The organism is Intrasporangium calvum DSM 43043, from assembly GCF_000184685.1.
In the GTDB taxonomy this organism is placed as follows: Bacteria; Actinomycetota; Actinomycetes; order Actinomycetales; family Dermatophilaceae; genus Intrasporangium; species Intrasporangium calvum.
Window position 1 is genome coordinate 1,827,267 of the sequence record NC_014830.1, and the last position, 230,686, is coordinate 2,057,952.

211 protein-coding genes, 2 tRNA genes, 2 pseudogenes and 2 riboswitches (2 of these 217 only partly in view) are annotated in these 230,686 nt (G+C 70.7%); of the genes and pseudogenes, 135 read left to right on the plus strand and 80 right to left on the minus strand.

Annotated features, from left to right (window positions below; all coding sequences use genetic code 11):
- From INTCA_RS08185 to INTCA_RS08200, 4 genes are all read left to right on the plus strand, one after another.
- Nucleotides 1–1,140: the 3' portion of a saccharopine dehydrogenase family protein gene (locus INTCA_RS08185; protein WP_041307445.1), read on the plus strand. 117 nt of this gene lie to the left of the window's left edge; only the last 1,140 of its 1,257 coding nucleotides appear in the window; its start codon lies off the left edge, out of view; the stop codon is at nt 1,138–1,140.
- Nucleotides 1,141–1,208: 68 nt separating this feature from the next.
- Complete coding sequence (def, locus tag INTCA_RS08190) at nt 1,209–1,754, plus strand: peptide deformylase (protein WP_013492443.1); 546 nt, start codon at nt 1,209–1,211, stop codon at nt 1,752–1,754.
- Nucleotide 1,755: 1 nt separating this feature from the next.
- Nucleotides 1,756–2,700 carry a methionyl-tRNA formyltransferase gene (gene fmt / locus INTCA_RS08195; protein WP_013492444.1) on the plus strand — a complete coding sequence of 315 codons (945 nt, stop codon included), beginning with the start codon at nt 1,756–1,758 and terminating at the stop codon, nt 2,698–2,700.
- The gene (locus tag INTCA_RS08200; protein ID WP_013492445.1) at nt 2,697–4,202 is read left to right on the plus strand and encodes an RsmB/NOP family class I SAM-dependent RNA methyltransferase; all 1,506 of its coding nucleotides are present in this window, start codon (nt 2,697–2,699) and stop codon (nt 4,200–4,202) included. The genes fmt and INTCA_RS08200 overlap by 4 nt, the downstream gene beginning before the upstream one ends.
- Before the next feature lie 2 nt (nt 4,203–4,204).
- Here INTCA_RS08200 and INTCA_RS08205 read toward each other — a convergent pair whose 3' ends face one another.
- Complete coding sequence (locus INTCA_RS08205) at nt 4,205–4,936, minus strand: enoyl-CoA hydratase (protein WP_013492446.1); 732 nt, start codon at nt 4,934–4,936, stop codon at nt 4,205–4,207.
- Nucleotides 4,937–4,994: 58 nt separating this feature from the next.
- Between INTCA_RS08205 and rpe the strand changes: the two genes are divergently transcribed.
- The 10 genes from rpe to INTCA_RS08255 all read left to right on the plus strand — a co-directional run bounded on the left by rpe (nt 4,995) and on the right by INTCA_RS08255 (nt 12,574).
- Nucleotides 4,995–5,651: a ribulose-phosphate 3-epimerase gene (gene rpe / locus INTCA_RS08210; RefSeq protein WP_013492447.1), complete on the plus strand. Its 657-nt coding sequence runs from the start codon at nt 4,995–4,997 to the stop codon at nt 5,649–5,651.
- Nucleotides 5,652–5,748: 97 nt separating this feature from the next.
- A riboswitch (FMN riboswitch) is annotated at nt 5,749–5,887 on the plus strand.
- Nucleotides 5,888–6,007: 120 nt separating this feature from the next.
- Nucleotides 6,008–6,769 carry a nicotinamide riboside transporter PnuC gene (pnuC, locus tag INTCA_RS08215; RefSeq protein ID WP_013492448.1) on the plus strand — a complete coding sequence of 254 codons (762 nt, stop codon included), beginning with the start codon at nt 6,008–6,010 and terminating at the stop codon, nt 6,767–6,769.
- A 2-nt stretch (nt 6,770–6,771) separates the two neighbouring features.
- Nucleotides 6,772–7,908 (plus strand): bifunctional diaminohydroxyphosphoribosylaminopyrimidine deaminase/5-amino-6-(5-phosphoribosylamino)uracil reductase RibD, encoded by a 1,137-nt coding sequence (ribD, locus tag INTCA_RS08220; protein WP_013492449.1) that lies wholly within the window; start codon nt 6,772–6,774, stop codon nt 7,906–7,908.
- 4 nt (nt 7,909–7,912) lie between these two features.
- Nucleotides 7,913–8,524, plus strand: coding sequence for a riboflavin synthase (locus INTCA_RS08225; RefSeq protein WP_013492450.1), 612 nt, complete (start codon nt 7,913–7,915; stop codon nt 8,522–8,524).
- Complete coding sequence (ribB, locus tag INTCA_RS08230) at nt 8,521–9,759, plus strand: 3,4-dihydroxy-2-butanone-4-phosphate synthase (protein ID WP_013492451.1); 1,239 nt, start codon at nt 8,521–8,523, stop codon at nt 9,757–9,759. Before INTCA_RS08225 ends, ribB begins: the two co-directional genes overlap by 4 nt.
- Nucleotides 9,760–9,771: 12 nt before the next feature.
- Complete coding sequence (ribH, locus tag INTCA_RS08235) at nt 9,772–10,257, plus strand: 6,7-dimethyl-8-ribityllumazine synthase (protein ID WP_013492452.1); 486 nt, start codon at nt 9,772–9,774, stop codon at nt 10,255–10,257.
- Nucleotides 10,258–10,388: 131 nt separating this feature from the next.
- Nucleotides 10,389–10,652 (plus strand): phosphoribosyl-ATP diphosphatase, encoded by a 264-nt coding sequence (locus INTCA_RS08240; RefSeq protein WP_013492453.1) that lies wholly within the window; start codon nt 10,389–10,391, stop codon nt 10,650–10,652.
- A 58-nt stretch (nt 10,653–10,710) separates the two neighbouring features.
- Entirely contained in the window at nt 10,711–11,556 is an 846-nt protein-coding gene (gene hisG / locus INTCA_RS08245) for an ATP phosphoribosyltransferase (protein ID WP_013492454.1), read from the plus strand.
- Entirely contained in the window at nt 11,553–12,029 is a 477-nt protein-coding gene (locus tag INTCA_RS08250) for a PH domain-containing protein (RefSeq protein WP_013492455.1), read from the plus strand. The genes hisG and INTCA_RS08250 overlap by 4 nt, the downstream gene beginning before the upstream one ends.
- Nucleotides 12,026–12,574: a flavin reductase family protein gene (locus INTCA_RS08255; RefSeq protein ID WP_013492456.1), complete on the plus strand. Its 549-nt coding sequence runs from the start codon at nt 12,026–12,028 to the stop codon at nt 12,572–12,574. The genes INTCA_RS08250 and INTCA_RS08255 overlap by 4 nt, the downstream gene beginning before the upstream one ends.
- A gap of 63 nt (nt 12,575–12,637) precedes the next feature.
- On the opposite strand, the gene INTCA_RS08260 is transcribed toward INTCA_RS08255, so the two are convergent.
- Nucleotides 12,638–13,843: an MFS transporter gene (locus INTCA_RS08260; protein WP_013492457.1), complete on the minus strand. Its 1,206-nt coding sequence runs from the start codon at nt 13,841–13,843 to the stop codon at nt 12,638–12,640.
- Nucleotides 13,840–14,460 carry an AAA family ATPase gene (locus INTCA_RS08265; RefSeq protein ID WP_013492458.1) on the minus strand — a complete coding sequence of 207 codons (621 nt, stop codon included), beginning with the start codon at nt 14,458–14,460 and terminating at the stop codon, nt 13,840–13,842. The genes INTCA_RS08260 and INTCA_RS08265 overlap by 4 nt, the downstream gene beginning before the upstream one ends.
- Between INTCA_RS08265 and hisF the strand changes: the two genes are divergently transcribed.
- A complete protein-coding gene (hisF, locus tag INTCA_RS08270; RefSeq protein WP_052337990.1) occupies nt 14,459–15,280 on the plus strand; it encodes an imidazole glycerol phosphate synthase subunit HisF in 822 nt (273 codons plus the stop codon). The two genes, INTCA_RS08265 and hisF, sit on opposite strands and share 2 nt — an antisense overlap.
- 14 nt (nt 15,281–15,294) lie before the next feature.
- On the opposite strand, the gene INTCA_RS08275 is transcribed toward hisF, so the two are convergent.
- On the minus strand, nt 15,295–15,936 hold the full coding sequence (locus INTCA_RS08275; RefSeq protein WP_013492460.1) for a TIGR03085 family metal-binding protein: 642 nt from the start codon (nt 15,934–15,936) through the stop codon (nt 15,295–15,297).
- 88 nt (nt 15,937–16,024) lie between these two features.
- On the opposite strand from INTCA_RS08275, the gene INTCA_RS08280 reads away from it, so the two are divergent.
- The 23 genes from INTCA_RS08280 to INTCA_RS08390 all read left to right on the plus strand — a co-directional run bounded on the left by INTCA_RS08280 (nt 16,025) and on the right by INTCA_RS08390 (nt 43,862).
- Nucleotides 16,025–16,564, plus strand: coding sequence for a GNAT family N-acetyltransferase (locus tag INTCA_RS08280; protein WP_013492461.1), 540 nt, complete (start codon nt 16,025–16,027; stop codon nt 16,562–16,564).
- The gene (locus INTCA_RS08285; protein WP_013492462.1) at nt 16,561–18,399 is read left to right on the plus strand and encodes an ABC transporter ATP-binding protein; all 1,839 of its coding nucleotides are present in this window, start codon (nt 16,561–16,563) and stop codon (nt 18,397–18,399) included. The genes INTCA_RS08280 and INTCA_RS08285 overlap by 4 nt, the downstream gene beginning before the upstream one ends.
- Nucleotides 18,396–20,204, plus strand: coding sequence for an ABC transporter ATP-binding protein (locus INTCA_RS08290; protein ID WP_013492463.1), 1,809 nt, complete (start codon nt 18,396–18,398; stop codon nt 20,202–20,204). Before INTCA_RS08285 ends, INTCA_RS08290 begins: the two co-directional genes overlap by 4 nt.
- A gap of 86 nt (nt 20,205–20,290) precedes the next feature.
- Nucleotides 20,291–20,692, plus strand: a complete 402-nt coding sequence (gene hisI / locus INTCA_RS08295; protein ID WP_013492464.1) for a phosphoribosyl-AMP cyclohydrolase — start codon at nt 20,291–20,293, stop codon at nt 20,690–20,692.
- Between the two features lie 78 nt (nt 20,693–20,770).
- Entirely contained in the window at nt 20,771–22,369 is a 1,599-nt protein-coding gene (locus INTCA_RS08300) for an anthranilate synthase component I (RefSeq protein ID WP_052338100.1), read from the plus strand.
- On the plus strand, nt 22,366–22,971 hold the full coding sequence (locus INTCA_RS08305) for a Trp biosynthesis-associated membrane protein (protein WP_013492466.1): 606 nt from the start codon (nt 22,366–22,368) through the stop codon (nt 22,969–22,971). Before INTCA_RS08300 ends, INTCA_RS08305 begins: the two co-directional genes overlap by 4 nt.
- 181 nt (nt 22,972–23,152) lie before the next feature.
- Nucleotides 23,153–23,425: an HGxxPAAW family protein gene (locus tag INTCA_RS08310; protein ID WP_013492467.1), complete on the plus strand. Its 273-nt coding sequence runs from the start codon at nt 23,153–23,155 to the stop codon at nt 23,423–23,425.
- 5 nt (nt 23,426–23,430) lie between these two features.
- Complete coding sequence (gene trpC, locus INTCA_RS08315; RefSeq protein ID WP_013492468.1) at nt 23,431–24,273, plus strand: indole-3-glycerol phosphate synthase TrpC; 843 nt, start codon at nt 23,431–23,433, stop codon at nt 24,271–24,273.
- A gap of 2 nt (nt 24,274–24,275) precedes the next feature.
- Complete coding sequence (trpB, locus tag INTCA_RS08320; protein WP_013492469.1) at nt 24,276–25,553, plus strand: tryptophan synthase subunit beta; 1,278 nt, start codon at nt 24,276–24,278, stop codon at nt 25,551–25,553.
- Nucleotides 25,550–26,350 carry a tryptophan synthase subunit alpha gene (gene trpA / locus INTCA_RS08325; RefSeq protein WP_013492470.1) on the plus strand — a complete coding sequence of 267 codons (801 nt, stop codon included), beginning with the start codon at nt 25,550–25,552 and terminating at the stop codon, nt 26,348–26,350. Before trpB ends, trpA begins: the two co-directional genes overlap by 4 nt.
- A gap of 20 nt (nt 26,351–26,370) precedes the next feature.
- Nucleotides 26,371–27,351, plus strand: a complete 981-nt coding sequence (gene lgt / locus INTCA_RS08330) for a prolipoprotein diacylglyceryl transferase (protein ID WP_244859897.1) — start codon at nt 26,371–26,373, stop codon at nt 27,349–27,351.
- Between the two features lie 162 nt (nt 27,352–27,513).
- Entirely contained in the window at nt 27,514–32,079 is a 4,566-nt protein-coding gene (gene gltB, locus INTCA_RS08335; RefSeq protein ID WP_013492472.1) for a glutamate synthase large subunit, read from the plus strand.
- The gene (locus INTCA_RS08340; protein ID WP_013492473.1) at nt 32,072–33,529 is read left to right on the plus strand and encodes a glutamate synthase subunit beta; all 1,458 of its coding nucleotides are present in this window, start codon (nt 32,072–32,074) and stop codon (nt 33,527–33,529) included. The genes gltB and INTCA_RS08340 overlap by 8 nt, the downstream gene beginning before the upstream one ends.
- A 356-nt stretch (nt 33,530–33,885) precedes the next feature.
- Nucleotides 33,886–35,343: a pyruvate kinase gene (gene pyk / locus INTCA_RS08345; RefSeq protein WP_013492474.1), complete on the plus strand. Its 1,458-nt coding sequence runs from the start codon at nt 33,886–33,888 to the stop codon at nt 35,341–35,343.
- A 157-nt stretch (nt 35,344–35,500) separates the two neighbouring features.
- Nucleotides 35,501–35,583: transfer RNA gene (locus tag INTCA_RS08350), tRNA-Leu, on the plus strand.
- Between the two features lie 19 nt (nt 35,584–35,602).
- On the plus strand, nt 35,603–36,226 hold the full coding sequence (locus INTCA_RS08355; protein ID WP_013492475.1) for an ANTAR domain-containing response regulator: 624 nt from the start codon (nt 35,603–35,605) through the stop codon (nt 36,224–36,226).
- A gap of 169 nt (nt 36,227–36,395) precedes the next feature.
- Nucleotides 36,396–37,592: a branched-chain amino acid ABC transporter substrate-binding protein gene (locus INTCA_RS08360; RefSeq protein WP_041307450.1), complete on the plus strand. Its 1,197-nt coding sequence runs from the start codon at nt 36,396–36,398 to the stop codon at nt 37,590–37,592.
- A 92-nt stretch (nt 37,593–37,684) separates the two neighbouring features.
- The gene (locus INTCA_RS08365; RefSeq protein WP_013492477.1) at nt 37,685–38,608 is read left to right on the plus strand and encodes a branched-chain amino acid ABC transporter permease; all 924 of its coding nucleotides are present in this window, start codon (nt 37,685–37,687) and stop codon (nt 38,606–38,608) included.
- Entirely contained in the window at nt 38,605–40,350 is a 1,746-nt protein-coding gene (locus INTCA_RS08370; protein ID WP_013492478.1) for a branched-chain amino acid ABC transporter permease, read from the plus strand. Before INTCA_RS08365 ends, INTCA_RS08370 begins: the two co-directional genes overlap by 4 nt.
- Nucleotides 40,347–41,171, plus strand: a complete 825-nt coding sequence (locus tag INTCA_RS08375) for an ABC transporter ATP-binding protein (RefSeq protein WP_013492479.1) — start codon at nt 40,347–40,349, stop codon at nt 41,169–41,171. Before INTCA_RS08370 ends, INTCA_RS08375 begins: the two co-directional genes overlap by 4 nt.
- 5 nt (nt 41,172–41,176) lie before the next feature.
- Nucleotides 41,177–41,881, plus strand: coding sequence for an ABC transporter ATP-binding protein (locus INTCA_RS08380; RefSeq protein WP_244859898.1), 705 nt, complete (start codon nt 41,177–41,179; stop codon nt 41,879–41,881).
- 49 nt (nt 41,882–41,930) lie between these two features.
- Complete coding sequence (locus INTCA_RS08385; RefSeq protein ID WP_013492481.1) at nt 41,931–43,106, plus strand: hypothetical protein; 1,176 nt, start codon at nt 41,931–41,933, stop codon at nt 43,104–43,106.
- Nucleotides 43,107–43,280: 174 nt separating this feature from the next.
- On the plus strand, nt 43,281–43,862 hold the full coding sequence (locus tag INTCA_RS08390) for a GNAT family N-acetyltransferase (RefSeq protein WP_013492482.1): 582 nt from the start codon (nt 43,281–43,283) through the stop codon (nt 43,860–43,862).
- A 6-nt stretch (nt 43,863–43,868) separates the two neighbouring features.
- Here INTCA_RS08390 and INTCA_RS08395 read toward each other — a convergent pair whose 3' ends face one another.
- The gene (locus INTCA_RS08395) at nt 43,869–44,288 is read right to left on the minus strand and encodes a PaaI family thioesterase (RefSeq protein ID WP_013492483.1); all 420 of its coding nucleotides are present in this window, start codon (nt 44,286–44,288) and stop codon (nt 43,869–43,871) included.
- Between the two features lie 78 nt (nt 44,289–44,366).
- On the opposite strand from INTCA_RS08395, the gene polA reads away from it, so the two are divergent.
- Complete coding sequence (polA, locus tag INTCA_RS08400; protein WP_013492484.1) at nt 44,367–47,042, plus strand: DNA polymerase I; 2,676 nt, start codon at nt 44,367–44,369, stop codon at nt 47,040–47,042.
- On the opposite strand, the gene INTCA_RS18650 is transcribed toward polA, so the two are convergent.
- Nucleotides 47,019–48,338 carry a polysaccharide biosynthesis protein gene (locus tag INTCA_RS18650; RefSeq protein WP_148236535.1) on the minus strand — a complete coding sequence of 440 codons (1,320 nt, stop codon included), beginning with the start codon at nt 48,336–48,338 and terminating at the stop codon, nt 47,019–47,021. The genes polA and INTCA_RS18650 overlap by 24 nt on opposite strands.
- Before the next feature lie 10 nt (nt 48,339–48,348).
- Here INTCA_RS18650 and INTCA_RS08410 point away from each other — a divergent pair, with 10 nt between their 5' ends.
- From INTCA_RS08410 to INTCA_RS20640, 5 genes and pseudogenes are all read left to right on the plus strand, one after another.
- Nucleotides 48,349–49,920 carry an MmpA family trehalose lipid delivery protein gene (locus INTCA_RS08410; RefSeq protein ID WP_148236537.1) on the plus strand — a complete coding sequence of 524 codons (1,572 nt, stop codon included), beginning with the start codon at nt 48,349–48,351 and terminating at the stop codon, nt 49,918–49,920.
- Nucleotides 49,921–50,027: 107 nt separating this feature from the next.
- Nucleotides 50,028–50,225, plus strand: a complete 198-nt coding sequence (locus INTCA_RS19530; RefSeq protein WP_013492487.1) for a hypothetical protein — start codon at nt 50,028–50,030, stop codon at nt 50,223–50,225.
- Between the two features lie 27 nt (nt 50,226–50,252).
- Nucleotides 50,253–51,401, plus strand: coding sequence for a glycosyltransferase family 4 protein (locus INTCA_RS08415; protein ID WP_013492488.1), 1,149 nt, complete (start codon nt 50,253–50,255; stop codon nt 51,399–51,401).
- Nucleotides 51,398–52,147 (plus strand): class I SAM-dependent methyltransferase, encoded by a 750-nt coding sequence (locus INTCA_RS08420; protein WP_013492489.1) that lies wholly within the window; start codon nt 51,398–51,400, stop codon nt 52,145–52,147. Before INTCA_RS08415 ends, INTCA_RS08420 begins: the two co-directional genes overlap by 4 nt.
- Nucleotides 52,144–55,275: pseudogene (locus INTCA_RS20640) on the plus strand (DUF3367 domain-containing protein); the annotation flags it as partial. The gene INTCA_RS08420 and the pseudogene INTCA_RS20640, both read left to right, overlap by 4 nt.
- 845 nt (nt 55,276–56,120) lie before the next feature.
- On the opposite strand, the gene INTCA_RS20315 reads toward INTCA_RS20640, so the two are convergent.
- Together INTCA_RS20315 and INTCA_RS08430 are read right to left on the minus strand one after the other, a co-directional pair.
- Nucleotides 56,121–57,389: an acyltransferase family protein gene (locus tag INTCA_RS20315; protein ID WP_013492491.1), complete on the minus strand. Its 1,269-nt coding sequence runs from the start codon at nt 57,387–57,389 to the stop codon at nt 56,121–56,123.
- Nucleotides 57,374–59,197, minus strand: a complete 1,824-nt coding sequence (locus INTCA_RS08430; RefSeq protein ID WP_148236539.1) for a hypothetical protein — start codon at nt 59,195–59,197, stop codon at nt 57,374–57,376. Before INTCA_RS08430 ends, INTCA_RS20315 begins: the two co-directional genes overlap by 16 nt.
- Before the next feature lie 128 nt (nt 59,198–59,325).
- On the opposite strand from INTCA_RS08430, the gene pgfA reads away from it, so the two are divergent.
- Nucleotides 59,326–60,411 (plus strand): cell envelope lipid trafficking protein PgfA, encoded by a 1,086-nt coding sequence (gene pgfA, locus INTCA_RS08435; protein ID WP_013492493.1) that lies wholly within the window; start codon nt 59,326–59,328, stop codon nt 60,409–60,411.
- A 53-nt stretch (nt 60,412–60,464) separates the two neighbouring features.
- Here pgfA and INTCA_RS08440 read toward each other — a convergent pair whose 3' ends face one another.
- Entirely contained in the window at nt 60,465–61,274 is an 810-nt protein-coding gene (locus tag INTCA_RS08440) for a class I SAM-dependent methyltransferase (protein WP_013492494.1), read from the minus strand.
- Between the two features lie 137 nt (nt 61,275–61,411).
- Between INTCA_RS08440 and rpsA the strand changes: the two genes are divergently transcribed.
- From rpsA to INTCA_RS08470, 6 genes are all read left to right on the plus strand, one after another.
- Nucleotides 61,412–62,893: a 30S ribosomal protein S1 gene (gene rpsA / locus INTCA_RS08445; RefSeq protein WP_013492495.1), complete on the plus strand. Its 1,482-nt coding sequence runs from the start codon at nt 61,412–61,414 to the stop codon at nt 62,891–62,893.
- A gap of 249 nt (nt 62,894–63,142) precedes the next feature.
- On the plus strand, nt 63,143–64,102 hold the full coding sequence (locus tag INTCA_RS08450; protein WP_013492496.1) for a glycerophosphodiester phosphodiesterase family protein: 960 nt from the start codon (nt 63,143–63,145) through the stop codon (nt 64,100–64,102).
- A 75-nt stretch (nt 64,103–64,177) separates the two neighbouring features.
- Nucleotides 64,178–65,380, plus strand: a complete 1,203-nt coding sequence (coaE, locus tag INTCA_RS08455) for a dephospho-CoA kinase (RefSeq protein ID WP_013492497.1) — start codon at nt 64,178–64,180, stop codon at nt 65,378–65,380.
- Nucleotides 65,381–65,434: 54 nt separating this feature from the next.
- On the plus strand, nt 65,435–66,484 hold the full coding sequence (gene lplAB, locus INTCA_RS08460; protein ID WP_013492498.1) for a lipoate-protein ligase LplAB: 1,050 nt from the start codon (nt 65,435–65,437) through the stop codon (nt 66,482–66,484).
- 70 nt (nt 66,485–66,554) lie between these two features.
- Nucleotides 66,555–68,678, plus strand: a complete 2,124-nt coding sequence (gene uvrB, locus INTCA_RS08465) for an excinuclease ABC subunit UvrB (RefSeq protein ID WP_013492499.1) — start codon at nt 66,555–66,557, stop codon at nt 68,676–68,678.
- 217 nt (nt 68,679–68,895) lie between these two features.
- Nucleotides 68,896–69,921 (plus strand): TerC family protein, encoded by a 1,026-nt coding sequence (locus tag INTCA_RS08470; RefSeq protein ID WP_013492500.1) that lies wholly within the window; start codon nt 68,896–68,898, stop codon nt 69,919–69,921.
- 31 nt (nt 69,922–69,952) lie between these two features.
- On the opposite strand, the gene INTCA_RS08475 is transcribed toward INTCA_RS08470, so the two are convergent.
- Entirely contained in the window at nt 69,953–70,843 is an 891-nt protein-coding gene (locus INTCA_RS08475; protein WP_013492501.1) for an EamA family transporter, read from the minus strand.
- A gap of 126 nt (nt 70,844–70,969) precedes the next feature.
- Between INTCA_RS08475 and INTCA_RS08480 the strand changes: the two genes are divergently transcribed.
- Nucleotides 70,970–71,284 carry a hypothetical protein gene (locus tag INTCA_RS08480; protein WP_013492502.1) on the plus strand — a complete coding sequence of 105 codons (315 nt, stop codon included), beginning with the start codon at nt 70,970–70,972 and terminating at the stop codon, nt 71,282–71,284.
- An 86-nt stretch (nt 71,285–71,370) separates the two neighbouring features.
- On the opposite strand, the gene INTCA_RS08485 is transcribed toward INTCA_RS08480, so the two are convergent.
- Genes INTCA_RS08485 through INTCA_RS08495 form a run of 3 tightly spaced genes read right to left on the minus strand, consistent with a single transcriptional unit; the run spans nt 71,371 to nt 74,598 of the window.
- On the minus strand, nt 71,371–72,069 hold the full coding sequence (locus tag INTCA_RS08485) for an MBL fold metallo-hydrolase (RefSeq protein WP_013492503.1): 699 nt from the start codon (nt 72,067–72,069) through the stop codon (nt 71,371–71,373).
- 2 nt (nt 72,070–72,071) lie between these two features.
- Nucleotides 72,072–72,776 (minus strand): maleylpyruvate isomerase family mycothiol-dependent enzyme, encoded by a 705-nt coding sequence (locus INTCA_RS08490; protein ID WP_013492504.1) that lies wholly within the window; start codon nt 72,774–72,776, stop codon nt 72,072–72,074.
- Nucleotides 72,763–74,598, minus strand: coding sequence for a glycoside hydrolase family 15 protein (locus INTCA_RS08495; RefSeq protein WP_013492505.1), 1,836 nt, complete (start codon nt 74,596–74,598; stop codon nt 72,763–72,765). Before INTCA_RS08495 ends, INTCA_RS08490 begins: the two co-directional genes overlap by 14 nt.
- A gap of 178 nt (nt 74,599–74,776) precedes the next feature.
- Here INTCA_RS08495 and uvrA point away from each other — a divergent pair, with 178 nt between their 5' ends.
- The 11 genes from uvrA (at nt 74,777) to INTCA_RS08550 (ending at nt 87,807) form a co-directional block, all read left to right on the plus strand.
- Nucleotides 74,777–77,881: an excinuclease ABC subunit UvrA gene (gene uvrA, locus INTCA_RS08500; RefSeq protein WP_013492506.1), complete on the plus strand. Its 3,105-nt coding sequence runs from the start codon at nt 74,777–74,779 to the stop codon at nt 77,879–77,881.
- 77 nt (nt 77,882–77,958) lie between these two features.
- Nucleotides 77,959–78,351, plus strand: a complete 393-nt coding sequence (locus INTCA_RS08505; protein ID WP_041307456.1) for a Rieske (2Fe-2S) protein — start codon at nt 77,959–77,961, stop codon at nt 78,349–78,351.
- 109 nt (nt 78,352–78,460) lie between these two features.
- Complete coding sequence (uvrC, locus tag INTCA_RS08510; protein ID WP_013492508.1) at nt 78,461–80,590, plus strand: excinuclease ABC subunit UvrC; 2,130 nt, start codon at nt 78,461–78,463, stop codon at nt 80,588–80,590.
- Nucleotides 80,587–81,516: an RNase adapter RapZ gene (rapZ, locus tag INTCA_RS08515; protein WP_013492509.1), complete on the plus strand. Its 930-nt coding sequence runs from the start codon at nt 80,587–80,589 to the stop codon at nt 81,514–81,516. Before uvrC ends, rapZ begins: the two co-directional genes overlap by 4 nt.
- A gap of 2 nt (nt 81,517–81,518) precedes the next feature.
- On the plus strand, nt 81,519–82,487 hold the full coding sequence (locus tag INTCA_RS08520) for a gluconeogenesis factor YvcK family protein (protein ID WP_013492510.1): 969 nt from the start codon (nt 81,519–81,521) through the stop codon (nt 82,485–82,487).
- A gap of 79 nt (nt 82,488–82,566) precedes the next feature.
- Nucleotides 82,567–83,547, plus strand: a complete 981-nt coding sequence (gene whiA, locus INTCA_RS08525) for a DNA-binding protein WhiA (protein WP_013492511.1) — start codon at nt 82,567–82,569, stop codon at nt 83,545–83,547.
- Nucleotides 83,548–83,747: 200 nt separating this feature from the next.
- On the plus strand, nt 83,748–84,752 hold the full coding sequence (gap, locus tag INTCA_RS08530; RefSeq protein ID WP_013492512.1) for a type I glyceraldehyde-3-phosphate dehydrogenase: 1,005 nt from the start codon (nt 83,748–83,750) through the stop codon (nt 84,750–84,752).
- Between the two features lie 169 nt (nt 84,753–84,921).
- On the plus strand, nt 84,922–86,193 hold the full coding sequence (locus tag INTCA_RS08535) for a phosphoglycerate kinase (RefSeq protein WP_013492513.1): 1,272 nt from the start codon (nt 84,922–84,924) through the stop codon (nt 86,191–86,193).
- The gene (gene tpiA, locus INTCA_RS08540) at nt 86,193–87,002 is read left to right on the plus strand and encodes a triose-phosphate isomerase (RefSeq protein WP_013492514.1); all 810 of its coding nucleotides are present in this window, start codon (nt 86,193–86,195) and stop codon (nt 87,000–87,002) included. The genes INTCA_RS08535 and tpiA overlap by 1 nt, the downstream gene beginning before the upstream one ends.
- A gap of 196 nt (nt 87,003–87,198) precedes the next feature.
- The gene (gene secG / locus INTCA_RS08545; RefSeq protein ID WP_013492515.1) at nt 87,199–87,444 is read left to right on the plus strand and encodes a preprotein translocase subunit SecG; all 246 of its coding nucleotides are present in this window, start codon (nt 87,199–87,201) and stop codon (nt 87,442–87,444) included.
- A 12-nt stretch (nt 87,445–87,456) separates the two neighbouring features.
- On the plus strand, nt 87,457–87,807 hold the full coding sequence (locus INTCA_RS08550; protein WP_083807887.1) for an RNA polymerase-binding protein RbpA: 351 nt from the start codon (nt 87,457–87,459) through the stop codon (nt 87,805–87,807).
- A 120-nt stretch (nt 87,808–87,927) separates the two neighbouring features.
- Here INTCA_RS08550 and pgl read toward each other — a convergent pair whose 3' ends face one another.
- From pgl to tkt, 6 genes are read right to left on the minus strand one after another with little or no spacing between them, the layout of a single operon-like run.
- Nucleotides 87,928–88,680 (minus strand): 6-phosphogluconolactonase, encoded by a 753-nt coding sequence (pgl, locus tag INTCA_RS08555; RefSeq protein ID WP_013492517.1) that lies wholly within the window; start codon nt 88,678–88,680, stop codon nt 87,928–87,930.
- On the minus strand, nt 88,677–89,912 hold the full coding sequence (gene opcA / locus INTCA_RS08560) for a glucose-6-phosphate dehydrogenase assembly protein OpcA (protein ID WP_013492518.1): 1,236 nt from the start codon (nt 89,910–89,912) through the stop codon (nt 88,677–88,679). Before opcA ends, pgl begins: the two co-directional genes overlap by 4 nt.
- Nucleotides 89,909–91,450, minus strand: a complete 1,542-nt coding sequence (gene zwf / locus INTCA_RS08565) for a glucose-6-phosphate dehydrogenase (protein ID WP_013492519.1) — start codon at nt 91,448–91,450, stop codon at nt 89,909–89,911. Before zwf ends, opcA begins: the two co-directional genes overlap by 4 nt.
- Entirely contained in the window at nt 91,447–93,078 is a 1,632-nt protein-coding gene (locus INTCA_RS08570) for a glucose-6-phosphate isomerase (RefSeq protein ID WP_013492520.1), read from the minus strand. The genes zwf and INTCA_RS08570 overlap by 4 nt, the downstream gene beginning before the upstream one ends.
- Nucleotides 93,075–94,187, minus strand: a complete 1,113-nt coding sequence (gene tal / locus INTCA_RS08575; RefSeq protein WP_013492521.1) for a transaldolase — start codon at nt 94,185–94,187, stop codon at nt 93,075–93,077. Before tal ends, INTCA_RS08570 begins: the two co-directional genes overlap by 4 nt.
- Before the next feature lie 5 nt (nt 94,188–94,192).
- Nucleotides 94,193–96,526: a transketolase gene (tkt, locus tag INTCA_RS08580; RefSeq protein WP_013492522.1), complete on the minus strand. Its 2,334-nt coding sequence runs from the start codon at nt 96,524–96,526 to the stop codon at nt 94,193–94,195.
- 302 nt (nt 96,527–96,828) lie between these two features.
- Between tkt and INTCA_RS08585 the strand changes: the two genes are divergently transcribed.
- A complete protein-coding gene (locus tag INTCA_RS08585; protein WP_013492523.1) occupies nt 96,829–97,791 on the plus strand; it encodes a heme o synthase in 963 nt (320 codons plus the stop codon).
- 57 nt (nt 97,792–97,848) lie between these two features.
- Here INTCA_RS08585 and INTCA_RS08590 read toward each other — a convergent pair whose 3' ends face one another.
- The 5 genes from INTCA_RS08590 to INTCA_RS08610 form a co-directional block, all read right to left on the minus strand.
- Nucleotides 97,849–98,784, minus strand: coding sequence for an NUDIX hydrolase (locus INTCA_RS08590; RefSeq protein WP_013492524.1), 936 nt, complete (start codon nt 98,782–98,784; stop codon nt 97,849–97,851).
- Between the two features lie 38 nt (nt 98,785–98,822).
- Nucleotides 98,823–99,749, minus strand: a complete 927-nt coding sequence (locus tag INTCA_RS08595) for a COX15/CtaA family protein (RefSeq protein ID WP_052337992.1) — start codon at nt 99,747–99,749, stop codon at nt 98,823–98,825.
- Between the two features lie 145 nt (nt 99,750–99,894).
- Nucleotides 99,895–100,377 (minus strand): hypothetical protein, encoded by a 483-nt coding sequence (locus INTCA_RS08600; protein WP_013492526.1) that lies wholly within the window; start codon nt 100,375–100,377, stop codon nt 99,895–99,897.
- Nucleotides 100,378–100,461: 84 nt separating this feature from the next.
- Nucleotides 100,462–101,256, minus strand: a complete 795-nt coding sequence (locus INTCA_RS08605; protein ID WP_013492527.1) for an ABC transporter permease — start codon at nt 101,254–101,256, stop codon at nt 100,462–100,464.
- Nucleotides 101,253–101,993, minus strand: coding sequence for an ABC transporter ATP-binding protein (locus INTCA_RS08610; RefSeq protein ID WP_013492528.1), 741 nt, complete (start codon nt 101,991–101,993; stop codon nt 101,253–101,255). The genes INTCA_RS08605 and INTCA_RS08610 overlap by 4 nt, the downstream gene beginning before the upstream one ends.
- A gap of 64 nt (nt 101,994–102,057) precedes the next feature.
- On the opposite strand from INTCA_RS08610, the gene INTCA_RS08615 reads away from it, so the two are divergent.
- From INTCA_RS08615 to INTCA_RS08660, 10 genes are read left to right on the plus strand one after another with little or no spacing between them, the layout of a single operon-like run.
- Entirely contained in the window at nt 102,058–102,708 is a 651-nt protein-coding gene (locus tag INTCA_RS08615; protein ID WP_013492529.1) for a phosphatidylserine decarboxylase, read from the plus strand.
- Nucleotides 102,705–103,664, plus strand: a complete 960-nt coding sequence (locus INTCA_RS08620; protein WP_013492530.1) for a CDP-alcohol phosphatidyltransferase family protein — start codon at nt 102,705–102,707, stop codon at nt 103,662–103,664. The genes INTCA_RS08615 and INTCA_RS08620 overlap by 4 nt, the downstream gene beginning before the upstream one ends.
- 48 nt (nt 103,665–103,712) lie before the next feature.
- Complete coding sequence (locus INTCA_RS08625) at nt 103,713–104,546, plus strand: helix-turn-helix transcriptional regulator (protein ID WP_013492531.1); 834 nt, start codon at nt 103,713–103,715, stop codon at nt 104,544–104,546.
- Nucleotides 104,543–105,964 (plus strand): Fe-S cluster assembly protein SufB, encoded by a 1,422-nt coding sequence (gene sufB / locus INTCA_RS08630; protein ID WP_013492532.1) that lies wholly within the window; start codon nt 104,543–104,545, stop codon nt 105,962–105,964. The genes INTCA_RS08625 and sufB overlap by 4 nt, the downstream gene beginning before the upstream one ends.
- Nucleotides 105,964–107,262: a Fe-S cluster assembly protein SufD gene (gene sufD, locus INTCA_RS08635; protein ID WP_013492533.1), complete on the plus strand. Its 1,299-nt coding sequence runs from the start codon at nt 105,964–105,966 to the stop codon at nt 107,260–107,262. The genes sufB and sufD overlap by 1 nt, the downstream gene beginning before the upstream one ends.
- A gap of 5 nt (nt 107,263–107,267) precedes the next feature.
- Nucleotides 107,268–108,038 (plus strand): Fe-S cluster assembly ATPase SufC, encoded by a 771-nt coding sequence (sufC, locus tag INTCA_RS08640; protein ID WP_013492534.1) that lies wholly within the window; start codon nt 107,268–107,270, stop codon nt 108,036–108,038.
- Nucleotides 108,039–108,052: 14 nt separating this feature from the next.
- Nucleotides 108,053–109,378 carry a SufS family cysteine desulfurase gene (locus tag INTCA_RS08645; protein ID WP_013492535.1) on the plus strand — a complete coding sequence of 442 codons (1,326 nt, stop codon included), beginning with the start codon at nt 108,053–108,055 and terminating at the stop codon, nt 109,376–109,378.
- Nucleotide 109,379: 1 nt separating this feature from the next.
- Nucleotides 109,380–109,892, plus strand: coding sequence for a Fe-S cluster assembly sulfur transfer protein SufU (gene sufU / locus INTCA_RS08650; protein WP_013492536.1), 513 nt, complete (start codon nt 109,380–109,382; stop codon nt 109,890–109,892).
- Nucleotides 109,889–110,215, plus strand: coding sequence for a metal-sulfur cluster assembly factor (locus INTCA_RS08655; RefSeq protein WP_013492537.1), 327 nt, complete (start codon nt 109,889–109,891; stop codon nt 110,213–110,215). Before sufU ends, INTCA_RS08655 begins: the two co-directional genes overlap by 4 nt.
- Before the next feature lie 34 nt (nt 110,216–110,249).
- The gene (locus tag INTCA_RS08660) at nt 110,250–110,879 is read left to right on the plus strand and encodes an acVLRF1 family peptidyl-tRNA hydrolase (RefSeq protein ID WP_013492538.1); all 630 of its coding nucleotides are present in this window, start codon (nt 110,250–110,252) and stop codon (nt 110,877–110,879) included.
- 201 nt (nt 110,880–111,080) lie between these two features.
- Here the strand turns inward: INTCA_RS08660 and ypfJ are convergent, their stop codons facing one another.
- From ypfJ to INTCA_RS08675, 3 genes are all read right to left on the minus strand, one after another.
- On the minus strand, nt 111,081–112,043 hold the full coding sequence (gene ypfJ, locus INTCA_RS08665) for a KPN_02809 family neutral zinc metallopeptidase (RefSeq protein ID WP_013492539.1): 963 nt from the start codon (nt 112,041–112,043) through the stop codon (nt 111,081–111,083).
- Between the two features lie 105 nt (nt 112,044–112,148).
- Nucleotides 112,149–113,189 carry an alanine racemase gene (locus tag INTCA_RS08670; protein ID WP_013492540.1) on the minus strand — a complete coding sequence of 347 codons (1,041 nt, stop codon included), beginning with the start codon at nt 113,187–113,189 and terminating at the stop codon, nt 112,149–112,151.
- A 4-nt stretch (nt 113,190–113,193) separates the two neighbouring features.
- Entirely contained in the window at nt 113,194–114,312 is a 1,119-nt protein-coding gene (locus INTCA_RS08675) for a lipid II:glycine glycyltransferase FemX (RefSeq protein ID WP_013492541.1), read from the minus strand.
- 154 nt (nt 114,313–114,466) lie between these two features.
- On the opposite strand from INTCA_RS08675, the gene INTCA_RS08680 reads away from it, so the two are divergent.
- The 4 genes from INTCA_RS08680 to INTCA_RS08695 all read left to right on the plus strand — a co-directional run bounded on the left by INTCA_RS08680 (nt 114,467) and on the right by INTCA_RS08695 (nt 118,933).
- Complete coding sequence (locus INTCA_RS08680) at nt 114,467–116,065, plus strand: ABC-F family ATP-binding cassette domain-containing protein (RefSeq protein WP_013492542.1); 1,599 nt, start codon at nt 114,467–114,469, stop codon at nt 116,063–116,065.
- A 79-nt stretch (nt 116,066–116,144) separates the two neighbouring features.
- Nucleotides 116,145–116,330, plus strand: a complete 186-nt coding sequence (locus INTCA_RS08685) for a hypothetical protein (RefSeq protein ID WP_041308563.1) — start codon at nt 116,145–116,147, stop codon at nt 116,328–116,330.
- A 136-nt stretch (nt 116,331–116,466) separates the two neighbouring features.
- A complete protein-coding gene (locus INTCA_RS08690; protein ID WP_013492544.1) occupies nt 116,467–118,383 on the plus strand; it encodes an ABC transporter ATP-binding protein in 1,917 nt (638 codons plus the stop codon).
- Between the two features lie 37 nt (nt 118,384–118,420).
- Nucleotides 118,421–118,933 (plus strand): DinB family protein, encoded by a 513-nt coding sequence (locus tag INTCA_RS08695; protein ID WP_422723744.1) that lies wholly within the window; start codon nt 118,421–118,423, stop codon nt 118,931–118,933.
- Nucleotides 118,934–118,964: 31 nt separating this feature from the next.
- Here INTCA_RS08695 and INTCA_RS08700 read toward each other — a convergent pair whose 3' ends face one another.
- Entirely contained in the window at nt 118,965–119,765 is an 801-nt protein-coding gene (locus INTCA_RS08700; protein WP_041307463.1) for an SURF1 family cytochrome oxidase biogenesis protein, read from the minus strand.
- Between the two features lie 32 nt (nt 119,766–119,797).
- On the opposite strand from INTCA_RS08700, the gene moaA reads away from it, so the two are divergent.
- Nucleotides 119,798–120,850: a GTP 3',8-cyclase MoaA gene (moaA, locus tag INTCA_RS08705; RefSeq protein ID WP_013492547.1), complete on the plus strand. Its 1,053-nt coding sequence runs from the start codon at nt 119,798–119,800 to the stop codon at nt 120,848–120,850.
- Between the two features lie 19 nt (nt 120,851–120,869).
- On the opposite strand, the gene INTCA_RS08710 is transcribed toward moaA, so the two are convergent.
- Together INTCA_RS08710 and INTCA_RS08715 are read right to left on the minus strand one after the other, a co-directional pair.
- Nucleotides 120,870–121,112 (minus strand): hypothetical protein, encoded by a 243-nt coding sequence (locus INTCA_RS08710; protein WP_013492548.1) that lies wholly within the window; start codon nt 121,110–121,112, stop codon nt 120,870–120,872.
- Nucleotides 121,109–121,414, minus strand: a complete 306-nt coding sequence (locus INTCA_RS08715; protein ID WP_013492549.1) for a DUF3099 domain-containing protein — start codon at nt 121,412–121,414, stop codon at nt 121,109–121,111. Before INTCA_RS08715 ends, INTCA_RS08710 begins: the two co-directional genes overlap by 4 nt.
- 154 nt (nt 121,415–121,568) lie before the next feature.
- On the opposite strand from INTCA_RS08715, the gene fabG reads away from it, so the two are divergent.
- Nucleotides 121,569–122,288, plus strand: coding sequence for a beta-ketoacyl-ACP reductase (gene fabG, locus INTCA_RS08720; RefSeq protein ID WP_013492550.1), 720 nt, complete (start codon nt 121,569–121,571; stop codon nt 122,286–122,288).
- A gap of 97 nt (nt 122,289–122,385) precedes the next feature.
- Nucleotides 122,386–123,147 carry an enoyl-ACP reductase FabI gene (fabI, locus tag INTCA_RS08725; protein WP_013492551.1) on the plus strand — a complete coding sequence of 254 codons (762 nt, stop codon included), beginning with the start codon at nt 122,386–122,388 and terminating at the stop codon, nt 123,145–123,147.
- A gap of 42 nt (nt 123,148–123,189) precedes the next feature.
- Here the strand turns inward: fabI and serB are convergent, their stop codons facing one another.
- The 3 genes from serB to glgC form a co-directional block, all read right to left on the minus strand.
- On the minus strand, nt 123,190–124,398 hold the full coding sequence (gene serB, locus INTCA_RS08730) for a phosphoserine phosphatase SerB (RefSeq protein WP_013492552.1): 1,209 nt from the start codon (nt 124,396–124,398) through the stop codon (nt 123,190–123,192).
- A 57-nt stretch (nt 124,399–124,455) separates the two neighbouring features.
- The gene (locus tag INTCA_RS08735; protein ID WP_013492553.1) at nt 124,456–125,316 is read right to left on the minus strand and encodes an LLM class F420-dependent oxidoreductase; all 861 of its coding nucleotides are present in this window, start codon (nt 125,314–125,316) and stop codon (nt 124,456–124,458) included.
- A gap of 226 nt (nt 125,317–125,542) precedes the next feature.
- Complete coding sequence (gene glgC / locus INTCA_RS08740) at nt 125,543–126,802, minus strand: glucose-1-phosphate adenylyltransferase (protein WP_013492554.1); 1,260 nt, start codon at nt 126,800–126,802, stop codon at nt 125,543–125,545.
- Between the two features lie 112 nt (nt 126,803–126,914).
- On the opposite strand from glgC, the gene glgA reads away from it, so the two are divergent.
- The gene (gene glgA / locus INTCA_RS08745; protein WP_013492555.1) at nt 126,915–128,120 is read left to right on the plus strand and encodes a glycogen synthase; all 1,206 of its coding nucleotides are present in this window, start codon (nt 126,915–126,917) and stop codon (nt 128,118–128,120) included.
- A 169-nt stretch (nt 128,121–128,289) separates the two neighbouring features.
- Entirely contained in the window at nt 128,290–128,922 is a 633-nt protein-coding gene (locus INTCA_RS08750) for a DUF4126 domain-containing protein (RefSeq protein ID WP_013492556.1), read from the plus strand.
- Nucleotides 128,923–128,986: 64 nt separating this feature from the next.
- Here the strand turns inward: INTCA_RS08750 and INTCA_RS08755 are convergent, their stop codons facing one another.
- Nucleotides 128,987–129,718, minus strand: a complete 732-nt coding sequence (locus tag INTCA_RS08755) for a PIG-L deacetylase family protein (protein WP_013492557.1) — start codon at nt 129,716–129,718, stop codon at nt 128,987–128,989.
- Between the two features lie 7 nt (nt 129,719–129,725).
- On the minus strand, nt 129,726–130,490 hold the full coding sequence (locus INTCA_RS08760; protein ID WP_052337993.1) for a hypothetical protein: 765 nt from the start codon (nt 130,488–130,490) through the stop codon (nt 129,726–129,728).
- 88 nt (nt 130,491–130,578) lie between these two features.
- Between INTCA_RS08760 and INTCA_RS08765 the strand changes: the two genes are divergently transcribed.
- The 6 genes from INTCA_RS08765 to INTCA_RS08790 all read left to right on the plus strand — a co-directional run bounded on the left by INTCA_RS08765 (nt 130,579) and on the right by INTCA_RS08790 (nt 135,605).
- A complete protein-coding gene (locus tag INTCA_RS08765) occupies nt 130,579–131,364 on the plus strand; it encodes an ABC transporter ATP-binding protein (protein ID WP_013492559.1) in 786 nt (261 codons plus the stop codon).
- A gap of 137 nt (nt 131,365–131,501) precedes the next feature.
- Nucleotides 131,502–131,948, plus strand: coding sequence for an NfeD family protein (locus INTCA_RS08770; protein WP_013492560.1), 447 nt, complete (start codon nt 131,502–131,504; stop codon nt 131,946–131,948).
- A 120-nt stretch (nt 131,949–132,068) separates the two neighbouring features.
- Entirely contained in the window at nt 132,069–133,250 is a 1,182-nt protein-coding gene (locus INTCA_RS08775; RefSeq protein ID WP_013492561.1) for an SPFH domain-containing protein, read from the plus strand.
- 43 nt (nt 133,251–133,293) lie between these two features.
- Nucleotides 133,294–134,058, plus strand: a complete 765-nt coding sequence (locus INTCA_RS08780; RefSeq protein ID WP_013492562.1) for a sulfite exporter TauE/SafE family protein — start codon at nt 133,294–133,296, stop codon at nt 134,056–134,058.
- On the plus strand, nt 134,055–134,771 hold the full coding sequence (locus tag INTCA_RS08785; protein ID WP_013492563.1) for a TSUP family transporter: 717 nt from the start codon (nt 134,055–134,057) through the stop codon (nt 134,769–134,771). The genes INTCA_RS08780 and INTCA_RS08785 overlap by 4 nt, the downstream gene beginning before the upstream one ends.
- 18 nt (nt 134,772–134,789) lie before the next feature.
- A complete protein-coding gene (locus INTCA_RS08790) occupies nt 134,790–135,605 on the plus strand; it encodes a TrmH family RNA methyltransferase (protein ID WP_013492564.1) in 816 nt (271 codons plus the stop codon).
- Nucleotides 135,606–135,716: 111 nt separating this feature from the next.
- Here INTCA_RS08790 and INTCA_RS08795 read toward each other — a convergent pair whose 3' ends face one another.
- The 3 genes from INTCA_RS08795 to INTCA_RS08805 are packed head-to-tail and all read right to left on the minus strand — an operon-like array spanning nt 135,717 to nt 138,199.
- Nucleotides 135,717–136,103 (minus strand): DUF3037 domain-containing protein, encoded by a 387-nt coding sequence (locus INTCA_RS08795; RefSeq protein ID WP_013492565.1) that lies wholly within the window; start codon nt 136,101–136,103, stop codon nt 135,717–135,719.
- Nucleotides 136,100–136,867, minus strand: a complete 768-nt coding sequence (locus INTCA_RS08800) for a HipA family kinase (protein WP_013492566.1) — start codon at nt 136,865–136,867, stop codon at nt 136,100–136,102. The genes INTCA_RS08795 and INTCA_RS08800 overlap by 4 nt, the downstream gene beginning before the upstream one ends.
- A 9-nt stretch (nt 136,868–136,876) precedes the next feature.
- Nucleotides 136,877–138,199, minus strand: a complete 1,323-nt coding sequence (locus INTCA_RS08805; RefSeq protein ID WP_013492567.1) for an MFS transporter — start codon at nt 138,197–138,199, stop codon at nt 136,877–136,879.
- Between the two features lie 97 nt (nt 138,200–138,296).
- Here INTCA_RS08805 and INTCA_RS08810 point away from each other — a divergent pair, with 97 nt between their 5' ends.
- Nucleotides 138,297–139,073, plus strand: coding sequence for a histidine phosphatase family protein (locus INTCA_RS08810; protein ID WP_013492568.1), 777 nt, complete (start codon nt 138,297–138,299; stop codon nt 139,071–139,073).
- Nucleotides 139,066–140,001, plus strand: coding sequence for an NAD(P)H-hydrate dehydratase (locus tag INTCA_RS08815; protein WP_013492569.1), 936 nt, complete (start codon nt 139,066–139,068; stop codon nt 139,999–140,001). Before INTCA_RS08810 ends, INTCA_RS08815 begins: the two co-directional genes overlap by 8 nt.
- A 67-nt stretch (nt 140,002–140,068) precedes the next feature.
- Here INTCA_RS08815 and INTCA_RS08820 read toward each other — a convergent pair.
- A tRNA-Leu gene (locus tag INTCA_RS08820) sits at nt 140,069–140,155 on the minus strand.
- Between the two features lie 131 nt (nt 140,156–140,286).
- Here INTCA_RS08820 and INTCA_RS08825 point away from each other — a divergent pair.
- On the plus strand, nt 140,287–141,642 hold the full coding sequence (locus INTCA_RS08825) for a M20/M25/M40 family metallo-hydrolase (RefSeq protein WP_013492570.1): 1,356 nt from the start codon (nt 140,287–140,289) through the stop codon (nt 141,640–141,642).
- Nucleotides 141,643–141,648: 6 nt separating this feature from the next.
- Here the strand turns inward: INTCA_RS08825 and INTCA_RS08830 are convergent, their stop codons facing one another.
- Nucleotides 141,649–141,834 (minus strand): DUF5703 family protein, encoded by a 186-nt coding sequence (locus tag INTCA_RS08830; protein WP_114609822.1) that lies wholly within the window; start codon nt 141,832–141,834, stop codon nt 141,649–141,651.
- Nucleotides 141,835–141,952: 118 nt separating this feature from the next.
- On the opposite strand from INTCA_RS08830, the gene INTCA_RS08835 reads away from it, so the two are divergent.
- Entirely contained in the window at nt 141,953–142,753 is an 801-nt protein-coding gene (locus INTCA_RS08835; RefSeq protein ID WP_013492572.1) for an SCO4651 family lipoprotein, read from the plus strand.
- 132 nt (nt 142,754–142,885) lie between these two features.
- Nucleotides 142,886–143,377 carry a hypothetical protein gene (locus INTCA_RS19840; RefSeq protein WP_013492573.1) on the plus strand — a complete coding sequence of 164 codons (492 nt, stop codon included), beginning with the start codon at nt 142,886–142,888 and terminating at the stop codon, nt 143,375–143,377.
- 13 nt (nt 143,378–143,390) lie between these two features.
- On the opposite strand, the gene INTCA_RS08845 is transcribed toward INTCA_RS19840, so the two are convergent.
- Nucleotides 143,391–144,332, minus strand: a complete 942-nt coding sequence (locus INTCA_RS08845) for an aldo/keto reductase (protein WP_013492574.1) — start codon at nt 144,330–144,332, stop codon at nt 143,391–143,393.
- A gap of 88 nt (nt 144,333–144,420) precedes the next feature.
- Here INTCA_RS08845 and INTCA_RS08850 point away from each other — a divergent pair, with 88 nt between their 5' ends.
- Nucleotides 144,421–145,485: an LLM class F420-dependent oxidoreductase gene (locus INTCA_RS08850; RefSeq protein WP_013492575.1), complete on the plus strand. Its 1,065-nt coding sequence runs from the start codon at nt 144,421–144,423 to the stop codon at nt 145,483–145,485.
- 115 nt (nt 145,486–145,600) lie between these two features.
- Nucleotides 145,601–146,461, plus strand: coding sequence for an undecaprenyl-diphosphate phosphatase (locus INTCA_RS08855; protein WP_013492576.1), 861 nt, complete (start codon nt 145,601–145,603; stop codon nt 146,459–146,461).
- 7 nt (nt 146,462–146,468) lie between these two features.
- Here INTCA_RS08855 and INTCA_RS08860 read toward each other — a convergent pair whose 3' ends face one another.
- On the minus strand, nt 146,469–147,470 hold the full coding sequence (locus tag INTCA_RS08860; protein ID WP_041307469.1) for a magnesium and cobalt transport protein CorA: 1,002 nt from the start codon (nt 147,468–147,470) through the stop codon (nt 146,469–146,471).
- Nucleotides 147,471–147,537: 67 nt separating this feature from the next.
- Here INTCA_RS08860 and INTCA_RS08865 point away from each other — a divergent pair, with 67 nt between their 5' ends.
- Genes INTCA_RS08865 through mshC form a run of 4 tightly spaced genes read left to right on the plus strand, consistent with a single transcriptional unit; the run spans nt 147,538 to nt 151,011 of the window.
- On the plus strand, nt 147,538–148,308 hold the full coding sequence (locus tag INTCA_RS08865) for an MSMEG_4193 family putative phosphomutase (protein WP_013492578.1): 771 nt from the start codon (nt 147,538–147,540) through the stop codon (nt 148,306–148,308).
- Between the two features lie 10 nt (nt 148,309–148,318).
- Nucleotides 148,319–148,891: a DUF3090 domain-containing protein gene (locus INTCA_RS08870; RefSeq protein ID WP_013492579.1), complete on the plus strand. Its 573-nt coding sequence runs from the start codon at nt 148,319–148,321 to the stop codon at nt 148,889–148,891.
- Nucleotides 148,875–149,711 carry an SCO1664 family protein gene (locus tag INTCA_RS08875; RefSeq protein WP_013492580.1) on the plus strand — a complete coding sequence of 279 codons (837 nt, stop codon included), beginning with the start codon at nt 148,875–148,877 and terminating at the stop codon, nt 149,709–149,711. The genes INTCA_RS08870 and INTCA_RS08875 overlap by 17 nt, the downstream gene beginning before the upstream one ends.
- Before the next feature lie 43 nt (nt 149,712–149,754).
- Nucleotides 149,755–151,011, plus strand: coding sequence for a cysteine--1-D-myo-inosityl 2-amino-2-deoxy-alpha-D-glucopyranoside ligase (gene mshC, locus INTCA_RS08880; RefSeq protein ID WP_013492581.1), 1,257 nt, complete (start codon nt 149,755–149,757; stop codon nt 151,009–151,011).
- A 130-nt stretch (nt 151,012–151,141) separates the two neighbouring features.
- On the opposite strand, the gene INTCA_RS08885 is transcribed toward mshC, so the two are convergent.
- The gene (locus INTCA_RS08885; RefSeq protein WP_013492582.1) at nt 151,142–151,999 is read right to left on the minus strand and encodes a PAC2 family protein; all 858 of its coding nucleotides are present in this window, start codon (nt 151,997–151,999) and stop codon (nt 151,142–151,144) included.
- Nucleotides 152,000–152,277: 278 nt separating this feature from the next.
- On the opposite strand from INTCA_RS08885, the gene metH reads away from it, so the two are divergent.
- Complete coding sequence (metH, locus tag INTCA_RS08890; protein WP_422723747.1) at nt 152,278–156,000, plus strand: methionine synthase; 3,723 nt, start codon at nt 152,278–152,280, stop codon at nt 155,998–156,000.
- Between the two features lie 5 nt (nt 156,001–156,005).
- Nucleotides 156,006–156,716 carry an HAD family hydrolase gene (locus INTCA_RS08895; protein WP_013492584.1) on the plus strand — a complete coding sequence of 237 codons (711 nt, stop codon included), beginning with the start codon at nt 156,006–156,008 and terminating at the stop codon, nt 156,714–156,716.
- Between the two features lie 79 nt (nt 156,717–156,795).
- Here INTCA_RS08895 and INTCA_RS19090 read toward each other — a convergent pair.
- Both INTCA_RS19090 and INTCA_RS08905 read right to left on the minus strand, forming a co-directional pair.
- Nucleotides 156,796–157,103: pseudogene (locus INTCA_RS19090) on the minus strand (response regulator); the annotation flags it as partial.
- A gap of 15 nt (nt 157,104–157,118) precedes the next feature.
- Nucleotides 157,119–158,468: an aminotransferase-like domain-containing protein gene (locus INTCA_RS08905; RefSeq protein WP_013492585.1), complete on the minus strand. Its 1,350-nt coding sequence runs from the start codon at nt 158,466–158,468 to the stop codon at nt 157,119–157,121.
- 59 nt (nt 158,469–158,527) lie between these two features.
- Here INTCA_RS08905 and INTCA_RS08910 point away from each other — a divergent pair, with 59 nt between their 5' ends.
- Together INTCA_RS08910 and INTCA_RS08915 are read left to right on the plus strand one after the other, a co-directional pair.
- Nucleotides 158,528–160,039, plus strand: a complete 1,512-nt coding sequence (locus INTCA_RS08910; protein ID WP_013492586.1) for a CoA-acylating methylmalonate-semialdehyde dehydrogenase — start codon at nt 158,528–158,530, stop codon at nt 160,037–160,039.
- Nucleotides 160,040–160,053: 14 nt separating this feature from the next.
- Nucleotides 160,054–161,439 (plus strand): aspartate aminotransferase family protein, encoded by a 1,386-nt coding sequence (locus tag INTCA_RS08915; protein ID WP_013492587.1) that lies wholly within the window; start codon nt 160,054–160,056, stop codon nt 161,437–161,439.
- 119 nt (nt 161,440–161,558) lie between these two features.
- Here INTCA_RS08915 and INTCA_RS08920 read toward each other — a convergent pair whose 3' ends face one another.
- The gene (locus tag INTCA_RS08920; protein ID WP_013492588.1) at nt 161,559–162,398 is read right to left on the minus strand and encodes a RecB family exonuclease; all 840 of its coding nucleotides are present in this window, start codon (nt 162,396–162,398) and stop codon (nt 161,559–161,561) included.
- A gap of 89 nt (nt 162,399–162,487) precedes the next feature.
- Here INTCA_RS08920 and INTCA_RS08925 point away from each other — a divergent pair, with 89 nt between their 5' ends.
- From INTCA_RS08925 to arc, 4 genes are all read left to right on the plus strand, one after another.
- Complete coding sequence (locus tag INTCA_RS08925; protein ID WP_013492589.1) at nt 162,488–163,648, plus strand: site-2 protease family protein; 1,161 nt, start codon at nt 162,488–162,490, stop codon at nt 163,646–163,648.
- Nucleotides 163,649–163,823: 175 nt separating this feature from the next.
- A complete protein-coding gene (locus tag INTCA_RS08930) occupies nt 163,824–164,246 on the plus strand; it encodes a single-stranded DNA-binding protein (protein WP_013492590.1) in 423 nt (140 codons plus the stop codon).
- Between the two features lie 11 nt (nt 164,247–164,257).
- A complete protein-coding gene (locus INTCA_RS08935) occupies nt 164,258–165,367 on the plus strand; it encodes a tRNA (adenine-N1)-methyltransferase (protein WP_013492591.1) in 1,110 nt (369 codons plus the stop codon).
- A gap of 80 nt (nt 165,368–165,447) precedes the next feature.
- Nucleotides 165,448–167,295, plus strand: a complete 1,848-nt coding sequence (gene arc / locus INTCA_RS08940; protein ID WP_013492592.1) for a proteasome ATPase — start codon at nt 165,448–165,450, stop codon at nt 167,293–167,295.
- A gap of 97 nt (nt 167,296–167,392) precedes the next feature.
- Here arc and INTCA_RS08945 read toward each other — a convergent pair whose 3' ends face one another.
- Nucleotides 167,393–167,785 (minus strand): DUF3054 domain-containing protein, encoded by a 393-nt coding sequence (locus tag INTCA_RS08945; RefSeq protein WP_174411512.1) that lies wholly within the window; start codon nt 167,783–167,785, stop codon nt 167,393–167,395.
- A 4-nt stretch (nt 167,786–167,789) separates the two neighbouring features.
- Nucleotides 167,790–168,779 (minus strand): ribose-phosphate diphosphokinase, encoded by a 990-nt coding sequence (locus INTCA_RS08950; protein WP_013492594.1) that lies wholly within the window; start codon nt 168,777–168,779, stop codon nt 167,790–167,792.
- Nucleotides 168,780–168,867: 88 nt separating this feature from the next.
- Here INTCA_RS08950 and dop point away from each other — a divergent pair, with 88 nt between their 5' ends.
- The 4 genes from dop to prcA all read left to right on the plus strand — a co-directional run bounded on the left by dop (nt 168,868) and on the right by prcA (nt 172,510).
- Complete coding sequence (gene dop, locus INTCA_RS08955) at nt 168,868–170,388, plus strand: depupylase/deamidase Dop (protein ID WP_041308570.1); 1,521 nt, start codon at nt 168,868–168,870, stop codon at nt 170,386–170,388.
- 228 nt (nt 170,389–170,616) lie between these two features.
- Complete coding sequence (locus INTCA_RS08960) at nt 170,617–170,823, plus strand: ubiquitin-like protein Pup (RefSeq protein ID WP_013492596.1); 207 nt, start codon at nt 170,617–170,619, stop codon at nt 170,821–170,823.
- Nucleotides 170,820–171,653: a proteasome subunit beta gene (gene prcB, locus INTCA_RS08965; protein WP_013492597.1), complete on the plus strand. Its 834-nt coding sequence runs from the start codon at nt 170,820–170,822 to the stop codon at nt 171,651–171,653. The genes INTCA_RS08960 and prcB overlap by 4 nt, the downstream gene beginning before the upstream one ends.
- Nucleotides 171,650–172,510 (plus strand): proteasome subunit alpha, encoded by an 861-nt coding sequence (gene prcA, locus INTCA_RS08970; RefSeq protein ID WP_013492598.1) that lies wholly within the window; start codon nt 171,650–171,652, stop codon nt 172,508–172,510. The genes prcB and prcA overlap by 4 nt, the downstream gene beginning before the upstream one ends.
- 125 nt (nt 172,511–172,635) lie before the next feature.
- On the opposite strand, the gene INTCA_RS18655 is transcribed toward prcA, so the two are convergent.
- Both INTCA_RS18655 and INTCA_RS08985 read right to left on the minus strand, forming a co-directional pair.
- On the minus strand, nt 172,636–173,766 hold the full coding sequence (locus INTCA_RS18655) for a DivIVA domain-containing protein (RefSeq protein WP_013492599.1): 1,131 nt from the start codon (nt 173,764–173,766) through the stop codon (nt 172,636–172,638).
- 92 nt (nt 173,767–173,858) lie between these two features.
- The gene (locus INTCA_RS08985) at nt 173,859–174,884 is read right to left on the minus strand and encodes an NAD-dependent epimerase/dehydratase family protein (RefSeq protein ID WP_013492600.1); all 1,026 of its coding nucleotides are present in this window, start codon (nt 174,882–174,884) and stop codon (nt 173,859–173,861) included.
- A gap of 79 nt (nt 174,885–174,963) precedes the next feature.
- Between INTCA_RS08985 and pafA the strand changes: the two genes are divergently transcribed.
- The 3 genes from pafA (at nt 174,964) to INTCA_RS09000 (ending at nt 177,955) form a co-directional block, all read left to right on the plus strand.
- Nucleotides 174,964–176,355, plus strand: coding sequence for a Pup--protein ligase (gene pafA / locus INTCA_RS08990; RefSeq protein ID WP_013492601.1), 1,392 nt, complete (start codon nt 174,964–174,966; stop codon nt 176,353–176,355).
- Nucleotides 176,356–176,475: 120 nt separating this feature from the next.
- Nucleotides 176,476–177,504, plus strand: a complete 1,029-nt coding sequence (locus INTCA_RS08995; RefSeq protein ID WP_013492602.1) for an FKBP-type peptidyl-prolyl cis-trans isomerase — start codon at nt 176,476–176,478, stop codon at nt 177,502–177,504.
- A gap of 64 nt (nt 177,505–177,568) precedes the next feature.
- Nucleotides 177,569–177,955: an FKBP-type peptidyl-prolyl cis-trans isomerase gene (locus INTCA_RS09000; protein WP_013492603.1), complete on the plus strand. Its 387-nt coding sequence runs from the start codon at nt 177,569–177,571 to the stop codon at nt 177,953–177,955.
- A gap of 144 nt (nt 177,956–178,099) precedes the next feature.
- Here INTCA_RS09000 and INTCA_RS09005 read toward each other — a convergent pair whose 3' ends face one another.
- A complete protein-coding gene (locus INTCA_RS09005; protein WP_013492604.1) occupies nt 178,100–179,203 on the minus strand; it encodes a DUF3866 family protein in 1,104 nt (367 codons plus the stop codon).
- A gap of 101 nt (nt 179,204–179,304) precedes the next feature.
- On the opposite strand from INTCA_RS09005, the gene INTCA_RS09010 reads away from it, so the two are divergent.
- The 6 genes from INTCA_RS09010 to INTCA_RS09035 all read left to right on the plus strand — a co-directional run bounded on the left by INTCA_RS09010 (nt 179,305) and on the right by INTCA_RS09035 (nt 186,490).
- Nucleotides 179,305–180,333 (plus strand): helix-turn-helix transcriptional regulator, encoded by a 1,029-nt coding sequence (locus INTCA_RS09010; protein ID WP_013492605.1) that lies wholly within the window; start codon nt 179,305–179,307, stop codon nt 180,331–180,333.
- Complete coding sequence (locus tag INTCA_RS09015; protein WP_013492606.1) at nt 180,330–181,358, plus strand: helix-turn-helix transcriptional regulator; 1,029 nt, start codon at nt 180,330–180,332, stop codon at nt 181,356–181,358. The genes INTCA_RS09010 and INTCA_RS09015 overlap by 4 nt, the downstream gene beginning before the upstream one ends.
- Before the next feature lie 126 nt (nt 181,359–181,484).
- A complete protein-coding gene (tatA, locus tag INTCA_RS09020) occupies nt 181,485–181,820 on the plus strand; it encodes a Sec-independent protein translocase subunit TatA (RefSeq protein WP_013492607.1) in 336 nt (111 codons plus the stop codon).
- 54 nt (nt 181,821–181,874) lie between these two features.
- Nucleotides 181,875–182,687 carry a twin-arginine translocase subunit TatC gene (gene tatC, locus INTCA_RS09025; protein WP_234423981.1) on the plus strand — a complete coding sequence of 271 codons (813 nt, stop codon included), beginning with the start codon at nt 181,875–181,877 and terminating at the stop codon, nt 182,685–182,687.
- A 10-nt stretch (nt 182,688–182,697) separates the two neighbouring features.
- Nucleotides 182,698–183,636: a diacylglycerol/lipid kinase family protein gene (locus INTCA_RS09030; RefSeq protein WP_013492609.1), complete on the plus strand. Its 939-nt coding sequence runs from the start codon at nt 182,698–182,700 to the stop codon at nt 183,634–183,636.
- The gene (locus INTCA_RS09035; protein ID WP_013492610.1) at nt 183,611–186,490 is read left to right on the plus strand and encodes a DEAD/DEAH box helicase; all 2,880 of its coding nucleotides are present in this window, start codon (nt 183,611–183,613) and stop codon (nt 186,488–186,490) included. The genes INTCA_RS09030 and INTCA_RS09035 overlap by 26 nt, the downstream gene beginning before the upstream one ends.
- Before the next feature lie 83 nt (nt 186,491–186,573).
- Here the strand turns inward: INTCA_RS09035 and INTCA_RS09040 are convergent, their stop codons facing one another.
- Entirely contained in the window at nt 186,574–187,533 is a 960-nt protein-coding gene (locus INTCA_RS09040) for a 5'-3' exonuclease (RefSeq protein WP_013492611.1), read from the minus strand.
- A 183-nt stretch (nt 187,534–187,716) separates the two neighbouring features.
- On the opposite strand from INTCA_RS09040, the gene INTCA_RS09045 reads away from it, so the two are divergent.
- Complete coding sequence (locus tag INTCA_RS09045; RefSeq protein WP_013492612.1) at nt 187,717–188,175, plus strand: Lrp/AsnC family transcriptional regulator; 459 nt, start codon at nt 187,717–187,719, stop codon at nt 188,173–188,175.
- A gap of 33 nt (nt 188,176–188,208) precedes the next feature.
- Here the strand turns inward: INTCA_RS09045 and INTCA_RS09050 are convergent, their stop codons facing one another.
- The 4 genes from INTCA_RS09050 to INTCA_RS09065 all read right to left on the minus strand — a co-directional run bounded on the left by INTCA_RS09050 (nt 188,209) and on the right by INTCA_RS09065 (nt 192,113).
- Nucleotides 188,209–189,429, minus strand: a complete 1,221-nt coding sequence (locus tag INTCA_RS09050) for a multidrug effflux MFS transporter (protein ID WP_244859811.1) — start codon at nt 189,427–189,429, stop codon at nt 188,209–188,211.
- A gap of 36 nt (nt 189,430–189,465) precedes the next feature.
- On the minus strand, nt 189,466–189,972 hold the full coding sequence (gene ybaK, locus INTCA_RS09055) for a Cys-tRNA(Pro) deacylase (protein ID WP_013492614.1): 507 nt from the start codon (nt 189,970–189,972) through the stop codon (nt 189,466–189,468).
- Nucleotides 189,973–189,976: 4 nt separating this feature from the next.
- On the minus strand, nt 189,977–190,594 hold the full coding sequence (locus INTCA_RS09060) for a TetR/AcrR family transcriptional regulator (RefSeq protein WP_013492615.1): 618 nt from the start codon (nt 190,592–190,594) through the stop codon (nt 189,977–189,979).
- 67 nt (nt 190,595–190,661) lie between these two features.
- Nucleotides 190,662–192,113, minus strand: coding sequence for a KamA family radical SAM protein (locus tag INTCA_RS09065; RefSeq protein WP_013492616.1), 1,452 nt, complete (start codon nt 192,111–192,113; stop codon nt 190,662–190,664).
- A gap of 91 nt (nt 192,114–192,204) precedes the next feature.
- On the opposite strand from INTCA_RS09065, the gene kdd reads away from it, so the two are divergent.
- The 7 genes from kdd (at nt 192,205) to INTCA_RS09100 (ending at nt 199,152) form a co-directional block, all read left to right on the plus strand.
- Nucleotides 192,205–193,335: an L-erythro-3,5-diaminohexanoate dehydrogenase gene (gene kdd, locus INTCA_RS09070; RefSeq protein WP_013492617.1), complete on the plus strand. Its 1,131-nt coding sequence runs from the start codon at nt 192,205–192,207 to the stop codon at nt 193,333–193,335.
- A 135-nt stretch (nt 193,336–193,470) separates the two neighbouring features.
- Nucleotides 193,471–195,108 carry a lysine 5,6-aminomutase subunit alpha gene (kamD, locus tag INTCA_RS09075; RefSeq protein ID WP_013492618.1) on the plus strand — a complete coding sequence of 546 codons (1,638 nt, stop codon included), beginning with the start codon at nt 193,471–193,473 and terminating at the stop codon, nt 195,106–195,108.
- Nucleotides 195,108–195,857, plus strand: a complete 750-nt coding sequence (kamE, locus tag INTCA_RS09080; protein WP_013492619.1) for a lysine 5,6-aminomutase subunit beta — start codon at nt 195,108–195,110, stop codon at nt 195,855–195,857. The genes kamD and kamE overlap by 1 nt, the downstream gene beginning before the upstream one ends.
- Entirely contained in the window at nt 195,854–196,249 is a 396-nt protein-coding gene (kal, locus tag INTCA_RS09085) for a 3-aminobutyryl-CoA ammonia lyase (RefSeq protein ID WP_013492620.1), read from the plus strand. The genes kamE and kal overlap by 4 nt, the downstream gene beginning before the upstream one ends.
- A gap of 47 nt (nt 196,250–196,296) precedes the next feature.
- Nucleotides 196,297–197,832: an apolipoprotein N-acyltransferase gene (gene lnt, locus INTCA_RS09090; protein ID WP_013492621.1), complete on the plus strand. Its 1,536-nt coding sequence runs from the start codon at nt 196,297–196,299 to the stop codon at nt 197,830–197,832.
- A 7-nt stretch (nt 197,833–197,839) separates the two neighbouring features.
- Entirely contained in the window at nt 197,840–198,658 is an 819-nt protein-coding gene (locus tag INTCA_RS09095) for a polyprenol monophosphomannose synthase (protein ID WP_013492622.1), read from the plus strand.
- Nucleotides 198,655–199,152, plus strand: a complete 498-nt coding sequence (locus tag INTCA_RS09100) for an FxsA family protein (RefSeq protein WP_013492623.1) — start codon at nt 198,655–198,657, stop codon at nt 199,150–199,152. Before INTCA_RS09095 ends, INTCA_RS09100 begins: the two co-directional genes overlap by 4 nt.
- 100 nt (nt 199,153–199,252) lie before the next feature.
- Here INTCA_RS09100 and INTCA_RS09105 read toward each other — a convergent pair whose 3' ends face one another.
- The 5 genes from INTCA_RS09105 to INTCA_RS09125 all read right to left on the minus strand — a co-directional run bounded on the left by INTCA_RS09105 (nt 199,253) and on the right by INTCA_RS09125 (nt 204,567).
- The gene (locus INTCA_RS09105; RefSeq protein WP_013492624.1) at nt 199,253–199,615 is read right to left on the minus strand and encodes an RNA polymerase-binding protein RbpA; all 363 of its coding nucleotides are present in this window, start codon (nt 199,613–199,615) and stop codon (nt 199,253–199,255) included.
- Between the two features lie 116 nt (nt 199,616–199,731).
- A complete protein-coding gene (locus INTCA_RS09110) occupies nt 199,732–201,108 on the minus strand; it encodes an MFS transporter (protein WP_013492625.1) in 1,377 nt (458 codons plus the stop codon).
- Nucleotides 201,109–201,201: 93 nt separating this feature from the next.
- Nucleotides 201,202–201,927 carry a YwiC-like family protein gene (locus INTCA_RS09115; protein ID WP_013492626.1) on the minus strand — a complete coding sequence of 242 codons (726 nt, stop codon included), beginning with the start codon at nt 201,925–201,927 and terminating at the stop codon, nt 201,202–201,204.
- A 67-nt stretch (nt 201,928–201,994) separates the two neighbouring features.
- Nucleotides 201,995–203,650, minus strand: a complete 1,656-nt coding sequence (locus tag INTCA_RS09120; protein WP_013492627.1) for an ABC transporter permease — start codon at nt 203,648–203,650, stop codon at nt 201,995–201,997.
- Nucleotides 203,647–204,567, minus strand: coding sequence for an ABC transporter ATP-binding protein (locus INTCA_RS09125; RefSeq protein ID WP_013492628.1), 921 nt, complete (start codon nt 204,565–204,567; stop codon nt 203,647–203,649). The genes INTCA_RS09120 and INTCA_RS09125 overlap by 4 nt, the downstream gene beginning before the upstream one ends.
- Before the next feature lie 61 nt (nt 204,568–204,628).
- On the opposite strand from INTCA_RS09125, the gene INTCA_RS09130 reads away from it, so the two are divergent.
- From INTCA_RS09130 to INTCA_RS09140, 3 genes are all read left to right on the plus strand, one after another.
- Nucleotides 204,629–205,147 carry a GbsR/MarR family transcriptional regulator gene (locus INTCA_RS09130; RefSeq protein ID WP_013492629.1) on the plus strand — a complete coding sequence of 173 codons (519 nt, stop codon included), beginning with the start codon at nt 204,629–204,631 and terminating at the stop codon, nt 205,145–205,147.
- 114 nt (nt 205,148–205,261) lie between these two features.
- Complete coding sequence (locus INTCA_RS09135) at nt 205,262–206,446, plus strand: methyltransferase domain-containing protein (protein WP_013492630.1); 1,185 nt, start codon at nt 205,262–205,264, stop codon at nt 206,444–206,446.
- Between the two features lie 3 nt (nt 206,447–206,449).
- Nucleotides 206,450–207,583, plus strand: a complete 1,134-nt coding sequence (locus INTCA_RS09140; RefSeq protein WP_013492631.1) for a DUF2332 domain-containing protein — start codon at nt 206,450–206,452, stop codon at nt 207,581–207,583.
- A gap of 48 nt (nt 207,584–207,631) precedes the next feature.
- On the opposite strand, the gene INTCA_RS09145 is transcribed toward INTCA_RS09140, so the two are convergent.
- The 6 genes from INTCA_RS09145 to INTCA_RS09170 form a co-directional block, all read right to left on the minus strand.
- On the minus strand, nt 207,632–209,578 hold the full coding sequence (locus tag INTCA_RS09145; RefSeq protein WP_013492632.1) for an alpha-amylase family protein: 1,947 nt from the start codon (nt 209,576–209,578) through the stop codon (nt 207,632–207,634).
- Between the two features lie 31 nt (nt 209,579–209,609).
- Entirely contained in the window at nt 209,610–210,794 is a 1,185-nt protein-coding gene (locus INTCA_RS09150; RefSeq protein WP_013492633.1) for a Fic family protein, read from the minus strand.
- A 55-nt stretch (nt 210,795–210,849) separates the two neighbouring features.
- Entirely contained in the window at nt 210,850–211,473 is a 624-nt protein-coding gene (locus tag INTCA_RS09155) for an L-threonylcarbamoyladenylate synthase (protein ID WP_013492634.1), read from the minus strand.
- Nucleotides 211,474–211,520: 47 nt separating this feature from the next.
- The gene (locus INTCA_RS09160; RefSeq protein ID WP_013492635.1) at nt 211,521–211,907 is read right to left on the minus strand and encodes a DUF2695 domain-containing protein; all 387 of its coding nucleotides are present in this window, start codon (nt 211,905–211,907) and stop codon (nt 211,521–211,523) included.
- Between the two features lie 141 nt (nt 211,908–212,048).
- Nucleotides 212,049–212,660 carry an FMN reductase gene (locus INTCA_RS09165; protein WP_013492636.1) on the minus strand — a complete coding sequence of 204 codons (612 nt, stop codon included), beginning with the start codon at nt 212,658–212,660 and terminating at the stop codon, nt 212,049–212,051.
- Nucleotides 212,657–213,832: an LLM class flavin-dependent oxidoreductase gene (locus tag INTCA_RS09170; protein ID WP_013492637.1), complete on the minus strand. Its 1,176-nt coding sequence runs from the start codon at nt 213,830–213,832 to the stop codon at nt 212,657–212,659. Before INTCA_RS09170 ends, INTCA_RS09165 begins: the two co-directional genes overlap by 4 nt.
- 201 nt (nt 213,833–214,033) lie before the next feature.
- Between INTCA_RS09170 and INTCA_RS09175 the strand changes: the two genes are divergently transcribed.
- A complete protein-coding gene (locus INTCA_RS09175; RefSeq protein ID WP_013492638.1) occupies nt 214,034–214,789 on the plus strand; it encodes a TrmH family RNA methyltransferase in 756 nt (251 codons plus the stop codon).
- On the opposite strand, the gene INTCA_RS09180 is transcribed toward INTCA_RS09175, so the two are convergent.
- Nucleotides 214,728–215,642 carry a PhzF family phenazine biosynthesis protein gene (locus INTCA_RS09180; RefSeq protein ID WP_013492639.1) on the minus strand — a complete coding sequence of 305 codons (915 nt, stop codon included), beginning with the start codon at nt 215,640–215,642 and terminating at the stop codon, nt 214,728–214,730. The two genes, INTCA_RS09175 and INTCA_RS09180, sit on opposite strands and share 62 nt — an antisense overlap.
- A gap of 34 nt (nt 215,643–215,676) precedes the next feature.
- Between INTCA_RS09180 and INTCA_RS09185 the strand changes: the two genes are divergently transcribed.
- Nucleotides 215,677–216,315, plus strand: coding sequence for a histidine phosphatase family protein (locus INTCA_RS09185; RefSeq protein WP_013492640.1), 639 nt, complete (start codon nt 215,677–215,679; stop codon nt 216,313–216,315).
- A 43-nt stretch (nt 216,316–216,358) separates the two neighbouring features.
- Here INTCA_RS09185 and INTCA_RS09190 read toward each other — a convergent pair whose 3' ends face one another.
- The 11 genes from INTCA_RS09190 to clsA all read right to left on the minus strand — a co-directional run bounded on the left by INTCA_RS09190 (nt 216,359) and on the right by clsA (nt 227,542).
- Nucleotides 216,359–217,849, minus strand: coding sequence for a glutamate-cysteine ligase family protein (locus INTCA_RS09190; protein ID WP_041307483.1), 1,491 nt, complete (start codon nt 217,847–217,849; stop codon nt 216,359–216,361).
- Between the two features lie 53 nt (nt 217,850–217,902).
- Complete coding sequence (gene gcvP / locus INTCA_RS09195; RefSeq protein ID WP_013492642.1) at nt 217,903–220,812, minus strand: aminomethyl-transferring glycine dehydrogenase; 2,910 nt, start codon at nt 220,810–220,812, stop codon at nt 217,903–217,905.
- Nucleotides 220,813–220,893: 81 nt separating this feature from the next.
- Nucleotides 220,894–221,008: riboswitch (glycine riboswitch) on the minus strand.
- 45 nt (nt 221,009–221,053) lie between these two features.
- Entirely contained in the window at nt 221,054–221,638 is a 585-nt protein-coding gene (locus INTCA_RS09200) for a MerR family transcriptional regulator (RefSeq protein ID WP_013492643.1), read from the minus strand.
- A 153-nt stretch (nt 221,639–221,791) separates the two neighbouring features.
- Entirely contained in the window at nt 221,792–222,286 is a 495-nt protein-coding gene (locus INTCA_RS09205; RefSeq protein WP_013492644.1) for a bifunctional nuclease family protein, read from the minus strand.
- A gap of 127 nt (nt 222,287–222,413) precedes the next feature.
- A complete protein-coding gene (gene ftsR, locus INTCA_RS09210; RefSeq protein WP_013492645.1) occupies nt 222,414–223,124 on the minus strand; it encodes a transcriptional regulator FtsR in 711 nt (236 codons plus the stop codon).
- Entirely contained in the window at nt 223,105–223,551 is a 447-nt protein-coding gene (locus tag INTCA_RS09215; RefSeq protein ID WP_041308582.1) for an FHA domain-containing protein, read from the minus strand. The genes ftsR and INTCA_RS09215 overlap by 20 nt, the downstream gene beginning before the upstream one ends.
- A 117-nt stretch (nt 223,552–223,668) precedes the next feature.
- Nucleotides 223,669–224,061 (minus strand): glycine cleavage system protein GcvH, encoded by a 393-nt coding sequence (gene gcvH / locus INTCA_RS09220; RefSeq protein ID WP_013492647.1) that lies wholly within the window; start codon nt 224,059–224,061, stop codon nt 223,669–223,671.
- A 118-nt stretch (nt 224,062–224,179) separates the two neighbouring features.
- Complete coding sequence (locus INTCA_RS18660; RefSeq protein ID WP_013492648.1) at nt 224,180–225,499, minus strand: DUF881 domain-containing protein; 1,320 nt, start codon at nt 225,497–225,499, stop codon at nt 224,180–224,182.
- A 3-nt stretch (nt 225,500–225,502) separates the two neighbouring features.
- Nucleotides 225,503–225,835: a small basic family protein gene (locus INTCA_RS09230; RefSeq protein WP_013492649.1), complete on the minus strand. Its 333-nt coding sequence runs from the start codon at nt 225,833–225,835 to the stop codon at nt 225,503–225,505.
- Between the two features lie 31 nt (nt 225,836–225,866).
- Nucleotides 225,867–226,937, minus strand: coding sequence for a DUF881 domain-containing protein (locus INTCA_RS09235; RefSeq protein WP_244859812.1), 1,071 nt, complete (start codon nt 226,935–226,937; stop codon nt 225,867–225,869).
- Nucleotides 226,934–227,542 carry a cardiolipin synthase ClsA gene (gene clsA, locus INTCA_RS09240; RefSeq protein ID WP_013492651.1) on the minus strand — a complete coding sequence of 203 codons (609 nt, stop codon included), beginning with the start codon at nt 227,540–227,542 and terminating at the stop codon, nt 226,934–226,936. The genes INTCA_RS09235 and clsA overlap by 4 nt, the downstream gene beginning before the upstream one ends.
- A gap of 138 nt (nt 227,543–227,680) precedes the next feature.
- Here clsA and INTCA_RS09245 point away from each other — a divergent pair, with 138 nt between their 5' ends.
- Complete coding sequence (locus INTCA_RS09245) at nt 227,681–229,195, plus strand: YibE/F family protein (RefSeq protein ID WP_083807889.1); 1,515 nt, start codon at nt 227,681–227,683, stop codon at nt 229,193–229,195.
- A 532-nt stretch (nt 229,196–229,727) separates the two neighbouring features.
- On the opposite strand, the gene INTCA_RS09250 is transcribed toward INTCA_RS09245, so the two are convergent.
- A protein-coding gene (locus INTCA_RS09250) for an MFS transporter (RefSeq protein WP_013492653.1) crosses the window boundary here: on the minus strand, nt 229,728–230,686 show its 3' portion. 214 nt of this gene lie beyond the right edge of the window; only the last 959 of its 1,173 coding nucleotides appear in the window; the start codon falls outside the window, past its right edge; the stop codon is at nt 229,728–229,730.

Genomic DNA, 230,686 nt, shown 5'->3' on the forward strand with positions numbered 1-230,686 from the left:
TCGCGCCACCGCCTGGAGACGCTGCGGACCGATCTCGGCGACGCCGCCGCCGCGTGGGAGGTCATCGAGGTCGATGCTCACGATGCCCACGCGCTCCGCTCGCTGGCGGGGCGGACCACGGTTCTCGCGACGACCGTCGGCCCGTATGTCCTCCACGGGAAGGCGGTGGTGCGGGCCTGTGCGGAGGCAGGCACGCACTATGCCGACCTCACCGGAGAGGTCCTCTTCGTGCGCTGGTCGGTCGACGAGATCAGCTCTGTGGCCCAGACCTCAGGTGCGCGGATCGTGCACGCCTGCGGCTACGACTCGGTGCCCTCGGACCTCGGCGTGCTGCTCCTGGCTCGCCGGGCTGCCGCCGACGGGACCGGGACCCTCGGCGACACCGTGCTCGCGGTGAGGTCTGCCAAGGGCGGCTTCAGCGGTGGCACCTTCCACTCGGCGCGGCACCAGGCAATGGCGGCGGCCAACGACCCCGACGCTCGACGGGTCCTCGGGGACCCCCATGCATTGAGCCACCGCCGGGGCGAGGAGCCGTCGGGAGGAGCCCGTCGGCCCCGAGGGTTGCCGAGCCGCCTGCGCAAGCTGCTCCCGGTGCAGCGAGACCCGCAGACCGGTCGGTGGAACGGACCGTTCGTGATGGCCGGGTTCAACACCCGGATCGTGCGGATGTCGAACACCCTGACGGACTGGTCCTACGGGCGCGACTTCCGGTACCGGGAGGTCGTCGACTTCGGCTCCGGCCCCTTGGCGCCGCTCCTCGCCGGTGGCATGGCAGTCGGCCTCGCGGGGGGCCTCGCGGGCCTGTCCTGGGGTCCGACCCGGGCCGTCCTCGACCGGGTCCTGCCCAAGCCGGGGGAGGGCCCGAGTGAGGAGCGGCTGGCTGGCGGCCGCTTCCGGATGGAGATCCGGACGAGGACGTCCGGTGGTGCCACCTACCTCGCCCGGGTCGCGGCCCCGTACGACCCCGGCTACACCGGGACCGCAGTCATGCTCGGCGAGGCGGTCCTGGCACTCCTGCAGGACCGCGACAGACTGCCTGCCCGGGCCGGGGTGCTCACGCCGGCCACGGCGCTCGGGGACGTGCTCATCGAGCGCCTGCGCGACCAGAACTTCACGCTCGAGGTCGAGCGTCTGGCCTGACAACGGGCCCGCCTAGACTTGGCCTTCCTCGCCCATCCGGGCGCCGTCGACCCCGAGGACTGAAGCCTGTGGCGATCAAGGACATCCGCCTCTTCGGTGATCCAGTGCTGCGCACTCCCGCCGCCGAGGTCATCGACTTCGACAAGGAGCTGCGGGTGCTCGTCCAGGACCTTCAGGACACGATGCTCGACGCTCCGGGGGCGGGCCTGGCCGCGCCACAGATCGGGGTCGGCCTGCGCGTGTTCACGTACTGGGTCGACGGGATCGTGGGGCATCTCGTCAATCCCCTGCTGGCACTGTCGGACGAGGAGCAGGAGGGGCCGGAGGGCTGCCTCAGCATTCCCGGGGTGACCGTGGAGACGCGTCGGGCCCTCTCGGTGGTCGCCAAGGGCCAGAACATGCATGGCGAGCCCGTCGTCCTCGAGGGCACTGAGCTGCTCGCGAGGGCCGTCCAGCACGAGACGGACCATCTCGACGGCATCCTCTTCGTCGACCGTCTCGACCCGGCAGCCCGCAAGGCCGCGATGCGCGCCATCCGAGAAGCCGAGTGGTTCGGCGAGCCCCCACCCACGGTCAGGGTCAGCCCGCACGCGACCTTCGGTCTGGGGATGTGACGTGAGGGTCGTCTTCGCCGGAACGCCGCAGGTCGCCGTCCCCAGCCTCGATGCCATCGCCGCGTCCCCACACGAGCTCGTCGGCGTCATCACCCGCCCGGACGCCGTGGCCGGACGAGGCCGGCGGCTGGAAGCCTCCCCCGTCAGGGCCAGAGCCGAGGAGCTGGGCCTCCCTGTCCTTGTGCCGACCTCGCTGCGCGACCCGGAGTTCCTCGACGCCCTGAGGAGGCTCGCGCCGGATGCCTGTGCCGTCGTCGCGTACGGCAACCTCATCCCGCAGGTGGCTCTGGAGCTGCCGTCACAGGGGTGGGTCAACCTGCACTTCTCGCTGCTGCCGGCCTGGCGGGGCGCGGCGCCGGTGCAGCACGCCATCATCGCCGGGGACGAGGTCACGGGTGCATCGACCTTCCGCCTCGAGCGCGGACTGGACACGGGTCCCGTCTACGGCGTCATGACCGAGCGCATCCGGCCGACGGACACGGCCGGTGAGCTCCTCGACCGGCTTTCCACGGCCGGGGCCGAGCTGCTCGTCGCCACTCTCGACGGCATCGAGGCCGGTGAGCTCGTCGCCGAACCCCAACCGCTCGACGGGGTGTCGCTTGCTCCCAAGCTCGAGACCGAGGATGCCCACATCGACTGGACCCGACCAGCCCTCGCCATCGACCGGCTCGTCCGCGGCTGCACCCCGGCACCCGGAGCCTGGACGACGTTCCGTGGCGAGCGCCTCAAGGTCGCGCCGGTCACCGTGGTCTCCCCTGGGGAGCTGCCAGACGGGTCCACCGTCGCGACGGGGGAACTTCTCGTCATGCGCAAGGCGGTCTTCGTGGGCACGGCAACGTCACCGGTTCGTCTCGGGTCGGTCCAGGGGCACGGGAGACGGCCCATGCCTGCCCCCGACTGGGCCCGGGGAGTACGGGTAGCACTTGGAGAGCGGGTCGGCGAATGAGTGACGAGCGCCGTGGAGGCCGCCAGCGGCCCCCCGCCCGGGGCCGGTCGGCCCAGCACCGTTCAGCCCAGCGACCCGCTGAGCGAGCCCGACGGACCGACCCCGCCCGACTGACGGCCTACACCGTCATGCGCGAGATCAACCAAGGTGCCTATGCCAACCTCGCCCTGCCCAAGCTGCTGCGCGAGAAGCGCCTCCACGGACGGGACGCGGCGTTCGCCACCGAGCTCGTCTACGGGGCGACCCGGTTGTCTGGGCTCTACGACGCGATCACAACCCGCGCCGCCGGCCGTCCGGTCGAGCAGATCGACCCTGCGGTCCTCGACAGCATCCGCCTCGGCGCCCACCAGGTCCTGGGTATGCGTGTTCCGAGCCACGCCGCCGTCGACGAGACGGTGGCGCTCGCACGCCAGGTCAACGGGTCGGGTGCCGCCGGTTTCGTCAACGCGGTGATGCGCCGGATCAGCGAGCGTGGACTTGACGAGTGGCTGGACGTCGTCACCGAGGGGGTCACCGACCCGACCGAGGCGCTCGCCATCCGCACGTCACACCCGCTGTGGATCGTCAAGGCCCTCCGGGCTGCTCTCATCGGTCACGGCCGTGTTGCGGCGAACGGGGTGGAGCCCGAGCTGGCCCGCCTCCTCGAGGCGGACAACGCGGCTGCCAAGGTGTCCCTTGCGGCGCGACCCGGGCTGGCGACCGTGGCTGAGCTCGCGGCCTCCGGTGCGGTCGCCTCGAGCACGAGCCCGGTGGGAGCAGTCCTGCCGGACGGGGACCCCGGTGCGATCGCGGCGGTCCGGGAGGGCCGGGCAGCGGTCCAGGACGAGGGGTCGCAGCTGCTCGCCCTGGCCATCGCGACGGCCGAGGTCGGGGCCGGCGCCATCACCGGGGAGCGCTGGCTGGACCTGTGCGCCGGCCCCGGGGGCAAGGCGGGGTTGCTCGCCTCCATCGCCGTTCAACGTCGGATCCCCTTCGTGGCCAACGAGGTCAATGCGCACCGTGCCCGGCTGGTCGAGCAGACCCTGTCGGCCGCCGTCGCAGCGGCCGTCGAGGCCGGGACGACGGTCGAGGTGCGCCACGGAGACGGGCGGGACCTCGGTGGCCTGACACCGGGCGCCTACAGCCGCGTCCTCATCGACGCCCCCTGCACCGGCCTGGGGGCCCTCCGACGACGTCCGGAGGCGCGGTGGCGACGTCGTCCTCAGGACGTGGCCGCCTTGGCGACCCTCCAGCGCGAGCTGCTCGCGTCGGGCATCGAGGCGACCCGGGCGGGCGGAGTCATCGGCTATGCGACCTGCAGTCCGCACCTCAACGAGACGAGGTTCGTCGTGCAGGACGTGCTGAGGAAGCGAGATGACGTCGAGCTGGAGGATGCCCGGCCACTCTTCCTCGATGCGGCCGGTGCGCCCCTTCCCGAGCTGGGTGACGGCCCGTACGTCCAGCTGTGGCCCCAGGTCCACGGCACGGATGCGATGTTCCTCGCGGTGCTCCGCAAGCGCTGACGTCACCGCCCGCGAAAGACAGGTCGGCGTCGTTCGCGCCTGGCGGCGTCCGCCTCTGCTGCGTCCTCGCTGGCGAAGCACGCGAGGAACTTCGCCCGGAGCGAAGGGTCGTCGTCCGCGAGCTGCGGCGAGTTGAGCACGTGCTTCGCGTAGGCCAACGAGAGGGGGGCCAGGCCGGCGAGGTCGTGGGCCAGGGCGATGGCGTCGGTGACGTCTCCTTCGCGCTGCACGAGCCCGCTCGTCAGCGCGGCGGCCAGGTCCATCGTCTCGGCTGCCAGCAGGAGGCCACGGGTGTGCCCGCCCCCGACGAGGTGGACCAGCCGGCGGATCGTCCAGGGGTCGACGGCGAGGCCGTTGCGTGCGGTCGGCACGGCGAAGCGGGCCGCCGCCGTGGCCATCCGAAGGTCGCAGGCGGCCGCGAGCTGAGTGCCGCCCCCGATCGCCGGGCCGTTGACGGCTGCGATGACCGGGACCGGCACGGTCGTGATCGCGCCGAGCATGCCGTAGTGGGCTTCGAGGAAGTCGTCGCCGTAGACGCCGTCGAGGTCCGCCCCGGCGCAGAACGTCGAGCCGGCCCCGGTGATGACCACGGCGCGGACCGACCCATCTCCCGTGCCTGCTGTGTCGAGTGCGTCCCAGAGAGCTCGGCACAGCTCCAGGTTGAGGGCATTCCGCTTGTCGGGGCGGTTGAGGGTGAGTACGAGGACATCGTCCTCGAGAGCACGCTGCAGCATGCAGGCATCCTCGCAGGCCTGGCCCGGCGTCGGGCTCGCCCCAACTACGCTGTCCTCCGTGCAGATCTCCCCGAGCATCCTTTCGGCCGACTTCGCCAACCTCGAGCGCGAGCTCGGGCGGATCGCCGGCGCCGACTGGGCGCACGTCGACGTCATGGACGCCCACTTCGTGCCGAACCTCACCCTCGGACTGCCGGTCGTCGAAGCGCTGCTCAAGGTCAGCCCGATCCCGATCGACGCCCATCTGATGATCGAGGACCCGGACCGCTGGGCTCCCCTGTATGCCGAGGCAGGCTGTCAGTCGGTCACCTTCCACATCGAGGCGGCCCGAGACCCTCGGGAGCTGGCGCGCCGACTGCGGGCGTCCGGCGCCCGAGCGGCGATGGCGATGAAGCCGCGCACGGCGTTCGCTCCCTACGAGGACCTCCTTCCCGAGCTGGACATGGTCCTCGTCATGACCGTCGAACCGGGCTTCGGCGGCCAGTCGTTCATGGCTGACCAGATGCCCAAGGTGAGACAGGTGCGTGAGGCCGTCAAGCGGCACGGTGGCGAGATCTGGGTCCAGGTCGACGGCGGCGTGAGCGCCACGACGATCGAGCAGTGCGCTGAGGCCGGAGCCGATGTCTTCGTGGCCGGCTCCGCAGTCTATGGCGCGGAGGACGCGGCCGCCGCGGTCGACCAGCTCCGGAGCCTCGTGGCGGCCCATCACCACTGAGGCCCGGCCACGGGCGACGCACTCCTGGACGGGAGCCGGTGGTGACCGTCACGTGAGCGGATGTGGGCCCGTGCGCGCTCACGGTGCATACTGGTTGTACGTGCTCCGGGGTCGGTGTAATTCCGAACCGGCGGTGATAGTCCGCGACCCGACCGCTCATCAGCTTCACGAGCGGCCGGTTGACCTGGTGGAACTCCGGGACCGACGGTGAAAGTCCGGATGGGAGGCAGCACGAAACAGACTGGTGTCTGTGTGGTTCGCGCACCCTGAAAGGGCCGCGGGGCGCGACGGCACCAGCTGTGGAGTCCCCCGGAGTTCGTCCGTTCAGCACCACGAACTCCAAGGACGAACACCACATGCAGTCACTCGCCCTCGCAGACGAGACCAAGAACCTCTTCCAGCAGGTCCTCGACGCAGCGATCCCGATCGGGGTCTACCAGCTGCACTGGACCGAGCTCATCGCCGTGCTGATCGGCGTCGTCTCCGCGTGGTTCGGGATGCGACGTCGGGTCTGGGCCTGGCCCGTCGGCATCGTCGCGAACGTCATGCTCTTCTTCGTCTACCTGGGTGCGCTCTTCGGCGCGGATGAGCGCGTGCCGCTCTTTGGACAGGCCGGGCGGCAGGTCTTCTTCATCCTCATGAGCGCCTACGGCTGGTGGCGCTGGACCCAGGTGCGCCGGCTGAGCCACGCCGAGGACCGAAGTGGGGCGGCGATCACCCCACGCTGGGCCACCTCGCGGGAGCGGGTGGCGGTGGTCGGCTTCTGGCTGGTCGGCACCGTGGCCGTCCACCAGGCCTTCACCTGGCTCTGGTCGCTCGCGCCGAACCCGTTCTGGACCCCGGAGTGGTGGTTCTTCTGGTGTGACGCGTGGATCTTCGTCGGGTCGGTCGTGGCGACGTTCGCGATGGCTCGCGGGTGGAACGAGTTCTGGCTCGCCTGGATCGCCGTCGACCTCGTCGGAGTTCCCTTCGGCTTCGCCACCGGATACGTGCCGACTGCGGTGCTCTACAGCTTCTACGGCCTGTTCGTCGTCTACGGGTTCATTCAATGGGTCCAGGTGTCGCGCACCGAGCACCGGGACGTCGAGCCGGTGCTGGCCGGTTCTCGGGTGGAGTGACCGTGCCCAGCGGGCAGCTGACGCCCCAGAGTCCCGTCGACGCGGCTCGAATGCTGCGGGCCATCGCCCTGGCCGAGCGCTCGCCGTGGCCGGATCCCAACCCACGAGTCGGGTGCGTCATCGTCGACCGAGCGGGCGAGGTCGTGGCCGAGGGCTGGCACCGGGGGGCCGGCACGCCGCATGCCGAGGCGGCCGCCCTCGCGCTGGCCGGCGAGCGGGCGCGGGGCGGCACCGCCTACGTCTCACTCGAGCCGTGCGCGCACCGGGGTCGGACCGGCCCGTGTTCCGACGCGCTCGTCGAGGCCGGCGTCGCGCGCGTGGTCTACGCCCAGGCGGACCCGAACGCGGAGGCGAGCGGGGGAGCCGACGTGCTTCGCGCCGCCGGGGTGCAGATCGTGGGCGGCCTCCTCGCCGATGAGGCTGCCGCGCTGAACGATCGGTGGGTCCGTACGATCACCTTGGGACGGCCCCTCGTCACGTGGAAGTTCGCGGCCACGCTCGACGGCCGCAGCGCCGCGGCGGACGGGTCGAGCCAGTGGATCACCGGTCCTGCCGCGCGCGCCGATGTGCACGCCCTCCGAGCCACGCGTGACGCCATCGTCGCGGGCACCGGGACCGTGCTGGCGGACGATCCCCGGCTCACGGTTCGCCCGGACACGGTGGTAGCCCCGACGGATCGGCGGACCGGGCCCGAGGTGGCCCCCGGAGCGGCCGCCGCACCGGGCCCGGTGGGAAGCCAGCCCCTGCGCGTCGTGGTCGGCCTGCGTGCGGTGCCGCCGTCGGCGCGGGTCCACGCCGGGCCGGGTGAGGTCCTCCACCTGCGCACCCGGGACGTGCACGCGGTTCTCGCCGCCCTGTGGTCCAGGGGCGTCCGGGAGGTCTGGCTCGAGGGCGGGCCGACGTTGGCCGCCGCCTTCTGGGCGGCCGACCTCGTCGATGACGTCTACGCCTACCTGGCCCCGGCCCTCCTGGGTGCCGGCCCGGCGGCCGTGGGCGACCTGGGGATCAGGTCCATCGACGGCATCCGACGACTTGAGATCACCGACGTCAGCCAGGTGGGTGCCGACGTCCGAGTTCACGCCGTCCCCTCGCATCCGGTCCGTCCGGCCCGGAGCGTCGTGGTGACGGGAAGGGAGTAGGCACATGTTCACGGGAATCGTCGAAGAGCTCGGCACGGTGGGCACGATCGAGAGCTCCCCGGAGTCAGCCGTCCTGCGCATCGAGGGTCCCCTCGTCGCTGCGGACGCCGCTCACGGGGACTCCATCGCCGTCAACGGCGTGTGTCTCACCGTGACGAGCCACGACGCCGGCGGATTCAGCGTCGACGTCATGGCGGAGACCCTGCGGCGGTCGAGCCTGGGTGCACTGCGCCCGGGAGACCCGGTCAACCTGGAGCGGGCCATGGCTGCGTCAGGTCGCTTCGGTGGGCACGTCGTCCAGGGACATGTCGACGGCACGGCCACCATCGTCGAACGGGTGCCCGGAGACCGGTGGGAGGTGGTCACCTTCAGCCTTCCGGGTCAGCTTGTCCGTTACGTCGTGGAGAAGGGCTCGATCACGGTCGACGGCGTGTCCCTCACCGTGACCGCCGTCGACGGCGCCACTTTCAGCGTCTCGCTCATCCCGACCACGCTGGGAGCCACGACCCTGGGGCACAAGGGAGTCGGCGATCCCGTCAACCTCGAGGTCGACGTGCTGGCCAAGTACGTCGAGAGCCTGCTCCGGCACGGCGCGCTGAGCAAGGAGGAGTCATGAGCGACCTGTCGACCATCGAGGAGGCCCTCGACGCCCTGCGCGCGGGGCGTCCGGTGCTCGTCCTCGACTCACAGGACCGTGAGAACGAGGGTGACCTCGTCCTCGCTGCGCACACCGCCACCGAGGAGTGGATGGCGTGGACCATCCGTCACTCGTCGGGCTACCTCTGCGCGCCCATGCCGGACGCGCTCGCGGACCGGCTGGAGCTGCCGCTCATGGTGGCGGACAACCGAGATCCCCTGCGGACCGCCTACACGGTGTCGGTTGACGCCGCCACGGGAGTCACCACCGGCATCAGCGCCACGGACCGCACCCGGACCGTTCGCGTCCTGGCCGACCCCGCCTCGGCCCCGACCGACCTGATCCGGCCCGGCCACGTCCTGCCGCTCCGGGCCCGCGCCGGAGGAGTGCTCACCCGTCCCGGCCACACCGAGGCGGCCGTTGACCTGACCCGTCTGGCCGGGCTTCCTCCCGTGGGCGTCATCGGCGAGCTCGTCCACGACGACGGCCGGATGATGCGCTATGACGCCGTGGTCCGGCTCGGGCGGGACGAGGGCCTGCCCGTGATCACCATCGAGCGGCTCATCGCCTGGCGCCAGCAGCACGACCGGGTGGAGCGCCTCGCCACGACCGTGATCCCCACCCGGCACGGCTCCTTCACCGCCCACGGCTACCGCGACACGCTCACGGGCGAGGAGCACGTCGCACTCGTCAGCTCCCGCGGCCTGCACGGCGCGCGCTCGGCGGCCCCGGTGCTCGTCCGCCTCCACTCCGAGTGCCTCACCGGGGACGCCTTCGGTTCGCTGAGATGTGACTGCGGGCCGCAGCTGCAGGCCTCGCTGGCGCGGGTCGGCCGGGAGGGCGGCGTCGTCGTCTACCTCGGCGGCCACGAGGGACGCGGGGTCGGGCTCGTCGACAAGCTGCGCGCCTACGCCGAGCAGGACCGGGGGGCCGACACCGTGGACGCCCAGACGGCGCTCGGCCTGCCCGTCGACGCGCGCGAGTACGCCGCAGGCGCCGCCGTCCTCCACGACCTCGGGGCGACCCGAGTCGTCCTCCTGACGAACAACCCCACCAAGGTCGCCGCGCTCCGTCACTTCGAGATCGACGTGGTCGCGGTCGAGCGACTGCACACCGAGGTCGCCGCCGAGAACGAGCGCTACCTCGTCACCAAGCGGGAGCGCCTCGGACATGACCTGCCGGCCGTCATCCAAGCCAAGACCGAATCTGCCTGAAGGAGAGCTCACATGAAGGACGGAGCACCCAGCCTCGCCGTCGACGGGCGCGGCCTCGCCGTGGCCGTGATCGCCGCGAGCTGGCACGAAGACGTCATGAGCGGGCTCCTCGACGGAGCCCGTCGCGGACTCTCGGCGGCCGGTGTCACCGACGTGCACGAGGTCCGTGTCCCCGGCACGTTCGAGCTGTCGGTCGCCTGCGCCGCGCTGGCGCCCCGCTACGACGCCCTCGTCGCGCTCGGCGTCGTCATCCGCGGCGGTACCCCACACTTCGAGTACGTCTGTCAGGCGGCGACCACCGGGATCACCGAGGTCTCGCTCCGTACCAGCACGCCGATCGGGTTCGGGGTCCTCACCTGCGACACCGAGGAGCAGGCCATCGACCGCGCCGGGCTGCCCGGTTCGAGCGAGGACAAGGGCCATGAGGCGGCGACCGCTGCCGTGGCGACCGTCGTCGCCCTGCGCGGAGCCGAGCGAGCATCCCGCTCCGGCTCGTGAGCGGAGTCGGGACCTCCGGAAGGGTCCGAAGGGGTCTGGAGCGTGTGCTCGCCCGGGGAGCGAGCCGCGCGCCCTGGTCAGGGAATGGGCGCCGGCCAGCCCAGCGGCATACGGAAAGTACGCTCTAGACCGTGAAGAGCTTTGAGCAGCTGTACGCCGAGCTCGCCGAGAAGGCGATGACCAGACCGGAGGGCTCCGGGACGGTGGCCGCACTCGACGCGGGCGTCCACGCCATCGGCAAGAAGATCGTCGAGGAGGCTGCCGAGGTCTGGATGGCCGCCGAGTACCAGTCCACGGCAGAGGCCGCCGAGGAGATCAGCCAGCTGCTTTACCACCTCCAGGTCCTCATGCTGGCCAAGGGCATCACGCTCGACGACGTCTACGCCCATCTCTGACCCACGAGATCTCGCACCGCACAGCACCGCACCACCCCCGACGCCCGAGGACCCCCCCATGCTCCGTATCGCCGTGCCCAACAAGGGCTCCCTCTCCGAGTCGACCGTCGAGATGCTGCGCGAGGCCGGCTATCGCACCCGTCGGGACGCCAAGGAGCTCGTCGTCGCCGATCCGGACAACGACGTCGAGTTCTTCTACCTCCGCCCCCGTGACATCGCCGTCTACGTCGGCTCCGGCACCGTCGATGCCGGCGTGACGGGTCGTGACCTGCTCCTCGACTCGGGGTCGAGCGCCGTCGAGGTGATGGCGCTCGGGTTCGGTGCCTCGACCTTCCGCTATGCCGCCCGGCCGGGCAAGGTCACCACGGTCGACCAGATCGACGCGCAGCGGGTCGCCACGTCCTACCCCGGGCTCGTCCGCGCGGACCTCGAGAGACGCGGCGTCAGGGCCGACGTGGTCCGTCTCGACGGCGCCGTCGAGACGGCCATCACGCTCGGGGTCGCCGACGTCATCGCGGACGTCGTCGAGACCGGCACGACCCTGCGCCAGCAGGGCTTGGAGGTCTTCGGGGAGCCGATCCTCAGGTCCGAGGCGGTCCTCATCCGGGGCGACCGACCCGGAGAGCAGGCGGCGACCGCCGTCCTCCAGCGCCGACTGACCGGCGTCATCACCGCTCGGACCTACGTCATGCTCGACTACGACTGCCCCAAGGAGCTCGTCGCCCAGGCGACCGAGCTGACCCCGGGTCTCGAGTCCCCAACCGTGTCGCCGCTCCAGGACGACGCCTGGGTGGCGGTGCGGGCGATGGTCCCGAGAGTCGGGCGCAACCGGCTGATGGACGAGCTCTACGACCTCGGCGCGCGGGCCATCCTCGTCACCGACATCGCAGCCTGCCGACTGTGAGCGGCACGCCCGACCCAGGTTCCGCTGACCCCTTCGCGCCGTTCCGGCCTCGACGGGGTCGAGTGGTTGCCCTCGCCGTCGTGTGGACCTCGTTGCTCATCTTCGGCACGATCGCGGTGATCATGCCGGACCAGGACGGTCGCTGGGGCCCCGCTGACCGGCTCATGCTCTTCGGAGTCGGCGTGGTCATCGCCGCGCTGGCCTGGCGCTACGCCTCGATCGTCGCGGTGCCGAGCCGCAGCGGCCTGACGATTCGCAACCTGCTGCTCACTCGGACGCTCGAGTGGCCGGAGGTGGTCGGCATCCAGTTCGGGGGTGGCGAACCCTGGGTGAGCCTCGACCTGCTGGACGGCGACACGCTGGCCGTGATGGCGATCCAGAAGGCCGACGGGGAGGTCGCCGACCACGAGGCGTCCCGGCTGGCCGCGCTCGTCGAGGCCTTCGGCGAGGGCGCGGAAGGGCGACCGGAGTGACGCCTGGAGTGAGCCGGCAGCCGACCCACGACGAGATGCGCCATGCGCTCGGCCACTTCGCGACGGGCGTCACGGTGGTGACCGGCACGACGCTCGACGGGGATCCGGTCGGCTTCGCCTGCCAGTCCTTCGCCTCGGTCTCGCTCGACCCGCCGCTCGTCCTCTTCTGCGCTGACCACCGGGGGCGTTCGTGGCCGCACATGCGCGACACGGGCCGGTTCACGGTCAACGTCCTGCACCACCTGCAGCTGGACATCGTGGAGCGATTCGGGTCGCCGCTCGGACGTCGGTTCGACGGGCTCGACTGGTATCCGTCTGAGGACGGCGGGCCGAGTCTGACCGATGCGCTGATGCGGATCCACTGCGCCGTGGAGCAGGTGCACGTCGCGGGCGACCACGACGTCGTCATCGGCCGGGTCCTCGGGCTCGACGACACCGGGCGCGGGCGTCCGATGCTCTTCTACCGTGGGCAGTTCACGGTCACCGAGCGGACGGCGCAGGAGGAGGACCTCGCGGCGGACGCTCGGGACGACTACTGGGGCTGAGCGACCGCCCCAGTACCGCCGGCCCCGAGCCCGCCGACCCCGGGGCCTGAACCCCCGGCCGGGTCAGTCGACGCGTCGCAGGTCAGGGCGCATGCGGACCACGACGAGCGCCTGCGCAAGGGTGAGCCCCGCGAGCACGACCCACACCGGCGAGAGGCCTCCCGTCACGTCCCGTACCAGGCCCATCGCCAGGGGACCGACGGAGGCGACGCCGTAGGAGACGAGGAAGGCCATGCCGGTGAGGCGACCGCTCGCCTCGGGGGTGCCGGCGTAACGGACGAGGAGGACGAGGGCCACGGAGAAGGCGGCCCCCTGGCCGAGCCCGAGCACGACGGCCCAGAGCCAGGGGGCGCTCTGGGGGGCGAGCCAGATCGCGAGGCAGCCGGCCACGGCCAGGACGGCGGCCGGAAGGAGCAGTCGGCGCAGGTCGTGCGTCCGGTCGCTGAGCAGGGGGCCGAGAAGCCCGGACACGACCTGCGCGCCGCTGAAGGCCGCGCCGAGGTAGCCCGCCGACGACCGGTCCCAGCCGAGCTCGACGTAGGTCGGGGGCAGCCAGGTCACCGCGGAGTAGAAGCACCAGGACTGCAGGGCGAGGTAGGCGGCGACGACCCACGCGGTCGAGTGGCGCCACGGGAGTCGGCCGCGCCCTTCCTCGCCCGGCGTGTGGTGCGGGTTGGCGCGGACGGTGAAGGGTGCCCACGCGACGAGGCCGACGAACACGATGACCGACCACGAGGCGAGCGAGGGCTGCCATGACCCGAACCGGTCGGCCAGCGGAGCCGAGAGCCCGGACGCGAGGGCGGCCCCGCCCATCATGGCGAACATGTAGAGGCCGGTGACGAGGCCCGCTCGGTGCGGTGGGAAGAACGTCTTGACGAGCCGGGGGAGCAGGGTGCCGGCGACGGCGATGCCGACCCCTGCGACGAAGGTGCCGAGGTAGAGGGTGACGACGTCGTCGCCGAACCATCGGCTCAGCGTGCCGGCCAGCGCGCACCCGAGGGCGGCGAGCACCGCAGCGACCGCGCCGAGGCGGTGCGCGATCGCGGAGGCGAGGGGGGCGAACAACCCCATGCAGAGCACGGGCAGCGTGGTCAGGGCTCCGGCCGCGGCGTGGCTCAGTCCCAGGTCGGCGGCGATCGCGTCGAGCAGGGGCGGCACGCTCGTGATCGCCGTGCGCAGGTTGGCTGCGACGGCGACGAGGGCCACCGCCATGAGCCACGCGGGTGGGAGCGGCTTGAGGGCCCGCGCAGCCGCTACCTCGGCCGTCACGTCGGTGGGCTCCACGCTGGCGGCGGGAGACCTCCGGCGCTCGTGTCGATGACCAGGTCGGCCCGAGCCTTGGTGTCGTCCGCCGCGAAGACGGCGTCCTCCTGGGCCGCCCAGCGCTGCCAGTGGGGCCGGTACGCCTCGCCGTCGCGGGCCAGCCCGCGCTGTCTCCTGAGCTCGCGGTCGGCCTCCATGAAGACGGTGACGGCGGCGAACGGCCGCGCCGGCCCGATGCTCGAGCCGCAGCCCTCGACGACGAGGAAGTCGGCTGGCCGGACGCTCGCCGTCCCGTCCCAGCGGTCCTCGTCCCAGTCCCAGCGGGGGTATGCCGCTGGGCTCGCCCGCGCGAGCGGCTCGAGGATGCGCGTGGCGAGGATCTCCGACGACTCCGCGAGGCCCTCCCACCCGGGATACAGCTGGTCCATGTGGACCACCTCGACGGTCCCGAAGCCGGCCAGCTCCGCGGCCACGCCGCGCGCGAGGGTGGTCTTCCCGGCGCCGCTCCGGCCGTCGACGGCGACGACCGCGATGTCCCCGCAGCGAGGCAGGACATCGAGGACGAGCTCGACCACGGCCTCCACGTGGAGCGGATCCGCCGGTCCCGTGATCTGGTCCCACATGAGCGCGACCCTACCCGCGAACTACGCTTGGCCCGTGCCCGTCCGAACCTCCGTCGCCACCCGCGTCATCGCCTGCCTCGACGTCGACGCCGGCCGTGTCGTCAAGGGCGTCAACTTCGCCGACCTGCGCGATGCCGGCGACCCGGTCGAGCTCGCCACGCTCTACGACGCCCAAGGGGTCGACGAGCTGACCTTCCTCGACGTCACGGCGAGCTCGGGGAACCGCGAGACGACGTACGACGTGGTCCGGCGGACCGCGGAGCAGGTCTTCATCCCCCTCACCGTCGGCGGGGGAGTGCGCAGCGTCGACGACGTCGACCGCCTGCTCCGCGCCGGGGCGGACAAGGTGGGGGTCAACACGGCCGCCATCGCCCGGCCGGAACTGATCGCCGAGATCGCCGACCGCTTCGGCGCCCAGGTCCTCGTCCTGTCGGCCGATGTCCGCCGACGCGTCGACGGCTCCGGCCGACGCACCGACGACTTCGTCATGACGACGCACGGCGGTCGCACGCCGGTGGATCTCGACGCCATCGAGTGGTGCGCGCGTGCCGCCGAGCTGGGCGCCGGGGAGATCCTGCTCAACTCGATGGATCTCGACGGCACGAAGGGGGGCTTCGACCTTGAGCTGATCCGCCGGGTTCGCGCCGCGGTCACGGTGCCGGTCATCGCCAGCGGGGGAGCTGGGCGGGCCGAGCACTTCGCGCCCGCCGTGGACGCAGGCGCGGACGCGGTCCTGGCGGCCAGCGTCTTCCACTTCGGCGAGCTGACCGTCGGCGAGGTCAAGGCCGCGATGCGCGCCGCTGGCGTCACCGTGCGCTGAGCCGGACCGTCGGGTCAGCCGAGCCCGAGCCGCGCCCCTCGGAGCGCGACGACGTCGACGGCGCGCCCCTCGAGCTCGACCTCGGCGTGGTCGGCGCGCCCGTAGGCGAAGAGGACGAGCTCGGCGGGGGCTCCGCGGACGATCACCGTGCCGTGCGTGTCAGGGAGCTTGGCGGCGTGCCTGCCGATGCCCGGCGCGACGAGGACGACGCCCGCCGGCGACCGGCGGAACATGAGGCGGGCGACGCGGCGCAGGGCCCCCCAGAGCGCGCGCTGCAGGTCCTCCGGGAGCTCCCGTGGCTCCCAGCCCGGCTGGGCGCGGCGAACGTCCTCGTGGTGGACGAAGTACTCGACGAGGTTGGCCACCTCGTCGACTCGGGGGCGCGACATCGGGTTCCACCGGGGCGCTCCGGCGCGCACCCGGGACACGAGTGCCGCGTAGTCCCCGTGGGCGAGGCGGCCCCGCTCCCGCTCCAGCCGGTCGGCGAGGGGTGGGACGAACGCCCCGATGCTGACGTCGGGTCGGCTCTCGCGGACGTGCAGATGGGCCGCGAGGTCACGGGTCGCCCAGCCCTCGCAGAGGGTCGGGGCGTCCGGGCCCAGCCGCTCGAGCTCGTCGCAGAGGAGCTGGCGTTCGGACCAGGCGTGTCGCTTCATGTCCGACATCCTCTCAGGAGCGCGGGCTCCGGACCCGGGCGGCCCAAAGCGGTGGCACGGGAGGCGGGCGGCCACCTAGGGTCGTGGAGTGATCGAACTCGTCCGACCGACCAGCCTCCTGGCCGATCAGTGGTGGGAGCTCGTGGACGAGTTCGGGACGGCTGCCATCCATGGCTCGGCGTACCGGCCCGACGACCGGGCCGACCTCGAGCGACCGGGCGGGCTCGAGGCCTGGGTGGACCTGCTCGCCTCCTATGAGGTCGACGGCTCGGACCTCCCCGAGGGCTGGGTGCCCGCGTCCTACCGGTGGGTCATCGACGACGAACGGCTCGTCGGCACCATCACGGTGCGCCATCGCCTCACCGCTGCACTCCTCGTCGTCGGGGGCCACATCGGCTACGCCGTCCGGCCGAGCGCCCGACGCCGGGGCGTCGCCACCGCAGCGCTCCGGCAGGCCCTCGGCATCGCCGCGCGGTTCGGTGTCGACCCGGCGCTCGTCACCTGCGAGGACGACAACCTCGCCTCCGCCCGCACCATCCTGGCCGCCGGGGGCGTCCTCGAGGACGTCAGGGGGACGAGCCGGCGGTACTGGGTGCCCACTGCTCCCCGCGCGGGGTTCCACCCGTGACCGGTGTCCAACCGCCTCCGGGGGGCTCCACCCTGCGGGAGGGGCTGGCTGTCGTCCGCCGCGGCATCGCCGGCCAGCGCGGCTGGTTCTCGGTCGCGGTCCTCGGGGCCACCGTCTACGGCGTCATGACCGGGCTCACCGCCTGGGCGATCGGCTGGACCGTGCAGGAGGCGGTCGCCCCGGCCATCGCGGCGGGACGAGCCACCGGAGCCCAGCTGTGGTTCGTCGGCGGGGTTCTCAGCGCCGTCGTCGTCGTCAACGTCGTGGGTGTCATCGGTCGACGCCTCGCCGGGGGCATCGCGATGTACAACCTCGGGGCGCAGTACCGGCGCGACGTGACGCGTCAGTACCTGCGGCTGCCCCTCAGCTGGCACCACCGGCACCCGTCGGGCCAGCTGCTCTCCAACGCAAACGCCGACGTCGAGGCGACGTGGAACATCTTCGCCCCACTGCCCATGGCGATCGGGGTCGTCGTCATGCTGGCGTTCGGGATCGTCCAGATGCTCGTCGTCGACCCCTTTCTCGCCCTCGTGGGCCTGACGGTCTTCCCGATGCTCTTCGCGGCCAACGTCGCCTTCCAGCGGGCGATGTCCCCGAGGATGACCCGGGCCCAGCAGCTGCGGGCCGACGTGTCGGAAGTTGCCCACGAGAGCTTCGAGGCCGCGCTCGTCGTCAAGTCACTCGGTCGGGAGGACCACGAGACGGAGCGGTTCCGGGCGGTGGCCGACGAGCTGCGCGACGCGAACATCGAGGTGGGCCGGACGCGTGGCCGGTTCGACCCGGCCATCGAGTCGATCCCGACCCTGGGGACGCTCGCCGTGCTCCTCGTCGGGACCCACCGGGTCCGCTCCGGCGGCCTCACAGCGGCCGAGGTGGTCCAGGTCGCCTACCTGTTCTCCATCACCGCCTTCCCGGTCCGGGCGCTCGGGTGGGTGCTGGGCGAGCTGCCCCGCTCGGTGGTCGGCTGGCGTCGGGTGTCGGCCGTGCTCGACGCGACCGGCGCCATGGCCCACGGTGACCGTCACCTGCCGCGAGGTCGGGCGAGCGCTGTCGCGGCGGAGTCGGTCTCGTACGCCTACGAGATCGAGACGGAGGAGGGCCAGCCGACCGTCAACCCCGCTGTCGTCGACGTCACCCTCGCGATCCCGGCCGGCGCCACCGTGGCCCTGGTCGGGCCGACGGGCAGCGGCAAGTCGACGCTGGCGAACCTGCTCATGCGCCTCGTCGACCCGGACTCCGGTGTCGTCCTCATCGACGAGGTGGACCTGCGCGAGGTGCGGCGTGGCGGCGTGTCCGAGGTCGCCGCCCTCGTCCCCCAGCAGACCTTCCTCTTCGACGACACCGTCCGTGGCAACGTCACGCTGGGGTCCCCGCACGACGACGCGACGGTCTGGCGGGCCCTCGAGGTGGCGCACGCCGCAGCCTTCGTGCGGCGTCTCGCGGACGGACTGGACACACGCGTCGGGGAGCGGGGGGCCAGCCTGTCCGGCGGCCAGCGGCAGCGGGTCGCCCTGGCCCGCGCAGTCATCCGAGACCCCCAGCTGCTCATCCTCGACGACGCCACCTCGGCCGTCGACCCGTCGGTGGAACAGGCGATCCTGTCCCGGCTGCGCGCAGCGAGCTCCGGGACGACGGTCGTCGTCGTCGCCTACCGGATGGCGACGGTTCTCCTCGCCGACGAGGTCGTCTACGTCGAGGAGGGGCACGTCGTCGACCACGGCACGCACGCCGAGCTGCTGGGCCGCTGCGCAGGCTACGAGGGGCTGGTCACCGCCTACGCCCGCGAAGCCGCAGAGCGCGCCGCGATCACGAGCGCCGAGGAGGTCTCCCGATGAGCAGGCGCTTCGTGGCCCCGGTGGAGCACCACGGCGTCGCGTCCGGGCGGGAGCTGTCGACCTGGGCCACGCTTCGTCGTGGCATCCAGCTGTCGCCCCAGCTGCGCCGGGGCATCGGGGTCACCGTGCTCCTCGCCGGGCTCTCGACGCTCGGCCGGGTCCTCGTGCCCTTCGTCGTCCAGCGGGTGACGGATGAGGGGATCCTCGGCTCGGGCGGACCCCGCCCTGAGGTCGTCCTGCGGTACCTCGCGCTGGCCCTGGCCGGCGTCGTCGTCACCGCGCTGTCCGCCTACCTCGTCAACGTCCGCCTGTTCCGCTCCTCCGAGACCGGCCTCGCGACGCTGCGGGTCCACGGGTTCCGCCACATCCATGACCTCGCCATGCTGACGCAGAACACCGAACGGCGAGGGTCCCTCGTCTCCCGGGTCACGTCCGACGTCGACACGATCTCGATGTTCGTGCAGTTCGGCGGGCTCATGCTCTTGGTGAACGTCGCCCAGATCAGCCTGGCGACGGTCCTCATGCTCGTGTACAGCCCCCTGCTCGCCCTCGTCGTCTGGGCCTGCTTCGTCCCGCTCTTCTTCATCATCCGCCTGCTGCAGGGCGTCGTCGGCCGCGGCTACACCACGGTTCGCGAGCGCGTCGGGGACCTGCTCGCAGCCATCTCCGAGGCCGTCGTGGGGGCCCAGGCGATCCGCGCGTACGGGGTCGAGGAGCGCACCGCGCAGCGGATCGACTCGGCGATCGAGAACCACCGAGCCGCCGCCATCGCCGCGCAGGCCAGAGCCGTGCTCGCCTTCACCTCCGGGCAGCTCGTCGCCGGGCTGACCACCGCCGTCGTCCTCGTCGTCGGCACGGTGCTCGCGGCCGGGGGGCGGCTCACCCTCGGAGAGCTGCTCGCCTTCCTGTTCCTCGTCAACCTCTTCACGATGCCCGTCCAGCAGGCCACCGAGATCCTCAACGAGATGCAGAACGCCGTCGCCGGCTGGCGACGAGTCATCGGCATCATCGACACCCCGGCCGACGTCGCCGACCCGGCGAGCGGCCGCACCCTGCCTCGGGGGCCGATCACCGTCCGCTTCGACGACGTGGGCTTCGCCTACCCCGGAGGAGCGGCGGTCCTCCACGACATCGACCTCACCATCGCGCCGCGGAGCCGGGTTGCCGTCGTCGGCGAGACCGGCTCGGGCAAGTCGACCCTGGCGAAGCTCCTGACACGCCTCATGGACCCGTCCAGCGGACGCGTCCTCCTCGATGACACCGACGTGCGCGAGCTGGCTTTCGCCTCGCTGCGACAGCGCGTCGTGCTCGTCCCGCAGGAGGGGTTCCTCTTCGACGCCACCCTGCTCGAGAACATCCGTTTCGGCCGACCCGGCGCCACGGACGCGGAGATCCGGCTCACCGTGACCGAGCTCGGCCTCGACGGTTGGGTCGCGACGCTCCCGCTCGGCCTCGCCACCCACGTCGGGCAGCGCGGCGAGTCGCTCTCGGCCGGCGAGCGCCAGCTCGTCGCCCTCGCCCGTGCCTACCTCGCGGATCCCGACCTCCTCGTGCTCGACGAGGCGACCTCCGCGGTCGACCCGGGCACCGAGATCCGTCTCCAGCGCGCGCTGGACTCGCTGACCCGGGGCCGGACGTCGATCGCCATCGCCCACCGGCTCTCCACCGCGGAGGCAGCCGACGAGGTGGTCGTCGTCGATGACGGCAGGATCGTCGAGCGTGGCACGCACACCGAGCTCGTCGGCCGGGGCGGCGTGTACAGCCGGCTGCACGAGTCGTGGGTCGCCCAGCAGCGGGAGCCCTGAACCCGGGCACCCGCCGGCGGTGGAGGGACCGCGCGACCGAGCCCAGCGGCATACGGCATCGTGCCCCGAGCCAGAGCGGGCACAATGTGCCGGTGACCGAGAGCAGCCCCAGCCTGACCGAGCTCGACCCCGCCATCGCCGCGATGCTCAAGCGCGACGACCACGGCCTCGTCGCGGCCGTCGTCCAACAGCACGACACGGGGGAGGTCCTCATGCTCGGCTGGATGGACGACGAGGCCCTGCGGCGCACGCTCACCGAGGGCCGGGTGACCTTCTGGTCGCGCAGCCGTCAGTCCTACTGGCGCAAGGGGGACACGAGCGGCCACGTCCAGTGGGTCAAGGGCATCCGGCTCGACTGCGACGGCGACGCCCTCCTGGTCCAGGTGGACCAGGTCGGAGCGGCCTGCCACACCGGCGACCGCACCTGCTTCGACGCGCGCCTCCTGCCCGCCGTCGTCGGCGCCGCCCCGACCGGTCTCGGCCACTGAACGGCCTGCCGGACGTCTCGCCCGACGGGCGCGACGCGGGGCACCTCTCCCGTGCGCGAGAATGACCCCGTGCCCGACATGACCTCGACGACGACCAGCACGGCCACCCACGGCGGGACAGAGGCGGTCGCCGGGCCCGTTCCACAGGCCGACCTCACCTGGGGTGGCACCTGGCCCGACCTGGCCGTCTTCACCGAGCTCGCCCTCGGCCACACCCGCGTCATCCCCGTCGTGCGACGGGTCCTGGCGGACGCGGAGACCCCGGTCGGGGTGTACCGCAAGCTCGCCAAGAGCGAGCCCGGGACCTTCCTGCTCGAGTCCGCCGAGCACGGCGGCGTGTGGTCCCGCTACTCGATCGTCGGAGCGCGGTGCGCGGCGACGCTGACCGAACGCGACGGGCAGGCCCACTGGATCGGTGACCCGCCCGTCGGCCTCCCGCAGTCAGGGGACCCGGCCGCCGCGGTGCGGGACACCGTCGCCGCGCTCGCGACCCCCCGGATCCCCGGGCTGCCCCCGCTGACCGGCGGCCTCGTCGGCGCGATCAGCTACGACGCGGTGCGGCGATGGGAGCGCGTGCCCGACGAGGGACGCGACGAGCTGCACCTGCCCGAGCTCGCGATGATGCTCGCGACCGACCTCGCCGTCTTCGACCACAGCGACGGGTCCCTGCTCCTCGTCGCCAACGCCGTGAACCGCGATGCCACCGACGAGCGCATCGAGGAGGCGTGGGCCGACGCCGTCGCCCGTCTCGACCGGATGACCGAGGAGCTCGCCGCGCCCGCACCGAGCACCGTGGTGTCGATCGAGCCACGTGCCTCCGAGCCGCGCAGCAGCCACACGGAGGAACAGTTCGAGGCGATGGTCGAGCAGGCCAAGGAGGCGATCCGGGCGGGGGAGGCGTTCCAGATCGTCGTGTCCCAGCGGTTCACCGTGCCGTGCCCCGCCGACGCCCTCGACGTCTACCGCGCACTGCGCGTCAGCAACCCGAGCCCCTACATGTACCTGCTCCGGCTACCGCACCCCGACGGGTCCTCCTACGACGTCGTGGGGTCGAGCCCGGAAGCCCTCATCAAGGTCACCGGTCGGCAGGCGATCACCCACCCGATCGCCGGGTCCAGACCGCGCGGCAAGAGCCCGGACCACGACGCCCACCTGGCCGAGGACCTGCTGGGCGACGCCAAGGAACGCGCCGAGCACCTCATGCTCGTCGACCTGGCCCGCAACGACCTGCAACGGATCTGCCGGGCCGGGACCGTGGACACCGTGGACTTCATGTCGGTCCGGCGGTACAGCCACATCATGCACATCGAGTCGACCGTCGTGGGGGAGCTGCGCCCCGACTGCAGCGCCTATGACGCCCTCGTGGCCACGTTCCCCGCCGGCACGCTCTCCGGCGCACCCAAGCCGCGCGCCATGGCCCTCATCGACCACTACGAGGGGCTTCGCCGCGGGCTCTACGGCGGGGTGGTGGGCTACCTCGACTTCGCGGGCGACCTCGACCTGGCCATCGCCATCCGAACCGCCCTGATCAAGGACGGGCAGGCGCACGTCCAGGCGGGGGCGGGCATCGTCGCCGACTCGGTGCCGCACCTCGAGTACGAGGAGACCATCAACAAGGCTGCGGCAGCCCTCCGCGCCGTCGCCGCTGCCGCCGGGATGCGTCCGGTGATCCGGTGACCAGCCGGTTCAGTGGTCAGATGGTGCTCGGCAAGCGTCGCTCCGCCCTGGTCGTGGCGCTGCCCGCCGTAGCGCTCATCGGCCTCGCCACCCAGCCCTGGGCCCGCGGTAGGACCGGCGACGTGCTCAGCGCCGGGGCCATCGACGTGGCGGGCGGCCGCGCCGCCCCCGGGGCGGTCGGCCTGGCCGTGATCTGTGTCATCTCCCTGCTCGCCCTGATGTCCGGCGGCCGCGTCATCCGCGCGGTGTCCGGCGCCGTGCTGGTCCTCTCCGCGGCCGGCGCCCTCGTGCTCGTCCTGCGCGTCGCGCTGCGCCCCGCCGGCGTCGTGGCCGGCGCACTGTCCCAGGAGCTGGCCCGGACCACCGCGCCCGACGCCACCGGCGCCACCACGGCGTGGGGGTGGGCAGCAGCGGTCGTCGGGCTCCTCCTCCTCGTCGGGTCCCTCGGCGCGGCACGGTCGAGCCGGCACTGGGCCAGTCTGTCCGCACGCTACGAGCGAGCCAAACCGGCAAGCGGCCCGCGAGGTGAGGTTCGCACCGCGTGGGACGAGCTGAGCGACGGTGCCGACCCCACCCTCCGCGACGGACCGGACCCGGCGTGACCGGGCGGGCCTGACAGAATGACGGACCTGACCTGACAGAATGACTCGAGGGCGGCCCGGACCGACTCACAGGGAGAACCAGCCAGCCTCCCCGCGAGAGTCACCGACACAGTCAACCGAGCAGCCGCCGGACGACGCATCGGCGATCACGACGGACGCCGACCGGATGGGAGACAACGCCATGGAAGAGCACCACGAGGACCACGGACACAGCACGGCGGCGTGGACCGCGGTGGGCATCATGCTCGTCGGGGCTGCCCTCGGCAGCATCGCCGTCGTCATCCCGAGCCTGGTGCTCGGCATCGTCGCAGCGGTCGTCATCGTCGCCGGTGCCGTTGCCGGCAAGGTGCTGGCCATGGCCGGCTACGGCAGCAAGGCGCACGACCGCGAGGGCGAGGACCTCCTCGCCGACGCCCCCGACGAGCGCGGCACCTCGACCGTCGGCAAGAGCTGAGAGCAGTGCCGACGGTTCTCGACGAGATCATCAGCGGCGTCCGCGAGGATCTCGCGGCCCGCCGCGCCGCGACGTCGTTCCAACAGATCGAGGCGATGGCCGCAGCCGCCCCGCCCGCCCTCGACCCGCTGCCCGTCTTCCGGACCGCGCCGGGCGTCGCCGTCATCGCCGAGGTGAAGCGGCGCAGCCCGAGCAAAGGTGCCCTCGCGGACATCCCCGAGCCGGGGGCGCTCGCCGCCGCCTACGCCGCCGGAGGGGCCAGCGCGGTCAGCGTCCTGACCGAGCAGCGTCGCTTCGGTGGGAGCCTCGCCGACCTCGACCTGGTGCGCTCGGCCGTGTCGATCCCGGTGTTGCGCAAGGACTTCATCGTCGACGCTTACCAGGTGTACGAGGCCCGGGCCCACGGTGCGGACCTCGTCCTGCTGATGGCCTCGGCGCTCGACGACGAGCAGCTGAGCGACCTGCACGACCTCGCGACCCGCCTCGGGATGACGCCCCTCGTCGAGGTGCACGACGCTGCCGAGCTCGAGCGCGCCCTGGCCGTCCGACCGTCCCTCGTCGGCGTCAACGCCCGCAACCTCAAGACCCTCGAGGTCGACCGACAGGTGGTCGCCGACCTGCTTCCCCTGCTGCCGAGCGACGTCGTGGCGGTCGCCGAGTCCGGGGTGTCGGGGCCGGCCGACGTGGCGGACTACGTCCGGGCCGGTGCCGGAGCCGTCCTCGTCGGCGAGGCCCTCGTCACCGGCGGCGCGCCGGCCGAGGCCGTGGCGGCGTTCATCACGGCCGCGTCCGGGGTCCGGGCCGCAGCGGCCGGCAGCGCGTCGGCCGCGCCCCAGGACAAGGAGTGACCATGCCCACGCCCATGCCCATGCCAGAGCCGGTCGGACGCTTCGGCCGGTTCGGTGGCCGCTACGTCCCCGAGGCGCTCATCCCGGCGCTCGAGCAGCTGGAGGAGGTCTGGCGCAAGGCCGTCGTCGACCCGGCCTTCACCGGCGAGCTCGAGCGGCTGCACCGCACCTACACCGGCCGGCCCAGCATCATCACCGAGGTGCCGCGGTTCGCCGAGCACTGCGGCGGCGCGCGCGTCCTCCTCAAGCGCGAGGACCTCAACCACACTGGCTCGCACAAGATCAACAACGTGCTCGGTCAGGCGCTGCTCACCCAACGGATGGGCAAGACCCGCGTCATCGCCGAGACGGGAGCGGGCCAGCACGGGGTGGCGACCGCGACCGCAGCGGCCCTCCTCGGCCTCGAGTGCGTCGTCTACATGGGCAAGAAGGACACCGAGCGGCAGGCCCTCAACGTGGCCCGGATGCGGCTGCTGGGGGCCGAGGTCGTCCCGGTCGAGCACGGCAGCCAGACCCTCAAGGACGCCGTCAACGAGGCGTTCCGGGACTGGGTCGCCAACGTCGCGACGACCCACTACGTGCTCGGCACCGTCACCGGTCCCCACCCGTTCCCGGAGATGGTCCGCGAGTTCCACCGGGTGATCGGGATCGAGGCGAGACAGCAGGTCCTCGACCTCGTCGGCCGGCTGCCGGACGTCGTCTGCGCCTGCGTGGGCGGGGGGTCCAACGCGATCGGGATCTTCCACCGCTTCCTCGACGACGCGTCCGTCCGCCTCGTCGGGCTCGAAGCCGGCGGGTCAGGCGTGGAGTCCGGCAAGCATGCGGCCCGCTTCTCCGCCGGTGTCCCCGGCGTGCTCCACGGCGCGTTCACCTACGTCCTCCAGGACGAGGACGGGCAGACCATCGAGTCCCACAGCGTCTCCGCGGGTCTGGACTACCCCAGCGTCGGTCCCGAGCACGCACTGCTGCGCGAGTCCGGGCGGGCCGAGTACCGTCCGATCACCGACGTCGAGGCGATGGAGGCGTTCCGCCTCCTCGCCCGCACCGAGGGGATCCTCCCGGCCATCGAGAGCGCGCACGCCCTCGCCGGCGCCATGCAGCTCGGCCGTGAGCTGGGTCGAGACGCCGTCATCCTCGTCAACCTGTCCGGTCGGGGCGACAAGGACGTGCACACCGCGGCTGAGTGGTTCGGCCTGATCGACGAGCGCGGCACGGTGACCGCGCCACCGGACGGGGCCGACGGCGACGCCGGCCCGAAGGGAATGGGACCGCAACAGTGAGCGTCAGCCCGATCATCGAGGCCTGCCGGGCCGAAGGGCGTGCGGCCCTCATCGGCTACCTGCCCGTCGGCTTCCCGTCCGTCGCCGGCTCCATCGAGGCGATGGAGCTGCTGGTCCGGGCCGGGGTGGACATCGTCGAGATCGGCGTGCCCTACAGCGACCCCGTGATGGACGGCCCGGTCATCCAGGACGCCGCCGTTCGTGCCCTCGAGGGAGGGGTCCGCCTGGCGGACACCTTCGCCGCGGTCCGCGCCGTGCGTGCCGCGGGCGCTGGAGCCCTCGTGATGACCTACTGGAACCCGGTGCTGCGCTACGGCGTGGACCGCTTCGCCGCCGATCTCGCGGCGGCCGGCGGCGACGGCCTCATCACCCCCGACCTCATCCCCGACGAGGCAGCGGACTGGATCGGCGCGGCGGACGAGCACGGCCTCGACAAGGTGTTCCTCGTCGCCCCGAGCTCGACGCCGGAGCGGCTGGCCGCAGTGACGTCACGGTCCCGCGGCTTCGTCTACGCGACGGCCGTCATGGGCGTCACCGGGGCCCGGTCGAGCGTCGGGGACGCGGCCGAGGACCTCGTCGTCCGCACGAGGGCCGTCACGGACCTACCGATCTGTGTCGGCCTCGGTGTGTCCACCGGCGAACAGGCGAGTCAGGTGGGTCGGTTCGCGGACGGTGTCATCGTCGGGTCGGCGCTCGTCCGGTGCCTCACCGAGGCGTCGACCCCCGCATCAGGGCTCATGGCACTCGAGGAGCTCGTGCGCGACCTCGCCGCGGGCGTCCGGAGGGGACGGTCGTGAGCCGGGTGATGACTCAGCTGATGACCGCTCCGACGAGCGCCACCCTCGGGATGGAGATCCCCTCGCCCACGCAGGCCGTGTGGCACCTCGGGCCGCTGCCGATCCGCGCCTACGCCATGTGCATCCTCGCTGGGATCGTCGTGGCCGTCTGGCTGACGCAACGCCGGCTGGCCACGCGGGGAGCCGCCGCGGAGGTCGCCATCGACATCTCCGCCTGGGCCGTGCCCTTCGGTATCGTCGGCGGCCGGCTCTACCACGTCATCACGGACGCCGACAAGTACTTCGGTGCAGGTCGCAACCCGATGGACGCCCTCAAGATCTATGAGGGTGGGCTCGGCATCTGGGGGGCGGTCGCCCTGGGGGCGGTGGGGGCCTGGATCGGCTGCCGCAAGGCGGGGGTGGACTTCCGCGACTTCGTCGACGCCGCCGCGCCGGGCGTGGCGATCGCCCAGGCCATGGGGCGGTTCGGCAACTGGTTCAACAACGAGCTCTACGGCGCTCCCACGGACGTGCCCTGGAGGCTGCAGATCCACGAGTGGGACCAGGCCGCGGGTCGGGCTCGGCTCGACGCCTCGGGTGCCCCGGTCGTCCTCGGCTACTTCCACCCCACCTTCCTGTACGAGGCCCTGTGGGTGCTCGTGCTGGCCGCCTTCCTCATCTGGCTGGGGCGACGGTTCCGGCCGGCCCGTGGGCAGGTCTTCGCGGCGTACGTCATGGGCTACCCGGTCGGGCGCATCATCGTGGAGAACATGCGGACCGACCCGGCCACCCACATCCTGGGCCAGCGGGTCAACACGTGGACCTCGATCCTCGTCTTCCTCCTCGGCGCGTGGTTGTGGTGGTGGTTCGGGAGGCGGAGCGAGCGGCCGGCCGAACCGCTCGACGCCGACGCCGCAGCGGTGGCGGATGGTGCGGGCCCGACCAGCCACGCCAGCGACCGGACCGCGGCCCGATCCACCGATGCCGAGGCGAGTGCTGACCTGCCGGAGCCACCGCCCTGAGGCCTGCCGCGCCGTTCGCTGTCTCACGATCCGAAATCACCCGTATCAATACGTAGGACGGGACGGGCCGGCAGTATCTTTCTCCCCAATGCTTGTGGCCAGAGCCGTCCACGTGCCCTTTGTCATGCCAGGGGATTGATTACTGCCAGAAGGACGGTGAAGATGTCGCCGCACACCCGACCGCGCGCACTGTTCAGTGCCCAGCCGGAGGACTCCGGGTTGTACCGCCGCGAGTTCGAGCACGACGCCTGCGGGGTCGCGCTCATCGCGACGATGAGGGGATCGGCCGGCCACGACATCGTCGACCACGCGCTGACGGCGCTGCGCAACCTCGACCACCGTGGCGCCACCGGAGCCGACCCCCTCGTCGGTGACGGTGCCGGCATCCTCACCCAGGTTCCGGACGCGTTCTTCCGCGCGGTCGTGCCCTTCACCCTCCCCAACTCGGGGGCGTATGCCGCTGGGCTCGCCTTCCTGCCCACCGACCCCGCCGCTCGGGCGGCGGCCAAGGCGCGGATCGAGGAGCTCGCCGTCGAGGAGCACCTCAAGGTCCTCGGCTGGCGTGAGGTGCCCGTCGACGCTGATCTCGTCGGCGAGGCGGCGCGCGCGTGCATGCCGCACTTCGAGCAGCTCTTCGTCAGCTCCGCCATGGGACGTCAGGTGGCACTCGGGCTCGACCGTCTCGCGTTCGGGCTGCGCAAGCGCGCCGAGCGCGAGGTGGAGGTCTACTTCGCCTCGCTCTCCGCACGCACCGTGGTCTACAAGGGAATGCTGACCACCGGGCAGCTCGAGCCGTTCTTCCCGGATCTGTCTGACCCCCGCTTCGCGACCGAGCTCGCGCTCGTCCACTCCCGGTTCTCGACCAACACCTTCCCGTCGTGGCCACTGGCGCACCCGTACCGCCTCATCGCCCACAACGGTGAGATCAACACGGTCAAGGGCAACCGGAACTGGATGCGGGCCCGAGAGAGCCTCCTCACGTCCGACATCATCCCCGGTGACCTCGAGCGGCTCTTCCCGATCTGCACGCCGGGGGCGTCGGACTCGGCCAGCTTCGACGAGGTGCTCGAGCTGCTCCACCTCGGCGGTCGGTCGCTGCCGCACGCGGTCCTGATGATGATCCCGGAGGCGTGGGAGAACCATGAGCTGATGGATCCGGCTCGTCGTGCCTTCTACGAGTTCCACTCGATGTTCATGGAGCCCTGGGACGGCCCGGCCAACGTCTGTTTCACCGACGGCACCCTCGTGGGCGCCGTGCTCGACCGCAACGGTCTTCGTCCGGGGCGGTACAGCGTCACCGACGACGGGCTCGTCGTCCTCGCCTCCGAGTCGGGTGTGCTCGACCTCGATCCTGCCCGCGTGGTGCAGCGCGGCCGGCTCCAGCCCGGCAAGATGTTCCTCGTCGACACCGAGCACGGCCGCATCGTCGGTGACGACGAGATCAAGGGGCAGCTCGCGGCGGGGAAGCCGTACGGCGAGTGGCTGCACGCCGGCCTCCTCCGGCTCGAGGACCTGCCGGAACGCGAGCACATCGTCCACACCTCAGCCTCGGTGGCCCGTCGGCAGCAGACCTTCGGCTACACGAGCGAGGACCTGCGCCTGCTGCTGACGCCGATGGCCAAGTCTGGTGCGGAGGCGCTGGGGTCGATGGGCACCGACACCCCGATCGCCGTTCTGTCGTCGCGCCCCCGCCTGCTCTTCGACTACTTCACCCAGCTCTTCGCCCAGGTGACGAACCCGCCGCTCGACGCGATCCGGGAGGAGCTGGTCACCTCGCTCGGCACGACGATGGGGCCGGAGGGCAACGCCCTGTCGGCCTCCCCGGCCCATGCGCGCCAGGTCGTCCTCACCTTCCCGGTCATCGACAACGACGAGCTCGCGAAGATCGTCCACATCAACGCGGACGGCGACCTGCCCGGCTATGCCACCCACGTCGTCAGGGGCCTCTACGACGTCACCGGGGGAGCGCTGGCGATGCGCGACCGCCTCGAGGAGATCTTCGCGGAGGTGTCGCAGGCCATCACCCGCGGTGCCCGCTTCGTCGTGCTCTCCGACCGCGACTCGGGTCGCGACCTCGCACCGATCCCGTCCCTGCTGCTCACCGCCGCCGTCCACCATCACCTGATCCGCGAGAAGACCCGGACCCAGGTGGGCCTGGTCATCGAGGCCGGGGACGTGCGCGAGGTGCACCACGTTGCCCTGCTCATCGGCTACGGTGCCGCGGTGGTCAACCCGTACCTGGCCATGGAGACCGTCGAGGACCTGGTGCGGTCCGGCCAGATCGAGGGCGTGACCCCCGAGCAGGCGGTGAAGAACCTCATCAAGGCGCTCGGGAAGGGCGTCCTCAAGGTCATGTCCAAGATGGGCATCTCCACCGTCGCCTCCTACCGGGGGGCGCAGGTGTTCGAGGCCATCGGCCTGTCCCAGGAACTCGTTGACCGGTACTTCGCCGGCACCGTGTCGCAGCTCGGCGGGGTCGGGCTGGACGTCATCGCCCAGGAGACCGCCGGGCGACACGCCAAGGCCTACCCGGCCGACGGCGTGTACCAGGCGCACCGGGTGCTCGAGGTCGGCGGTGAGTACCAGTGGCGTCGCGAGGGCGAGCCGCACCTGTTCGACCCCGAGACGGTGTTCCGCCTGCAGCACTCGACCAGACAGCGCCGCTACGACATCTTCAAGCAGTACACCGAGCGGATCGACGACCAGACCTCGCGCCTGATGACCCTGCGGGGGCTGATGGGGTTCAAGCCGACCGGGGTGACCGGCCGCCTCCCGGTGCCCCTCGACGAGGTCGAGCCGGTCAGCGAGATCGTCAAGCGGTTCAACACTGGCGCGATGAGCTACGGCTCGATCTCCCAGGAGGCGCACGAGACGCTGGCCGTCGCGATGAACCGCCTGGGCGGGCGGTCCAACACCGGCGAGGGAGGCGAGGACATCGAGCGGTTGCTCGACCCGGAGCGTCGTTCCGCAGTGAAGCAGGTCGCCTCCGGTCGCTTCGGTGTGACGAGCCTCTACCTGACCCACGCCGACGACATCCAGATCAAGATGGCCCAGGGCGCGAAGCCGGGTGAGGGAGGGCAGCTGCCCGGTCACAAGGTGTACCCGTGGGTGGCCCGGACGCGACACTCGACGCCGGGTGTCGGTCTGATCTCGCCGCCCCCGCACCACGACATCTACTCGATCGAGGACCTCGCCCAGCTCATCCACGACCTCAAGAACGCCAACCCTGCTGCCCGGATCCACGTCAAGCTCGTGTCCGAGGTCGGGGTCGGTACGGTTGCGGCCGGGGTGTCCAAGGCGCATGCCGACGTCGTGCTTATCTCGGGGCACGACGGCGGGACCGGCGCCTCGCCGCTCACCTCGCTCAAGCACGCGGGGGCTCCCTGGGAGCTCGGGCTCGCAGAGGCCCAGCAGACCCTCGTCCTCAATGGTCTGCGCGACCGCATCGTCGTCCAGGTGGACGGGCAGCTGAAGACCGGCCGGGACGTCGTCATCGCGGCCCTGCTCGGAGCCGAGGAGTTCGGCTTTGCGACGGCGCCCCTCGTCGTGTCGGGCTGCATCATGATGCGCGTCTGCCACCTCGACACGTGCCCGGTGGGCATCGCGACCCAGAACCCGGAGCTGCGGGCCCGGTTCACGGGCAAGCCCGAGTTCGTCGAGACGTTCTTCGAGTACATCGCCCAAGAGGTGCGCGAGCACCTCGCCGCACTCGGCTTCCGGACGATCGAGGAAGCAGTCGGCCAGGTCACGAGTCTCGACCTGGACAAGGCCATCGCACACTGGAAGGCATCGGGGCTCGACCTGGCTCCGATCCTCGCCATCGCCGACAACCCCACCGGAGGAACGCTCTACCAGTCGACACCGCAGGACCACGGGCTCGACAAGGCGCTCGACAACGAGCTCATCACCCGGGCTCTGCCGGCGATCGAGGGTGGGGAGCAGGTACGGAGCGAGATCTCCGTGCGCAACGTCAACCGGACGGTCGGGACGATGCTCGGCCACCAGGTGACCAGAGCGCACCCCAACGGGCTTCCGGACAACACGATCGAGCTGACGATGACCGGCTCGGGCGGGCAGTCGTTCGGCGCGTTCCTCCCTGCGGGCGTGACGATCAGGCTCTTCGGCGACGCGAACGACTACGTCGGCAAGGGCCTGTCAGGCGGTCGGGTCGTTGTCCGCCCGCACCGGGAGTCGTCGCTCGTCGCGGAGGAGAACGTCATCGCCGGGAACGTCATCGCCTACGGTGCGACGACGGGCGAGCTGTTCCTGCGCGGCACCGTCGGTGAGCGCTTCTGCGTCCGAAACTCGGGCGCCAGGGCGGTCGTCGAGGGCGTCGGTGACCACGGGTGCGAGTACATGACCGGCGGAACCGTCCTCATCCTCGGGGCCACCGGCCGCAACCTCGCTGCCGGCATGTCCGGCGGGGTGGCCTACGTCCTCGACCTGCGCCCCGAGCTGGTCAACCACGAGATGGTCGACCTCTCACCCCTGCGGCCCGACGACGAGAGCGTCGTCCGCGGACTGCTTGGTGACCACGTGACCTGGACGGAGTCGCCTGTGGCGCAGGCGCTGCTCGACGACTGGTCCGCAGCCCGTGAGCGGTTCACCCTCGTTCTTCCGCGCGACTACCAACGTGTCCTCGACGTCCGAGCGGAGGCGCAGGCCGAGGGCCTCGACCTCGACGGCACGGACGTGTGGGACCGGATCATGGAGGCTTCCCGTGGCTGACCCCCAAGGTTTCCTGAAGACCCGGCAGCGCGAGCTCCCGGCCCGCCGTCCCGTCCCGGTCCGCATCCGGGACTGGAAGGAGGTCTACGAGGAGCAGGAGCTCGGGCAGCTCCAGCGCCAGGCCGGTCGTTGTATGGACTGCGGCATCCCGTTCTGCCACCAGGGGTGTCCACTCGGGAACCTGATCCCCGAGTGGAACACTCACGCGTGGCGGGGCGACTGGCCGAGCGCCATCGAGCGGCTGCACGCGACGAACAACTTCCCCGAGTTCACCGGCCGGCTCTGCCCGGCGCCGTGTGAGACGGCGTGCGTGCTCGGCATCAACCAGCCGGCCGTGACGATCAAGCAGGTCGAGGTGACGACGATCGAGCAGGCGTTCGACCGTGGTCTCGTCCGGCCCCTTCCCCCGGAGCGCCTGTCCGGCAAGACCGTGGCGGTGGTCGGCTCGGGACCCGCCGGCCTGGCGGCGGCCCAGCAGCTGACCAGGACCGGCCACACCGTGGCCGTGTTCGAGCGGGCCGACAAGCCCGGCGGGCTGCTGCGCTACGGCATCCCCGAGTTCAAGATGGAGAAGTCGGTCCTCGACCGGCGCCTGCGTCAGATGGAGGCAGAAGGGACCCGGTTCCGCAACGGCGTCACCGTCGGGGTCGACATCACCGGTAGGCAGCTGCGTGACCGCTATGACGCCGTCGTCCTCGCCCTGGGCGCCACCGTCCCCCGCGACCTCGACGTGCCCGGCCGCCAGCTCCGCGGGATCCACCAGGCGATGGACTACCTGCCCCAAGGCAACCGGGTGGCCCTCGGCGAGGTCGTCGCCGACCAGATCCTGGCCACCGGCAAGGACGTCATCGTGATCGGTGGTGGCGACACCGGGGCCGACTGCATCGGGACCGCACATCGGCAGGGCGCCCGCTCCGTGACGAGCCTCGAGATCATGCCCCAGCCCGGTGACGACCGTCCGGCGGGCCAGCCCTGGCCGACCTACCCGATGCTCTTCCGGGTGGCGAGCGCGCACGAGGAGGGCGGTGACCGGATCTACTCGGTGAGCACGACCGAGTTCGCCGGTGACGCGGAGGGCAACGTCGCGGCGCTCCGGCTCGTCGAGGTGGAGTTCGTCGAAGGACGCCCGCAGCCCAAGCCAGGGACCGAGCGAGAGATCCCGGCGCAGCTCGTGCTGCTCGCGATGGGGTTCCTCGGACCCCAGGGGCCAGGTGTCGTCGAGCAGCTCGGGGTGGCTCTCGACGAGCGGTCCAACGTGCGCAGGGACAAGAACTACATGTCCACCGTTCCCGGCGTCTTCGTCGCTGGGGACGCGGGCCGCGGGCAGAGCCTCATCGTGTGGGCCATCGCGGAGGGCCGGGCTGCTGCTGCGGGAGTCGACGCCTGGCTCACCGGCTCGAGCTCCCTGCCCCGGCCGATCGCCCCGACGGACCGCCCGCTGACCGTCTGAGCCAGACGCACCGGCCCCACCACAAGCCCCCTCCGCAGGATCCGGACACCCCATCCCATCGCAGGCCCGTATCGGCAGGTCGACCACCGGCAGGTCGACCACCGGCAGGTCGACCACCGGTACGGCCCTTCCGGGACGATCCGGCCGGCACGATGCGGCAGGCGGGCGCCGGTGAGACATACTTGGCCCGGCACGGCGGTTCTGCCGCCGGACCGGACCTGCCCGGACCGCCACCTGACGGCTCTCGTGGCCGGTCCCGACTTCCCGACACGGCTTCCCAACGGCGCGAGGCCACGTTCGTCCCACAGGGCGAACCCGCCACGTGACCCACGTCACATCACCCATAAGGTTGAGCCATGCGTCGCGCCAAGATCGTCTGCACGATCGGTCCCAAGACATCGTCCCCCCAGCAGCTCCGAGCCCTCGTCGACGCCGGCATGGACGTTGCCCGACTCAACCTCTCGCACGGCGAGCAGGCTCTGCACGCCCAGGTCTACCGCGACGTACGTGCCGCGAGTGACGCCTCGGGCCGCGCGGTGGGTATCCTCGTGGACCTTCAGGGCCCGAAGATCCGGACCGGCCGCTTCAAGGACGGCCCGGTCGAGCTCTCTCCGGGACAGCGGTTCACCATCACCACCCGCGACGTGGAGGGTGACGACACCGAGGTCAGCACGACCTTCAAGGGGCTGCCGCAGGACGTCCGCCCCGGCGACGTCCTGCTCATCGACGACGGCAAGGTGTGTCTGCGGGCCGTCGACGTCTCGGACACGGACGTCGTCACCGAGACCGTGGTCGGTGGCGAGGTGTCGAACAACAAGGGCATCAACCTGCCCGGCGTCGCCGTGAGTGTCCCCGCTTTGTCCGAGAAGGACCGGGACGACCTGCGGTTCGCGATGCGGCTCGGCGTCGACATGGTCGCACTTTCCTTCGTCCGCTCGGCGACCGACATCGAGGATGTCCACGCGATCATGGACGAGTTCGACCGCCGCATCCCGGTGATCGCCAAGATCGAGAAGCCGCAGGCGGTCGCCAACCTCGAGGAGATCGTCGCCGCGTTCGACGGGATCATGGTGGCGCGTGGAGACCTCGGCGTGGAGATGCCGCTCGAGGACGTCCCGCTCGTCCAGAAGCGCGCCTGCGAGCTCGCCCGTCAGGAGGCCAAACCGGTCATCGTCGCGACCCAGGTGCTCGAGTCCATGATCGAGAACCCCAGGCCCACACGGGCCGAGGCATCCGACGCGGCCAATGCCGTGCTCGACGGAGCGGATGCGCTGATGCTGTCGGGTGAGACGTCCATCGGCGCCTGGCCGATCGAGGCGGTCATGACCATGGCGCGCATCATCAAGTCCACCGAGGAGCACGGGCACGACAAGATCTCCCCGATGCGCACACCGATGACGACTGTCGCCGGGGCCATCACCAAGGCCGCCGTCGAGATCGGGGACGTCGTCGACGCGAAGTTCCTGATCACCTTCACCGAGACGGGAGGTTCCGCCCGACGCCAGGCGCGCCTGCGTCCGCGGCTCCCGATGCTCGCGTTCACCTCGGAGCCGCAGACCCGGTCCCAGCTGGCGCTCGTCTGGGGGATCGAGACCTACATCGTGCCGCGCATGATGCACACCGACCAGTTCGCGATGCAGGTGGACCTCAACCTCATTCCCGAGGGGCGCGTGACGGAGGGCGACCGGGTGCTCATCGTGGCCGGTTCCCCTCCCGGCATCCCCGGGTCGACGAACGCCCTCCGCGTCCACCGGGTGGGCGATGCCGTGAACCGGGCGGCCCCCGCCTACCACCCGGACGAGGTGACCGGCTGAACCATCGAAAGAGCAGTTTGTCCGTCGAACGCCTGGGTCACCAGCAGCGATACAGCGGACAAACTGCTCTTTCGATGCGGTTTGGGTCGCCTTTCGATGCGGTTGGGTCGCTTCGTGCGGGGGTCTCGCCGCCCGGGTATGCTTGCCCGGCACGTTGGCCGGGGTGGTGGAATGGCAGACACGGAGCACTCAAAATGCTTTGGCCGCAAGGCCGTGCGGGTTCGAGTCCCGCTCCCGGCACACAGATAGGGTTTGGTACGTGAGCACAGACGACAGCACGGCACGGCAGCACCAGTCCGGTGACAGCGGGGCGACCCGCGTCCTCGTGGCGGAGGACGAGGCACTGATCCGCCTGGACCTCGTCGAGATGCTCGGGGAGCAGGGCTACGAGGTCGTCGGCCAGGCCAGCAACGGGCAGCAGGCGGTGGAGCTGGCCAAGGAGCTGAGGCCCGATGTCGTCATCATGGACGTCAAGATGCCGGTCCTCGACGGGCTCTCGGCCGCGGAGCAGCTCCACGAGGCGAAGCTGTGCCCCGTCATCATGCTGACCGCGTTCAGCCAGACGGAGCTCGTCGAACGGGCGAGGGACGCGGGCGTGATGGCCTACATCGTCAAGCCGTTCACCGCGGACGACCTGCGTCCGGCCATCGACATCGCCCACTCGCGCTGGCTCGAGCTGGCCGCGCTGGAGGCGGAGGTCGCGGACCTCGGCGAGCGGCTCGAGACGCGCAAGCTGGTCGATCGGGCCAAGGGCGTGTTGATGACCCAGCTCAAGCTGAGCGAGTCCGACGCCTTCCGGTGGATCCAGAAGACAGCGATGGACCGCCGGCTCGGCATGAAGGAAGTGGCCGAGGCCGTCATCAACGGGTTCCCCACCAGCTGACCAGCCCGTCCGCTGAGCGGACGACAGCCCCCCGAAAGGGTCCGCAGGTCACGACACGGTCACCGATCGGTGCAAGAGGGGTGACGTGGCGCACGGATGGCTCTAGTGTCCTGCTCAGCCCTCGACCCGAGGGATGTGTGACATCAGGAGGACAGCAGTGCGTTCCCACATGAAGTTTGCGGTGCCCGTGGTGGTTGCCGCTCTGGCCCTGAGCGCCTGTGGCACTCGCGGCGAGGAGCCCGGTACAGGGTCAACCGGCGATGGTGCCAAGAAGACCGTCAAGATCGGTGTCATCGCACCGCTGTCCGGGGACCTCTCAGCCCTCGGCAAGGGCATTCAGCACTCGGTCGAGCTGGCGGTCAAGCAGGCGAACGAGAGCAACGCACTGCCCGGCTGGACGATCGAGGTCGCAGCCGAGGACGACGAGGGCAAGGCCGACGTCGGCAAGAACGGCGCGACGAAGCTCGCCGCCGACGACGCGGTGGCCGGAGTCGTGGGCAACCTCAACTCGAGCGTCTCCCAGCAGACCCAGCCGGTCTTCGCCGCGGCGAACATCGTCCAGGTGTCCCCGGCCAACACCGGCCCGTCCCTGACGCGCGGCGCCGACGGCAAAACCCGCCCGTACAAGACCTTCTTCCGCACCTGCACCACGGACATCACGCAGGGCGCCTTCGCCGCGAAGTTCCTCCTCGACCAGGGGATCAACAAGGTCGCGACGATCCATGACAAGAAGACCTACGGCCAGGGCCTGGTCCAGTACTTCACCGAGGCGTTCAAGGCCGGTGGCGGCGAGGTCGTCGCCGCGCAGACCATCAACCCGGACGAGTCCAACTACGCCCCGGTCGTCTCGAAGGTCGCCCCGGCCAAGCCGCAGGCCGTCTACTACGGCGGTGAGTACCCCCAGGCTGGTCCGCTCTCGCAGCAGATGAAGGCCGCCGGCCTCAACGTCCCGCTGATGGGCGGCGACGGCATCTACGACCCGACCTACATCCAGCTCGCGGGTGCGACCTCCAACGGCGACTTCGCCACCTCGGTCGGCGAGCCCACGGATGCCACGGATGCCGGCAAGAAGTTCCTCGCGGACTACGAGGCAGCGAAGTACGCTGAGCCGTCTGCCGCCTACGGTGGCTACTCCTACGACGCCGCGAACGCCATCATCGAGGGCCTCAAGGTCGCCCTCAAGGACGCCTCCGACGTCAAGGGCGCGCGCCAGGCCATCGTCGACGCGGTCGGCAAGGTCTCCTTCGCCGGTGTGACCGGTCAGGTCGGCTTCGACGAGTTCGGCGACACGAAGGTCAAGGTCATCTCCGGCTACAAGGTCGACGGTGGCAAGTGGACCTTCGTCAAGTCGGAGAACCTCGGCTGACCCGGATCGACACTCTCTGACATGTTCGGCCAGGGGCGGGCGACACCCGTCCCTGGCCGAACTCGTCGCGAACGAAAGGTGGTTCCGGCGTCATGACAGATCTGCTACAGCAGCTGGTCAACGGCCTGACCCTGGGTTCCCTCTATGCGCTGATCGCGGTCGGTTACACCGTGGTCTACGGCATCGTCCAGCTCATCAACTTCGCGCACGGCGAGGTCTTCATGATCGGCGCGTTCGGCGCCCTGGCCACGTGGACCGTCCTTTTCCAGGGGACCACGGCGCTGTGGGTGCTGCCCGTCATGATCCTCGGCGCAGTCGTCGCCTCGGTCACCACGGCCGTGATCATGGAGCGGATCGCCTACCGGCCGCTCCGTGGTGCGCCGAGGCTGGCCCCGCTCATCACCGCCATCGGCATCTCCGTGGCCCTGCAGGAGGCCGTCCGACTCTTCTATCCGGGTGCGAAGAGCAAGATCCCGTTCCCGCGCATCGACGTCGTGACCGGCCCTGCGCTCTCCTTCGGCGGAGTCACCGTCCAGCGCGCCGCGGTCTTCACCGTCGGCGCGCTCCTCATGAGCGCAGCCCTGCTCTGGTGGTTCGTCAACCACACACGGACCGGCCACGGCATGCAGGCCGTCTCCGAGGACAAGGACACCGCCCGGCTGATGGGCGTCAACGTCGACCGCATCATCGTCATCGCGTTCGCGCTAGGAGCCTTCCTCGCTGCCATCGCCGGCGTCGCCCAGGGCCTGCTCAACGCGAACGTCGATTTCCGGATGGGCTTCCTCGCCGGCCTCAAGGCCTTCACCGCGGCCGTTCTCGGCGGCATCGGCAACATCCAGGGGGCCGTCGTCGGCGGCCTCGTCCTCGGTGTCGCCGAAGCCCTCGCGGTCGGCTTCATCCCGGGGCAGTTCGGCGGGTCCGCGTGGAAGGACGTGTGGGCTTTCGTGCTCCTCATCGTCGTCCTCGTCTTCCGGCCACAAGGCATCCTCGGCGCACGGGTGGTGGATCGCGCATGAGCACCTCAACCGACATCGACACCGGCTATGCGGACGAGGCCGACCAGGTGAGCATCTGGGACCGCATCGGCCGCCCCGTGGCGCCGTTCGCCTGGCCCCTCGTCCTCGCGGGAGCGGTCATCCTGGCCGCGGGCTGCTTCCTCAGCTGGAGCTACACCAGCGACGTACTCGGCAACCTGACGATCGACTTCTATCCCGGCGCGATCCAGAACCTCATGATCGTCGCCGCGATCCTCGCAGTGCTCTTCGCGCTGATGTATCACGGGCCGTTGTCGCGGCTGGGGGAGTGGCTCGCCTCTGCCACGGCCCTGCGCACGCTCGGGCTCGGCTCGACGGTCTTCATGGCCCTCGTGATTGCCCTCATCGGCCTCCAGTCGGGCGGGCTCATCAACGTCATGCCAGGGGCCTGGGTGTCCCTGGTCGGGGCGGTGCTGCTCCTCGTCGGAGCCGCCGGCCTGACTCCACGCGCCTCCCGGGACCCCCTCCACGCCCACCTACCCGCCTGGCTCGACATCCTGACGATCGTGGTCCTGCTGGCGATCGTGCTCTTCGGCGCCGCCTATGTCCTCGACATCGAGGACGGCACGGTGTTCTCCCTCGTGGTGCTGTTCACGGGGCTCGTCGCCTACACCCTCACCCGGGCAGGCTTCTTCACCTGGGTGGGGATCGTCGCCCAGACGCACCGTCGAGTCCTCATGCTCGGCGCGGTCGCCGTGGCGTTCCTCTTCCCGTTCACGCAGGACGGCTCGGACGCCAACATGTCGATCGCCACGCAGGTGCTGATCTTCGCCTCGACGGCCCTGGGCCTCAACATCGTCGTCGGACTCGCCGGCCTGCTCGACCTCGGCTACATCGCCTTCCTCGGCGCCGGCGCCTACATCGGGGCGATGTTCTCGCACTCGGCCTTCGCCACCATCGGCTGGAAGCCCAACTTCCTCGTCGTCGTGGTCATCGGCGCGCTCGTCTCAGCGACGCTGGGCCTGATCATCGGCTCGCCGACGCTGCGCGTGTCGGGTGACTACCTGGCCATCGTGACCCTTGCCTTCGGAGAGATCTTCCGCCTGGCGATGGGCAACCTCGACGGGCAGGACGGGCCCAAGCTGACCAACGGGCCGAACGGCATCCCCGCGATTCCCGACCTGGAGATCGGAGGGTTCAGCTTCGGCGAGACCCATGAGGTCCTCGGGATCACTCTCGGCCGGTTCGCGAACTACTACTTCCTGCTCCTGCTCCTCGCCGCGTTCATCATCACCGTCTTCACCCGGCTCAACGACAGCCGGATCGGTCGAGGTTGGATCGCGATCCGCGAGGACGAGAAGGCCGCCGAGGCCATGGGGGTCAACACCTTCGGGCTCAAGCTCTTCGCGTTCGCCGGTGGTGCGTTCCTCGCCGGCATGGCCGGCACGATCAAGGCGCACCACGACGTGTCGGTCACCCCCGACCAGTACATCTTCCTCGAGTCGGCCTTCCTGCTCGCGGCTGTGGTCCTGGGCGGAATGGGCACCGTCGCTGGTGTGCTCATCGGTGCGACGATCCTCAAGCTCATGCCGGAGAAACTGCGGTTCGTCGCCGACTACCGGCTGCTCATCTTCGGCCTGCTGCTCGTCCTCATGATGCGCTTCCGGCCCGAGGGGATCGTCGCCAGCAAACGCCGGCAGCTGGAGTTCCACGAGGAGGACGAGGAGCTGGCCGACCGGGTTGAGGAAGTCCACCTCGTCGAAGAACAGGAGGCCAAGGCATGACCGCCGTCGACGACACGCCGCGCACGGAGCGCCAGGCCGACGGACCGGTGCTCGAGGCGACCGGCGTGACGATGCGGTTCGGCGGTCTCACCGCCGTGAACAACGTCGGGATGACCGTTCGCCAGGGCGAGATCCTGGGCCTCATCGGTCCCAACGGAGCCGGGAAGACGACGTTCTTCAACTGCCTCACGGGCCTCTACAAGCCCACCGAGGGCCGGGTGCGCCTGCTCGGCAACGACCTCCCGCCCAAACCACGAGCCGTGGTGATGGCCGGGATGGCTCGCACGTTCCAGAACATCCGGCTCTTCGGCAACATGACCGCCCTCGAGAACGTCATGGTCGGTCGCTACTGCCGGACCAGCTCGATGGCCCTGACCTCGATCCTCCGCGGACCGAAGTTCCGTCGCGAGGAGCGGGAGACCCGGGCCCGGGCTCAGGAGCTGCTCGACTTCGTCGGGCTGGGCAAGTCCACCGAGCACCTGGCTCGCAACATGCCCTACGGCGATCAGCGCCGACTCGAGATCGCTCGCGCGCTGGCCACCGACCCGAAGCTGCTGCTCCTCGACGAACCGACCGCCGGCATGAATCCACGGGAGACGCAGCAGGCGAGTGACCTCATCTTCCGGATCCGTGACAGCGGCCTGGCGGTCGTGGTCATCGAGCACGACATGCGGTTCATCTTCAACCTCTGCGACCGGGTGCTCTGCCTCGTCAACGGGGAGGTCCTCGTCGAGGGGACCCCGAACGAGGTGCAGTCCGACCCGCGAGTCATCGAGGCGTACATCGGCAGCGCGGCCGATGACGAGGAGGGAGACGAGTGAGCACCATGCTCGAGGTCCGTGACCTCGTCGTCTCGTACGGCAAGATCAAGGCCGTCAAGGGGATCAGCTTCTCCGTGGACGAGGGCGAGGTGGTCAGCCTCATCGGGACCAACGGCGCCGGAAAGACGACGACCCTGCGGACCATCTCGGGACTGATGCGACCCACGTCGGGCTCGATCAGGTTCATGGGAAAGCGGATCGATGACGTCCCGGCTCACGAGATCGTCAGCCTCGGGATCGCCCACTCCCCAGAGGGCCGCCGCATCTTCCCTCGGCTCTCGGTCGAGCAGAATCTGCGGTTGGGTGCCTTCGCTCGCCGGGACAACGCGATCGGGACGGACCTCAAGGCGGTCTACGAGCTGTTCCCGATCCTGGAGGAGCGCAGCCAGCAGCCCGCGGGGACGTTCTCCGGTGGGGAGCAGCAGATGCTCGCCATGGGACGAGCCATGATGAGCCGACCCAAGCTGCTCATGCTCGACGAGCCGTCGATGGGTCTATCGCCGATCATGATGAAGCGCATCATGTCGACGGTGACCACGCTGCAGCACCAGGGCACGACGATCCTGCTCGTCGAACAGAACGCCCAGGCCGCGTTGCAGCGCGCCAACCACGGCTACGTCCTGGAGGTCGGAAAGATCGTCCTCAAGGGTTCCGGCAAGGAGCTGCTCACCAGCGACGCGGTTCGCAAGGCCTACCTCGGGGAGGACTGACCGCGGCTGACCCGTTGAGAGACGGCGGCCACCTTGAGACCATCGGGAGATGGTGCTCTCGGGTGGCCGCCGTTCCCGACGTTCGGCCACGCCGATCCGGGCTGTCCTCCTTGCGCTCTTCGTGGCGTCGCTCGGTGGCAGCTGCCAGGTCCAGGCAAACCCCCCGTCAGGCCCGGGCACGGACCCGGCCCTGCTCGGGCCACCCTTGGCGTGGACCGAGGTGGTCTTGCCCGATCGGGCACGGCCCGTCACCCTGGCGACCGCCCAGGACGGGATCGTCATCGGCGGCGTCGCCCCTGTGCGTCCCGAACCCCGGCTCTTCCGCACTGCCGGCGGCCCTCTCACGGAGGTTCCGGTCGAGCCGCACTCGCCCTATGCCTTCGTCGCCCGCTGGCTGTCGATCGCGGTGCACGACGGACAGGTCCTGGCCCTGGGTGGCGCGCGCGGCGGCGCCCACGCCAATGTCCGCTGGACCGTCTGGCGGGGCCAGCTCCGCTCAGCTCCGCGGCTCGTCGAGCAGCCGCAGCCGTTCGGGGTCTTCGGCGGCTGGGGAGCCGGGGACCTCACTGGAGTCGCGTTCGCCGGAAACGAGCCCGTCATCGCCGGCGCCTGGGCCAGTGACCGGGCGGGCAACGACGTGTCCTTGTGGCGCGTCGCCGGCGACCGATGGGCCCGGCAGGACTCCACCGGCACTCCACTCGGCAGCTCCCCCGACGTCCTCAACGGAGCGCGCTTCGTCACCTCGACGGGAGACGGCCTGGCCCTCGCCGGTTCCGTGACCGACCTCGGCGGCGGCGCGATCGTCTCGGTTCCGGCCCTGTGGACCGCTCCTGGCGCGGACGGCCCCTGGACCCTCGTCCGGCTCCCGGCGTCACAGCGCATCGCAGAGGCGCACGCTGCGCGGTGTGACGACGCCGGCTGCCTCGTCGTCGGTGCCGACGGCGACTCGCTGGCGGCCTGGGAGGTGCGCGGTCCCACGGTGACCCGGCTCGATGTGCCACGCCTCGTCCTCGCGGAACACGCGTCGGTTCCGGCCCCCGTCGTGATCGGGGACAGGACCTACGTCGCCCTCCCTGGAGTGCTCCTGGAAGGGACGGACGGAGGCTGGCACCGCCGTCCGGGCCCTGAAGGAGTCCCGGTCGCTGCGGCCGCCACCAGTGACGGTCTCTACCTCGTGACGACCGAGCCCCAGGACGGCAGCCACCTCTGGACCGGGCGGCCCTGACCCGTCCCGACGGGGACCCAGCGTTTCCCCGGCGAGCGAGCCCAGCGGCATACGCCCAGCTGTCGTGTGCCCGGCGAAGTGGGCGAGATCCGGCAAACCTGCCCCTTTCGCTCCCCACCCTCCTGGACGTAAGGTCAGGCGGTGACTTCCGGGGCACACAACTTGGAGGGACGTATGGGTCGTTCGCTGGTTACCGTCCAGCGGGTCGAAACCGGGCTGCAGGCCCAGTTCATCGAACTGTGGATCGCCCACCGCATCGAGGTGGGGACGACGCGTGAGGCCGCGTGCCGACTGGCGGCTGACGGCACCCTGCGCAGAGCCTTGGCGCGTCACGACGTGACGGCATACCTGGCCTTCGTCGACGGGACCCCGGCGGGGTATGTCGTCATCGCCGACACCACAAGGAGCCTTCTCGTGGCGGCGCCCAGCGTCTCGATCGACATGCTCTACGTGCATGCCGACTTCCGGCGGCAGGGGGTGGGGAAGGCGCTCCTCGCGGCGACCTCGCGCTATGCGGAGCGCAACGGCTGCGACCACCTCGTGAGCGCCGTGCCGGCTCAGGACCGCGAGGCGAACCGGTTCTTCGCCCGGCTCGGGTTCGCTCCCGAGACGGTGCGCCGCGTCACGTCCTCGGCGACCCTGCAGCGCAAGCTCGCCGGGGAGCCCCGCGCCCAGCGCTACTCGCTCGACAAGGTTCTGCAGCGCCGCCGGGACGTGCGGGCCCGGACGGCGCAGTCGCCCGGTGCCGTCGGCTGAGCGGGCTCAGGCGCCTGGGGCCCGGTCCCGCAGGAGGCAGGTGATCCGCGCGGTGCAGATCCGCCGCCCGTCATCGTCGGTCAGGACGACCTCGTAGCTGGCCACGGAGCGCCCGCCGCTCAGCAGGGTCGCCGTGCCGGTGACGAGCCCCGCCCGGGCCGCCCGGTGGTGCGTCGCGTTGATGTCGAGCCCCACTGCCACGCGCTCCTCGCCCGCGACGAGCACCGCTCCGAACGAGCCCAGCGTCTCCGCGAGGACGACGCTCGCGCCGCCGTGGAGCAGGCCGTAGGGTTGCGTGTTCCCCTCGACCGGCATGGTCCCGACGAGACGCTCCGGGGTCGCCTCGAGGATCTCGATCCCCATCCGCTCACCCAGGGCACCGACGCCCACCGTGCGGATCGACTCGAGGTGCGTGGTATCTGACATGCGCCGATCGTAGTCGGCGTCGTCGGCCGACCCGCATGGGCTGCGTCCCTGTCACCAGCGGACACTAGGCTCTCCCGGGTGAGCCGACTTCTCCTCCTCGATGGACACTCGCTTGCCTACCGAGCGTTCTACGCCCTCCCTGCCGAGAACTTCTCGACCGTCACCGGCCAACACACCAACGCGGTCTACGGCTTCACGTCGATGCTCATCAACATGCTGCGGGACGAGCAGCCGACGCACGTGGTCGTCGCCTTCGACAAGTCGCGCCACACCTTCCGCACGGAGGAGTACGCCGAGTACAAGGCGGGTCGCGCCCGCACGCCGGACGAGTTCGCCGGGCAGCTGCCGCTCGTCAAGGAGGTGCTCGACGCCCTCCGGATCCGCTACTGCGAGCTTGACGGCTACGAGGCCGACGACATCATCGCAACCATTGCGTCCGAGGCCGACACCAAGGGTGTCGAGGTGCTGATCTGCTCCGGGGACCGAGACACCTTCCAGCTCGTCAGCGACCACGTGACGATCCTCTACCCGGTTCGTGGGGTGTCGGAGGTCTGGCGAATGGGACCCGCCCAGATCGAGGAGAAGTACGGCGTCCCGCCGGCCCGCTACAGCGACCTCGCTGCGATGGTGGGGGAGTCCTCGGACAACCTTCCGGGCGTGCCCGGAGTCGGCCCCAAGACCGCCGCGAAGTGGATCACCCAGTTCGGCGGCCTGGAGGGAATCGTCGCCGGAATCGACCAGATCAAGGGCAAGGCCGGTGAGGCGTTGCGCGACCACCTCGACCAGGTGCTGCGCAACCGCCGGCTCAACCAGCTCGTCAAGGACGCCCCCGTCGGGTGCACCATCGACGACCTCGAGCGGGCCCAGTGGTCGCGTGAGGAGGTCCACGAGGTGTTCGACCGCCTCGAGTTCCGGGTCCTCCGCGACCGTCTCTTCGCCGAGGTCGAGGCCAGCGCTCCCGAGGCGGACGAGGGCTTCGACGTCGAGGGTAGGACCCTGGCCGCCGAAGACGTGCCGGGGTGGCTGGGCGAGCGCGTGGCCGGAGGGGAGCGGGCCGGGCTGTCCGTCACAGGCACCTGGGCGCGAGGCACCGGGGACGCGACCGCCCTCGCGATCGCCGCAGCCGGGGGCGCGGCGGCCTGGGTCGACCTGACCGCTCTCGATCCGGCCGGTGAGGCTGCGGTGGGAGCGTGGCTCGAGGATGCCTCGCGCCCGAAGGCGATGCATGACGCCAAGGGGCCCATCGAGGCTCTGGCGGCGCGCGGCTGGATCCTGCGAGGGCTGACCAGCGACACCCAGCTGGCCGCCTACCTCGTCAAGCCCGACCAGCGCACCTACCACCTCGACGACCTCGTCCTGCGACACCTGAGGCGTGAGCTGAGCGCCACCACGGACACCCACGGGCAGGGCATGCTCGACTTCGCCGGGGACGCGGACGAGAAGGCGGCCCTCAAGGAGATGGTGCGGGCCACCGCGGTGCGTGACCTCGCCGCGGTCCTCGACGAGCAGGTGGCCGCGACCGGAGGGACCGAGCTGCTCTCCGACATCGAGCTGCCGCTCATCCATGTGCTCGCGAAGATGGAACGCACCGGGATCGCCGTCGACGTCGACGGACTGTCGACCCTCGAGGAGACCTTTGCCGCCAAGGTGACGCAGGCTCAGCAGGACTGCTGGGACGCCATCGGTGGCGACCAGATCAACCTCGGGTCGCCGAAGCAGCTGCAGGTCGTCCTCTTCGAGACCCTCGGGATGCCGAAGACCAAGAAGACCAAGACCGGCTACACGACCGACGCCGACGCGCTCGCCGAGCTCCACGCGAAGACGGAGCACCCGTTTCTCGAGGCACTCCTCCGCCACCGCGACGCCGCGAAGCTGCGCGTCACGGTCGAGGGGCTCCAGAAGTCGGTCAGCGATGACGGACGGATCCACACGACCTACCTCCAGACGATCGCCGCCACGGGACGGCTCTCGTCCACCGAGCCCAACCTGCAGAACGTGCCGATCCGCACGGAGGAAGGTCGCCGGATCCGCGAGCTGTTCGTCGTCGGCGACGGGTACGACGCGCTGATGTCCGCCGACTACTCGCAGATCGAGATGCGCGTCATGGCACATCTTTCGGGGGACAGCGGGCTCATCGAGGCCTTCCGCTCTGGGGAGGACCTGCACCGCTTCGTGGGGTCGCAGGTCTTCGGGGTCGCACCCGAGGATGTCACTGCCGCGATGCGCTCGAAGGTCAAGGCGATGTCCTACGGGCTCGCCTACGGCCTGTCCGCGTACGGGCTGTCCAAGCAGCTGGCGATCAGCACCGAGGAGGCCAAGGGCCTCATGGAGGGCTACTTCGCCAGGTTCGGAGGGGTCCGCGCCTACCTCGATGAGGTCGTCGCCGAGGCAAGGGGGACGGGCTTCACCGCGACCATGTTCGGGCGGCGCCGCTACCTGCCCGATCTCACGTCGGACAACCGGCAGCGGCGCGAGATGGCCGAGCGGATGGCCCTCAACGCCCCGATCCAGGGCTCGGCTGCCGACATCATGAAGGTCGCGATGATCGGCGTCGACCGGACCCTGACCGAGGCTGGAGCACGCACGCGCATCCTGCTGCAGGTGCACGACGAGCTCGTGCTCGAGGTGGCTGCCGACGAGCAGGCCGACGTGGAGCGGATCGTGCGTGAGCAGATGGGTCACGCCGCCGAGATGGACGTCCCGCTCGACGTCAACATCGGTGTGGGGCGCTCATGGCACGACGCGGCGCACTGAGGCTCCTCGCCGTCGTGTCGGCTCCAGGAGAGTCGCTCGCTCGATGAGGAGGCCAGCAGCGACGAGTCCCGCGGCTGACAGGAGGAAGATGGTGATGATGTCGCCGACGCTGTCGCCCGCAAGGGCCACCCACGCGACCGCTGCCCCGCTCACCACCCACATCGTGACGCCCATGCGCACGCTGGCTGCGGCAACACCGGCATACGCGAGCACCTGGACGAGCGCCAGGGCCACGCCGAACGCGACGAAGCGCCAGAGGTCCGCACCGAGCGACACGAACGTGGGCCCGCCGACCAAGCCGGCAAGACGGTCGCCCGCGGCTGCGGTCACCGCGGTGCCGAGCAGACCGAGCGCACCCGTGACGAGCAGTGCCCGGAGGAGTGCGCCGCGCCGCCGGGTGGCGTCCGTCATCGCCGGGTAGAAGAGCGTGGCCAGGAAGGTCATCCCCCAGAAGGCGGCCTTCTCGAAGAGCGCTCCGATGGTGTATTGACCGGAGTCCGCCGGCGACAGGTGGTGCCGAGCGAGCAGTACGTCAACGCCGGCGAGGAAGAGCAGGCCCGAGGTCGGGACCGCGGCTGCGGCGATCAGCCGGACCAGCCGGGCGGACGCTCGGGGACTGCTGTCGGGGCCAGGCGAGGCTGGTGCCGTTCCGGCGGTCGGCCGGCCCCCCGACAGGGCGACCGCGGCGCCCACAGCGGCCACCATGGCCAACCCCAGGCCGTACAGGCCCACGATGAGAGCCGTGGTGCGGCCCCCCGATGAGCCCACCGCGCTCGCGAGCAGCGCTGCCAGGAGCTTCGCGACGCCAGCCAGAGCGAGAACGACCGCCAACGCCGTGAACCGTTCGCGGCCCTGCAGCAGACCCTGGGTGGCGAGCAGCACCGCGATGGGGACCATCCCGCCAGCCAGGAGCAGGACGGTGAGAACCGAGACGTCAAGCACCTTCGACACCATCGGCGAGAGGGCGGCGAGGACCAGTGCGCTCCCTGCGCCGAGCGCAATGGACGCGCGCAACAGCCGACGCTCGAGGTCGCGGCCATGGTCCCCGTGGTGCGCCCGTCTGGCCACGAGGCGCGCGGCCACCAGCTGTAGTCCGAGAGCGGGCACGCCGAGGATCACGCTGAGGTTGACCATCGACCCAACGCCACCGAGGTCCGCTTGGTCCACCCGCCGGCTGAGCACGACGAAGAACGCGTAGCTCAGCACGTTCGACACGAGGGTGCCAGCGAGGAGGACGGCACCGGACCGCGCGAACCGGTTCGCGGCGGGCGAGTCGTGGGCCATGCGTTGTGCCATAGTGCCGAGCATGATGCCAGCCCGGCGCCCCGTCCTGCTCGCGGCGGCCGTCGGCATCGTGCTGTCGGGGGTCGTGACGTTGGTCATGCTCTGGCCTGCCCTGGGCTCCGGTTATCTCCTCTACCGGGACTTCATCACCGTTCCCGACCCCGCACTCGGTCCGCGAACCTGGGGGATGACGGGGTCCGCCCCGCGAGCGGTGCCCCTCGACGCGGTCATGGCCCTGGCCGATCCCGTCGTGCCGACGTGGTTGCAGCAGAAGCTGATTCTCTTCGGGTCACTCTGGGGGGCGGGCTCAGGCGTGGCGGTGCTCCTCCGGAACCGGGGCGTGCTGGCGGCAGCGGTGGGGGGCGTCGTCGCCACATGGTCCCCCTTCGCTGCGGAACGGCTCCTGCTCGGCCAGGCGCCGACGTTGCTTGCCTGGTCCGCGCTTCCCTGGTTGGTCCTGGCGAGTCGGTACAGCGGTTGGGCGGGGATCAGGGTCCCTCTCCTGCTGGTGGCCGCGCTGCCTGCCGCGCTGACGCCATCGGGAGGCCTGACAGCCGCTGCCGCAGTCGTCGTGCTCTCCTTGCTGTGGCGCAGGAGCCGCGCGGAGTCAACGGTGCTTGCGGCCATCGGACTGGGCTGGTGCCTCCCATGGGTCATCGCGGCTCTGGGAGGGCGCACCGACGCGGGCGTCTCCGAAGGGGCGGCGGCATTTCGGGTCGAGGTCGCTGGCCCGGCTGAGGTGCTCGATGTGTTCACCGGAGGCGGCGTGTGGGCAGAAGGAGCCCGGCTCGCCTCCCGCGACGGCAGGGCGGCCGGTTCCGCGATGCTCGTCCTGCTGGTAATGGCCGCCGTCGGCCTGACGGCGGTGGCCGGTGCTCGACGTCGTGTCCTGGCGATCGGGCTGTTCCTACCGCCGATTGTGGCCCTCGGGCTAGCGAGCCCCCTCGGCCTACCGATCTTCGCCGCAGCACAGGCCGTGCCCGGTGTCGCCCTTTTCCGTGACACACACCGGCTGCTCGCGCTGTCGGCGTTCGTCCTTTCCTTGCTAGTGCCGTTGGGTGCGGTCGCGGTGCTGGACCAGCTGGGGCGTCGGATTCCTCGGGGCGCCGCGCTACCACTCACGGCCATGGGAGTCTTCTGTGTCTCGACCGCCCTGGTCGTACTCGCTGCGCCGGACATCCCCCGCCGCCTCCAGGGAGCGTATCGTCCCGTGGAGTTCCCCAAGGACTGGCACCGAGCGGTGCGTGCCGCGGGGGAGGGCCCGGTGCTGGTGCTGCCATGGCAGCCGATGCGTCAGGTGCCTTGGAACGGGGACCGCCCGTTCCTCGACCCGCTGTCGCTCGCACTGCCCGGGGACGTGGTCGCCGCGTCTGACCTCGTGGTGCAGCGCGGCAGCGAGCGGTACCAGGTCGGCTCGAGTGACCCGCTCCCTGCGGCGCAGTGGGCGGCTGGGAGAGTGGACCTCGCGACCCTCCGAAGTCAGGGGATCGCGATCGTCATGGAATGGCGAGGGAGCCCCGGAGCCGCACCGAGGACGGATGGCCTGCGTCTCCTGACGCGTACATCAAGTCTGAGCGTGTGGCGGGTGCCCTGAGCCGCCACCGACAAACTCACAGTGCTGCGAGCCTTGCGCTGACCCCATTCACCGCTAACATACTCACGAGTAAGTCACGCCAAGGTGGCGTGCCGAGAGGAAGATCCGTGTCGAATCAGCCCCGCGGTGCAAGTCGCCTGTCCGCCGTGCTCATTGCTCTCGCCAGCCTCGTCGCGGGCGGCGCCATCGCAGCCGCTGCGGTCAACCAAGTGGTGACCTCGAGCGCCCCGAATGACTCGTCCGCGGTGCAGACGGGTCCGAAAGAGCTCGTCGAGCCGAGCGAGCTCATCAACTACGGCGGCTGACGGCGCCGCACGGCCCGTACTCCTCCCGTGCGCATCGCATTCCTGAACTGGCGCGACCTCACCCATCCGGAGGGTGGAGGCGCCGAGCGCTATGCCCAGACCATCTGTGGCGGCCTCGCGAAGCGGGGCCATGACGTCGTGTTGTTCTGCGCAGCCCATGGGGACGCTCCGGCCGAGGCTCGCCTCGATGGCTACCGAATCGTCCGCTCTGGAGGCCGGGCCGGCGTCTACCCAGCAAGTCTGATGCACATGCGGCGCGAGGCCCGTAAGGGCGGGAGCTTCGACGTCGTCATCGACACGCAAAACGGTCTGCCGTTCTGGACTCCGCTCGTCTCGAGAACGCGGGTCGTGTCCTTGGTGCACCACGTTCACCGTGAGCAGTGGCCGGTGGTCTTCGGCCCAGTCATGGCGCGGTTGGGATGGTGGCTGGAGTCGCGAGTGTCGCCGATCGTCTACCGCAGGACGCCCTGCGTCACGGTCTCCGATCGGAGCCGCGTCGAGCTCGTGGAGCTCGGTCGGCACCCGGATCTGGTGCAGGTCATCCACAACGGCACGGAGCGCCCGCTTGCGGTAGGCGTACCGCGGGCGGCCCGTCCGACAATGGTCGTCCTAGGACGTCTGGTGCCACACAAGAGGGTCGAGCTCGCCGTCGACGTCCTGGCGCGGCTGAGCCCACACCACCCCGATCTAGAGCTGCGCATCATCGGTGACGGGTGGTGGCGCTCCGAGATCGAGCGACATGCCGCGGCCTCTGGCGTTTCCGAACGTGTCCACCTACTGGGCTACGTCGACGAGGCGACCAAGCACCGCGAGCTGGCGCGAGCCTGGTTCGCGCTTGCCCCCAGCGCCAAGGAGGGTTGGGGACTCAACGTCGTCGAGGCTGCATCCCACGGGGTGCCCACCATCGCGCATCACGGAGCTGGCGGGCTCTCCGAATCCGTGCTCGACGGCGTCACCGGCGTGCTCGTGCACGATGTTGCCGAGATGGCTCAAGTCGCTGATCGTTGGCTGACAGACCACGCCTCGCGCGAGCAGTTCGGTCACAACGCCCAGACCCTGTCCCATCGGTACTCCTGGGGAAGCGCCGTTGACCAGTGGGAGGCCTTCTTGGAGACGCAGGTCTTCGGGGTCGACCGGAGCCTCGACGAGGTCGATCCGGAGGTGGCCTCGGCGTGACCGAGCACGTGCTCGCACCAGCGGGCTCACTGCGGCGCTCGGTCCAGCTCTTCAAGGCGTTCCGAGTCGAGCAGAGCGACCCCGACTTCTTCTACTCCATGCTCGCGCAGGACTCGCTCCGTGAACTACGGCGCTGGATGGACCTGGACGGGGCCACTGTCATCGACGTCGGCGGTGGGCCGGGCTACTTCGCCGACGCGTTCATCGCAGCCGGGGCGCGTTATGCGGGACTCGACCCCGATGTGGGTGAACTGACCGCTCGGGGCCGTACCACCAGCAATTCTCTCCGCGCCTCCGGACTCGAGCTTCCGTTCGCCACCGGGTCTGTCGACCTCGCGTACTCCAGCAACGTGCTCGAGCACGTGCCGACGCCCGAGGCCATGGCCGACGAGATGGTGCGCGTCACCCGCTCCGGGGGCACGATCGTCATCTCCTGGACCCCTTGGCTGTCGCCGTGGGGTGGTCATGAGACGGCGCCTTGGCACTATCTCGGCGGGCACCGCGCTGCCGAGCGCTACGCCAGGATCCATCGCCGACGACCGAAGAACGACTACGGCAAAACCCTATACGCCTGCTCGGTCGGTCGGATGCTGGCTTGGACTCGGCAGGCGAGCAGCCTGGGTCGGGTCGAGCTCGTGGAGGTGCTGCCCCGTTACCATCCGAGCTGGGCGAAGTGGCTGGTCCGCGTTCCCGGGCTGCGCGAAGTGGTGTCCTGGAACGCAGTCCTCGTGCTGCGTGCGCGATGACCAGAGCCGAAACGACGATTTGGCGCACGCGTCTTGTCGCTGCTTGTCTCCTCATCTCGGCGCTTTGCTTCCGGCAGGAACCGGGCCTCATCGTGCCCGACACGAAGCTGGACCTGACTGCGAACCCGGGTGCATTCCTTGCGCGAGCCTTGACTCTCTGGGATGACTCGTACCTGGGTCAACTGCAGAATCAGGCCTACGGATACTTCTTTCCTGTGGGTCTATTCCATGCAGCGCTCGACCAGGTCGGGCTTCCGGCATGGATCATCCAGCGTGCTTGGTGGTCGGTCATTCTTTGTGTCGCGTTCGTCGGTCTCTGGCGCTTGGCGACGGTCTTAGAGATTGGGCACCCTTGGACCCGGTATCTTGCCGCACTGCTGTTCGCGCTTAGTCCACGATTCCTCAGTGAGGTCGCCGTCACCTCAGTCGAGGTGTGGCCCATGGCGATGGCGCCGTGGGTGCTGGTGCCGCTGGTTTCCCCACGGCCGGCCCCTTTGCCGACCCGATTGACTCGCTCAGCAGTTGCATACGGCCTGATCGGTGGAGTCAATGCCGTGGCTACAGGCGCTGCGCTTGTGCTGCCGGCTTTATGGCTCCTCACGCGGCCAGGACTATTGCTTCGAATCTGGACCTTCACTCTGTGGCTCGCGGCGTGCCTCTTGGCAACGTTGTGGTGGCTGGTGCCCCTGGCAGTACTCGGCCAGTACAGCCCACCCTTCCTCGACTGGATCGAGGATTCTGCGGTGACCACGGGGACTGCGAGCGCGGTGACCGCACTGCAGGGAACCACGCCCTGGTTGTCATTTCTGACCTTGGACGGCGAGCCCAGCTGGCCCACCGGCTGGCTGTTTGTCACGCAACCAGTCCTCATTGTCGTGACGCTGCTCATTTCAGTCGGCGGTCTATTGGGCTTGGCACGCCGAGACCTTCCTTGGCGCGGGTGGCTCCTGTGTGGACTCGGGGTAGGCCTACTGGCCCTCACCTCAGGTTTCACCCGCGCGGCCCCGGGGCCCTTCGCAGATCAGCTGCGGGAGCTGCTTGACGGCCCCCTCGCGCCGCTGAGGAATCTCCACAAGTTCGAACTTGTCATCAGGATTCCACTGCTACTCGGTCTCGCGCATGTTCTCACCAAGGTGGGGAAAGACGCCTGGGCGAGAACTGGCCAAGTCGTTATGGCGGTAATAGCCGCGGTGTTCGTCGTCATCAGTGCGGCCCCAGGGCTCGCCTCAGCGCTTCCCAGATCCGGCTCCTACACGGCCATCCCGGGTTATTGGCATCAAACTGCAAAGTGGCTGGACGACAAAACCGAATTGGGCTCGGTGCTGATCGTGCCAGCAGCCCCTTTTGCTGACTTCTCCTGGGGTGCCCCTCGAGATGAGCCTCTCCAAGCGCTGATGAGTCGCCCCTTCGTTGTCCGTGACGCAGTGCCGTTGGGCGGCGCAGGCTCCATCCGGCTGTTGGACGAGATCGAAAGGAGACTGCGCAGCGGGTCGGGCTCGCCGGAACTGAGACGAAGCTTGGTAAAGGCAGGCATCCGGTTCGTCGTCGTGCGCAACGACTTGTCCGTGCAGGCCAGGACGGCGGAGCCAATTGCCGTTCACGAAGCCTTGCAAGAATCCGGTATCAAGCGAGTTGCGCTCTTCGGACCACCCGCAGGTAGCCCCTGGGAGACGGAGCACTTGACAGTGGACGAGCGGACCCTGCTGCCGTACCCGAGCGTCGAAATATTCGACGCCGGCCGAGTTGACGTCGCTGAGTACGTCCCTGCGTCTCGAATACGGGCCATTATCGGGGGGCCTGAGGACAGCGTGGCCACGGCTTCACTGCTCCCTGGAGGGTCAGCCGGCATCCACCCGGCTGACCTGGCTCCACTGACCGCCTTGGGGTTGCCGATAGGTGAGGTGCTGACCGATGGCCTACGTCGTCGAGAGGTTGCCTTCGGCAGGGCCAGCAACAACACCTCAGCAGTCCTGTCGGCTGGGGAACGAGGCCGTTCGGGACGACAGGTCATCGACTATCTGCCGCAAGGGACCCGCCCCCTGTCCTCGCTCGACTGGCACGGAGTCGCTGCCCTCACAGCGTCGTCATCAGCCTCGGACGCGACCGCGTCCATGCGCGTCGGACCCGGTTACGCACCGGCCGCCGCGATGGACGGTGATCTCACGACGAGGTGGGTGTCCGGGCGCTATCTCAAAGGGATCGGCGAGTGGTTGGAAGTGAACTTCCTCGAACCGATCGACCTTGAAGGAACAACAGCCGTGTTCTCGGACGACAGTCCGATCGAGGGGACGCCGACGAGGGTCTCGGTAACGACAGATCGAGGAACGATCTCGCAGGAAGTCCGACGTGGCGTGCCTTGGCGGTTACGCACTGCGGTTGGATCCACGACTCGCCTCAGGATCACGCTCGAGTCTGTGGCCGGGGGAACTGCCAGTGGCTTCGCTGTCGCGGAACTCTCAGTCCCAGGGGTATCCGCCCAGCCACGGATCGTCACCGAGCATGCTGCTACTGGCGCCCCCGACGTGGCACTGTTCCGGGTTCAGGATGTTGGGAGTTCGGGGTGCCACTTCGCGGGTGACCGGCCGCTCTGCGCGGCCGGGAGCGTCGTCGCCAGCGAGGAAGCGGGCGGCATTGCTCGCGAGTTCAGCATCGGTGCGGCCGCGGACTACACGATCGCAGGCAAGGTTCTGCCGCGCCCATCGGCGGAGCTGGCCCGACTTCTCAACATGCCCGGTACTGCGGTTGTCACCTCAAGTTCCAGCGCAGTCCCGGGGGCCGCGGGAAGGGCGGGCACCGTCCTGGATGACGACCTTGGCACCGGCTGGGTCGCGCATGAGAGTGACCTCATGCCACGGCTGAGCGTCACGATGCCTGAGCGTCGCCGCATTTCTGGGCTGCAGTTCCTGGTGGACAGCAACTTGGCGGGAAGTCGGCCGACACATGTGACATTGGACCTCGGCGATGGGCCGGTCACGCGCTCTGTTGATTCTGAGGGCTGGGTGGTGTTCAAGCCAGCCATGGTCGACGCCTTTACCGTCGATATGAGCAGCACTCGTCCAACCCAGAACGTGGATGCGCGGACCGGGTTCCGTAGGCACCTGCCCATCGGGATTTCGGAGTTGCGCGTGGCTGGTGCGCCGGAGCTGAGCCGCGCATTGCCACCCGGTCAGGTTGTCGAGTCCCCATGTGGTTTCGGGCCTGAGATCCGACTGGACGACTTCGTCCATACGACTCGAGTACGTGGGACCGTCGCGCAGCTGCTCAGGGGTGAGCCGCTCTCGTGGGAAGCCTGTGCTTCGGAACCGGTGCGGCTGAACCCTGGCAAGCACGTGCTGGTTGCGAAGGCAAGTTCGGAGTTCCGCCCCGAACGAGTATGGCTCGCCCGTGCCGACAGGGCATCGGCAAGTGCACGCTCACACACGCCGGCACCGAAGGTACTGCCCAGCGCCGCTGGTCTCCAGGTGCCCGACCGTTCCGAGGCCGGGATCCTCGTGCTGCGTCACAACTTCAACGCGGGATGGAGTGCTCATGGCTCCGACGGCAAGAATCTGGTTCCGGTCCGCGTCAATGGATGGCAGCAGGGTTTTGTCCTTCCCGCGGGGGCGGAGCTCGGAGTCGTTCCGGAGTATGCCCCGCAGGGCACCTACGTTTGGGGCCTGTTTGTCGGCCTGCTGACATTTGGCCTTGTCCTTGCGGCCGCGGTAGTTCCATTCCAGCGGATGACGGCAGTCGTGCCGCGCCGGGACCCGCGAGGCGAGGTGCTTGCGATCCTGGCGCTTCATGGCGCGTGCCTGCTGAACGCGGGCCTCGTAGGAGCCGCCGCCATCGCGTGCAGTCTGGGAGTGGGGGTACTCGCGCGGCGAGTGTCCTCGGTTCGACTGTGGTCGATGGGAGGGGTCGGCGCCGTGCTGGTGTGGCTCGTCGCGGCCCAACCGTGGGCGAACGGAGGAGCCGCTCTCAACTCCAGCTGGGCTCAGTTCTTCGCTTGGCTCCTGCCTGCGCTGGCGGTGGCACCTGCCACATGGCGTCGGCCGGCCGCTGTGCGAGGGCGTGCTGCCGTGTCTCCACGCCCAAGCATCATGACGGGGCGTTCGATGAACCTGTAACTGAGCCAGGCCATGGGGATCGTGAGAACCAAGGTACCCACGAGAAGTTGGAGGAAGTCTCCCCCGAAAGCCTCATGCTCGAGGAACAGCTCTACCAGCCCGAGTGCCACGAGGTGATAGGCGAAGATTCCGTAGGAGATGTCGCCCAGCCATCCCGCGATACCCGTCCCAAGATGTTTGACGAAGGGCGTCCGCAAGGCCTTGGGGTTGATCGCCGGGAGGACCAGAAGTCCTGCTATCGCGGCATAGCCGATGTTCTTGACCAGTGCAGACGTGAGCGTCGTCGCAGCCAAGTCGTAGGGACCTGCGATGCGGGTCGACATGAGCAGGTACAACGCCCCAGCAGTCGCAATGCAGGTTCCCGGGGCATTCGCAAGGTGGTCCAGCGAACTCTCTTTCCGTAGACCCATGCCTCTGGCGACGTTCCACACAGCAAGGATCATGCCCAAGCCGAACCACCCGATGAAGGCGGGTAGCCACAAATTCTGGTAACCCTCACCGCGGAGGAATGACCACACGATCCACGACAGGGATACGGGAACGGCCCACAGCAGTGCTCGGGACGCCCTTACCGACCACTGCCGCGGCTTGCCGGGAACCCACGCCAACCCTGCCGCGAGAAGAGGCAGCAGGAGGTAGAAGGCAACTTCGGCTGTCAGACTCCACATCTGCGTGAGACCAGGAACCGACGGACGCAGGCTGTAGACCTGGACAAATCCTCCGATGTACAGGTACTCGACGGGACCAATGGCGTCATGTGGCAGGAGCAGGTATGCGGCCAGCACTGCGATCCAGAGTGCCGGCAGGATGCGGAGGGCGCGATGCAGGAAATATCGCCTCATGCGCGGGGGAGAAGCAAGAGTCATCCTGGCCAAGGCGTGAGGACGGTACAGCAGGTATCCCGAGACAACGAAGAAGATCGGGACACCAACGTCGAGCCGGGCCAGAAGCCCCGCAAATGACCCATTGACGGATTCCCCGGAATGGAATCCCGCATGCGTTGTGACCACGGCCAGCGCTCCGACTGCACGAAGTCCGTCGAGGGCGGGAAAACGGTCCTTCCGGTTCGCGGAGCCGACGGGCTGTTCGGCAGTTGTAGATGACGGAGCGCTCGAGGAACCTATGATTTCGGCCACACCGTTCCTACCTTCGCCTCTGTGACACAGACTGGAGCCCCTTGGACGTGCCGCACCTCAATGGCCTGGACAGCTCTGCCCGAGAAGATCCACATGCGGTTGAGGCCTTCCTCCAGAACGACGGGCTGGGTCCGACCGCCCAAGGTTATGTCGACCTCGCCCGCTGTCCTGGTGTAGTAGGCCAACATCACTGGACGGCCGCCCAAGGACACCGGCTCCCCGAACGATAGTTGCGCAGGCTGGCCCGGTGCCGCCAGCCACCCGCAGTCGCGCAGCGGACCCTGACCGGCGTCTGCGACGACGTCCTTGAGATCAGCTGGGCGAAGGACCCCCAGCCCGTCGAAGATGTGCAGGTCTGACGAGGCCACGTTCCATCGGATGGGCAACCGATGGTCGGCCAGCACTCGGGACATCTTGTGGTCGGCCGCGAAGAAGGAGCCGATGACGCGCTCTGGGACAGGCCCGTCGAACACGTCGACCACACCGCGCCCCTCAGCCTGAGCCCTGGCTTCGGTCACGAACGACCTCGTATCGCGGCGTGCGGCTACCTCCGTCAATGACTGTTGTGTGATGACGGCGCTATTGGCGAACACAAAGATCGCCAGCGCCAGGAACAGATGGCGCAGATGCAAGAAGCGGGCGGTCAGTGGGTTGGGCCCAAGGTCAGTTGAGAGCAGGCAGGCCCCGATCGCGATTGCCGCGACGATGACGGACTCCGTGAAGTAGCGGGGATCCGTGGCCTGCTCGGGGCCGACCAGGTCGAGTCGGGTCAGGACTACGGCGACCGTGTCCACAAGGAAGACGACTCCAGTCGCCAGGAGTGCGAGCACGACCCGCCGCGGGCCGCCGACGACCACCAAGGCGATCACACCCACGACCACCACTTGGATGGCTAGGAATGCGGATCCCGAGGACGGTGTGAGAGCGATTGTGTCGGTCCCGCCCGTCGCGCGCCAAGGCCCTCCTGCCAACCCTACGACGAAGGCGAGCGATGCGTGTCGGAGCGCCGCGATTCCTTGCTCAGCCCTGATCCCTCCGTCGGAGACCTGAGTTCCCAGGTCAACGCGACTTAGAAACAGGGCGAGATAGCTCGCCAACATGATGAGCCAAGTCGCGATCACCCATCGCAGTCGAGAGATCGCGTCGGCAGTGGTTCGCCAGAGGGGGTCCAGGTTGCGGCAGGCTTCGACCAGGAGGACCACGATCAGAGCTGTGGGTGGCACGACGATGGCCTTCTCCCAGAACGCGAGACCGAACGCAAGAGCGGCGGCAATTCCCAAGAGGCCGCCCGCTGTGAACGCTCCTTGGTGGCGTGCGACGAGCCAGATCGTCGCGAGCAGCGAGATCTGGAGCGGCAGCGACTGGAGAGCTGCAGCCCACCAGAGGGTGGGCGTAACCCACATGGGCGTCAAGAGCAGGACCGTGATAGGCAGTAAGACTCCCCACCGGCGCCCGAAGAGCTTGACTGACGCCGCAACCACCAGGAGGACCTTGGCCAGCTCAAGGAAGAGCACGACAGAGGCTGCGGCCAGCCATCGGTGTTCAGAGAACTGCGCGACGCCCTTTGCCACCAACAGGGATCCGGGCATCAGGTGTCCGTGGTAGTCCTGCAGCAGGAAGCTGGCGCTGAGTCTCGTCGTGTCCGCGCGGTGCAGGTAGATGAAGTCGTCCTGCCAGAAGTAGGACTGGGAGAGCTGCCAGATCCGGTAGGCCAGCACCCCTGCGCCGATCGTCAGCACTGCCGCCATAGGACTCCAGTTCGGTCGACGACGTCCCCCGGAACTGGCAGTCGTCACCACTGTGGACATGAGGCCTCACCTCTGGTCGCGGAAGTTGCCCGTGCGCTGGTAGGCTCCGCCGCAGTCATGTTACTCACGCGTAGTAGGTAGTAACATGCAGCACGGACAGCGCCGTCACTCTAGTCGGGAGACCTCCCTTGCGTCGCATCCTCGGTGGCATTGCAATCGCTCTGGGCACCGCCCTGATCGTCCTGGGCTTCCTCGCGAACCCCTACGTCTACAACGCGCTCGCCACGGTCCCCCTGGACCAGAAGCCCGCGATCTCCGAGAGCGGAACCGGAGACTGCAGTGCCGAGGTGAACGACTGTTACACCTCGAGATCAGAGGGGACCGGGATGCAGGTCCTTCGACTCTGGTCGGACGATCAGGACAAGGCGCACTACGACAAGCTGACCGACGCCCACGTGCGGAGCACCCGCACCGTCATCGGCGTCCCCGGTGAGGTCCCCCAGGGGGACGACCGCACTGCGGTGTGGCAGACGGGCGTCAAGTCGGAGGCTGTCGGAGTTGGGGACCTGACCTACAGCATGGAGGTCGTCACCTTCGATCGCGTGACCGGAGAGGCCAAGGGGTCGCCCTTGGACGTCCGTTCGGCCGGTGACCTGGACGACCCGGAGAAGCTCGTGCCGGTCCTTCACGCGGGACAGTTCTTCAAGTTCCCGTTCAACGTCGAGAAGAAGTCGTACCAGTTCTGGGACGGGGACCTGAGCGAAGCGGTGGCCATCGAGTTCATCCGAGAGGAGAACCTCTTCGGCACCGAGACCTACGTGTTCCAGCAGTCCATCCCCTCCACGAGGGTGACCTCGAGGTCGGTCCCCGCCGGGATCTTCGACGCCACCGGTGACGACGTCGAGGTGGACGTCATGTACGCGAACAAGCGCACCCTGTGGGTGGAGCCCAACACGGGCATCATCGTCAAGGGTGAGGAGCAGCTGGATCGTTCGCTCGTCTCGGCGAACTACGGCACGGTCTACACGACGAAGGGCACGATCGGCTATGACCAGGCGACGGTCCTCGAGAACGCCGAGACCTGGGGCTCCAAGGGTCGACTCCTCGGCTTCGTCCGCGACACCCTGAAGCCGGTCGGTCTCGTGACCGGGGGGCTCCTGGTCGTGGTCGGCCTGGTGCTGCTGCTGCTCCGTCCCCGCCCGGCAGAGCAGGCCAAGGGCGTCGAGGGCCTCGACGGTCTGCGAACCAGTCGGAGCAAGGTCGCCCGCACCTGAGGCTCCGTCAGCAGCTGCGGGTGACCACCTGACGCTCGCGTCCTCGGCGTCCGTCAGGCGTGCAGCTCGCAGACGAAGACCGCGGTACCGGGGATGAGCCGACCGCGCAGTGGGGACCACCCTCCCCAGGTCTCGTCGTGTCCCTCGGGCCACTCCGGCTCCACGAGGTCCACGAGGCGCAGCCCCGCCCCGGTCACCTGTCGCACGAGCTCGCCCAGGGTCCGGTGGTGCTCCACGTAGGTAGCGCGCCGGGTCGAGTCCTGCTCGACGTAGGGGGTGAGGTCGAAGTACGAGTGGGTGGCAGTCAGGCCGCCGGGCCCGGGGTCGTCGTGGAAGGCCCACCGGATCGGGTGCGTCGTGGAGAAGACGAACCGTCCGCCGGGTCGCAGGACGCGCGCAGCCTCACCCAGCACCACAGCGGAGTCCGCGACGAAGGGGATCACCCCGTATGCGGTGAACACGACGTCGAAGGTGCTGTCCGGGAAGGGCAGAGAGCGGCCGTCGCACTGCACGAAGGGCACGCGATGCGGGGGCGGCAGGGCAGCGTTCACGCCACGACCCTCGCGGATCATCCCGGCGGACAGGTCGCTGGCGACCACCTCGCCGCCTTGCGCGCGGACCCAGCGCGCCCCCTGGCCCGAGCCGGCACCGATCTCGAGCACCCGGCGACCGGCGAGCTCGCCGAGCAGGCGTGCGTCGGCCTCGCGGAGCCGCTCCGGCCCCCAGACCAGGTCCTCGTCGCCGAGGAAGGCGCCGTGCTCGGCGTAGTACCCGGCCGCCTCCGAGTCCCACCACGTTCGGTTCGCCTGCACCGTCTCACCGGCAGCAGCCGGACGTCTCAGGGCCTCCGTGGGCTCGCTCACCGTGCAGCCTGCCTTTGACCGGCTCCCTCGAGCCCCGATAGGATGCTCGAGCACATTCGTGTGCTCAGATCACCATGTCCACACGGCGCCCCAGAGCCGCCACCAATCTCACTGTCCACAATCGGAGTTCCTACTACATGACTGCCAACACGGTCGAGAAGACCGCGCCTGAGGTCGCCATCAACGACATCGGCTCTCAGGAAGACATCCTTGCCGCGATCGACGCGACCATCAAGGACTTCAATGACGGCGACATCGTCGAAGGTCGCATCGTCAAGGTCGACCGGGACGAGGTCCTGCTCGACATCGGCTACAAGACCGAGGGCGTCATCCCCTCGCGCGAGCTGTCCATCAAGCACGACGTCGACCCTGGCGAGATCGTCAAGGTCGGTGACGAGGTCGAGGCCCTCGTCCTCCAGAAGGAGGACAAGGAAGGTCGCCTGATCCTGTCCAAGAAGCGCGCCCAGTACGAGCGCGCGTGGGGCACGATCGAGAAGATCAAGGAAGAGGACGGCGTCGTCACCGGCACCGTCATCGAGGTCGTCAAGGGTGGGCTCATCCTCGACATCGGCCTCCGTGGCTTCCTGCCGGCGTCCCTCGTCGAGATGCGCCGGGTCCGCGACCTCCAGCCGTACGTCGGCAAGGAGATCGAGGCCAAGATCATCGAGCTCGACAAGAACCGCAACAACGTGGTCCTGTCGCGCCGTGCGTGGCTCGAGCAGACGCAGTCCGAGGTTCGCACCACGTTCCTCAAGGAGCTCCAGAAGGGCCAGGTCCGTCAGGGCGTCGTCAGCAGCATCGTCAACTTCGGTGCGTTCGTCGACCTGGGTGGCGTGGACGGTCTCGTCCACGTGTCCGAGCTGTCCTGGAAGCACATCGACCACCCGTCCGAGGTCGTCGAGGTCGGCACGGACGTCACCGTCGAGGTCCTCGACGTGGACATGGACCGCGAGCGTGTCTCCCTGTCGCTGAAGGCGACCCAGGAGGACCCGTGGCAGCACTTCGCGCGGACCCACGCCATCGGTCAGGTCGTGCCCGGCAAGGTCACCAAGCTCGTTCCCTTCGGCGCGTTCGTGCGCGTCGAGGACGGCATCGAGGGCCTCGTGCACATCTCCGAGCTGGCCGAGCGTCACGTCGAGCTTCCTGAGCAGGTCGTCAACGTCGCGGACGAGATCTTCGTCAAGGTCATCGACATCGACCTCGAGCGCCGCCGGATCTCCCTCTCGCTCAAGCAGGCCAACGACGAGAGCGTCCCCGTGTCGGAGTTCGACCCGACGCTCTACGGCATGGCTGCCGAGTACGACGAGCAGGGCAACTACAAGTACCCGGAGGGCTTCGACCCGGAGACCAACGAGTGGCTCGAGGGTTACGAGACGCAGCGGGAGAAGTGGGAGCGGCAGTACGCCGAGGCCCATGCTCGCTGGGAGGCCCACAAGGCCCAGGTCGACGCCGCGAGCAAGGCGGACGCGGAGGCTGCGTCCAACGTGGGGATGGCGACGTCGTACTCGTCCGCGAGCGGTGGCTCGTCGGAGAGCCAGTCGACGCCGGCCCCCGCCGAGGGGACCCTGGCCTCGGACGAGGCGCTCGCCGCGCTTCGCGAGAAGCTGACGGGCAACTGACACCACCCGGACGTATGCCGCTGGGCTCGCTTGAGCGGTAACGCCCACTGAGCGCCCCGTTCCTCTCACTCCGGTGGGAGGGCCGGGGCGCTGTCGTACCCACGCTCCCCGCAGCTCACCGGCGCTCGATCTGGGGGAGCGGAGCGCGCTCCCACCCGGCCATGCTGTTCACCTGTTGTTCATCGGGAGTTCGCTCCAAAGACACCATGGCGGCGTGGAAGGGTCACCTGGCCCGATCAGCGTGGTTGCGTGCAGCAGCTCCTGGCTTCGCCGGACCCAGCGCTCCGGGCCGCCACCCCGGGGATGCCCCCGCCGCTTCCCGCCGACCGTGGGACCACGGGTCCAGATCGTCCCCGGCGGTGGCCGGGTCGTCAGCTGGACATCCAGGGACACCGAGGCGCGCGGGCCCTCGTCGTCGAGAACACCATCCCCAGCTTCCTCGCCGCGTTCGACGCAGGCGCGACGGGCGTGGAGCTCGACGTCCGGCTGACGGCCGACGGGCAGGTGGTCGTCTGGCACGATCCCCGGATCGAGGCCGAGAAGTGCCGACCCACCGCCGAGGACCTCATCGGGGCGCGGGTCGACGAGCTGACTCTGGAGCAGCTGCGGACGATCGACGTCGGCTCGCGGCGTCTGTCCGCGTTCCCTCGCCAGCGTGATGTCCCGGATGCCCGGATCGCGACGCTGCCCGAGGTGCTCGAGGTCGGTCGCGACCGGGCTCCCGAGGTCTGGTGGACGATCGAGCTGAAGGTGGACCCGACAGAGCCGGGGGTCAGGGAGACCAGGGGCCGGCTGCTCGACGGCGTCCTGGAGGCGGTCGCTGCGGCCGGTACGGCTCGACGGTCGCTGATCCACTCGTTCGACTGGGCGGTCCTCGAGCTCGCGCGTGATCAGGCGCCCGAGCTGCAGCGCTCGGCGCTGGTCGTCACCGGGGTCACCTACACCGACGGGTCGCCCTGGCTCGGCAGCCTCGACTGGCGCGAGCACGGCGACGACCTGGCCGGAGCGGTCGCCGCCGTGGGCGCCCACGTCGTGTCGCCCCACCACGGTTCCGTCGACGCCGACCTGGTGAGCCGGGCCCATGACCTCGGGCTCGGCGTCCTGCCGTGGACGGTCAACGAGCCCGACGACCTCCGGCGCGTCGTCGCCGCCGGGGTGGACGGTCTCATCACCGACGACCCGGAGCTCGCGCTGTCCGTCGTGGGCTGACCCTCGACTCCGGTGCCACCCTGGCTCCGACCTGGCTCCGCCCCGGGGCGGGAACGATGCCGTAGCGTGTCGGCCATGCTGCGCGTCGGAGTGACCGGAGGCATCGGCTCGGGCAAGTCCACCGTGGCCCGTCGCCTCGCCGAGCGGGGCGCCGTCGTCATCGACGCCGACCAGGTCGCGCGCGAGATCATGGAACCCGGCGAGCCGGTGCTCGAGGAGGTGCGGACGCGCTTCGGGGACGGCGTGATCCGTCCCGATGGCACGCTCGACCGAGCTGGCCTGGCGGGCATCGTCTTCACCGATCCCGGTGCGCTGGCCGCCCTGGACGCGATCACCGGCCCGGCGATCGGCCGCCGCGTCGCCCGGCGCCGTTCAGAGGTGCCTCCCGGAACGGTCTCGGTGTTCGACATGCCACTCCTCGTCGAGCGGGGGCTCTGGGTCCACGAGCACGTGGCCGTCGTCGTCGAGGCGGCGCTCGAGACCCGGGTCCACCGCCTCGTGGACCAGCGCGGGCTGGATGAGCAGGACGCGCGCAACCGGATCGCCGCCCAGGCGTCGGACGCGGAGCGCCGCGCCGCGTGCGACATCGTCCTGACGAATGACGGGACGACGTCGGAGCTCGCGGACGCCGTCGACACTCTGTGGCGCGACCGGCTCGCCCCGTGGAATGACAACCTCGTGCACTCACGACCCTCACGCAGGCCCGACCGTGGGGCGGTCGTGGCGCCCCGCAGCGACTGGGGCGAGCGGGGCGCTCGCTTGGTCGCCCGGGTCGCCCACGCGCTCCGGGACGTCAGCGCGGTCACCGAGGTGGAGCACATCGGCTCCACCGCCGTCCCGCACCTGCCCGCCAAGGACGTGCTCGACCTCCAGGTCGGGGTGCGCGACCTGGAGATCGCCGACTCACCCGCCTTCACCACCGCCATGCGGGAGGCCGGACTGGTCCGCTTCGCGCACCTGACGAGGGACTCGCCACAGCCACCCGACCTCGACCCCGACGGGTGGCCCAAGCGGGTGTACGGCTCGACCGATCCCCTGAGCATCGCGCACGTCCATGTGCGCCGGACCGGTTCACCGGGCTGGCGGCTCGCCCTGCTCTTCAGGGACTGGCTCACGCACGAGGTCGAGGGGCGCGACTCCTATGCCGCCGAGAAGAGCCGGTTGCTCGCCATGGACGACCGCACCTCCGCCTACGCAGCAGCGAAGGAGCCGTGGTTCGCCGCTGCCCTGCCCCGGGCGGAGGCCTGGGCGACGGCAACGAGCTGGTCCCCGCGCTGAGGTCACCCGCGAGCGCTGGGGAAGTCAGCGGCATACGGCGTTGTTGAGGGTGTCGTGAGAGGTGAGTACAAGGTCCCCGGCGGCAAGCTCGTCGCGGTCGACCTCAACGTGTCCGACGGACGGTTGTCCGAGGTCAGCATCTCGGGGGACTTCTTCCTCGAGCCGGACGAGGCGCTGGAGGACATCAACGCCGCCCTCAGCGGGCTGTCGGCCGACGCCGGGGTGGAGCACCTCGCGGCTGCGGTCGACGGAGCCCTCGACGGGGCGGTCTCGCTCATCGGCTTCACCCCCGAGGCCATCGGCATCGCCGTCCGTCGCGCCCTCGGCAAGGCCACCGGGTGGCACGACCACGTGTTCGACGTCATCCCGCCCCTCACGCTGGACCCGGCCGTGCACGTCGCCCTCGACGAGGTCATCGCCCGGGAGGTCGCCACGGGGGAGCGCCCCCCGACGCTGCGATTCTGGGACTGGGACCGTCCCCTCGTCGTCATCGGCTCCTTCCAGAGCGTGCGCAACGAGGTCGACCCCGACGGTGCGGCCCGGCACGGCATCGAGGTCGTCCGCCGCATCTCCGGCGGAGGCGCCATGTTCATGGAGCCCGGCAACACCATCACCTACTCGCTCGTCGTGCCGAGCTCGCTCGTCGAAGGTCTGAGCTTCGAGCGTTCCTACTCGTTCCTCGACGAGTGGGTCATCGCTGCGCTCGCGGACGTCGGGGTCCGGGCGCACTTCGTGCCGCTCAACGACATCGCGAGCGACCAGGGCAAGATCGGCGGGGCCGCCCAGAAGCGGTTCGTGGCCGGCGCCGTCCTCCACCACGTGACGATGGCCTACGACATCGACGCGGACAAGATGCTCGAGGTGCTGCGGATCGGCCGGGAGAAGCTGTCCGACAAGGGCACGCGCTCCGCGAACAAGCGGGTCGACCCGATGCGGTCGCAGACCGGGATGTCGCGCGAGGCCATCATCGACAGCTTCATGGCCTCGTTCGCCCGGGCGCACCGCACGACTCCCGCGGCCTACTCGGACTCCGAGCTGGCCGCTGCGAAGGAGCTCGTGGAGTCCAAGTTCGCAACGGAGGAGTGGACCCACCGGGTCCCGTGAGCAGCGTGCGAGAGCCAGCCCAGCGGCATACGGAGTCGGCGTTGTCGGACCCGACCCGTAACGTGTAGACATGCGTCCCACGACCGATCTCCAGCGCACCGTGGCCCCGTTCCAGGTGATCTCGGAGTACCAGCCGAGCGGGGACCAGCCCCGGGCCATCGACGAGCTCACCCGACGGATCAGGGCGGGCGAGCAGGACGTCGTCCTCCTCGGTGCGACCGGCACCGGCAAGTCCGCCACGACCGCCTGGCTGATCGAGCAGGTGCAGCGCCCCACCCTCGTGATGGCGCCCAACAAGACGCTCGCCGCGCAGCTCGCCAACGAGTTCCGCGAGCTGCTGCCCAACAACGCCGTCGAGTACTTCGTCTCGTACTACGACTACTACCAGCCTGAGGCCTACATCCCGCAGACCGACACCTACATCGAGAAGGACAGCTCGGTCAACGACGAGGTCGAGCGGCTGCGGCACTCCGCGACCAACTCCTTGCTGACCCGGCGCGACGTCATCGTCGTCGCGTCCGTCTCGTGCATCTACGGACTCGGCACCCCCCAGGAGTACGTCGACCGGATGGCGCGGATCAAGGTCGGCGAGGAGGTCGACCGGGACTCGCTGCTGCGTCGCTTCGTCGAGATGCAGTACACCCGCAACGACCTCGCCTTCACGCGGGGGACCTTCCGGGTGCGCGGCGACACCGTCGAGATCATCCCCGTCTACGAGGAGCTCGCGATCCGCATCGAGTTCTTCGGCGACGAGATCGAGCGGATCTACACGCTCCACCCGGTCACCGGCGAGGTGGTCCACGAGGAGCAGGAGATGTATGTCTTCCCCGCCTCCCACTACGTCGCCGGCCCGGAACGGATGGAGCGGGCCATCCGCGGGATCGAGCTCGAGCTCGAGGACCAGCTGGCCAGCTTCGAGAAGCAGGGCAAGCTCCTCGAGGCCCAGCGGCTGCGGATGCGCACCGCCTACGACATCGAGATGATGCGCCAGGTCGGGTTCTGCTCCGGCATCGAGAACTACTCGCGCCACATCGACGGGCGCGGGCCCGGGTCGGCGCCGAACTGCCTGATCGACTACTTCCCGGACGACTTCCTCCTCGTCATCGACGAGTCGCACCAGACCGTCCCGCAGATCGGGGCCATGTACGAGGGCGACATGTCCCGCAAACGGATGCTCGTCGAGCACGGCTTCCGCCTCCCGAGCGCGATGGACAACCGGCCGCTGAAGTGGGAGGAGTTCCTCGAGCGGATCGGACAGACCGTGTACCTGTCCGCCACGCCGGGGGAGTACGAGCTGGCCAAGTCGGGCCGGAGCGGACCCCCCGTCGAGCAGATCATCCGCCCGACCGGTCTCATCGACCCCGAGGTGGTGCTCAAGCCGACGAAGGGCCAGATCGACGACCTGATGGACGAGATCCGGATCCGCGTCGACCGCAACGAGCGCGTGCTCGTCACGACCCTGACGAAGAAGATGGCCGAGGACCTCACCGACTACCTGCTCGACAAGGGGATCCGGGTCCGCTACCTGCACAGCGACATCGACACGTTGCGCCGGGTCGAGCTGCTGCGCGAGCTGCGCCAGGGCGTCTTCGACGTCCTCGTCGGTATCAACCTGCTGCGCGAGGGCCTCGACCTGCCCGAGGTGTCCTTGGTGTCGATCCTCGACGCCGACAAGGAGGGCTTCCTGCGCTCCGCCCGGTCGCTGATCCAGACGATCGGCCGCGCCGCCCGCAACGTCTCCGGCCAGGTCCACATGTACGCCGACAAGATCACCCCCTCGATGCAGGAGGCGCTCGACGAGACCAACCGGCGCCGGGACAAGCAGCTGGCCTACAACCGCGAGAAGGGGATCGACCCCCAGCCCCTGCGCAAGAAGATCGCCGACATCACCGACCTGCTCCAGCGTGAGGACGCCGACACCCAGGAGCTGATCGGTTCCGGCCGGATGCAGTCCCGCGGCAAGAGCGGCGCCGCACGAGGCGCCGTCGCGGCCGACGTGGGCGTGTCGAGCGGTCGCCGTGGGGAGCGACCGGCCGACCTGGCCGCGGCCGACCTCGCCGGGCTCATCCAGGAGATGACCGAGCAGATGCACCAAGCAGCCGCCGAGCTCCATTTCGAGCTGGCTGCCCGGCTCCGGGACGAGGTCAGCGACCTGAAGCGGGAGCTGCGCCAGATGACCCAGGCCACCCGCTGAGGCAAGAGGTCGTCCCGCGCAGTGAACCGGATTTGGGCGGGAGCGGCAGGGAGTGAAAGACTCAGGCGTTCACGGAGGGGAGTATCCCCGAAGCGATGGGTTCGTCATCACGGCTCCGACCTCGTCGGACCCGGGCCCATCGGCCGGCCTGTTGGGCGGGAGAGACCTCCGGTTGCTCATGTTGTCCTGGTCGACACTGTAACCGGAAGGCGTTCCCATGCACGTTCCCCTCTGGGGCTGGTACCTCACGATCGGCTTGATGACGATCGTGCTGCTCATCGATGTCTTCGTCATCGCCCGCAGACCCCACGTCCCCTCGATGGGGGAGGCGGGCCGGCACCTCGCGTTCTACGTCACGGCGGCGGTCCTCTTCGGCCTGTTCGTCTGGTGGGAGTGGGGCGGGCAGTACGCCGGGGAGTTCTACGCCGGCTGGCTGACCGAGTACTCCCTGTCGGTGGACAACCTCTTCGTCTTCCTGCTCATCATGCAGAGCTTCCGGGTGCCGCAGCGGTTGCAGCAGTCCGCCCTCATGATCGGCATCATCATCGCGATCCTGCTGCGCGGCGTCTTCATCGCCCTCGGCGCCGTCGTCATCAACGCGTACGCCTGGGTCTTCTACATCTTCGGCGCCTTCCTCATCTACACGGCGATCAAACTCGCCAAGGGCGGCGAGGCGGACGACGACGAGTACCACGAGAACCGGTTCCTGATCTGGGTCGAGAAGACCTTCCGGGCGACCAAGGAGTGGCACGGCGCCCACCTGACCATCGTCCAGGGCGGCAAGCGCCTGATCACCCCGATGATGATCGTCATCCTGGCGCTCGGCACGACCGACCTGCTCTTCGCCCTCGACTCGATCCCCGCGATCTACGGGCTGACGAAGGAGCCGTTCCTCGTCCTGACCGCCAACATCTTCGCCCTGATGGGCCTGCGCCAGCTGTACTTCCTGATCGGCGGGCTGCTCAAGCGCCTCGTCTACCTGAGCATCGGCCTGGCCGTCCTCCTCGGCTTCATCGGCGTCAAGCTCATTCTGCACGCCCTGCACGAGAACAACCTGCCGTTCCTCAACGGCGGCGAACCCCTGCACGGCGTGCCGGACATCCCGATCAGCGTCTCCCTCGGCGCCATCGTGGTCATCCTCGGCATCACCACGGTTGCCAGCCTCCTCAAGACGCGCCGGGACGCTCGTGCCGACGCGCGGGCCGCGTCCGTCGACGCGGGCACCGGCAGCCGCGACGCCTGAACGCCGCCTGAATGCGGCCCGGGTCAGCGGGTCACCCCGACCCGGTCACGGCATCCGGCGGGTCCTGCTCCCGCTTCGCACTGAGGACGATCGCGCTCGCGACGACGACGAGCAGGAGCCCGAGCACCTGCCTCCCGTCGAGGACCTGTCCGAGGACGATGAGCCCGGCCAGGGCTGCCACCGCGGGTTCGAGGCTCAGCAGGATGCCGAAGACGCTCTGGCTCAGGTGGCGCAAGGCCATCAGCTCGAACGAGTAGGGCAGGACCGAGCTGAGCACCGCGATCCCCAGCCCGAGGGCGAGGATCTCGGGCGTCCACGAGTCGACGGACGTGAGGCCGAACGGCATGACGACGAGGCTGGCGACGACGAGCGCGACGGCGAGTCCGTCGACGCCGTCGAACAGCGTCCCGGTGCGCTGACTGAGGACGATGTAGGCGGCCCACAGGACGCCGGCCGCTCCCGCCCAGAGCAGGCCGATCGGCTCGAACCGACCCCACGTGGCGTCGGTCGCCCCGGAGACGAGTGCGACCCCGAGCCCCGCAGCCAGCACCGCGGTGAGGTCGCGCGGCCGTCGGCTGAGGACCGCCGCGAGGGCCAACGGCCCCAGGAACTCCACGGTCACGGCGACGCCGATCGGCAGGTAGGCGAGCGAGGAGTAGAACGCGGTGTTCATCGCGGCCAGCGCAACTCCGAAGAGGACCACGGTGCCCCACGCCCGACCGGAGCGGCCGCGCAGCCGTGGCCGGGCCACGGCACAGAGGATGACCATGGCGAAGGCGAGGCGCATCAGCACCGACCCCACCGCCCCGATCCGGGGGACCAGGGTCGCGGCCAGAGCGCCACCGAACTGGACGGAGACGACACCGGCGAACACGAGCAGAGGGGCCGTGGAGCGATCCAGTGTCAGGCGGGGGCGCGGCACGGTCGTCATCCTGCCACGGGGTCCCACCTGCGTCCGGGACTGCCCGCCGCGGGTGAGAGGCAGCGTCGGGATGAGCCGTCCTCCAGGGGGCTGACACGAGCCGCCCGCTCGACGTACCGTCGTGGCATGGGCGAGATCACGGTCGAAGAACTCGAAGCTCCCAAGCACCGCCCCGACCCGGAGGACGCCCTGGTCGTCATGCAGGGTTGGCTCCACGCTCCGCGCGACTGGGACGGGGCCCAGCTGGAACGCCTCTGGAACGAGAAACACGCACGGTCCCGGCTCGGGGTGGGCCTCTGCGTGGCCAACAGCCCGCGACGCCACTTCGTCGTGAGCAACGTCCCTTACGACGTCGAGGTCGTGCGGGCGGAGCTCGAGTCGCTCATCGCGGAGCTGGGTTCAGCCGGTGACGAGGCCGAGCCGGAGGCTGAGACGGCCTAGCCGTTCGCAGACCGACCCCGGCCCGGATCGACGCAGACCCGCATCGACGCAGACCGGGCCTGCGCCTCCGGTCACCAGCCGCCGGGTCACCAGCCGCGGGCGCGCCACTCGTCGAGGTGTGGCCGCTCCGCGCCGAGGGTCGAGTCGTCGCCGTGGCCGGGGTAGAACCAGGTGTGGTCGTCGTAGCGGTCGAACACCCGGGTCGTCACGTCGGCGATGAGGGAGGCGAAGCTCTGGCCGGGGTTGCGGGTGTTGCCCACGCCACCGGGGAAGAGCGAGTCCCCGGTGAACAGGTGGGTCGACCCGGCAGGGTCCTCGTAGGCGAGCGCGATCGAGCCCGGCGTGTGACCACGCAGGTGGATGACGTCGAGGGAGCTGTCGCCGACGCGCACGACGTCGCCCTGTCCGACTCGCACGTCCACCGGGACCGGGAGGTCGTCTGCGTCGGCGGTGCCGGCCACCGTGCGGGCACCTGTCGCCGCGACGACCGCCTCGAGCGCGCGCACGTGGTCCCAGTGCTGGTGTGTCGTCACCACGGTCTCGAGCCCGCCGGTGCCGGCGACCTCGAGGATCCGGGGGGCGTCGTCAGCGGCGTCGATGAGCAGCTGGCGGCCCGTGGCCCGGTCGGTCAGGAGGTAGACGTTGTTGCTCATCTCGGACACGGCGAGCTTGCGGATCGTCAGGTCGCGCAGCTCACGGACGGCCACGGGACCGTCGGGCACGACCCGCCCGGTGTAGTCGTCCGCGGCGCAGTCGGTCGGCTCGATCCCCGCTGAGTCGGTCACGGTCAGCCTCCGAAGGGAAGGCGGGGGAGGTCCTCGGGGTGGCCCGGGAGGCCGTCCGTGCGGCCGCGGGCGAGCCAGTGGAGCACACCGTGGCGTGGCCCGGTGACCGTGGTGGCCCCGTCCCCGACGGTCCACTCGTCGCCCTCGTCCGTTCGCAGGAGCAGGCCCGGAGTGCCGTCGCTCGAGCCGAGCCGGGCCACCATGTCCTCGAGGAAGAGGTGGAGGAGCTCGTCGGGCGTCGACGCGAAGGTGTAGCCGGCGTCGAGGTCGACGTGGTGCCAGACCACCTCGCGCAGCCGCATGAAGGCGACGCGCTCGGCCGCGATGAGCTGTCCCCCGGGCACACGTTCCACCGTGGTGCCCACGTGCTGCACGCCGACCTGGGCGATCTGGGGAGCCAGCAGCGCCGACGTGGCCCGGACGTCCGCTGCCAGCGTGGCGGCATCCCGGCCCGCGCCGGCGTCGATCTCGGCGTCCCTCGCCTCGTTCGAGTCGTACATCGTCTCGGGTTCACCGGTGAGCACCGCCGAGCAGACCCGCTGGAGTGCCTCGGCGTTGCGGGCCAGGTGGCTGAGGACGTGGCCCCGCGTCCAGCCCGCGCAGAGGGAGGCGGCGCGCACGTCGTCGTCGGAGAACGACTCAGCCGTCGCGACGAGCCGCTCGGTCTCGTCGGGCAGGTGGCGTGTCGACAGGTCAATGAGGTGCATGTCGTGCCTTTCCGGTGGCTTCGGCCAGCGCGAGGGCCGCGCCGACCAAGGTCAGGTGGGAGAAGGCCTGGGGAAAGTTGCCCACCATGCGCCGCTCCACGGGGTCGTACTCCTCGGACAGCAGCCCCACGTCGTTGACGAGCCCGACGAGACGGTCCATCAGCGCGCTCGCCTCGGCCAGCAGGCCCGCCTTCGCGTACGCGATGACGAGCCAGAACGAGCAGGCGAGGAACGGGTGCTCGCCGCCCTCCAGGCCGTCGACCCCGGACTCGGTGCGGTAGCGCAGGACCAGCCCGTGCGGCATCAGGTCCTGCTCGACGGCGCGGATGGTCCCCAGCATGCGGGGGTCGTCGCCCGCGAGGAAGCCCACGGCCGACAGGGTGAGCAGCGACGCGTCGACCTCGGTCGTGTCGTAGTGCTGCACGAAGGTCTGACGCTCCTCGTTCCACCCCTTCTCCAGGACCTCCGCGCGCACCTGGTCACGCAGGTCGCGCCATTTGTCCACGGGTCCCTCCAGGCCGTGTTCCTCGACCGCCTGGATGGCCCGGTCGAAGGCGGCCCAGACCATGACGCGGGAGTGGGTGAACTGACGCACGGGGCCGCGGATCTCCCAGAGTCCGTTGTCGGCCTCCTGCCAGTGCTCGGCGAGGTTCTCGACGAGGGCGCGCTGGAGCTTCCAGGAGTCGTCGCTCTCGGTGAGGCCCCGCTGGCGGGCGTGCTCGAGCGCGATCATCACCTCGCCGAGCACGTCGGTCTGACGTTGGCCGACGGCGCCGTTGCCGATCCGCACGGGGCGCGAGTCGGCATAGCCGGGCAGGTGGGGCAGCTCGCGCTCGGGGAGGTCACGAGCGCCGTCGACGCAGTACATGATCTGGATGTCCTCGGGGTCGCCGGCGACGGCGCGGAGCAGCCACTGGCGCCACAGGTCGGTCTCCTCGAGGTAGCCGCAGCCGAGGAGGGCCTCGAGGGTCAGCGCGGCGTCGCGGAGCCAGCAGAACCGGTAGTCCCAGTTGCGCTCGCCCCCGAAGTCCTCGGGTAGGGACGTCGTCGGGGCGGCGACGATGCCGCCGGTGACGTCGTGGCTCAGGAGCCGCAGGACGAGGAGGGACCGCGTCACGGCGGCCGCATGGGGCCCGTCGTAGTCGCTGCGCGCCGCCCAGCGGTGCGTGTGGTCGATCGTTCCGACGATGCGGTCCATCACCTTGAGGGGCGCCGGAACGGTCTCATGGCTGCGGAACCACGTCGTGGCGAAGGTGTAGGTCTCTCCGGCCGCGACGTCGAACTCGTCGACGTGACGTCCGTCCTCCGCGCGAGGGAGCCGGGCGCCACGCAGGACGAGCATGTCGGGGCCGGCCACCGCGGTGATGACCTCGTCGATGCCCGCCTCCCGTTCCTCGGTGTGCCGGCTGACCCAGGGCCGCATCAGGCCGTAGCCGAAACGGACGATCCACTCGTGGCGGATCCGGACGGTTCCTCGGACGCCCTCGATGCGGCGCAGGAGGTCGGCCCGCCCGTCGCCGAGGGGCATCAGGTCGATGACCCGGACCACTCCTGTCGCGGTCTCGTGGGTGGTCTCGAGGACGAACGAGTCGTCGAGGTACCGGCGGGTCGTCCGGACGTCGGGGTCGATGGGCCCGAGCAGCCACCGACCGTTCTCCCGGGTGCCGAGGAGCGCCGCGAAGCAGGCGTGGGAGTCGAACCGGGGCAGGCAGAGCCAGTCGACGGAGCCTCCGCGGCTGACGAGCGCCGCCGTCCGGGTGTCGCCGAGGACGGCGTAGTCCTCGATCGGCGTGACGTTCCCGGGGGGCCGGCTCCCACTCATGAGGACACCGTATGCCGCTGGGCTCGGTCCCGGGTCCCGCGACCTCTCGGTCCTTCCGCGCGTCCGCGGCGGCGGCCCGGGCGCAGGTCGTGGGCCGGGAGGGGAGTGGAGAGCGGGAGCCGGCCCAGCGGCATACGGCTGATCATGGATTCCGGGACTGTCAGTCCGGCGACCTAGCATGGGGCGCGTGACTGCTACGCCCTCGGATCGGCACCCCACCTCTCACTCGCTCGTCGTGCGCGGCGCGCGTGAGCACAACCTCAAGGACGTGTCGGTCGACCTGCCCCGCGACAGCCTCATCGTCTTCACCGGGCTCTCCGGCTCCGGCAAGTCATCCCTCGCCTTCGACACGATCTTCGCCGAGGGCCAGCGCCGCTACGTCGAGTCCCTCTCCTCCTACGCCCGGCAGTTCCTCGGCCAGATGGACAAGCCCGACGTCGACTTCATCGAGGGCCTGTCCCCGGCGGTGTCGATCGACCAGAAGTCGACCAACCGCAACCCACGGTCGACGGTCGGGACGATCACCGAGGTGTACGACTACCTCCGGCTGCTCTTCGCCCGGGCGGGCCGCCCGCACTGTCCGGTGTGTGGCGAGCCGGTGACCCGGCAGACGCCCCAGCAGATCGTCGACCAGCTGCTCACCCTCGAGGACCGCACGCGGTTCCAGGTGCTCGCTCCGGTGGTCCAGGGCCGCAAGGGCGAGTTCGTCGACCTCTTCGCCGAGCTCCAGACCAAGGGGTTCTCCCGGGCCCGGGTGGACGGCGAGGTCATCTCCCTCGCCGAGCCGCCGAAGCTCGAGAAGCAGCGCAAGCACACCATCGAGGTCGTCGTCGACCGGCTCGTCGCCAAGGGTGACGACACGGGCGCCAAGCGCCGCCTCACCGACTCCGTCGAGACCGCCCTCGGCCTGGCCGGCGGGATCCTCGTCGTCGACTTCGTGGACCGCGACGCCAAGGATCCCGAGCGGCAGCGCCGGTTCTCCGAGAAGATGGCCTGCCCCAACAACCACCCGCTCGGGATGGACGAGGTCCAGCCTCGGTCCTTCTCCTTCAACTCGCCGTTCGGGGCGTGTCCCGAGTGCACCGGCATCGGCACCGAGCTCGAGGTCGACCCCGAGCTGCTCGTGCCCAACGACGACCTCAGCCTCGCCGAGGGGGCCATCCAGCCCTGGGCCCAGGGGAGCGGCTCGGCGGAGTACTTCCAGCGGGTCATGACGGCCCTGGCGGAGGACCTCAAGTTCTCCATGGACGTCCCGTGGAAGGCGCTGCCGGACCGGGCCCGGGAGGCCCTGCTCCACGGCGAGAACTACAAGGTCCACGTGCGCTACCGCAACCGCTACGGCCGGGACCGGTCCTACACCACGGGGTTCGAGGGCGTCGTGCCCTTCATCAAGCGGCGGCACGCCGAGACGGACTCCGAGTGGAGCCGCGACCGCTACGAGGGCTACATGCGCGAGGTGCCCTGCCCGGTCTGCAAGGGGGCGCGGCTCAAGCCGGAGTCCCTCGCGGTCCTCATCGACGGCAAGAACATCTCCGAGGTGTGCGCCCTGGCGATCGGCGACGCAGCCGGCTTCCTCGACACCGTCGACTTCACGCCTCGGGAGCGGCAGATCGCCGAGCGGGTCATCAAGGAGATCGACGCCCGGCTCGGCTTCCTCGTCGACGTCGGCCTCGACTACCTCTCCCTCGACCGGGCGGCAGGGACGCTGTCGGGTGGCGAGGCCCAGCGGATCCGGCTCGCCACGCAGATCGGGTCCGGCCTCGTCGGGGTCCTCTACGTCCTCGACGAGCCGTCCATCGGGCTGCACCAGCGGGACAACCACCGCCTCATCGAGACGCTCACCCGGCTGCGCGACCTGGGCAACACGCTCATCGTCGTCGAGCACGACGAGGACACCATCGCCACGGCGGACTGGGTCGTCGACATCGGCCCCGGCGCCGGGGAGCACGGCGGCCACGTCGTCCACTCGGGCCCGGTCAAGGGTCTGCTCGAGCACCCGGACTCGCTGACCGGCATGTACCTCTCGGGCCGCCGCGAGATCCCCGTTCCGGCGGTGCGCCGTGGCCACGACGGGCGGAAGGTCACGGTCACCGGAGCGCGGGAGAACAACCTGCGCGACGTGACCGTCGACTTCCCGCTCGGCAACCTCGTCGCCATCACCGGTGTGTCCGGGTCGGGGAAGTCGACGCTGGTCAACGACATCCTCTACAACGTGCTGGCCAACCGGCTCAACAACGCCAAGCGGGTGCCCGGGCGGCACAAGTCGGTCAGTGGCCTCGACCACCTCGACAAGGTCGTGCACGTCGACCAGAGCCCGATCGGGCGCACGCCGCGGTCGAACCCGGCCACCTACACCGGCGTCTTCGACAACATGCGCAAGCTGTTCGCCGAGACGACCGAGGCCAAGGTCCGCGGCTACCAGCCCGGCCGGTTCTCCTTCAATGTCAAGGGCGGGCGCTGCGAGAACTGCGCCGGCGACGGCACGATCAAGATCGAGATGAACTTCCTGCCCGACGTCTACGTCCCGTGCGAGGTCTGTCACGGCGCCCGGTACAACCGCGAGACGCTCGAGGTTCACTTCAAGGGCAAGACGATCGCCGACGTCCTCAACATGCCCATCGAGGAGGCGGCGGATTTCTTCGAGGCGGTCCCCGCGATCGCCCGGCACCTTCGGACGCTCAACGACGTCGGTCTCGGCTACGTCCGCCTCGGCCAGCCGGCGCCGACCCTGTCCGGTGGTGAGGCGCAGCGCGTCAAGCTGGCGAGCGAGCTGCAGAAGCGGTCGTCCGGACGGACCGTGTACGTCCTCGACGAGCCGACGACGGGCCTGCACTTCGAGGACATCCGCAAGCTCCTCGACGTGCTCCAGGGGCTGGTCGACAAGGGCAACACCGTCCTCGTCATCGAGCACAACCTCGACGTCATCAAGAACGCCGACTGGATCATCGACCTCGGCCCGGAGGGCGGGTCCGGCGGCGGCCAGGTCATCGCCGAAGGGACTCCCGAGGAGGTGGCGCAGGTCGAGGCGAGCCACACCGGTCGCTTCCTTCGGCCGATCCTCGAGCGGACCGCCCGGACGCCGTCGCGGTCCACCGGCCGGACCCGGAGCGCAGCCACCGGTGCGACGGGCGCGAAGCGCACCACGCGCTCGGCCGGAGCCAGCGGCTCGAGAGTCCGCACCACCGCCGCGGCCGCCAAGAGCACCTCCGCCGTCACCCTTCCCACCTCGGCGGCCGGCAAGCGGGCACCCCGGGCCAAACGCGCGACGAACGGGACGACGTGAACGACCCCCTACTCCCGCCCGCGAGTCCGGCGACCAGTCCGGCGACCGGGCCTGCGACGAGCCAGGCGACCGGCCCGGTGACCGCCCGACGGAGCGTCCTGCTCGGCGCCGCCGCGGCCGGCACCCTGGCGGCCTGCAGCAGCCCACCCGTTCCTGCGCCGTCCGCTGGCTCACCGGACGGCGCTGGAGGCACCCCGCTGTCCGAGATCCCCGTCGGGGGAGGCAAGATCTTCGCCCAGCAGAAGGTCGTCGTCACCCAGCCCACGGCCGGTGTGCTCAAGGCGTTCTCGACGACCTGCCCGCACCAGGGCTGCGCCGTGACGAGCATCCGCGACGGCCAGATCATCTGCCCGTGCCACGGGAGCACCTTCGACATCGCGTCCGGCGCCCCGAGCGCGGACAGCCAGGCCAAGCAGCCGCTCGCCGCGAGGTCCATCACGCGGTCCGGGGACACCTTCACCATCACCTGACATCACCTGACATCACCTGACCCGCGGCGGGAGGGCACGGTCGGCAGCCGCGAGCGGGGCGAGCCCAGCGGCATACGGCAGCGTCCGTGGGCCGACATAGGGTGGTGCCGTGGCCGACCCGACGACCTACCGCCCCAAGCCGGGGGAGATCCCGGTCGACCCGGGGGTCTACCGGTTCCGGGACGCCCATGGCCGTGTCATCTACGTCGGCAAGGCGAAGTCGCTGCGGCCCCGGCTGTCCTCCTACTTCCAGGACATCGCCGCGCTCCACCCTCGTACGGCCACCATGGTCACCACGGCGGCCTCGGTCGAGTGGACCGTGGTCCGCACCGAGGTGGAGGCGCTCGCCCTGGAGTACTCCTGGATCAAGGAGTTCGACCCGAGGTTCAACGTCAAGTACCGCGACGACAAGTCCTATCCGTTCCTCGCGGTGACCATGGGCGACGAGTTCCCGAGGGCTCAGGTGATGCGCGGGGCAAAACGGCGCGGGACCCGCTACTTCGGCCCCTACGGCCACGCCTGGGCCATCCGCGAGACGCTCGACCTGCTCCTGCGGGTCTTCCCGGTCCGCACCTGCTCCGCGGGCGTCTTCAAACGGGCCGCGGCCAGCGGCCGGCCCTGCCTGCTGGGTTACATCGACAAGTGCTCGGCGCCGTGCGTGGGTCGGGTGAGCGCGGACGAGCACCGGGCCATCGCCGAGGAGTTCTGTGACTTCATGTCCGGCGACACGACCCGCTTCCTCAAGCGGCTCGAGACGCGGATGAAGGACGCCTCCGCCCGCCTCGAGTTCGAGGAGGCCGCCCGGCTGCGCGACGACCTCAACGCGATGCGCAAGGCCCTCGAGAAGCAGGCGGTGGTGCTCGGCGACGCGACCGACGCCGACGTCTTCGCGGTGGTCGACGACGACCTCGAGGCGGCAGTCCAGGTCTTCCACGTCCGGGGTGGCCGGATCCGGGGACAGCGCGGCTGGGTCGTCGAGAAGGAGAGCGAGGACCTGCCGCTCCTCATCGAGCACCTGCTCCAGCAGGTCTACGGCGACGTCGACCCCGACCACGGCTCAAGGGACGTCGTCCCCCGCGAGGTCCTGGTCCCCCTCCTGCCGACCGACCCCGAAGCCGTCGCAGTCTGGCTGTCCGACCGGCGCGGCTCAACGGTCTCCGTGCGGGTGCCCCAGCGTGGCGACAAGCGTCGACTGATGGAGACGGTGCGGCGCAACGCCGAGCAGTCGCTGGCCCGGCACAAGGTCGCGCGGGCCGGCGATCTGACGCTGCGCAGCCAGGCGCTCCAGGAGCTCCAGGACCACCTCGGGCTGCCGGAGGCGCCACTGCGCATCGAGTGCTACGACGTGAGCCACGTGCAGGGCACCAACGTGGTGGCCAGCATGGTCGTCTTCGAGGACGGGTTGGCTCGCAAGAGCGAGTACCGGCGCTTCATCGTCCGCGGTGGGGCGCCCACCGCCGACGGGGGGATGGCGCCGGGGAGCCAACCGGGCCCGGTCGACGACACCGCGGCCATGCGCGAGGTGCTCGGACGCCGGTTCCGCCGGTACCTCGAGGAGGCCGAGGGCACCGGCGACCTCGACCTCGCGACCGGCGTCGAGTCAGGGATCGGTTCAGGGGTCGGTTCAGGGGTCGGTTCTGGGGTCGGTTCTGGGGGCGGGTCAGCGGTCGACTCGGGTGACTCGGTGACCGAGCTCGTGGACGACGGGGTGTCCGGACCGATCGACCCGACCACCGGTCGCCCCCGACGCTTCGCCTACCCCCCGAGCCTCGTCGTCGTCGACGGCGGCCTGCCTCAGGTCAACGCGGCCCAGGCCGTGCTCGACGAGCTGGGCATCGAGGAGGTGGCTGTCGTCGGTCTCGCCAAACGGCTCGAGGAGGTCTGGCTCCCGCGCACCGACTACCCCGTCATCCTGCCGCGGACCAGCGAGGGGCTCTACCTGCTCCAACGCCTCCGCGACGAGGCCCACCGCTTCGCCATCACGTTCCACCGGCAACGACGCTCCAAGGCGATGACCGCGTCGGCGCTCGACGGGGTACAGGGACTCGGCGCCGCGCGTCAACGAGCCCTCCTCAAGCACTTCGGATCGGTCAAACGCCTTCGGGCCGCCGAGCCGGAGGCCATCATGGCCGTACCAGGGATCGGGCCGGCGCTCGCCGCCGCCATCGTCGCGCACTTGTCCGAGACCGTTCCGGCTGAGCCGGCGGTCAACCTCACCACGGGAGAGATCCTCGAATGAACACTGGCTCGGGCACCCCCCAGACGCCCTGGGCGGGGACCAGCGCGATCGCCGACGCCCCCCTCGTCATCGTCACCGGGATGAGCGGCGCGGGACGGTCGACGACCGCGAACGTGCTCGAGGACCTCGGTTGGCTCGTCGTCGACAACCTCCCACCCCAGATGCTCGAGTCCCTCGTCGCGCTGCGGTCCGCCTCGGCCGAGCGTCACCCCGACGCGGCGCTGCGCCAGCTCGCCGTCGTCGTCGACGTCCGCTCCCGCGGGTGGTTCGCGCACCTCCAGGAGGCGATCGACGCCGCCACCGCGCGAGGCGAGCGCCCGAGCGTCCTGTTCCTCGACGCCACGGACGAGGCCCTCGTCCGCCGGTTCGAGAGCGTCCGTCGGCCCCACCCCCTCCAGGCCGATGGGCGGCTGCTCGACGGGATCCAGCGCGAACGGTCCCTGCTGCTCGACCTGCGCTCGAGCGCCGACGTCGTCATCGACAGCTCCGGGCTCAACGTCCACCAGCTGACCGCCAAGCTGGCCTCCCTCTTCGCCGGCGACCGGAAGGTCCAGCTGCGCATCGCCGTGATGAGCTTCGGGTTCAAGTACGGGCTGCCGCTCGACGCCGACGTCGTGTTCGACATGCGGTTCCTGCCGAACCCCTTCTGGGTGCCCGAGCTGAAGGCGCTCAACGGTCGCGACGAGGCGGTCGCCGACTACGTCCTCAAGCAGGAGGGGGCGCTGGAGTTCCTCGACCGTGCCACCGACCTGCTCGCGACGATGGTCGACGGCTACGTCCGTGAGGGACGCCGCTACGTCACGGTGGCCGTCGGCTGCACCGGGGGAAAGCACCGCTCCGTCGCGACCGCGGAGGCCCTGAGCGCCCGGCTCGGCACGGACCAGGTGGACACCTTCACCGTCCACCGGGACCTCGGTCGGGAGTGACCGTGCCACCGGCGGCGCAGCTGCTCCCGACCCACCAGCGGCAGATCGTGGCCCTCGGCGGCGGGCACGGGCTGTTCGCCTCGCTCAGCGCCCTGCGCCTGCTCACCGACCACCTCACCGCCGTCGTCACCGTTGCCGACGACGGCGGGTCGAGTGGGCGTCTCCGTGACGACTTCCACGTCCTGCCACCCGGTGACCTGCGGATGGCCCTGGCTGCACTGTGCGACGACTCGGAGTGGGGTCACACGTGGCGCGACGTGCTCCAGCATCGGTTCGCCGGCTCCGGAGAGCTCCAGGGACACTCGCTCGGCAACCTCATGATCGTCTCCATCTGGGAGCTGCTGGGCGACACCGTCGGCGGCCTCGAGCTCGTCGGCCGGCTGCTCGGGGCCCGCGGGCGCGTGCTGCCGATGGCCTCCGAGCCCCTGGAGATCGTCGCCGAGATCCGCGGCCACGACCCCGACCTTCCCGAGGAGACGGTCGTGGTCCACGGCCAGCACCGCGTCGCATCGTCCCCGGGGGTCGTGTCGTCGATCGGGATCCTGCCCACGTGTCCGCAGCCGTGCGGCGAAGCCCTGGACGCGGTGCTGGCGGCCGACTGGGTCGTCTTCGGCCCGGGCTCGTGGTTCACCTCAGTCATGCCGCACCTGCTCGTCCCGGACCTCGCCGACGCGCTCGTCGCGACCCGGGCCCGGCGGCTGCTCATCCTCAACCTCGAGGTCGCCACCGACGAGACCCGCGACTTCCGGGCGGAGGACCACCTCGCGTCGTTCGCGGCCAACGCGCCCGACCTGCGCCTCGATGCGGTGCTGGCCGACCCGAGTGTCGTCGACGACGAGGACATGCTCCGGGCGGCCGCCGCCGACGTCGGTGCCGAGCTCGTCATCGCTCCGGTCGTCGCCCGGGGCCGCCCGGGGGCCCATGACCCGCTCCGCCTCGCCGCCGCCCTCCGGGACGTCATCGCCAACTGAGACTCGCAGGAGGGTCGGGCGTCCGGCCGCCGTGAGCGCAGCGCGCCCGCACGCCGATTCGGGTGGCAGGATGTCGGGCATGGCGATGACAGCGAAGGTGAAGGACGAGCTCTCGCGTCTGGACGTGACCAAACCCTGCTGTCGCAAGGCCGAGGTGTCCACCATGCTGCGCTTCGCGGGTGGCCTCCACATCATCGGTGGCCAGATCGTCGTCGAGGCCGAGCTCGACACCGCCAACGCGGCACGCCGGCTCCGCCGCAACATCACCGAGGTCTACGGCCACCGGAGCGACGTGCTCGTCCTCGCCGCCGGGGGCCTGCGCCGCGGCTCGCGCTACGTCGTGCGGGTGGTCGAGGAGGGGGCGACCCTGGCCAGGCAGACCGGGCTCATCGACAGCCAGGGCCGCCCGGTGCGCGGCCTGCCGCCCAAGGTGGTCAGCGGCTCGACCTGCGACTCCGAGGCGGCCTGGCGCGGCGCCTTCCTCGCGCACGGCTCGCTGACCGAGCCCGGTCGGTCCTCCGCGCTCGAGATCACCTGCCCCGGCCCCGAAGCCGCGCTGGCCCTCGTCGGCGCCGCCCGCCGGCTCGGCATCCAGGCCAAGGCGCGCGAGGTGCGCGGGGTCGACCGGGTCGTGATCCGGGACGGCGACGCGATCGGCGCGATGCTGACCCGGCTCGGCGCCCACGACGCCGTCCTCGCGTGGGAGGAGCGACGGATGCGCCGCGAGGTGCGGGCCACCGCGAACCGGCTCGCGAACTTCGACGACGCCAACCTCCGACGCTCCGCGCGGGCCGCCGTCGCCGCAGGATCCCGCGTCGAGCGGGCGATGGAGATCCTGGGCGAGGAGGTCCCGGACCACCTGCGCGAGGCCGGCGTGCTTCGTCTCGAGCACAAGCAGGCAAGTCTCGAGGAGCTCGGCCAGCTCGCCCAGCCGCCGATGACCAAGGACGCCGTCGCCGGCCGGATCCGGCGGCTGCTGGCCATGGCCGACAAGCGGGCCGAGGACCTCGGCATCCCCGGCACCGACGCGAACCTCACGCCCGACATGCTCGAGAGCTGACCCGACGCCGGCCCACGGGAGCCGGCTCAGCGGCATACGGCATCGTGTCCGGCCGACCACGAGTGGGGGAGCGGCGCCGCCCATGCGATGAGACTCACGTCACGTCGCCGAGGACGACCGACTAGGGTTGGGCAGACGAGACGTCGCAGCGCCGCGACCCATCGCAGACCAGTGGATTCCCACCCGAGAGGTGCACAGCAGTGACTGTTCGCGTAGGTATCAACGGCTTCGGCCGCATCGGCCGCAACTTCTTCCGCGCCGTCCAGGCATCCGGAGCAGACATCGAGGTTGTCGCCACCAACGACCTCATGGACAACAAGACCCTCGCCCACCTGCTCAAGTACGACAGCATCCTCGGTCGGTTCCCCGGCGAGGTGAGCCATGACGAGACGTCGCTCACCGTCGACGGCAAGGCGATCCGTGTCTTCGAGGAGCGCGACCCGGCCAAGATCGACTGGTCCTCCGTGGGTGCGGACATCGTCATCGAGTCCACCGGCTTCTTCACCGACGCGCAGCAGGCCAGGGCCCACGTCGACGGTGGTGCGAAGAAGGTCATCATCTCGGCCCCGGCCAAGAACGAGGACATCACCATCGTCATGGGCGTCAACGACGACCTCTACGACCCGGCCGCCCACACCGTCATCTCCAACGCCTCGTGCACGACGAACTGCCTCGCGCCGATGGCGAAGGCCCTGCACGACGAGTTCACCATCGTCAAGGGCCTCATGACGACCATCCACGCGTACACGCAGGACCAGAACCTCCAGGACGCGCCGCACAAGGACCTGCGTCGGGCTCGCGCCGCCGCGCTCAACATCGTCCCCACCTCCACCGGTGCCGCGAAGGCGATCGGCCTCGTCCTGCCGGAGCTCAAGGGCAAGCTCGACGGCTTCGCGCTGCGGGTGCCCGTGCCGACCGGCTCCGCCACCGACCTCACCTTCGAGGCCGGCCGGGAGACGACCGTCGAGGAGGTCAACGCCGCGGTCAAGGCCGCTGCCGAGGGCCCCCTCAAGGGCTACCTCGTCTACACCGAGGACCCGATCGTCTCCAAGGACATCGAGACCGACCCGGCCTCCTGCATCTTCGACGCCGGGCTGACCAAGGTCATCGGCAACCAGGTCAAGGTCGTCGGCTGGTACGACAACGAGTGGGGCTACTCCAACCGGCTCGTCGACCTCGTCAAGCTCGTCGGCCAGTCGCTCTGAGACCGGCACCGCCGTCCCCGCGCGCGGGCGGGCCTCGTAGGCTCGCCTGCAGGGCGGTGGAAGCCGCCGCCCACCACCCAGCCGATCCCGACCTGAGCAGGGCCACCGGCTCCACCCAGGTCGGGCCCGGCCCCGACCGAATGTCCTGACCGACCGAAGAGGCAACCGCGTGAAGACGATTGGCGACCTCGGGGACCTGCGCGGCAAGCGCGTCCTCGTCCGCTCCGACCTCAACGTCCCGCTCGAGCAGACCGAGCGCGGCGCCACGATCACCGACGACGGGCGCATCCGGGCCTCGGCGCCCACCATCAGGATGCTGTCCGAGATGGGCGCTCGCGTCATCGTGTGCGCACACCTCGGCCGGCCCAAGGGCGAGCCGGAGCCGAAGTACTCGCTCGCACCGGTGGCCCGCCGCCTCGGCGAGCTCCTCGGCACCCCGGTCGTGTTCGCCGAGGACACCGTCGGCGAGGGCGCCCGGAAGGCCGTGGACTCGCTCGAGGACGGCGGGGTCGTCGTGCTCGAGAACCTCCGCTTCAACGCCGGTGAGACGGCCAAGTCGGAGCCCGACCGCGCCGAGTTCGCTCGGACCCTCGCCTCACTCGCGGACGTCTTCGTCTCCGACGGCTTCGGCGTCGTGCACCGCGCCCAGGCATCCGTCTACGACGTCGCACGGCTGCTGCCGCACGCCACGGGCGGGCTCGTCGAGGCCGAGGTCAACGTGCTGCGCCGCCTGACCCGCGACCCGGAGCGTCCGTATGCCGTCGTGCTCGGGGGTGCCAAGGTGTCGGACAAGCTCGGCGTCATCGGCAACCTCCTCGGCACGGCCGACCGCCTCATCATCGGCGGCGGCATGGTCTTCACCTTCCTCGCGGCCCAGGGCCTCGAGGTCGGCACGAGCCTGCTCGAGCGGGAGCAGATCGACACGGTCAAGGGCTACCTCGAGCGTGCCGAGCAGGAGGGCGTCGAGATCGTGCTGCCGGTCGACGTCGTCGCCGCCGAAGCGTTCAGCGCCGATGCGGAGCACGACGTCGTCCCCGTCGACGCGATCCCGGCCGACCGGATGGGCCTCGACATCGGCCCCGAGTCGGCCGACCTCTTCGCCCGCAAGCTCGCGGACTGCAGGACGGTCTTCTGGAACGGCCCGATGGGCGCGTTCGAGATGGAGCCCTACGCCGCGGGCACGAAGGCCCTCGCGCAGGCCCTCGTCGACGTCACCCGCCACGGCGGGCTCACCGTCGTCGGCGGTGGCGACTCGGCGGCCGCCGTCCGCCAGCTCGGCTTCGCCGACTCGGACTTCGGACACATCTCCACCGGTGGCGGAGCGAGCCTCGAGTACCTCGAGGGCAAGGAGCTCCCGGGCCTCACCGTGCTCGACGGGGACGGCGACGGGGACGGCGACGGGGACGGCGACGGCGACGCTCGTGACGGGGGGGCCGCCTGATGGCCACCTCCAAGACTGTCGGTCGGGTGCCCCTCATGGCCGGCAACTGGAAGATGAACCTCGACCATCTGCAGGCCACCCACCTCATCCAGAAGCTCGACTGGACGCTCCGGGACGCCAAGCACGACTACGACGGCGTCGAGGTCGCGGTCCTGCCTCCCTTCACCGACCTGCGCTCGGTCCAGACCCTCGTCGAGGGTGATCGGCTGCACCTGCGCTACGGCGCTCAGGACCTGTCCCCCCACGCGTCCGGGGCCTACACCGGTGACATCTCCGGGGCGTTCCTCAAGAAGCTCGGCTGCACCTACGTCGTCGTCGGCCACAGCGAGCGTCGGGAGGGGCACCACGAGACCGACGACGTCGTGGCGGCCAAGGTCCAGGCGGCCTACCGGCACGGCCTCACGCCCATCCTGTGCTGCGGCGAGGGCCTCGAGGTCCGCAAGGAGGGCAGCCAGGTCGAGCACGTCGTCGCCCAGCTGCGGGCGGCCCTCGACGGGGTGACCCGAGAGCAGGCCGCGAGCATCGTCATCGCCTACGAGCCGATCTGGGCCATCGGGACCGGTGAGGTCGCGACCCCCGACGACGCCCAGGAGGTCTGCGCCGCGATCCGGACCCTGCTCGCCGAGCTCTACAGCGGCGACCTCGCCGACGGCGTGCGGATCCTCTACGGCGGAAGCGTCAAGGCGGCCAACGTCGCCGCCATCATGGCCCAGGAGGACGTCGACGGCGCCCTCGTCGGTGGGGCGTCCATCGACCCCGCCGAGTTCGCGTCGATCTGCCGCTACCGCGACCACCTGACGGCGGGCTGACCCACGCCCCCCGCCGCCGCTCGGTCATTCGGCCCACCGGCCGCGGGAAGGTATCCTGACCACTGTCCTCGGGCGGGGCTTCACACCGAGCCTTGCAAGGGGCTCACCCGGGTCTCGTCCGCGGCGCTCGACAAGCCCGGGCCGGCCGACCAAGCGACGGGTAGCACGCCCGTCACCGACGATTTGGAGTGACCACGTGGATGCGGTTCGCATCGTGCTGCAGGTCCTGCTGGTGCTGTCCAGCCTGATCCTGACCCTGTTCATCCTGCTCCACAAGGGCAAGGGTGGCGGCCTCTCCGACATGTTCGGCGGCGGCATGTCGACCTCACTCGGCGGCTCGTCGGTCGCCGAGCGCAACCTCGACCGGTTCACGGTCGCCGTCGCGGTCGTGTGGGCCACGGCGATCATCGGGCTGGGCCTGCTCGCCCGGTTCCAGAGCTGAGAGGACGGGCCGATGGCGAGCGGTAACGCGATTCGAGGAAGCCGGGTCGGAGCGGGCCCGATGGGCGAGGCAGAGCGGGGGGACACCGCACCTCGGGTCTACATCTCGTACTGGTGCTCCAACGGCCACGAGACCCGGCCGAGCTTCGCCGAGGAGCCCGGCATGGTGGTGCCGGAGGTGTGGGACTGCCCCCGGTGCGGCTTCCCGGCCGGACAGGACAAGGAGAACCCGCCCGCCCCGCCGAAGGTCGAGCCCTACAAGACCCACCTGGCCTACGTGAAGGAGCGCCGCAGCGACGCGGACGGCGCGGCCATCCTCGACGAGGCGTTGTCCAGCCTCCGTGAGCGCGGGCTGATCCAGTAGCACACCACCCCTGTGACGTATGCCGCTGAGCGGGCGCCCGCTCAGCGGCATACGTGCGTCTGTGGTCGGGTCACCCCGCGCCGCCCTCCGGCTGGAGACCGGGGGCGAAGACCCGGCGCCTCAGCTGAGGCCGGCCCCTGCGGCGGTGTCCAGGAGCCACCGGGTCGCCTCGGTGCCCCTCGGCGCGCTGGCGGGCACGTCCCAACGGTCGGTGCCCGGCCGGAGCGCGGCCGCCACGGCGTCCGCCTTGTCCTCGCCGGCCACGAGGAACCAGGTCTCGCGGGCCTGCGCCAGCCGCTCGAAGGTGAGCGAGACCCGCTCGGGCGGCGGCTTCGGGGAGTGGTGCACCGCCACGGTCGGCGTGCCGGTGGCCCGCTGGGCGTCATGGTGCGGGAAGAGTGAGGCGACGTGCCCGTCGGGCCCGACCCCGAGGATCAGCACGTCGAAGGCTGCGGCGCCGTGTCGGGCCAGGGTCTCGGCGTAGGCGTCAGCGCTGGCTTCCGGCGTGTCAACCTCGTCCGGTCCCGGGACCCGGTGGACCTTGGTCGCATCGAGGCCGAGGCTCGAGAGGCCGGCCTCGTCGTTCTGTGTGTCGTTTCGGTCCGCGTGGCCTCGGGGCAGGAAGCGCTCGTCGCCCCACCAGACCCGGACCCTTCTCCAGTCAACGGCGCTCCGGCCGAGCACCCCGGTCAGCGACCGGATGATCTCCGAGCCGAGTGACCCACCGGTCAGCACGACCTGTGCCTCGCCGGAGACGCCTTGCGCGTCGAGGAGGGCGACGACGAGGCGGGCTGCGGCCGCGTCGGCGAGCGACTGCTTGCCGGGATGGATGACGACGGCCGGCTCGGGAGCCCCGCGGTCATCGGCCGTCATGACGAGGCCTTCTTGCTCGCGGTGGTGTTCTTGCTGGGGGTCTCCGCGCCAGGCTTGTCCGTGCGGGTGGACCGGCCGCTCGGCCTGACCTCCTGCGCTGCCTCCTTCTCGCGCGGCGTGCGCTTGCCGGCGAGCTTGCGCACCGTGGCGGAGTGCACCTGGCCGGCCTCCGAGCGCTCCGGTGCGGGCGGGGCGGTGATCATCGCCATCGCCTCCTGCGCTGAGTCGTCCCGGCTCAACCGGTCGGCCAGGCGGCGTGAGCGTTCCGGGTCCGGCGCCTTGCCGGCCTTGGCCGCCGCAGCGGCGGAGAGGCGCACCGGCTTGAGTTTGTCCAGACCTCTCAGGAGGGCGTCCTCGTACGTGTTGTCGGGGTCGAGGCGCCGCAGCTCGTCGGCGAGGATGTCCCTCGCCTCACGTCGGGGAAGCGTGATCCGACGGTCCGGCTGGCCCGGCTGCGAGAGGGTCGCGATGGTGTCGCCCGGACGGACGAGATCGATCGGGCCGCTCTTGCGCTCGAGTCGAACCGCGCTGATGCCCGACCCTCGAGGGGTGGCGACTCGTTGGACCGGCACCTTGAGCCGGTAGGCGAGCCAGGCGGCGAGCAGATCCGTGGACGGGGAGTCAGGTGCCCCGGAGACGACGGCCTGGGTCACCGGCTCATGCGGCGGCTGGTCGAGAGCGGCGGCCAGCAGCCCGCGCCAGCGGGTGATCCGGGTCCACGAGAGGTCGGTGTCGCCGGGCTGGTAGCTCTGGGCGCGCTTCTTGAGCATGGCGCGGGAGTTGCGGTGCTGCGCCGCATCGGTGATGCGCCGCTGCGCCATGGCGCCGATGGGGTCGTCGGCGACGTCGCCGGGTGCCTCACCCGGCCACCAGGCGACGATGGGTGAGTCGGGGAGCAGGAGGGGGACCACCACGCTCGGGCCGTGCTTCGCGAGCGGACCGTAGAGCCGCAGGACGACGATCTCGCTCGCCCCCGCGTCCCCACCCAGCCGGATCTGCGCGTCCAGGCGGTTGCGGCCCCTGCGGTCGCCCGCGATGACGACGATGATCCGACAGGGGTGCTGACGACTCGCGTGGTTGGCCACGTCGATCGCCTCGGAGGCGTCCGCGTCGTCGACGACGATGACGAGGGTCAGGACCCGGCCCAGAGCCATGGCGCCGACCTCGTTCCGGGTCCGCACGAGGGTCTTGCTGATCTCCGTCGTGGTCGTGTCGGTCAGGTCTCTGATCACGGCATCCTCCAGGTCCTGCCGTCGCGGGCGAGCATGGCGTGCGCAGAGGCCGGCCCCCAGGTGCCGGCGGGGTACTGATCCGGTTTGCCGCTCCGGGCCCAGTGCTTGATGAGCGGGTCGAGGATGCGCCAGGACAGCTCGACCTCCTCGTGGCGGGGGAAGAGCGGCGGATCCCCGAGGAGGACGTCGAGGATGAGGCGTTCGTAGGCTTCCGGAGAGGCCTCGGTGAAGGAGGAGCCGTAGCCGAAGTCCATCGTCACGTCGCGGATGTCCATCTGTGCCCCGGGGACCTTCGACCCGAAGCGGATCGTCACTCCCTCGTCCGGCTGGACCCGGATGACGACGGCGTTCTCACCGAGCTCCTCGGTGGCCGTGTGGGCGAAGGGGAGGTGCGGGGCCCGCTTGAAGACGACCGCGATCTCGGTGACCCGCTTGCCGAGGCGCTTGCCGGCGCGGAGGTAGAACGGCACGCCGGCCCAGCGGCGGGTGTCCACCTCGAGCGTCACTGCGGCGAACGTCTCGGTCGTCGAGCCTGCGTCGACACCGTCCTCCTCGAGGTAGCCGGCGACCTCGGTGGCGCCCTGCCACCCGGCGGCGTACTGCCCTCGGGCCGCGTGCGCGTCCAGGTCGTCCGGAAGGCGCACGGCCGAGAGGACCTTCTCCTTCTCCGCGCGAAGATCCTTGGCGTCGAAGGAGACCGGCTCCTCCATCGCCGTCAGTGCGAGGAGCTGGAGCAGGTGGTTCTGGATGACGTCACGGGCTGCCCCGATCCCGTCGTAGTAGCCGGCCCGCCCGCCGATGCCGATGTCCTCGGCCATCGTGATCTGCACGTGGTCGACGTAGTGGGAGTTCCACACCGGCTCGAAGAGCTGGTTGGCGAAGCGCAGCGCCAGGAGGTTCTGGACGGTCTCCTTGCCGAGGTAGTGGTCGATCCGGAAGACGCTGTCTGGCGGGAAGACCTTCTCGACGATCCGGTTGAGCTCCTGTGCGCTGCGCAGGTCATGTCCGAACGGCTTCTCGATGACGACGCGGCGCCACGCGTCCCCGCTCGCGGTCGTCAGGCCGCACCGCTCCAGCTGCTCGCAGACCGGGGCGAAGAACGCCGGCGGGACGGAGAGGTAGAACGCGTGGTTGCCTCCGGTGCCCCGCTCGGCGTCGAGCTCATGGACGGTCTGGGTGAGCAGGTCGAAGGCAGCGGGGTCGTCGAACGTTCCCGGGACGAACCGGAAGCCTTCGGACAGGTTGCGCCACACGTCGTCGCTGAACGGGGTGCGGGCATGCTGGCGCACGGCTTCGTAGACGACCTTGCCGAAGTCCTGGGTCGCCCAGTCACGGCGCGCGAACCCCACCAGCGAGAAGCCGGGGGGCAGGAGGCCGCGGTTGGCCAGGTCGTAGATCGCGGGCATGAGCTTCTTGCGAGCGAGGTCACCGGTGACCCCGAAGAGCACCAGGCCGCAGGGTCCGGCGATGCGGGGGAGGCGCTTGTCCTCGGGATCGCGGAGCGGGTTGAGGCCCGGGGCGACCCGAGCCGGGCTCACCGGCGGGCCCCTGCCAGCAGAGCTGCGAGCACCTGGGCGAGGCCTGCGTCGTGGTCGGTCAGGTGGAGCTGGAGGACGGGGCGACCGTGCTCGGCGAGCACCTGGGCATCGCCGCCCGCTTGCGCGGCGATGAACTGTCCGAAGGTGAAGTCGCGACCGGGAACCGGCAGGTCGTCGCCCGGCTCCGAGGTGATCTGCAGGTAGACGCCGACGGCCGGGCCGCCCTTGTGGAACTGACCGGTCGAGTGGAGGAAACGCGGCCCCCAGCCGAAGGTCGTCGGCCGCTCCGTCCGGGCGGCCAGGGCGGCCCGGCAGTTGGCCAGCCCGGCGTCGCCGAGCCGGTCCAGGTAGGCCATCACGGCGACGTAGCCACGCTCGGTGACCTGCCCGAGGAGCGCCTCGACGGCGTCCGCCACGGTGCGGCCGTCCCCGCTGGAGGACAGCCAGTTCCCGCCGAGGGCGCGGACCTCGACGGCTCCGTCGACGTATGCCGCTGGGCTGGCTTGCCGGGCCCCCTGGTCGAGCAGCCCACGGGCAGCCTGCTTGGCCGACTCCACGTCCGGCTGGTCGAACGGGTTGATTCCCAGCAACCGACCGGCCACGGCGGTGGCGACCTCCCACAGCAGCAGCTGGGCGCCGAGCGTGCCGCCGACGCGAACCTCGTCCCCGTCCGGACGGCTCTCGTCGTCGGAGGCCACGAGCCGCGCCACGAGGACGTCCGGTGCCGACCAGCCGAGCTCCGGCGCGTGCTCGGACTCGACGACGACGGGCAGCACACCGGTGCCGTCCTTGCCGGTCGACTCGGCGATCAGCTGCTCGGCCCAGTCCGCGAAACCTTGGATCCCTGAACCGTCCTCGACGAGGATGAGCTTGTCGCGCAGCGGGGAGGTGCCGCCCATGGCGGCTCCGAGGCGGAGAGCGGGGTTGGCCTCGTCGTCGGCCGCGAGCAGGTCCGCGACGGACTCCGCCTCGTCGAGCAGGCCTGCCACGTCGACACCCGCCAGCCCGCTCGGCACGAGGCCGAACGCCGTCAGTGCCGAGTAGCGTCCGCCGACGTTCGGGTCGGCGTTGACGACGCGGTAGCCCTTGGCCCGGGCCTCCTCGTCCAGTGGGCTGCCCGGGTCGGTGATCACGACGATGCGTTCGGCGGGGTCGACTCCTGCGTCAGAGAAGGCCTGTTCGTACGCGCGTCGCTGGGAGTCGGTCTCGACGGTCGAACCGGACTTGCTGGACACGACGACCACGGTGTGCTCGAGGTCGTCGGAGACGGTCCGCCGGACGAAGTCCGGGTCGGAGGAGTCGAGCACCACGAGCGGCCGGCCCGCGGTGCCGCAGATGACCTCGGGCGCCAGTGAGGACCCACCCATCCCGCACAGGACGACATGGGTGAGCCCCTGCTGGAGGAAGGTGTCGCGCAGTGCGGCGATCTCGCCGACGAGGGGACGGGAGGACCGGGGGAGCCCGACCCAGGAGAGCCGCTTCCGTGCCTCCGCCTCCGCATCGGGACCCCAGAGGGCGGCGTCCTGGGCGAAGAGCCGGCTCGCCACCGAGTCCCGGACGAGCTCGGGCACGTGTCGCGCGACGGCGTCCGCGGCCGCGCCTGACGCGCTCACGGCGAGGGAGGTCATGCCCGCACCTTCTCCATCTCCTCGGAGACGCCGTCGAGAAGCTCACCCCAGGACTTCTCGAACTTGTCGACCCCCTCGGCCTCCAGCAGCTCGACCACCTCGCTGTAGGAGACGCCCTGGGTGTCGAGGGCGTCGAGCACGGCCGCGGCCTCGGCATACCTGCCCGAGATGGTGTCGCCGCGGATCTCGCCATGGTCCGCGGTCGCCTCGAGCGTCGTGCCCGGCATCGTGTTGACGACGCCGGGGGCGACGAGCTCAGTGACGTAGAGCGTGTCCGGGTAGGCCGGGTCCTTGACCCCCGTCGAGGCCCAGAGGGGGCGCTGGGCGTTGGCACCGTCGTCGGCCAGGTTGCGCCACCTCGGGGTGCTGAAGACCTCCTCGAAGGCCTGGTAGGCGAGACGGGCGTTGGCGACGCCGGCCTGGCCGCGCAGCGACCTGGCCTCGTCGGTCCCGATCGCATCGAGTCGCTTGTCGATCTCGGTGTCGACGCGGGAGACGAAGAACGACGCCACCGAGTGGATGGTCGAGAGGTCCTTGCCTGCGGCGTGCGCCTTCTCGAGGCCCTCGAGGTAGGCGTTCATGACGGCCCGGTACCGGTCGAGCGAGAAGATCAGGGTCACGTTCACACTGATGCCCTCGGCCGTGACGGCGGTGATCGCAGGCAGGCCCGCCCGCGTGGCCGGGATCTTGATGAGGACGTTCGGCCGGTCCACGTCGGCGTACATCTGCTTGGCCTGCGCGATGGTCGCGTCGGTGTCGTGGGCGAGGCGCGGGTCGACCTCGATGGAGGCCCGTCCGTCGACGCCGCCGGTCCGGTCATAGAGCGGACGGAACAGGTCGCAGGCGTCGCGCACGTCGGCGGTGGTCAGCTCGTGGACGACCTCCTCGACGCTCTTGCCGGCGGACGTCAGGGCGGCGAGGTCCTCGTTGTACCGGTCGCCCTTGGCCAGGGCGGCCTGGAAGATGGACGGGTTCGAGGTGAGCCCGACGACGTTTCGCTCCTCCATCAGCTCCGCGATCTTGCCGGTCTCGAGCAGCTCGCGGGACAGGTCGTCCAGCCAGATCGAGACTCCGGCGTCCGACAGGGCCTTGGTGTTCGGGTTCGTCATGGTGGTCACTTCCTCTTCGAGGTGTGCGCCGTCGCGGACTTCTTCGCGGCAGCCCGTGGGGTCGAGCTGGACACGTCGGTGTCACCGCTCGCAGCGCGCTTGCGCGGGTTGGTCTCGGTGATGCCCGGCGCGTGCACCGTGGCGCGGGCCGCCTTGATCGACTCCTTCGCCGCCTTGACCACGGCGTCGGACGTGATGCCGAACTCGCGGAAGACGGTCACGTAGTCGGCCGAGGCACCGAAGTGCTCGAGGCTGATGGTTCGACCCGCGTCGCCGACGATGTCGTGCCAGCCCATCGAGACACCGGCCTCGACGCTGACGCGGGCTCGGACGGCAGGCGGGAGCACCTTGTTCTGGTACGACTTGGGCTGCTTCTCGAACCACTCGCGGCAGGGCATCGAGACGACCCGTGTCGCGATCCGACCCTTCTCGAGCTGCTGGGCCGCCTCGACGGCCAGCTGGACCTCGGAGCCGGTGGCGACGAGGACGACGTCCGGGTCCCCGGGACGCGACTCCTCCACGAGCACGTAGGCGCCCTTGGCGACGCCGCTGACCTTCCCGTGGGTGCGGCGGTCCCACGTGGGGACAGCCTGCCGGGTGAGCGCGAGGGCCGTGGGACCGGTCGCACCGGTCAGGATCTGGGCCCACGCCGCAGCGGTCTCGTTGGCATCGGCCGGCCGCACGACGTCGAGACCCGGGATGGCTCGCAGGGCGGCCAGGTGCTCGACGGGCTGATGGGTCGGGCCGTCCTCGCCGAGACCGATGGAGTCGTGCGTCCACACGTACGTGACGGGCAGCTGCTGCAGGGCCGCGAGCCGGACCGCCGGCCGCATGTAGTCGGAGAAGACGAGGAACGTGCCGCCGTAGGGCCGGGTGAGCCCTTCGAGAGCGATGCCGTTGAGGATCATCCCCATGCCGTTCTCGCGGATCCCGAAGTGCAGGGTCCGCCCGTACGGGTTGCCCTTCCACGTCTCCGTCTGCTTGGACGTCGGGATGAAGGAGGGCTCGCCCTCCATCGTCGTGTTGTTCGACTCGGCCAGGTCGGCGGAGCCCCCCCAGAGCTCGGGCATGACGGAGGCGAGGGCGCTGAGGACCTTGCCTGAAGCGGCGCGCGTCGCGACACCCTTGGCATCGGCGGGGAAGGTGGGGAGTGCCTTGGCCAGCCCGTCCGGCGCCTTGCCGGCCACGATGCGGTCGAGGAGGGCAGCCCGCTCGGCGTTCGCCTTGCGCCATGCCTTGTAGGACCGGTCCCACTCCCGGTGGGCAGCCTTGCCCCGCTTGACGACCTCGCGGGCTCGCCGCAGGACGGCCGGTTCGACGACGAAGGACTTCTCCGGGTCGAAGCCCAGCAGCTCCTTGGTCGCAGCCACTTCCTCGGCGCCGAGCGCCGAGCCGTGCGACTTGCCGGTGTCCTGCTTCGTCGGGGCCGGCCAGGCGATGATCGTTCGCAGGATGACCAGGGTGGGTCGGGTCGGCTCGGCGTCCCCCGAGCGGATGGCCGCGAGCAGGGCGTCGACGTCCTCGACGTAGCTGTCGCCGTCGCCGCTCCCGCGCCAGTCGACCGTGACGACGTGCCAGCCGTAGGCCTCGTAGCGCTTGGCGACGTCCTCGCTGAAGGCGATGTCGGTGTCGTCCTCGATGGAGATCTGGTTCGCGTCGTAGACCACGGTGAGGTTGCCGAGCTCCTGGTGCCCGGCGAGCGCACAGGCCTCGTGCGTGACCCCCTCCTGGAGGTCCCCGTCGGACGCGATGACGTAGACGTGGTGGTCGAAGGGGCTCGTGCCCGGGTCGGCGTCGGGGTCGAAGAGGCCGCGCTGGCGCCGCTGGGCCATGGCCATCCCGACGGCGGAGGCGAGGCCCGACCCGAGGGGGCCGGTCGTGATCTCCACGCCGACGGTGTGGTGGACCTCCGGGTGGCCAGGTGTCCTGGAGCCCCACGTGCGCAGCGCCTTGAGGTCGGCCAGCTCGAGCCCGTAGCCGCTCAGGTAGAGCTGGATGTACTGGGTCAGGCTCGAGTGCCCTGCAGAGAGCACGAACCGGTCCCGGCCGAGCCAGGCCGGGTCGGTCGGGTCGTGTCGCATGACGTTCTGGTAGAGCAGGTAGGCGAGGGGGGCCAGGGACATCGCCGTCCCCGGGTGGCCGTTCCCGACCTTCTGGACCGCGTCCGCCGCGAGCAGCCGGACGCTGTCGACGGCCCGGACGTCGAGGTCGGACCAGCCGGCGTCCGCGCAGAGTGGCCGGGGCAGCCTCGGGTCGCGTCCCGCCAAGGGGTCCTTGCTCGCCGACCTCCGTCGACTGGGCTTGGTCTCAGTGGCGGTTGCACTGGTCGGGGTAGGCACGAGGGCGGTCTCCTTCTGGGGCCGGGTGCGGGCGGCGCGTACGGTGACGAGCCTAGTGCGTGGGGTGGTGGGTTCAGGTGGGCGTGCAGGGAGTTGCCAGCGAGCTCACGGCCGGTGTGCGGCCCCGGCGCTGCCCACCTCGAGCGGCTCCACTCGGCTTCCCATACCCCGCACACACCGCCGCGCGCACCTCGCGAAGTCATCCGCGCGAACCACGGGCTAGACTGCGGGCCAGACTTGCCTGTCACCGGAGCACCGGAGAGTCGGGCGCGACGGAACTGCGACGAAGACAAGGACTGCTTTTGACTACGGTGGACGCCCGCGCCGAGCTCTCGGCGCTCTCCGGTCCGGACGGCAGTGGGCTGCGGTTCCTGGTCGGGCAGTACGTCTCGCTGATGAAGCCCCGGATCATCGAGCTGCTCCTGATCACCACGATCCCGGTCATGTTCCTTGCCGCCGGCGGCGTCCCCAACCTCCTGCTCGTGCTCGCGACGCTGGTCGGCGGCACCCTGTCCGCGGGAGCGGCCAACACGCTGAACTGCTACATCGACCGGGACATCGACGCGGTGATGCACCGGACCAGCAAGCGCCCGCTCGTCACCGGGACGATCAGCCCGCGCGCGGCCCTGACCTTCGGCGCTGTCCTGGGCGTCGCCTCGACGGTGTGGCTGGGGCTCCTCGTCAACTGGCTCAGCGCCTGGCTGGCGCTGGCGGCGCTGCTGTTCTACGTCTTCGGTTACACCTTGCTGCTCAAGCGCCGGACCGCGCAGAACATCGTCTGGGGTGGCGCCGCAGGCTGCATGCCGGTGCTCATCGGCTGGTCTGCGGTGACGGGCTCGATCAGCTGGTCCGCGCTCATCCTCTTCATGGTCATCTTCTTCTGGACGCCTCCGCACTACTGGCCGCTCTCGATGCGTTTCAAGCAGGACTACGCCAAGGCCGAGGTCCCGATGCTGCCGGTGCTCGAGGAGATGGTGGTCGTGGCCCGGCAGATCGCGCTGTACGCGTGGGCCATGGTGCTGACGTCGCTCGCGCTGGTCCCGGTCGGGTCGATGGGTTGGATCTACACAGCGACGGCGGTCGGGGCCGGCGTGCTCTTCCTGGCAGAGGCGCACCGACTCCTCGCCTCGGCGCGCTCCGGTGCTCCCGAGTCCAAGCTGCGCCCGATGCGCCTGTTCCACTTCTCCATCACGTACTTGACGATCCTCTTCGTCGGGGTGGCCCTGGACCCCATCTGGCACCTCGCCCTTCCCGGCCTCGCCTGAGGCCGGGTGGCCACGCGAGGCGTATGCCGCTGAGCTGAGTTCCGCTCGTTCGCGGGCTCACGTCCGGGGTGGCTCCCACTCCGGGCGCAGTCCGTCCTCGAGGTACGCGATGGGCGACGGGCTGCTGGCGCCCTGCGTCACGGAGCGGAGCATCCGTGCGGTGTACGCGGCGACCCGCTCGACCCAGACCGACTCGTCGGCCCAGTGCACGGCCCGGATCTCGCGGTCCTCCAGAACGAGCCGGTCGGTGATGTCGGACGCCGCCACGCCGAGGTCGAAGACCAGGAGGACGGCGTCGCGCCAGCCGAGCCAGGGTGGCATCCAGTTGACCGCGAGCAGGCCCGTGGGCTCGACCGTCAGGCCGAGCTCCTCCTCGATCTCACGGACGAGGCAGCTCGCCGGCGACTCGTCCGGGTCGACGACCCCCCCGGGCAGGTCCCATTCGGCCTTGTAGGCCAGCTCGCACAGGAGGATGTCGCCCCGCTCGTTGCGGAGCACCCCCTGGGCGATCGCTCGCTTGAGGGGGAGCGCCGAGTCGAGCATGGCGGTGAAACCCTCCCGCGTCCCGGGTGCGGGGTCGTTCTCGAGGCGTCCGAGGAGGACGGTGTCGTCGGTCTGTGCCCCGCTTCGGACGTTGGCGCGGAGCAGCCCCTCCCGGCGCAGTCCCGCGCGCAGGGCGACCCGGAGGGCTGAGCGGTTGACCGGGTTGACCCGTGCCTCGACTCGTCCGAGGCCGAGCGTGCTGAAGGCGAAGTCGATGACCAGCCGCACCGCCCGGGTGGCGATGCCCTGGCCGCGATAGGGCTCGTGCACGACCCAGGACAGCGAGCCGACGCCCTCACTGAGCTGCCGGACCTCGACCGACCCCGCGACGTTCCCCCGCCACTCGACGAGGAAGGTCGCCCGTGCCAGGAGCTCCTCGCCGTTCTCCGTCGTCCACCGTCGCAGCAGCAGGTCGCCGTCGCGCAAGGTGGCTTGCTCCGGGTGGTCCACGAGGTCAACCTAGCCGTCAGGGGAGCCGGTCGACCCGGCTAGACCGGGAGTCGACGGGTCTCGAGGATCCCGCGGGTCAGCGCGACGACGAGCAGGCTCGCACCGAGCATGTGGAGCAGGACGAGGAGCTCGGGCAGGCCGGCGAAGTACTGGGCGTAGCCGACGAAGCCCTGGGCGACGGTCACGTAGAGAACGACGTCCCAGACTCGCTTCGTCCGTGCCGTGGTCGAGGTGAGGCGGACCGCGACGATGGTCGCGATGACCAGCCCGACGAAGAGCATCACCGCGTCCGCGTGCATCCAGGAGACGAACCGAGGTTCGAAGCCGGTGCGAGCGGGCGTGTCCGCATCACCCGAGTGCGGGCCGGAACCGGTGACGACCACGCCGAGGGCGAGCACGACGAGGCCGACGCCGGCTGTCGCCCACGAGAGCCGGTGCGCCAGGGGGTGGACGGTGAGCTCTCCGGGGCCCGACTCGTCGTCCTGCGCGCCCCGGACCAGCGTCGTGGAGAGGCCGATGAGCACCATGGACACGAGGAAGTGGAACATGACGGTCCACGGGTTCAGTCCGGTGCGGACGGTGATCCCGCCGACGACCGCCTGCGCGACGACGCCCAGGAGCACCCCGTAGGCGACCAGGTGCAGCCGTCGCCGCTCCGGCCACGTGCTCACGACGGCCCAGACGGACAGCACTGCGAGGACGGCCAGCACGCCGGTCAGGGTCCGGTTCCCGAACTCGACGAGATCGTGGTACTCGCTTGCGGAGGTGCGCACCGGGGTGAACGAACCGGGCTGGCACTCGGGCCACGTCGAGCAGCCCAGGCCGCTCCCGGTCAGGCGGACGATCCCGCCGGTGACGACGATGCCGACCTCGGCGACGAGGTTCGCGACGAGAATCGGTCGCACCCAGCGGCCCAGGATGTGCGTCGAGGCAGGTTGGGGCGGGGCGGACGTAGGCGTTGACACGTGTGAGAGCGTATGCCCGCCCAGGGTTCGGTGGCGCACCGACCCGGGGTGCACCACGGCACGCTCGGGGCCGGCAGCCCAACGTCTGGGACGACGGGACCGGGACCATCGCGGTCGCCACGCGCATCGGGCCGGGGTCCGCCGATCAGCCGAGGTCCGACCACACCGCCGCGCTACCCGCATGGCCGGCGAGGACGATCGTCACGACGAGCGACAGCGAGGCGAGGACGACGAGCACCGCGAGGATCACCTCAAGCGGCCGAGTCGTGACGTCCTCCCGGGACCGTGGTCCGAGCAGCCAGGCGGCCGCGAGGACGATCGCCATGAACACCGTCGCCGCCAGACGGACCCGGTAGCCGGCGTCGACGTGCGCCTGGACGAGCTCGAAGTCGGTCGACGCTGCCCTCACCTGCGAGATCCTGACGAGCAACGCCTCGCCACTCTCGGCGCCGACCCAGGCAAGTCCGGCGGCGAGGACGGCTCCGGTCGCGGTGGCCCAGCGCAGCGGGCCGCGCCATCGTGGCACCAGGGCGAAGAGCGCGGCCAGGACGGCGAGGAGCGGCACCAGGACGACGAGGCCGTGGACGACCAGCGCGTGCATCGGGAGGCCGAGGATGAAGTCGAACACTGCCCCTCCAGGTGGGTGTCGTCGCGCCGCGACACGGTGTGCGGCCGGCCCCGTCTCGCGCGGCCGGCCCCAAGTCTGATCCAGTCAGTCGTCGAACCGGAACAGCCGCGCCGCGAGGAGCGTCGCGAGGCCTGCCCACCCGAGGACGACGAGGAGGGCCGGCCCGTTCAGCGAGCCGTCGACGAGTGCGCTCCGTAGCCCGTCTCCGAGTGCTGCAGAGGGCAGGAGGGCGGCGGGCCCCGCCCAGGCGTCCGGCAGCTGCGAGCGCGGCAGGATGACCCCTCCGAGAGCGAGGAAGAGGACCCAGAGGAGGTTGGCGAGGGCGAGGACTGCCTCGGCTCGGAGCGTCCCTCCGACGAGGAGGGCCAGTGCGACGAAGGCCCAGGTTCCGACGATGACGAAGAGCACCGCGGGCAGCACCCCGGCCAGGGCCGGCGTCCAGCCGAGCCCGAGGCCGAGGCCTCCGAGCAGCAGGACCTGGAGCGCGAGCACCGCGAGGGTGGCGAGAACCTTGGCGGCGACGAGCCCGGAGCGACCGAGCGGTGTGACACCGAGATAGCGGAGCACGCCGTAGCGGCGGTCGAAGCCGGTGGCGATCGCCTGCGACGTGAAGGCGGACGAGATGACCGAGAGGGCGAGGACACCGGGGACGGCGAGGTCGATCCGGTCACCCGTCCCGAGCGACGGGGTGCTCGTGGCCCGCAGACCCAGGAGCACCATGGCGGGGAGGATGAGCGAGACGAGGAGCTGCTCGCCGTTGCGCAACAGGGTGCCGATCTCGAAGCGAGCCTGGGCGACGACCCGCTGGGACGGGGCCGCGGCCCGCTGGGCGTCGGCCCCGGGGCCGGGCGTCGCCGGCCGGACGCTCTGGGTGGTCATGCCCGGCCTCTCGTCGTCAGTCCGAAGTAGACGTCCTCGAGCGACCGACCCCCGGTCACCGAGTCGAGGCTGCCCTCGGCCACCGTGCGCCCGGCGTTCATGATGACGAGATGGTCGGCGAGCCGCTCGGCCTCCTCGAACGAGTGGGTCGTCACGACCACGGTCGTCCCCTCGTCCCGGAGGGCCCGGATGATGTCCCACACCTCGAGGCGTCCGTGCGGGTCGAGCCCGGCTGCCGGCTCGTCCAGGAACAGCACCTCGGGGCGGCCGAGCAGGGCGGCCGCGAGCGCGAGGCGTTGCTTCTGGCCGCCGGAGAGACGGCGGATCGTCGTCCCGGCGAAGTCGACGACCCCGAGCCGTCGGGCCGTCGCCCCCACGTCCGCGGGCGCGGCGTAGAACCGGCTCAGGTGGTCGAGCAGGCGCATCGGCTTGCTGCCCCCCGGAAGGCCGCCGGTCTGGAGCATCACCCCGACCTTGGCCCGGTGGTCGGCGTCGGCCTCGGCGGGGTCGGCTCCGAGGACGCGGACCACGCCGCGGTCCGGTCGGCCCAGGCCCACGGCGCACTCGACGGCGGTGGTCTTGCCGGCGCCGTTGGGCCCCAGCACCGCGGTGATCCGACCGGTGGCCGCCTGCCAGGAAAGGCCGTCCAGGGCGTGGACCGAGCCGTAGCTGCGGTGCAGCTCGGTCAGGGTCACGGCGAAATCTGCTGCTGACCCCTCGTGTCCGGCCTCCGTCATGATGGATGAGTCTAGGCTCGGGTCCGGTCACGCAACGAACCCCCCACCGCCCGGAGCAGCCCCCGTGAAGATCGACCCCGCCGCCAAGCCGTTCACCGCGCTGGCCGCTGTCCCCACCGTCATCGCCGCTGTTGCACGCAGGCCGCGCGTCACCGTGGCTCTCGGCCTGCTCACGGCGGGCGTCACGTTGTTCTTCCGGGACCCGGACCGCGCTCCGGACCGGGCCCCGGTCGGTGACCAAGATGTCGTCCTCGCGCCGGCCGACGGGATGGTCGTGCATGCGGGCCCAGCTCAGGAGGGGGTCGCGCCAGAGGGGGACTGGCAGCAGGTCAGCATCTTCCTGTCCCTGCTCGACGTCCACATCAACCGCTCGCCGTACGGTGGCCGGGTCGTCAGCGTCTCGCACGTGCCCGGCCGGTTCCTCGCCGCGTACCGGGCCGCCAGCGCCACGCAGAACGAGCGGAGCGAGATCGTCGTGGAGCGGGTCGTCGACGGGCGGCCCCGCCGGGTGGTCTACCGGCAGCTCGTCGGCCAGCTGGCTCGGCGCATCGTCACCCGGGTCCAGGCCGGGGACGAGGTGGGGACCGGTGAGCGGATGGGCCTGATGAAGTTCGGGTCGCGGATGGATGTCTTCCTCCCGCCGGAGGTGGTCCTCGAGGTGACCAAGGGGCAGCGGGCGGTCGCCGGCGAGACCGTGCTCGGACGGTTCCGGTGAGCGAGGACGCCGGGCGGCCCAGGGCCCGTCGAGCCCGACAGCGGGTCGTCCGCGGCTGGCGGCTGGTCTCGCAGACCGGTGCCCGCGTCGTCCCGCTGAGCCGCGTCAACCCGCGGGTCCGCGCCAAGGTGATGCTCCCCAGCCTCTTCACCCTCGGCAACATGGTCTGTGGCTTCTCCGCCGTGCTGATGGCCTTCCAGGGCCGGTTCGGGGTCGCGGCCGTGCTCATCGCCGCGTCGATCGTGCTCGACATCTCCGACGGGGCCGTCGCCCGCGCCGTGGGGGCGATCACGCCCTTCGGGCTGCAGTTCGACTCCCTCGCCGACCTCGTCTCCTTCGGCATCGCGCCGGCGGTGCTCGTCTACACGTGGGCCCTGCCGTCCTACCCGCAGTGGGCCTGGACGGGCGCGATGTTCTGGCGGGCCTGCGCTGCCTACCGGCTGGCCCGCTTCAACGTGACCATCGACCCGATGGCCGACAAGCGGTACTTCATCGGCCTGCCCAGCCCCGGAGCGGCCGGGGTCGTCATCGCCACGGTCTTCGCGATCGACCAGCCGCTCCAGGGGCCGCTGCTGCCCATCGCGGCCGGCGTCCTCCCGGCGGCCCTGATGGCGACGTCCTACCGCTTCCGGTCCTTCCGCGGCCTGCTCTCGACGAAGAACCCGCTCCAGACGTTCGGGCTGCTCGCCCTGGTGCTGGTCGGGCTCGTCCTCGCGCCGCGGACCACCGGGATCGTGATCGCCTACGGGTATGTCCTCACCTCGCCGTTGGGAGGGGCCACGGCCCCGCTGCGTCGCCGGTGGTTCGGACCGGACGCGGTGGCGCCGCCGCGGGTTCGCATGCCGTCGGTGATCATGCCGGTGCAGCCGGACCCCGTCATCGACGGCGAGGCGGCCGTCGAGGCCGACCCCGACGAGCCGTGCGGGCCGTCGAGCGCGGACCCCTCATCCAAGTAAGGCGCGCCTTACTAGCCCACTCTCAGGCAATTACGTCACAATGGTGTGGTGTTTATCGGTGAGCAGCTGGCGAACGCGGCAAAGGACGGCGACCTCGCGTCGCCCTCCGAGTCGCGCACCCGCTCCCGGGTCCTGCACATGGTCTCCGCGGAGGGGCCGATCACCGCTGCCGAGCTCGGTCGGCACCTCGACCTGACCCCGGCGGCGGTGCGTCGCCACCTCGACGCCCTCGTCGAGCAGGGGGCCGTGATCGAGCACGAGCCGTCCGGCGTCCGGCGGGGGCGTGGCCGTCCGGCGCGGGCCTACGTCATCTCCGAGGGCGGACACCGCGCCCTCGAGGCCGACTACGACTCGCTGGCGGTCGAGGTGCTGCGCTACCTCTCCGAGCACGCCGGCCCCCAGGCCGTCGCCGACTTCGCCCGCAGCCGCGTCGCCGCCCTCGAGGAGAGGTATGCCGCTCAGCTCGGTGCCGCCGGCAGCGACCCGAGCGCGCGGGCTGAGACCCTCGTCGACCTGCTCACCCGGGACGGGTTCGCCGCCTCGGCGAGGCCGGTGCATGCCGGGCCGCTCGCCGGCGTCCAGCTCTGCCAGGGCCACTGCCCGGTCCAGCACGCGGCGGAGCAGTTCCCCGCGTTCTGCGAGGCCGAGACCGACGCGTTCTCGCGGCTGCTCGGCGTCCACGTCCAGCGGCTCGCCACGCTGGCCGGCGGCGACCACGTGTGCACGACCTTCGTCCCGGCCGCCGCAGTGGGCCGGAAGACCCACGACGGTCCTGCTGTTGACGAGAGGGTCCCCGGCGCAGCGGCGACGGACAGCGGCGAGCCAGCCCAGCGGCATACGACCATCTCGAACGAACCAACCAAGGAAGGGTCCCGTTCATGACCACCCACATCGAAGAGCTCAACCCGGGCCTGAAGGACATCGGGCGCTACGAGTACGGCTGGGCCGACTCCGACGCCGCCGGCTCCTCGGCCCGGCGCGGTCTCAACGAGGAGGTCGTCCGAGACATCTCCGCCCGCAAGAGCGAGCCGGAGTGGATGACGAAGCTGCGGCTGAAGGGCCTCTCCCTGTTCGGGAAGAAGCCGATGCCGGCCTGGGGCTCCGACCTCACGGGGATCGACTTCCAGAACATCAAGTACTTCGTGAAGTCCACCGAGAAGCAGGCCACGACGTGGGACGAGCTGCCGGAGGACATCAAGAACACCTACGACCGGCTCGGCATCCCCGAGGCCGAGAAGCAGCGCCTCGTCTCCGGCGTCGCCGCGCAGTACGAGTCCGAGGTCGTCTACCACCAGATCCGCGAGGATCTGGAGGAGCAGGGCGTCATCTTCCTCGACACGGACTCCGCCCTCAAGCAGCACGAGGACCTCTTCCGCGAGCACTTCGCGACGGTGATCCCCGCGGGCGACAACAAGTTCGCCTCGCTCAACACCGCGGTGTGGTCCGGTGGCTCCTTCATCTATGTGCCCCCCGGTGTCCACGTCGACATCCCGCTGCAGGCCTACTTCCGGATCAACACCGAGAACATGGGCCAGTTCGAGCGGACCCTGATCATCGCCGACGAAGGCTCCTACGTGCACTACGTCGAGGGCTGCACCGCCCCGATCTACAAGTCCGACTCCCTCCACTCGGCGGTCGTCGAGATCATCGTCAAGAAGAACGCCCGCGTGCGCTACACGACGATCCAGAACTGGTCGAACAACGTCTACAACCTCGTCACCAAGCGCGCGGTCTGCGAGGAGGGCGCGACCATGGAGTGGGTCGACGGCAACATCGGCTCCAAGGTGACGATGAAGTACCCAGCCGTCTTCCTCATGGGCGAGCACGCCAAGGGTGAGACGCTCTCCATCGCCTTCGCCGGCGAGGGCCAGCACCAGGACACCGGCTCCAAGATGGTCCACGCCGCCCCCAACACGAAGAGCTCGATCATCAGCAAGTCCGTGGCTCGCGGGGGCGGTCGCGCGTCCTACCGTGGCCTCGTCCAGGTCCTGGAGGGTGCGCACCACTCCGCCTCGACGGTCCGGTGCGACGCACTGCTCGTCGACACGATCAGCCGCTCCGACACCTACCCCTACGTCGACATCCGCGAGGACGACGTCTCGATGGGTCACGAGGCGACCGTCTCCAAGGTCTCCGAGGACCAGCTGTTCTACCTCATGTCCCGCGGCATGGCCGAGGACGAGGCCATGGCGATGATCGTCCGTGGGTTCATCGAGCCCATCGCCCGCGAGCTGCCGATGGAGTACGCCCTCGAGCTCAACCGCCTCATCGAACTCCAGATGGAAGGAGCCGTCGGCTGATGTCCGTTGCCGACACGCTTGCCGAGTCCGCCGACGCGATCGCGCAGGGCACGGGGACGACCCACGTCGACCCTGCAGCCGCCCGGGGTTTCGTGCCCGAGCAGTCCCGCGCCGAGCGCACCGCGTCGTTCGACCTCGCCGACTTCGCCGTCCCCAAGGGGCGCGAGGAGGAGTGGCGCTTCACCCCGGTGAAGAAGCTCGCGGCCCTGCTCGCCGAGGGCAGCAGCCCCGCGCTCGACTGGACGCTGGACCTGCCCGAGGGCGTCACCACCTCGACGATCACTGCCGAGGCGGCGCGCGGGCTCGGGATCCTCCCGCCCCAGGACCGGGCGGCAGCAGTCGCCGCGGCCGGCGCCCAGGAGGTCCTCCTCGTCGACATCGCGCCGGAGGCCGAGCTCACCCAGCCGGTGCGGCTGCTCCTCGACGGGACCGGGACGGACGGCGCCGTGGCGCACGCACACCTGGTCATCCGCGCCGGCCACCACTCCCGCGCCACGGTCGTCATCGACCACCAGGGCCGAGGGCAGCTCACCGAGCTCGTCTCCGTCCTCACCGAGGACGCCTCGGACCTCACCGTCGTCGCCGGTCAGCGGTGGGCGGACGACGCGATCCACCTCGCGCAGCACGATGCCCTGGTGGGCCGCGACTCCCGATACCGCCACATCTCCGTGACCCTGGGCGGCGAGGTGGTCCGCCTCAACGCCAACGTCCGTTACGCAGGTCCGGGCGGCGACGCGACCCTCCTCGGGGTCTACTTCGCCGACTCAGGCCAGCACCTGGAGCACCGGTCCTTCGTCGACCACAACACGGCGCACTGCAAGAGCCTGGTCACCTACAAGGGGGCCCTCCAGGGCGGCACGGCCCGCACCGTCTGGGTCGGCGACGCCCTCATCCGCGCCGCCGCCGAGGGCACCGACACGTACGAGCTCAACCGGAACCTCATCCTCACCGAGGGTGCGCGCGCCGACTCCGTGCCCAACCTCGAGATCGAGACGGGCGAGATCAAGGGCGCCGGGCACGCGTCCGCGACGGGCCGGTTCGACGACCTTCAGCTGTTCTACCTCCAGGCACGTGGGATCCCCGAGGAGGAGGCCAAGCGCCTCGTCGTGCGCGGCTTCTTCGCGGACGTCGTCCGCGAGATCCCGCTCCCGGACCTCCGTGACGAGGTGAGCGCCGCGATCGAGGCGGAGCTCGCTGCGACCGCCTACGCCGCTCCCACCACTGCGCCGTCCGGCCCGACGCCCGACGCCGCGCCCAGCACGACCGACCACTCGCTCGACCGCACCAAGGAGAACTGACCCACATGAGCACGCTCGAGATCAAGGGACTCACCGTCTCGGTGGAGACCGAGGACGGCCCCAAGGAGATCCTGCGCGGGGTCGACCTCACCGTGAAGTCGGGGGAGACCCACGCCATCATGGGCCCGAACGGCTCCGGCAAGTCCACGCTCGCCTACAGCGTGGCCGGCCACCCGAAGTACACCGTCACCGGCGGCACCGTCACGCTCGACGGTGAGGACGTCCTGTCGATGAGCGTCGACGAGCGCGCCAGGGCCGGTCTCTTCCTCGCGATGCAGTACCCCGTGGAGGTGCCCGGGGTGACCGTGAGCAACTTCCTGCGGACAGCCAAGACCGCCATCGACGGCGAGGCCCCCAAGCTGCGCACCTGGGTCAAGGACATGAAGTCCGCCATGGCCAACCTGCGCATGGACCCGGTGTTCGCCGAGCGCAACGTCAACGAGGGGTTCTCCGGTGGCGAGAAGAAGCGTCACGAGATCCTCCAGCTCGAGCTGCTGAGGCCCAAGGTGGCGATCCTCGACGAGACGGACTCCGGTCTGGACGTCGACGCGCTCAAGGTCGTCAGCGAGGGTGTCAACCGGGCGAAGCTGGACAACGACCTGGGCGTCCTGCTCATCACCCACTACACGCGCATCCTGCGCTACATCAAGCCGGACTTCGTCCATGTGTTCATCGACGGGCGGATCGTCGAGGAGGGCGGCCCCGAGCTGGCGGACCGGCTCGAGGAAGAGGGCTACGACCGCTACGCGACGGCGACCGCCGTCGAGGGCGTCTGAGAGGTCCTACCGAGATGAGCTCTGCCGCACAGCTGCACCCCGGCGCCTTGACGGACGAGGAGGTCGCCGCGATCCGCAGCGACTTCCCGATCCTGTCGCGCACCGTGCGCGACGGCAGGCCCCTCGTCTACCTCGACTCGGGGGCCACGTCCCACAAGCCGACCGTCGTCCTCGACGCCGAACGGTCCTTCTACGAGCAGCACAACGCAGCCGTCCACCGCGGCGCGCACCAGCTCGCCGAGGAGGCCACGGACGACTACGAGAGCGCCCGCGAGACCATCGCCCGGTTCATCGGGGCCCCGTCGGCCGAGGTCGTGTTCACGAAGAACGCGACCGAGGCCCTCAACCTCGTCGCCTACGCGTTCTCCAACGCTGCACCGACCGACGACCCGAAGGACGCCCGTTTCGTCCTCGGTCGAGGGGACGAGATCCTCGTCACGGAGATGGAGCACCACGCCAACCTCGTGCCCTGGCAGGAGCTGGCCCGGCGCACCGGAGCGACGCTCCGCTGGATCCCGCTCGGCCCGGACGGGGCCCTCGACCTGTCGGGCCTCGGCTCGCTCCTGACGGAGCGGACCAAGGTCCTCGCGGTGGCGCACGTGTCCAACGTCCTCGGCACCATCAACCCCGTGAGCGACCTCGCCGAGCGCGCCCACGCGCTGGGTGCGCTCGTCGTCGTCGACGCGTGCCAGTCGGTTCCGCATCTGCCCGTCGACGTCACGACACTTGGGGCCGACTTCATCGCGTTCAGCGGCCACAAGCTGTACGGGCCGATGGGCATCGGGGTCCTCTGGGGGCGCGCCGAGCTGCTCGACGTCATGCCGCCCTTCCTCACCGGGGGCTCGATGATCGAGCTCGTGACGATGGAGCGTTCCACGTGGGCCCCGGCTCCGCAGAAGTTCGAGGCCGGTGTCCCGAATGCCGCCCAGGCGGTCGGTCTCGCAGCAGCGGTCCGGTGGGTCGAGCAGATCGGGCTGCAGCGCATCCAGGCGCACGAGGCGGCCCTCGTCGACGAGCTCCTGGCCGGCCTGGAGGAACGCCCGTGGGTCCGCGTCGTCGGTCCTCCCCGGGGCGTGCCACGGGGAGGGGCGGTGGCCTTCGTCGTCGACGGGGTCCACGCCCACGACGTGGGCCAGGTCCTCGACGACGCAGGGGTCGCTGTCCGGGTCGGCCACCACTGCGCCTGGCCCCTTCACCGCGCGCTCGACGCCGCGGCGACCACCAGAGCCTCCTTCGCCGTGCACAGCACCCGACATGAGGTCGCGGCCCTCCTCGAGGCCCTCGACCGGGTGCCGGTGATCTTCGGTCTCGACGTGCAGACGCCGGCCGGGGTGCGCTGACATGGACCTCTACCAGGAGCTGATCCTCGAGCACTCCAAGCGTCCCCACCACGCAGGGCTGCGCGAGCCCTACTCCGCGGAGGTGCACCACCTCAACCCGACCTGCGGCGACGAGGTGACGCTCCGCGTCTCGGTCACCGGGAACGGCGACGAGGCCGTCGTCGAGGACCTGTCCTACGACGCCAAGGGGTGCTCGATCTCGGTGGCCTCGTCCTCGGTGCTCGCCGACGAGGTCATCGGCCGTCCGGTGTCCGAGGCACTGCGGACCGTGGAGGCGATGCGCACGATGCTCACCTCCAAGGGGAAGCTCGCGGGTGACGAGGAGGTCATCGGAGACGGTGTCGCCTTCGCCGGCGTCGCCAAGTACCCCGCCCGGGTCAAGTGCGCCCTGCTCGGCTGGACCGCGTTCACCGACGCCCTTGCCCGCTCCGGCCAGGACATCACCCGCCCGGTCAGCACGACGACCACGCAGCACAGTTCACCGCAGCCCACCAACACGGGAGCCATTTCATGACGGCCCAGACCACCCCTGCCAACGTCGCGGACGTCGAGGAGGCGATGCGCGACGTGGTCGACCCCGAGCTCGGCATCAACGTCGTCGACCTCGGGCTCGTCTACGGGATCACCGTGGACTCGCAGTCCCACGCCGTCATCGACATGACCCTGACGTCGGCTGCCTGCCCGCTCACCGATGTCATCGAGGACCAGACGGCCCAGGCCCTCGAGGGTCTCGTCGCCTCCCACCGGATCAACTGGGTGTGGATGCCGCCGTGGGGCCCCGACAAGATCACCGAGGACGGCCGCGAGCAGCTCCGGGCCCTCGGCTTCAACCTCTGAGCACGGGGCCCAGCGAGCCGACCGGCGCACGACCATGAGCCGCGTCGTCGAGGTCGAGCCGGAACGGCTCGAACGCTGGCTGACCGGGTTCGCCCAGCGTCATGGCCCCTGCGGCGTCGCCCGACACGACACCGCGGCTGGGGTCCTCGTGCGCGCGGAGGCGGCGGACGGTGCGAATGCCGTCGCCACCCCGTTCGCCCATGACCCGCTCGGGATCGTCCTCGTCCGTCGTGGCGGCTACGCGGTCGCCATGTCCTTGGCAGGAGAGCTCGGCGATTCCAAGGTCGGCCGGCGGCACGTCCAGTCCCGGACGGCCGCAGGAGGCTGGTCCCAGCAGCGGTTCGCCCGCCGCCGGGGCAAGCAGGCCGACGAGCTCGTCGACGCGGTCGTCGGCCATGCGCGGCGGATCCTGCTCCATGACGACGAGTCCCCGAAACCGGGCTCCGCGCGCCTAGCGCGCGGTCTCGTGCTCGGAGGCGACCGGTCGCTTGTCCAGCAGGTCCTGGCTGCCCCGCCCCTGCGGGCGCTGCACGGACTGCCCGTGCGGGAGCTGTTCGACCTGCCGGACCCTCGCCGAGATGTCCTCGAGACCGCGCTGCGCCGGGGGAGGAGCTACCGGATCACCGTGACCGACCCACCAGGGCCCGGTGCCGCCGTTCCCTGACCGGCCCCCCTGACCGGCCCCCTGACCGGCCCCCTGACCGGCCCCCTGACCGGCCCCCCTGACCGGGGGACCCCACTCCTCACCTCGCAACACACCCGCTTGTCGCGTGCAAGGGGCGTCTGGAGGCGGCGCCACCACGCGACAAGCGGGTGTGTTGCAGATCGGGGGTGGTGCCCGCACCAGTCACGGGCGCGGAGTCGGTCAGCTGACGGACTCGACCCCGAAGGTGTTGCACTGGTTGATGTCGCCGGTCTCCAGGCCCTGGTTGAACCAGCTCATCCGCGCGTCGGCCGACCCGTGGGTCCAGTTCTCGGGCGTCACCCGGCCCTGCATCTTCTCCTGGATCCGGTCATCACCGACCGCTGCAGCGGCCGACAGGGCGGACCGGATGTCCTCCTGGGTGATCGGCTTGAGCAGTGGAGTGCCACTCGCGTCCGTCGTCTCCGTCGCGTGCTTGACCCACGTGCCCGCGAGGCAGTCAGCCATGAGCTCGACCCGGACGGCTCCGGAGTTGGGCCCCTGCGGGTCCTGCTGGGCGCGGTTGAGGATGCCGAGGAGGTTCTGCACGTGGTGGCCGTACTCGTGGGCGATGACGTACTCCTTGGCCAGCTGGCCACCGTCGGCCCCGAACTTGCTCTCCAGCTCCTGGAAGAAGCTGGCGTCCACGTAGACCTTCGAGTCGAGCGGGCAGTAGAAAGGCCCCACCTGTGAGCTGGCCGTGCCACACCCGGACTGGGCCTGGCCCTCGTAGATGACCGTCCGGGCGACCTCGTAGTTCATCTGGTACTTCGGCAGCGTCTTGGTCCAGTAGTCGTTGGCGCTGTTGACCGTCGCGATGATGAGGCAGACGTCGTCCTTGTTGGCGTCCGCGCCGGTCTTGCAGTGCGCGAACTCGGACTCCTGCACCTGTCCGGCGGCTCCGACCTGCTCGGGCCGGAGCTGTTGGGACGGGAGCCCACCGCCCGATCCGCCGCTACCGGAGTCGCCGCCGAGGATGCTGCCCCCACCGAAGATGAGCATGAGCACGAGCAGGATGAGTCCGCCGATCCCGCCCCCGACCTGGATCCCACCGGGGAAGTTGCCGCCACCTCCACGGCCGAACCCGCCGCCACCGCCGCTCTGGACCTGCGAGGTGTCGAGCTGGGCGTTCTCGTTGAAGCTCATGTCACGCTCCTGGTGGAGATGGGGCCCGGGGCGTCCGGGACCGTCGCTGCGTCAACCCTAGTCATCGCCACGTACCCACAGTGAGCACCGGTCGACCGCATGTCGTCACTCGATGACCACAGCGTCGGGATAGGCGGTGGTCAGCCGCATCCGGACGGGGACGGTGTCCCCGACCGACGGGGGAGCGACGCCATCCGGCAGGGCGAGCAGGCTGCACTGCATGTGCGGAGGCTCGGCGAAGCGCGGCATCGTCCCGCCGACGGTGAAGGGGGAGCGGACCCGGTGGACCGCCTCGAGCATCCCCTCGGCGACGGCGATGGCCCTGCTCCTGGCTGTGGCGGCCGAAGCCGGTGACTCCATGGCGACGCCGTGCGACGTTCCTCCGCTGACCACGACGAGGTGACCCGCCGCTTGGGGCCGCTGCCGGTAGCCGACGCGGTCGCCCTTGGCAAGCGGCCGGACGTCGAGGACGTGGGATCTCATCTCGTAGGCGGCCCGGTCGGCGAGCCACAGATCGGTCCCGACCCGAGCCGCGAACCGGTGCTCGGGGAAGCGTCGTCTCAGGGCCGCGACCTCGTCCGCCGTCGTGTGGGAGACGAAGAACGGGCGGATCCCGCCGACGGCCTCGACGAAGCGGCTGATCTCGTCGACGTGGCCGGAGCCCAGGGGCAGGTGCAGGGTGACGCCCTCGCCCCGACCGGCAGCGACGAGGTCGCCCACCCTCGCGGCGGGCGCACCGAACCGACCCATCGAGGTCAGTCCCTCGACGACGGTCCGGGCTGCCGGGTTGGCGGCGAGCAGCCCGTCGAGGTCGACCCTGGTGGTGATGGTGTGGACGAGTCGACCGTCGTCGACGGACGGGAGCCCGGCCTGGGTCGCGGCATGGATCGCGGCATGGATCGCGGCCCGGAACGGCTCCATGACGAGGACGTCGCCGGAGAACCCCGCGAGCGCGCCGGGCACCTCGGCGTACGTCCCGACGGCGATCATCGTCACCCGGAGCCGGTTCGCCTCGGCGTAGAGGACCTCCCGCCCGAAGCCGTATCCGTTGCCCTTGACCACGGGGACGAGACCGGGGTTCGCGGCGATGGCGGCGTCCTGGGCGGCGCGCCACCGGGCGCCGTCGACGTGGAGCGTCAGGGCCATGGGGTCATCTCCTCCTCATGTAGAGGTCGAAGGCCGTGTAGAGCACCCGGTTGAGTGGCAGGTCCCACTCGCCGGCGAGCCGCACGGCCTCCCCGCCGGTGCCGACCTTGAAGCGGATCAGGCCGATGTGCGGGTTGTCCTCAGCCAGCGTGTTGGTGATGCCGCGCAGGTCGTACACGGTGGCGCCGGCCTCGAGCGCGTCCCGCATCATCCGCCACTGGATCGCCGTGGAGCCCTGGAGCTCTCGCTTGGCTGCGGTGGAGGCGCCGTAGGAGTACCAGGCGTGCTCACCCACGCGGATGAACACCGTCGCGGCGAGGACGTCGCTGTCGTGCTCGGCGAGGTAGACGCGGATCCTCGCGGGGTCCTCGGTGGACATCACTCGGTACATCCGCTCGAAGTACTCGACCCCCCGAGGCGTGAACCGGTCGCGCTCAGCCGTCTCCAGGTAGACCCGGTGGAACGTGCCGAGGTCGGAGGCGTCACCGACCCGGACGGTGACACCGTTCTTCTCCGTCTTCTTGATGTTGCGTCGCCAGAGCTGGTTCATTCCGGCGAGCAGGTCGGCCTCGGAGCGGCCCTCGAGAGGCACCTGGAAGACGTACTCCGGCTGCCCGGCCGAGAAGCCGTCGTCCGGTGAGAGGTGCCGGAACCCGAGTCGACGCAGCGTCTCGACGACAGCCGTGCCGACCGGCTCGAGCACGTCGGGTACCACCTGGTCGTAGCGCGCCTTGGTGACGTCACCGATCGCAGCCTTGATGGTCGGCGCCCGCCAGCGTTGGGTGGGGACGGGCGGGCCGATGCGCAGCGCGAAGGCGCCGGTGGCCCGGAGGTGGTCCCGAAGCGCCCGGAGCAGCTCGACGAGGCGTGGCGACGCCCAGTCGATGCACGGCCCTTCGGGCAGGTAGGCGAGGGTCCTGCCGAGCTTGGGGAGGCTGCGGTGGAGCACGAGGGCTGCGCCGACCATGGTGTCGCCCTCGAACCAGCCGAGCGACTCGTGGCGCCAGTCGGTCTTGACGTCCCCCCACGCGGGTGTCTGCAGAAAGCTCGCCGACGGCTGCGTGCGCAGCCAGGCGAGATGCTCGTCGGCGGTGATGTCGCGGACGGTTATGGGGGCGCTCACGGAGCGTCACGCTACCGGAGCGTCGCTGGGGGACGCGTCATCGGCGCCCGTCCGACCGGCACCCCGGCGCACGCGTGCGGAGCAGGCTCCATCCGCTGGCAGAATGGTGGGGTTACCACGCCGCTGACGCATTGCGGCACCAGAGAGGACTGCCGTGATCGTCGCCACCGGGATCGAGCTGCGTGCGGGTGCCCGCCTGCTCCTCGAGGATGCCAGCTTCCGCATCGACGCCGGGGACCGGATCGGCCTCGTCGGGCGCAACGGCGCCGGCAAGACGACGTTGACCAAGGTGCTGGCGGGGGAGGGGCAGCCCGCCGCGGGCACGGTGACGCGCACCGGGGCCGTCGGCTACCTGCCCCAGGACCCGCGGACCGGCGACCTCGAGATCCTCGCCCGCGACCGGATCCTCTCGGCTCGCGGCCTCGACGAGATCGTCCGTCGCCGGGCGGCGGCCGAGCAGCGGATGGGCAGCGAGGACGAGGCGGTCCGCGAGAAGGCGATGCGGCAGTACGCCCGGGTCGAGACGGAGTTCGAGGCGGCAGGCGGGTACGCCGCCGAGTCCGAGGCGGCGGCGATCGCGAGCGCCCTGGGTCTCGAGGACCGGGTCTTGGCGCAGCCGCTCGGGACCCTCTCCGGCGGGCAGCGACGCCGGGTCGAGCTGTCCAGGATCCTCTTCTCGGGCAACGAGACCCTGCTGCTCGACGAGCCGACCAACCACCTGGACGCCGACTCGGTCGTCTGGCTCCGGGAGTACCTTCGTGGCTACAAGGGCGGTCTCATCGTCATCAGCCACGACGTCGAGATGCTCGAGGCCGTCGTCAACAAGGTCTACCACCTCGATGCGAACCGCTCGGCGCTCGACGTCTACAACATGGGGTGGAAGACCTACCTCCAGCAGCGCGAGACCGACGAGCGGCGCCGCAAGCGGGAGCTGGCCAACGCCCAGAAGAAGGCGAGCGCGCTGCTGGCCCAGGCCGACAAGATGCGAGCCAAGGCGACGAAGGCGACCGCCGCCCAGAACATGGCCAAACGGGCGGAGCGGCTGCTGGCGGGTGTCGAGGGGGAGCGGGTCCACGACAAGGTCGCCAAGCTGCGCTTCCCCAAGCCGGCCTCGTGCGGCAAGACGCCGCTGCGCGCTTCCGGGCTGTCCCGGTCGTACGGCTCGCTGGAGGTCTTCACCGACGTCGACCTGGCCATCGACCGGGGGAGCAAGGTCGTCGTGCTCGGCCTGAACGGGGCCGGCAAGACGACCCTGCTGCGGATGCTCGCCGGGGTCGACGCGCCGGACACGGGCGAGGTGGAGCCAGGTCACGGCCTCAAGCTGGGCTACTACGCCCAGGAGCACGAGAACCTCGACGTCGACCGGTCGGTGCTGCAGAACATGAAGTCGGCGGCCCCGCAGCTCGGTGAGACGGACGTCCGGAAGGTGCTGGGGTCCTTCCTCTTCTCCGGGGACGACGTGGACAAGCCCGCAGGGGTCCTGTCCGGCGGTGAGAAGACCCGACTGTCCCTGGCGATGCTCGTCGTGTCGGCGGCGAACGTGCTCCTGCTCGACGAGCCGACGAACAACCTCGACCCGGCCTCGCGCGCCGAGATCCTCGGGGCTCTCGCCACCTATGAGGGCGCGGTGGTCCTGGTGACCCATGACGAGGGTGCGGTCGACGCGCTCGAGCCCGAGCGGATCCTCCTCCTGCCCGACGGTGTCGAGGACCTCTGGGGCCCCGACTACAAGGACCTCATCGCCCTGGCGTGACCCGTGCATAAGGAGAAGTGATCATCCACATAATGGATGGTTATTGTATCTGGTGATCGTCCGCCCGACACTGAAGGGCATGCCGACCGACCACCTCGCGTGCCCGTACTGCGGAGGGGACGACCTCAGCCCCTTCCCGGACCCGATGTCCGCGTGGTCGTGCCTGACCTGCCTCCGGGTGCTCCGCGTCGAGCTCGTGCAGCCGGCCTCGGTCACCGGGTGGGGCATCCTGCGCGCCCTCGATCCTGCACCCGCCGCTGCCTGAGGGCCCGACCCCAGCGGGGGTGCACCCGGCGCGGACAGCGCGCCGAGCGGCATACGGGCACGGTCCCGCCACCCCGGGGAATCGTTGTCCCCGGCTTGGGGTTGGATCGGAGGACGAAGGAGGTCCCGACTTGGGGATGCAGCCGTGGATGATGATGCGCTCGATGTCGCGCGACCGCAGCGTCGCCGAGCGCACCCTCGCTCCGGGCACCCGACGGCGGGTCCTGTCCTACGCCGCCCCCTACCGGTCGTCCATCCTGGCCTTCCTGGGCGTCGTCGTCGTCAACTCGGTCCTCGTCGTCACGGTGCCCCTGCTGCTCAAGTCCCTCGTCGACGACGGGGTGATCCCCAAGGACTCCCGGGTGGTCGTCCGCCTGGCCCTCGTGGTGGCCGCCATCGCGGTCCTCGACGCCCTGCTCAGCGTCGTCCAGCGGTGGTTCTCCGCGCGCATCGGTGAGGGCCTGATCAAGGACCTGCGCACCGAGGTGTTCGGCCACGTGCTGCGACAGCCCATCGCCTTCTTCACCCGTGCCCAGACCGGGTCCCTCGTCTCGCGACTCAACAGCGACGTGATCGGGGCCCAGCAGGCCTTCACCAGCGTCCTGTCCAACGTGGTCAGCAACATCGTCTCGGTCATCCTCGTCGTGGGAGCCATGCTCGCGCTGTCCTGGCAGCTCACCGTCGGTGCGCTGCTGCTGGTGCCTCTCTTCCTGCTGCCCGCCAAGATCATGGGTCGGCGGCTCGCCGCCCTGGCCTCGCGCCAGATGACGCTCAACGCCGACATCGGGACGCGCATGACCGAGCGGTTCAACGTCGCAGGAGCCCTCCTCGTCAAGCTCTTCGGCGACCCGCGTCGCGAGGAGGCGGAGTACGACGAGCGGGCGACCAACGTGCGCGACGTCGGCATCCAGATCGCCCTCAACCGCACGCTCTTCATGGCGGCGCTCACGCTCGTCGCGGCCCTCGCCACGGCGATGATCTACGGTTTCGGCGGCCTCATGGCGGTGAGCGGCTCCCTCTCCGTGGGGACGCTCCTGGCTCTCGCCGCCCTGCTCGCGCGGCTGTACGGGCCGCTGACGTCGCTGTCCAACGTCCGCGTCGACATCATGACGGCCCTCATCTCGTTCGAGCGGGTCTTCGAGGTGCTCGACCTTAAGCCCCTCGTCGACGAGCGACCCGGTGCCGTGCCCCTGCCGTCCGGGCCGCTCGGCGTCGAGCTCGACGGGGTGTCCTTCCGGTATCCCTCAGCCGACGAGGTGTCACTGGCCTCCCTCGAGTCGACGGCCAGTGGGGACCGACGAGCCGGTGGGCAGGTCCTGCACGACATCAACCTCACGGTCCAGCCGGGCCAGCTCATCGCCCTCGTCGGTCCCTCCGGCGCCGGCAAGACGACTCTCACGTCCCTGGTGAGCCGCCTGTACGACCCCACCTCAGGTGCTGTGCGGATCGGCGGACTCGACCTCAGGGACATCACCCTGTCCTCGCTCCGCAGTCGGGTCGGAGTCGTCACCCAGGAGGCGCACCTCTTCCACGACACGATCCGGGCCAACCTGCTCTACGCGCGCCCCGAGGCGACCGAGCAGGAGATGGCCCTGGTGCTGCGCTCCGCACAGATCAGTGACCTCGTCGACGACCTCCCCGAGGGCCTTGACACCGTCGTCGGCGACCGGGGCCATCGGCTGAGCGGCGGTGAGAAGCAGCGCCTCGCCATCGCGAGGCTGCTCCTCAAGGCCCCCGACATCGTCGTCCTCGACGAGGCGACCGCCCATCTCGACTCGGAGTCGGAGGTCGCCGTCCAGCGGGCCCTCGACGCGGCTCTCGCGGGCCGGACGTCCATCGTCATCGCCCACCGCCTCTCGACCATCCGCCAAGCCGACCTCATCGTCGTGCTCGACCACGGACGAGTCATCGAGACCGGGCGCCACCTCGAGCTCCTCGCCGCTGGGGGACTCTACGCGGACCTCCATGCCACCCAGTTCGCGGATGAGTCGCCGCGCACGGCCGACGAGCGGCGCGACGCGGTCGTCCTGCCCAGCGGACCGGCCCTCGCCTGAGTGCGAGCAGGACCGCCCTGGCCCTTACGCTGACGGCATGTCCTCGGACCCGCTGGCCATGGCCCCCACGACATTCCACGCGCCCCTCCGGGCGCAGCTCGAGGCGTTCCTCGACGACCACCGGTCCCAGCTGAACGGCTGCCTCGACGGCCTGAGCGAGGAAGAGGCCCGGAGGAGTCTCGTGCCCTCCAGGACCACGCTGCTCGGGCTCGTCAAGCACGCCGCGTTCGTCGAGAAGGTGTGGTTCGACGAGGCCGTCACCGGCCGGTCCCGCAGCGAGATCGGCATCGCCTCGACCCCCGACGAGTCCTTCGTGCTCCAACCGGCAGACACCATCGACAGCGTCCGTCGCGCCCACGCCGAGGCATGTCAGGCATCTCGTGAAGCGGTCGCCCATCTCGGCCTGGACGACGTGGTGACCGGCAACCGCCGGGGGCCGCTGCCGCTCCGGTGGGTCCTGCTCCACGTGCTGCGCGAGCTCGCCCAGCACGGCGGCCATGCGGACATCCTTCGCGAACAGATCCTGGCGGGCCGGCCTGAGCCGGCCTGACGCCGGCTGCTCCATCCCTTCGCGGACGCCCTCAGGCGTCCTCTTCGTCCCAGATCCGCACCTTCTTCGGCTTCGGTGCCGCCGTGCCGGGGCTGTCCGCAGCCTGGGTCACCTGACGGCGGATGGCGAAGAACACGAAGGCCAGGCCGCCCGGCATCGTGAGCCACCACTGGATGGCGTAGGCCTGGTGCGGGCCCAGCCCCTCGTCGGGACGGGGAAGGGGCGAGACGGGGTTGGGGCCCGGCGGGGGCTGGGGGGCCTGCGTACCGAGGACGAGGTAGAGGTCGAGCGCGCTGAGCGACGGCACTCTCTCCCGTGCGTCGTCGATGCTGATGCTCGCGAGCTGGGGAGCCGGCAGGTCCCGGCTGAGGTCGGGCTCGGCGGTCCGCAGCCAACCGACGATCTGCACGGGGCCGGTCGGCGCAGGGTCGGCTCCGGGGGTGGTCTCCGCGTCGCGGGAGTTGGGGACCCAGCCGCGGTCGACGAGCAGCGTGGCGTCCTCGGTGACGAAGGGTGTCAGCACTTCGAAGCCGACGGTGCGTTCCCGCGTCCGGTTGCGCACCATCTGGTCGGACTGCGGCACGTACGTGCCTCGCAGCACCACCTTGGTCCACTGGTCGGCCGGTGCCAGGTCCGTGCGGCCGACGGCGGGCAGGGCGGCGGCCAGGGGGACGGGTGGGGCGTCGTAGTTCTCCTCGATGGCTGTCACCTTGGTGCGCTGCTCGACGTGCCGACTCCACTGCCAGGAACCGAGCGTCCAGCAGGCGATGCCGAAAAGGATGGCGACAACGGACATGAGAAGCCATCGAGGAGTGAGCCAGAGCCGGAGCACGGCACGACGCTACTCGGCTTACAGTGGTGGTCATGACGCGCCTTCCGGATCCCACCGTCCGGCCCGCCAACGCCATCGGCAGGCCGGCCGCCGCGGCCGGTCTGCGTGACCAGTTCGGTCGGGTGGCCCGCGACCTGCGGGTCTCGGTCACCGATCGCTGCAACCTGCGGTGCACCTACTGCATGCCCGCGGAGGGCCTGCCGTGGATGCCCCAGGCGGAGATGCTCTCCGACGAGGAGATGCTGCGGTTGATCGGGCTCTTCGTCCGGGACGGGGTGACGCAGGTGCGCCTCACCGGAGGCGAGCCGCTGCTGCGCCGGTCCCTCGTCGATCTCGTGGCCGGAATCGCGTCCCTGGAGCCGCGGCCCCGCATCGCGATGACCACGAATGGGGTGGGCCTGGACCGGATCGCGCACCGGCTGGCGGCTGCGGGGCTCGACCGGGTCAACGTCAGCCTCGACACCATCGACTCCGAGACCTTCACCCGGCTCACTCGGCGCGACCGTCTCCCCGACGTCGAGCTCGGGCTCAAGGCCGCCGCCGACGCCGGCCTCACCCCGGTCAAGGTCAACGCCGTCGCCATGCGCGGGGTCAACGACCAGTCCGTCGCGGATGTCCTGCAGTGGTGCCTCGAGCGCGGCTACGAGCTGCGCTTCATCGAGCAGATGCCGCTCGACGCCCAGCACGCGTGGGACCGCGGCGACATGGTCACCGCCGATGAGGTCCGGGCCACCCTCTCCAAGCGGTTCTCCCTCACGCCGCTGCCCGCGGTGGAGCGCGGCAGCGCGCCGGCCGAGCGGTTCCTCGTCGACGGCGGGCCGCAGACCGTGGGCATCATCGCCAGCGTCACCGCGCCGTTCTGCGGGGCATGCGACCGGACCCGCCTGACTGCGGACGGCCAGGTCCGCAACTGCCTCTTCTCCCGGACCGAGACCGACCTGCGGACCCCGATGCGCGAGGGCGCGTCCGACGACGAGCTGCTCGACCTGATGCGCGGCGAGATGTGGCGCAAGCGCCGGGGGCACGGGATCGGCGACCCGGGCTTCGTCCAGCCGGACCGCCCCATGTCGGCGATCGGCGGCTGACCAGCGGCGTCGCCAGGGGTCAGCCGTCGGCCTCGGTCAGGGCGCCGACCGGGACCACCTCGAGGAGAAATCCCCGCACGCCCACGAAGTCGGCCAAGGACTGTGCGTGGGCATCACACGCGAGCCAGACCTTGCGTCGGCCCTCCACGTGGATCTTCGGGTTGCGCCAGACGACGGCATGGACCGCCCCGGCACGACAGCCCTTGGCGCTGCACGCCCGGTCCTCGACGTCGGCCCAGGACCCACCCAGTGCGCCGTTCACTGCTCGAGCCGGTGAGTGTCGGGGGGGCCAGGGACCGAGTGGGGGCTGACCGGCTCGATCTCCCCGGACTGCCGGGGCCGCACCGCGTTGGCCGTGACGACCGCGAAGTAGGGGAGCACCACCGCGCCGGCGATCGCGGCCCATCGGAGCCAGCCGTCGGTGACGAAGAGCAGCCCGAGGCACACGACGCGGATGCCCATCATCGTCAGGTACCGGCGCACCCGCTGGTCCTGGTCGTCCGCGGGGGACGAGGGCGCCGAGGTGACCGTGTGCACCACCGGTTGCCGCTTGCCATCTGCCACGTCTCCACCATAAGCCCGCCCGGACCGCGCGGGCTCATGGGCCAGCCACGGCCTGGGACGGCGTCGTCGTACCCATCGGTAGTCCACTAGGTTCGGGGCTGAACCGGAGACGCCGGATCGGGAGGCGTCCACGCGAACGCACGAAGGAGACCAGGTGGCAGACACCGAGCCACGCAACGTCCTCGTCACGGGAGGCAACCGAGGGATCGGGCTCGCGATCGCGCGCGCCTTCCAGGCGGCCGGCGACGAGGTCGTCATCACCCACCGGTCGGGGGAGCCACCCGAGGGCCTTCGCGGCGTGACCTGCGAGGTCACGGACTCGGCGTCGGTCGACCAGGCGTTCGCGGCGGCGGAGGAGATCTTCGGCGGGCCGGTCGAGGTGCTCGTCGCCAACGCGGGGATCACCCGCGACACCCTGCTCATGCGGATGAGCGACGAGGACTTCGACACCGTCATCGACACCAACCTGGCCGGGGCGTTCCGCTGCGCCCGGCGTGCCGCGACGGGCATGATCCGCAAGCGTCGCGGCCGGATCGTCTTCATCTCGAGCGTCGTCGGGCTCTACGGCTCGCCGGGGCAGACCAACTACGCCGCCTCGAAGTCGGGCCTCGTCGGCCTGGCCCGGTCGATCACCCGCGAGCTCGGCGGTCGCGGGATCACCGCGAACGTCGTCGCCCCCGGCTTCATCGACACCGAGATGACGGCCGTCCTGGCCGACGAACAGAAGAAGGCGTACCTCGCCAGCATTCCCGCGGGCCGCTTCGCCACGCCGGAGGAGGTGGCCTCCGTCGTGCGCTTCGTCGCGAGCGACGCCGCCGCCTACATCAGCGGCGCGGTGATCCCGGTCGACGGAGGACTCGGCATGGGGCACTGAGCCGGCCCAGCGGCATACGACCGAAGCCTGTCTCGTATGCCGCTCAGCCGGCTCCCGCTCGCCCGTTGCCGCCCACACGAGAAAGTGACGAACAGACATGGGAATGCTCGAAGGAAAGAAGCTGCTCATCACCGGCGTCCTCATGGACAGCTCGATCGCCTTCCACGTGGCCCGGTTGGCCCAGGAGGAGGGTGCCGAAGTCGTCCTGACGTCGTTCGGCCGGACGATGAAGATCACCCAGGCCATCGCGAAGCGACTGCCCGTGACACCCCCGATCGTCGAGCTCGACGTGGCCAACCAGGACGACCTCGACGCGCTGGCCGACCGGGTCCGGGAGCACGTCGACCACCTCGACGGGGTGCTGCACTCCATCGGGTTCGCACCGCAGGGCGCCTTCAACTTCATGGAGGGCACCTGGGAGGACGCGTCCACGGCCCTGCAGATCTCGGCCTACAGCCTCAAGGCGCTCGGCGTGGCCGCGCTGCCGCTGATGGGCCAGGGCGCGAGCATCGTCGGGCTGACCTTCGATGCGAAGTTCGCCTGGCCGGTCTATGACTGGATGGGGGTCGCCAAGGCCGCCTTCGAGGCGACGAACCGCTATCTCGCTCGCGACCTCGGCCCCAAGGGCATCCGTTGCAACCTCGTCGCGGCCGGCCCGATCCGCACCACGGCGGCCAAGTCGATCCCGGGGTTCAAGCACTTCGAGGAGGTCTGGGACGAGCGGGCCCCCCTCGGCTGGGACGTCAACGATCCGGTGCCTGCCGCCCAGGCCTGCGCCGCGCTGCTGTCGGACTGGTTCCCGGCGACGACGGGCGAGATCTTGCACGTCGACGGCGGCGCCCACGCGATGGGTGGCTAGCCGCGCGGGTCGATGTGATCGATCGGATCAGGCACCGATCGATCACATCGAGTCAGAATTGAGGGGCTCGGCGCGGTCGGCCTCCTCGATCTCCTCGCGCGTGATGCCGAGCAGGTAGAGCACCGAGTCGAGATAGGGGACGTTGACACTCGTGTGCGCCTGCTGGCGCACGAGCGGCTTCGCGTTGAAGGCGACGCCGAGCCCCGCGATAGCGAGCATGTCGAGGTCGTTCGCCCCGTCGCCGATCGCGACCGTCCGGCTGAGCGGCAGGCCCTCGAGGGCAGCGAACTCACGCAGGGCCGCGGCTTTGCCCGCTCGGTCCACGACCGTACCGAGGACCTGGCCGGTCAGCACGCCATCGGTGATCTCGAGCCGGTTGGCCCGCGCGTGGTCGATCCCCAGCTCGGCGGCGAGCTCACCGACGATCTCGATGAAACCGCCGCTGACGAGGCCGACCGTGTAGCCGAGCCGCTTGAGCGTGCGCACCAGGGTCCGCGCCCCAGGGGTCAGCATCACGTCACGGCGGACCTCGGCCAGGACCGTCTCGGGCAGGCCGGCCAGCGTCGCCACCCGGGCGCGCAGCGACTGCTCGAAGTCGAGTTCACCGGCCATGGCGCGCTCGGTGACGGCGGCGACCTCGGCCTCTCGGCCACAGTGCGCCGCGAGCATCTCGATGACCTCCTGCTGGATCAGCGTGGAGTCGACGTCGAGGACGACGAGACGCCGGCCGCGGCGCGCCAGGCCACCGGGCGCGACCGCGACGTCGATTCCCGCGGTGGCGGCGACGAGCGAGAGCTGGGTGCGCAGGGAGTCGACGTCCGCCCCGCTGATGTCGAACTCGACCGTCGTCACGGGGTAGCGGGACAGGCGCCGGATCCGGTCGATGTTCGCGCCGTGCTCGGCGATCCGAGCCGTGATGAGGGACACGGCGTCCGCGCGCAGCGGGGCCCCGAGGACGACCACGGCGGCCCGACCGTGCCGCTGTCGGGCGTTGTCGCCGGTGCCCTCGACGACCGAGAGGGTGAGCCCGAGGCGGTGCGCGACCACGGCGGCAGCGTCGCGGAGCTCGTCCGCGTGCTCCCCGGGGGCGAGGAGGAGGGCCAGGGTCAGGTGTCCGTGCACCGCGACCTGCTGGATGTCGAGGACCTCCGCTCCGGTGCCACTGACGGCACCGACGATGGAGCTGGTGATGCCCGGCCGGTCCTCGCCGGTCACCGTGATGCTCAGGGTCCGCACGTCGTCACTCGTCACGGGACGAGGCTAGTCAGGTCGTCAGCCGGCCCTCCGCTGCATCCGGCATGCGACCGGTCACACGGGCGGCCCCGCCGTCCGAGAGGCGTTGGTCTCGTCGCGCCACTGGAGCAGGTCCCATACGCGCCCCAGGTCCGGGTGGGCTGCGGAGACACTGGCCGTGAAGAGGCGGGTGCCCACGTCGTGCAGCCGCTGAGCGTGCGCGGCGTAGTCGGCCCGCTGGTCGGGGTTGCGCCCCGGCACGAAGGACACCCCGGCGGACCGCTCGATCTCCAGCGGGTCACGTCCGCGGCGTCGACACCACTCGTCGAGGACGTGGTGCTTGTGCGCGATGACGGTGTCGTCGCCGAAGCCGTGCCAGATGTCGGCGTGCTCGGCGACGATGCGCAGCGTCTTCTGCTCACCGCCGCCCCCGATGAGGATCGGGATCTGCCGCGTGGGCGGCGGGTTGAGGCGGGTCCACCGGTCGCGCAGGACGGGCAGGTCCCGGGCGAGGTCGTCGAGCCGGCTCCCGGCCGTGCCGAACGGGTAGCCGTACTCCTCGTAGTCCCGCTCCGCCCAGCCCGAGCCGATCCCGAGCACGAGCCGGCCGCCGCTGACGTGGTCGAGCGTGCGCGCCATGTCGGCGAGCAGGTTGGGGTTGCGGTAGGAGTTGCTCGTGACGAGGCAGCCGATCTCGGCGCGCTCGGTGACCTCGGCCCACGCGGCAAGGACCGTCCACGCCTCGAAGTGCGGCCCGTCCGGGTCGCCGCTCAGGGGGAAGAAGTGGTCCCACGTGAGGATGAGGTCCGCGCCCATCTCCTCGACGGTCACGGCCAGCGACCGCAACTGCTCCCAGGTCGCGTGCTGGGGCGGGATCTGGACCGCGACGCGTGCCGGCCTCGGGTCGGTCGCGCTGACGGGCGGGGTGTCGATCATGACTGCTCCTCGGGCGATGTCGAATGCCGCTGGGCTCGGTGTGGTGCGCCCGCCGCGGTGGGGTGGTCGGCGGGGAAGACGCGCAGTGTCGCCAGACCGTTAGGTCGACCGTCAGGACGTCAGGACGTCAGGACGTCAGGACGTCAGGACGTCGGGATGGCTGCGGCATGGCCCGCGGCCCCCTGCTCGTAGGCCTCGAGCGTGCGTGCGTGGGGGTCCGACTCGCTCACCGGACGACGGTCTGGCCCTTGCCGATGACGGTGATGCCGGTCTCGGTGACGTGGAACCCGCGGGCCAGGTCGTGCTCGTGGTCGACGCCCACCTGGCAGCCCTCGGGGATCACGACGTTCTTGTCGATGATGGCCCGGCGGATCTGCGCATGGCGCTGCACCTGCACGCCGTCGAGCACCACAGAGCCCTGGATGCTCGCGTAGGAGTGGACCCGGACGAGCGGCGACAGGACCGAGGCGTAGATGTGCGCGCCGGACACGACGACGCCGGGGGACACCGCCGAGTTGAGCGCCTCGCCGATCCGGTCACCGCTGCCGTGGACGAACTTGGCGGGCGGGTAGGGCGCGTGCTGCGTGTAGATCGGCCACTCGTAGTTGTAGAGGTTGAAGATCGGGTGAATCGACACGAGGTCCATGTGCGCGTCGTAGTAGGACTCGATCGTCCCCACGTCTCGCCAGTACCCGCGGTCGCGGTCGGTCGCCCCGGGCACGAGGTTGTCCTTGAAGTCGTAGACGCCGGCCTCACCGCGCGTCACGAAGTCGGGGACGATGTCCCCGCCCATGTCGTGCTTGCTGCCTTCGCGGTCCCGGTCGCGGGTCACGGCGTCGATGAGCGCGTCGGCCGTGAAGACGTAGTTGCCCATCGAGGCGAGGATCTCGCCCGGGCTGTCGGGCAGCCCCTTTGCGTCCGTGGGCTTCTCGCGGAAGGCAGCGATCCGCCCGGGGTCGGAGTCGTCGACCTCGATGACGCCGAACTGGTCGGCCAGGGAGATCGGCTGACGGATCGCTGCCACGGTGACGCCGGCGCCCGACTCGATGTGCTGCTCGACCATGTCGCTGAAGTCCATGCGGTAGACGTGGTCGGCACCGACGACGACGACGATGTCGGGCTTCGCGTCATGAATCAGGTTGAGGCTCTGGAAGATCGCGTCGGCGCTGCCGAGGTACCAGTTCTTGTCCACGCGCTGCTGCGCCGGCACGGTCGTCACGTAGTTCCCGAGGAGGGTCGACATCCGCCAGGTCTTGGTGACGTGCGCATCGAGACTGTGCGACTTGTACTGCGTCAGGACGACCACTTGGAGGTAGCCCGAGTTGACGACGTTGGACAGGGCCAGGTCGATGAGGCGGTAGATCCCTGCGAACGGCACGGCCGGTTTGGCCCGGTCCGCGGTGAGCGGCATGAGCCGCTTGCCCTCGCCTCCCGCGAGGACGATCACGAGGACCTTGCGATTCGAGTACGGGCTACGTCGCGCCATGTCCCACACCCTAGGCGGCAAGTCACTGCCGGGGGAGGCTTGTCCACGAGAACGCGTGTCGCGGGTCCCGCGTGGCCCTGGGTGCCAGTCCCGTTGGGGTTACGCTCGGCACGTGCGCGTCGACATCCTGAGCAAGGAGTACCCGCCGGCCATCTACGGAGGCGCCGGCGTCCATGTGGCCGAGCTCGTCCGGGCCCTGCGTTCCCGAGGCGACGTCGATGTGCAGGTGCGGTGTTTCGGCGCACCGCGGGACGAACCGGGGACGACCGCCTACCCGGACCTGCCGACCCTCGCGCACGCCAACGCTGCGGTCCAGACTCTCGGCGTCGACCTCGCCATCGCGGCCGACACGGTCGGGGCCGACCTCGTCCACTCGCACACCTGGTACGCCAACCTCGCCGGGCACCTCGGCTCGCTGCTGGGCGGGATGCCGCACGTCGTCACGGCGCACTCGCTCGAGCCGATGCGCCCGTGGAAGGCCGAGCAGCTCGGCGGTGGCTACCAGGTCTCCTCGTGGGCGGAACGCACGGCCTACGAGGCGGCGGCCGGGGTCGTCGCAGTCAGCGCCGGGATGCGTGCGGACATCCTGCGCAGCTACCCGTCACTCGACCCGGCCCGGGTCCACGTGGTGCACAACGGCATCGACGCCCAGCTGTGGCAGGCCGATCGCTCGCCGGAGGCCCGGGCGATCGTCGAGCGGCACGGCGTCGACCCGGAGCGTCCCTCGGTCGTCTTCGTCGGCCGGATCACGCGGCAGAAGGGGCTGCCCTACCTGCTCCGCGCCTGCGCCGACCTGCCCCCCGACGTCCAGCTCGTCCTCTGCGCCGGCGCGCCCGACACCCCGGAGATCCTGGCTGAGGTCGAGGGGCTGATGGAGCACCTGCGGGCTCAGCGCGGCGACGGTGTCGTCTGGATCGCGGACATGCTCCCGCGGGCCGAGGTCGTCGCGCTGCTCTCCCACGGCACCGTCTTCGCCTGCCCGTCGGTCTACGAGCCCCTCGGCATCGTCAACCTCGAGGCGATGGCGTGCGAGCTGCCGGTCGTCGCGACGGCCACGGGAGGGATCCCGGAGGTCGTCGTGGACGGCGAGACCGGCTGGCTGGTGCCGATCGACCAGGTCCAGGACGGCACCGGCACCCCGGTGGACCCCGAGCGTTTCGTCGCCGACCTCGCCGCCGCCCTCACCGACGCGGTGTCGGATCCCGGTCGAGCGCGTGCCTTCGGCGTCGCGGGGCGCCGTCGCGCCGTCGAGTCGTTCTCGTGGGCGTCGATCGGCGACCGCACACTCGAGGTCTACCGCTCGGTCCTCGACGGCTGACGCCGTTGCCGTATGCCGCTGTGCTCGCTCCCAGGGCCGCCGCGGCTCCGTCCCTCCCGACGTGGGTTGGGCCTGTCGAGGCCACGGAGGATCCCGGCCCCCTCGGCCCCACGAGGAGGCGGCGGGCGGTAGACATGGGTCCTGACCTGTTCGACGGAGAGGGGTGCAGATGATCGAGCTGCTCACGGGGATGGGCCTGTCCGCCGCGGCCGGCCTGAACGCCTACGTCCCGTTCCTGCTCGTCGCGCTCATCGCCCGGTTCACCGACATCGTCACGCTGCCCTCCGGCCTCGCCTGGATCGAGAGCAGCTGGGCGATCGGCATCGGAGCGGTGCTGCTCCTCACCGAGGTGGTCCTCGACAAGATCGCCGTCGTCGACACGATCAACGACACGGTCCAGACGTTGATCCGGCCGAGCATGGGCGGCCTCATGGTCGCCGCGACGTCCGCTGCGCAGCAGGCCGACCAGTCCTCGTGGATGGGTGACCACCCCTGGCTGGGGGTCGCGGTCGGCGTCGTCGTGTCCGGGCTGGTCCATGCCGGCAAGGCCACCGCCCGCCCTGCCGTGGATGCCGGAACCCTCGGGCTGGGCACTCCGGTCGTCTCCACGGCGGAGGACACCGCCTCCGTCGGGCTCAGCCTCGCCGCCCTCTTCGCGCCGGTCCTCGTGATCGTCGGGCTCGTGGTCCTGGCCGTCGCCCTCATCCGCCTCGTGGTGCTCATGCGGCGCTGGCGCCGGCGCAGACGGAGGTCCGCCGCCGGCCCCGAGTCCCTGTCCCACCCGCCCCCGCTCAGGGAGTGAGTCCGCGAGGGGAGTGCGACCGCGGGGGAGTCAGACCGCGCCCCGACCGGCGGCCGTCGTCGCCTCAGCCGATGAGCCGGCCCACGAGGGCGTGCTCGACGCCGAGCGCCGAGGCCGGTCCCTCGAGGATCTGCTGGAGCAGCTCGCGCGGAGACGGGTAGTCCGGTCCGAGCGCCTCGAGGTAGCGGTCGTGGGCCGACAGCGACGCGACGGCCTCCTCGAAGTGTCCCGAGACGTCGATGGCGTGGGTCGGCTCCGGGTCGCCCAGGATGAGCAGCTGCCTGGCCGACCACGGCTCGAGGCCCTCGTCGACGAGCCCCGGGAAGATCCACCGGTTGCCGGCGTCCGCCCGGGCGTCGAGCGTGGCGAGGCCCACGGCCCGGTGGTCGGCCTGGTTGACGAAGCCTCCCGGGAAGTAGGGCGCGAAGGTCGTGGTGACGACGAGGTCCGGGCGGCGGACCCTGATCTCGCGGGCGATCGCCCGTCGCAGCGCCAGGCCGTGCTCGACGACGCCATCGCGGAACTCGTCGAGGAACTCGACGACCGAGACCCCCACCTCCTCGGCGCCGTCCCGCTCCTCCTGCTCGCGCACGGGGCCAGCCTGCTCCGGCGGCATCGTGTCGATGCCCGCCTCCCCCCGGGTCACGAGCAGGTAGGTCACGGTCTTGCCGTCCTTGACCCACTTGTCGACGGCCGCAGCAGTGCCGTACTCGAGGTCATCGGGATGCGCGGCGACGCAGAGCACTCGGTCGAAGGTGGACTCGTCCAGGGTGTGCAGCTCGGGAAGCTCGGCCATGGCCACACTATGCCTTGCGCCAGCCGGCCAGGCTCATCACGGCGACGTTGGCCGCGTCCGCGAGCGCGTCGTCCGCGTGGGCCGCGAGGAGCCGCACGAGCGACTCGCGTCGGGCGCTCGTGCCCGCGTCGAGGCCGTCCGCGCCGAGCGCGGTGAGCCCACCCGCCCGGGCCGCGAGCGCACCGGCCGTCGCCGCGAGGGCCATGACGCGGAGGGCCCTGACCGGTAGGACGTCGGGCAGGCCCCAGATGCGACGGTCCAGGGACTCCTCCGCCGCGGCACGGCCCGCGGGCCCCCACGGCGTCCCGCCGACCCGCTCGAAGGCCTCGGTCAGGTCCGAGAGCCGGCTGAGCAGGCTTCCTTCCACCTCACGCAGGTCCACCATCTCCAAGCGGTGACCGGGCACTGGCTCGGCGTCGTGGGCGGACCAGTCGACCCGCCAGCCCCGGTCGCCCTCAGGACCGAACCGGGTGAGCGACGGGATGAGCAGCCCACCGACGGACGGCACGAAGACACACTCGCCCGCCTCGGCGGCCAGCGCTGCGACCGGGACCGAGCACAGCGGCATACGGCTGACGTCCCCCGGCCGTGGGAGGGCCACGAACAGGGCGCGCTCGCCGAGGTCGCGCCAGATCTCGAGGCGCCCGAGGTCTCCGGCGACGTGGTCGAGGTCGGGAAACGACCGGGCGAGGGCCTCGCGCAGGCTCACCCCGTCGTTCCACGCCGCGGTGGCCCAGAGGGCCAGACGCACGGAGGCGGGTAGCTCGGACATCAGGGGCATCGTAGGCGCGCCGCCGATCCCGCCGACCCACAGGTGAGCCCCCACCGGACTCCGTCTGTCGTGGCATAGGGTCGGGGCCATGAGCGATGTCCTCGCCTTTGCCGGCGTCTCCGTCAGAAGGGGCAGCAGCACGCTCCTCGACGACGTGACGTGGGAGGTCGAGGAGGGGGAGCGTTGGGTCGTTCTGGGGCCCAACGGCGCCGGGAAGACGACCCTGCTCCAACTCGCAGCGGCACGGATGCACCCCACCACCGGGGTGGCAGGGGTCCTGGGCGAGGTGCTCGGCGCGGTCGACGTCTTCGACCTGCGCCCCCGGATCGGCCTCTCGAGCTCCTCGATGGCCGACCGGATCCCCGCCGACGAGCTCGTCGGCAACGTCGTCGTCACCGCCTCCTACGGCATCGTCGGCCGGTGGCGCGAGCACTACGACCACCTCGACTACGTGCGAGCCATGGAGCTGCTCAGGACCCTCGGCGTCGAGCACCTCGCTGACCGCCGCTACCGGACCTTGAGCGAAGGCGAGCGCAAGCGAGTGCAGATCGCCCGCGCCCTGATGACCGATCCGGAGCTGATGCTGCTCGACGAGCCGGCCGCCGGACTCGACCTCGGGGGGCGCGAGGACCTCGTCCGCCGCCTCGGTGAGCTCGCCGCCGACACGGAGGCACCGGCCCTGGTGGTCGTGACCCACCACGTGGAGGAGATCCCGCCGTCGTTCACCGACGTGCTCCTGCTCCGTGAGGGACGGGTCGTCGCAGCCGGACCGATCCCGATCACCCTGACCGAGGACAACCTCTCGCGCACCTTCGGGTTGCCCCTCGTCCTCGAGCAGCACGGGGACCGCTGGTCGGCCCGGGCCCGGTCGTGACCGATTCGTCACCTCCGCCCCCGCTTGGGCGGGGGAACTGAGGCAGAATCGAAGACGTCACACTGGTGACGGATGGGGCGTCGCCCCGCGGGGGCGACCCGGGAAGGCCCTGACAGGCCGGAGAAGGTCGGTGCAACGTGTTCGAGGGATACGCGTGGATGGTGTGGCTGGGGGTCGCGCTCGTGCTCGTGGCGGTCGAGGCAGCCACCGTCGACTTCATGTTCCTGATGCTCGCCGGAGGCGCGCTCGGTGGTTCAGCCGCAGCAGCCTTCGGAGCGCCCTTCCTCGTCCAGGCGGTCGTCGCCGCCATCGTCGCCGTGGTGCTGCTCGTCACCGTCCGACCGTGGCTCAAGCGGCGCTTCACCGTGGAGCAGCACCAACGGATGGGCGCCGAGGCCAACCTTGGCCGGTCCGCCTACGTCCTCGACCGCGTCACGACGTCCAACGGGCGAGTGAAGCTGGCGGGCGAGACGTGGAGCGCGCGCACCAGCGGCGACAGCATCGAGCCCGGCGAGGAGGTGGTCGTCGATGCCATCGAGGGCGCCACGGTCCTGGTCAGCCGCGCGCGCATCCTCGGCAGCTGACCACCTGAGCCCCTTCCCACCCACGTCACGGCGGGTCCCAGCCCGCCCCCAGACCGCGCGACCCGACAGGGCGCGTCCAGCAGAGCAGTCGCTCACCACACACAAGACAGGGAGTAGGTCGTGGACCCCGTACTCATCATCCCGCTGCTGATCATCGCAGTGGCGCTCATCATCGTGCTGCGCACGGTGCGGATCGTCCCTCAGCAGACGGCGCAGATCGTCGAGCGCCTGGGTGGCTACAACAAGACACTGACGGCCGGGATCCACTTCCTCGTGCCCTTCGTCGACAAGGTGCGGGCCAACATCGACCTGCGCGAGCAGGTCGTCACGTTCCCCCCGCAGCCGGTGATCACGTCCGACAACCTCGTCGTGAGCATCGACACCGTCATCTACTACTCGGTGATCGACGCCAAGGCAGCCGTCTACGAGATCGCCAACTTCATCCAGGGCATCGAGCAGCTGACCGTCACCACGCTCCGCAACGTCATCGGCTCCCTCGACCTCGAGCAGACCCTGACCAGTCGTGACCAGATCAACGGCCAGCTGCGGGGGGTGCTCGACGAGGCGACCGGCAAGTGGGGGATTCGCGTCAACCGGGTCGAGCTGAAGGCGATCGACCCGCCTCACTCGGTGCAGGACTCGATGGAGCAGCAGATGCGCGCCGAGCGGAACCGGCGCGCCGCCATCCTCACGGCCGAGGGGGTCAAGCAGTCGGCCATCCTCACCGCCGAGGGTGAGAAGCAGAGCCAGATCCTGCGGGCCGAGGGATCGGCGCAGGCCCGGATCCTCGAGGCGCAGGGCCAGTCCCGAGCCATCCAGCAGGTCTTTGCCGCGATCCACCGTGGCCGGCCGACCCAGAAGCTGCTCGCCTACCAGTACCTGCAGGTCCTGCCACAGCTCGCCCGGGGCGACTCCAACAAGATGTGGATCGTGCCGTCCGAGCTGACCGACGCCCTCCGCGGCATCGGCAACGCGCTGGGAGCCAACGACCGCCCCGAGCTCGACGAGGAGGAGTGGTTCGACCCGGGCACGCCGGAGGACGACGCCTTCGCCGAGACCATCCTGGAGGACCCGGCCAAGGCGCTTGCCGAGGCGCGCGGGCAGGCGGCTCAGGCCAGCGCTGAGTCGACCGAGCACGCCGCTCCCGTGAGTCGGCAACAGCCGCCGATCCAGCCCGCAGCCGACCAGGTGCCTGCGCCCGCTCCCATGCCCCCGGCAGCTCCGATGCCGCCGGCTGCCCCCGTGGCCGAGGGGGACGACCTCGATCTGCGCGATGAGGGGGAGACCCCGACCACCCGCTGAGCGGTTCGCGCGTCACCCGGCGACCCTGCCCTAGGGTGGCCGGGTGACGTTCTGGTCGGCCGCCGCCATCGCCCTGGCTGGTACCGCGGCCGGGATGATCAACACGATCGTCGGCTCCGGCACCCTGATCACCTTCCCCACGTTGCTCTTCTTCGGGATCAACCCGCTCGCGGCGAACGTCTCCAACACCCTCGGCCTCGTCGCAGGGGGAGTCACCGGCGCGTGGGGCTACCGCCACGAGCTGACGGGGCAGGCACCGAGCCTCCGTCGGCTCATCCCGCTCTCTCTCGTCGGCTCCATCATCGGTGCCGCCCTGCTCCTCGTCCTTCCCCCGAGCGCCTTCAACGCCATCGTGCCGGTCCTGATCGCGCTCGCGCTCGTCCTCGTCGTGCTCGGCCCCCGGATACAGGCCTGGGCCGCCCGGGACCGTCACGCACAGCCCGCCTGGCACGCGCCCGCGATGGCTGGGGGGGTGCTCCTCGCGGGGATGTACGGCGGATACTTCGGGGCAGCCCAGGGGGTCCTCCTGATGGGCCTGTTCAGTGCGCTCAGCGCCGAACCGCTCCAGCGTCTCAACGGCTACAAGAACGTCCTGGCCCTGATCGTCAACTTCGTCGCCGCACTCCTGTTCGTGGGGTTCGCCCGGGAGCACGTCGACTGGCGCGTCGTGGCCCTCATCGCCGGGGGCAGCTTCGTCGGCGGCGTGCTCGGCGCCCGCATCGGCCGGCGCATCCCGCCCGGCGTGCTGCGCCTGCTGATCGTGGCCATCGGCGTGGTCGCCATCGTCAAGCTGATCTGGTTCGGGTGACGGGCGTCCACCTCGCCCTGGGGATCGCCGTCCTGCTCGGGGCCCTGGTCCAGGGGTCCATCGGCTTCGGCAGCGCCGTCGTCGCGGCGCCCTTCGTCGTGGTGTGGGCCCCGGAGATCATGCCGGTCGCCATCCTCGTCACGAGCCTCACCGTCCCCGTGGTCCAGCTCGTGCACGGTCCGCGTCGGGTCGCCTGGCGCCCCCTGGGGTGGGCCCTGGTCGGAAGGGCCCTGCTCACCCCCGCCGGCGTCTGGCTCGTCTCCGCCTACTCGGCGGACCTCATCGCCGTTCTCGTCGGTGTCCTGCTGCTCCTGACGGTCGGAGTCTCCTTGACCCGCTTTCGGATCCACGCGACCCCGAGCAACGCCTTCGCGTCCGGAGCCGTGGCCGGGGTCTCCGGGACAGCAGCGTCCATCGGGGGTCCGTTCTTCGCGCTCGTGCTCCAGCACGAGGAGCCGGCCCGGGTCCGCTCGACGCTGTCCTGGTTCTTCGTCGTCGGGACCGCGATGGCTCTCGGGGGGCTGGCCGCCGCCGGTCAGGTCCACCGGACAGCCGTCGACGTCGGGCTCCTGTGGGTCCCCTTCTCGGTCCTCGGCTACGCCGGCGCCCAACCGGTCCGCCGGCTCCTTCCCGCGCGTCGCCTCCGGGTGGCCGTGCTCGCCTTCTGTGCGCTGGCCGGCGTCGCGGTGATCGCCCGCGCGCTCGTGGCCTGACCGCTCTACCCTTGCCGCGTGCCGATCCTCATCACCGACCCGTCGGACCCCCGGCTGGAGGACTACGTCTCACTCACCGATGTCGCCCTGCGACGGCGGGCCGAGCCGGAACGTGGCCTCTACATCGCCGAGAGCGAGAAGGTGATCCGGCGGGCGCTGGGGGCCGGCCACCGGCCCCGTTCCTTCCTGATGGCCGAGCGGTGGCTGACGGACCTCGCCGACGTGGTGGCCGACGCGGAGTCGCACGACGTGCCGGTCTTCGTCGGCGAGCACGACGTCATCGAGCGACTCACCGGCTTCCACCTGCATCGCGGGGCGTTGGCCTCGATGCAGCGACCGGGCCTGCCGGAGGTGGCCTCTCTCGTCGCCGATGCACGGCGCATCGTCGTGCTAGAGGACATCGTCGACCACACCAACGTCGGGGCCGTCTTCCGCTCCGCCGCAGCCCTCGGGGTGGACGCGGTGCTCGTCACACCCCGGTGCGCCGACCCGCTCTACCGCCGCTCGATCAGGGTGTCGATGGGCACCGTCTTCCAGGTCCCGTGGACGAGGATCGACCCGTGGCCCGGCGGGATGGCGGTTCTCCAGTCCCACGGCTTCACCGTCGCGGCGCTGGCCCTGTCCGACGACGCAGTGGCCCTTGATGTCCTCGAGGCCGCGCCGCCGACGAAGGTCGCCGTGGTCCTGGGCGCCGAGGGGGACGGACTCGGTGGCACCACCGTCGCCGCGGCCGACGTCGTCGTGCGCATCCCGATGGCCGGGGGCGTCGACTCCCTCAACGTCGCGGCTGCCTCCGCGGTGGCCATGTGGGCGCTGCGCATCCGGGACCGCTGACCCGGCGTGGACGGGGTGCCACCGGGTGCCCTGAGTGCCCCGGAGCGCCACAGCGCGGCCAGCCCCCCTGCCGGATGCCGCTGAGCTCGCTCCCAGCCCGACCGACGCCGGTCAGCTGCCGTCCAGCCGCACGAGGCGGTCGAGCAGGTGAGTGAGCTCGGCCGCAGGATCGTCGGTCAGGCCGCCGTGGACCGGGCCGGGCTGGACGACCGTGGACCGGGGGGCGATGATCCAGCCGAACCGCTGGCCGGGCTTGTCGAGCCTCGGCAGGCCGCGCCCGGTCTCACCGGCGCAGACCGCGCGGACCCGGTCGAGCATCCGGCGCACCCCGTCGACGTCACACATGGGGGCGAAGGCGGCGATCCGTCCGGGGTCGAGCTCCCAGGCCGCGTCGAGGAACTCCGCGTCCTGGCAGTGCAGGACGACCCCGACGTTGACGAACTCCTCGCGGTCGACGCGGGGGACGAGACGGAGGACGACGTACTGGTAGGCCTTCATGCCGCGGCCCGTCCGGGCACCCACGAGGTGCTGTCGAGGCGAGCGTCGAGAAGCGCCCGATAGGCCGTGCGAACCGCGGTGGCGTCGGGGAGCTCGTCCGTCGGCTCGAGCCACTCGTCGGGCACGTCGGCGAGCGCCGACGTGACTCGGGCGCCGGTCAAGAGATCCCGCAGCTCGTCATGCCGGGCGCTGATGTCACCCGCGACGTCACGGAGCACGTGCCGGCTCGCGTCGAACGGCTGCGCCGCGAAACGCTCCGCGGACGGCGGCCGGCTCGGCCAGGAGTGATGGAAGTACAGCGCGGCCCCGTGGTCGATGGCGTAGGTCCGCCCGTGCCAGACGAGGAGGTTGGGGTTCGACCAGGTGCGATCGACGTTCGCGGTGAGGGCATCGAGCCAGACGATGCGCTCCGCGAGGTCGGCCGACGGCGGCTGCGAGCCGTCGTAGCCCAGCGAGCCGGGCAGGAAGTCGACTCCGAGGTTGGTCCCCACGGAGGCGGAGAGCAGGTCCTGGACCTCCTCGTCCGCCTCGTACTTGGCGATGCGTTCGTCAAGGGTGATCACGGCCAGGTCGGGGACGGGCACCCCGATGGCCCTCGCCAGTGCTCCGACGAGCACCTCGGCGACGAGCACCTTGAGCCCTTGGCCCGCACCCCGGAACTTCATGACGTAGGTGCCCTCGTCGCTGGCCTCGACGATTCCGGGCAGCGAGCCGCCCTCCTTGAGGGGCGTCACGTAGCGAGTCGCGGTGACCTGGGGCAGCACCCCGTCAGCCTAGTGGGCCGCACCCGGCCCGGAGCCGGGGCCGATGACGTCCTCGGCTGCCCCGACGGCCCGCCCGTCGGCCCGGGAGGCCGCGCCCCACGCAGCGGGCAGTCCCGCGGCGATGACCGCGAGGAGCCCGGCGACGGCGAGGGACGGCCAGGTCACCGCACCACTTCGGGGCAGGGTCCAGGCCGCGAGGGACGCGGCGGCCACGAGACCCGAGTTGTACATCATGTCGTGCAGGGCGAAGGTGCGTCCGAGGAGCGGGTCGGGGACATGCGTCTGGAGCAGGCTGTCGATGCTGATCTTGACGGTCTGGGCAGCGAAGCTGACGACGAAGTTCACGCTCGAGACGACCCACGGGTTGAGCCACGGCGCAAGCACCAGGAGAGCGACGGCCGACACCGCGAGCATGCGTGCGGAGAACGGGACCGGATGCCAGCGGGGGGCCAGCCAGGGGGTGATCACGGCGGCCAGGCCGAACCCGGCAGCGGCCGCCACCGCGGCGAGCCCGAACCCCACCGCGTTGCCCGCCTGCTGGTTGGGTTGGGCGAAAGGGCCACGAAAGAGGAGCAGCGTCTGGAGCAGCACGAAGCCGAATGGCAGCCGAGACACGAAGACCAGACCGAGCAGGAGCCGCGCGCGCCGCGGCAGGGTGCGAGCGGCCTCTGCGAGGCCGCGACCGATGCCGCCGAGGACGGCGGCCGCGCGCAGGTCGCGGCTCGCGGTGTCTGGCCCGAGGAAGGGGAGCCTGGCCGCGGATCCGGCCGCCACGAGGATTCCGGCCGCCGCAGCCACCACGACGACCACGTCGCTGCTGAGGGCGCCGATGAGGCCGCCGAGGACGCCACCGAGGAAGTAGGCGACCGATCCCGTGGTCGGAGCCACGGAGTTGCCGCTGACCAGGTGCTCTCGGGCGATGACGTGGGGCAGGCCCGCCGAGAAGCCGGCCAGCACGAAACGGTTGACCGAGAAGACGAGCAGGACCACGAGGAAGAACCCGACCCCGGCCGAGCCGAGCCCCATCAGCCCGGCCACCGCGAGCACGACACCGGCGCGCACGAGCTGGCCGGCCACGATCACGCGCCTCCGCGGCCACCGGTCGAGCAGGGTGCCCGCGAACGGACCGAGGAAGCTGTAGGGCAGCAGCACCACGGCGAAGGCAGCGGCGATCGTCGTCGGGTCGGTGTTCCGCTCGGGGTTGAACAGGACGTGGCTGGCCAGCGCCACCTGGAACACGCCGTCGCTGCCCTGCGACGTGACCCGGGCCAGCAGCAGGCGCCGGAACCCGGCGAGCCGAAGCAGCATCACCAGCGCCCGCAGGAACGTCACGGCGTCAGCGTAGGGGGCGGCGCCGCGGGTAGGGCAGAGGGGAGACCATCCGGGCCCGGGCCCGGTCCGTCCGCCCAACCACCTCACGGGAGGCCACGTGAAAGCGACCGAGTCGATCGCCGCCGGGCGGGGGACCGCACCATCAGAGCTCGTCCTCGTCCGGCACGCCCAGAGCGTCGGCAACCTCGCCGACGAGTCCGCCCGGCAGCAGGGACTCGGTCGTCTCGAGCTGACGACCCGCGACGCCGACACGCCGCTGTCCGACGTCGGCCGCGAGCAGGCCGCCGCCCTGGGGGAGTACCTCGGCCGCCTCGAGCCCGACGAGCACCCGGACGTCGTCCTGACCTCGCCGTACGAGCGTGCCGCCACCACGGCTGAGATCGCCCTCGGCCGGCTGGACCACGTCAACGTCCTGCGCGACGAACGCCTTCGCGAACGAGACCTCGGTGCGTTCGACGGGATGACGGGTCTCGGGATCCGGGAGGCCTTCCCCGAGGAGGCGGAGCGACGCTCGCTCATGGGCAAGCTCTACTACCGCCCGCCGGGTGGGGAGAGCTGGACCGATGTGGCGCTGCGGATCCGAAGTGTGCTGTCGGACATCCGCCAGGACTACGTCGGCAAGCGCGTCTGGGTCTTCACCCACCAGGCGGTGATCATGAGCTTCCGTCTCGTCATCGAAGGGCTCGAGGAGACGAAGCTCCTCGAGATCGACCGGGAGGTCCCACTCGCGAACTGCTCCCTGACCACCTACCGCGACCGCGACGGTGCCCTGGAGCTGGCCGGCTTCGCAGCCACCGACCACCTCCAGGAGCAGGCCGTCTCCGAGACCCATGAGCGGCCCCACACCCCGCACCGGGACGGCATCGATGCCTGAGACACCGCACACCGAGCCAGCCGGCACCCGAGACCCCGCTGCCGGGTCGGGGGCGGACCTGACGATCACCCCGGGGCTCCTGCGCGGCTGGGCCCTGCCGGACCCCGGCGGTGACAAGTACGCCAAGGGGCGGGTCCTCATCGTCGGCGGCGGCGTCCAGACGCCCGGCGCGGTGCTCCTCGCCGCGGAGGCCGCCCTCCGGGTCGGGGCCGGGCAACTCCAGATGGCGACGGTCCGAAGCACGGCACCCCTGCTCTCCACCGCGGTGCCGGAGGCGTATGTCGAAGGGCTGCCCGAGGAGAGGGACGGGGACATCAGCCCCGACGCGGCCGCGCGAGTGCTCGAGCTGGCTGCCTCCGCCGACGCCGTGCTGCTCGGCCCGGGCATCATGGGCCCGGACGCCGCGAGGGCCCTGCTCGAGCGGGTCGTGCCCCACCTCGAGTGCTCGGTGGTCCTCGACGCCCTCGGCATGGCCTACCTCACTGCGCATCGTGACGGGGTCCGGCACCTCGAGGGCCGGGTGCTGCTGACGCCCAACGCACGTGAGCTCGCGGAGACCCTCGGCGAGGAGCACGACGACCCCGTCGACGACGTGCTGCGGGCCATGGCCGGGCGGCTCGCCGCGCAGAGCCGCGCCGTCGTGCTGGGCGGCGCGGCCACCTCGTTCGTCGTCACCCCCGACGGCGAGGTGTGGCGCAACGAGTCGGGGGCTCCCGGCATGGCCGCGTCCGGCGCCGGTGACGCCAAGGCGGGCGCGATCGCCGGTCTCCTCGCCCGCGGAGCCGGCCCGGCGCAGGCGGCTGCCTGGGGCGCCTTCATCCACGGTCGCGCCGGAGAGCGGCTCACCGCGGCCATCGGGAGGGTCGGCTTCCTCGCCCGCGAGCTGGTCCGCGAGCTGCCGACAGCCCTCGCGGAGATCGAGGTGTGAGCCGCCACCGGCTCGGGGACATGCGACAGGCCCCGAGCCTCTGACGTGCAGAGACTCGGGGCCTGACTGGTGTCGAGGGGGGGACTTGAACCCCCACGCCCGTTAAGGGCACTAGCACCTCAAGCTAGCGCGTCTGCCATTCCGCCACCCCGACAAGGTGATGAGCAAGCAATCCGTCCTCTCGGGCGAACCCCTTGCGGCGAGGTGAAACGGTAGCACGGGACCTGACCAAATGCCCAAACGGGCAAGGGGCACCCAGCGAGCCCAGCGGCATACCCTGACGTCATGCCGAACCCCGACGCGAAGGCCCCTTTTGCACCCGCCTCGACCGCCCTCCTGACGGCTGAGGACGAGGTCGCCCGCATCTGCGGCGAGCTGATCCGGATCGACTCGTCGAACTACGGCGACGACAGCGGACCGGGTGAACGGGCTGCCGCGGAGTACGTCATGGCTGAGCTCGCCGAGGTCGGTCTCGAGGCCGAGCTGCTCGAGAGCAGGCCCGGGCGGGCCACCGTCGTGCTCCGCGTCGAGGGTGCCGACGCATCCCGCCCCGGCCTCGCCGTCCACGGCCACCTCGACGTCGTCCCGGCCACCGCGGCGGACTGGCAGGTGGACCCCTTCGCCGCCGAGGAGCGCGACGGCTGCATCTGGGGGCGCGGCGCCGTGGACATGAAGGACATGGACGCGATGATCCTGGCCAACCTGCGCGAGCTCGCCCGCAGCGGCGCCCGCCCGGCGCGGACGACGACGTTCGTCTTCTTCGCCGACGAGGAGGCGGGCGGAGTCCACGGCAGCCACTGGCTGGTCGACCGGCACCCGCACTGGTTCGAGGGGGTCACGGAGGCGGTCAGCGAGGTCGGCGGCTACAGCGTCACCGTCCCCACCCCCGACGGCGAGCGCCGGGCCTACCTGCTCCAGACGGCCGAGAAGGGCATCCTGTGGCTGCGCCTGCACGCCCATGGTCGCGCCGGCCACGGGTCGGTCCCCAACGACGAGAACGCCATCGTGCGCCTCGCCGCGGCCATCGGCCGGATCGCTGCCCACGAGTGGCCCCGCGAGTACATCGCGTCCGTCAGGCAGCTCCTCGACGGGCTGAGCACGCTGACGCAGCAGCCGTATGCCGCTGGGCTCGACCCGCTGCTGGCGACCTTGGGTGGGGCGCAGGGTTTCGTGCGCGGGACACTCCAGGACACGGCCAACGTGACGATGCTCGACGGCGGCTACAAGCACAACGTCATCCCCCAGTCGGCGTCGGCGGCCGTCGACTGCCGCTTCCTGCCCGGGCACGAGGAGGCGCTCCTCGGCACGATCCGCGAGCTCGCCGGCGAGCACGTCGAGGTCGCGGTCGTCCACCGCGACATCGCTCTCGAGGCGCCCTGGGCGGGCAGCCTCGTCGAGTCGATGAAGCAGTCCCTGCTCCGCGCCGACCCCGGCGCGACCGTCCTGCCCTACTGCCTGTCCGGTGGCACGGACAACAAGGCCCTGGCCTCGCTCGGCATCACCGGGTACGGGTTCGCGCCGTTGCGGCTGCCGGCCGACCTCGACTTCGCGCCGATGTTCCACGGGATCGACGAACGGGTCCCGGTCGACTCGCTCCGGTTCGGGGCTCGCGTGCTGGGGGACTTCCTGCGCACCTGCTGACGGAGGTCAGGCGGTGCGCTGGACCCGGATGATCCGTCGCCGCAGCCAGACGCGGTGGACCCCGCCCTCGTAGCGGACCGAGCGGGTGAGCTCCCACCTCCCGTACTCCGCGTGCTCGCGGACGGCCTGGCGCCGAACGGCCTTGGGCGTGTGCCGGTCGAACGTCAGCACCTGGAACTCGTACTCGCTCATCGCCGACATTGTGACACCCGAGGAGGCATCGGACGGTGCCGTTGAGGTAGCGTCGAAGGGAAGGCCCAGGGGACCGGGGGAGGCCCGCCCGCGGGCAGCTCGAGCCTTGGAGGTCACCATGTTCAAGAGGTCCCGCCGCGCTGCGGCCGCCGTCATCGTCCTGCCCGTCGCGCTCCTGACCGCTTGCGGATCGAGCGGCTCGCCGACGTCCGGCACCAATGTGACCGCAGTCGTCACGACCGCCGTACCGTCAACCAGCGTCGCGGCGACACCCGCGGCCGAGGGCCACGGCGACAAGGACTCGTTCATCGCGGCACTCAAGGCCGGCAGCAGCCAGATGAGCACGGCCCACGTCGAGATGGTCATGGAGTCCGAGGGGCAGACCCTCACCATGGCGGGCGACACGAGGATGGATGCTTCGAGCCCCGCGATGCAGATGTCGATGGACATGGGTGGGGTGATGAGCTTCGACCTGGTCCTGCTCGAGAACGTCCTCTACCTCAAGGGGGCCCCGGGCGTCGCAGCCGGCAAGTGGGCCAAGGTCGACGTCACCGGCGAGATGGCCAAGGAGTTCGGGAAGTCGCTGCAGCAGGCCGACCCGTCGCAGCTTGCCGCGTCCTACGAGAAGGCGATCACCGCGGTGAAGTTCGTCGGCCCGGAGTCGGTCGACGGGGAGACGCTCCAGAAGTACGAGGTGACCATGGACACGAAGGAGCTCGGCGACTCGCTCCCGGACGACACCGCGTCGCTGCCCGACACCGTGACCTACGACATGTGGCTCGACGACGAGGACCGCATCCGCCAGGTCGTCTACTCGGTGTCAGGTGCCGACGTCACCATGAAGATGAGCAACTACGGTGAGCCGGTTGACATCTCAGCACCCAAGGCGGCCGACGTCGTCGACGTCCCGACCTCCTGACCGGCGCTGCCGAGCCGCCGGTGACCGGCTCGCGAAGCTTCGTGGCGATCGCGTGCCGGCGCGCGTGCGAGGTGCGGCATTGGGTGGGGGTATTGGGTGTCATCGTGCTCCCGGGTCGACTACGGTCGACTCATGACCGTTGAGCCCCGCGCTGCCCTCGAGCGTCTCATCACTGCGCTCGAACACCACTACGAGGCAGCAGGGTCGACCAAGGACCCTGACCACCCCCTCGTCGCCGCCGCGGCCCAGGATCTGGCCGAGGCCTTCGACGACTACGACGAGGCCCTGTTTGACGCCACCGAGGTGGCCACGCCGTTGGCGGTCTACGGTGACGACTTCGACGGTCACGAGGACGAGGACGAGCCGGACGGCGTCTACGCGGGACTCGACTCTGATGAGTACGACGACGAAGAGGACGACGAGGACGACGAAGAGGACGAGGACGACGACGAGGACGACGACGAGGACGACCTCGGCGACGAGGATGACGACGATCTGGATGACGACGACCTCGACGACGAGGACGATCTGGACGACGACCTCGACGATGAGGACGACGAGGACGATGACCTCGTTGACGAGGACGAGGCGGGCCGCGGCGGGGACGTGGGCCCCAGAGCCTGAACGCCGCTTGGGCTCAGCCGATGGTCGACACGTCGTCGAGGGCTTCGACGATTTCCGGTGGCAGCGTGAGCTCGAGGCTGGCGAGCGCCGTCCGCAGCTGAGCGCTGGTCCTGGCGCCGACGACCGGCGCGGTCACGCCCGGGCGGTCGCGGACCCAGGCGAGGGCCACCTCGGTCGCCGTCACCCCGAGCCCTCGGGCCGCCATGACGACGGCTTCAGCCACCCGCATGCTGTGCTCGTCCAGGAACCGCTCGGCGAATGCGGGGAAGTCCGGCGAGGTGGCTCGGGAGCCGGCTGGCACGCCGGACCGGTACTTCCCGGTCAGGACACCACGGCCGAGGGGTGACCAGGCCAGGGTGCCGAAGCCGAGCGACTCCGCGGCGGGCAGGACCTCCAGCTCGGCTCCTCGCTCGATCAGCGAGTACTGGATCTCGTTGACCACCAAGGGGATTCGCGCCTGTTCGAGAAGGCTGAAAGCACGGGCCGACTGCCACCCGGAGTAGTTGGAGACGCCGACGTAGCGGGCCCGGCCCGTGCCGACGGCCCACTCCAGCGCGGACAAGGTCTCGGCGAGCGGGACCTCGTCGGACCACGTGTGGACCAGCCACAGGTCGACGTGGTCGGTCCGGAGCCGTTGGAGGGAGCTGTCGAGCTGCTGCATGAGGGCCCGACGCGAGACGTCGACCCGGCGCTCGTCGGCGATCCGGTGGATCCCGGCCTTGGTGCAGATCACGAGGTCATCGCGGGGAACGGCCTGGTCGAGAATCTCGCCGAGGCAGGTCTCGGCGTCACCGCCCCCATATCCGAAGGCGGTGTCGACGAGCTGGCAGCCCGCGTCGAGGAAGGCGCGGACGTGGTCGGTGGCCTCGTGCCGGTCGACGGAGTTGCCCCACGTCATCGTCCCCAGGGCAAGGGGCGTGACTCGAAGGCCCGAGGAGCCGACACGTCTGTGCATGGTGCAGCACGGTAGCCGCTCACCCGGCGGTCCGCTGGCGGCACGCCGGTGGCCGACGGGCCGCCGGGCCGCCGGTTACCCTCCCTCCATGCGACTGGGAGTGAACCTCGGCTACTGGGACCGACCCTCGGCGGGCCACGACATGGTCGCCATCGCCAGGGAGGCAGATCGCCTCGGCTACGACAGCCTCTGGGTCGCCGAGGCATACGGCTCCGACGCCCCCTCGATGCTCGCCTGGATCGGGGCGCTCACCGAGCGGATCCACCTGGGCTCGGCGGTGATGCAGATCCCCGCGCGGACCCCGGCCCTCACGGCGATGACGGCTGCGACGATCGACACGATGTCGCAGGGCCGGTTCCGGCTCGGGCTCGGGGTGTCCGGCCCGCAGGTCAGCGAGGGGTGGCACGGGGTGCGGTTCACCAGTCCGCTGGGGCGCACCCGCGACTACGTCGAGATCGTCCGTTCGGCGCTGGCTCGGGAGCGGCTCACCCACCCCGGCCCGCACTACGAGCTCCCCCTGCCGGACGGTCCCGGCAAGGCGCTGAAGCTGGGGTCGCGTCCCCTGCGCAGCGAGGTCCCGGTCTATCTCGCCGCCGTCGGTCCGCGCAACCTCGCGCTGACCGGGGAGATCGCCGACGGCTGGCTGGCCATCTTCCTCAGCCCGGAGCAGGCGCGCGAGGAGATCCGACTCATCGCCGAGGCGCGGCAAGCCGCCGGCAGAGGGGCGCCGGAGGACCCGATGGCCGGGTTCGACGTCGTCTCGTCCACACCGGTCATCCTCGTCGACGATGTCGCGGAGGCGGCTGGTCACCTGCGGGACTACTGCGCCCTCTACCTCGGCGGGATGGGCTCGCGAGAGCAGAACTTCTACAACCGGCTCGCCTGTCGGATGGGGTTCGAGCAGGAGGCCGCCGACGTCCAGGATCTCTACCTCGCCGGCCGGCACCGTGAGGCCGCCGCAGCCGTGCCGCTCGACTTCATCGACGAGACCGCGTTGCTCGGGTCGCCGCAGCGGGTGGCCCGGCGTCTGCAGCGTTACGAGGACGTGGGCGTGACGACCCTGGCCGTCGCGACCGGCGGCCGCCTGTCCCGCGACCAGGCCACTGCGACGCTGGCCGCCGTGGCCCAGCTGCATCGACCGCGTCCGGACTGACCTGGGGTCCGAAGATCCCCGGGAGTCCGGCTAGGCTGCACGCCTGTGCCGACGCGAGCCCCGGCTGGCCCGGATGGCGCACCGGCGTTCCCCGACCCAGAAGGTTTCGTGAATCGTGGCTGACCTGAGCTACCTCGACGCAGTCATCCTCGGCATCGTGGAGGGCCTGACCGAGTACCTGCCCGTCTCGTCGACGGGCCATCTGACCATCACCGAGAAGCTGCTCGGGCTCGCGGTCGACGACCCAGCGGTGACGGCCTACACCGCGGTCATCCAGCTCGGCGCCATCGCCGCCACCCTCATCTACTTCTTCACGGACATCGTCCGGTTCGCCCGGGCCTGGTTTCGTGGGCTCTCCTCGGCCGAAGGTCGGCACGACCCGGACTACGGGTTGGCGTGGGCGGTCGTCATCGGCTCCCTGCCGGTCGGGCTCGTGGGCTTCCTCGCACGTGACCTCATCGAGGGAGCGTTGCGCAGCCTGTGGGTCGTCGCGGCCGCCCTCGTGGTGTGGAGCGTGGTCATGGTCGTGGCCGAGCGGATGCACACCAGGTTCGAGCGGCGGGGAGCCGTCCGGGGCGAGCACGCGGTCACCCCCATGGACGGGTTCGTGATCGGCCTGGTCCAGTGCTTCTCGCTCATCCCCGGGGTCTCCCGCTCCGGTGCGACGATCTCGGCCGGGCTGGCCCGGGGCATCGACCGGGTCACCGCCACCCGGCTCAGCTTCTTCCTGGCGATCCCAGCCCTCTCTGCGGCCGGCGTCTTCCAAGCGGTCCAGCAGCGGCACGACCTCGTGATCTTCGGCGTCGGCCCGATGCTGGTCGGGCTCGTCGTGGCTTTCGTCGTCGCTTATGCCTCGATCGCCTGGCTGCTGCGGTTCGTCGCGTCGAACAGCCTGCTCCCGTTCGTCTGGTATCGGGTCGCCCTCGGCGTCCTGCTCGCCGTCGCACTCGGGGCGAGCTGGATCGGCGCGAGCTAGACGCCGCTCAGAGCCACCCGGAGCGCTTGAACCTCGTCCAGAGAAAGACGCAGGCCGTCGTGGTGAGGGCGAGGACGACGAAGTAGCCGTAGTAGTACTCGGTGCCGGCGACGTTGACGCTGGCGACGAGCTCAGGCATGCCCGTGAAGTTCATGCCGTAGATGCCCGCCACCATGGTCGGGATCGCGGCGATCGCGACCCAGGCCGAGATCTTGCGCATGTCGGAGTTCTGCTGGACGGACACGCTGGTGAGGTGGGCGGACAGGATGTCGGTCAGGAGCCGGTCGTAGGCCTCGATGTGGTCGTTGACGTGGCGCAGGTGGTCGGCGACGTCCCGGAACAGGTGGCGGACGTCGACGTGCAGCTCGCGGCCCGCACCGCGGTCCATGTAGGTCATCAGGGCGTCCGCGAGCGGCCAGCTCGCCCGTTTGAACTCGAGGACCTCGCGCTTGAGGCGGTAGATCGCGTTGGCATCCCCGGCACCGTCGTCGGCGAGGACCTGCGCCTCGATGTCGTCGAGGTCGACGCTGAGCTCCCGGTCGACGTAGACGTAGTGGTCGACCACCGAGTCCATCACGGCGTGGAGCACGGCCAACGGTCCGTGCTGGAGCCGGTCCGGCTCGAGCTCGAGGCGCTGGCGTACGTCACGGAGCGGGTTGCCCTCGCCGCGCCGCACCGTGACGACGAACCGGTCCCCGATGAAGAGCATCAGCTCACCGGTCTCGATGTCGCTCGTCTCGTCGATGTAGCGCAGCGTCTTGAGCACGACGAAGACCGAGCGCTCGTACTGTTCGATCTTGGCGCGCTGGTTGCCGGTGACGGCGTCCTCCACGGCGAGCGGGTGCAGCCCCAGCTCTCGGTTGACCAGGGCGAACTCGTCGTCCGTCGGGTCCTTGAGCCCGATCCAGAGGAAGCCCTCAGCGCCGGCCCGCAAGCGCTCCAGCTCGTCACTGAGGTCACCGCACTCGAGGCGCTCGCCCCGCCGGTAGATTGCCTGGTCCACGATCACAGCCCTACTCCACCACAGCGATGCCACGTATGCCGCTGGGTTGCGACGGCGCGTCTAGGCTGGCCGGGTGCCCACTGTCCTCTTCGTCCGCCACGGGCGGTCGAGCGCCAACACAGCCGGCGTGCTCGCCGGCTGGGCACCCGGTGTCTTCCTCGACGCGACGGGCGAGGCCCAGGCGTCCCGTGTCGGTGCCGCGATCGCGGACGCCGGCATCGAGGTCTCCCGGCTCGTCTCGTCCCCCCTTGACCGATGCCTCCAGACCGCCGACCTCATCGCGGGAGCGCTGGGACCGCTGCCCCGGTCGGTGCACCCCGGCCTCGGGGAGTGCCGCTACGGCGCCTGGACCGGCCGGGCCATCCGCGACCTGGTGGCCGAGCCCCTCTGGGAGGTCGTCCAGGACCGGCCCAGTGAGGTCCGCTTCCCGGCGTCGGAGGACTTCGAGGCCGAGTCGCTCGTCGAGGTGCAGGAGCGGGCCCTGGCCGCGGTTCGCGAGACCGACGCCCATGTCCTCGAGCAGCACGGACCCGATGCCGTCTGGGTCGCGGTGTCGCACGGGGACGTCATCAAGGCCGTGCTGGCCCACGCTGCGGGCGCCCGGCTCGACGACTTCCAGCGTTTCGTCGTCGACCCCGGGTCGGTCAGCGTCGTGCACTACACGTCGCGGCGGCCGTTCCTCGTCCGGCTCAACGACGTCGGTGGTGACCTGGGGGCGCTCCGGCCCGCCACGGCGCCGGGGCGGGAGGGTGACGCGGTGCTCGGCGGCGGGGCCGGGAGCCTCGAAGTGGCCGCTGGCGCACCCGGTGATGAGAGCCCCGGCTCGCCCGGCGAGGTCGGATAGGGTCGACGGCATGACCTTCCAGGACTTCGACCCGGTGACCCGCTTCGTCGCGGGCACGGTCGGGCCTGCGGGCAACCGGACCTTCTACCTGCAGGCCACGGACGGTCGTCGGGTCGTCACGGTCGCGGTCGAGAAGCAGCAGGTCTCGATCCTCGCCGACCGGATCAACGACGTCCTCGACCAGCTCGCCCCGGCTGCCGCGATCGAGCCAGGCACGCCCGGTGGCCCGCCGGAGGACACCGAGCCGCTGGAGACCCCGTTCGAGGAGGACTGGCGCGTCCAGACCCTGTCCCTGGCGTGGGACGAGGAGCAGCAGCGCCTCGTGATCGAGTGCCACGACCACGATCCCGACGACCTGCCCGCAGCCGACCCCGACCCGCAGGGGACGGCTCCCGAGGAGGTCGACATCTCGCCCTTCGCGCGCAACTCCCTGCGCGTGTCGCTCGACCCGGCCCAGGCCCGAGCCTTCGCGCGCCGGAGCATGACCATCGTCCGGGCCGGTCGACCCCCCTGTCCCTTCTGCGGTGGCCCCCTGGACCCGACGGGGCACATCTGCCCGCGGGCCAATGGCTACCGCCGCTGACCACGCGTTCCCGGCCTTCGGGGAAGCAGCCGACGACGCCGCCCTGAGGGGTGAGCTGGAGGTCGTCGGGCGCGTGACCTCCTCGTCGAACGTCGCCCTCCTCGTGCGGCTGCACGCCGAGGACGACGCGTACGCCATCTACAAGCCGGTTCGCGGCGAGCAGCCGCTCTGGGACTTCCCCGAGGGCACGCTCGCCGGGCGCGAGGTCGCCGCACACGTCGTCTCGGAGGCGGGTGGCTGGCACCTGGTGCCGCCGACGCTGCTGCGCGACGGACCGCTCGGCTCAGGGTCCGTCCAGCGCTGGATCGGGGACCCCTTCGCGCCGTTGCCCGACGACCAGGTCGTCGACCTCGTCCCCGCAGGGACGATACCCGCGGGATGGCTCCCGACCTTCTCGGCCGAGACCCCGACGGGTGAACCGGTCACCGTGGTCCACGCCGACACGGATGACGTGCGCTCCCTCGCCGTGCTGGACGCCGTCATCAACAACTCCGACCGCAAGGGCTCGCACTGCCTCCGGGACCCCGCCGGCCGGCTCTGGGCCATCGACCACGGGGTGACGTTCCACTCGACCCCGAAGCTCCGCACCGTCCTGTGGGGCTGGGCCGGCGACCCGCTGACCGATGCGGACCTCGGCCGGCTCGAGCGCCTCCAGACCAGCTTCGACGATCCGGGCACCCGTGTGCTCGGCGTGCTCGAGCGGCTGCTCCCTGAGGACGACGTGCTCGCCCTGCGCGAGCGGGTCACCCGGCTGCTGCGCGTTCGTCGACATCCCCGCCCCAATCCCGGCTGGCCCGCCGTCCCGTGGCCCCCGCTCTGAGGGGACGCGCGGCCTGGCCCGCGGCTGCGGATAGAGTCTGCGCGTGAAGAGTTGGCCCGCACCTTTCGTCCCCCAGGTCCCAGGTCGCTCTCCTGAGGTCCGAGTGAGGGACACGGTCTCGGGCGAGCTCGTCCCGGCCGCGGTCGATGGCTCCGCCTCGGTCTACGTGTGCGGCATCACCCCGTACGACGCGACCCACCTCGGCCACGCGGCGACCTACCTCACCTTCGACCTGCTCGTCCGCTCGCTACGCGACGCCGGGGTCTCCGTCCGCTACGTGCAGAACATCACGGACATCGACGACCCCCTCCTCGAGCGCGCCGAACGCGACGGAGTCTCGTGGGAGGACCTCGCGACCCGCGAGATCGGGCTCTTCCGCGAGGACATGACCGCGCTCGCCGTGCTCCCACCCGACGAGTACCTCGGGGCCGTCGAGAGCATCCCGACCTTCATCGCGCCGATCGAGCAGCTCCTGGCCACCGGGGATGCCTACCTGGTTCCGGCGCCGGACGCGTCCCGCCCGGGCGCCCACGACGTCTACTTCGACATCAGTCGGGACCCGAAGTTCGGGTCGGTCAGTCGTCTCGACGAGGCCGGCATGCTCGAGGTCTTCGCCGAGCGCGGGGGAGACCCCGACCGCGAGGGCAAGCGCAACCGCCTCGACGCCCTCCTCTGGCGCGCCCACCGCGCCGGCGAGCCCGAGTGGGACGGCGGGCAGCTCGGCCCGGGCCGGCCCGGGTGGCACATCGAGTGCGCCTGCATCGCCTGCACCCACCTCGGCCTGCCCATCGACGTCCAGGGCGGTGGCACCGACCTCGTCTTCCCGCACCACGAGATGAGCGCCGCCCACGCCCGCGCCTTCAGCGGTAGGCCGGCCTTCGCCCGGACCTACGTCCACCAGGGAATGGTCGGACTCGACGGCGAGAAGATGAGCAAGAGCAAGGGCAACCTCGTCTTCGTCTCGGAGCTGCGCCGCGCCGGCGTCGACCCCATGGCGATCCGGCTCGCACTGCTCGCCCGGCACCACGCGGCCGACTGGATCTGGCAGGACCACGACCTCACCGCCGCCGAGGAGCGCCTGGCCACCTGGCGTCGGGCCCTCTCCGGCAACGGCGGCCCAGCCGCTGACGGCACGGTCGAGGAGGTGCGGGCCGCGCTCGCGGACGACCTCGACAGCCCGCGAGCGCTGGCCAGCGTCGACCGGTGGGCCGCCGAGGCCCTCACCCGGGGGGGCGACGACCTCGGCGCCCCCGGGCTGCTCGCCCGCACCCTCGATGCCCTCCTGGGCGTGCGGCTCTGATCATCGAGAGAGCACCTCGTGACACCCACTCGGGACGGCGAGCCGCCGACCGGGGCCATGTCACGAACTGCACTCTCGACCCAGCGTGGCGGGTTGCCGACCAGGGCCGTGGCACGAACTGCTCTTTCGATCAGGGGCGGCCGCCTGGGTCGTCGTCGCGGCCGCGCAGGTAGCGCTCGAACTCGCGCGCGATGGCATCGCCGGTCGCCTCGGGCAGCTGCGCCGTGTCCTGGGCCTCCTCGAGGGACTGGACGTACTCGGCGACCTCTTCGTCGGACTGAGCCAGCTCGTCCACTCCGCGCTCCCACGCTCGAGCGCTCTCCTCCAGGTCGCCGTGGTCGATCGTCACCGCGAGCAGCGACTCGACCCGCCGCAGCAGGCTCAGGGTCGCCTTCGGCGAGGGAGAGCCCCCGGCATAGTGCGGCACGGCAGCCCATGCGGACACCGTCGGCACTCCCGCGTCGCTCGCCGTCGCACTGAGCACACCGACGATGCCCGTGGGGCCCTCGTAGCGACTCGCCTCGACGTCGAAGCGGTGGATCGCCGTGTCGTCCTCCGCTGTCGCGGTGACCGGGATGGGCCGGGTGTGCGGCACGTCCGCGAGCAGCGCCCCGATGGTGACGATCGTCGACACCCCGAGCTGCTGGGCCAGCTCGAGCAGCTCCACGGAGAACGCACGCCACCGCATCGACGGCTCGATGCCCTGGACGAGGACGACATCCCGGTCGAACCCGGTCTCGGTCGCCACGAGGATCCGCGTCGTCGGCCACGACAGCACCCGGCGGCCCTCCTCGACGGCCACGCGCGGTCGGTTGACCTGGAAGTCGTAGTAGTCCTCCGGGTCGAACGCCGCCACGAGCTCTGCGTCCCAGACCTCGCTCAGGTGCCGGACCAGGGCGCTCGCCGCCTCGCCGGCGTCGTTCCACCCCTCGAAGGCCGCGATGAGCACCGGGTCGACGAGATCCGGGACGTCCTCGAACTCCAGCACGTGGCCTCCTCTCAGCGGGGTCCAGGTACCCCTGCGTCTCACCTTATGCCGGTGACCCGGTGGGTCACAGACACCGCGGGACCGCTCACTGCGGGGTGGCTCACCACAGCCGCACGATGTCGCCCGACGACCACAGTTCGGCCAGGAACCGGCGAAGCGGCCCGACCTCCCTAGAATCGGAGATCCTGCCACCTTCCCGGAGAGATCCTGTGACCCACCCCAGAGTGCACCGTCCCGACGTGACCGAGATCCTCTCCGCGACCCTGCGCGAGCGCATCATGGTGCTCGACGGTGCGATGGGCACCGCCATCCAGCGCGACCGACCGGACGAGGCCGGCTACCGCGGCGAGCGCTTCGCCGACTGGCCCACCGACCTGCAGGGCAACAACGACCTGCTCACCCTGACCCAGCCGGAGCTCGTCGCCCAGATCCACCGCGACTACCTCGAGGCCGGCGCGGACGTCATCGAGACGAACACCTTCAACGCGAACGCCATCTCCCTCGGCGACTACGGCATGAGCGAGCTGGCCTACGAAATCAACTGGGAGGCGGCCCGGCTGGCCCGCCGCGAGGCCGACGCGATGACGGCCCGAACCCCGGACCGGCCGCGGTGGGTCGCCGGCGCCATCGGTCCGACGACCCGGACCGCGTCCATCTCGCCGGACGTCAACGACCCAGGGGCCCGCAACGTCACCTTCGACCAGCTGGTCGACGCCTACTCGGAGGCCGCGCGGGGCCTGCTCGACGGCGGCGCCGACCTGCTCCTCGTCGAGACCATCTTCGACACCCTCAACGCCAAGGCAGCCATCTTCGCGGTCGAGAGCGTCTTCGAGGAGTACGGCCGACGGTGGCCGGTCATCGTGTCCGGCACGATCACCGACGCGTCCGGCCGCACCCTCTCCGGACAGGTCACCGAGGCGTTCTGGAACTCGGTCCGTCACGTCCGTCCCCTCGCGATCGGCCTCAACTGCGCCCTCGGCGCAAAGGAGCTGCGGCCCTACATCAGCGAGCTGGCGCGCGTCGCCGACTGCTTCGTCTCGTGCTACCCGAACGCCGGGCTGCCCAATGCGTTCGGTGAGTACGACGAGGCCCCCGACGAGACGGCGGAGGTCATCAGCGAGTTCGCTGCCGCCGGCTTCGTCAACATCGTCGGCGGCTGCTGTGGGACGACCCCCGAGCACATCGCCGCCATCGCCAAGGCGGTCGACGGCAAGCCCGGCCACACGGTGGCTCCCCCCACCACCGCCATGCGCCTGTCCGGGCTCGAGCCGTTCACCATCAACGAGGACAGCCTCTTCGTCAACGTCGGCGAGCGGACCAACATCACCGGCTCGGCCCGGTTCCGCACGCTGATCAAGGACGGCGACTACGACACGGCCCTGTCAGTCGCCGCCCAGCAGGTGGAGAACGGCGCCCAGGTCATCGACGTCAACATGGACGAGGGGATGATCGACGGCGTCGCCGCGATGGACCGCTTCCTCAAGCTCGTCGCCAGCGAGCCCGACATCAGCCGCGTCCCGGTGATGATCGACTCGTCGAAGTGGGAGGTCATCGAGGCCGGGCTGAAATGCGTGCAGGGCAAGGCGATCGTCAACTCCATCTCCCTCAAGGAGGGGGAGGAGTCCTTCATCGAGCACGCCCGCCTCGTCCGCAAGTACGGCGCCGCGGCGGTCGTGATGGCCTTCGACGAGGACGGCCAGGCCGACAGCCTCGAGAGCCGCACCCAGATCTGCGCCCGGGCCTACCGCATCCTCACCGAGGAGGTCGGCTTCCCGGCCGAGGACATCATCTTCGACCCCAACGTCTTCGCCGTCGCCACCGGCATCGAGGAGCACGCCTCCTACGGCCGCGACTTCATCGAGGCGACCCGCTGGATCAAGGAGAACCTGCCCGGCGCGAAGGTCTCGGGCGGTATCTCCAACGTCTCCTTCTCCTTCCGGGGCAACAACCCGGTGCGCGAAGCGATCCACGCCGTCTTCCTCTACCACGCCATCGCTGCCGGGCTCGACATGGGGATCGTCAACGCGGGAGCGCTCGCCGTCTACGACGAGATCGACGAGGAGCTGCGCGACCGGGTCGAGGACGTCGTCCTCAACCGTCGGCCGGACGCGGCGGAGCGGCTGCTCGAGGTCGCCGAGCGATACAACCGCGCGGCCGGACCGGACGCCGTGACTGAGGACGAGTGGCGCGGGCTGCCCGTCCGCGAGCGGATCACCCACTCGCTCGTCAAAGGCGTCGACGCGCACATCGAGGACGACACCGAGCTCCTGCGCGCCGAGATCGCGGCGGCGGGGGGACAGCCGATCGAGGTGATCGAGGGCCCGCTCATGGACGGCATGAACGTCGTCGGTGACCTGTTCGGCGCCGGCAAGATGTTCCTCCCACAGGTCGTCAAGAGCGCCCGCGTCATGAAGAAGGCCGTCGCCTACCTCATCCCGTACATCGAGGAGGAGAAGGCGAAGGACCCGGCGCTCGCGAAGCAGAAGGACACCAACGGGACCATCGTGATGGCCACGGTCAAGGGCGACGTCCACGACATCGGCAAGAACATCGTGGGGGTCGTGCTGCAGTGCAACAACTACGAGGTCATCGACCTCGGGGTGATGGTGCCGGCTCAGAAGATCCTCGACGCCGCCCGGGAGCACGAGGCCGACCTCATCGGCTTGTCCGGGCTGATCACCCCCTCGCTCGACGAGATGGTGGGCTTCGCCGCCGAGATGCAGCGACAGGGCTTCGACATCCCCCTCCTCATCGGCGGCGCGACGACCTCCCGCGCCCACACGGCCGTGAAGGTCGACCCCCGGTACGACGGGCCGGTCGTGTGGGTCAAGGACGCCTCGCGCTCCGTGCCGACTGCGGCGGCGTTGCTGAGCCCCGACCAGCGGGCGCGGCTCATGGTCGACGTCAAGGCGGACTACGACGCCCTGCGGACCCGGCACGCGACGAAGCACGACCGTCCCCTCCTGCCCCTCGAGCGGGCCCGGGCCAACGCCACCCCGATGACGTGGGAGGGGTACCACCCCCCTCGGCCGCACCTGCTGCTCCAGCAGGAGAAGGACGTCTCGCCCGTCGTCTGGCACGAGGGCAGCACCCAGCACGTCCGGGTCTACAAGCACTACCCGGTCGAGGAGCTGCGCCGCTACATCGACTGGCAGCCCTTCTTCAACGCGTGGGAGCTCAAGGGCTCCTTCCCCGACATCCTCAACAACCCGGCGAGTGGGCCGGCGGCGCGCAAGCTGTACGACGACGCGCAGGCGATGATCGACCGCGTCGTCAGCGAGGACTGGTTGACGGCGAACGCCGTGGTCGGGCTGTTCCCGGCGAACTCCGTCGGCGACGACACCGAGGTCTACCTCGATGAGCACCGACAGGACCCGGTCGCCGTGCTCCACCACCTGCGCCAGCAGGGCGAGCACCGTGGCGGAGTCCCCAACCGGAGCCTCGCCGACTACGTGGCGCCGCGATCGACGGGCCTGCGTGACTACGTCGGGGCCTTCGCCGTGACGGCCGGTCTCGGCAGCCAGGAGCGGGTGGCCGCGTTCCGAGCGGAGCTGGACGACTACAACGCCATCCTGCTCGAGTCGATCGCCGACCGGCTCGCGGAGGCCTTCGCGGAGCGGATGCACGAGAAGGTCCGCAAGGAGCTCTGGGGGTACGCCCCGGACGAGCACCTCGACAACGCCGGCCTGATCAAGGAGGCATACCAAGGGATCCGCCCTGCGCCCGGGTATCCCGCCTGCCCCGAGCACACGGAGAAGGAGACCCTCTGGAGGCTGCTCGACGTCGAGACGCACACGGGCATCCAGCTGACCGAGGGGATGTCCATGTGGCCGGGTGCCTCGGTGTCGGGCTGGTACTTCTCGCACCCGCAGTCGCAGTACTTCGTCGTCGGTCGGCTCGGGCGCGACCAGGTCGCGGACTACGCCGAACGCAAGGGGTGGACGCTCGCCCAGGCGGAACGGTGGCTGTCCTCGAACCTCGCCTACGACCCGGAGGACTGAGCGGCATGACTGGAGGCCCCCTCGACGGTCTGCCGGCGGCGGTCCTGTGGGACATGGACGGCACGCTCGTCGACACCGAGCCCTACTGGATCGCGGCCGAGCACGAGCTCGTGGCCGCCCACGGCGGCCAGTGGAGCGAGGAGCTGGCCCACCGTCTCGTCGGCAATGCCCTCGAGGTGTCCGCCCAGGTGATCATCGACCAGACCGGGATCCCGCTCTCCGTGGCCGAGGTGATCGACGCGCTGCTGCAACGGGTCATCGAGCAGGTGCGGGATGCGATCCCGTGGCGACCGGGCGCCCGCGAGCTCCTCGAGGAGCTCGTGGGGCTCGGCGTCCCTAACGTCCTGGTCACGATGTCGTGGCGAAATCTTGCCGACACCGTCGTGGGCGCGCTGCCGGCCGGCTCCTTCGCCCACCAGGTGACCGGGGACGAGGTGACCCACGGCAAGCCCCATCCGGAGCCCTACCTGCGGGCGGCCCGGCTGGTGGGAGCGGAGCCCGCCGACTGCGTCGCGCTCGAGGACTCGCCGACGGGGGTCCGCTCGGCGACCGCCGCCGGGGTGCCGACCATCGCCGTCCCGCACATCGTCCCCGTGCCTCCCACGCCGGGCTCAGTGCAGCTGTCGACCTTGGCTGGTCTCAAGGCCGCGGAGCTGCGCTGGGTAGCGGGGGGCGCCGCAGCGCCCGGCACGGGGCCGGTCATGGCAGCGCGGTGACGAGACCCCCGGCGAAGCCGTGGCCGCCCCCGGCGCAGCAGAGCTCTCCTGCCGTATGCCGCTGGGCTCGCTGGCGGGGTCAGGCTTCCGGCCGCACCAGCCCCGTCTCGTAGGCGAGGACGACCGCCTGGACCCGATCCCGGCGGCTCAGCTTGCCGAGGACGTGACGACGTGGGTCTTGACCGTCGCCTCGGCGTGGATGGCGGCGAACGCGTACTCGTCGAGGTCGAAGGTCGTCACGACGACCACGCGGGGCGGGGCGGGATGCGCGAGGAGCCGCCGCGTCGCCTCGATCCCGTCGACCCGCGGCATGCGCACGTCCATGAGGACCACGTCGACCCGACGGCGGAGGCACAGCTCGACGATCGCCGCCCCGTCGACCGCGTCCCTGAAGCTCAGCCCTCAGCGGTGCTGGGCGGACCACGCCGAGCTGCTCGCGGCGTCGGCGATCGCGTCAGCCACCTCGCGGTGGCCGGAGGTGATCAGACCGGTGGTGACCCGGATGTGCGGCTCCCCGTCACGGCTGTCGACGACGAACGGGCCACCTGGCGCGACCGCGATGCCCTCGCTCGCGAGCCGGAGCACAGCGGCCGACTCGTCCCGCACCGGAACCCAGATGTTGAGCCCGTCCGTCCCGGGCACCGAGATGCCGTGCTCGGCCAGCCGGGTGGTGACGAGTCCGCGGCGGCGGGCGTACTCCGCCCGGGCTGAGCGCACCTTGGCCGTGGACTGCGGATCCGTGAGCAGGGCCGCGAGGGCGCGCTGGAGCAGCCGGCTGCTCCAGCCCTGCCCCAGTGCCCTGGCGTGGCGGATCGGGGCGAGGAGGGGGGCCGGCCCGGTCAGTGCGGCGAGCCGCAGATCCGGGCCGTAGGACTTGCTGAAGCTGCGGATGTGCAGCACCTGGTCCGGGATCCACGCGCCGAGGCTCAGCGCTGGGGAGGAGGCGATGTCGCCGGCGGAGTCGTCCTCGATGACGAGGCAGGACGTCGGGGCCAGCAGGTTCGCGAGCCGCCTGGCGCGGGTGGGGGTGAGGGAGACGCCGGTGGGATTCTGGCCGCGCGGCTGGACGATGATGGCCGCCGGCCTGCGTCCGAGGCGGGCTGCGACGTCGTCGAGGTCAGGACCGCTGTGGTCGAGGCGGACGGGTTGGACCACCACTCCACGGTCCTCGAGGAGGTCGAGCAGGACGGGGAACCCCGGGCTCTCCACGACGACGCGGTCGCCGGCCCGCAGGAGAGTCCGGGTGATGAGGTCCAGCGCATCCATGGCCCCGTCGACGACGAGCAGGTCGTCCACGGGAGCCGGCCAGTCCGCCAGCAGGATGTCCCGAAGCTCGGGCAGGACGGGGTCGTCGAGGTAGCTGCTCGGGGCGATGGGTCCGTCCAGGCGGTCGAGCAGGTCGGCGAGATCCGGCAGCAGGGCGGGGTCGGGCACGCCGGTCGACAGGTCGAGGCGGTTGCCCGTCTCGCGACTGAGCGCGGTGGAGTACCGTTCGCCGCCACGGTTGGCCGGCGCCACCGTCGTACCGCGTCGCCCGTCCGAGCGGATGGCGCCGGAGCGAGCGAGCAGCTGCCAGGCGGCGCTGACCGTGGTGGGGGAGAGCATCAGCTCCTGGGCGACCTGTCGGATCGGCGGCAACCGGTCGCCGGGAGCGAGGACGCCGTCGCGGATGGCGACGGAGACCGCGTGCGCGAGTCCCTTGCTCGTCGGCGACTCCAGCCGTTCTTCCAGGCCTGAGAGCACGTCACGCATGTTTGTACTGTAGCGATCGCACCTTTGTATGGCTATCACCTGACACGTAATCTGAGCCCATGGACGACACGAACCCACCTGCCGCGCGCACGCTTGACCACTGGATCTCCGGAGCGCGCGTGTCCGGGACCTCGAGCCGCACCTCGCCCGTCTTCGACCCGGCCACCGGGCAGACGACCGCCATGGTCCCCCTCGCGTCCAAGGACGAGGTCGACGCCGCGGTGAAGACGGCCGTCGCGGCCGCGAGCGATTGGCGGCACAGCTCCCTGTCACGTCGGGCGGCCGTACTCTTCGCCTTCCGTGAGCTGCTGCACGCCCGGACGGACGAGCTCGCGGCGATCGTCACGTCCGAGCACGGCAAGGTCCTCTCGGACGCGGCCGGGGAGATCGCGCGGGGTCTCGAGAACGTCGAGTTCGCGACCGGCATCCCGCAGCTGCTCAAGGGCGGGTTCAGTGAGCAGGCGTCGGCGGGAGTGGACGTCTACAGTCTGCGGCAGCCGCTCGGTGTCGTCGCCGGCATCACCCCGTTCAACTTCCCTGTCATGGTGCCCTTGTGGATGTGCGCCAACGCCATCGCCTGCGGCAACGCCTTCATCCTCAAGCCGAGCGAGAAGGACCCCTCGGCCGCGCTCTTCCTCGCCGAGCTGTGGAAGGAGGCCGGCCTGCCCGACGGCGTCTTCACGGTCGTCCACGGGGACAAGGAGGCCGTCGACACGATCCTTGACCACGAGGACATCGCGGCCGTCAGCTTCGTCGGCTCGACCCCGGTCGCCAGGTACATCTACGAGCGCGGCACCGCCAACGGCAAGCGGGTCCAGGCCCTCGGCGGGGCGAAGAACCACGCCCTCGTCCTGCCCGACGCCGACATCGACCTGGCCGCCGACGCCATCGTCTCGGCCGCCTATGGCGCCGCCGGCGAGCGCTGCATGGCGCTGTCCGTGGCCGTGGCCGTCGGCGACGTGGCTGACGACCTCGTCTCGGCCATCCAGGAGCGGCTCCCGTCGCTCAGAGTGGGACCCGGGGCCGAGCCCGGCACCGACATGGGTCCGCTCATCACCCGCGAGCACCGCGACCGGGTGGCCGGGTACATCGGTGCCGGCGCAGAGGCCGGCGCGAAGGTCGTCGTCGACGGGCGCGAGCAGGCCGTGCCCGAGGGGGGCTTCTTCCTCGGGATGACGTTGCTCGACGAGGTGACGCCACAGATGACGGTCTACACCGACGAGATCTTCGGACCGGTGCTCTCGGTCGTTCGGGTCGCCACCTTCGACGAGGGGCTGGCCCTGATCAACGCGAACCAGTACGCCAACGGCACCGCCATCTTCACCCGGGACGGGGGCGCCGCCCGGAAGTTCAAGTCCGAGGTTCAGGTCGGGATGGTCGGGGTCAACGTGCCGATCCCGGTTCCCGTCGCCTACTACTCGTTCGGCGGCTGGAAGGACTCCCTCTTCGGCGACACGCACATGTACGGCCCTGAGGGGGTCAGCTTCTACACCCGCGGCAAGGTCGTCACGGAACGCTGGCCCGACCCGGCCACGTCGAGCGTCGACCTCGGCTTCCCCCGGACCCGTTGAGACGAGGAGGACCCATGACTCACACGACGACACCCACGGCCTCCTTCACCGAGCGGATGGCAGGCCTCGACGAAGCGGCCGTGCGCCGGCTCGACCGGGACCACGTCTTCCACTCGTGGTCCGCCCAAGCCCTGATCGACCCGCTCCCCATCGCCAGGGCCGAGGGGTCCTACTTCTGGGACCACGCCGGGAAGCGATACCTCGACTTCAGCTCCCAACTGGTCAACATCAACATCGGCTACCAGCACCCCAAGGTCGTCGCCGCCATCCAGGAGCAGGCCGCCCGGCTCGCCACGATCCAGCCGGCCTTCGCCAACGACGCGCGCAGCGAGGCCGCTCGGCTCATCGCCGAGGTCGCGCCGGAGGGGCTCGACCGGGTCTTCTTCACCAACGGCGGTGCCGAGGCGAACGAGAACGCCATCCGGATGGCCCGACTGCACACCGGCCGGCACAAGGTCCTGGCGACCTACCGCAGCTACCACGGAGCGACGGCGGGTTCGATCACCCTCACCGGCGACCCGCGCCGCTGGCCCTCGGAGCCCGGGCAGCCCGGCATCGTCCATTTCTGGGGCCCCTACACCTACCGCTCGGCGTTCCACTCGGAGACCGAGGAGCAGGAGCGCGAGCGGGCGTTGGCCCACCTGCGCGACACGCTCATGGTCGAGGGGCCGCACACCGTGGCCGCCATCATCCTCGAGACCGTCGTGGGCACGAACGGCATTCTCGTCCCGCCGGAGGGCTACCTGCAGGGTGTGCGGGCGATCTGCGACGAGTTCGGCATCATGCTGATCGCCGACGAGGTGATGGCCGGGTTCGGGCGCTGCGGCGAGTGGTTCGCCGTCGACCACTGGGGCGTGGTGCCCGACCTCATCACCTTCGCCAAGGGAGTCAACTCCGGCTACGTCCCGCTCGGCGGAGTCATCATCTCCGACCCGATCGCCGACACCTTCCAGGAGCGCGCCTACCCCGGCGGCCTGACCTACTCAGGGCACCCGCTCGCCTGCGCCTCGGCCGTCGCCTCCATCACCGCCTTCCACGAGGAGGGAATCGTCGACCACGCGCGGCGCCTCGGCGCGGACGTCATCGGCCCACGCCTGCGTGAGATCGCCGCGAAGCACGCCAGCGTCGGCGACGTCCGCGGGCTCGGCGTCTTCTGGGCCGTGGAGCTCGTCACGAACCGTGAGACCCGCGACCCGCTGGTGCCGTTCAACGCGGCCGGCGACGCCGCCAAGCCGATGGCCGCCTTCGCGGCGGCGTGCAAGGAGCGCGGCCTCTGGCCGTTCACCCACTTCAACCGGACCCACGTCGTGCCCCCCTGCACGACCACGGCGGAGGAGGCCGAGGAGGGCCTGGCCATCCTCGACGAGGCCCTCGACGTCGCCGACACCTTCACGCACTGACGACCGATCCCGACAGCAGCTCGTCCGCCGCGCCGCCGACGCACGCGGCGGACGAGCTGCTCTTGAGCTGGTGGAGCGTGGGGTGGCTTGGGCTGGAAGGGAACCCAGCGGCATACGGACTAGTCGTCGATCTCGACGAGACCGCTGGCGGACGGGTCGACCGCGCGGATGGCGGCGTCCTCCGGGAGGTCCGGGGGAGTGCCGCCCCACGCGGGGCACAGCGCCCGGTGCTCGCACCAGTCACACAGCCGGCTCGGACTCGGCTGCCAGTCGCCGAGCCGCGCAGCCCGCTCGATGGCCGCCCACAGCGCCTTGATCTTCCGCTCCACGGCCAGGAGGTCCTGCTCGTCCGGGCGGTAGCGCACGATCTCGCCGTTCCCGAGGTAGACCAGCTGCAGGAGCCGGGGCACCTCACCTCGCAGCCGCCAGAGCACGAGTGCGTAGAACTTCATCTGGAACAGGGCCTTGCCCTCGAACCGCTCGGAGGGCGACCGGCCCGTCTTGTAGTCCACGACCCGCATCGCCCCGTCCGGTGCCACGTCGAGACGGTCGACGTAGCCGCGCAGGACGAGACCGTCGATCTCCGTCTCGACGTACAGCTCCCGCTCGGCGGGCTCGAGCCGGGTGGGGTCCTCCAGGCCGAACCAGGTCTCGAGCAGCGACCCCGCGCCGGAGAACCACTCGTCGGTGCGTCCGTCGTGCTCAGCCAGGAGCGAGAGCATCTCCGGCTCCTCCGCAGCGATCCGCTCCCACTCCTGCGGCACCAGCCCGACCGCCGCCTCGAGGGTGCGCTCGGACGTGGGCAGGTCGAAGAGCCGCTCGAGGACCGCGTGCACCAACGTCCCGCGTGCCGTGGCCGCCGTCGGCGGCGACGGAAGCTTGTCGATGACGCGGAAGCGGTAGAGCATCGGGCACGTCATGAAGTCGGAGGCGCGACTCGGCGACAGGGCGGAAACCATGAGCCCGACTGTAGGGCGAGGGTCCGACACCGCCCACGGCACACGCCGCGAGCCAGCGTCAGGGGCCACGCCCGCATAGGCTTCCCGTCATGACCTCACCTGCGCCGGACGACTCCCGACACCACGGGTGGCGCATCGGCACCATCGCCGGGTCGCCCGTCTACATCGCCCGGTCATGGCCGGTCATCGCGGTGCTCATCATCGCGGTCTTCGGACCGGCGCTCGGCCGGTCCGACCGCAGCGCCTCCTACGGCTACCTCGTCGCGGCCGGCTACGCCGGGCTCCTCCTCGGCTCCGTGCTCGTCCACGAGGCGGCGCACGCCTTGGCGGCCAGGGCCAGGGGTCACTCGGTCGGGCGGATCGTCGCGGACGTGTGGGGCGGGCACACCGTCTACGACGCGACCCGTTCGTCGCCCGGGACGACGGCGATCGTCGCCGTCGTCGGCCCGCTGTCCAACCTCGCGCTGGCGGTCCCGGCGTGGGCGGCTGGGACGACGGTGACCAACGAGACCGCCGCGACCCTCCTGCTCATCGTCGCGCGGGCCAACCTTCTCGTCGGCCTGTTCAACCTGCTGCCGGGACTCCCGTTGGACGGCGGCCAGATCGTCAGCGCGCTCGTCTGGCGCGTCACCGGCCGCAAGGGCGCCGGACTCGTCGCCGCCGGCTGGCTCGGGCGGGCGATGGCGGTCGCCACGGTCCTGTGGTTCGCCGGACTCCCCCTCCTCGAGGGGGAGGGGATCGCGTTGTTCCAGATCGTCTGGCCGGTCGCCATCGCCTTCTTCCTCTGGCAGGGCGCGACCCAGGCCATCCGGGCCGGCGCCATCACCGACGCGACCTCCGGCCCGGTCGAGTCCGTCCTGGAGCCGGTGCTGCTCCTGCCGGCGAGCGACTCCTTGGCGGACGTGCACCGCCGGGCAGCCGGGGCCGGCGCCGAGTCGACCTGGCTGGTGGCAACGGACGACGGCGGTTGGCCCTTCGGCCTGTTCGACCCCGCTGCGGCAGGCGAGGTCCCCCCGGGTGCAGCGGCGACCACACCGCTCGGCGCCGTCGTGACTTCCCAGCCCGCGGACTGGGTGGTCTCGCTCGCGCCGGACGCCGTGCTCACCGAGCTGGTGCGAGCCATGAGCGAACGCAACCTCCCGGTGGCGGTGGTGGTCGACGAGACCACCCGGCGCGTCAGGGGCCTGGTGACCGCGGAGCGCATCAACACCGTCGTCGGCTCGGCCCTCGCCCGCCGACGGCGCGCCTGACCGGGGGGACCGCACTCTCGGCCTCCCGACGGACGGGTGCTGACGTTCCTCCATCCACATCCCCTCGGCGCCGAGCCGGTCGTCCACAGCCGCGGCCGCAGTCGAAGCACGCATGACGGGCATGACGCACGCTCCTCAGTACCCGCCCACCCGGGCCGACGAAGGGAGCACAGCGATGGCGAGACAGCACCGAGCAGCGACGCCGGGCGAGAGTGGCCCGGAGGCCGGCAGGCCCGGTCCCGGACGGAACGAGGTGGCCCTGAGCGGTCGGCTCAGCGCTGCTGCGGAGGAGCGGGTCCTCCCGAGCGGTGACACCCTGGTCACCCTCCGCATCGTCGTCCCCCGGGCCGAGGCGACGACCCGCGCTGGTGGCCGCACCGGCGAGCGACGCCCCGGTCAGGTCGACACCATCGACGTCGTCTGCTGGAGTGCCCGGACCCGGCGCACCGCACTGCGCCTCGAGCCCGGCGCCGGCATCGACGTCGAGGGCTCGCTCCGCCGGCGCTTCTTCGCGACTCCGGGCGGGCGACAGAGCCGGTACGAGGTCGAGGCGCGGACGCTGCGGCGCGGGCACGGGACCGGCGCGAACGACACCTAGACTTGCCTCCCATGACCGAAGCCGACGTGGCCACGACCCGACCAGCGCCCAGCACCGCCCACCACCGGCGCGGCGTGTTCGAGGTCGGCGAGCGAGTCCAGCTCACCGATCCCAAGGGCCGGCTGCACACCATCACCCTCGAGCCGGGCCGCGAGTTCCACACCCACCGCGGCTTCCTGCGCCATGACGACCTGATCGGCGCCCCGGACGGTTCCGTCGTCACCAACACCGCGGGCGTCGAGTACCTCGCGCTGCGCCCGCTGCTCAGCGACTACGTCATGTCGATGCCCCGCGGTGCCGCCGTGGTCTATCCCAAGGACGCGGGCCAGATCGTGCAGATGGCAGACATCTTCCCCGGAGCGACCGTGGTCGAGGCCGGCGTCGGCTCCGGCGCGTTGTCGATGTCCCTGCTCCGTGCCGTCGGCGAGCACGGACGGGTGCTGTCCTTCGAGCGCCGGGAGGACTTCGCGGAGATCGCCCGCGGCAACGGTCGGGCCTTCTTCGGCGGCGACCACCCCGCATGGACCATCACGGTGGGCGACCTCGTCGAGGCGCTGCCTCGCACGGTGGAGGCAGGGACGGTGGACCGCGTCGTGCTCGACATGCTGGCCCCGTGGGAGTGCCTCGACGTCGTCGCGGAGGCCCTGCTGCCCGGCGGCGTCCTCATCTGCTACGTCGCGACGACGACCCAGCTGAGCCGCGTCGCCGAGGGGATCAGGACCCATGGTGGCTTCACCGAGCCCAGCGCCTGGGAGTCCCTGGTCCGGGGCTGGCACCTCGAGGGTCTGGCGGTGCGCCCCCAGCACCGCATGCACGGGCACACGGGCTTCCTCGTCACGACCCGCCGCCTGGCCCCGGGCGTCGTCCCCCCGGAGCGCAAGCGTCGGCCGGCCAAGGGTGCCTATGGCCCCACGGAGGGTACGGGAGAGGGGAGCGGCCCCGACGAGGGGTCCGGCTCACCGTTCGAGTCCGACCGCCCCACCCAGGTGTCCGGCTCGATCGCCGCGACCGATGTGCCCGCAGCCGCCTGGACCCCGGAGGCCCTCGGCGAGCGGGTCAAGAGTGACAAGACGATCCGCCGACTTCGCCGATCCGTGGCTGAGACGTCCGAGGATCTGTGACCCCTCGGGGTTAGGGTCGAAGGGTCACGACCCCTCGCGCACCGACGCAGGGGTCAGCGTGGCGGATGAGGAGGCCCGAGATGACCGACGACAGCAGGAACGAGGAGGCCCGGGCCCACGGGCTCGGAGACCCCGGATCGGCTGCGGAGACGAGCCCGCGTTCCGAGCCGATCAGCCCAGTGCGGGGCGCCGACGGTGCCCCAGCGACAGCAGCCGGTCCCGGGCGTGCGGACCGTGAGCTCGAGGCGCTGAGGAGCGAGGTGCGGGCCCTTCGCGACGCCGCCCGGACCTCTCCGCAGCAGTCCCGCGAGCTGGAGGCCCGCCTCAGCCACCTCCAGTCGTCCCTCCAGTCGCTCTCCACGCAGAACGAGCGGCTCGTGCGCACGTTGAAGGAGGCTCGCGAGCAGATCATCACGCTCAAGCAGGAGGTCGACCGGCTCGCCCAGCCGCCCAGCACCTACGGGCTCATTCTCGACGCGCCGACCGAGGGATCCGTCGACATCCTCACCGGCGGCCGCAAGATGCGCGTGGCCGTGAGCCCGTCCGTGGCGCCGGAGGACCTCGCGCTGGGCCGCGAGGTGATGCTCAACGAGGCCCTCAACGTCGTCTCGGCGCACGGGTACGAGCGCGTCGGCGAGGTCGTCACCGTCAAGGACAAGCTCGGCGACGACCGGGTGGTCGTCGTCACGCACGGCGACGAGGAACGGGTGTGCCGCATCGCGACGCCCCTGCTCGGCGAGCGGATCCGCGTCGGTGACTCGCTGACTCTCGACTCTCGGTCCAACTTCGTCCACGAGCTGATCCCCAAGCTCGAGGTGGAGGAGCTCGTCCTCGAGGAGGTGCCGGACGTCGCCTACGAGGACATCGGTGGCCTCGCCGGCCAGATCGAGCAGATCCGCGACGCGGTGGAGCTGCCCTTCCTGCACCCAGAGCTGTTCAAGGAGCACGCCCTCAAGCCGCCGAAGGGTGTCCTGCTCTACGGGCCGCCCGGCTGTGGCAAGACACTCATCGCCAAGGCCGTCGCCGCCTCGCTGGCCCGCCAGGTCGCGGAGCGGTCCGGCAAGGAGACCGAGAAGGGCTACTTCCTCAACATCAAGGGCCCCGAGCTGCTCAACAAGTACGTCGGTGAGACCGAGCGGCACATCCGCCTCATCTTCCAGCGGGCCCGCGAGAAGGCCTCCGACGGCACGCCCGTCGTCGTCTTCTTCGACGAGATGGACTCGCTCTTCCGGACCCGTGGCTCCGGCGTGTCCAGCGACGTGGAGACGACGATCGTCCCGCAGCTCCTCGCCGAGATCGACGGGGTGGAACGGCTCGAGAACGTCATCGTCATCGGCGCCTCGAACCGGGAGGACATGATCGACCCGGCGATCCTGCGGCCGGGACGTCTCGACGCGAAGATCAAGATCGAGCGGCCGGACGCCGAGAGCGCCCGGGACATCTTCAGCAAGTACCTCGTCACCTCCCTCCCGCTGCACGAGCACGACCTCACGATCCACGGCGGTGACCGGGATGCCACGGTGGAGGCGATGATCACCGCGGCCGTCGAGCGGATGTACTCCGAGACGGAGGAGAACCGCTTCCTCGAGGTGACCTACCAGGGCGGCGACAAGGAGATCCTCTACTTCAAGGACTTCAACTCGGGCGCGATGATCCAGAACATCGTCGACCGGGCGAAGAAGCTCGCGATCAAGGACTTCCTCCTGACGGGCCAGAAGGGCATCCGGGTCGAGCACATCCTCGCCAGCTGCGTCGACGAGTTCAAGGAGAACGAGGACCTGCCCAACACGACGAACCCCGACGACTGGGCCCGGATCAGCGGCAAGAAGGGCGAGCGCATCGTCTACATCCGGACCCTCATGAAGGGCAAGGAGGGCACGGAGCCCGGCCGCTCCATCGCCACGGCCAACACCGGGCAGTACCTGTGACCCCACCCTCCGCCGGGCCGGCACCCAAGGGGCGCTCCCGACGCGAGCCGGCTCAGCGGCATACGGCAGATGACGGCGTATGCCGCTGAGCTCGCTCTCAGGGCCCGGCCCGGCGGGTGCCGCGCGGGCTCGCGAGGAAGCGCCAGCCGACGAGCAGCACCGCCAGGACGACTGCGGCCACCGCGACAAAGGCCCAGGCGACGCTGCCCAGCACGACGACGCGCAGCAGCATGCCGATGACGAGGGTCGAGAACCACACCGTGATGCCCGGCCCCACCTCGAGCGGCCACGACCCGCGGCGAGCCCGCACGACGAGCCAGCCGACCGCCGCGCCGAGGAGGAACGGGCTCGCCGTGGCGAGCACCCCACCCGGGGACAGCCCCTCGTCGTGGGAGGACCGTCCGATGACCGCGAAGACCACCACGAGCACGACGTCGAGGGCGAAGGCCACCACAGGATGGCGCCAGTAAGGCCGCTGTGTCGCCGTCACGGCGTCAGGCGAGCGTCTCGAAGGGCAGACGCGCCTGTGGGGGAGCGTAGGCGGGGTCGACGCCCTCGAAGAGGGACGACACCGACCGGCCGTGGTGGATCCGGTCGATCGCCTCGGCGAGCAGCGCCGCCACCGACCGCACCCGCAGCTCGGGCCACCCCACGGGAGGCGGGACGGTGTCGGTGGTCACGACCTCGGTGACGAACGGGTGCCCGCGGAGCCGCTCGACGGCCTTGCCGGCGAACAGCCCGTGGGTGCACACGACCGTCGCCTCGGTGGCCCCGGCGTCGCGAAGGCGGTCCATCAGCTCGAGCATCGAGCCGCCCGTCGCGATCTCGTCGTCGAGGATGATGGCCCGGCGCCCCGCGACGTCGCCCACGATCGAGTCGATCACCACCTCCTCGTCGGAGATGCGCCGCTTCGAGCCGGCTGCGACCGGCAACCCCAGGAGCCGGGCGAACTGGCTGGCGACCTTGGCGTTGCCGAGGTCCGGGCTGACGACGACGCAGTCCTTGAGGTCGGACCCGCGGAAGTGGTCGGCCAGGACGCCGATGGCGGTCAGATGGTCGACCGGCATGGAGAAGAAGCCGTGCACCTGCGGGGCGTGCAGCGCCATGGTGAGGACCCGGTGGGCACCGGCCGTGCCGATCATGTCGGCGACGAGCCGGCCGCCGAGCGAGATCCGGGAGGCATCCTTCTTGTCCGAGCGAGCGTAGGCGTAGTGCGGCATGACCGCGGTGATCTGGGCGGCGGACGCCCCGCGCGCCGCATCGATCATCAGGAGCAGCTCCATCAGGTGCTCCTGCGTGGGCGGCACGAGCGGTTGGACGAGGTAGACGTCACGGAGCCGACAGTTCTCGAGGAGCTGCGCCTGGAGGCAGTCGTTGCTGAAGCGCTTGATGTCGACAGGGGCGCGGTTGACACCTAGGTGGGCGCAGATCCGGTCGGCGAGGGCGGGGTGGGCGGAGCCGCTGAAGACGACCACGTCTTTCACTGGTGATCCCCTCTCGAGGTTCGCGTGTGCCTCGACGATAGTCGACCTGCCGGCCCGCCGCCCGGATGCTGTGGTTATGGTCTCGACCATGACGGTACGGCGGATCATGGGCCTCGAGACCGAGTTCGGCATCTCGGTCCCCGGCGACCCGTTGGCCAACCCGATGTTCCTCTCCGGCCAGGTGGTCAGCGTCTACGCAGCGGCCCACGGGATCCGGTCCAACCAGTCCAGCTGGGACTACGCCTTCGAGGACCCCCTCCAGGACGCCCGCGGCTGGCACCTCGACCGTGACACGGCCGACCCGAGCCAGCTGACCGACATCGAGGACCCGACCCTGGCCAACGTCGTGCTGCCCAACGGCGCGCGCTACTACGTCGACCACGCCCACCCCGAGTACAGCTCGCCCGAGGTCACCGTCCCTCGGGATGCGATCCGCTGGGACCGCGCCGGAGACGCCATCGCCCTCGAGTCGGTGCGCCTGCTCGCAGAACGCCCCGGACAGGCACCGGTCAACCTCTACAAGAACAACGCCGACGGCAAGGGCCAGTCCTACGGCACCCACGAGAACTACCTCATGCCGCGGCGCACGCCGTTCCCCGACATCGTCCGCCACCTGATCCCCTTCTTCGTGACCCGACAGGTCGTGTGCGGCGCGGGCCGGGTCGGGCTCGGCGTCGACTCCCGAGGGGCCGGATTCCAGATCTCGCAGCGGGCCGACTTCTTCGAGACGGAGGTCGGGCTCGAGACGACGCTCAAGCGGCCGATCATCAACACCCGCGACGAGCCGCACGCCGTGGCGGACCGCTACCGGCGCCTGCACGTCATCATCGGCGACGCCAACCTCCTCGACGTCGCCACCCTGCTCAAGGTGGGCACGACCTCGCTCGTGCTCGGGATGATCGAGGACGGTCACCTCCGGGCCGACTGGTCCGTCCGCCGTCCGGTCGCCGCCCTCCAGCAGATCTCCCACGACCCGACCCTCACGACGACGGTGGAGCTCAACGACGGACGGTCGATGACCGCGCTCGACGTCCAGTGGATGTACCTCGAGGCGGCCAGGGCCTGGCTCGACGGCCGGGCGGACGACCCGGTGCCGGACGCGACGGAGGAGGTCATGCGCTACTGGGAGGACGTCCTGACCCGGCTCGGCGGCGACGTCATGACGGCGGCCGGCCTCGTCGACTGGGTCACCAAGCTGCAGCTGCTCAACGGGTACCGCCAGCGCGACGGGCTGGAGTGGGACGACCACCGGCTCGCCGCCATCGACATCCAGTGGGCCGACGTGCGACCCGAGAAGGGTCTCGTGCACCGCTTGCGCGACCGCGGGCGCACCGTCGAGCTCGTCCCACCGGACGAGGTCCGCGCCGCCCAGGCCTACCCTCCCGAGGACACCCGGGCCTGGTTCCGGGGCAGCTGCGTCCGCCGGTTCACCCCACAGGTCTTCTCCGCCAGCTGGGACTCCGTCGTCTTCGACGTGCCGGGACGGACCACCCTCCAGCGGGTCCCGATCCTCGAACCCGAGCGCGGCACCCGGGAGCAGGTCGGGGAGCTGCTCGACCGCAGCGAGGACGTCGAGACGCTGCTCCGGGCGCTCGCCGCCCCCGAGTGACGACCACCACCACCCGCGACAGAGCCGGCGCCGACCCGCCATCGGCGTGCCACCTGCCTGCCACCTGCCTGCCACCTGCCTGCCACCTGCCTGCCACCTGCCTGCCACCTGCCTGCCACCGACGTGGCAGAGACCCCTGCTCCGCGGCGCACGTGGGACGCCCACGCGGACTGAGCGCGAACGGGTTAGGGTCGGGGTATCGGTGATTCGCGCTCTTTGGAGGTAGCCATGCCGGGCCAGGAACACGCCAGACCGCAGCGCAGGGACGAGGAGCCCCCAGAGGCTCCTGAGCCCCCGCCCGCAGCCCCGGCCGGAGCCGCGGTGAAGGAAGGGCTCCAGGACGACATCGACAGTGTCCTCGACGAGATCGACGGTGTGCTCGAGTCGAACGCCGAGGAGTTCGTCCGCGGTTTCGTCCAGAAGGGCGGCCAGTGAGCGGCCGACCCACCTCCCGCGCCCCCAGGCTCGATGACGCGTTCCTGGCGAGCGGGTCGTCGTCCTTCACCGAGTTCGTGGGCGGGTACCGGCCCGAGCTGCTGCCGTCGGGTCGGCCGCTTCCCGTCGGCGCGAGCATCGAGGCGCCCCACGGCACGACGATCGTCTCCCTCCTGCACGACGGTGGCGTGGTCATGGCCGGCGACCGACGCGCCACGATGGGCAACATCATCGCCAACCGCGACATGGAGAAGGTCTTCATCGCCGACGGCTACAGCGTCGTCGGCATCGCGGGCACCGCGGGCATCGCCGTCGAGCTGATCCGGCTCTACCAGGTCGAGCTCGAGCACTACGAGAAGATCGAGGGGGCCATCATGTCCCTCGAGGGCAAGGCCAACCGCCTCGCTTCCATGATCCGGGGCAACCTCGCGCTCGCCATGCAGGGGCTCACCGTCGTGCCCACCTACGCTGGGTTCGACCTCGACAAGGGCATCGGGCGGGTCTACTCCTACGACGTGACCGGCGGGTGCTACCTCGAAGGGGGCCACCACTCGAGCGGTTCCGGCTCCCTCTTCGCGCGCGGCGCTCTGAAGAAGCTCTGGCGCCCGGGGATGAGCGAGGAGGCCGCGGTCCGGGTGGCCGTCGAGGCCCTCTACGACGCGGCTGACGACGACTCGGCCACGGGCGGTCCCGACCTGGGCCGGCAGATCTGGCCCACGGTGGCCGTCGTCGACCAGTCCGGAGCGCGCTTCATCGAGGAGCAGGTCCTCGAGGGGCACGTCAGAGCCATCGTCGAGTCCCGCCGCGGCAACCCCGGAGGTGCCCGATGACCATGCCCTTCTACGTCCCGCCCGAGCAGGTGATGAAGGACCGGGCCGACTTCGCCCGCAAGGGCATCGCGCGCGGCCGGTCCGTGGTCGTGCTCGCCTACGACAAGGGCATCGCCTTCGTCGCCGAGAACCCTTCCCGCGCCCTCCACAAGGTCTCGGAGATCTACGACCGGATCGCCTTCGCGGCCGTCGGTCGCTACAACGAGTTCGAGTCCCTTCGCGTCGCCGGCATCCGCTACGCAGACCTGCGCGGCTACTCCTACGACCGCACCGACGTGACCGCCCGAGCGCTGGCCAACACCTACGCGCAGACCCTCGGTGCCGTCTTCACCCAGGAGTCCAAGCCCTTCGAGATCGAGATCGTCGTCGCGGAGGTGGGTGCCCGGGTCGAGCACGACCAGATCTTCCGGCTCACCTACGACGGCTCCGTCGCCGACGAGCGAGGGTTCGTCGTGATGGGCGGGGCCAGCGACCAGGCCGAGGAGGCCCTGGCCGAGCGCTGGCGTCCCGGCCTCAGCCTCGGGGAGGCGCTACGGCTGGCGGTGGACGTGCTCGCCGTGTCGCCCGACGGAGGCGAGCCCCGCGCGCTCGGCGCGGACCAGCTCGAGGTGGCCGTCCTCGACCGGCAACGACCCCGTCGAACGTTCCGCCGCGTGGTCGGGCCGCTCCTCGAACGGCTGCTGAGCCGAGACAACCCGATGTCCGACGCGCCCGTCGACGAGGCCCACCCAGGTCACCCTGAGGTTCTCAGTGGTGAGTCGGATTCCGACGTGCCGGCACCGCCCCTGGGCCACGACAACGCCGGTCCGTCCGACGACGGACAGGGCCGCGACGACGGGCCCACGCAGCCGAGCTGAGCCGAGCCGGATGGTCGGGAATCTCGGGCCTACCCAGCCGCCACGTCGACGCCGTCCGGTCCTGGTGGGCCGGACGGCGTCGTGGGTGACGCGGCGGTCGAGCGAGACGACCTCGACGCGGAGACTCAGCTGCTGCGCGCGGGCTCCCGCGACGAGGTCGGCTGCTCCTCGTCGCGATCCTCGCCGTTGCCTTCTGAGCCGTGGTCCGGCATCGGGATCGCCTGCATGACGATGGTCGTGTCGGCCGCGGACGGCTCGGCCACAGTGGACTGCTGCGCCGCCTGCTGAGAGGCGTCCTCCTGGACCGGCGCCTGTTGAGCAGGCGGCTGAGGGGGGGCGGGAAGGGCGTCTGCCGAGCTGCCGCCGCCGAGGGTGGAGAGCATCTGGCGGACGTTGGACAGCTGCGCGGTGATGGCGTCGCGCTGCGCGGTGGACGCGGCCAGCTCGCGTTCGGACTCCTCACGGAGCCGGCCCGCGTGGTCCCGGGCCTCGCCGATGATGAGATCCGCCTGCGACTGGGCCCCGTTGAGGATTGCCTGGGCGCGGCCACGCAGCTCGGCCGCCTCCTGCTCGGAGCGCTCACGCAGCTGCCTCGCCTGGCGCTCCGCCTCGACGAGCGTGGCCTCGAGGGCCTGCCGGCGCGCCTCGAACTCCTTGTCGGCCTGCTCACGCCGGTGGGCGAGCGTCGTCTCCAGCTCGGCTGTGGCGGCGGCTGCCTTGGCGCGGTGTGACTCGTACTCGGCGGCAGACTCCTGCCGCTGGGCCGAGGCGACGCTCTGTGCCTCCGCGATGATCGCCTGGGCCTCGCGGTTGGCCTGGGCGACGACCCGCTGAGCCTCTTCGTCGGCTCGGGCCTTGGCCTGCTCCGCGTAGGCGCTGGTGGTGTTCTTCAGCTCGCCGGCCGCGTTGTTGGCGCGTTCGCGGATGTGGTCGGCCTCCATGGCAGCCCGGGTGCGCATCTCGGCGGCCTCGGCGTCGGCGAGGGCCAGGATCTGACCCACGCGCTCACCGAGCTCGGTGTAGGTCTGACCCTGCGTGGGGGCCGACTTCTTCAGGTCGGCCATGGCGCGCGACTGTTGGGCCAGCTGCCCTCGGAGGTCGGCCAGCTGGGCATTGAGCTTGGTCAGCTCGACGCTGCGCTCGGAGGCGTCCTTCTTGGCCGCCTGCAGAGTTCGGTTCTGCGTCTCGAGGAACGCGTCGACCTCCTCCGGCTCGTATCCGCGTCGGGAGAACTTGAAGTTGGGTCTGTCGATCATGGCCATCCAAGAGGGAGTGTGGAGGTGGGCGTCGGAAGGGGGGCTTGGCCATTGTTACAGGCCCCGCCAAATCGAGACAGGGGTGGTCGGCTTCAACGCCGCGCCGTGCGGTCCTCGGCCGCCAGGGCGGTGATGGCGGCCAGCTCGTCAGCTCGGGAGAGCCCCGCCCGGGACCGCGGACGGCTCGTCCCCAGCTGCCTCTCCCACGCGAGCGCGTCGGTGACCGAGGCCTCGAGGGGCCGGGTCGTCAGACCGGCCGTGGTCGCCGCGGCGGCGCTCCGGTCCATGAACGCCTGCCACTCCGGGTCATGCAGCCACAAGGGGAGCGAGCGAGGCCCCATGAACTCCTCGACGCCCTGACGAGCCAGGGCGGCAGGGTCCGCGTTGACGATGTCACCGGAGAAGCCGGCGACCCGGGCGGCGGTGCCGAGCACCTCCCGGAGCGACCGAGGAGTGCCGACGGCGTTGACGGTGCCGGTGGTACCGGCCAGTCCTGCGGAGACGAGCCAAGCAGCCAGATCCCCGACGTCGACCCACTGCACCGGCTGGTCGGGGTGGTCGGGGGCGAGGACGGGACCTCCGTCCTGCGCGGCGTCCGCGAAGCGGGCCGGCCAGTAGCCGAACCGCTCGCTCGGGTCGCCGTGGCCGACGATGAGGCCGCTGCGAGCGATGAGGGCGTCCCCACCCCTGACCCCTCGGACGGCCAGCTCGCAGGCGACCTTGCCCTCGCCGTACTGCTCCGGCGTCCCGGTCTCCGCCTCCAGGGCCTGCAGGAGTGCGGCCGACTCGTCGGCTCCGGGCTCGTCATGCCGGGCGTAGACCGAGCACGAGCTGACGAACACCCAGGACGACGTCCGGTCGGCGAGGGCCCGCACGGCGCCGCGGACGTGCCCGGGTTGCCGCGCCACGTCCACGACGAGGTCCCACCCGGCGTGCGTTCCCAGCGCCGCGTAGGCGGCGGAGTCACCCCGGTCAGCGGCAACCCACCGTGCGCCATCGGGAACCTCACCCGACACACCCCTCGCCAGGCAGGTCACGTCGTGACCCAGCGAGAGGGCGTGGGCCGCCACTGCGCCGCCGAGCCAGCTGGTACCGCCGAGGACGAGGATCGAGGCCATGGAGCGAGCACACCACTGGCACCGCGCCGCCGTCCACGACGTTCGCGCTGAGCCGAGAACCGGTGCTTAGAGTTGGTCCATGGAGCGGCGAATCTTCGGGATCGAGAACGAGTACGGCGTCACCTGCACGACGCAGGGCCAGCGCAGGCTCACGCCCGACGAGGTCGCGCGGTACCTCTTTCGTCGCGTCGTGGCCTGGGGCCGGTCGAGCAACGTGTTCCTCGGCAACGGGGCCCGTCTCTACCTCGACGTCGGCTCGCACCCCGAGTACGCCACGGCCGAGTGCGACTCCGTGCGAGAGCTCGTCATCCAGGACAAGGCGGGGGAGCGGATCCTCGAGGGGCTGGTCGAGGACGCCCAGGCGCGCCTGCAGGACGACGGCGTCGAGGGCGAGATCTTCGTCTTCAAGAACAACACCGACTCTGCCGGGAACTCCTACGGCTGCCATGAGAACTACCTCTTCGGCCGCACCGGCGACTTCCAGCGGGTGTCCGACATGTTCATCCCCTTCCTCATCAGCCGACAGATCACGAGCGGGGCGGGCAAGGTCGTCGCCACCGCCCACGGCGCCAACTTCGCGGTGAGCCAGCGCGCCGACCACATCTGGGAAGGGGTCTCCTCGGCGACGACCCGGTCGCGGCCGATCATCAACACGAGGGACGAGCCGCACGCCGACGCAGAGCGCTACCGGCGGCTGCACGTCATCGTCGGCGACTCGAACATGTCCGAGACGACCAGCCTGCTCAAGGTGGGCTCGGCGGACCTCGTGCTGCGGCTCATCGAGCAGGGCGTGGTGATGCGGGACCTGACCCTGGAGAACCCGATCCGGGCGATCCGGACGATGAGCCATGACCCGACCGGGCGCGCGACGGTGCGGCTCGCCAACGGAAGGGAGCTGTCGGCCCTCGACCTCCAGCGAGAGTACTTCGAGAAGGCGTCGGAGCTCGTCGACCGTGAGGGGATGGGGTCCTCGGACACGAAGCAGGTCCTGGACCTGTGGGGGCGCACGCTGGAGGCGGTCGGCTCGGGTGACCTCGACTCCATCGCGACCGAGATCGACTGGGTGATCAAGCTCCGCCTCATCGAGCGCTACCGCGCCCGTCACGGACTGGGCATGTCCGATCCGCGGGTGCTCCAACTGGACCTCGCGTACCACGACATCAACCGCTCGAGGGGCCTGTTCTACCTGCTCCAGAAACGAGGTCTGGCGGCCCGGGTCTCGTCCGACATCGAGGTCTTCGCTGCCAAGGTGCGCCCGCCCCAGACGACCCGGGCCAAGCTGCGGGGAGACTTCATCCGGGCCGCCCAGGCACATGGCCGGGACTTCACCGTGGACTGGGTCCATCTCAAGCTCAACGACCAAGCCCAGCGCACGGTCCTGTGCAAGGACCCGTTCCGGGCCGTGGACGAGCGGGTCGAGCGGCTCATGGACACCATCTCCCGCTCTCCGGAGGTGCCCCGGAGCCTGTGACCGCCGGCCAACCGGGTCCCGGCGGCCGCTGCTGACGCCGGTCACAAGGAGGCGGGTTACAGTGACCGGGGCCTTCCTTGGGGTGGGCCGATCGACCATTCCACGACCGAAAGCGTTCCTGTGCGAATTCGAACCGCCGCGACGGCTGCCGTCGCCGTCCTCGGCCTGTCCGTCCTGTCCGCGTGCGGCCAGTCCGAACCCGGCACGCCCGCTGCAACCGGCACCCCTGCCAGCACCCCTGCCAGCACGGCGTCGGCCGCCCCCGCCCCGGTGGACACCCCCGACGCCCTCGCGGGCGTCACGGCATCGGGCCCGGTCGACTTCAAGACCGCCCCGAAGGTCGACCTGGGCAAGACCCCCATCTCCACGACGTCCGTGCAGCGCCGAGTGCTGACGCCGGGCACGGGCACCGCGGCGACGAAGGAGGACACCGTCAGCATCCGGGCGCAGATCTACAACGGCGCGTCCGGCAAGCTGCTCGACGACGGCTTCGGGAAGGGTCGTATCGACGAGGGTTACCGACTGGGTCGGACCGACCTGCTCGCCGGGTTCACCGAGGGCCTCGTGGGCGCCCAGGAGGGCGCGCGGGTCGCGTTCACGATCCCGCCGGCCAAGGGTTTCGGTGACAGCGGCAACGCCCAGCTCGGCGTCGGCGGCACCGACACCATCGTCGTCATCGCCGACGTGTCGGACGTCCACCGCGGGCTCACGCAGCTCGAGGGCACGGGGTCCGCGAGCCCGGCCGGCTTCCCCACGGTCGAGTTCTCCGAGGGCAACGCCAAGGCCCCCAAGGTGACCATCCCCAAGGGCGATGCCCCGAAGGAGACGCGTGAGGCGACGCTCATCGAGGGCACCGGCCCCGTCGTCAAGGAGGGGCAGTTCATCGCGGCGCACTATCACGGCCTGCTCTGGAAGGACGGTTCCGTCTTCGACTCGTCGTGGGAGCGTGGATCCGTCGCGGACTTCCCGATCGGCATCGGCGCCGTCATCCCGGGCTGGGACGACACGCTCGTCGGCAAGAAGGTCGGCAGCCGCGTGCTCCTCGTCATCCCGCCGAAGGACGGGTACGGCGAGCAGGGCAACCCCAACGGTGGGATCAGTGGCACGGACACGCTCGTCTTCGTCGTCGACATCCTCGACGCCTACTGACCGGACCGGCGACCAGCCGCTGACAGACTGGGGCGTGCCCTCACGCTCCGAGGAAGGACATCGCATGCCACTCGACCCAGACCGCACGAAGCCGGAGATCGACTTCCCCGAGGGTGAGCCGCCCACGGACCTCGTCATCGAGGACGTCATCGAGGGCGACGGGCGCGAAGCCAGGGCCGGCGACACCGTGAGCGCCCACTACGTCGGCGTCGCCCACTCGACCGGTGAGGAGTTCGACTCGTCGTGGAACCGCGGCGCCCCGCTCGACTTCCGGCTCGGGGTGGGCATGGTCATCCCCGGCTGGGACCGGGGCATCGAGGGCATGAAGGTCGGTGGCCGGCGCAAGCTGACGATCCCTTCGCACCTCGCCTACGGTGACCGGGGCGCGGGTGCGGCGATCGCGCCGGGGGAGACGCTCATCTTCGTCGTCGACCTCGACGACGTGCGCTGACCCAGATCGAGCCGTATGCCGCTGGGCTCGCTCCCAGCAGCCCCTCCCACCGCGCAACACACCCGCTCATCGACTGACCAGGCCTGCTCCAGGCGGCACCTGCAGTCGGTAGGCGGGTGTGTTGCGTTGGGGAGGGGGGTGCGGTCAGCGGGGGCGCGGCGTGATGAGGGCGGCTGCGTGTCGTCCGGCCGCGGCGGCGGTGAGGAATGACAGCCGGTCCTCGTCGAGGCCGCGCCCCATCGTCGACAACCGGACCGGGGCGCTCCGCAGCGCGTCCTCGAGGCCCTCGCAGTCCACCTCGACGAGCCGCAGCCGACCGCCCGTGGAGCTGCAGAGCGCCTGCGCCTGGCTGTGCACGTAGCGGGCCAGGTCCTCGGTGAGCCGGGGGACCGGCACGTCGGCCGGGACCAGTGCCACCCGCCCGTAGGCCGTCGAGCTGTGGTGCGACAGCCCCCGGTGCCGCGGGCGCTGGTCCGCCTCCGAGACCCGCAGGGACGCCACCGGCCGACCGCCCAGCACCCCGGCCGCGTTCACCGCCTCCCCGGCAGAGGTGCCGGAGAACCCCCACCGCGTCCCCGTCCCGAGGTTGCCCGGGCCCTGCGCGACCACCGTCACGTCGGCCTCGACGACGAGGTGTGCAGTGAGGAGCCCGGTGTGCACGTTGACCGCCTCCAGGTCGCCCCCGTAGGCCTGGCCGACGGTGATGCACGCCTCGAGCCACCCGGAGTCCCGGAGGCCCGCCACCGTGCGCGAGAAGTCCGCGGGCAGCGCGCCGCCGTCGGTCATCACGTAGGCGACCCGTGTCGTCGGCGCGGACGCCCGCAGACCTGCAATGACTGCCGGCAGTGCGGAGTGGAGGTCCGCGACGACGACCGGCATGCCACCGAGGTCATCCGCGTCGCGCAGACGCTCGTGCTCCGGGCTGTCCTGCTCGTCGACCCCGAGCACCATGGTCTGGACCGATGTGTACCGGGCCTTGACGAGGTGACCGGCCACCTGCTCGAGGTCGACCGGCGCGGGCAGGTGGTCCGGGGCGGCGACCACGATCGCGAACCCGCCGGTTCCCAGGCCACGCTCGAGCGCGGTGGTGTTGAGCAGCACCCGCGCACCGACCGGCAGGTCACCGACGTTCTCGACGTAGCCGAGCGCTCGGACGGTGTCACCGGAAGCGAGCTCAGCGGCATACGCCACGGTTCCCGCCCAGCGTGACTGGACCTCGGTGATGACTGCCGACCGCCACTGCATCATGCCCGGACCCTACCGACGACACACGTCCGCGCGTGGCCCGAGGAGTCAGGTAGCGTCGGACTGCGCCCGGCAGGGCGACCCAGCAACTGAGGAAGGTGGCCATGAGCGCAACGTCCGCGTCGGCGGAGAAGACCGAGCGGCTGCTCAACCTCATCCTCGCGCTCAAGTCGACCCGACGCCCGATCCCCAAGGACAAGCTGCGCGCCGCCCTCCCCGCCTACGCCGAGGCTCCGTCCGACGAAGCCTTCGACCGGATGTTCGAGCGGGACAAGGACGAGCTGCGCGAGATGGGTATCCCCATCACGACGACCGTCGTCGACGTCCTCTTCGACGACGAGGTCGGCTACCGCATCGACTCGAGCGAGACCTCGCTGCCCGAGATCAGCTTCGAGCCCGACGAGGTGGCCGCCCTCGCCCTGGCCGCCCGCGCCTGGTCCACGGCCAGCGTCTCCGGGACCGCGACCGCTGGGCTGCGCAAGCTGCGACTCGCCGGCGTGGAGATCGACGAGTCGCTCGCCGCCGGCGTCGAGCCCCGGATCCGCACGACGGAGCCGGCCTTCGACCCGGTGCGCGTCGCTCTCTCCGCCCGGCAGCCCATCACCTTCGAGTACCAAAAGAACGACGGCTCCGTCGACCTGCGCCACGTCCGGCCGTGGGCGCTCAAGCACTGGCACGGTCGCTGGTACCTCACGGCATACGACGTCGACCGCGGAGCGGAGCGTGCGTTTCGACTGAGCCGCGTCGTCGGCCCCGTCCGGAAGAAGGGCCGGGCCGGCTCCTACGAGGTCCCCGCCGACCACGTGCCCGAGGTGTCCCTCGCCGCCCAGGCTCCCGAGCCCGTCGGCACGGCGACGATCCGCCTCCGCCACGGCCGAGGGCACCTGCTGCGCCAGGCCGCGACGCGCACCCGCGACATCGACCACCGCTGGACCGAGGTGGAGGTGCCCTACGAACGCGGCCGGACCGAGCGCGACATCGCAGCCCTCGGCAGCCACGCCGTCGCCGTCGCACCCGTTGAGCTCGTCGACGGGGTGCGCGAGGCGCTGCAGCGCGTCCTCGAGTCCCACTCGGGCCGGCTGCCCCAGGACGAGCGGGCGGCGGCACCGCGAGTAGGGGAGCAGGCCCCATGACCGACAAGCGCCTGAACGAACGACGGACCGCCCTCCCGCGCACCGCCGCGCCGCGCGCGCGGACGGCATCCGAGACCGCGACCCAACGGCTCGGCCGCCTGCTCGACCTCGTGCCGTGGCTGCTGCGCCACCAGGGCGTCAGCCTCGAGGAGGCCGCGCGTGAGTTCTCGGTCAGCCCCCGGCAGATCGAGTCCGACCTCGAGCTGCTGTTCCTCTGCGGCACACCCGGCTACACCCATGCCGAGCTCATCGACGCCCAGTGGGACGACGGCCACATCTACCTCGCCAACGCCGACGACATCGCCGCCCCCATGCGCCTCACCCGGGACGAGGCGGTCACGCTCACCGCGGGCCTGCAGGCGCTCAGCTCCATCCTCGTCAACTCCGAGATCGCCGACCGGACCCTCGCGAAGCTGCGCGCCGCCACGACCGCCGCCGATCCCGGCGGAGGGCAGATCGCACTCGACCTCGACGACGGCAGCCAGCACGCTGTCATGACGCAGCTCAAGGAGGCGCTCGCCGGCCGGCGACGAGTCCACCTCAGCTACTACGTCGCCACGCGCGACGAGACGACGGAGCGCGACGTCGACCTCATGCGCATCGTCAATCTCGACGGACAGTGGTACCTCGAGGGGTGGTGCCACCGGGCGGGGGGCGTCCGGTTCTTCCGCGTCGACCGAGTCGCGGCAGCCACCGTCCTCGACGTGGACGGCACGCCGCCGCCCGAGGCCACCCCACGCGACCTCGACGAGGAGGTCTTCGTCCCCAGCGACAGCGACCTGACCGTGGAGATCGAGACGTCGCCCCAGGCGGCCTGGATCGCGGACTACTACCCGAACGAGGGCGTGCGGCGCAGCGCCAACGGTTCGGTCAGGGTGACGCTCAAGGTGGCCGACCCGGCCCTGGTCCGGCGCCTCATGCTCCGCCTCGGGGGCGACGCCAAGGTGGTCTCGCCAGCTGAGCTGGCCATTGCCGTGGCCGACGAGGCGCAGGCCGCGCTGGCCCCCTATGAGACGACCGCGTGACCACGTGACTCCAGAGGTATGATGTCTCCATTGTTCACGTGCCCCACGTATGCTGGTCACCTGTAGCGCACATGCTGCAACGAGCGGCCCCATGAACGCGGGTCCTGACGTCTGAGGAGACGACACATGCCCAACCTGGGTGCCCCAGAGCTCATCGTCATCGCGGTCATCATCATCGCCCTCTTCGGCTGGAAGCGGCTCCCGGACATGGCCCGCAGCCTGGGCCGCTCGGCGCGGGTCTTCAAGTCCGAGGTCGACGAGATGAAGAAGGACGGCAAGACCCCGTCCGAGGCGGCCCAGAGCACCGTCCGTGGCGACGTCGTCGATGACGAGGCCCGCCGTCGCGTGGCCGAGGCCGAGGCCGAGGCCAGGACCGCAGAGGCGCGCGCCAAGGAAGCCGAGGCGCGCGCTGCCGAGGCTCGCGCGGACGCCGACCGGTTCCGGAGCGACCCTTCCCTCTGAGGCGCCGACACCACGCCTGAGACCCGCCCCGACGATCGAAGACCGAAGCCACTGATGCCGTCGCTGTTGCGCAAACGCAATCCCGAGGGACGGATGTCCCTCGCCGACCACCTGCGCGAGCTGCGCAACCGCGTCATGCTGGCCGGGGGAGCGGTCCTGGCCGGCGCCGTTCTCGGCTGGATCTACTACGACCGGATCATCAACCAGCTGATCCAGCCCCTCAAGGACGTCGCCGCCCAGCGTGGGGAGGCCGGGCTGGTCAACATCAACTTCGGGACGATGACGGACGCGTTCGCCATCAAGCTGACCGTCGCGCTCTTCGTCGGCCTGATCCTCGCGTCGCCCGTGTGGCTCATGCAGATCTGGGGTTTCGTCGTCCCGGGCCTGACGAAGAAGGAGAAGCGGGTCACCCGGCTGTTCGTCGTCGCCGCCGTGCCGCTCTTCGTGGCCGGCTGCGCCGCCGCGTTCGTCATGGTGCCGAAGGCCGTCGCCGTCCTCCTCGACTTCACACCGGCCGGTGCCTTCAACATCCAGGACGCGTCGCTCTACCTGTCCTTCGTCCTGAAGTTCATCATCGCCTTCGGGTGCGCCTTCCTGCTCCCCGTCTTCCTCATCTGTTTCAACATCATCGGTCTGCTCACGGGCCGGGCCATGCTCAAGGCGTGGCGGCCCGCCGTGATGGTCATCTTCGTGTTCGCCGCGGTGATGACGCCGACTCCCGACGCGTTCACCATGCTCTTCATGGCCTCGCCGATGATCGTCCTCTACTTCGCCTCGGTCGGGGTGGCCTTCGTGCTCGACCGGAAGAAGCAGGCGAACCTCCCCGACTGGCTTGACGTCCCGGACGACCAGGCATCCGCGCTGTAGCGTTCCCGGTGTGCCCCGACGCGTCGCCCTGATCATCAACCCCGCTGCCGGCCGGGGCACTGGCCGGGCCATGGGCGAGGAGACCCGCGGGCGGCTCAGGGCCAACGGCCTCGAGGTGGTCGAGGCCTCCGGCCGGACGTGGGCGGAGTCGGAGGAGCACGCCACGGCAGCCATCCGGGCCGGGGTCGACGCGCTCGTCCTCGTCGGGGGTGACGGCCTCGTGCACCTGGGAGCCAACCTCGTCGCCGGCTCGGAGACGCCGATGGGAGTCGTGGCGGCCGGAACGGGGAACGACTTCGCCCGCAACCTGGGCCTGCCGGTCCGCGACCCCGCCCGAGCCGTCGACCTGATCACGCGGGGGGCGGTCCGGACCATCGATGCCGGCCGGGCCACCGGCCCGAACGGTGAGGTGAAGTGGTTCGCGGGTGTCCTCGGTGCGGGTTTCGACGCGGTCGTCACGGCGCGCGCCGCTCGGATGCGGTGGCCCCGGGGCCAGATGCGGTACAACCTGGCGATCCTGCGTGAGCTACCGGTCTTCAAGCCGATTCCCTACGTCGTCGAGCTCGACGGGCGTCGCATCGAGACGAGCGCCATGCTCGTGGCCGTCGCCAACACCTCCTCCTTCGGCGGCGGCATGATCGTCTGCCCGGACGCCGATCCGACCGACGGCCTCTTCGACGTCCTGCTCGTCCGGGCGATCTCCGTGCCCGCCTTCCTGCGCGTGTTTCCCTCGGTGTACGCCGGAGCACATGTCTCCCACCCTGCGGTGGAGATCCACCGGGCAGCCCGGGTCCGCCTCGAGGCACGGTCGATCCGTTCCCAGGCCGACGGCGAGCCGTTCACCGAGCTCCCGCTCGACATCGAGGTTGTCCCGCGGAGCCTCCGGGTGCTCACTCGACCCACGGCAGGGAGGATGGACAGCGATGAGTTCGACACACGGCTCCGGTGAGGCAGGCGGCTCAAGAGGGCCCGCGCTACGGGAGTTCGCCGCCCAGCTCGAGTTCCCCCTCGACGACTTCCAGGTGGCGGCCTGCCGCGCGGTCGAGGAGGGCCGCGGGGTCCTCGTCGCTGCACCCACGGGCGCGGGCAAGACCGTGGTCGGCGAGTTCGCCGTCCACCTTGCCCTGCAGACCGGCCGCAAGGCCTTCTACACGACACCGATCAAGGCCCTGTCGAACCAGAAGTACGCGGACCTCGTGCGCCGCCACGGCGTCGAACGCGTCGGCCTCCTCACGGGTGACGCCTCCATCAACGGTGAGGCGCCCGTCGTCGTCATGACGACCGAGGTACTGCGCAACATGATGTACGCCGGGTCGAGCACTCTGGAGGGTCTCGGCTGGGTCGTCATGGACGAGGTCCACTACCTCGCCGACCGCTTCCGGGGGGCGGTCTGGGAGGAGGTCATCATCCACCTCCCGCCGGACGTCAGCGTCGTCTCGCTCTCTGCGACGGTCTCCAACGCCGAGGAGTTCGGTGCGTGGCTCGACGAGGTCCGCGGCGACACGGCCGTGATCGTCTCGGAGCACCGGCCGGTCCCGCTGTGGCAGCACATGATGGTCGGCCAGTCGCTCTACGACCTCTTCGTCGAGGAGACGGTGGAACGCCGGGGGAGGGGGGCGGACGAGCCGGTCCGGGCGGAGGTCAGTGTCAACCCGGATCTCGTGCACGCCATCCGCGGCACCGAAGGGCGCGGCGCGTGGGACAGCCACTGGTCGACAAACGGCCGAGGCCGCTCCCGAGGTGGTCGAGGGGGTCCGGGCGGTCGGGGCGCAACCCGCGGTGACGACTGGGGTGGGCGCGGCCGCCGCGGCAGTGAGCAGCGCGGCCCCGGCGGCGGGGAGGCCGCACGCGGCTTCTCCCGAGGGGGGCGACCGGGCGGCGGCGCGACCCGCGCCGAGGTGATCGAGCGGCTCGACCGAGAGGGCCTGTTGCCGGCGATCACGTTCATCTTCAGCCGAGCCGGCTGTGAGGCTGCCGTCGGCCAGCTCCTAGCGAGCGGGATGCGGCTCGTCACCGACGCGCAGGGCGCCGCGAACCGGCGGCTCGTCGAGGAGCGGGTGCAGGGCCTGGCGGAGGAGGACCTCGCGGTGCTCGGCTACTGGGACTTCGTCGAGGGGATCACCAGAGGTTTCGCAGCGCACCACGCCGGCATGCTGCCGACCTTCCGCGAGATCGTCGAGGAGCTCTTCACCCAGGGCAGGGTCCGGGCGGTCTTCGCGACCGAGACGCTGGCCCTGGGGATCAACATGCCAGCCCGCACCGTCGTGCTCGAGAAGCTCGTCAAGTTCAACGGCGAGAGCCACGTCGACATCACGCCGGCCGAGTACACGCAGCTCACCGGGCGCGCGGGGCGCCGAGGCATCGACATCGAGGGCCACGCGGTGGTGCTCTGGAACCGTGGCCTCGACCCGGAGAGCGTCGCCGGGCTGGCGTCGACCCGCACCTACCCGCTGCGCTCGAGCTTCCGCCCGACGTACAACATGGCGGTCAACCTGGTGCGACAGTTCGGGCGGGACAGCGCAAGGGAGATCCTCGAGACGTCGTTCGCGCAGTTCCAGGCCGACCGCGCCGTGGTCGGCTTCGTCCGCACGGTCCGACGCAACGAGGAGGCGCTCGCGGGCTACGCGGAGTCGATGACGTGCCACCTCGGCGACTTCTCCGAGTACGCCGCGATGCGCAACGAGATCCGCACCATCGAGAAGGAGGGTGCCAAGGCGCGCTCCGCGTCGCAGCGCGCCGCGGCGGCGGTGTCGCTGGAGAGCCTCAAGATCGGCGACATCGTGCGGATCCCGAGCGGGCGGTACAGCGGGCTGGCCGTCGTCGTGCTGCCGAACCGGGGCGGTGGCCGCGGCGACGCTCCGTCCCCAGCGGTCGTCACCGAGGACCACCACCTGCGCAGGCTCACCCTCCACGACGTGCCGGCGCCGCTCGAGCCGCTCGGCACGATCCGCGTGCCCAAGCACTTCAACGCCAAGAACCCGAAGGCGCGCCGCGACCTCGCCGCGTCCCTCCGGGCGGCCATGCCGCACGACCCGCCCCGGCCGCGCCGTGCGGTCCCCGAGGACGCCGCCGACACGCGCGTCGACGAGCTGCGCCGGCGGCTGCGCGCGCACCCGTGTCACCAGTGTCCGGATCGAGAGGACCATGCCCGCTGGGCCGAGCGGTGGTGGCGCCTGCAGCGAGAGACCGAGGGTCTCCAGCGCAAGATCGAGGGGCGGACCAACTCGGTGGCCAGGACGTTCGACAAGATCTGCGAGCTCCTCGTCGCCATGGGCTACCTGGGTGAGGGTGGCGAGCAGATCACCGAGCACGGGGAGCGCCTCCGCCAGCTCTACACCGAGAAGGACCTGCTCGCGGCCGAGTGCCTGCGTGAGGGCGTGTGGCGCCAGCTCGACCCGCCGTCCCTTGCCGCTGTCGTCTCGATGCTCATCCACGAGCCCCGTCGGGAGGACGGTGGGCTGGCACCGCGGTGGCCCAACGACGACGTGCGCGAGGCCCATGACCGGATGCTCGCCATCTGGTCCGACCTCGAGGACGCCGAGGGCGCTCTGGCGCTGCCCATGACCGGCGCGCCCGACCCCGGGATCGCCTGGGCGGTGCACCGGTGGGCCAGCGGACGTCCGCTCGAGGAGGTGCTCCGGGGCACCGAGCTGGCCGCCGGTGACTTCGTGCGGCGGTGCAAGCAGATCATCGACCTCCTGGGCCAGCTGACGGACGCCGGGGACCGAGAGCTCCAGCGGGTCGCGAGGAAGGCGAGCGACGCCGTGCTGCGCGGGGTCGTGGCTGCTGACCGGCTCGACTGAGCCGAGCCAGAAGGTGCCGGGGCGGAGAAGGTGCCGTATGCCGCTGAGCCGGCCCAGCGGCATACGTGATCGTCGGTGGGTGGCTAGCTGAGCCGAAGCGCGGTGACGACCCGGTCGAACGAGCTCGTCAGGCCGTGGTCGACCGCGAGGCGGGACATCAGCGCGGGGTCGGCCACCCTCGTCGGGACGCGCAGATCCACCTCGCCGACCGGGGCCTCCCGGACGACCTGCACCACCTTCGGGGCGGCGTCGAGATACGCGGCGCCCGCCTCGAGCCGAGCCCGCTGCGCCCCCTTGATCGCGGGGTCGCCGGCGTCGATCGCGGCTCGCAGCGCCTCGAGAGAGCCGTACGTCGTGATCAGCTTCGCGGCGGTCTTCTCGCCGATCCCGGCCACCCCGGGCAGTCCATCGCTGGAGTCTCCGCGCAGCACCGCCATGTCGGCGTACGCCGCGCCGTCCGGGATGCCGTACTTGTCCTGGAGGAAGGCCTCGTCCACGAGGTCAGGGCTGCGGACGCCACCCCGGGCGGTGTAGAGCACGCGGACCTCGTTGGCGTCGTCGACGAGCTGGAAGAGGTCACGGTCGCCGGTGACGATGTCGATCGGGAGCTGGCCCCGGTGCAGCGTCACGAGCGTGCCGATGACATCGTCGGCCTCGTGGCCGTCGACGCCGACCCGGGCCAGGCCCAGGGCCGCCAACGCGTCCACGATGATCGGCACCTGGACGGCGAGGCCGTCGGGCACCTCCTCCTCGAGGACACCCTCGGCGGTCGCCGCGTCCACGGGCGAGGTGACCGCAGCCCGGTGGGTCTTGTACGAGGGGATCGCCTCGACCCGGAAGGCGGGTCGCCAGTCGTTGTCCCAGCAGGCCGCGAGGTGCGAGGGACGCGAGCGCTCGACGAGGGAGGCGATCATGTCGAGCAGCCCGCGGACCGCGTTCGTCGGCACGCCGCTCGGTCCGACGACCTCAGGGACCCCGTAGAAGGCGCGGAAGTAGAGCGAGGCGGTGTCGAGCAGCAGCAGGCGTCCGGTCATGTCGGCCATCGTGCCATCCCGGCCGGCCAGCGGTGCGGGGCCTGGGAGGGGCGCACCGCGACGCGTTGGCGGCGGCGGGGGGGTCCGCGATAGCTCGGCTGGAGGTCGGTGCCGGCGGGAGTGCGGCCCCCAGGTGATCCCCATCGTGGAACGGACCTGCCCGACGGAGCCCGCTCGACTACTGTTCCAAGCATGGAAGACCTCGACCGTCGGCTCGTCGGCCTGCTGCTGGCGGACGGCCGGATGAGCTTCACCGATCTGGGCCGGGCCACGGGTCTGTCGACGTCCGCGGTCCACCAACGGGTTCGCCGGCTCGAGGAGCGTGGCGTCATCACCGGCTATACCGCGACCGTGTCCCCGGAGGCGCTCTCCCTCCCGCTCACCGCCCTGATCTCGGTCACGCCGTTCGACCCCAGCGCTCCCGACGACGTGCCGGAGCGACTGCGGCACATCCCGGAGATCGAGGACTGCTACTCGGTCGCCGGGGACGAGAGCTACATCCTCAAGATCCGCACGTCGATACCCGGTGCTCTGGAGGACCTGCTCGCCCGGATCCGCACGGCGGCCAACGTCTCCACCCGGACGACGGTCGTCCTCTCGACCCCTTGGGAGGGCCGGAGCAGCGCTGCGGAGGCGCCGGCGCACGACTGAGCCCTGCGAGGCTCCCGTTGGTGGTTCGGACCTTCACAGCTGGTCCGTCGGCTCCTCGAGTGGGAGGTCCGGCCGGGTCGACGGGGCCCGGTGAGAGCGGCGATGTATGAGCCAGAGCAGCAGCGCTCCCGACGTGAAGGCCCCCGAGACCAGGGCCAGGGTCACCAACGACCCACTGACGAGCGGAGCGGCCACCCCCGCCACGACCGCATTGAGGAGCGTGCTGAGGAAGGCCTGGAACGACGAGACCGCCCCCCGTTCCCTTGGACGCAGGTCGAGCAGACTGATCGTGAGGATCGGGAAGATGAGGGCGACGCCCAGGGCTCCGGTCGCGGCGGGGACGACACTCCAGGCGGTCTGCGGAGGCTGCGCGGTTGCCTGGTAGACCACGGCGAACGCGGAACCGGCCAGCGCGATGGCAAAGCCCGCCGCCACGAACGCGCCCTGGCGGACGCGTCCGACCAGCCGGCCGGTGAGGAACGAACCGAGCATCATCGCGACGACGAGCGGCACGAAGAGGACGCCGAAGTCCTGCGCGCCCAGACCGAGGTGGTCGACGACGATCGCGGGCGCGGAGGCGATGTAGAGGAAGAGCGCCGAGAAGTTGAGCGCGATCGCGCTGCTCAGCCGAAGGACGGACGGGTCGCGCGCCGCAGCGAGGAACGATGTGACGAGAGGCTTGGGGCGAAAGGGGATCCGAGAGCTGCGTGGGTGCGTCTCGGGCAGGAGGACCCCGGTCAGCAGCACGATCACGAAGCCGTAGCCGGCGAGCACCCAGAAGATGGTCCGCCAGGAACCCCAGCCGAGGATCCAGCCCCCGACGATCGGCGCCAGGGCTGGGGCGATGGCGAAGATCATCGAGATGTGGCTCATGAAGCGCTGAGCCGAGGGCCCGTCGTAGAGGTCGCGCACGACGGTCCGGCCCACGATCATGCCGGCCCCGGCGACGAGGCCCTGCGCAGCCCGTCCGGCGAGGAGCACCGGCATGGACGGAGCCAGTGCGCACCACGCCGAGGCGAGAGCGTAGAGAGCGCAGCCGGTCAGGATGACCGGCTTGCGGCCGACCGCGTCGGAGAGCGACCCGTGGAAGAGACTCGCGAAGGCGAAGCTGCCGAGGTAGACGCTGAGGGTCTGCTGCACCGACGCGTCGTCGACGCGAAGCTCGGTCGACAGGGCGTCGAAGGCCGGCAGGATCGCGTCGATGCTGAACGGACCGACCATGGTCAACGCGGCGAGAACGAGGATGAGGCTCACCCGGGTCAGGCGGCCAGAGGGACCGGTCATCCGGCGTCAGGCCCGGGCGACGGGGGAGGCTGACCCGTCCGTGGCGCGGAGCAGCTCGACGGGGGACAGCTCGAGCTGGAAACCTCGTCGCCCGCCGGAGACGTAGATGGTCGCCTGGTCGGTCGCCGAGGTGTCGACCACCGTCGGCAGCCGCCGCTTCTGGCCGAGCGGAGAGATCCCGCCGATGACGTATCCGCTGCTCCGCGCCGCGTCGGCCGGGTCCGCGAGCCGTACCGCCTTGACTCCGAGCGCGGCCGCCATGGCCTTGAGATCGAGCTGGCCGGCGACCGGGACCACGGCGACAGCGAGGCCGTCGCCGGTGTCGACGAGCAGCGTCTTGAAGATGCGTTCCGCGGGAACCCCGAGCTCCCGGGCGGCCTCGGCTCCATAGCCGGTCTCAGCAGCGTCGTGCCGATAGGTGTGGCCCCGGTAGTCGACGCCCAGGACGTCGAGGGCGACCGTCGCAGGGGTGGCCGGACCGGCGGACCGGGGCCTGCGCCTCGGCGGTGACACTGGGTCACGCCCTGGCGAGCGAGCCCAGGCCGTCCCAGGCCATGGTGACCACGAGCTCGGCAGCCTCGTCGGACGTGATGCCGGGATGCGTGCTGCGGTACACGGCGAGCCGCTCGATGCCGCCGATCATCACCTCGGCCAGGGCGACGACGCGGCCGGGGGCCAGGTCCGCGAACTCGGGCAGCATGGTGATGCCTTCGGCGAGAGCCTTGGCGGTCTGCTGGCGGATCCGCTCGACCGAGGCGGCGGCCTCACCGATGAGGGAACCCTCGGTGCGCAGCAGGGCGAACGCCTGCTCGTGCTCGTCGATGAAGGTGAAGAACGCCGTGATGACCGCGGCCACCCGCTCCCGGGGAGCCGCCTCGGCGTCGGAGTCCCAAGCGGTGATGAGGGCGTCGAGCAGCTGGTGCCGAGCCCGCTCGATGGTCGCGGCGAGCAGCCCTTCCTTCGACCCGAAGTAGTCGTAGATGAGGGGCTTGGTGACTCCGACCTGCTCTGCGATGTCGTCCATCGTGGTGGCGTGGAAACCGTTGGCCCCGAAGACCCGCTCGGCCACCTCGAGCATCTGCGCCTCCCGCTCGGCTCGGGGCATGCGGGTGCGGGTCGGCGGCTTGGCGGTCACGACGGCAGTCTAGGGGGAGGCGAGTCGTCCCGACCGGAGGCTGTTGCGGGCTGGACGACCGAGCGCGTCAGTGGCTCTGGACGAGCTGTGACTCGGCGGCGGCCCGGCTGGCTGCTGCCCGCCCCTCCGCGGCGACGAGCAGCTGGTCGTGGTCGATCGACTCTCGCCACCACTGCTGGCCCGACTCGGGAAGGGTGTAGATCGGGTCGTAGTAGACGTACTCCCTCGAGAGGGCCTGGGTGTCCTCGCCCTCGATCGACGTGCGGTAGTTCTTGCGCCAGTACGAGATGCCGCGCTCGGTGTCGTACTCGTCCTGCTGGTGGACCCATCGCTTGCCGACGAAGGGCACGTCGCACACGATCCGCGGGGTGGCGAAGCCCGGGAGGTAGCCCATGATCGAGTGCTGCAGGCGCTGGGCCTCAGCCAGCGAGAGGCGCCAGTGCTCGGCAAACGGGATCATGTCGCACATGTAGAAGTAGTACGGCGTGATGGAGGCGCCGTCCGCGAGGGCGAAGCAGAGATCGAGCAGCTGCTCGGTCGAGTCGTTGATCCCGCGCATGAGGACGCCTTGGTTCCGGACGTCCCGGACTCCCGCCTCGAGCATGGCCCGCGAGGCCCGGGCAACGGCGGGGGTGACGGACTGGGCGTTGTTGACGTGGGTGTGGATCGCCAGTGAGACGCCCCGGGCCCGCGCCGTGGCGGCGACCCGCGCCACCCCTTCGACCACGTCGTCGGCGAACCAGTGCTGCGGCAGGCCCATGAGTGCCTTCGTCGCGAGCCGGATGTCGCGGATGTTGTCGATCTCGAGGAGCCGGTCGAGGAAGGACTCCAGGTTCTTCCACGGCATGTTCGCGACGTCGCCCCCCGAGACGACGACGTCCCGGACGCTCGGCGTGTTCCGGAGGTAGGCGAGCATCGCGTCGTACCGGTCGACTGGCTTGAGGTCGAACTTCAGCTTGTTCACCTGGGGGGTGGAGTTGCCGACGAGATCCATGCGCGTGCAGTGACCGCAGTACTGGGGACAGGTGGGCAGCAGCTCGGCAAGCACCTTGGTGGGGTAGCGGTGCGTCAGGCCCTCGGCCACCCACATGTCGTGCTCGTGCAGGGAGTCGCGCGAGGAGAAGGGGTGGGAGGGCCAGTCCGTGCGACGGTCGGAGAAGACCGGGAGCATGTAGCGCCGGATGGGATCCGCGTAGAACGCCTCGGTGAAGTCCGCCCCTGATGCGGGCATCGCAGCGGACGTCGCGGGCACCATCGTGTTGAGCATCTGGGGCGGCACGAGCATGGACATCGTCGCGCGCTCGGCCTGGTCGCGCTCGAGATCGGTGTAGAACCGGTCGTCGAGCAGGTCGCCCATGAGGCTACGCAACTGCTTGACGTTGCGAACGCAGTTGACGCGCTGCCACTGTGCACTGTCCCAGTCGGCCTGCGTGACTGCCCGCCATCCGGGGAAGCGGGTCCAGTCAGGCTCCACGAGCTCGCGGCGCTGGTACACGTAGGGCTGCTCAACCTTCGTCATGTGCACCACGATAGCCAAACTATTCGTCGTGTATCTCGTAGGCTGCAACAGGATATCCTGCCTAAGTTCCCTCCAACCGAAGGATCTCTACATGAGCACACGATCGGCCTCCTCCCCGGTGGGCCTCCACCGCGTCCTCGACCCGACGGGTGACGCCGTCACCTTGCCGCAGGCAGCCCGCCGGCTCGATGCGCGCCCGGAGCTGTGGCCGGACGAGGTGCGGATCGACGTCGAGACCCTCAACCTGGATGCTGCGTCCTTCCGGCAGCTCGCGGAGAAGCACAGCAGCGGGGGAGTCGTCGACGGCGACGCCGTGCGCACCGAGGTGCGTGCCATCATCGCGGAGCGAGGGAAGATGCAGAACCCCGTCACCGGCTCCGGAGGGATGCTCATCGGCACCGTGGCCGAGGTCGGGCCGGAGAGCCGCACCGGCCTCGAGGTCGGCGACCGGGTCGCCACCCTGGTCTCCCTGTCGCTGACCCCGTTGGCCATCACCGATGGTCTGGAGCGCTGGGACGGCCGATCCGAGCAGGTGCCCGCCAAGGGGCACGCCATCCTCTTCGGACGGACGATCGCCGCCCGGATCCCGGCCGACATGGACCCACGGCTGGCTCTCATGGTGATGGACGTGTGCGGCGCGCCCGCGCTCGTCGCCCGAGTCGTGCACGACCACGCCAGTGGTCGGGCGGGAACGCCGACCGACCCCACCGTCGTCGTGCTCGGAGGTGCGGGCAAGTCCGGCTCACTCTCGCTCGCGGCCGCCCGTCAGGCGGGCGCCGGGCGGGTCGTCGCCGTCGTGCCGACCGAAGACGAGCGTGACCTGCTCCTGCCGACGGGGCTGGCGGACGACGTGGTCATCGCGGACGCCCGGTCACCCCTGGGCCTGCGCGCTGCAGTCGAGAGCGCCGGTGGTCCGGCGGATGTCACGGTCGTCTGTGTCGACGTCCCGGGCTGCGAGCAGCCCGCCATCCTCGCGACGGCAGACGGCGGCACCATCATCTTCTTCAGCATGGCCACCAACTTCGCCGCGGCAGCCCTCGGTGCAGAGGGGCTGGCCTCGGACGTGCGGATGCTCATCGGCAACGGGTACGTACCCGGCCACGCCGACCTCGCGCTCGACCTCGTCCGGAGCAACCCGAGCGTTCGCGCTCTCTTCGAGAGGCGCCTGGAGCCGGCGAGGGTGGCGAGTCTCGCTGAAGGCACCCCGCGTGCCTCCGCGTAGCCGGCCATGTCAGCCGTCTTGGTCAGATGGGCCACACCGAATGTCACGCCTGGTGGAGATGGGCCTGTGCGGTGCCGTTCTTGCGGTAACACCGCCCTTCCACCGGAAGATGTCCGGGTTCGCTAGGCTGACACCGTGACTTCTCCGGCACGTCTCGACCTCGACCCAGAGCTCGTCCGCACGGCGCGCCGCCTGGCCCGCCACGCCGCGGCTCCCGTGGTCTCCATCGCCAGACGGCACACGACAGTCTCCGTCGAGCGGGCCACCCTGCGACTGGCCGGGCTCTCCGGCGCCGACCATGAGCGGGTTCCCTGGGTGAACCACCTGGTCACGGCGGTCCGCGACCAGGTCGGTCTCGAGCACGGGGTCACCACCCCCGTGTACGACGCGCTGCTGCGGGGGGACGCCGACGACCTGACGACGCTCGCCCAGAAGGCCTCCAGCGGCAACGTGTCGTTCCGTCTTCCCACCGGTCGGGAGGAGCAGGCCGCGCGGCGGGCGGCCGCCCGCGGGGTCGGGGTTGGCCTCAAGCGCATCGACTCCGCGCGACGGACGCGCGAGCGGCTCGTCTCCCGCCTGGGCGACCCGAGGCAGAAGCCGTGGATCTACCTCATCGTCGCCACGGGGGACATCTACGAGGACATCCCGCAGGCGCAGGCCGCGGCCCGCGAGGGTGCCGATGTCATCGCCGTCATCCGGTCCACGGGCCAGTCCCTCCTCGACTATGTGCCCGAGGGAGCGACCCGGGAGGGTTTTGCCGGCACCTACGCGACCCAGGAGAACTTCCGCCTCATGCGAGCGGCCCTCGACGAGGTGAGCAAGGAACTGGGCCGCTACGTCCGGCTGACGAACTATGCGTCCGGGTTGTGCATGCCGGAGATCGCCGCCCTCGCAGGCATGGAGCGTCTCGACATGATGCTCAACGACTCGATGTACGGCATTCTCTTCCGCGACATCAACCCGATCCGCACCTTCGTGGACCAGCGGTTCTCGCGCCAGATCCATGCGCGCGCCGGCATCATCATCAACACGGGCGAGGACAACTACCTGACCACAGCCGACGCCGTCGAGGCCGCTCACACGGTGACCGTCAGCCAGCTGCTCAACGAGCGCTTCGCCAAGGAGGCGGGGCTGGAGGACTGGCAGCTCGGCCTGGGCCACGCCTTCGAGATCAACCCCGACCTGCCGGACAGCTTCCGGCTCGAGCTCGCCCACGCCATGCTGGCCCGGCAGCTCTTCCCGGAGGCTCCGCTCAAGTGGATGCCGCCGACGAAGCACATGACAGGCGACGTCTTCCGCGGCTATCTCCTCGACGGCTTCTTCAACCTCGTCGGTGCGATGACCGGCCAAGGCATCCTGCTCGTCGGCATGATGACCGAGGCGGTGGTCACGCCCTTCCTCTCCGACCGCGACCTCGCGCTGCAGAACGTCCGTTACGTGATGAACGCGGCGAGCGGCCTGACCGAGGACTTCCACCCGCCACGCGACGGCTTCATCCAGACACGGGCCCGACAGGTCCTCGGTGAGGCGGTCGAGCTGCTCGAGCGCATCGTCCACGACTCCGACCCCTCGGGGGACCCGCCGCTCCTCGCCGCCATCGCCGACGGCACCTTCGGGCTGATGAAGCGGCCGGCGGACGCGGGAAAGGGTCTCGAGGGGGTCGTGAAGCGGGCACCGGGCTACGACAACCCGGCCATCACAGCCCTCGACGCCGGCGTCCCGGCTCCCAAGGTCACGGCCCCCAAGGTCACGGCCCCCAAGGGAGGAAAGTGATGTCCGCCGTCATCCGCCCGTACGGCGACACCACCGGCGACGGCATGGTGCAGCTGTCCTTCACCCTGCCCGTCACCCACGACAAGCGGGCAGAGGGCGCCGCGCTCCAGCTGGCGAAGAAGATGGGTCTCGACCCCGCCCTCCTCGTCCACGCCAAGCCGATGGGCCCCGACTTCACCTTCTTCGTCGTCTACGGCAGCGTGCACCACCTCGTCAACCTCGACGAGGTGGTGGTCGTGGAACGGGAGTACCCCATCCTGTCGGCGAAGGAGGCCAACGCGGCCATCCGCAAGCACCTGCGCCGCCGCCTTGTCGTCGTCGGTGCGTGCATCGGCACCGACGCTCACACGGTCGGGATCGACGCGATCCTCAACATCAAAGGGTTCGCGGGGGAGAAGGGCCTCGAGTACTACAGCGAGATCAAGGTCGTGAACCTCGGCGCTCAGGTGCTCGTGCCCGACCTCGTGGCCCAGGCCAGGGCCGAGAAGGCCGACGCCGTCCTCATCAGCCAGGTCGTCACGCAGAAGGACGCCCACATCCACAACACGATGCAGATGTCCGCAGCCTTCCGCGAGGCGTATCCCGCGGGACAGGTGCCGATCCTCGTCGCCGGGGGACCACGCTTCGAGGAGGGCTCCGAGGCGAAGCTGGGCATCGACCGCATCTTCGGCCGCGGCACGACGCCCTCCGAGGTGGCCAGCTACCTCGTCCACGAGATGTCCGTCCGGAAGGGAAAGAAGCAGCCGTGAGCGAGCACACCACCAAGGCCGAGGTCGGCACGCGGGTCACCCACCGTCGCTACGTCCCCTACAGCCACGCGCACTACGCCGGCAACCTCGTCGACGGCGCCTACTCGCTCGCGGCGTTCGGCGACGTCGCCACGGAGATGTGCATCCTGACCGACGGTGACGAGGGCCTGTTCGCGTCCTACAGCGACGTCCAGTTCAAGGCCCCGGTCCGGGCTGGCGATGTCATCGAGATCAGTGCGGAGATCGTCAGGGTCGGCCGGCGCAGCCGGGAGATGGCCTTCGAGGTGCGCGTCGTCGGCCGGGGCAACCCGGCCCGGGGGGAGTCCGCGGCGGACCTCCTCGAGCCCGCCCTCGTCGCGACGACGGCACGCGGCGTCGTCGTCGTCCCCTGAGGCACCCCACGAGCAAGAGGCGAGCCGCTCAGCATACGGTGGGGCGCGTGCTGTCTCGCGTGCTCGCTGCCCTCGCCAGTGGGGGACTGCTCTGCCTGGCGTTCCCGACGTTCGACCTCTGGGGGGCCGCGCCGCTCGCGCTGGCGGTACTCGCGCTCGTCCTGACCGGAGTTCGCCCTCGGGCCGGCTTCGCGCTCGGCCTGCTCGCCGGCCTCGCGTTCTTCGTCCCGACCCTGCACTGGTCGGGGGTCTACGTCGGCAACCTGCCCTGGTTCGCTCTCTCGACCCTCCAGGCCCTGTTCTTCGGACTCGCCGGGACGGTCTACGCCTGGCTCTCCGCGCGAGGCACCGTGCGTCCGCTCGCCTTCGCGGTGGCGTTCATCTGCGCCGAGTCGCTGCGCTCCCGAGCGCCCTACGGTGGCTTTCCCTGGGTCAAGCTCGCCTTCTCCCAGGCAGACGCACCCTTCGGCAGGCTCGCAGCGCTCGGCGGTGCACCTTCGGTCGGGTTCGCCGTAGCGCTCACCGGTGCCCTGCTCGCCATGGTCGCGACCCGCGCGGTGGGTCGTATGCCGCTGGGCCGGGTCGCGCTCCCGGGTGGCCTCGCCGTCGGGCTGGCCGTGTCAGGCCTGCTGGTGCCGATCTCGACGGACGGACCGACGGCGGAGTTCGTCGGCATCCAGGGCAATGTCCCGCGACCAGGTCTCGACTTCAACGCGGAGCGCCGAGCGGTGCTGGACAACCACGTCAACGCGACGCTGGCCGCACGGGCAGCCGGGGAGGCAGCGGGCCAGCCGCGTCCGGACCTCTACGTCTGGCCGGAGAACGCCTCCGACATCGACCCGCTCCGCAACGAGGACGCCAACCAGCTGATCCGCAACACCGTGGCCCAGACCGGGGTGCCGCTCATCGTCGGCGGGCTGCTGGAGGAACCCGAGGGATACCTCTCCAACACGTCGCTGCTCTTCGAGCCGGGGAAGGGCGACACCGCTCGCTACGTCAAGCGGCACCCGGTGCCCTTCGGCGAGTACATCCCGAACCGAGACTTCTGGCGCCTCTTCAGCGACCAGGTCGACCTGGTCCGTCGGGACTTCTACCCGGGGTCCGAGGTCGGCCTCTTCACCGTCCCGGCCCGTTCCGGCCAGGTGATCCGGGCCGGCCTGTCCATCTGTTTCGAGGTGGCCTACGACGACATCATGCGCGACGTGGTCAATGCCGGAGCCAACGTCCTGGTCGTCCAGACGAACAACGCCACCTTCGGCTACACGGCCGAGTCACCCCAGCAGCTGGCCATCAGCCGGCTGCGCGCCATCGAGCTCGGCCGGTCCGTCGTCCACGTGTCCACGGTGGGCCAGAGCGCCTTGATCACCCCCGACGGAACCGCCCATCAGGTCACGTCGTTGTACACACAGGCGGTCGTACGCGGTGCCCTACCATTGCGGGACTCGCGGACGCTGTCCGTCAGACTCGGGGGGACACCGGAGCTCGCGGCGGTGCTGGCCCTGCTCGGGCTGGTCGCGGCGGCCGCGCGGCGACGCCCCCGAACCACCGATGACATCGACCCGAACCACCGACGACGGGAATGACCCGAGCATGACGACGCAGCGCGAACCCGTGGCCCGAGTCGCCGTGCTCGTTCCGACGTACAACGAGCGCGACAATCTTCCCCTCATCCTGGCCAGGCTGCGCGCCAGCGTCCCCGCGGCCGACCTCTTCGTCCTCGACGACAACTCGCCGGACGGCACCGGCACCGTCGCGGACGAGCTCGCAGCCCAGGACGACCGCATCCGCGTGGTGCACCGCGCCGGCAAGGAGGGCCTCGGTCGGGCCTACCTGGCGGGCTTCGCCCTCGCGCTGGAGGAGGGGTACGACGTCGCGGTCGAGATCGACGCCGACGGGTCGCACCAGCCGGAACAGCTGCCACAGATCCTGGCGGCGCTCACGGACGCCGACCTCGTCATCGGTGCGCGCTGGATCCCGGGAGGGCAGGTGCGCAACTGGCCCCTGCGGCGCAAGCTCCTCTCGGTCGGCGCGAACCTCTACACCAAGGTGCTGCTCGGGATGGGCGTCAACGATGCGACGGCCGGCTACCGGGCCTACCGGACCAGCGCCCTGCGAACGATGGACCTCAACGGCGTCGAGTCGCAGGGCTACTGCTTCCAGATCGACCTGACATTGCGGGCGATTCGGGCCGGCCTCACCGTCGTCGAGGTGCCCATCACCTTCGTCGAGCGGGAGGTGGGGGTCTCCAAGATGGGCCAGGACATCGTCCGCGAAGCCCTCCTCAACGTGACGAAGTGGGGCCTCGAGCACCGGGTCGGTCAGCTCAGGTCCGCGCTGCAACGGAAGCGGCCACCGGCCTCCGCCGGCGAGCCCGAACCAGACCCGGTCGACCTCGGGCGCGAGCCGTGACCGCGACGCGCCGAGGAGGGCTGCGCCCGACCCGGGTCGTCGCGCTGCTCCTCCTCGTGGTGCCGATCCTCGAGGTGATGGCCCTCGTGGCCGTCGGTCAGGTCATCGGCGGCTGGCCCACGTTCTTCCTCCTGGTCGCCATCTCCGTCCTCGGCGCCTGGCTCATCCGTCGTGAGGGCGCGCGGGCATGGGGGGCACTGGTGGAGGCGCTCCGCAGCGGTCGGATGCCCGCTCGCGAGCTCGCCGACGGCGTTCTCGTCCTCATCGGCGGCACCCTGCTGTTGACCCCGGGCTTCCTCACCGACGTCGTCGGCTTCGCGCTGGTCGTCCCCGTCACCCGGCCCGTGGCCCGCCGGCTGCTCGAGACGGTGATCACCAAGCGGCTCCTCGCCCAGTCGCCCTACCTCGCGGGCGGCTCCGGCGGGATCGGGCCGGACCGCACGGGCCCGACCACCCGAGGCGACGTCATCGAAGGGGAGATCGTCGACGACTGAGGGCCGCGTGCGGAAGCCAGCCCAGCGGCATACGGCCGGTATGTGAAAGAGCCCGCCCCCACGAACGGGACGGGCCCTCTCAGGCCAGGGGATGTGAAGGTCAGGCTGACTTCTTGCGGCGCGGCTTCTCGCCGCGCGACTCGCGCAGAAGCGTCAGCCGCTCCTCGAGGAGCTCCTCGAGCTCAGGGATGGAGCGCCGCTCGAGGAGCATGTCCCAGTGCGTGCGCTGGTGCTTGACCGGCTTGGCCTCCGGCTCCGGCCCACCGCCCTGAAGTCGGGCATCGAGCCCGCAGCGGCACTCCCACGTCGGCGGCACCTCGGCCTCCACCGAGAACGGCAGCTCGGTGCGGTGTCCGTTGGCGCAGAGGTAGACGGTGAGCATCCGCTCACTGGGCACGACGTTCTCGTCGCTCTCGAAGCTGCGTGCGCCGAGGTTCGAACCTCGTAGTGCTCGGTCTGCCATCGGGACCCCTCCCAAAGAAAGTCTGTTCCTGGCCTGTACCCACGCGGGTACCTACCCTCACAGACGCTTGAACGAGCCAGAGGGTTGGCTTGTTCCCGACGTTGCGCGACGAGGCGTCACACGACCACGGGGACGGGGTTGCCTGCCTCCTCGATGCCCCGCCGCATGTCGACCCTGGAGAGCAACAACCCACCGACGATGAAGAAGAGGATCAGCACGACGATGGCCCATCGGTACGAGCCGGTGAACTGGAAGGTCAGTCCGAACGCGAGAGTCCCGAGCCAGCTCGTGCCGCGTTCCATCGCCTGGTAGAGGCTGAAGAACTCAGCCTCCCGCCCCTTGGGGATCAGCTGGCTGTACAGCGAGCGCGAGAGCGCCTGCGTGCCGCCCAGGACGATGCCGATGAGGAGGCCGAGCGCGAGGAAGGTGGTCGTGGCTCGCTGGGGCGTGACGAACGCGACGATGACGACCACGGTCCACAGGCCGATGCCGTAGAGCACCGTCCGCCAGGCCCCGACCTTGCCGGCGACCCGCCCGAAGAGCCGGGCCCCGAAGAAGGCGACGAACTGGACGAAGAGGAAGACCCCGAGGACGAACGTCTCGTCGAACTTCAGCTCCTCGATGCCGTAGAGGCTCGAGCTGCCGATGACGGTCTGGATCCCGTCGTTGAAGAACAGGTAGGCGACGAGGAAGAGCAGCGTCTGGGGGTAGAGCCGCAGCTCCCGGAACGTCGTGCGCAGCTGGGTGAGGCTCCCGCCGAGGACGCCGGCCCTGCGGTCGACCGGGGGCGCCACGGTGCCGGTGATGTGACGCAGACCGCGATAGGGGATGACCGTGAAGGCCGCCCACCACAGCCCGGCGCTGAGCAGACTGACGCGGGTCGAGGTGGCCCGGTCGAGCCCGAGGTCCTCGTGGAACAGGTCGAGGGCGAAGTTGAGGGCCAGCAGGATGCCGCCGCCGAGGTAGCCGAAGGACCAGCCCTTGGAGGACACCCGGTCGCGTTCGTTCTCGTTGGCGATGCGGCACAGGAGCGAGTCGTAGATGACGAGTGACGCGCCGAGGCAGAGGCTGGTGATCATCACGAGCAGGACGCCGAGCTGCCAGTTCGAGCCGGAGACGAAGAACATCAGGCCGGCTGCCGCCGCACCTGCCCAGGCGAAGCCGGCGAACAGGCGGGTCGGCTGGCTGCTCCGGTCGGCGATCGCGCCGATGAAGATGAGCATGATGGCCGAGACGATCGTCGAGATCGTCACCGTGTAGGGGTAGACGGACCCCGGGGAGATCGGCACCCCGAAGAAGCTGAGGTTCGTCGTGCACGTCGCGCCCGCGGCGAGGTCCGGGCAGGCGGCGGCCTTCGCGACGGACGTGAGGTACGGGCTCATGAGCACGGTCGCCGTCGTCGTGACGTAGGCGGAGTTGGCCCAGTCGTACCAGTACCAGGAGCGCTGTTCCTTCGTCTCCGGGCGGGCCCGGTGGACGGCGACGTCGGTCATGCGTCGCACTTTCCCACACCTGTGCGCATCGGCGTGGGACAACACGTCCAGCTCGTGGAGCCCGCCGCGGCTCGTGTCCTGCCGGACCGTCCCCTAGACGGTGACGAGCGACACCACGGCGACGACGAGCGTGGCCACGATCTCGCCGATCCCCAACTGCTTGGGCGTGGCGCCGAGCCGCGGCACGACCGCGGCTCGTGCCGTGAGGACGACGAAGGCGAGGGCCAGCCACGGGGAGTACGCCAGGACGACCCCGGTGGCGACGAGATGGGCCGCGACGCTCTCCCACAGGAACCGGCGGTTGCCGCGCTCGCGGATCGCTGACTTGACGTAGAACACCGTCCCCGCGAAGTAGAGGAACTGCGTCAGCGCGAGCAGCCAGGCACGGCCCAGGTCGGGACCCGGGCCGGCGGCGTAGGCCACGACGGTCATCAGACCGGAGCCGACCACGGTGGCCAGGCCCGAGAGCAGCTCGCGTTCCCGGCGCGCGGCCGCGGCGGCCAGCCCGATCCCCAGGGGAAGGAGGAACAACGGCGCCCACACCACGAGGCGGGGCTCGAGGGCGAGGGTCGCGAGGCCGAGGAGCAGCGTGGCGGCGCCGTACGCCCGGACGGGCGGCCAGTAGCGGGGGCGCCGCCGAGCCTTGAGCCACAGGCTCGTGGCGAAGAAGGCGAAGTACCCGACGAACCACAGGCCGGTCAGGGGCAGGTGCACCCACGCCGGACCACCGGCGAGGACGCCGACGGCCAGGGGAGAGGCGAGCATGGCCCACGCGCCGTGCTGGTTGGGAAGCCAGCCCGGGCCGCGTGACCTGCTCACGGGCCCGAGCCTAGAGGGCGAGCACCCGGTCTGCTGCCCGGGCGGTCCCCAACCGGGGTGTCGCGGGTCAGGTCGCCTCGACGTCTCGACGGTTGAAGCCGACCAGGCCGAGGCCGATGAAGGCCAGGGCGATCACCGTGAGCAGGATCACGGGGGTGGCGCGGAAGTCCTCCGCCGGCAGGGAGGCGATGTGGCTGAAGGGGGAGAGGCTCATCATCCACTGGGGAAGGTCGAGCAACGCACCCATGTAGCGCATGAAGAACGCGTACACGACGAGCAGCCAGGCGGCCAGCGCGGCGCGGGGGGCCCAACCCACGGCGAGGACGGCCACGCCGACCACGACCCAGACGGCGGGGGTGTAGGCGAGCATCGCCGGGATGACCTGCCCCAGGATGGAGCCGCCGGTGGCGGTGCCGAGCGCAGCCAACCCCAGGCCGAGGCCCGTGACGAACAGGATGAAGACGCTGCCCAGGAGCGCGACCACCAGATGTGACGCGTACCACTCGGTGCGTGACACCTCGGTGGCGAGGACGCTCTCCACCCGTCCGGACGTCTCCTCGCGACGCGGTCTGAGGGCGGCCGTCACGGCGAAGATGCTGACGACGATGGCGAGGATGCCCATGATCATCGCGAGGTACGAGTCCGTGAGTGTGGTGCCGCCCATGCTCTCCACGAGGTCTGCGACCACGTCGTTGTCGGCGTAGTCCTCGATGACGTCGATGGCGGACCCGTAGGACGCGCCGAACACGAACATGCCGATGCTCCACCACATGACGGTCGAGCGCTGCAGTCGCCAGGCGAGGCCCAGGGGAGTGCCGAGGCCACGGGACGCCTGGGCGACGCCGCGTCGCTCGGCGCGCAGGCCCGCTCCGACGTCGCGTCGGCCGGCGAGGCGGAACGCGAGAGCCGCGAGCGCACCTGCGACGAGCAGCGACAGGATGATGGGCCACCAGTTGTCGTCGACGTAGGCTGCGGTCGCCTGCGACCAGCCGATGGGGGAGAGCCACGAGAGGCCGTTGACCATGACGTCGCCGATCGCGCGGAGCAGGTAGGCGGCGCCGATGAGGGCGCCGGCCATCCCGGAGGCGGCGCGGGCGAACTGGGTCACCTGCGTCGTCACTGCGGCGATCGCGGCGAAGACGATGCCCACGGCGGCGAACGCGGCACCGTAGAGCAGCGAGCCGGGCCAGTCGATGGTCTCGATGCCGAGCGAGGCCATCCCGGCCGCGACGAGGAGCCCGAGCACGACGTTGGCGAGCACGGCCGCGGTGAGGGCCGCGCTCAGGGCGGCGGCGCTGCCGGTGACGTTGGCCCGGACGAGCTCGGCCCGCCCTTCCTCCTCCTCGGCTCGCGTGTGGCGCACCACCATGAAGACGCTCATCAGCGCGGCGAAGATGACCATGAGGCCGAGGTACTCGTTCGTCATCATCGCGCCGAACGTGTAGTCGTCGAGCCCGTGGCCGGGGCCGGTCATCGCCTTCATGGCGGGGCTGGACCCGATGACCTCCGCCTGGACGAGACGGGCCGCGGCATCGGGGTAGAGCCCGGGGTAGGCCGCCGCACCGGCGACCTGGGTGGCGGTGATGGCGAGGATCCACAGCGGCACCCGGACGCGGTCGCGGCGGCCGATGAGCCGGAGCAGCGTCCCGAAGCCCGTCAGGGGTCCGCCGTCGCTGCGTGCCGGGCGAACCGGCGTGGCGGGGCGGGTGGTCGTGGCGGTCATCGGTCCTGCCCGACCTTCTCGCGCCCGTTGCCGGCGAGCTCGTCGCCGTAGTGGCGGAGCATCAGCTCCTCGAGGGTGGGGGGCTGGCTGACCAGGCTGCCGAGGCCGAGCGCACTGAGGTGCCGGACCGCCTCGTCGAGGTGGTCGCCGTCGACGGAGAAGCGCACCCGGTGGCCCGACACGGTCACGTCGTGGACGCCCGTGAGACGGTCGAACCCGACCGGCGTCTCGCGGGTGTCGGCCTCGACCGTGGTCCGCGTGAGGTGACGCAGGTCGAGCAGCGTCCCGGTCTCGACGACCTTGCCGAGCCGGATGATGCTCACGCGGTCGCAGAGCTTCTCGACCTGGCTGAGGATGTGGCTCGAGAGCAGCACCGTCTTGCCGTCGTCGCGCAGCTGCCGGATGACGTCCTGGAAGACGACCTCCATGAGCGGGTCGAGCCCGGCGGTGGGCTCATCGAGGAGGTAGAGCTCGACGTCCGAGGCGAGCGCGGCGATGAGGGCGACCTTCTGCCGGTTGCCCTTGGAGTACGCGCGGCCCTTCTTCGTCGGGTCGAGGTCGAACCGCTCGATCAGCTCGGCGCGGCGGTCGCGGTCAAGGCCCCCGCGGAGGGAGCCGAAGACGTCGATCGCCTCGCCGCCCGTGAGGTTGGGCCAGAGGTTGACGTCGCCGGGCACGTAGGCGAGACGGCGGTGGAGGGCGACGGCGTCGCGCCACGGATCACCGCCGAGGAGACTCACGGTTCCCCCGTCGGCGCGCAGGAGTCCGAGGAGGGTACGGATCGTGGTCGTCTTGCCGGCGCCGTTGGGGCCGAGGTAGCCGTGCACCTCACCCGTGGCGACCTCGAGATCGAGGCCGTCGAGCGCGACAGTCGAGCCGAACGACTTGTGGACACCGGAAACGAGGATCGAAGCCATGGAAATGACGCTACACTCATTTCACAAATCCGTGAAGGCAATAACGCGCAGGGGAGGTAACGTGGTCGCTGAAGTCGATGTGCCCGACGACGAGGATCGCACCGAGCTGCTCCGTCTGGTCGAGCGGTTCGCGCTCGTGCTGGCCGAGTCCGGGTGGCCCCGGATGCCGGCGCGGGTGTTCTCGTTCGTCCTGGCGGACGACGCGGACCGGTACACCGCGGCGGAGCTCGCCGCCGGCGTGGGCGTCAGTCCGGCGGCCATCTCCGGCGCCGTCAAGTACCTGACCCGGGTGGGCCTGCTGTCCAGGGAGCGCGAGCCGCGGGCCAGGATCGACGTGTACCGGATCTTCGACGAGGACGTCTGGGGGACGATCTTCCGACAGCGCGTTCCGTCGCTCGAACGGTACGAGCAGGCGGCGGCCGAAGGAGCCCAGATGCTGCCGAAGGGTTCGATGGGTGCGCGACGAATGCGCGAGACCCAGGAGTTCTACCGGTTCCTGCGGCTCGAGGAGGAAAAGGTGCTCGACCGATGGTCGGCCCACCGTCAGGCGCTGTTCGGCGACGACACGCATCGGACCTGAGGATCGCGGTCCCACCGGCATGGCAGACCTCGACCACGTAACGCCGATAATCGACATTATGTCATTTCAGTGAATCAGCGGCCCTCCCCTCGGATCGTCGTAGCCTTGGCTCCGATGCAGTGCCACTACTTCGATGCCGCCCGGTGCCGCTCGTGCACCCTCATGGGTGTGCCGTATGCCGCTCAGCTCGCTTCCAAGCAGGAGCGGTGCCGTGCCGCGCTGGCTGGGTCCGCGACGTCCGTCTCGTGGCTCGAGCCCTTCGCAGGACCTGAGAACGCCTTCCGGAACAAGGCGAAGCTCGTCGTCGGCGGTCGGCGCGGCGCCGTCACCGTCGGGATCCTCGATGCCGAGAACCGCGGCGTCGACCTGCGCGACTGCGGGCTCTACGAGCCGGGCCTGCAGGACCTGGTCCCCCGTGTCGCCGACCTCGTCGACGACCTGCTTCTCGAGCCCTACGACATTCCCACGAGACGTGGTGAGCTCAAGCACCTGCTGCTGACCCGCTCCCCCACCAGCGAGGTGATGCTTCGGTTCGTCCTGCGGTCGCAGCGCGACCTCGCACTGCTGCGTGCACGTCTCCACATCGTCCAGGACCGGCTGCCAGAGGTCGTCGTCGTCTCGGTGAACATTCAACCAGTGCACCAGGCCGTCATCGAGGGGCCGACGGAGGTCGTGCTCACCCGGGCTGATGCCCTGACGATGCCGGTCAACGGCATCGCTCTGCACCTGCGGCCGAACAGCTTCTTCCAGACGAACACCGAGGTCGCCTCCGCGCTCTACCGGCAGGTCGACGAGTGGGTCGACCGGGTCGACCCCGCCCAGGTGCTCGACCTGTACTGCGGCGTGGGCGGATTCGCCTTGCACGCCGCCCGGTCCGGCCGGTTGGGGCGGCGGCGAGTGATGGGTGTGGAGGTGTCCCCCGACGCTGTGGAGAGCGCCCGGCGCAGCGCCGCTGAGCTGCGCCGCCAGCATTCCGACCTCGGTCCGGTGTGCTTCCAGTCCGGGGACGCCACGGCGGCCGGCGCCCTCGGTGGCGCGGGATCCGAAGAGGCGCGGCCCGGCGCCCACACCCTCGTCATCGTCAATCCGCCCCGGCGCGGCATCGGACCGGACCTCGCCGGGAGGCTCGAGGCTTCACAAGTCGGCCACGTCGTCTACTCCAGCTGCAACGTCGACAGCCTCGCACGCGATCTCGAGGCGCTCCCCTCCTTCAGCGCCCGCGAAGCGCGCCTGTTCGACATGTTCCCCCAGACCTCGCACCACGAGGTGGCCGTGCTCCTGGAACGGACGGCGGGCTGAGCCATGCGCCGCGACGAGGCGCGCCGGGCCACCATCGAGCGCCGGTTCAGCGAGTTCGCCCGCGAGTTCGGTCACCTGCCGCTCTACGGGAGGCTGGCTCGCGAGCTGTCCCAGGACGGCGAGGCTGCCGGGCTCCTCCTGGCCGCCCAGCCCGGGCAGGACCGACCCGTCCTGTGGTTCGCGGCCCTGCATGACCTCGTGCTGCAGCGACCAGACCTGCCTGCGGCCCGGTGGTATCCCAGTGTCGTGGGCCACGGGCACGTGGCCAGCGGCGACCCGTGGCCCGATGTCCGTGACACCGTGCTCGCGCACCGCGAGGAGCTGACGGCGACGATCGCCACCCACACCACCCAGACCAACGAGGTCAACCGTTGCGTCTACCTCGCCGCCGGCCTGGCCGCGGCCACCCGTGACCGTTCCGCCGACGCCGCTGACTCGATCGCGCTCGTCGAGCTGGGAGCCAGCGCCGGTCTCCTGCTGGGGATCGACCGCTACGCCGTCATGCTCACCCGCGACGGGCACGGATCCGTGGCCGGCGACCCGGGCTCCCCGGTGCGGTGCGCGGGCGCGGACCGCTCTCGCTCGGCGGTCCGGATCGAGCCCCTTCCGCGCATCACCGGACGCGCCGGGATCGACCGGGCCCCCGTGTGCCCCGACGACGAAGCAGGGGTCCGTTGGCTCTCCGCCTGCCTCTGGCCCGACGTCCCGGGTCGCGTCGAACGTTTCCGGGCCGCCGTTGACGTCATGGGGCAGCGGCCCCCGCCGCTGGTGCGGGGCGACCTCGTGGACGACCTCCGCGTGGTGGTCGCTGCCGCTCGCGCCGACGAGCCCTCGACCTCACACGTGGTCGTGTTCAGCTCCTGGGCCCTGACCTATGTCGAGGCGTCTCGCCGGGCCGAGCTGGACGACCGGATCACGGCCCTGGGCGGTGAGCTGCCGGCGCTCTCCTGGCTCACCGCGGAGCCGCGCGGAGCGGCGCCCGGACTCCCGGGCCCGGAGGCCGCGCGGCCCGACGCGGGCGGGACCGTCCTGGGGCTCCGTCGCTGGCGGGACGGCGTGGAGGACCAGCCCATGGTCCTCGGTATGTGCCATCCGCACGGCGACTGGATCGACCTGGTGCCACTGCCCTCCGGATGAGCTCCATAATGTCGATTACCGGCCAATTTACCTGTGCCACAGGGGAATTCATGCATAAAAAGATGCTGTGTCGATGACCCACCAAGCGGCATAGGGGCTGACCATGGCGTTACCGTCCGCTCCCCCGACGACCGCGTGCCCGCTCAGGGCATTGAGCGGCTCGCTGATCCCCGCTCGGGCGAAGATGTCCATCGCGACGGGCCGCCACGTGTCGGTCACGTTGTAGACGCACACCATGGTGCCGCTCGGATGGCGCCGCTCGATGACGAGAACGCCCTCGTCGGAGTCCGGGTCGACCCTCGTCAGGGCCGCCGCATGGAGCTGTGGCAGCGAGCGCCTCGTCCGCGCGAGGTGGGCAATGCCTTGGAAGACCTTGCCGACGGTGCTCGAGAGGTGGTCACGGTGCTCGGCCAGCCTCCAGTCGAGGCGGGGCCGGTGAGCCCACCGGTTGTCGTCCTCGTGACCGGCCTCCGCACGCCATCGCGGGTCGTTGGGCTGACCCAGCTCGTCGCCGCTCCAGACGACCGGGATGCCACCCCAGCCCGCGATGATCGCGTGGGCCAGGAAGACCCGGGCGAGCGAGCGGTTGACGGCGTCGGCAGTGGGGCCCGTGCTGAGACCGGCGAGAGCGGCCGCCGTGCCGCTGATCCGCTTGTCTCCGGTGGCCGGGTTCTCCTGGAAGACGAGACCGTCCGCCCACGATCCCGGGTGGTCACCCGAGTACCACTCGGAGAGGAACCGTCGGTGGGAGGGTCCGTCGAGGCCCACTGCGTGAGCGTCGCCGTCGTCGATCGCCCAGCCGATGTCGTCGTGACACCGGACGTAGCAGATCCACGTGCTCGTGGGAGGGGTCTCCGGCAACGCGGCGAGGGCCCTTCGGGCGAGAACGACGTTGCCCGTGGCCAGCATCGACCACACCTGAACCATGAGGCTGTTGTGGTAGGCCAGCTCGCTGACCCGTCCGGCATGGCTCCCGGTGCCGAGGTACTGGACCAGGTCGCGGGGACCGACGATCGCTTCTGCCTTGAACGCGACGCCGGGACACGCGATCCGGGCGACGGCGCGCAGGGCCTGGGTCAGGGCATGGACCTCCGGCTGGTTCTGGCACGAGGTCCCCAGCCGCTTCCAGGTGAAGGCGATGGCATCGAGGCGCAGGACCTCCACGCCGAGGTTGGCGAGGTGGACGACGATCTCTGCGTACTCGCAGAGCACGTCGGGATTGGACCAGTTGACGTCCCACTGCCACTCGTTGAACGTCGTCCAGACCCAGCCGGAGAGGTCGGGGTCCCACGTGAAGTTTCCGGGGGCGAAGTCGGGGAAGACCTCGGGCAGGGACCGCTCGTAGGCGTCAGGCTCCTCCCGGTCGGGGAAGACGTGGAAGTAGGCGCGGTAGTGGTCGTCGCCCGCCCGGGCGCGCTCGGCCCAGTCGTGTTCGCGTGCGACGTGGTTGAGCACGAGGTCGCAGACGAGGGAGATCCCGCGGGCCCGCAGGGTGCGGGTCAGGGCCTGGAGGTCGTCGTTGCTGCCCAGGTCGGGCCGGACGCTGCGGTAGTCAGCCACGGCGTAGCCACCGTCGTTGTCTCCGGCGCGGGGTTGCAGCAGCGGCATCAGGTGCAGATACGTGACGCCCAGCTCCGAGAGGTAGTCGAGTTTCGCCGGCAGGTCCAGCAGCCGACCGGCGAAACGGTCGGTGTAGCAGGCGTAGCCGAACATTCCCGGCTGCTGGAGCCAGTCGGGACGGAGCAGTCGACGTTCGTCGAGGATCCGCAGGTCCTCGTCCCGGTCGCGGTACCCCCGGGCGGCCACGGCAAGGAGCCGCGCGCTGAGCTGCGCGATGTCGGCGGTGGGGTACAGCTGGCGCAGGGCAGCGTCGAGGTCGGGGGCCCAGCGCTCCATGCGGAGCCTCAGACTGGTGCGCTCGGGCCGGCTGAGCTCGTCGAGCACCTGCTCGGTGGTCGGCTCCGCTTCCGCGCTGGCTGCTGTTCCGCTGGACATGCACGCATTCAAGCGCAGGCCGGCGGTGCAGTCACCTGCTGCGGCGGCCGAGGCTCTCGGCGTAGCCGTCGAGAGCCTCGAGGACCTCCGGGGAGCGATAGACCCGGTTGCGCCGCCAGCCCGTCGACTCGACCAGTACCTCGGCTTCGACGAGCCGGGCCAGTGCGGCCTGTGCCGTGGGCGCGGAGACGTCGTGCTCAGCCGTGACGAGCTTGGCCGTCACGACCGGTTGGCGCAGGACGAGGTCCGCGATGCGCCACACGGCGGAGTCGGCCCGGGCCGATACGCGGTCGTCCCACTCCGCGCGCACCTGCCGGAGTCGCGCGACGAGCCGCTCCCCCACGGCCACACCGGTTCGGGCGGCCTGCGCGACGCACCGGAGGATCGGAGCCGCGTCACCGTCCCGGTAGGACGTCAGGGCACTGAAGTAGCGCCCCTTTTCGACGAGGAGCCCGGCGGAGATGGGCACCGTGACACGGTGGATGACCCCGGTGTTGACCAACGACGCGTGGAGCAGGGCTCGACCGGTCCTGCCGTTGCCGTCCGTGAACGGGTGGATCGTCTCGAACTGTGCGTGGCCCAGCGCGGCAAGGGCGAGCGGGGGCACGTCGTCGCGGGCGAGGAAGGAGGACAGGTCCGCCATCAGGGCGGGAACGTCCCCCGCCACCGGAGGAACGAAGTCGGCGTCCCCTGGGTGCAGGCCACTGCCCCCGATCCACACCTGCTCCTCCCGCCACCGACCGGGGCGCAGCTGGCTCTGTCCCGTCAACAGGGCCCGGTGCATGGCGAGGATCGAGTCCTCGTCCAGGTCCCCGGCAAGGTCCATCGCCGCCTGCATCGTCCGCACGTTGGCCAGGATCGACAGGGCGTCGCTCCGGTCCCCGGCCCCGATCGCCGCCTCGGCGAGGGCCCGCGCTGACGAGGTGAGGTTCTCGATGTGGGAGCTGGCTGCGCTCTCGGACCGAAGCAGGATGGCGGCGAAGGGTGCGACCTCGCCCGCTCCCCCGGCATCGAACGCGGTGAGCAGCCGGGTGGCCTCATCCAGGTCTGCCGCGAGGTCGCCGGGCAGGTGGACCGCGGTGGCTGCGATCGGCGGCGCGACCGCGGTGAGAAAGGACGCGGGAACGCTGCGTCGTGCGCGTCGCGAGGTCGCCGCCAAGCCCTCGGGCCGCGGCGTCCAGGTCCGCGGGACAGTCGCAATCGGTGGCCAGTCCATCGTCACATCGAATCTTAGTTAGGGATAGGTAAATATCCTTAACTATGACTCGCCACTACGCCTCGAAGTCGGACGGGTCGCCGGCGCCGACCCGGATCAGTTCCGCATAGCCGTCCGAGAAGTCCACCACCGTCGTCGGCTCGAGCCCGCACTCCCCCGAGTCGATCACCGCGTCGACGACGTGGTCGAGGCGCTCCTTGATCGCCCAGCCGTCCGTCATCGGCTCCTCGTCACCCGGCATCAGCAGCGTGCTCGAGAGGATCGGCTCCCCGTGGGCCTGCAGGAGGGCGCGCACGACCGGGTGGTCGGGGATGCGCACCCCGACGGTCCGCTTCTTCGGGTGGAGCAGCCGGCGGGGCACCTGCTTGGTCGCCGGGACGATGAAGGTGTAGGGCCCGGGTGTGTGCGACTTCACGGCGCGGAAGACCGTGTTGTCCAGCTGCGCGAACTGGCCCAGCTGCGCGAAGTCGGCACACACGAGGGTGAAGTGGTGCCGGTCGTCGAGGCCGCGGATCCGCAGGATGCGGCTCCTGCCGTCGGGGTTGTCGAGGGAGCACCCCAGTGCGAAGCCCGAGTCCGTCGGGTAGGCGATGAGCCCACCGTCGCGCAGGATCTGGACGGCCTGGGCGATGCGCCGAGCCTGCGGATCGACCGGGTGCACGTCGAAGTACTTCGCCATGACGCACACCCTCCCATGTCGGGCGCACGCTCAGGCTGTCCCTCCCGTCACAGTGCGAGGCTGGCGCCACTGACCCACCACGAACACGGCTTCGTGGACCCGGGGCGGACGCCTTCGCACGGGGGAAGGACGCTCGGCGCGGCGAGGTCCCCCGACTGCGGGTCCCGGGTCCAGAGCACTGGTGACGGCTGCCAGATCTCGTGGATCACCTCGCAGTCACATCGCGCCCCGAGGGCGGTCAGGCGCCGCCGCAGAGTCACGGCGCGCCGCGCCCGGACGAGTCGGTAGTGCTCAGCCCAGCCGAGACCGTTGCTGCAGCCGCCGGCGAGCACCATCCGGTGGGTGAAGCACCCGAGGCACTCGCCCGATCGCGGCACGACACCGACCTTGGGGTCGACCCGGCTGCCGGTGAAGATGTGGATGACGTTGGACATGACCCTCCTTCAGCGGACAGCCTCTGCCCTCAAGCCCGCCTTCGCCCGACCGCGACGCAAAGCTGTGGACGGGGATGCCTGCGGCCAGGGGATGTGCACGACGCCTTCGGCTCGAGCCAGGCGCGCCCTCGGGCGCACCGGTCAGCCGCGAGACGCCTCGGCGAGGAGGGACTCGAACGGCGTGACGTCCTCGAACGGGTCGAGGACCGCCGGCGCGGGCGCGCCCGCGACGATCCGGACGAAGTCGGCGCCCGCCCGGTCGATCCTCGCCCCGAGCCGGCCCGCCGCCACGCTCCCCCAGTCCTCCGACGCGGCGAAGACCGCGACCGGTGCGACGAGGGCGCCCAGGTAGGCGAACAGCGGCCGCAGCGCATGGTCGATGGCGAGCGAGTGCCGCGCCGTGCCCCCGGTCGCGCCGAGGAGCACCGGCTTGCCCCGCAACGAGTCCTTGGGCAGGACGTCGACGAGCATCTTGAAGAGACCGCTGTAGGACGCGCTGTAGATCGGGGTCGACACGATGAGGGCGTCGGCCGCGACGATGGCGTCGAGACGGGCCTGCAGGTCCGGCGACGCGAAGCCGGTGAGCACGTTGTTGGTCAGGTCATGGGCGACCTCGCGAACCTCGATGACGTCAACGAGGACGTCCTCGGCGCCCAGCGCCCGGACGACCGCCTCGGTCAGGCGGTCGGCGAGCAGCCGGGTGGACGACGGTTCGGTGATGCCGGCCGTGATGACGGCGAGTCGGGTGGTCATCGGGGCTCTCCGTTCGCGGGGGTGGGGGTGCGCGACGCGTCGGGCGAGGCGCCCGTCACGTCGTCGGCGGGGGCATAGACGGTCGCGTCGTGACCGCCGCCGGCCTGGGCGACGAGCGAGGCGTGGGTGGGTGCGTCCGGCACGTGGGCGGGCTTGAGCGCGGCGAACTCCTTGCGGAGGACGGGCACGACCTCCTCGCCGAGGATGTCGAGCTGCTCGAGGACCGTCTTGAGCGGCAGCCCGGCGTGGTCCATCAGCCAGAGCTGACGCTGGTAGTCACCGACGTAGTCGCGGTAGCCGAGCGTGGCCTCGATGACCTGCTGGGGGCTGCCGACGAGGAGCGGGGTCTGCGCCATGAAGTCCTCGAGCGAGGGGCCGTGCCCGTAGACGGGGGCGTTGTCGAAGTACGGTCGGAACTCGCGGATGGCGTCCTGGCTGTTGGCCCGCATGAAGACCTGGCCACCCAGGCCGACGATCGCCTGGTCCGCCGAGCCGTGGCCGTAGTGCTCGAAGCGGCGCCGGTAGAGCTGCACCATCTGGCGGGCGTGGCTGGAGGGCCAGAAGATGTGGTTCGAGAAGAAGCCGTCACCGTAGTAGGCGGCCTGCTCGGCGATCTCGGGGCTGCGGATCGAGCCGTGCCACACGAAGGGCGGCACCCCGTCGAGCGGCCGCGGGGTCGAGGTGAAGCCCTGCAGGGGGGTGCGGTACTTGCCCTGCCAGTTGACGACGTCCTCGCGCCACAGTCGGTGGAGCAGCGCATAGTTCTCGATGGCGAGCGGGATGCCGTCGCGGATGTCCTTCCCGAACCACGGGTAGACCGGTCCGGTGTTCCCGCGCCCCATCATGAGGTCGATCCGGCCGTCGGCGAGGTGTTGGAGGTAGGCGTAGTCCTCGGCGAGCCGAACCGGGTCGTTCGTCGTGATGAGGGTGGTCGAGGTCGTGAGGATGATCCGCTCCGTCACGGCGGCCAGGTTCGCGAGCAGCACGGTGGGGTTGGCGGGGGCGACGAACGGCGGGTTGTGGTGCTCACCCGTCGCGAACACGTCGAGGCCGACCTCCTCAGCCTTGCGCGCGATGGCGACCGTGGCCTTGATCCGCTCCTGCTCGGTGGGGGTCCGGCCGGTGGTGGGGTCGGTGGTCACGTCGCCGACCGTGAAGATCCCGAACTGCATGTGTCCCAGCTCCTAATAGTTGATGATTCAATCATACCAACGAAGCCACTCCCCCGCGCATTCCCGTCCCCGGCTGATCCACGCTGATCCACGCCGATCCACGCCGATCCACGCCGTATGCCGCTGGGCTCGGTCCGCCCGCCCGCTCGGTCCCCGCGCGGCGGCGACCGCACGCCGGGCCCCGCGTGGGATCCTGACGGCGTGACGCCAGAGATCTCCCCCAAGGACCGGTTCATCACGGTCTACGGGCGCAACCCGGTCCACGAGGTGCTGCTCGACCCTGACCTGCACGTCGACAAGGTCGTCATCGCGGACAGTGCGCGCGGGTCGGGGCTCACGGAGATCCGCCGCGCGGCCGGCCGGCGCGGGATCACGGTCCAGTCCGCCCCAGCCGAGCGGGTCAAGAAGCTGGCCGGCAACGGCCGCCAGGACCAGGGCGTCTTCGCCGATGTCGTGGCCCCACGGATGCTTCCGCTCGAGGTCGCCATCGACCACGCCGACCTGCGCACCGTCCTCGTCCTCGACGGCATCACGACTCCGGCGAACGTCGGGATGATCCTGCGCTCGGCCACGGCGGCCGGCATCGACGGCATCGTCGTGCCCCGCCGGGGCGTGGCCTCCATCGACCCGCTCGTCGTCAAGGCGTCGGCCGGCATTGCGTTCCGGGCCCCGATCCTCAAGACGTTCACCGCGGTGGAAGCGGTCACCGCCCTGAAGGAGGCCGGCTTCCACATCGTCGGGCTCGACGCCGATGGGGACGACGACCTCTTCACGGCCCACCTGCGCGAACGGGTCGCCGTCGTCCTCGGCAGCGAGACGGCCGGCCACGGGCCGGAGGTCGCGCGACTCGTGGACACCTGGGTGTCGATCCCGATGACGGGCGGCGTCGAGTCGCTCAACGTGTCGGCAGCGGCCGCTGTCGTCTGTTTCGAGCTGGTCCGCCGCGCCCGGTCGTGACGCTGCCCGATCCGACCTCCGTGACTTGACCGGCGACGAAGACGGTCCCGTCGTCGTCGACCGACACGGCGAGGCGCGACGGCCTGGAGACCTGGGCGCCCTGCGAGATCGTCAGCTCCTGCCCGCGCCGGTCCCTCAATGAGAGCCAGCTGCCGAGGTTGGCCGCGGCGGATCCCGTCGCCGGGTCCTCCTCGAGGGCAGTGCCCGTCGCCGAGAACATTCGCGCAGTGACCGAGGACTCCCCCGTCCACGCCCAGACGTAGACCTGCGGTTCGCGGCCCGGCATCGAGAGCACCCGGTGCACCCCGCGCACGTCGGGGGCGCAGGCCGCGACCGCGTCGGCATCGGCGAGCTGGACGAGGAGCTGCTCGACGCCGGCATCGACCCAGTGCCCGCCCTCACCGACCACGGCGGCGGCCTGGACTCCCAGCACGTCCCCGACCTCGGACGCGGAGCTCTCGAGCGGCCGCGTGACCGCCGGGTTCGCCCGCAGCTGCCAACCCCCGTCGACCCGCCGCACCGGGATGCGACCGGCGGGCATCGACAGGGTGACCGCGTCGCAGCCCCTGCCGCCACCGTCGCAGAGGTCAGCGACGACGTGGGCGGTTCCGAGGGTGGGGTGGCCGGCGAACGGCATCTCGTAGGAGGCGGTGAAGATGCGGACGTCTGCCTCCGCTGCCGGCAGCCGCGTGCAGGTGATGAAGGTCGTCTCGCTGAGGTTGAACTGCCTTGCCCACGCCTGCATCTGCTCGGTGTCGAGCTCGCCGGCGTCGTCGAAGACACAGAGCGGGTTGCCCGAGAACGGGTCGTCGTCGACGGAGAACACGTTGAGCAGCCGGAAGCGCAGGTCCATGGCCCCAGTCTGCCCGGGCCGCTAGATTGCGCGCATGGCCAAACCCGACGGCGTCGTGCCCGGCAGCATCTACCTCTTCCGCCACGGCGAGACCGAGTGGTCCATCAGTGGCCAGCACACCGGCAGCACCGACCTGCCGCTCCTCCCCGAGGGCGAGGCTGCCGCGCGCGAGCTCGGCGAGATCCTGCGCCACCGCCGCTTCGAGCGGGTCCTCGTCTCGCCACTGCAGCGGGCGCGCCACACGGCCGAGCTGGCCGGCCTGGGCGACTTCGAGGTCGAGCCGCTCCTGCGCGAGTGGGACTACGGCGCCTACGAGGGCATCACCACAGCCGAGATCTCCGAGCGGCTCGGCCGACCCTGGGAGGTCTTCGCCGACGGCGTCACGCCCGGCGACACCCCGGGCGAGACCGTCGACGAGGTGGCGACCCGCGGCCAGCAGGTCATCGACAAGGTCTGGCCCGCCCTCGAGCGCGGCGACGTCGCCCTCTTCGGACACGGGCACGCGCTCCGCGTCCTCACCGCCGTCTGGCTGGGAACCACCCCTCGCTTCGGTCAGCACCTCATCCTCGACGCGGGCTCGATGAGCGTGCTGACGCACCACCGGTCCACCCGCTGCATCGGGACCTACAACCTGTCCCCGTGGCGCCTGCTCAAGGACTCCACCCCGTCGTAGCCCGGCGGACCCACGAGAGCGAGCCCAGCGGCATACGGGATGGTTACCTGGCCGCCGGCAGCTCCCACTCGTGGACCGGCTCGTTGGCGCTCATCCCCTCGATGTACTTCGCGAGCATCTCCCGGAGCGCTCGGTCGCGGGGCAGGCCTCGGGACTCGAGCCGGGCGACGCACTCCGCCTGCCAGCAGGCGCCGTTGGTGACCTTGAGACACCGCTGCTCGATGATCGTCAGGAAGCGGTCCCGAACCTTCTGGGAGACCCCCCACCGCTCGAGCCCCTCGTGCGCCATCGGCAACAGGCGCCGCAGGACCAGCTCGGTCGCCGGCACCTCACCGAGCCCCGGCCAATAGGTCCGCGCGTCGATCCCGAGCCTGGCGCCCTCCTCGAAGTTCGCCTCCGCGGCGGAGAAGCTCATCCGGGTCCACACCGGCCGGTCCTCCTCGGCCAGGACCCGGACCACGCCGTAGTAGAACGCGGCGTTCGCGAGGACGTCGGCGATGCTCGGCCCGGCCGGCAGGACCCGGTTCTCGACCCGCAGGTGCGGACGGCCCTGCACGATGTCGTAGATCGGCCGGTTCCAGCGGTAGACGGTCCCGTTGTGCAGCCGCAGCTCCTTCAGCTCTGGCACCTCGCCGCTCTCGAAGACCTCCTCCGGCTCCTCCTCCGAGATCTCGGGCAGCAGCGCCGGGAAGTAGCGGACGTTCTCCTCGAAGAGGTCGAAGATCGAGGTGATCCAGCGCTCCCCGAACCAGACCCGCGGCCGGACCCCTTGGTTCTTCAGCTCGATCGACCGGGTGTCCGTCGCCTGGGTGAACAGCGGGATGCGCGTCTCGGCCCAGAGCCGCTGGCCGAGGAAGAACGGCGAGTTCGCCCCCACGGCCAGCTGCGGGCCGGCGAGGACCTGCGCGGCGTTCCAGTGGTCGGCGAAGCGCTCCGGCTGAACCTGCAGGTGCAGCTGCATCGACGTGCACGCCGACTCGGGCGCGAGCGAGTCGGAGTATCGGGCGATCCGCTCGCCCGTCGGTCCCTCGAGCTCGAGCCACACGTCCTCGCCCCGCGCGTCGAGCACGGCGTTGTTGAGGGCCGCGTAGCGGATGTTCTCGCTGATCCAGTCACCCTCGAAGTGCTCCGGCATGACGGTGGGCAGGATGCCGATCGCGACGATCCCGGTGTGCAGCTCGGCCGCCCGGGCGGAGGCGTGGTTGAGCGACTCGCGCAGGTGCTGCTCGAGCTCGAGCGCGGCATCGCCGGGAAGCGGTCGCGGGTGGACGTTGAGCTCGATGTTGTAGCGCGCCAGCTCGGTCTGGTAGTTCGGGTCGGCGATCTGCTCGAGCACGCTCTTGTTGTCGAGCTTGGGTCCGAGGTCCTCGTTGACGAGGTTGAGCTCGATCTCCAGGCCCGTCATCGGACGGTCGAACTCGAACTGGCTGTGCCCCAGCATCCGCTCGAACACGTCGAGGTCGCGGCGAACCTTCTCGCGGTACTGCTGCCGCTGCTCCCGGGTGTACCTGGCCTGTTCGACGTCGGCTCCCACGAGCCGAGACAACCACACATGGCGCCTCGGCGCGAGGGAATCCGACGGGTGTGTCAGCTCTCGAATGCCTCCGGCGGCGGGCAGGAGCACACGAGGTGACGGTCGCCATAGGCTCCGTCGATGCGCCCGACCGGCGGCCAGTACTTGTCGGCGGCGTCCACGCCGACCGGGAACGCCGCGGCCGAGCGCTCGTACTCCTTGTCCCAGTCGTCGCTGGCGAGCGCGCGGGCGGTGTGCGGAGCGCTGCGCAGCATGCTCCCCGCAACGGCGACGTCGCCCTTGTGGATGGCCTCGATCTCGTCCCGGATCGCGATCATCGCGTCGCAGAACCGGTCGAGCTCGTACTTGTTCTCCGACTCGGTGGGCTCGACCATGAGCGTTCCCGCGACCGGGAAGCTCATCGTCGGCGCGTGGAAGCCGTAGTCGATGAGCCGCTTGGCGATGTCGTCGACGGTCACGCCGGTGTCCGCCGTGATCTTGCGCACGTCGAGGATGCACTCGTGTGCGACGAGCCCGTCCGGCCCCGAGTAGAGCACGGGGTAGTGCTCGCGGAGCCGCGCCGCGACGTAGTTGGCATTGAGGACGGCCACCTGCGTCGCGTGGCGCAGACCCGTGCCGCCCATGAGCCGCACGTACGCCCAGGAGATCGGCAGGATGCTCGCGGAGCCGTAGGGGGCGGCGCTGACCGGCCCCACCCCGGTCTCGGGGCCGGCTTCGGGGGCGAGCGGGTGGTTCGGCAGGTGCGGTGCCAGGTGCGCCCGGACGGCGACCGGGCCCACCCCGGGACCGCCACCGCCGTGCGGGATGCAGAATGTCTTGTGGAGGTTGAGGTGCGACACGTCGGCACCGAACTTGCCGGGCTGGGCGAGGCCGACGAGGGCGTTGAGGTTCGCTCCGTCGACGTAGACCTGCCCACCGGCGTCGTGGACGAGCGCGCACAGCTCGGTGATCGTGTCCTCGTAGACGCCGTGCGTCGACGGGTAGGTCACCATGATCGCCGCGAGGTTCTCGCGGTGCTGCTCGATCTTGCCCCGGAGGTCGTCCATGTCGACCGTGCCGTCGGGAGCCGTCTTGACGACGACGACCTTGAGGCCGGCCATGACGGCCGACGCGGCGTTCGTGCCGTGGGCGCTGGCCGGGATGAGGCAGATCCGTCGGTGGCTCTCGCCGCGAGCCTGGTGGTAGGCGTGGATCGCGAGGAGGCCGGCGAACTCGCCCTGGGAGCCGGCGTTCGGCTGGAGGGAAACCGCGTCATACCCGGTGATCTCGCAGAGCCACGAGGCGAGGTCGTCGATGAGGACGCGGATGCCCTCGGTCTGGTCCGCGGGCGCGAAGGGGTGCAGGTTGGCGAACTCGGGCCAGGTGATCGACTCCATCTCGGTCGTCGCGTTGAGCTTCATGGTGCACGAGCCGAGCGGGATCATGCCGCGGTCGAGGGCGAAGTCGCGGTCGGCGAGCCTGCGCAGGTAGCGCAGCATCGCCGTCTCCGAGCGGTGCGCGTGGAAGACCGGGTGCGTCAGGAAGTCCGACGTGCGCGCCAGATCAGCCGGTATGCCGCTGGGCTCGTTCCCGGCGTCGCCGACCGGCTGCTCGGGCTGGGCCTCGACGCCGAAGCCGGCGAGGACGGTGTCCAGCGTGGCCGCGGTGCTCGTCTCGTCGAGGCTCAGCGAGACGTGGTCGTCGTCGACCCGTCGAAGGTTGACGCCCCGCTCCAGCAGGTCGCGGACGACGCCGTCGGCTCGACCGGGAACAGAGACCGTCAGCGTGTCGAAATGGGTCTCGGTGACGACGTCCACGCCGCCGGCCCGGAGAGCCGCACGGAGGCGAGCGGTGTGCGACTGGATCCGCTGGGCGATGCCGGTCAGGCCCTCGGGACCGTGCCAGACCGCGTACATCGAGGCCATGACGGCGAGGAGCACCTGGGCGGTGCAGATGTTGGAGGTGGCCTTCTCCCGACGGATGTGCTGCTCGCGGGTCTGCAGCGCGAGGCGGTAGGCCGGCTTGCCGTGCGCGTCGACCGACACGCCGACGAGACGCCCGGGCAGCTGGCGCTCGAGGCCCTGGTGAACCGACATGTAGCCGGCGTGCGGGCCGCCGAAGCCCATCGGCACGCCGAGCCGTTGGGCGCTGCCGACTGCGATGTCGGCGCCCCACTCGCCCGGCGGCACGACGAGGGTGAGGGCGAGCAGGTCCGCGCAGGCGGTGACGAGCGCCCCGGCAGCGTCGGCGGCCTCGGCAAGAGCGCGCCAGTCGAGCACGGCCCCGGTCGCGTCGGGATACTGCACGACGACCCCGACCACGGTGGCGCCGTCAGCGGCAGCGCCCAGGTCCTCGGCCGAACGGACCCCTCGCAGATCGGCGACGACGAGCGGAAGTCCGATGGCGGAGGCTCGGGTGTGCATCACGGCGATGGTCTGCGGGAAGACCCGCTCGTCGACGACGACCACGCCGTCCGCGGCACGGGAGGCCCGGTGCATGAGGGACATCGCCTCCGCGGCCGCGGTCGCCTCGTCGAGCAGGGAGGATCCGGCGATGTCGAGGCCGGTCAGGTCGCTGACGACCGTCTGGAAGTTGAGCAGGGCCTCGAGTCGACCCTGGGAGATCTCAGGCTGGTAGGGCGTGTAGGCGGTGTACCACGCCGGGTTCTCGAGGACGTTGCGGCGCACGACGGGGGGCGTGACGGTGCCGTAGTAGCCGAGGCCGATGAGGGAGGTGAGCACGGTGTTGCGGGCGGCGAAGCCGCGCAGCTCCTCGATGACCGCGGACTCGCTGTCGGCGGCGTCGACCCGGAGCGCCTCGGTCGACCTGATGGCTCCCGGGATGGCCCGGTCGCACATGGCGTCGAGGCTGGGTTGACCGACGATGCCCAGCATCTGCTCGATGTCGTCGGCGCGGGGACCGACGTGCCGGCCCACGAAATCGGCGAAGGGGGTGTCGAGCGTGGCTGGGGACTGGGAAGACATCGGGGCTCCTGACGGGACGAGCGGATGACACACGCTCCCCGTCTGTCGGCGTCGGCGGCAGTGCCCACGTCCTCCAGGGTGCCTCGCCACATGGTCCGGGTGCCTGAGAGGTTCCGGGGATGTTGCCCCTTCGGCGCCGAGCCGAGGTCAGGCGACAAGCGCCTCACGTCGACCCGGTCTCTCCCATGTGGGTTGGACGGCACGGCAAACCTACCAGCCGCTCACCGGATGAGTGAGCGCCTCAGGAGATGCGGCGCGCCTGCCGCCGGGCGGTCAGCTCGTCGTCGGGGTGGTCCGACGGCTCCGAGTCCTCCGCGCGCTCACTCGGGAGCTGGGCCAGCTCGCCCTCGACCTCACGCCAGACCCGACCCACGGCGATGCCGAAGACTCCCTGCCCGCCCTGCACGAGGTCGATGACCTCGTCGGCGGAGGTGCACTCGTACACGGAGGCGCCATCACTCATCAGGGTGATCTGGGCGAGGTCCTCCACACCCCGCTCGCGCAGGTGCTCGATCGCCACGCGGATCTGGTGCAGCGAGACCCCGGTGTCGAGGAGTCGTTTGACCACCTTCAGCACGAGGATGTCGCGGAAACCGTAGAGACGCTGGGTCCCAGAACCCGTGGCTCCGCGCACGGACGGCTCGACCAGCCCGGTCCGGGCCCAGTAGTCGAGCTGACGGTAGGTGATCCCGGCCGCGCGACAAGCCGTGGGCCCGCGATAGCCGGCGTCCTCGGTCAGGTCCGGGAGGTCGTCGGAGAAGAGCATCCCCTGCGAGGGGAACGGTGGCCGCCGGCTCGCCGGGGCGGCATCCTCGATGGCGGCCATGCGAGTTCCTCTCGTTCGGGTCCGGGCGTCGAGCAGACGACATCCAGGTAACTACAGGCACGTTGTTCACTTCGACGGTAGGACCACGACCGGGCACCGTCAATCACCGGGGTCCCGAACGGCGCCGTGTCGTACCGGACCCCGCGGCGACGATCAGGGCTCCTGGGCCGGCCCGGGCTCACCGGGGTGCTCGAAGTCCTCTGCGGAGACATGGTCGAGGAACTCCTTGAACCGCTCGACCTCGTCGTCCTCATCAGAGGAGACCACGATCGCGGCCTCGTCGAGAATGCTCGGATCGACCAGGACCTTCGACCCGGTCCGCAGGGCCAGCGCGATGGCGTCAGAGGCTCGTGAGCTGATCTCCGTCGTGCCGTCGATGATGAGGGCGGCGTGGAAGACGGAGTCCTTGAGAGCGACGATCCGCACCTCGGTGAGCTGGTGCCCGAGAACCGCGAGGAGGTCGCGCATCAGGTCGTGCGTCAGGGGCCGTGGGGGGACCACTCCCTGCTGCGCGTAGGTGATGGCCGCCGCCTCCGGTGCCCCGATCCAGATCGGCAGGTACCGACCACCGTCCCGCTCTCGCAGCAGCACGATCGGCTGGTTCGTCGGCATCTCCACGCGGACGCCCAGGACGTCGACCTCTCTCACCACTCCACCGTACCTCTAGCGCGGCCCGGCGACCCTGTCACCGGGCCGGGTTCGCGGGTGGGTCGTCCGGCCCGGGGCGGCGGACGAGGGCGGTGCGGGCAGCCGGTGAGGTGCGGACCCCCCGGGGTCAGCGCTCGAGGCCGGAGCGCACCAGGGCGACGTGCAGGGCCACGCAGGCCGAGAGGATCTCCGCGGTCCGCTCCTCCTTCGACCCGCTCCCCCGTCGGGTGGCCAGGACCTGGTCGACGAGGCCGATCTCCCGGTCCGCGGCGGTCCGGAAGGGTCGGAGGTGTCGAGGTTCGAGCCCGTGCTCGGCCAGCCTTCGGGCCGCGACGGCGACGGAGACCGCTTCGGCGGTGAAGTGGCCGGTGCGGTCGGCGCGCAGCAGGCCGAAGCTCTCGAGCGCAGCGAACATGGGCTTGTCGATGCCGCTCGCCTGCCGCAGCTCAGGACCGGTGAGCCGCACTCGGGCGCGGGGGCGGAACGCCGCCGGTTCGGGACCGACAGGATCCGGCGTGGGGAGGTCGGGCTGCGGCCGAACGGACTCCGTGCCTGGGTCGGCCAGACCACGGTCGAGGGCATCGAGAGCCTCGCGAATGACCTTGAGGGGCCAGAAACGGTCCCGCTGCGCGGCGAGGATGTAGCGCAGGCGGTCGACATCCTCGGGGCGGAAGACTCGGTAGCCGGCCGGCGTGCGTTCCGGTGCGACGAGACCCTGGGTCTCGAGGAACCGCACCTTGGACGAGGTGACGTCGGGGAAGTCGTCCCGGAGCCGCTCCAGCACCTGCCCGATCGTGAGACCGCTCCGAGCTGGTGGGTCAGGCCGCGTAGTAGACAAGCCGGAACTTGCCGATCTGGACCTCGTCCCCCGTGTGGAGCTGCATCTCGTCGATCCGCTCACGGTTCACGTAGGTGCCGTTGAGGGACCCGGCGTCGCGCACGAGGTAGCCAGATTCGCCCGCGATGAAGCTCGCGTGCTTGCGAGACACGGTCACGTCGTCCAGGAAGATGTCGGAGTCGGGGTGGCGTCCTGCGGACACCTCGAGGTCGTCGAGGAGGAACCGGGCGCCGCTGTTGGGGCCACGGAGCACGATCAGCAGTGCGGTCCCCGGGCGGAGCGCCTCGATGGTCGCCTGGTCCTCCGGGCTGAGCCCACGGATGTCCGTCGTCTCGACGTGGTCGGGCCCGGCAGTGGGGACGCCCTGGAACCGCATGGTGCGGGGTTCGACCGTGTAGTCGTCCTGGCCGCGCTGGTCGCTCGACATGCGGTCCTCCTCGTGGCGATGGTTCGTGGGGTTCTCCACTCTAGTTCACTCCGGCGCCCTGTCGGCGAACGCACGTGCGGGGGCCGCACCGGACGCCGACAGGGCCGCTGGCCGGAGTCAGGAGAGGGTGGCCACGTAGCCGTTGGAGTCGAGCAGGCCCTCCAGCGCAGAGGGGTCCTCGAGGCGCAGCTCGAACATCCAGCCCTCACCGTAGGGGTCGGAGTTGACGAGCTCCGGCGTGGCGTCGAGAGCTGGGTTGACTGCGGTCACCTCACCCGCGAGCGGTGCGTAGATGTCGCTGACTGACTTCGTCGACTCGACCTCGCCGCAGGCGTCACCGACTGCGACCGTGTCCCCGACGGCCGGCAGCGAGACGTAGACGACGTCGCCCAGAGCGTCCTGGGCGAAGGAGGTGATTCCGACCCGGACCACGCCGTCGTCGTCCGCCTCGCGGACCCACTCGTGGTCACTCGTGTAGCGCAGGTCGGAGGGGTAGTCGAGGTCACTCATGAGTCGCTCCTGTCAGAACGGGTTGGATCGGGTGGGCGGGATCTGCTGAGCGGAGAGAGCCGGCCGGAGGACCGGCCCTCGTCGGTCGGTCCACGGGCGGACGGCTCGAATCTACCGCTCACTGGACCGGCTTCGCGTGGACCGGCTCGACCGGGGTGTGGACGGAGGTGATGGTGATCGACTTCGCCTGGTTCACCGATGCGTTCGCGCCCTTGAGCCGGATCGTCTCGACGATCCCGCCGGGGATCGTCATGGCCGAGGCGAGCGTGTTCGGGTCGCCGATCGCCTTCACGAGGATGGGCCGCCGGATCGGCTGCCCATCGACGGACAGGGTACCGCTGGCGTCGCCGACGTACGACGAGGCGACGACCCGCACTCCCCCGACCTCGATCGACTCCGCGCCCGCGTCCCGCAGCTCCTGGATGAGGTCAAGGACGACGGGCCCGCTGACGCCCCGGTCGGGGTCGGTGATGGAGACGGTGATGCCCGGTCCCTGGGCCCCGATGGTGCCGGCGAGGATGCCGAGCGTGTCGGCGCGCCGCTGGGCCTGCTCCAGCGCCTCACCGGCGCTGCCGGTGCCGCTGAGGAGCCGGTCCCTCGTGATCTCCAGCTCGTGGATCTGCTGGTCGAGTCGGCTGGACCGGGAGGTGATGTCGTCGAGGAGCCGGATCAGGTCGGTCTGGCTCAGCTCGCTGAGGCCCCGTTCGTTGGTCAGCTGGACCTGGGTCGCGATGGCGACACCGAGGGCGATGGCCAGGAGAGCGCCGAGGGCGTTCGCCTTGGTCGTGCGCGGCTTGCTCATCCGCAGCAGCCGACGCCAGGCGGCCTTCCCCTCCACGTGCCCGGGCGGCACCGTGGGCGGGGCGCTCCCCTGCTCGACGGGCATGGCCGAAGGTAGGCCGTATGCCGCCGGGCCGGCTTCCCCGGCCGAGGTGGCGGGAGGCGTCGGCGGGGTGACCGCGGCCGGGGTGCCGGCCACGGCGGCCGGGGTGCCGGCCACGGCGGGCGTGGGTGTCATCTCGGCCACGGCGGGCGTGGGTGTCATCTCGGCCACGGCGGGCGTGGGTGTCATCTCGGCCACGGCGGGCGTGGGTGTCATCTCGGCCACGGCGGGCGGAGTGTCTGCATCCCCGGGCCGTGCCTGCACTGGCTTCGCGTCCTGCGGCTGGTCCTCGGCGCGCGCTGCCTCGCCGGCCGCGCCCGGTCCGGCCGCGCTCGGCTCGACCGCACCCTCTGGGGGTGGGGCGCTTGGGATCTGCTCCTCCGAGAGGCTCGGCTCCTCCGGGAGCGCTTCGGAGGCACCGGTCGGCTCAGGTGCAGGCGGAGGGGTCGCCCTTGCTTCGTTGCCCGGCGCCGCGGTGGTCGAGGTGTCGGGTGGCGCGCTGGTCACCTGCGCACGCGCGGTGGTCTTGGACTTGCTCCTCTTGCGTCGCGCCATGGGTCAGGCCCTGAAGAGGTGGCGGCGGATCGACGCGACGTTGGAGAAGATCCGAACTCCGAGGACGACCACGACACCGGTGGAGAGCTGGGACCCCACCCCGAGCTGGTCGCCGAGGAAGACGATGAACGCCGCCACGATGACATTGGAGAGGAACGACACGACGAACACCTTGTCGTTGAAGATCCCGTCGAGGACCGCGCGCACCGCGCCGAACACCGCATCGAGCGCCGCGATCACGGCGATGGGCAGGTAGGGCTGGATCCACACGGGGACTGCGGGATCGACCAGGAGCCCGATCGTCAGCCCGACGAGTAGTCCCAGGGCTGGAATCACGAATTGCTCCTCTGCGAGTGACGGGCTGCGGTCATGGAGTGGCGTCCTCGGTGGGTCTTGGATCGCTCGCGTCCCGGGTGAGGCTACTGCCATCGGACGTCTCCGTCACGGTGGCCCTCGGGACCTCGCTCGAGACAGCGTTCGGCTGGTCGTTCGGCTGGTCGTTCGGCTGGTCGTTCGGCTCGGTGCCGGCCGGCGCGGAGGTGCCGCCCAGCAAGGGACCGGTGCTCGCCGTCGCACCCGCGTCGATGGGCTTCGCTGACGTGAGCCGGGTCAGCGAGTCGGCCGGCACGGTCAAGGCGTCACCTGCCGTGAGGTCGGTCGTGATGCCGAACTGCTCCTCGAGCTGGCTGAGGTAGACGCCGGCGAAGGATGGCTCGAACAGCTGCTGCATCCTCGCCGCGTCCCCGAGCGCCGTGATGACATAGGGCGGGGTGATCGGGCGGAAGTCGACGATGATCGCCTGTCCTGCGAAGCGGATGGCGGCGGTCGAGGTCAGACGGTGCCCGTTGATCGCGATGGCCTCGGCTCCGACCCCCCAGAGTCCGTTGACGATGATCTGCAGGTCGCTGGAGGTGACGCGGCCCGAGTCGAAGCCACCGCTCGGCCGGCTCCCGGCATCCGCGTCCCTCTCGGAGTCGGCCGCATCCCCCACCGTGAGGGTCAGACCGGACCCCTTCATCGGGGTGAAGCCGGCCTGGATCTCCAGCTCCTTGATCGTGTCCGTGAGGTCGGCGGCACCGGCCTGGCGCAGCGCCAGGGCCTCCAGCTCGCTCACCTCCTTGCGCAGCCCGGCGATCGTCGCTTCCTGGCTCTGCCCCTGCGTCTGGATCGCCTCGATGCGCGCCACGAGCTCGCCCTTGACGGAGGCCGCCGCCGTCGGGCGGGGCCGGAGCGCCTGCGCCCCGACCGCGAAGAGGAACCCTGTGACCACCATCATGGCGATGACCATCGCGGTCCGGGTGGGGGTGGCAGGGGGAAGCCCCGCGGCGGCCCGACGGTCAGCCGCCTGCTGGTAGCCAGGGTCAAGCGGTCGCTCCAGCATCGAGGTGAGGAGCGTCATCGAGGCGTCCGGCCGGCGCGGACTGGACGGTGTGCTCACGCGGGCTCCACGGAGGCCCGGGCCAGCACGAACCGAGCCTGAAGTGCATAGAGGACGGCGGCGAGCCAGTAGAGGACGATGCCCCACCACGCGAATCCCCACCCGACCGGACGCGCCAGCTCGCCGATCCAGTCGGTCCGGTTCGCCAGGAGCAGGAGCGGGAAGGCGTAGAGCAGGTTGAACGTTGCCGCCTTGCCGACGAAGTGCACGGGCAGGCCGACGGTGCCGCGTCGCCGCAGGTGCAGGAGCATCACGCTCATGACCAGCTCACGCAGCACGAGCGCGGCCACCAGCCAGACGGGAATGATGTCGCGCCAGGCGAGCCCGATCAGCGTGGTCAGGATGTAGAGCCGGTCGGCGACGGGGTCGAGCAGCTGTCCGAAACGCGACTCCATGTGGAACTTGCGGGCGATCTTGCCGTCGGCGTAGTCCGTCATCCCGCTCAGCATGAGCACGAGCAGAGCCCAGCCATCCGCCTCGGTGAGGATCGCCCAGATGAAGACCGGCACGCCGATGAGCCGCAGGATCGACAGCACGTTGGGAAGGGTCAGCAGACGGCCCGATACCTCGGCCGGACGGTGCTCCGACACGATCTCGCCATCCACGTGTCAGAGCCTAACGGCCGGATCAGCTCCGGGCTGCGCCCGGGGAGACTCGTGACCGAGACGAGTCCTCGTCAGTGCTCGACCGGGTGGCGCCGCGGAACCACGTACCTCACGGCTGGGCGTGGCACACTCTCAGCCATGCCCGGCGGACACCTCCACTCCCAAGGACACCATCGAAGCGGCGCCCACTCGCACGGCCACGGGCACGGCAGTGGCCCTCAGGTCGAGGTGGGCTCGCTGGCGAAGCTGGCCCTGATCGCGTTCCTCATCCTCACCGCGGCAGGCACGGTGTTCGGTCTCGTCCGGTACTGGCCCTCCGGGGCCTCGGCGGCTGACCGGGTCGGGTCCTCTGACTTCGCGGCGCCGGGCGTCACCTTTCCCATCGCCACCGTCTCAGAGGTGCTGCCGCCCTGCGCCGGTGCAGAGAGCCAGGTCGGCGCGGCCCCCCTGCAGAACCAGCGTGGGGACGTCGCGGCCGACTCCGCCACCTGCGGAGCCATCCGAGTGAACCTCGAGCCCGAGACGGGTGACTGGAACGACCAGGTCACCGTGACCATCTCTGTGCCCGGCCCGGTCTCGACCTCGGGACTGCAGGCCGGCGACAAGGTCCAGCTCCTCAAGATCCCGCCGCAGGGCGCAGAACCGGCGGCCTACTCGTTCCTGCAGGTCCAGCGCGGTGCGCCGCTCGCACTCCTCCTGGCGCTGTTCGTCCTCGTCGTCGCGGTGGTGGCTCGGCTGCGCGGCGTCCTCGCTCTCGTCGGGCTGGGCTTCGGCGGTCTCCTCGTCATCAAGTTCATGCTGCCTGCGCTGCTCGAGGGACAGCCCGGCATGCGCGTCGCTCTCATCGCCTCCACAGCCATCATGTTCGTCGTCCTCTACCTGACGCACGGCCTCTCGACCCGGACGAGCACCGCCCTGGCGGGCACGTTCTTCGGGTTGGCCATCACCGCCGTCCTGGGCGTTCTCGCCGTCCACCTCGCCCGGCTGAGCGGCGTCGCGGACGACGAAGGGGCGATGCTTGTCGCGTTCAACGAGACGATGCGCCCGCGCGACCTGCTCACCGCCGCCATCATCGTCGCCGGTCTCGGCGTGCTCAACGACGTGACCATCACCCAGTCCTCCGCAGTGTGGGAGCTGCGCGCCGCGGCGCCGCACCTGTCCCGTCGCACGCTCTTCTCCTCAGGCATGAGGATCGGACGCGACCACATCGCGTCGACCATCTACACCATCGTGTTCGCCTACGCCGGCGCCGCACTGCCGGTCCTGCTGCTGCTCTTCCTCTACGAGCGACCGGTCCTCGACCTCCTCCAGGCTGAGTCGATGTCCGAGGAGATCGTCCGCACCCTGGCCAGCGCCATCGGCCTGGTCCTCGCGGTCCCGGCCACCACCGCGATCGCCGCGCTGACCGTCGGCAGAGCCCGAGACCCGGAGATCCTGCCGACCGAGTACCTGTCGCCGGACGGCGACGCGGGCCGCGGAGAGGTTGACGCGAGTCCCACGACCGACCCGACGCTCACCGTGGGTCGACCCGTGGACCGCCGGGCCGCAGGACGGCCTCGTGGTCCCAGCGCCACCGAACTCCAACAACGCGCCGCGCAGATCCAGCGCCCCCCCACCTCGCGCTCGGAGCTGCGCTCGCGTTCGAGACGCTGACCCCGCCCACGCGGACGGGGAGATGCGAGCGCCCCCGGGCTCAGCGGCATACGACCTTGGAACGCCTCAGCCGTCGCGCCGGGAGCGTCGCAGGCCCCCCACCCGACGCTCTCGGAGCAGCCGCCCCGTCCTCCGCCCGCAGGGGCGGAGGACGGGGGTTGTTCAGGAGATGACGGAGGTCGCCCTCTCCAGGTCCAGCTCGACGCCGTGGCGCTCGACGGCACCCTGAGGCGGCCGGCACGTCGTGGTGCTCGGAGAACCCATGGTCCAGGTGAACGTGGGTGATCTGGTCGTCCGCGCTGGCGAGGTGGCGCACGACCGCCATCACGATCGCAAGCCAGCCGCCGCACCACGACACCGTCCACTCCACCTCGCTGTCGGCTGCAGCCCTGCCCTGCACCGAGGTCGGCGGCTTCGCCCAGGTGCCGTCCGCGGACCAGTCGGAGAAAACGGTGGTTGATGGAGTTCCACATGCCCGAACCGCTCGGGGATGTCACGCTGGGCCGGCTGGGTAGGGATCGAAGCCCTTCTCTCAGGGAGATGTTCGCTGTGGCTGACGCCGTCGGCTGTCGGCTATGAACATCCGCCTTGCAATGACCAGGAGAGCGGCCGCGGCGAGCATGATGCCGGCGGCTAGGCGCCACGCCGTGGAGTAGCCGACGGCGGTAGCGAGGAGACCGAAGAGCACCGGTCCCAGTGCCGCGCCGGCGAAATTGCCTCCCTGGATTGCCCCGGATGCCGCGCCAGGGTTGTCGCGCCCGACGCGGACCACGGCGAACAGCAACACTCCGGGCCAGCTCCAGCCGATGCCGAAGGCGATCAGGGTCCCCACGACCAGCGTCGCGACGTCCTGGAGAGACAACAAGAAGACGCCCGCCGCTCCCACCAAGAGATGGGCGGAAACGATCGGCATGTGCCAGCCGACCCGCCGATCGGCCGCGAACCCCGAGGCGAGCCGGGCGACGAGAGCAAGGGCGCCCCCGGCGGAGAGCAGCAGGCCGCTGCGCGCAGGCGACAGGCCGAGTTCGTGAGCCCAGACGGGGAGAAATGCGCCGAGACACACGACCGCGCTGGTGGCCAGCATCGTCGCAGCGCCACTCACCAGGAGAGCGGCGACAGGAGGGCGGTCAAGGGCGCCGGACGATGGCCCGGCCGTCGGGTGAACCGAACGCTGTCGAACCCCGAACGCTGCTACGAGCACGCAGACGCCTCCGGTGATCGCGAACGTCCAGCGCCACCCGACCCACACGCCCACCGAGGGAACGGCCAGGCCACCGAGCATGACTGCGAGCGGCACGGCCGACTGTTTGATTCCGTAGGCCATGCCCTGCCGGCTGGGCGGTACGGTCCGGGCCAGCGTCACGTTTGCCGTCATCTGCAGTGCAGCGTTGCCCGCACCGGCCAACAGCAGCAGAACGAGGAGGCTGACGAACGACTGGGCTCCCACAGCTATGCCCAACGTGGCGCCAGCGCTGATTCCGGCGGCGACCA

Coding starts and splice junctions, on each gene's coding strand:
- INTCA_RS08370 (WP_013492478.1), top strand. CDS start 38,605: ATGAGCACCTCAACCGACATCGACACCGGCTATGCGGACGAGGCCGAC.
- INTCA_RS08735 (WP_013492553.1), bottom strand. CDS start 125,316: ATGATCGACACCCCGCCCGTCAGCGCGACCGACCCGAGGCCGGCACGC.
- INTCA_RS09010 (WP_013492605.1), top strand. CDS start 179,305: ATGAGCGCAACGTCCGCGTCGGCGGAGAAGACCGAGCGGCTGCTCAAC.
- INTCA_RS08225 (WP_013492450.1), top strand. CDS start 7,913: ATGTTCACGGGAATCGTCGAAGAGCTCGGCACGGTGGGCACGATCGAG.
- INTCA_RS08495 (WP_013492505.1), bottom strand. CDS start 74,598: ATGAGTGGGAGCCGGCCCCCCGGGAACGTCACGCCGATCGAGGACTAC.
- INTCA_RS08410 (WP_148236537.1), top strand. CDS start 48,349: ATGATGCCAGCCCGGCGCCCCGTCCTGCTCGCGGCGGCCGTCGGCATC.
- INTCA_RS08850 (WP_013492575.1), top strand. CDS start 144,421: ATGCGACTGGGAGTGAACCTCGGCTACTGGGACCGACCCTCGGCGGGC.
- INTCA_RS08300 (WP_052338100.1), top strand. CDS start 20,771: ATGACCTCGACGACGACCAGCACGGCCACCCACGGCGGGACAGAGGCG.
- sufB (WP_013492532.1), top strand. CDS start 104,543: ATGACCACCCACATCGAAGAGCTCAACCCGGGCCTGAAGGACATCGGG.
- INTCA_RS08470 (WP_013492500.1), top strand. CDS start 68,896: ATGCACGTTCCCCTCTGGGGCTGGTACCTCACGATCGGCTTGATGACG.
- INTCA_RS09065 (WP_013492616.1), bottom strand. CDS start 192,113: ATGACGAAGGTTGAGCAGCCCTACGTGTACCAGCGCCGCGAGCTCGTG.
- tpiA (WP_013492514.1), top strand. CDS start 86,193: ATGGCCACCTCCAAGACTGTCGGTCGGGTGCCCCTCATGGCCGGCAAC.
- INTCA_RS08875 (WP_013492580.1), top strand. CDS start 148,875: ATGGCTACCGCCGCTGACCACGCGTTCCCGGCCTTCGGGGAAGCAGCC.
- INTCA_RS08480 (WP_013492502.1), top strand. CDS start 70,970: ATGGGCGAGATCACGGTCGAAGAACTCGAAGCTCCCAAGCACCGCCCC.
- INTCA_RS08390 (WP_013492482.1), top strand. CDS start 43,281: ATGGGTCGTTCGCTGGTTACCGTCCAGCGGGTCGAAACCGGGCTGCAG.
- INTCA_RS19840 (WP_013492573.1), top strand. CDS start 142,886: ATGACCGTTGAGCCCCGCGCTGCCCTCGAGCGTCTCATCACTGCGCTC.
- INTCA_RS08610 (WP_013492528.1), bottom strand. CDS start 101,993: ATGACGGAGGCCGGACACGAGGGGTCAGCAGCAGATTTCGCCGTGACC.
- INTCA_RS08925 (WP_013492589.1), top strand. CDS start 162,488: ATGACCTCACCTGCGCCGGACGACTCCCGACACCACGGGTGGCGCATC.
- INTCA_RS09035 (WP_013492610.1), top strand. CDS start 183,611: ATGAGTTCGACACACGGCTCCGGTGAGGCAGGCGGCTCAAGAGGGCCC.
- INTCA_RS08275 (WP_013492460.1), bottom strand. CDS start 15,936: ATGAAGCGACACGCCTGGTCCGAACGCCAGCTCCTCTGCGACGAGCTC.
- INTCA_RS08845 (WP_013492574.1), bottom strand. CDS start 144,332: ATGCACAGACGTGTCGGCTCCTCGGGCCTTCGAGTCACGCCCCTTGCC.
- INTCA_RS08815 (WP_013492569.1), top strand. CDS start 139,066: ATGCCTGAGACACCGCACACCGAGCCAGCCGGCACCCGAGACCCCGCT.
- INTCA_RS08765 (WP_013492559.1), top strand. CDS start 130,579: ATGAGCGATGTCCTCGCCTTTGCCGGCGTCTCCGTCAGAAGGGGCAGC.
- lgt (WP_244859897.1), top strand. CDS start 26,371: ATGACCGCTCCGACGAGCGCCACCCTCGGGATGGAGATCCCCTCGCCC.
- gcvH (WP_013492647.1), bottom strand. CDS start 224,061: ATGAGTGACCTCGACTACCCCTCCGACCTGCGCTACACGAGTGACCAC.
- INTCA_RS08755 (WP_013492557.1), bottom strand. CDS start 129,718: ATGGCCGAGCTTCCCGAGCTGCACACCCTGGACGAGTCCACCTTCGAC.
- metH (WP_422723747.1), top strand. CDS start 152,278: ATGGTGCTCGACGGTGCGATGGGCACCGCCATCCAGCGCGACCGACCG.
- INTCA_RS09120 (WP_013492627.1), bottom strand. CDS start 203,650: ATGACCGCCACGACCACCCGCCCCGCCACGCCGGTTCGCCCGGCACGC.
- INTCA_RS08655 (WP_013492537.1), top strand. CDS start 109,889: ATGACGGCCCAGACCACCCCTGCCAACGTCGCGGACGTCGAGGAGGCG.
- ypfJ (WP_013492539.1), bottom strand. CDS start 112,043: ATGAGCTTCAACGAGAACGCCCAGCTCGACACCTCGCAGGTCCAGAGC.
- glgC (WP_013492554.1), bottom strand. CDS start 126,802: ATGGCGCGACGTAGCCCGTACTCGAATCGCAAGGTCCTCGTGATCGTC.
- moaA (WP_013492547.1), top strand. CDS start 119,798: ATGACGCGCCTTCCGGATCCCACCGTCCGGCCCGCCAACGCCATCGGC.
- sufD (WP_013492533.1), top strand. CDS start 105,964: ATGTCCGTTGCCGACACGCTTGCCGAGTCCGCCGACGCGATCGCGCAG.
- pnuC (WP_013492448.1), top strand. CDS start 6,008: ATGCAGTCACTCGCCCTCGCAGACGAGACCAAGAACCTCTTCCAGCAG.
- INTCA_RS08645 (WP_013492535.1), top strand. CDS start 108,053: ATGAGCTCTGCCGCACAGCTGCACCCCGGCGCCTTGACGGACGAGGAG.
- INTCA_RS08430 (WP_148236539.1), bottom strand. CDS start 59,197: ATGTCCACAGTGGTGACGACTGCCAGTTCCGGGGGACGTCGTCGACCG.
- INTCA_RS08895 (WP_013492584.1), top strand. CDS start 156,006: ATGACTGGAGGCCCCCTCGACGGTCTGCCGGCGGCGGTCCTGTGGGAC.
- INTCA_RS09040 (WP_013492611.1), bottom strand. CDS start 187,533: ATGGCCGACATGACCGGACGCCTGCTGCTGCTCGACACCGCCTCGCTC.
- INTCA_RS08960 (WP_013492596.1), top strand. CDS start 170,617: ATGCCGGGCCAGGAACACGCCAGACCGCAGCGCAGGGACGAGGAGCCC.
- INTCA_RS09165 (WP_013492636.1), bottom strand. CDS start 212,660: ATGACCACCCGACTCGCCGTCATCACGGCCGGCATCACCGAACCGTCG.
- INTCA_RS09245 (WP_083807889.1), top strand. CDS start 227,681: ATGCCCGGCGGACACCTCCACTCCCAAGGACACCATCGAAGCGGCGCC.
- INTCA_RS09145 (WP_013492632.1), bottom strand. CDS start 209,578: ATGTCCAGCGGAACAGCAGCCAGCGCGGAAGCGGAGCCGACCACCGAG.
- INTCA_RS08380 (WP_244859898.1), top strand. CDS start 41,177: ATGCTCGAGGTCCGTGACCTCGTCGTCTCGTACGGCAAGATCAAGGCC.
- trpB (WP_013492469.1), top strand. CDS start 24,276: ATGCCCACGCCCATGCCCATGCCAGAGCCGGTCGGACGCTTCGGCCGG.
- INTCA_RS08290 (WP_013492463.1), top strand. CDS start 18,396: ATGAGCAGGCGCTTCGTGGCCCCGGTGGAGCACCACGGCGTCGCGTCC.
- sufU (WP_013492536.1), top strand. CDS start 109,380: ATGGACCTCTACCAGGAGCTGATCCTCGAGCACTCCAAGCGTCCCCAC.
- INTCA_RS08310 (WP_013492467.1), top strand. CDS start 23,153: ATGGAAGAGCACCACGAGGACCACGGACACAGCACGGCGGCGTGGACC.
- tatC (WP_234423981.1), top strand. CDS start 181,875: ATGCCGTCGCTGTTGCGCAAACGCAATCCCGAGGGACGGATGTCCCTC.
- INTCA_RS09160 (WP_013492635.1), bottom strand. CDS start 211,907: ATGTCCAACGTCATCCACATCTTCACCGGCAGCCGGGTCGACCCCAAG.
- ribB (WP_013492451.1), top strand. CDS start 8,521: ATGAGCGACCTGTCGACCATCGAGGAGGCCCTCGACGCCCTGCGCGCG.
- ribH (WP_013492452.1), top strand. CDS start 9,772: ATGAAGGACGGAGCACCCAGCCTCGCCGTCGACGGGCGCGGCCTCGCC.
- INTCA_RS09200 (WP_013492643.1), bottom strand. CDS start 221,638: ATGGCCGCCATCGAGGATGCCGCCCCGGCGAGCCGGCGGCCACCGTTC.
- pyk (WP_013492474.1), top strand. CDS start 33,886: ATGCGTCGCGCCAAGATCGTCTGCACGATCGGTCCCAAGACATCGTCC.
- INTCA_RS08200 (WP_013492445.1), top strand. CDS start 2,697: ATGAGTGACGAGCGCCGTGGAGGCCGCCAGCGGCCCCCCGCCCGGGGC.
- INTCA_RS08690 (WP_013492544.1), top strand. CDS start 116,467: ATGCAGCCGTGGATGATGATGCGCTCGATGTCGCGCGACCGCAGCGTC.
- INTCA_RS08825 (WP_013492570.1), top strand. CDS start 140,287: ATGCCGAACCCCGACGCGAAGGCCCCTTTTGCACCCGCCTCGACCGCC.
- INTCA_RS08605 (WP_013492527.1), bottom strand. CDS start 101,256: ATGACCACCCAGAGCGTCCGGCCGGCGACGCCCGGCCCCGGGGCCGAC.
- INTCA_RS09170 (WP_013492637.1), bottom strand. CDS start 213,832: ATGCAGTTCGGGATCTTCACGGTCGGCGACGTGACCACCGACCCCACC.
- INTCA_RS08385 (WP_013492481.1), top strand. CDS start 41,931: ATGGTGCTCTCGGGTGGCCGCCGTTCCCGACGTTCGGCCACGCCGATC.
- INTCA_RS18660 (WP_013492648.1), bottom strand. CDS start 225,499: ATGGCGCGACGCAAGAGGAGCAAGTCCAAGACCACCGCGCGTGCGCAG.
- INTCA_RS08365 (WP_013492477.1), top strand. CDS start 37,685: ATGACAGATCTGCTACAGCAGCTGGTCAACGGCCTGACCCTGGGTTCC.
- rpsA (WP_013492495.1), top strand. CDS start 61,412: ATGACTGCCAACACGGTCGAGAAGACCGCGCCTGAGGTCGCCATCAAC.
- INTCA_RS08905 (WP_013492585.1), bottom strand. CDS start 158,468: ATGCGTGACGTGCTCTCAGGCCTGGAAGAACGGCTGGAGTCGCCGACG.
- INTCA_RS08685 (WP_041308563.1), top strand. CDS start 116,145: ATGCCGACCGACCACCTCGCGTGCCCGTACTGCGGAGGGGACGACCTC.
- gcvP (WP_013492642.1), bottom strand. CDS start 220,812: ATGTCTTCCCAGTCCCCAGCCACGCTCGACACCCCCTTCGCCGATTTC.
- INTCA_RS08750 (WP_013492556.1), top strand. CDS start 128,290: ATGATCGAGCTGCTCACGGGGATGGGCCTGTCCGCCGCGGCCGGCCTG.
- sufC (WP_013492534.1), top strand. CDS start 107,268: ATGAGCACGCTCGAGATCAAGGGACTCACCGTCTCGGTGGAGACCGAG.
- INTCA_RS08930 (WP_013492590.1), top strand. CDS start 163,824: ATGGCGAGACAGCACCGAGCAGCGACGCCGGGCGAGAGTGGCCCGGAG.
- INTCA_RS09045 (WP_013492612.1), top strand. CDS start 187,717: ATGGAAGACCTCGACCGTCGGCTCGTCGGCCTGCTGCTGGCGGACGGC.
- prcA (WP_013492598.1), top strand. CDS start 171,650: ATGACCATGCCCTTCTACGTCCCGCCCGAGCAGGTGATGAAGGACCGG.
- INTCA_RS09125 (WP_013492628.1), bottom strand. CDS start 204,567: ATGGCTTCGATCCTCGTTTCCGGTGTCCACAAGTCGTTCGGCTCGACT.
- INTCA_RS08760 (WP_052337993.1), bottom strand. CDS start 130,490: ATGTCCGAGCTACCCGCCTCCGTGCGTCTGGCCCTCTGGGCCACCGCG.
- hisF (WP_052337990.1), top strand. CDS start 14,459: ATGAGCGCGACCCTACCCGCGAACTACGCTTGGCCCGTGCCCGTCCGA.
- INTCA_RS08550 (WP_083807887.1), top strand. CDS start 87,457: ATGGCGAGCGGTAACGCGATTCGAGGAAGCCGGGTCGGAGCGGGCCCG.
- INTCA_RS09155 (WP_013492634.1), bottom strand. CDS start 211,473: ATGGCGAAGTACTTCGACGTGCACCCGGTCGATCCGCAGGCTCGGCGC.
- INTCA_RS08670 (WP_013492540.1), bottom strand. CDS start 113,189: ATGGCCCTGACGCTCCACGTCGACGGCGCCCGGTGGCGCGCCGCCCAG.
- INTCA_RS08660 (WP_013492538.1), top strand. CDS start 110,250: ATGAGCCGCGTCGTCGAGGTCGAGCCGGAACGGCTCGAACGCTGGCTG.
- rapZ (WP_013492509.1), top strand. CDS start 80,587: ATGAACACTGGCTCGGGCACCCCCCAGACGCCCTGGGCGGGGACCAGC.
- uvrB (WP_013492499.1), top strand. CDS start 66,555: ATGCGTCCCACGACCGATCTCCAGCGCACCGTGGCCCCGTTCCAGGTG.
- INTCA_RS08490 (WP_013492504.1), bottom strand. CDS start 72,776: ATGCACCTCATTGACCTGTCGACACGCCACCTGCCCGACGAGACCGAG.
- pgl (WP_013492517.1), bottom strand. CDS start 88,680: ATGACGGCCGATGACCGCGGGGCTCCCGAGCCGGCCGTCGTCATCCAT.
- INTCA_RS09015 (WP_013492606.1), top strand. CDS start 180,330: ATGACCGACAAGCGCCTGAACGAACGACGGACCGCCCTCCCGCGCACC.
- INTCA_RS09185 (WP_013492640.1), top strand. CDS start 215,677: ATGGCCAAACCCGACGGCGTCGTGCCCGGCAGCATCTACCTCTTCCGC.
- gltB (WP_013492472.1), top strand. CDS start 27,514: ATGTCGCCGCACACCCGACCGCGCGCACTGTTCAGTGCCCAGCCGGAG.
- INTCA_RS18650 (WP_148236535.1), bottom strand. CDS start 48,338: ATGGCACAACGCATGGCCCACGACTCGCCCGCCGCGAACCGGTTCGCG.
- pafA (WP_013492601.1), top strand. CDS start 174,964: ATGGAGCGGCGAATCTTCGGGATCGAGAACGAGTACGGCGTCACCTGC.
- INTCA_RS08265 (WP_013492458.1), bottom strand. CDS start 14,460: ATGTGGGACCAGATCACGGGACCGGCGGATCCGCTCCACGTGGAGGCC.
- fabI (WP_013492551.1), top strand. CDS start 122,386: ATGGGAATGCTCGAAGGAAAGAAGCTGCTCATCACCGGCGTCCTCATG.
- INTCA_RS08870 (WP_013492579.1), top strand. CDS start 148,319: ATGACCTTCCAGGACTTCGACCCGGTGACCCGCTTCGTCGCGGGCACG.
- INTCA_RS09000 (WP_013492603.1), top strand. CDS start 177,569: ATGCCACTCGACCCAGACCGCACGAAGCCGGAGATCGACTTCCCCGAG.
- INTCA_RS08915 (WP_013492587.1), top strand. CDS start 160,054: ATGACTCACACGACGACACCCACGGCCTCCTTCACCGAGCGGATGGCA.
- INTCA_RS08395 (WP_013492483.1), bottom strand. CDS start 44,288: ATGTCAGATACCACGCACCTCGAGTCGATCCGCACGGTGGGCGTCGGT.
- INTCA_RS08935 (WP_013492591.1), top strand. CDS start 164,258: ATGACCGAAGCCGACGTGGCCACGACCCGACCAGCGCCCAGCACCGCC.
- INTCA_RS08985 (WP_013492600.1), bottom strand. CDS start 174,884: ATGGCCTCGATCCTCGTCCTCGGCGGTACCAGCTGGCTCGGCGGCGCA.
- hisG (WP_013492454.1), top strand. CDS start 10,711: ATGCTCCGTATCGCCGTGCCCAACAAGGGCTCCCTCTCCGAGTCGACC.
- INTCA_RS09180 (WP_013492639.1), bottom strand. CDS start 215,642: ATGGACCTGCGCTTCCGGCTGCTCAACGTGTTCTCCGTCGACGACGAC.
- uvrA (WP_013492506.1), top strand. CDS start 74,777: ATGGGGCGCGTGACTGCTACGCCCTCGGATCGGCACCCCACCTCTCAC.
- INTCA_RS09140 (WP_013492631.1), top strand. CDS start 206,450: ATGCGCCGCGACGAGGCGCGCCGGGCCACCATCGAGCGCCGGTTCAGC.
- INTCA_RS08360 (WP_041307450.1), top strand. CDS start 36,396: ATGAAGTTTGCGGTGCCCGTGGTGGTTGCCGCTCTGGCCCTGAGCGCC.
- INTCA_RS09105 (WP_013492624.1), bottom strand. CDS start 199,615: ATGGCAGACCGAGCACTACGAGGTTCGAACCTCGGCGCACGCAGCTTC.
- tatA (WP_013492607.1), top strand. CDS start 181,485: ATGCCCAACCTGGGTGCCCCAGAGCTCATCGTCATCGCGGTCATCATC.
- INTCA_RS09215 (WP_041308582.1), bottom strand. CDS start 223,551: ATGTCGAGCGACCAGCGCGGCCAGGACGACTACACGGTCGAACCCCGC.
- INTCA_RS08795 (WP_013492565.1), bottom strand. CDS start 136,103: ATGAAGGCCTACCAGTACGTCGTCCTCCGTCTCGTCCCCCGCGTCGAC.
- INTCA_RS09110 (WP_013492625.1), bottom strand. CDS start 201,108: ATGACCGACGTCGCCGTCCACCGGGCCCGCCCGGAGACGAAGGAACAG.
- INTCA_RS08205 (WP_013492446.1), bottom strand. CDS start 4,936: ATGCTGCAGCGTGCTCTCGAGGACGATGTCCTCGTACTCACCCTCAAC.
- dop (WP_041308570.1), top strand. CDS start 168,868: ATGACGGTACGGCGGATCATGGGCCTCGAGACCGAGTTCGGCATCTCG.
- INTCA_RS08695 (WP_422723744.1), top strand. CDS start 118,421: ATGTCCTCGGACCCGCTGGCCATGGCCCCCACGACATTCCACGCGCCC.
- kdd (WP_013492617.1), top strand. CDS start 192,205: ATGAGCACACGATCGGCCTCCTCCCCGGTGGGCCTCCACCGCGTCCTC.
- arc (WP_013492592.1), top strand. CDS start 165,448: ATGACCGACGACAGCAGGAACGAGGAGGCCCGGGCCCACGGGCTCGGA.
- INTCA_RS09095 (WP_013492622.1), top strand. CDS start 197,840: ATGACGACGCAGCGCGAACCCGTGGCCCGAGTCGCCGTGCTCGTTCCG.
- coaE (WP_013492497.1), top strand. CDS start 64,178: ATGCTGCGCGTCGGAGTGACCGGAGGCATCGGCTCGGGCAAGTCCACC.
- tal (WP_013492521.1), bottom strand. CDS start 94,187: ATGACGAACCCGAACACCAAGGCCCTGTCGGACGCCGGAGTCTCGATC.
- INTCA_RS18655 (WP_013492599.1), bottom strand. CDS start 173,766: ATGATCGACAGACCCAACTTCAAGTTCTCCCGACGCGGATACGAGCCG.
- INTCA_RS08830 (WP_114609822.1), bottom strand. CDS start 141,834: ATGAGCGAGTACGAGTTCCAGGTGCTGACGTTCGACCGGCACACGCCC.
- INTCA_RS09005 (WP_013492604.1), bottom strand. CDS start 179,203: ATGATGCAGTGGCGGTCGGCAGTCATCACCGAGGTCCAGTCACGCTGG.
- INTCA_RS08570 (WP_013492520.1), bottom strand. CDS start 93,078: ATGACCTCCCTCGCCGTGAGCGCGTCAGGCGCGGCCGCGGACGCCGTC.
- INTCA_RS08835 (WP_013492572.1), top strand. CDS start 141,953: ATGTTCAAGAGGTCCCGCCGCGCTGCGGCCGCCGTCATCGTCCTGCCC.
- INTCA_RS08375 (WP_013492479.1), top strand. CDS start 40,347: ATGACCGCCGTCGACGACACGCCGCGCACGGAGCGCCAGGCCGACGGA.
- kamE (WP_013492619.1), top strand. CDS start 195,108: ATGTCCGCCGTCATCCGCCCGTACGGCGACACCACCGGCGACGGCATG.
- INTCA_RS09150 (WP_013492633.1), bottom strand. CDS start 210,794: ATGGACTGGCCACCGATTGCGACTGTCCCGCGGACCTGGACGCCGCGG.
- INTCA_RS09135 (WP_013492630.1), top strand. CDS start 205,262: ATGCAGTGCCACTACTTCGATGCCGCCCGGTGCCGCTCGTGCACCCTC.
- INTCA_RS08920 (WP_013492588.1), bottom strand. CDS start 162,398: ATGGTTTCCGCCCTGTCGCCGAGTCGCGCCTCCGACTTCATGACGTGC.
- INTCA_RS08910 (WP_013492586.1), top strand. CDS start 158,528: ATGGACGACACGAACCCACCTGCCGCGCGCACGCTTGACCACTGGATC.
- whiA (WP_013492511.1), top strand. CDS start 82,567: ATGGCGATGACAGCGAAGGTGAAGGACGAGCTCTCGCGTCTGGACGTG.